Origin of the sequence: Amycolatopsis mongoliensis, assembly GCF_030285665.1 — a bacterium.
Classification (GTDB): domain Bacteria; phylum Actinomycetota; class Actinomycetes; order Mycobacteriales; family Pseudonocardiaceae; genus Amycolatopsis; species Amycolatopsis mongoliensis.
Window position 1 is genome coordinate 9,346,994 of the sequence record NZ_CP127295.1, and the last position, 230,686, is coordinate 9,577,679.

At 69.5% G+C, this 230,686-nt stretch carries 195 protein-coding genes, 1 tRNA gene and 7 pseudogenes (3 of these 203 running past the window's edge); 85 read left to right on the forward strand and 118 right to left on the reverse strand.

Going from position 1 to position 230,686, the window contains the following annotated elements:
* The 3 genes from QRX60_RS44800 to QRX60_RS44810 all read left to right on the forward strand — a co-directional run.
* Positions 1 to 450, forward strand: the end of a protein-coding gene (locus tag QRX60_RS44800) for an NAD(P)/FAD-dependent oxidoreductase (RefSeq protein ID WP_285997542.1). Its footprint begins 786 nt before the window's first position; the window shows 450 of its 1,236 coding nt (coding positions 787-1,236); its start codon lies off the left edge, out of view; the stop codon is at positions 448 to 450.
* A complete protein-coding gene (locus QRX60_RS44805) occupies positions 447 to 1,652 on the forward strand; it encodes a cytochrome P450 (RefSeq protein WP_285997543.1) in 1,206 nt (401 codons plus the stop codon). The genes QRX60_RS44800 and QRX60_RS44805 overlap by 4 nt, the downstream gene beginning before the upstream one ends.
* Before the next feature lie 79 nt (positions 1,653 to 1,731).
* Entirely contained in the window at positions 1,732 to 2,361 is a 630-nt protein-coding gene (locus QRX60_RS44810) for a TetR/AcrR family transcriptional regulator (protein WP_285997544.1), read from the forward strand.
* 444 nt (positions 2,362 to 2,805) lie between these two features.
* Here QRX60_RS44810 and QRX60_RS44815 read toward each other — a convergent pair whose 3' ends face one another.
* Genes QRX60_RS44815 through QRX60_RS44840 form a run of 6 tightly spaced genes read right to left on the reverse strand, consistent with a single transcriptional unit; the run spans position 2,806 to position 8,962 of the window.
* Positions 2,806 to 3,981 (reverse strand): cytochrome P450, encoded by a 1,176-nt coding sequence (locus QRX60_RS44815; RefSeq protein ID WP_285997545.1) that lies wholly within the window; start codon positions 3,979 to 3,981, stop codon positions 2,806 to 2,808.
* A gap of 14 nt (positions 3,982 to 3,995) precedes the next feature.
* Positions 3,996 to 5,135 (reverse strand): NAD(P)/FAD-dependent oxidoreductase, encoded by a 1,140-nt coding sequence (locus tag QRX60_RS44820; RefSeq protein WP_286003828.1) that lies wholly within the window; start codon positions 5,133 to 5,135, stop codon positions 3,996 to 3,998.
* Positions 5,135 to 5,326, reverse strand: coding sequence for a ferredoxin (locus tag QRX60_RS44825; RefSeq protein ID WP_285997546.1), 192 nt, complete (start codon positions 5,324 to 5,326; stop codon positions 5,135 to 5,137). The genes QRX60_RS44820 and QRX60_RS44825 overlap by 1 nt, the downstream gene beginning before the upstream one ends.
* 38 nt (positions 5,327 to 5,364) lie before the next feature.
* Complete coding sequence (locus QRX60_RS44830; RefSeq protein ID WP_285997547.1) at positions 5,365 to 6,786, reverse strand: amidohydrolase family protein; 1,422 nt, start codon at positions 6,784 to 6,786, stop codon at positions 5,365 to 5,367.
* 21 nt (positions 6,787 to 6,807) lie between these two features.
* Entirely contained in the window at positions 6,808 to 7,380 is a 573-nt protein-coding gene (locus QRX60_RS44835) for a VOC family protein (RefSeq protein WP_285997548.1), read from the reverse strand.
* Positions 7,381 to 7,399: 19 nt separating this feature from the next.
* Positions 7,400 to 8,962, reverse strand: coding sequence for a bifunctional 3-(3-hydroxy-phenyl)propionate/3-hydroxycinnamic acid hydroxylase (locus tag QRX60_RS44840; protein ID WP_285997549.1), 1,563 nt, complete (start codon positions 8,960 to 8,962; stop codon positions 7,400 to 7,402).
* A gap of 129 nt (positions 8,963 to 9,091) precedes the next feature.
* Between QRX60_RS44840 and QRX60_RS44845 the strand changes: the two genes are divergently transcribed.
* From QRX60_RS44845 to QRX60_RS44855, 3 genes are read left to right on the forward strand one after another with little or no spacing between them, the layout of a single operon-like run.
* Positions 9,092 to 9,964: a fumarylacetoacetate hydrolase family protein gene (locus QRX60_RS44845; RefSeq protein WP_285997550.1), complete on the forward strand. Its 873-nt coding sequence runs from the start codon at positions 9,092 to 9,094 to the stop codon at positions 9,962 to 9,964.
* Entirely contained in the window at positions 9,961 to 10,770 is an 810-nt protein-coding gene (locus QRX60_RS44850) for a BKACE family enzyme (RefSeq protein WP_285997551.1), read from the forward strand. The genes QRX60_RS44845 and QRX60_RS44850 overlap by 4 nt, the downstream gene beginning before the upstream one ends.
* A gap of 36 nt (positions 10,771 to 10,806) precedes the next feature.
* Positions 10,807 to 11,274, forward strand: coding sequence for a cupin domain-containing protein (locus tag QRX60_RS44855; RefSeq protein WP_285997552.1), 468 nt, complete (start codon positions 10,807 to 10,809; stop codon positions 11,272 to 11,274).
* Here QRX60_RS44855 and QRX60_RS44860 read toward each other — a convergent pair.
* Positions 11,251 to 11,865 carry a PadR family transcriptional regulator gene (locus QRX60_RS44860; protein ID WP_285997553.1) on the reverse strand — a complete coding sequence of 205 codons (615 nt, stop codon included), beginning with the start codon at positions 11,863 to 11,865 and terminating at the stop codon, positions 11,251 to 11,253. The two genes, QRX60_RS44855 and QRX60_RS44860, sit on opposite strands and share 24 nt — an antisense overlap.
* A 500-nt stretch (positions 11,866 to 12,365) precedes the next feature.
* Positions 12,366 to 12,995: a TetR/AcrR family transcriptional regulator gene (locus tag QRX60_RS44865; protein WP_285997554.1), complete on the reverse strand. Its 630-nt coding sequence runs from the start codon at positions 12,993 to 12,995 to the stop codon at positions 12,366 to 12,368.
* A gap of 99 nt (positions 12,996 to 13,094) precedes the next feature.
* On the opposite strand from QRX60_RS44865, the gene QRX60_RS44870 reads away from it, so the two are divergent.
* The 3 genes from QRX60_RS44870 to QRX60_RS44880 all read left to right on the forward strand — a co-directional run bounded on the left by QRX60_RS44870 (position 13,095) and on the right by QRX60_RS44880 (position 15,323).
* Positions 13,095 to 13,304: a ferredoxin gene (locus QRX60_RS44870; protein ID WP_285997555.1), complete on the forward strand. Its 210-nt coding sequence runs from the start codon at positions 13,095 to 13,097 to the stop codon at positions 13,302 to 13,304.
* Positions 13,305 to 13,338: 34 nt separating this feature from the next.
* Positions 13,339 to 14,577 (forward strand): cytochrome P450, encoded by a 1,239-nt coding sequence (locus QRX60_RS44875; protein ID WP_285997556.1) that lies wholly within the window; start codon positions 13,339 to 13,341, stop codon positions 14,575 to 14,577.
* 95 nt (positions 14,578 to 14,672) lie between these two features.
* On the forward strand, positions 14,673 to 15,323 hold the full coding sequence (locus QRX60_RS44880) for a DedA family protein (RefSeq protein WP_285997557.1): 651 nt from the start codon (positions 14,673 to 14,675) through the stop codon (positions 15,321 to 15,323).
* Positions 15,324 to 15,723: 400 nt separating this feature from the next.
* On the opposite strand, the gene QRX60_RS44885 is transcribed toward QRX60_RS44880, so the two are convergent.
* The gene (locus QRX60_RS44885) at positions 15,724 to 16,317 is read right to left on the reverse strand and encodes a PadR family transcriptional regulator (protein WP_285997558.1); all 594 of its coding nucleotides are present in this window, start codon (positions 16,315 to 16,317) and stop codon (positions 15,724 to 15,726) included.
* A gap of 96 nt (positions 16,318 to 16,413) precedes the next feature.
* Here QRX60_RS44885 and QRX60_RS44890 point away from each other — a divergent pair, with 96 nt between their 5' ends.
* The gene (locus QRX60_RS44890; RefSeq protein WP_285997559.1) at positions 16,414 to 17,235 is read left to right on the forward strand and encodes an SGNH/GDSL hydrolase family protein; all 822 of its coding nucleotides are present in this window, start codon (positions 16,414 to 16,416) and stop codon (positions 17,233 to 17,235) included.
* A 417-nt stretch (positions 17,236 to 17,652) separates the two neighbouring features.
* On the opposite strand, the gene QRX60_RS44895 is transcribed toward QRX60_RS44890, so the two are convergent.
* A complete protein-coding gene (locus QRX60_RS44895) occupies positions 17,653 to 17,925 on the reverse strand; it encodes a hypothetical protein (RefSeq protein ID WP_285997560.1) in 273 nt (90 codons plus the stop codon).
* A gap of 243 nt (positions 17,926 to 18,168) precedes the next feature.
* Here QRX60_RS44895 and QRX60_RS51735 point away from each other — a divergent pair, with 243 nt between their 5' ends.
* The gene (locus QRX60_RS51735; RefSeq protein WP_408630182.1) at positions 18,169 to 19,116 is read left to right on the forward strand and encodes a S1 family peptidase; all 948 of its coding nucleotides are present in this window, start codon (positions 18,169 to 18,171) and stop codon (positions 19,114 to 19,116) included.
* Here the strand turns inward: QRX60_RS51735 and QRX60_RS44905 are convergent.
* From QRX60_RS44905 to QRX60_RS44945, 9 genes are all read right to left on the reverse strand, one after another.
* Positions 19,073 to 19,996, reverse strand: a complete 924-nt coding sequence (locus tag QRX60_RS44905; protein ID WP_285997562.1) for an LLM class F420-dependent oxidoreductase — start codon at positions 19,994 to 19,996, stop codon at positions 19,073 to 19,075. The genes QRX60_RS51735 and QRX60_RS44905 overlap by 44 nt on opposite strands.
* A 17-nt stretch (positions 19,997 to 20,013) precedes the next feature.
* Positions 20,014 to 21,492: an APC family permease gene (locus QRX60_RS44910; protein WP_285997563.1), complete on the reverse strand. Its 1,479-nt coding sequence runs from the start codon at positions 21,490 to 21,492 to the stop codon at positions 20,014 to 20,016.
* A gap of 250 nt (positions 21,493 to 21,742) precedes the next feature.
* A complete protein-coding gene (locus QRX60_RS44915; protein ID WP_285997564.1) occupies positions 21,743 to 23,038 on the reverse strand; it encodes a flavin monoamine oxidase family protein in 1,296 nt (431 codons plus the stop codon).
* Positions 23,035 to 23,340 carry an antibiotic biosynthesis monooxygenase gene (locus QRX60_RS44920; protein WP_285997565.1) on the reverse strand — a complete coding sequence of 102 codons (306 nt, stop codon included), beginning with the start codon at positions 23,338 to 23,340 and terminating at the stop codon, positions 23,035 to 23,037. Before QRX60_RS44920 ends, QRX60_RS44915 begins: the two co-directional genes overlap by 4 nt.
* A 41-nt stretch (positions 23,341 to 23,381) precedes the next feature.
* Complete coding sequence (locus QRX60_RS44925) at positions 23,382 to 23,780, reverse strand: carboxymuconolactone decarboxylase family protein (protein ID WP_285997566.1); 399 nt, start codon at positions 23,778 to 23,780, stop codon at positions 23,382 to 23,384.
* Positions 23,777 to 24,094 (reverse strand): NIPSNAP family protein, encoded by a 318-nt coding sequence (locus QRX60_RS44930; protein WP_285997567.1) that lies wholly within the window; start codon positions 24,092 to 24,094, stop codon positions 23,777 to 23,779. The genes QRX60_RS44925 and QRX60_RS44930 overlap by 4 nt, the downstream gene beginning before the upstream one ends.
* Positions 24,091 to 24,759: a DsbA family oxidoreductase gene (locus QRX60_RS44935; protein WP_285997568.1), complete on the reverse strand. Its 669-nt coding sequence runs from the start codon at positions 24,757 to 24,759 to the stop codon at positions 24,091 to 24,093. The genes QRX60_RS44930 and QRX60_RS44935 overlap by 4 nt, the downstream gene beginning before the upstream one ends.
* A 10-nt stretch (positions 24,760 to 24,769) precedes the next feature.
* Entirely contained in the window at positions 24,770 to 25,396 is a 627-nt protein-coding gene (wrbA, locus tag QRX60_RS44940; protein WP_285997569.1) for an NAD(P)H:quinone oxidoreductase, read from the reverse strand.
* A 30-nt stretch (positions 25,397 to 25,426) separates the two neighbouring features.
* Positions 25,427 to 26,908 (reverse strand): aldehyde dehydrogenase family protein, encoded by a 1,482-nt coding sequence (locus QRX60_RS44945; protein WP_285997570.1) that lies wholly within the window; start codon positions 26,906 to 26,908, stop codon positions 25,427 to 25,429.
* Between the two features lie 131 nt (positions 26,909 to 27,039).
* On the opposite strand from QRX60_RS44945, the gene QRX60_RS44950 reads away from it, so the two are divergent.
* The 9 genes from QRX60_RS44950 to QRX60_RS44990 all read left to right on the forward strand — a co-directional run bounded on the left by QRX60_RS44950 (position 27,040) and on the right by QRX60_RS44990 (position 36,360).
* A complete protein-coding gene (locus QRX60_RS44950; protein WP_285997571.1) occupies positions 27,040 to 27,750 on the forward strand; it encodes an IclR family transcriptional regulator in 711 nt (236 codons plus the stop codon).
* Positions 27,751 to 27,945: 195 nt separating this feature from the next.
* Positions 27,946 to 29,496 (forward strand): acetolactate synthase large subunit, encoded by a 1,551-nt coding sequence (locus QRX60_RS44955; RefSeq protein ID WP_285997572.1) that lies wholly within the window; start codon positions 27,946 to 27,948, stop codon positions 29,494 to 29,496.
* Positions 29,493 to 31,001, forward strand: coding sequence for an aldehyde dehydrogenase family protein (locus QRX60_RS44960; RefSeq protein WP_285997573.1), 1,509 nt, complete (start codon positions 29,493 to 29,495; stop codon positions 30,999 to 31,001). The genes QRX60_RS44955 and QRX60_RS44960 overlap by 4 nt, the downstream gene beginning before the upstream one ends.
* Complete coding sequence (locus QRX60_RS44965; protein ID WP_285997574.1) at positions 30,998 to 31,792, forward strand: SDR family NAD(P)-dependent oxidoreductase; 795 nt, start codon at positions 30,998 to 31,000, stop codon at positions 31,790 to 31,792. Before QRX60_RS44960 ends, QRX60_RS44965 begins: the two co-directional genes overlap by 4 nt.
* Before the next feature lie 25 nt (positions 31,793 to 31,817).
* Complete coding sequence (locus tag QRX60_RS44970) at positions 31,818 to 32,828, forward strand: WD40/YVTN/BNR-like repeat-containing protein (RefSeq protein ID WP_285997575.1); 1,011 nt, start codon at positions 31,818 to 31,820, stop codon at positions 32,826 to 32,828.
* A gap of 11 nt (positions 32,829 to 32,839) precedes the next feature.
* The gene (locus QRX60_RS44975) at positions 32,840 to 33,298 is read left to right on the forward strand and encodes a VOC family protein (RefSeq protein ID WP_285997576.1); all 459 of its coding nucleotides are present in this window, start codon (positions 32,840 to 32,842) and stop codon (positions 33,296 to 33,298) included.
* A 17-nt stretch (positions 33,299 to 33,315) separates the two neighbouring features.
* Positions 33,316 to 33,918, forward strand: coding sequence for an amino acid synthesis family protein (locus tag QRX60_RS44980; protein WP_285997577.1), 603 nt, complete (start codon positions 33,316 to 33,318; stop codon positions 33,916 to 33,918).
* A gap of 4 nt (positions 33,919 to 33,922) precedes the next feature.
* Positions 33,923 to 34,774 (forward strand): alpha/beta fold hydrolase, encoded by an 852-nt coding sequence (locus QRX60_RS44985; protein ID WP_285997578.1) that lies wholly within the window; start codon positions 33,923 to 33,925, stop codon positions 34,772 to 34,774.
* Entirely contained in the window at positions 34,771 to 36,360 is a 1,590-nt protein-coding gene (locus QRX60_RS44990; protein ID WP_285997579.1) for a bifunctional 3-(3-hydroxy-phenyl)propionate/3-hydroxycinnamic acid hydroxylase, read from the forward strand. Before QRX60_RS44985 ends, QRX60_RS44990 begins: the two co-directional genes overlap by 4 nt.
* A 153-nt stretch (positions 36,361 to 36,513) precedes the next feature.
* On the opposite strand, the gene QRX60_RS51740 is transcribed toward QRX60_RS44990, so the two are convergent.
* Entirely contained in the window at positions 36,514 to 36,921 is a 408-nt protein-coding gene (locus QRX60_RS51740) for a hypothetical protein (protein ID WP_408630295.1), read from the reverse strand.
* An 877-nt stretch (positions 36,922 to 37,798) separates the two neighbouring features.
* Here QRX60_RS51740 and QRX60_RS44995 point away from each other — a divergent pair.
* From QRX60_RS44995 to QRX60_RS45005, 3 genes are all read left to right on the forward strand, one after another.
* Positions 37,799 to 39,271, forward strand: coding sequence for an APC family permease (locus tag QRX60_RS44995; protein ID WP_285997580.1), 1,473 nt, complete (start codon positions 37,799 to 37,801; stop codon positions 39,269 to 39,271).
* Between the two features lie 13 nt (positions 39,272 to 39,284).
* A complete protein-coding gene (locus tag QRX60_RS45000; RefSeq protein ID WP_285997581.1) occupies positions 39,285 to 40,604 on the forward strand; it encodes an acyl-CoA dehydrogenase family protein in 1,320 nt (439 codons plus the stop codon).
* An 84-nt stretch (positions 40,605 to 40,688) separates the two neighbouring features.
* The gene (locus tag QRX60_RS45005) at positions 40,689 to 41,294 is read left to right on the forward strand and encodes a 3,4-dihydroxy-2-butanone-4-phosphate synthase (protein WP_285997582.1); all 606 of its coding nucleotides are present in this window, start codon (positions 40,689 to 40,691) and stop codon (positions 41,292 to 41,294) included.
* On the opposite strand, the gene QRX60_RS45010 is transcribed toward QRX60_RS45005, so the two are convergent.
* Positions 41,257 to 42,141, reverse strand: coding sequence for a LysR substrate-binding domain-containing protein (locus QRX60_RS45010; protein ID WP_285997583.1), 885 nt, complete (start codon positions 42,139 to 42,141; stop codon positions 41,257 to 41,259). The genes QRX60_RS45005 and QRX60_RS45010 overlap by 38 nt on opposite strands.
* 177 nt (positions 42,142 to 42,318) lie before the next feature.
* Here QRX60_RS45010 and QRX60_RS45015 point away from each other — a divergent pair, with 177 nt between their 5' ends.
* From QRX60_RS45015 to QRX60_RS45040, 6 genes are read left to right on the forward strand one after another with little or no spacing between them, the layout of a single operon-like run.
* Positions 42,319 to 43,746, forward strand: a complete 1,428-nt coding sequence (locus QRX60_RS45015; protein ID WP_285997584.1) for an APC family permease — start codon at positions 42,319 to 42,321, stop codon at positions 43,744 to 43,746.
* A 31-nt stretch (positions 43,747 to 43,777) separates the two neighbouring features.
* Positions 43,778 to 45,745 carry a primary-amine oxidase gene (locus QRX60_RS45020; RefSeq protein WP_285997585.1) on the forward strand — a complete coding sequence of 656 codons (1,968 nt, stop codon included), beginning with the start codon at positions 43,778 to 43,780 and terminating at the stop codon, positions 45,743 to 45,745.
* Positions 45,732 to 46,136, forward strand: coding sequence for a hypothetical protein (locus QRX60_RS45025; protein WP_285997586.1), 405 nt, complete (start codon positions 45,732 to 45,734; stop codon positions 46,134 to 46,136). Before QRX60_RS45020 ends, QRX60_RS45025 begins: the two co-directional genes overlap by 14 nt.
* Complete coding sequence (locus QRX60_RS45030) at positions 46,133 to 47,584, forward strand: aldehyde dehydrogenase family protein (protein ID WP_285997587.1); 1,452 nt, start codon at positions 46,133 to 46,135, stop codon at positions 47,582 to 47,584. Before QRX60_RS45025 ends, QRX60_RS45030 begins: the two co-directional genes overlap by 4 nt.
* 9 nt (positions 47,585 to 47,593) lie before the next feature.
* Positions 47,594 to 48,151, forward strand: coding sequence for a nuclear transport factor 2 family protein (locus QRX60_RS45035; protein ID WP_285997588.1), 558 nt, complete (start codon positions 47,594 to 47,596; stop codon positions 48,149 to 48,151).
* Entirely contained in the window at positions 48,148 to 48,774 is a 627-nt protein-coding gene (locus tag QRX60_RS45040; RefSeq protein WP_285997589.1) for a response regulator transcription factor, read from the forward strand. The genes QRX60_RS45035 and QRX60_RS45040 overlap by 4 nt, the downstream gene beginning before the upstream one ends.
* Here QRX60_RS45040 and QRX60_RS45045 read toward each other — a convergent pair.
* From QRX60_RS45045 to QRX60_RS45060, 4 genes are all read right to left on the reverse strand, one after another.
* Positions 48,764 to 49,984, reverse strand: coding sequence for an amidase family protein (locus QRX60_RS45045; RefSeq protein ID WP_285997590.1), 1,221 nt, complete (start codon positions 49,982 to 49,984; stop codon positions 48,764 to 48,766). The genes QRX60_RS45040 and QRX60_RS45045 overlap by 11 nt on opposite strands.
* Positions 49,981 to 50,244, reverse strand: a complete 264-nt coding sequence (locus QRX60_RS45050; protein ID WP_285997591.1) for a hypothetical protein — start codon at positions 50,242 to 50,244, stop codon at positions 49,981 to 49,983. Before QRX60_RS45050 ends, QRX60_RS45045 begins: the two co-directional genes overlap by 4 nt.
* The gene (locus tag QRX60_RS45055; RefSeq protein ID WP_285997592.1) at positions 50,241 to 50,753 is read right to left on the reverse strand and encodes a flavin reductase; all 513 of its coding nucleotides are present in this window, start codon (positions 50,751 to 50,753) and stop codon (positions 50,241 to 50,243) included. Before QRX60_RS45055 ends, QRX60_RS45050 begins: the two co-directional genes overlap by 4 nt.
* Before the next feature lie 103 nt (positions 50,754 to 50,856).
* Positions 50,857 to 52,335: a PAS domain-containing sensor histidine kinase gene (locus QRX60_RS45060; protein ID WP_285997593.1), complete on the reverse strand. Its 1,479-nt coding sequence runs from the start codon at positions 52,333 to 52,335 to the stop codon at positions 50,857 to 50,859.
* A gap of 131 nt (positions 52,336 to 52,466) precedes the next feature.
* Between QRX60_RS45060 and QRX60_RS45065 the strand changes: the two genes are divergently transcribed.
* The 11 genes from QRX60_RS45065 (at position 52,467) to QRX60_RS45115 (ending at position 61,881) form a co-directional block, all read left to right on the forward strand.
* Complete coding sequence (locus tag QRX60_RS45065; protein ID WP_285997594.1) at positions 52,467 to 53,582, forward strand: acyl-CoA dehydrogenase family protein; 1,116 nt, start codon at positions 52,467 to 52,469, stop codon at positions 53,580 to 53,582.
* A gap of 19 nt (positions 53,583 to 53,601) precedes the next feature.
* On the forward strand, positions 53,602 to 53,982 hold the full coding sequence (locus tag QRX60_RS45070) for a hypothetical protein (protein ID WP_285997595.1): 381 nt from the start codon (positions 53,602 to 53,604) through the stop codon (positions 53,980 to 53,982).
* Between the two features lie 13 nt (positions 53,983 to 53,995).
* Positions 53,996 to 55,267 (forward strand): aromatic ring-hydroxylating oxygenase subunit alpha, encoded by a 1,272-nt coding sequence (locus tag QRX60_RS45075; RefSeq protein ID WP_285997596.1) that lies wholly within the window; start codon positions 53,996 to 53,998, stop codon positions 55,265 to 55,267.
* Positions 55,260 to 55,772: an aromatic-ring-hydroxylating dioxygenase subunit beta gene (locus tag QRX60_RS45080; RefSeq protein WP_285997597.1), complete on the forward strand. Its 513-nt coding sequence runs from the start codon at positions 55,260 to 55,262 to the stop codon at positions 55,770 to 55,772. Before QRX60_RS45075 ends, QRX60_RS45080 begins: the two co-directional genes overlap by 8 nt.
* A complete protein-coding gene (locus QRX60_RS45085; protein ID WP_285997598.1) occupies positions 55,769 to 56,500 on the forward strand; it encodes an SDR family NAD(P)-dependent oxidoreductase in 732 nt (243 codons plus the stop codon). The genes QRX60_RS45080 and QRX60_RS45085 overlap by 4 nt, the downstream gene beginning before the upstream one ends.
* A 13-nt stretch (positions 56,501 to 56,513) precedes the next feature.
* Positions 56,514 to 57,470, forward strand: coding sequence for a PDR/VanB family oxidoreductase (locus QRX60_RS45090; RefSeq protein WP_285997599.1), 957 nt, complete (start codon positions 56,514 to 56,516; stop codon positions 57,468 to 57,470).
* A gap of 44 nt (positions 57,471 to 57,514) precedes the next feature.
* Positions 57,515 to 58,069 (forward strand): TetR/AcrR family transcriptional regulator, encoded by a 555-nt coding sequence (locus tag QRX60_RS45095; protein ID WP_285997600.1) that lies wholly within the window; start codon positions 57,515 to 57,517, stop codon positions 58,067 to 58,069.
* 131 nt (positions 58,070 to 58,200) lie between these two features.
* A complete protein-coding gene (locus QRX60_RS45100) occupies positions 58,201 to 59,304 on the forward strand; it encodes a mandelate racemase/muconate lactonizing enzyme family protein (protein WP_285997601.1) in 1,104 nt (367 codons plus the stop codon).
* Positions 59,305 to 59,325: 21 nt separating this feature from the next.
* On the forward strand, positions 59,326 to 60,180 hold the full coding sequence (catA, locus tag QRX60_RS45105; protein ID WP_285997602.1) for a catechol 1,2-dioxygenase: 855 nt from the start codon (positions 59,326 to 59,328) through the stop codon (positions 60,178 to 60,180).
* Between the two features lie 20 nt (positions 60,181 to 60,200).
* The gene (gene catC, locus QRX60_RS45110) at positions 60,201 to 60,479 is read left to right on the forward strand and encodes a muconolactone Delta-isomerase (protein WP_285997603.1); all 279 of its coding nucleotides are present in this window, start codon (positions 60,201 to 60,203) and stop codon (positions 60,477 to 60,479) included.
* A 43-nt stretch (positions 60,480 to 60,522) separates the two neighbouring features.
* Positions 60,523 to 61,881 carry an MFS transporter gene (locus tag QRX60_RS45115; RefSeq protein WP_285997604.1) on the forward strand — a complete coding sequence of 453 codons (1,359 nt, stop codon included), beginning with the start codon at positions 60,523 to 60,525 and terminating at the stop codon, positions 61,879 to 61,881.
* 442 nt (positions 61,882 to 62,323) lie between these two features.
* Here QRX60_RS45115 and QRX60_RS51540 read toward each other — a convergent pair whose 3' ends face one another.
* Positions 62,324 to 62,782: an alpha/beta fold hydrolase gene (locus tag QRX60_RS51540; protein WP_332845880.1), complete on the reverse strand. Its 459-nt coding sequence runs from the start codon at positions 62,780 to 62,782 to the stop codon at positions 62,324 to 62,326.
* On the reverse strand, positions 62,779 to 63,555 hold the full coding sequence (locus QRX60_RS45130; RefSeq protein WP_285997607.1) for an alpha/beta fold hydrolase: 777 nt from the start codon (positions 63,553 to 63,555) through the stop codon (positions 62,779 to 62,781). The genes QRX60_RS51540 and QRX60_RS45130 overlap by 4 nt, the downstream gene beginning before the upstream one ends.
* 111 nt (positions 63,556 to 63,666) lie before the next feature.
* On the opposite strand from QRX60_RS45130, the gene QRX60_RS45135 reads away from it, so the two are divergent.
* Complete coding sequence (locus tag QRX60_RS45135) at positions 63,667 to 64,494, forward strand: helix-turn-helix domain-containing protein (protein WP_285997608.1); 828 nt, start codon at positions 63,667 to 63,669, stop codon at positions 64,492 to 64,494.
* 26 nt (positions 64,495 to 64,520) lie between these two features.
* On the opposite strand, the gene QRX60_RS45140 is transcribed toward QRX60_RS45135, so the two are convergent.
* Positions 64,521 to 64,883 (reverse strand): carbonic anhydrase, encoded by a 363-nt coding sequence (locus tag QRX60_RS45140; RefSeq protein WP_285997609.1) that lies wholly within the window; start codon positions 64,881 to 64,883, stop codon positions 64,521 to 64,523.
* Between the two features lie 354 nt (positions 64,884 to 65,237).
* Between QRX60_RS45140 and QRX60_RS45145 the strand changes: the two genes are divergently transcribed.
* A complete protein-coding gene (locus QRX60_RS45145; protein WP_285997610.1) occupies positions 65,238 to 65,936 on the forward strand; it encodes a CPBP family intramembrane glutamic endopeptidase in 699 nt (232 codons plus the stop codon).
* Between the two features lie 48 nt (positions 65,937 to 65,984).
* On the opposite strand, the gene QRX60_RS45150 is transcribed toward QRX60_RS45145, so the two are convergent.
* The gene (locus QRX60_RS45150; RefSeq protein WP_285997611.1) at positions 65,985 to 66,809 is read right to left on the reverse strand and encodes a helix-turn-helix domain-containing protein; all 825 of its coding nucleotides are present in this window, start codon (positions 66,807 to 66,809) and stop codon (positions 65,985 to 65,987) included.
* Positions 66,810 to 67,297: 488 nt separating this feature from the next.
* Between QRX60_RS45150 and QRX60_RS45155 the strand changes: the two genes are divergently transcribed.
* Positions 67,298 to 68,458, forward strand: a complete 1,161-nt coding sequence (locus QRX60_RS45155) for a DUF418 domain-containing protein (protein WP_285997612.1) — start codon at positions 67,298 to 67,300, stop codon at positions 68,456 to 68,458.
* 2 nt (positions 68,459 to 68,460) lie between these two features.
* Here QRX60_RS45155 and QRX60_RS45160 read toward each other — a convergent pair whose 3' ends face one another.
* The 3 genes from QRX60_RS45160 to QRX60_RS45170 are packed head-to-tail and all read right to left on the reverse strand — an operon-like array spanning position 68,461 to position 71,452.
* A complete protein-coding gene (locus QRX60_RS45160; protein ID WP_285997613.1) occupies positions 68,461 to 69,663 on the reverse strand; it encodes a hypothetical protein in 1,203 nt (400 codons plus the stop codon).
* A 47-nt stretch (positions 69,664 to 69,710) separates the two neighbouring features.
* Positions 69,711 to 70,802, reverse strand: coding sequence for a sensor histidine kinase (locus tag QRX60_RS45165; RefSeq protein WP_285997614.1), 1,092 nt, complete (start codon positions 70,800 to 70,802; stop codon positions 69,711 to 69,713).
* Positions 70,799 to 71,452: a response regulator gene (locus QRX60_RS45170; RefSeq protein ID WP_285997615.1), complete on the reverse strand. Its 654-nt coding sequence runs from the start codon at positions 71,450 to 71,452 to the stop codon at positions 70,799 to 70,801. The genes QRX60_RS45165 and QRX60_RS45170 overlap by 4 nt, the downstream gene beginning before the upstream one ends.
* Positions 71,453 to 71,621: 169 nt before the next feature.
* Between QRX60_RS45170 and QRX60_RS45175 the strand changes: the two genes are divergently transcribed.
* Entirely contained in the window at positions 71,622 to 72,203 is a 582-nt protein-coding gene (locus QRX60_RS45175) for a DUF2076 domain-containing protein (RefSeq protein ID WP_285997616.1), read from the forward strand.
* Between the two features lie 63 nt (positions 72,204 to 72,266).
* On the opposite strand, the gene QRX60_RS45180 is transcribed toward QRX60_RS45175, so the two are convergent.
* The 3 genes from QRX60_RS45180 to QRX60_RS45190 all read right to left on the reverse strand — a co-directional run bounded on the left by QRX60_RS45180 (position 72,267) and on the right by QRX60_RS45190 (position 77,245).
* Positions 72,267 to 74,768, reverse strand: a complete 2,502-nt coding sequence (locus QRX60_RS45180; protein WP_285997617.1) for a rhomboid family intramembrane serine protease — start codon at positions 74,766 to 74,768, stop codon at positions 72,267 to 72,269.
* A 38-nt stretch (positions 74,769 to 74,806) separates the two neighbouring features.
* Positions 74,807 to 76,105, reverse strand: a complete 1,299-nt coding sequence (locus QRX60_RS45185; RefSeq protein WP_285997618.1) for an alpha/beta hydrolase — start codon at positions 76,103 to 76,105, stop codon at positions 74,807 to 74,809.
* Positions 76,106 to 76,321: 216 nt separating this feature from the next.
* On the reverse strand, positions 76,322 to 77,245 hold the full coding sequence (locus tag QRX60_RS45190) for a sporulation protein (RefSeq protein ID WP_285997619.1): 924 nt from the start codon (positions 77,243 to 77,245) through the stop codon (positions 76,322 to 76,324).
* A 208-nt stretch (positions 77,246 to 77,453) separates the two neighbouring features.
* Between QRX60_RS45190 and QRX60_RS45195 the strand changes: the two genes are divergently transcribed.
* Positions 77,454 to 79,829 carry an HAD-IC family P-type ATPase gene (locus QRX60_RS45195; protein ID WP_285997620.1) on the forward strand — a complete coding sequence of 792 codons (2,376 nt, stop codon included), beginning with the start codon at positions 77,454 to 77,456 and terminating at the stop codon, positions 79,827 to 79,829.
* Positions 79,830 to 79,839: 10 nt separating this feature from the next.
* Here the strand turns inward: QRX60_RS45195 and lysX are convergent, their stop codons facing one another.
* From lysX to QRX60_RS45210, 3 genes are all read right to left on the reverse strand, one after another.
* A complete protein-coding gene (lysX, locus tag QRX60_RS45200; RefSeq protein WP_286003829.1) occupies positions 79,840 to 83,145 on the reverse strand; it encodes a bifunctional lysylphosphatidylglycerol synthetase/lysine--tRNA ligase LysX in 3,306 nt (1,101 codons plus the stop codon).
* A 24-nt stretch (positions 83,146 to 83,169) separates the two neighbouring features.
* Positions 83,170 to 84,930: an ABC transporter ATP-binding protein gene (locus tag QRX60_RS45205; RefSeq protein ID WP_285997621.1), complete on the reverse strand. Its 1,761-nt coding sequence runs from the start codon at positions 84,928 to 84,930 to the stop codon at positions 83,170 to 83,172.
* A gap of 165 nt (positions 84,931 to 85,095) precedes the next feature.
* Positions 85,096 to 86,346, reverse strand: coding sequence for a cation:proton antiporter domain-containing protein (locus QRX60_RS45210; RefSeq protein ID WP_285997622.1), 1,251 nt, complete (start codon positions 86,344 to 86,346; stop codon positions 85,096 to 85,098).
* A gap of 563 nt (positions 86,347 to 86,909) precedes the next feature.
* Here QRX60_RS45210 and QRX60_RS45215 point away from each other — a divergent pair.
* Positions 86,910 to 87,739 (forward strand): IS5 family transposase gene (locus QRX60_RS45215; protein WP_408630145.1). Its coding sequence is split into 2 segments (ribosomal slippage): positions 86,910 to 87,264 and positions 87,264 to 87,739, totalling 831 coding nucleotides; the frame shifts between segments, so codons are not numbered across the junction.
* A 144-nt stretch (positions 87,740 to 87,883) separates the two neighbouring features.
* On the opposite strand, the gene QRX60_RS45220 is transcribed toward QRX60_RS45215, so the two are convergent.
* Positions 87,884 to 88,909, reverse strand: a complete 1,026-nt coding sequence (locus QRX60_RS45220) for a LacI family DNA-binding transcriptional regulator (protein WP_285997623.1) — start codon at positions 88,907 to 88,909, stop codon at positions 87,884 to 87,886.
* A gap of 183 nt (positions 88,910 to 89,092) precedes the next feature.
* Here QRX60_RS45220 and QRX60_RS45225 point away from each other — a divergent pair, with 183 nt between their 5' ends.
* From QRX60_RS45225 to QRX60_RS45265, 9 genes and pseudogenes are all read left to right on the forward strand, one after another.
* Complete coding sequence (locus QRX60_RS45225) at positions 89,093 to 90,481, forward strand: APC family permease (protein WP_285997624.1); 1,389 nt, start codon at positions 89,093 to 89,095, stop codon at positions 90,479 to 90,481.
* On the forward strand, positions 90,478 to 92,133 hold the full coding sequence (locus tag QRX60_RS45230) for a N,N-dimethylformamidase beta subunit family domain-containing protein (protein ID WP_285997625.1): 1,656 nt from the start codon (positions 90,478 to 90,480) through the stop codon (positions 92,131 to 92,133). Before QRX60_RS45225 ends, QRX60_RS45230 begins: the two co-directional genes overlap by 4 nt.
* Positions 92,130 to 92,903, forward strand: coding sequence for a transposase (locus QRX60_RS45235; RefSeq protein WP_285997626.1), 774 nt, complete (start codon positions 92,130 to 92,132; stop codon positions 92,901 to 92,903). The genes QRX60_RS45230 and QRX60_RS45235 overlap by 4 nt, the downstream gene beginning before the upstream one ends.
* A 90-nt stretch (positions 92,904 to 92,993) precedes the next feature.
* Positions 92,994 to 93,476, forward strand: a pseudogene (mobF, locus tag QRX60_RS45240) (MobF family relaxase); the annotation flags it as partial.
* A gap of 21 nt (positions 93,477 to 93,497) precedes the next feature.
* Positions 93,498 to 96,842, forward strand: a complete 3,345-nt coding sequence (locus tag QRX60_RS45245) for an ATP-dependent DNA helicase (protein ID WP_408630296.1) — start codon at positions 93,498 to 93,500, stop codon at positions 96,840 to 96,842.
* Positions 96,843 to 96,969: 127 nt separating this feature from the next.
* The gene (gene istA / locus QRX60_RS45250) at positions 96,970 to 98,325 is read left to right on the forward strand and encodes an IS21 family transposase (protein ID WP_285997627.1); all 1,356 of its coding nucleotides are present in this window, start codon (positions 96,970 to 96,972) and stop codon (positions 98,323 to 98,325) included.
* A gap of 31 nt (positions 98,326 to 98,356) precedes the next feature.
* Positions 98,357 to 99,145, forward strand: coding sequence for an IS21-like element helper ATPase IstB (gene istB, locus QRX60_RS45255; protein ID WP_020661064.1), 789 nt, complete (start codon positions 98,357 to 98,359; stop codon positions 99,143 to 99,145).
* Positions 99,135 to 99,512, forward strand: coding sequence for a hypothetical protein (locus QRX60_RS45260; RefSeq protein ID WP_285997628.1), 378 nt, complete (start codon positions 99,135 to 99,137; stop codon positions 99,510 to 99,512). Before istB ends, QRX60_RS45260 begins: the two co-directional genes overlap by 11 nt.
* Positions 99,513 to 99,671: 159 nt before the next feature.
* Entirely contained in the window at positions 99,672 to 100,133 is a 462-nt protein-coding gene (locus QRX60_RS45265) for a hypothetical protein (RefSeq protein ID WP_285997629.1), read from the forward strand.
* On the opposite strand, the gene QRX60_RS45270 is transcribed toward QRX60_RS45265, so the two are convergent.
* On the reverse strand, positions 100,127 to 100,453 hold the full coding sequence (locus QRX60_RS45270) for an OST-HTH/LOTUS domain-containing protein (RefSeq protein WP_285997630.1): 327 nt from the start codon (positions 100,451 to 100,453) through the stop codon (positions 100,127 to 100,129). The genes QRX60_RS45265 and QRX60_RS45270 overlap by 7 nt on opposite strands.
* A gap of 207 nt (positions 100,454 to 100,660) precedes the next feature.
* On the opposite strand from QRX60_RS45270, the gene QRX60_RS45275 reads away from it, so the two are divergent.
* On the forward strand, positions 100,661 to 100,828 hold the full coding sequence (locus tag QRX60_RS45275; RefSeq protein ID WP_285997631.1) for a hypothetical protein: 168 nt from the start codon (positions 100,661 to 100,663) through the stop codon (positions 100,826 to 100,828).
* Positions 100,829 to 101,050: 222 nt separating this feature from the next.
* Here QRX60_RS45275 and QRX60_RS45280 read toward each other — a convergent pair whose 3' ends face one another.
* On the reverse strand, positions 101,051 to 102,067 hold the full coding sequence (locus QRX60_RS45280; RefSeq protein ID WP_285997632.1) for a terpene synthase family protein: 1,017 nt from the start codon (positions 102,065 to 102,067) through the stop codon (positions 101,051 to 101,053).
* A 291-nt stretch (positions 102,068 to 102,358) separates the two neighbouring features.
* Positions 102,359 to 103,120 (reverse strand): squalene/phytoene synthase family protein, encoded by a 762-nt coding sequence (locus tag QRX60_RS45285; RefSeq protein ID WP_285997633.1) that lies wholly within the window; start codon positions 103,118 to 103,120, stop codon positions 102,359 to 102,361.
* A 640-nt stretch (positions 103,121 to 103,760) separates the two neighbouring features.
* On the opposite strand from QRX60_RS45285, the gene QRX60_RS45290 reads away from it, so the two are divergent.
* Complete coding sequence (locus QRX60_RS45290; RefSeq protein ID WP_285997634.1) at positions 103,761 to 105,296, forward strand: MFS transporter; 1,536 nt, start codon at positions 103,761 to 103,763, stop codon at positions 105,294 to 105,296.
* Positions 105,297 to 105,992: 696 nt separating this feature from the next.
* On the opposite strand, the gene QRX60_RS45295 is transcribed toward QRX60_RS45290, so the two are convergent.
* From QRX60_RS45295 to QRX60_RS45340, 10 genes are all read right to left on the reverse strand, one after another.
* Positions 105,993 to 106,184, reverse strand: coding sequence for a hypothetical protein (locus QRX60_RS45295; RefSeq protein ID WP_285997635.1), 192 nt, complete (start codon positions 106,182 to 106,184; stop codon positions 105,993 to 105,995).
* A 1,113-nt stretch (positions 106,185 to 107,297) separates the two neighbouring features.
* Positions 107,298 to 108,620, reverse strand: a complete 1,323-nt coding sequence (locus QRX60_RS45300) for an MFS transporter (RefSeq protein WP_285997636.1) — start codon at positions 108,618 to 108,620, stop codon at positions 107,298 to 107,300.
* 76 nt (positions 108,621 to 108,696) lie between these two features.
* Positions 108,697 to 109,626 (reverse strand): AMP-binding protein, encoded by a 930-nt coding sequence (locus QRX60_RS45305; RefSeq protein WP_285997637.1) that lies wholly within the window; start codon positions 109,624 to 109,626, stop codon positions 108,697 to 108,699.
* Between the two features lie 68 nt (positions 109,627 to 109,694).
* Positions 109,695 to 110,330 (reverse strand): response regulator, encoded by a 636-nt coding sequence (locus tag QRX60_RS45310; protein WP_285997638.1) that lies wholly within the window; start codon positions 110,328 to 110,330, stop codon positions 109,695 to 109,697.
* On the reverse strand, positions 110,323 to 111,480 hold the full coding sequence (locus tag QRX60_RS45315) for a GAF domain-containing sensor histidine kinase (protein WP_285997639.1): 1,158 nt from the start codon (positions 111,478 to 111,480) through the stop codon (positions 110,323 to 110,325). The genes QRX60_RS45310 and QRX60_RS45315 overlap by 8 nt, the downstream gene beginning before the upstream one ends.
* Positions 111,481 to 111,525: 45 nt before the next feature.
* Entirely contained in the window at positions 111,526 to 112,641 is a 1,116-nt protein-coding gene (locus QRX60_RS45320) for a glucuronyl hydrolase (RefSeq protein WP_285997640.1), read from the reverse strand.
* The gene (locus QRX60_RS45325) at positions 112,638 to 113,753 is read right to left on the reverse strand and encodes a zinc-binding dehydrogenase (RefSeq protein WP_285997641.1); all 1,116 of its coding nucleotides are present in this window, start codon (positions 113,751 to 113,753) and stop codon (positions 112,638 to 112,640) included. The genes QRX60_RS45320 and QRX60_RS45325 overlap by 4 nt, the downstream gene beginning before the upstream one ends.
* A gap of 34 nt (positions 113,754 to 113,787) precedes the next feature.
* On the reverse strand, positions 113,788 to 114,972 hold the full coding sequence (locus tag QRX60_RS45330; RefSeq protein WP_285997642.1) for a CaiB/BaiF CoA transferase family protein: 1,185 nt from the start codon (positions 114,970 to 114,972) through the stop codon (positions 113,788 to 113,790).
* Positions 114,969 to 116,099 carry an acyl-CoA dehydrogenase family protein gene (locus tag QRX60_RS45335; RefSeq protein WP_285997643.1) on the reverse strand — a complete coding sequence of 377 codons (1,131 nt, stop codon included), beginning with the start codon at positions 116,097 to 116,099 and terminating at the stop codon, positions 114,969 to 114,971. The genes QRX60_RS45330 and QRX60_RS45335 overlap by 4 nt, the downstream gene beginning before the upstream one ends.
* A gap of 37 nt (positions 116,100 to 116,136) precedes the next feature.
* Positions 116,137 to 117,279 carry a CaiB/BaiF CoA transferase family protein gene (locus tag QRX60_RS45340; RefSeq protein ID WP_285997644.1) on the reverse strand — a complete coding sequence of 381 codons (1,143 nt, stop codon included), beginning with the start codon at positions 117,277 to 117,279 and terminating at the stop codon, positions 116,137 to 116,139.
* A gap of 226 nt (positions 117,280 to 117,505) precedes the next feature.
* Between QRX60_RS45340 and QRX60_RS45345 the strand changes: the two genes are divergently transcribed.
* Positions 117,506 to 118,975: an aldehyde dehydrogenase (NADP(+)) gene (locus QRX60_RS45345; RefSeq protein WP_286003831.1), complete on the forward strand. Its 1,470-nt coding sequence runs from the start codon at positions 117,506 to 117,508 to the stop codon at positions 118,973 to 118,975.
* 416 nt (positions 118,976 to 119,391) lie between these two features.
* Here QRX60_RS45345 and QRX60_RS45350 read toward each other — a convergent pair whose 3' ends face one another.
* From QRX60_RS45350 to QRX60_RS45390, 9 genes are all read right to left on the reverse strand, one after another.
* Complete coding sequence (locus QRX60_RS45350) at positions 119,392 to 120,906, reverse strand: aldehyde dehydrogenase (NADP(+)) (protein WP_285997645.1); 1,515 nt, start codon at positions 120,904 to 120,906, stop codon at positions 119,392 to 119,394.
* Between the two features lie 141 nt (positions 120,907 to 121,047).
* On the reverse strand, positions 121,048 to 121,812 hold the full coding sequence (locus QRX60_RS45355; RefSeq protein WP_285997646.1) for an SDR family NAD(P)-dependent oxidoreductase: 765 nt from the start codon (positions 121,810 to 121,812) through the stop codon (positions 121,048 to 121,050).
* Positions 121,805 to 122,995 (reverse strand): CaiB/BaiF CoA transferase family protein, encoded by a 1,191-nt coding sequence (locus tag QRX60_RS45360; RefSeq protein ID WP_285997647.1) that lies wholly within the window; start codon positions 122,993 to 122,995, stop codon positions 121,805 to 121,807. The genes QRX60_RS45355 and QRX60_RS45360 overlap by 8 nt, the downstream gene beginning before the upstream one ends.
* Positions 122,992 to 123,741 carry an enoyl-CoA hydratase/isomerase family protein gene (locus QRX60_RS45365; protein WP_285997648.1) on the reverse strand — a complete coding sequence of 250 codons (750 nt, stop codon included), beginning with the start codon at positions 123,739 to 123,741 and terminating at the stop codon, positions 122,992 to 122,994. The genes QRX60_RS45360 and QRX60_RS45365 overlap by 4 nt, the downstream gene beginning before the upstream one ends.
* Positions 123,738 to 124,925 carry an acyl-CoA dehydrogenase family protein gene (locus QRX60_RS45370; protein WP_285997649.1) on the reverse strand — a complete coding sequence of 396 codons (1,188 nt, stop codon included), beginning with the start codon at positions 124,923 to 124,925 and terminating at the stop codon, positions 123,738 to 123,740. The genes QRX60_RS45365 and QRX60_RS45370 overlap by 4 nt, the downstream gene beginning before the upstream one ends.
* 3 nt (positions 124,926 to 124,928) lie before the next feature.
* On the reverse strand, positions 124,929 to 125,393 hold the full coding sequence (locus tag QRX60_RS45375) for a MaoC family dehydratase (protein WP_285997650.1): 465 nt from the start codon (positions 125,391 to 125,393) through the stop codon (positions 124,929 to 124,931).
* Complete coding sequence (locus QRX60_RS45380; protein WP_285997651.1) at positions 125,386 to 126,702, reverse strand: MFS transporter; 1,317 nt, start codon at positions 126,700 to 126,702, stop codon at positions 125,386 to 125,388. Before QRX60_RS45380 ends, QRX60_RS45375 begins: the two co-directional genes overlap by 8 nt.
* 84 nt (positions 126,703 to 126,786) lie before the next feature.
* On the reverse strand, positions 126,787 to 127,794 hold the full coding sequence (locus QRX60_RS45385; RefSeq protein WP_285997652.1) for a LacI family DNA-binding transcriptional regulator: 1,008 nt from the start codon (positions 127,792 to 127,794) through the stop codon (positions 126,787 to 126,789).
* Complete coding sequence (locus tag QRX60_RS45390) at positions 127,791 to 128,714, reverse strand: dihydrodipicolinate synthase family protein (RefSeq protein WP_285997653.1); 924 nt, start codon at positions 128,712 to 128,714, stop codon at positions 127,791 to 127,793. Before QRX60_RS45390 ends, QRX60_RS45385 begins: the two co-directional genes overlap by 4 nt.
* Positions 128,715 to 128,968: 254 nt before the next feature.
* Between QRX60_RS45390 and QRX60_RS45395 the strand changes: the two genes are divergently transcribed.
* Positions 128,969 to 130,147: a glycoside hydrolase family 88 protein gene (locus QRX60_RS45395; protein ID WP_285997654.1), complete on the forward strand. Its 1,179-nt coding sequence runs from the start codon at positions 128,969 to 128,971 to the stop codon at positions 130,145 to 130,147.
* On the opposite strand, the gene QRX60_RS45400 is transcribed toward QRX60_RS45395, so the two are convergent.
* Both QRX60_RS45400 and QRX60_RS45405 read right to left on the reverse strand, forming a co-directional pair.
* Positions 130,134 to 131,015 (reverse strand): fumarylacetoacetate hydrolase family protein, encoded by an 882-nt coding sequence (locus tag QRX60_RS45400; RefSeq protein WP_285997655.1) that lies wholly within the window; start codon positions 131,013 to 131,015, stop codon positions 130,134 to 130,136. The genes QRX60_RS45395 and QRX60_RS45400 overlap by 14 nt on opposite strands.
* Positions 131,016 to 131,124: 109 nt before the next feature.
* Positions 131,125 to 131,913 (reverse strand): IclR family transcriptional regulator, encoded by a 789-nt coding sequence (locus QRX60_RS45405; RefSeq protein WP_285997656.1) that lies wholly within the window; start codon positions 131,911 to 131,913, stop codon positions 131,125 to 131,127.
* A gap of 325 nt (positions 131,914 to 132,238) precedes the next feature.
* Here QRX60_RS45405 and QRX60_RS45410 point away from each other — a divergent pair, with 325 nt between their 5' ends.
* Positions 132,239 to 132,487 carry a hypothetical protein gene (locus tag QRX60_RS45410; RefSeq protein ID WP_285997657.1) on the forward strand — a complete coding sequence of 83 codons (249 nt, stop codon included), beginning with the start codon at positions 132,239 to 132,241 and terminating at the stop codon, positions 132,485 to 132,487.
* A 108-nt stretch (positions 132,488 to 132,595) separates the two neighbouring features.
* On the opposite strand, the gene QRX60_RS45415 is transcribed toward QRX60_RS45410, so the two are convergent.
* The 7 genes from QRX60_RS45415 to QRX60_RS45445 all read right to left on the reverse strand — a co-directional run bounded on the left by QRX60_RS45415 (position 132,596) and on the right by QRX60_RS45445 (position 141,866).
* Positions 132,596 to 134,041, reverse strand: coding sequence for an aldehyde dehydrogenase family protein (locus QRX60_RS45415; RefSeq protein ID WP_285997658.1), 1,446 nt, complete (start codon positions 134,039 to 134,041; stop codon positions 132,596 to 132,598).
* Complete coding sequence (locus QRX60_RS45420; RefSeq protein WP_285997659.1) at positions 134,038 to 135,132, reverse strand: alcohol dehydrogenase catalytic domain-containing protein; 1,095 nt, start codon at positions 135,130 to 135,132, stop codon at positions 134,038 to 134,040. The genes QRX60_RS45415 and QRX60_RS45420 overlap by 4 nt, the downstream gene beginning before the upstream one ends.
* Positions 135,133 to 135,160: 28 nt before the next feature.
* Positions 135,161 to 136,342, reverse strand: a complete 1,182-nt coding sequence (locus QRX60_RS45425) for an acyl-CoA dehydrogenase family protein (protein WP_285997660.1) — start codon at positions 136,340 to 136,342, stop codon at positions 135,161 to 135,163.
* 53 nt (positions 136,343 to 136,395) lie between these two features.
* Positions 136,396 to 138,171, reverse strand: coding sequence for a sigma-54-dependent Fis family transcriptional regulator (locus tag QRX60_RS45430; RefSeq protein ID WP_285997661.1), 1,776 nt, complete (start codon positions 138,169 to 138,171; stop codon positions 136,396 to 136,398).
* Between the two features lie 176 nt (positions 138,172 to 138,347).
* Positions 138,348 to 140,000 carry a flavin-containing monooxygenase gene (locus QRX60_RS45435; protein ID WP_285997662.1) on the reverse strand — a complete coding sequence of 551 codons (1,653 nt, stop codon included), beginning with the start codon at positions 139,998 to 140,000 and terminating at the stop codon, positions 138,348 to 138,350.
* 90 nt (positions 140,001 to 140,090) lie between these two features.
* A complete protein-coding gene (locus tag QRX60_RS45440; RefSeq protein ID WP_285997663.1) occupies positions 140,091 to 140,963 on the reverse strand; it encodes a crotonase/enoyl-CoA hydratase family protein in 873 nt (290 codons plus the stop codon).
* 3 nt (positions 140,964 to 140,966) lie between these two features.
* Positions 140,967 to 141,866, reverse strand: coding sequence for an SMP-30/gluconolactonase/LRE family protein (locus QRX60_RS45445; protein WP_285997664.1), 900 nt, complete (start codon positions 141,864 to 141,866; stop codon positions 140,967 to 140,969).
* A gap of 184 nt (positions 141,867 to 142,050) precedes the next feature.
* On the opposite strand from QRX60_RS45445, the gene QRX60_RS45450 reads away from it, so the two are divergent.
* A complete protein-coding gene (locus tag QRX60_RS45450; protein ID WP_285997665.1) occupies positions 142,051 to 143,637 on the forward strand; it encodes a long-chain-fatty-acid--CoA ligase in 1,587 nt (528 codons plus the stop codon).
* Here QRX60_RS45450 and QRX60_RS45455 read toward each other — a convergent pair.
* The 13 genes from QRX60_RS45455 to QRX60_RS45515 all read right to left on the reverse strand — a co-directional run bounded on the left by QRX60_RS45455 (position 143,601) and on the right by QRX60_RS45515 (position 156,109).
* Entirely contained in the window at positions 143,601 to 144,188 is a 588-nt protein-coding gene (locus QRX60_RS45455) for a TetR/AcrR family transcriptional regulator (protein WP_285997666.1), read from the reverse strand. The genes QRX60_RS45450 and QRX60_RS45455 overlap by 37 nt on opposite strands.
* Positions 144,185 to 144,631 carry an LLM class flavin-dependent oxidoreductase gene (locus tag QRX60_RS45460; protein ID WP_285997667.1) on the reverse strand — a complete coding sequence of 149 codons (447 nt, stop codon included), beginning with the start codon at positions 144,629 to 144,631 and terminating at the stop codon, positions 144,185 to 144,187. The genes QRX60_RS45455 and QRX60_RS45460 overlap by 4 nt, the downstream gene beginning before the upstream one ends.
* Positions 144,628 to 145,110 carry a (2Fe-2S)-binding protein gene (locus tag QRX60_RS45465; RefSeq protein ID WP_285997668.1) on the reverse strand — a complete coding sequence of 161 codons (483 nt, stop codon included), beginning with the start codon at positions 145,108 to 145,110 and terminating at the stop codon, positions 144,628 to 144,630. The genes QRX60_RS45460 and QRX60_RS45465 overlap by 4 nt, the downstream gene beginning before the upstream one ends.
* Positions 145,107 to 145,925 carry an FAD binding domain-containing protein gene (locus QRX60_RS45470; RefSeq protein ID WP_285997669.1) on the reverse strand — a complete coding sequence of 273 codons (819 nt, stop codon included), beginning with the start codon at positions 145,923 to 145,925 and terminating at the stop codon, positions 145,107 to 145,109. Before QRX60_RS45470 ends, QRX60_RS45465 begins: the two co-directional genes overlap by 4 nt.
* Before the next feature lie 10 nt (positions 145,926 to 145,935).
* Entirely contained in the window at positions 145,936 to 146,661 is a 726-nt protein-coding gene (locus QRX60_RS45475; RefSeq protein ID WP_285997670.1) for an enoyl-CoA hydratase, read from the reverse strand.
* Positions 146,658 to 148,991, reverse strand: a complete 2,334-nt coding sequence (locus QRX60_RS45480; RefSeq protein WP_285997671.1) for a xanthine dehydrogenase family protein molybdopterin-binding subunit — start codon at positions 148,989 to 148,991, stop codon at positions 146,658 to 146,660. Before QRX60_RS45480 ends, QRX60_RS45475 begins: the two co-directional genes overlap by 4 nt.
* Positions 148,988 to 149,752, reverse strand: coding sequence for an SDR family NAD(P)-dependent oxidoreductase (locus QRX60_RS45485; RefSeq protein ID WP_285997672.1), 765 nt, complete (start codon positions 149,750 to 149,752; stop codon positions 148,988 to 148,990). The genes QRX60_RS45480 and QRX60_RS45485 overlap by 4 nt, the downstream gene beginning before the upstream one ends.
* A 2-nt stretch (positions 149,753 to 149,754) precedes the next feature.
* The gene (locus QRX60_RS45490; protein WP_285997673.1) at positions 149,755 to 150,549 is read right to left on the reverse strand and encodes an MBL fold metallo-hydrolase; all 795 of its coding nucleotides are present in this window, start codon (positions 150,547 to 150,549) and stop codon (positions 149,755 to 149,757) included.
* A complete protein-coding gene (locus QRX60_RS45495; protein WP_285997674.1) occupies positions 150,546 to 151,658 on the reverse strand; it encodes a zinc-binding dehydrogenase in 1,113 nt (370 codons plus the stop codon). The genes QRX60_RS45490 and QRX60_RS45495 overlap by 4 nt, the downstream gene beginning before the upstream one ends.
* The gene (locus tag QRX60_RS45500; RefSeq protein WP_285997675.1) at positions 151,655 to 153,055 is read right to left on the reverse strand and encodes an aldehyde dehydrogenase family protein; all 1,401 of its coding nucleotides are present in this window, start codon (positions 153,053 to 153,055) and stop codon (positions 151,655 to 151,657) included. The genes QRX60_RS45495 and QRX60_RS45500 overlap by 4 nt, the downstream gene beginning before the upstream one ends.
* Positions 153,052 to 153,771, reverse strand: coding sequence for an SRPBCC family protein (locus QRX60_RS45505; protein ID WP_285997676.1), 720 nt, complete (start codon positions 153,769 to 153,771; stop codon positions 153,052 to 153,054). Before QRX60_RS45505 ends, QRX60_RS45500 begins: the two co-directional genes overlap by 4 nt.
* A 75-nt stretch (positions 153,772 to 153,846) precedes the next feature.
* On the reverse strand, positions 153,847 to 155,391 hold the full coding sequence (locus QRX60_RS45510) for a class I adenylate-forming enzyme family protein (RefSeq protein ID WP_285997677.1): 1,545 nt from the start codon (positions 155,389 to 155,391) through the stop codon (positions 153,847 to 153,849).
* A 109-nt stretch (positions 155,392 to 155,500) separates the two neighbouring features.
* Entirely contained in the window at positions 155,501 to 156,109 is a 609-nt protein-coding gene (locus QRX60_RS45515; RefSeq protein ID WP_285997678.1) for a TetR/AcrR family transcriptional regulator, read from the reverse strand.
* A 588-nt stretch (positions 156,110 to 156,697) separates the two neighbouring features.
* Here QRX60_RS45515 and QRX60_RS45520 point away from each other — a divergent pair.
* From QRX60_RS45520 to QRX60_RS45535, 4 genes are read left to right on the forward strand one after another with little or no spacing between them, the layout of a single operon-like run.
* Positions 156,698 to 157,495, forward strand: coding sequence for an AAA-type ATPase lid domain-containing protein (locus QRX60_RS45520; protein ID WP_285997679.1), 798 nt, complete (start codon positions 156,698 to 156,700; stop codon positions 157,493 to 157,495).
* A 31-nt stretch (positions 157,496 to 157,526) separates the two neighbouring features.
* On the forward strand, positions 157,527 to 158,114 hold the full coding sequence (locus tag QRX60_RS45525) for a TetR/AcrR family transcriptional regulator (protein WP_285997680.1): 588 nt from the start codon (positions 157,527 to 157,529) through the stop codon (positions 158,112 to 158,114).
* Positions 158,111 to 159,292 (forward strand): NADH:flavin oxidoreductase, encoded by a 1,182-nt coding sequence (locus tag QRX60_RS45530; RefSeq protein WP_285997681.1) that lies wholly within the window; start codon positions 158,111 to 158,113, stop codon positions 159,290 to 159,292. The genes QRX60_RS45525 and QRX60_RS45530 overlap by 4 nt, the downstream gene beginning before the upstream one ends.
* Entirely contained in the window at positions 159,289 to 160,062 is a 774-nt protein-coding gene (locus QRX60_RS45535) for an SDR family oxidoreductase (protein ID WP_101441156.1), read from the forward strand. The genes QRX60_RS45530 and QRX60_RS45535 overlap by 4 nt, the downstream gene beginning before the upstream one ends.
* Before the next feature lie 85 nt (positions 160,063 to 160,147).
* Here the strand turns inward: QRX60_RS45535 and QRX60_RS45540 are convergent, their stop codons facing one another.
* Together QRX60_RS45540 and QRX60_RS45545 are read right to left on the reverse strand one after the other, a co-directional pair.
* Positions 160,148 to 160,390, reverse strand: coding sequence for a cupin domain-containing protein (locus QRX60_RS45540; protein WP_285997682.1), 243 nt, complete (start codon positions 160,388 to 160,390; stop codon positions 160,148 to 160,150).
* Positions 160,378 to 160,509 (reverse strand): cupin domain-containing protein, encoded by a 132-nt coding sequence (locus QRX60_RS45545; protein WP_285997683.1) that lies wholly within the window; start codon positions 160,507 to 160,509, stop codon positions 160,378 to 160,380. The genes QRX60_RS45540 and QRX60_RS45545 overlap by 13 nt, the downstream gene beginning before the upstream one ends.
* Here QRX60_RS45545 and QRX60_RS45550 point away from each other — a divergent pair.
* Both QRX60_RS45550 and QRX60_RS45555 read left to right on the forward strand, forming a co-directional pair.
* A pseudogene (locus tag QRX60_RS45550) lies at positions 160,479 to 160,771 on the forward strand (ketopantoate reductase family protein); the annotation flags it as partial. The gene QRX60_RS45545 and the pseudogene QRX60_RS45550 sit on opposite strands and share 31 nt — an antisense overlap.
* 88 nt (positions 160,772 to 160,859) lie before the next feature.
* Positions 160,860 to 161,834, forward strand: a pseudogene (locus QRX60_RS45555) (cytochrome P450).
* Here QRX60_RS45555 and QRX60_RS45560 read toward each other — a convergent pair.
* The 7 genes from QRX60_RS45560 to QRX60_RS45590 are packed head-to-tail and all read right to left on the reverse strand — an operon-like array spanning position 161,782 to position 170,729.
* Positions 161,782 to 163,098, reverse strand: coding sequence for an amidase (locus tag QRX60_RS45560; protein ID WP_285997684.1), 1,317 nt, complete (start codon positions 163,096 to 163,098; stop codon positions 161,782 to 161,784). The pseudogene QRX60_RS45555 and the gene QRX60_RS45560 overlap by 53 nt on opposite strands.
* Before the next feature lies 1 nt (position 163,099).
* Positions 163,100 to 164,911, reverse strand: coding sequence for a hydantoinase B/oxoprolinase family protein (locus tag QRX60_RS45565; RefSeq protein WP_101438421.1), 1,812 nt, complete (start codon positions 164,909 to 164,911; stop codon positions 163,100 to 163,102).
* Entirely contained in the window at positions 164,908 to 167,022 is a 2,115-nt protein-coding gene (locus tag QRX60_RS45570) for a hydantoinase/oxoprolinase family protein (protein ID WP_285997685.1), read from the reverse strand. Before QRX60_RS45570 ends, QRX60_RS45565 begins: the two co-directional genes overlap by 4 nt.
* The gene (locus tag QRX60_RS45575) at positions 167,019 to 167,828 is read right to left on the reverse strand and encodes an HpcH/HpaI aldolase/citrate lyase family protein (RefSeq protein WP_285997686.1); all 810 of its coding nucleotides are present in this window, start codon (positions 167,826 to 167,828) and stop codon (positions 167,019 to 167,021) included. The genes QRX60_RS45570 and QRX60_RS45575 overlap by 4 nt, the downstream gene beginning before the upstream one ends.
* A complete protein-coding gene (locus tag QRX60_RS45580) occupies positions 167,825 to 168,991 on the reverse strand; it encodes an acyl-CoA dehydrogenase family protein (RefSeq protein ID WP_101438419.1) in 1,167 nt (388 codons plus the stop codon). The genes QRX60_RS45575 and QRX60_RS45580 overlap by 4 nt, the downstream gene beginning before the upstream one ends.
* Positions 168,991 to 170,199 carry a CaiB/BaiF CoA transferase family protein gene (locus QRX60_RS45585; protein ID WP_285997687.1) on the reverse strand — a complete coding sequence of 403 codons (1,209 nt, stop codon included), beginning with the start codon at positions 170,197 to 170,199 and terminating at the stop codon, positions 168,991 to 168,993. The genes QRX60_RS45580 and QRX60_RS45585 overlap by 1 nt, the downstream gene beginning before the upstream one ends.
* Complete coding sequence (locus tag QRX60_RS45590; RefSeq protein WP_285997688.1) at positions 170,196 to 170,729, reverse strand: MaoC family dehydratase; 534 nt, start codon at positions 170,727 to 170,729, stop codon at positions 170,196 to 170,198. The genes QRX60_RS45585 and QRX60_RS45590 overlap by 4 nt, the downstream gene beginning before the upstream one ends.
* A gap of 130 nt (positions 170,730 to 170,859) precedes the next feature.
* Here QRX60_RS45590 and QRX60_RS45595 point away from each other — a divergent pair, with 130 nt between their 5' ends.
* The 3 genes from QRX60_RS45595 (at position 170,860) to QRX60_RS45605 (ending at position 174,434) form a co-directional block, all read left to right on the forward strand.
* The gene (locus QRX60_RS45595) at positions 170,860 to 171,600 is read left to right on the forward strand and encodes a FadR/GntR family transcriptional regulator (protein ID WP_285997689.1); all 741 of its coding nucleotides are present in this window, start codon (positions 170,860 to 170,862) and stop codon (positions 171,598 to 171,600) included.
* A gap of 98 nt (positions 171,601 to 171,698) precedes the next feature.
* Positions 171,699 to 173,069: an MmgE/PrpD family protein gene (locus QRX60_RS45600; protein ID WP_285997690.1), complete on the forward strand. Its 1,371-nt coding sequence runs from the start codon at positions 171,699 to 171,701 to the stop codon at positions 173,067 to 173,069.
* A 39-nt stretch (positions 173,070 to 173,108) separates the two neighbouring features.
* Positions 173,109 to 174,434, forward strand: a complete 1,326-nt coding sequence (locus QRX60_RS45605) for an MFS transporter (RefSeq protein WP_285997691.1) — start codon at positions 173,109 to 173,111, stop codon at positions 174,432 to 174,434.
* A gap of 23 nt (positions 174,435 to 174,457) precedes the next feature.
* Here QRX60_RS45605 and QRX60_RS45610 read toward each other — a convergent pair.
* The 6 genes and pseudogenes from QRX60_RS45610 to QRX60_RS45635 form a co-directional block, all read right to left on the reverse strand.
* Positions 174,458 to 174,553 (reverse strand): annotated as a pseudogene (locus QRX60_RS45610) (acyl-CoA dehydrogenase family protein); the annotation flags it as partial.
* A 36-nt stretch (positions 174,554 to 174,589) separates the two neighbouring features.
* The gene (locus QRX60_RS45615; protein ID WP_285997692.1) at positions 174,590 to 175,483 is read right to left on the reverse strand and encodes a hydroxymethylglutaryl-CoA lyase; all 894 of its coding nucleotides are present in this window, start codon (positions 175,481 to 175,483) and stop codon (positions 174,590 to 174,592) included.
* Positions 175,480 to 176,091, reverse strand: a complete 612-nt coding sequence (locus QRX60_RS45620; RefSeq protein ID WP_285997693.1) for an isochorismatase family protein — start codon at positions 176,089 to 176,091, stop codon at positions 175,480 to 175,482. Before QRX60_RS45620 ends, QRX60_RS45615 begins: the two co-directional genes overlap by 4 nt.
* Before the next feature lie 5 nt (positions 176,092 to 176,096).
* Positions 176,097 to 177,968 (reverse strand): hydantoinase B/oxoprolinase family protein, encoded by a 1,872-nt coding sequence (locus QRX60_RS45625; RefSeq protein WP_285997694.1) that lies wholly within the window; start codon positions 177,966 to 177,968, stop codon positions 176,097 to 176,099.
* Position 177,969: 1 nt separating this feature from the next.
* Positions 177,970 to 180,057, reverse strand: a complete 2,088-nt coding sequence (locus QRX60_RS45630; RefSeq protein WP_285997695.1) for a hydantoinase/oxoprolinase family protein — start codon at positions 180,055 to 180,057, stop codon at positions 177,970 to 177,972.
* A gap of 11 nt (positions 180,058 to 180,068) precedes the next feature.
* Positions 180,069 to 181,268, reverse strand: a complete 1,200-nt coding sequence (locus QRX60_RS45635; RefSeq protein ID WP_101438410.1) for a CaiB/BaiF CoA transferase family protein — start codon at positions 181,266 to 181,268, stop codon at positions 180,069 to 180,071.
* 147 nt (positions 181,269 to 181,415) lie between these two features.
* Between QRX60_RS45635 and QRX60_RS45640 the strand changes: the two genes are divergently transcribed.
* Positions 181,416 to 182,084 (forward strand): GntR family transcriptional regulator, encoded by a 669-nt coding sequence (locus tag QRX60_RS45640; protein ID WP_285997696.1) that lies wholly within the window; start codon positions 181,416 to 181,418, stop codon positions 182,082 to 182,084.
* A gap of 140 nt (positions 182,085 to 182,224) precedes the next feature.
* Here the strand turns inward: QRX60_RS45640 and QRX60_RS45645 are convergent.
* Positions 182,225 to 182,674, reverse strand: a pseudogene (locus tag QRX60_RS45645) (IS3 family transposase); the annotation flags it as partial.
* A gap of 51 nt (positions 182,675 to 182,725) precedes the next feature.
* On the opposite strand from QRX60_RS45645, the pseudogene QRX60_RS45650 reads away from it, so the two are divergent.
* Together QRX60_RS45650 and QRX60_RS45655 are read left to right on the forward strand one after the other, a co-directional pair.
* A pseudogene (locus QRX60_RS45650) lies at positions 182,726 to 182,872 on the forward strand (transposase); the annotation flags it as partial.
* Positions 182,873 to 183,085: 213 nt separating this feature from the next.
* The gene (locus tag QRX60_RS45655; protein WP_286003832.1) at positions 183,086 to 184,288 is read left to right on the forward strand and encodes an IS30 family transposase; all 1,203 of its coding nucleotides are present in this window, start codon (positions 183,086 to 183,088) and stop codon (positions 184,286 to 184,288) included.
* 37 nt (positions 184,289 to 184,325) lie between these two features.
* Here QRX60_RS45655 and QRX60_RS45660 read toward each other — a convergent pair.
* From QRX60_RS45660 to QRX60_RS45675, 4 genes and pseudogenes are all read right to left on the reverse strand, one after another.
* Positions 184,326 to 185,032 (reverse strand): annotated as a pseudogene (locus QRX60_RS45660) (transposase); the annotation flags it as partial.
* Between the two features lie 289 nt (positions 185,033 to 185,321).
* Complete coding sequence (locus QRX60_RS45665; protein ID WP_285997697.1) at positions 185,322 to 188,786, reverse strand: tetratricopeptide repeat protein; 3,465 nt, start codon at positions 188,784 to 188,786, stop codon at positions 185,322 to 185,324.
* 686 nt (positions 188,787 to 189,472) lie between these two features.
* Positions 189,473 to 190,525, reverse strand: coding sequence for a hypothetical protein (locus tag QRX60_RS45670; RefSeq protein WP_285997698.1), 1,053 nt, complete (start codon positions 190,523 to 190,525; stop codon positions 189,473 to 189,475).
* Between the two features lie 117 nt (positions 190,526 to 190,642).
* Positions 190,643 to 191,472 (reverse strand): IS5 family transposase gene (locus tag QRX60_RS45675; protein WP_408630145.1). Its coding sequence is split into 2 segments (ribosomal slippage): positions 190,643 to 191,118 and positions 191,118 to 191,472, totalling 831 coding nucleotides; the frame shifts between segments, so codons are not numbered across the junction.
* Positions 191,473 to 191,580: 108 nt separating this feature from the next.
* Between QRX60_RS45675 and QRX60_RS45680 the strand changes: the two genes are divergently transcribed.
* The gene (locus tag QRX60_RS45680) at positions 191,581 to 195,102 is read left to right on the forward strand and encodes an AAA family ATPase (protein ID WP_285997699.1); all 3,522 of its coding nucleotides are present in this window, start codon (positions 191,581 to 191,583) and stop codon (positions 195,100 to 195,102) included.
* Here the strand turns inward: QRX60_RS45680 and QRX60_RS45685 are convergent.
* Positions 195,099 to 195,815, reverse strand: coding sequence for a helix-turn-helix domain-containing protein (locus QRX60_RS45685; RefSeq protein ID WP_285997700.1), 717 nt, complete (start codon positions 195,813 to 195,815; stop codon positions 195,099 to 195,101). The genes QRX60_RS45680 and QRX60_RS45685 overlap by 4 nt on opposite strands.
* A 60-nt stretch (positions 195,816 to 195,875) precedes the next feature.
* Between QRX60_RS45685 and QRX60_RS45690 the strand changes: the two genes are divergently transcribed.
* Positions 195,876 to 196,145, forward strand: coding sequence for a hypothetical protein (locus tag QRX60_RS45690; protein ID WP_285997701.1), 270 nt, complete (start codon positions 195,876 to 195,878; stop codon positions 196,143 to 196,145).
* Between the two features lie 53 nt (positions 196,146 to 196,198).
* On the opposite strand, the gene QRX60_RS45695 is transcribed toward QRX60_RS45690, so the two are convergent.
* The 3 genes from QRX60_RS45695 to QRX60_RS45705 are packed head-to-tail and all read right to left on the reverse strand — an operon-like array spanning position 196,199 to position 209,772.
* Positions 196,199 to 201,928, reverse strand: coding sequence for a hypothetical protein (locus QRX60_RS45695; RefSeq protein WP_285997702.1), 5,730 nt, complete (start codon positions 201,926 to 201,928; stop codon positions 196,199 to 196,201).
* Between the two features lie 36 nt (positions 201,929 to 201,964).
* A complete protein-coding gene (locus QRX60_RS45700) occupies positions 201,965 to 204,016 on the reverse strand; it encodes a hypothetical protein (RefSeq protein ID WP_285997703.1) in 2,052 nt (683 codons plus the stop codon).
* Positions 204,013 to 209,772 carry a DEAD/DEAH box helicase gene (locus tag QRX60_RS45705; RefSeq protein WP_285997704.1) on the reverse strand — a complete coding sequence of 1,920 codons (5,760 nt, stop codon included), beginning with the start codon at positions 209,770 to 209,772 and terminating at the stop codon, positions 204,013 to 204,015. The genes QRX60_RS45700 and QRX60_RS45705 overlap by 4 nt, the downstream gene beginning before the upstream one ends.
* Positions 209,773 to 210,076: 304 nt before the next feature.
* Here QRX60_RS45705 and QRX60_RS45710 point away from each other — a divergent pair, with 304 nt between their 5' ends.
* Entirely contained in the window at positions 210,077 to 211,555 is a 1,479-nt protein-coding gene (locus tag QRX60_RS45710; RefSeq protein WP_285997705.1) for a recombinase family protein, read from the forward strand.
* Positions 211,556 to 211,699: 144 nt separating this feature from the next.
* Here the strand turns inward: QRX60_RS45710 and QRX60_RS45715 are convergent, their stop codons facing one another.
* Positions 211,700 to 213,376, reverse strand: coding sequence for a hypothetical protein (locus tag QRX60_RS45715; RefSeq protein ID WP_285997706.1), 1,677 nt, complete (start codon positions 213,374 to 213,376; stop codon positions 211,700 to 211,702).
* Between the two features lie 1,332 nt (positions 213,377 to 214,708).
* Here QRX60_RS45715 and QRX60_RS45720 point away from each other — a divergent pair.
* Positions 214,709 to 216,040, forward strand: a complete 1,332-nt coding sequence (locus tag QRX60_RS45720) for a PDDEXK family nuclease (RefSeq protein WP_285997707.1) — start codon at positions 214,709 to 214,711, stop codon at positions 216,038 to 216,040.
* A gap of 14 nt (positions 216,041 to 216,054) precedes the next feature.
* On the opposite strand, the gene QRX60_RS45725 is transcribed toward QRX60_RS45720, so the two are convergent.
* The 5 genes from QRX60_RS45725 to QRX60_RS45750 all read right to left on the reverse strand — a co-directional run bounded on the left by QRX60_RS45725 (position 216,055) and on the right by QRX60_RS45750 (position 220,968).
* Positions 216,055 to 217,077, reverse strand: coding sequence for a VRR-NUC domain-containing protein (locus QRX60_RS45725; protein WP_285997708.1), 1,023 nt, complete (start codon positions 217,075 to 217,077; stop codon positions 216,055 to 216,057).
* Between the two features lie 417 nt (positions 217,078 to 217,494).
* Entirely contained in the window at positions 217,495 to 218,208 is a 714-nt protein-coding gene (locus QRX60_RS45730; RefSeq protein WP_285997709.1) for a hypothetical protein, read from the reverse strand.
* A gap of 219 nt (positions 218,209 to 218,427) precedes the next feature.
* Positions 218,428 to 218,931 (reverse strand): hypothetical protein, encoded by a 504-nt coding sequence (locus QRX60_RS45735; protein ID WP_285997710.1) that lies wholly within the window; start codon positions 218,929 to 218,931, stop codon positions 218,428 to 218,430.
* Between the two features lie 526 nt (positions 218,932 to 219,457).
* Positions 219,458 to 219,808 (reverse strand): helix-turn-helix domain-containing protein, encoded by a 351-nt coding sequence (locus QRX60_RS45740; RefSeq protein ID WP_285997711.1) that lies wholly within the window; start codon positions 219,806 to 219,808, stop codon positions 219,458 to 219,460.
* Positions 219,809 to 220,479: 671 nt separating this feature from the next.
* Positions 220,480 to 220,968 carry a hypothetical protein gene (locus QRX60_RS45750; protein ID WP_285997713.1) on the reverse strand — a complete coding sequence of 163 codons (489 nt, stop codon included), beginning with the start codon at positions 220,966 to 220,968 and terminating at the stop codon, positions 220,480 to 220,482.
* Between the two features lie 128 nt (positions 220,969 to 221,096).
* Between QRX60_RS45750 and QRX60_RS45755 the strand changes: the two genes are divergently transcribed.
* Entirely contained in the window at positions 221,097 to 222,566 is a 1,470-nt protein-coding gene (locus tag QRX60_RS45755) for a helix-turn-helix transcriptional regulator (RefSeq protein ID WP_285997714.1), read from the forward strand.
* On the opposite strand, the gene QRX60_RS45760 is transcribed toward QRX60_RS45755, so the two are convergent.
* The 3 genes from QRX60_RS45760 to QRX60_RS45770 all read right to left on the reverse strand — a co-directional run bounded on the left by QRX60_RS45760 (position 222,555) and on the right by QRX60_RS45770 (position 224,953).
* Entirely contained in the window at positions 222,555 to 222,905 is a 351-nt protein-coding gene (locus QRX60_RS45760) for a cupin domain-containing protein (RefSeq protein ID WP_285997715.1), read from the reverse strand. The genes QRX60_RS45755 and QRX60_RS45760 overlap by 12 nt on opposite strands.
* Positions 222,902 to 224,449 carry a helix-turn-helix domain-containing protein gene (locus QRX60_RS45765; protein ID WP_285997716.1) on the reverse strand — a complete coding sequence of 516 codons (1,548 nt, stop codon included), beginning with the start codon at positions 224,447 to 224,449 and terminating at the stop codon, positions 222,902 to 222,904. Before QRX60_RS45765 ends, QRX60_RS45760 begins: the two co-directional genes overlap by 4 nt.
* Positions 224,450 to 224,572: 123 nt before the next feature.
* Positions 224,573 to 224,953: a helix-turn-helix domain-containing protein gene (locus QRX60_RS45770; protein ID WP_020640049.1), complete on the reverse strand. Its 381-nt coding sequence runs from the start codon at positions 224,951 to 224,953 to the stop codon at positions 224,573 to 224,575.
* Between the two features lie 155 nt (positions 224,954 to 225,108).
* Between QRX60_RS45770 and QRX60_RS45775 the strand changes: the two genes are divergently transcribed.
* Genes QRX60_RS45775 through QRX60_RS45805 form a run of 7 tightly spaced genes read left to right on the forward strand, consistent with a single transcriptional unit; the run spans position 225,109 to position 230,653 of the window.
* On the forward strand, positions 225,109 to 225,309 hold the full coding sequence (locus QRX60_RS45775; RefSeq protein WP_285997717.1) for a helix-turn-helix domain-containing protein: 201 nt from the start codon (positions 225,109 to 225,111) through the stop codon (positions 225,307 to 225,309).
* On the forward strand, positions 225,285 to 225,617 hold the full coding sequence (locus tag QRX60_RS45780) for a WhiB family transcriptional regulator (protein WP_285997718.1): 333 nt from the start codon (positions 225,285 to 225,287) through the stop codon (positions 225,615 to 225,617). Before QRX60_RS45775 ends, QRX60_RS45780 begins: the two co-directional genes overlap by 25 nt.
* Entirely contained in the window at positions 225,614 to 225,943 is a 330-nt protein-coding gene (locus tag QRX60_RS45785) for a hypothetical protein (protein ID WP_285997719.1), read from the forward strand. Before QRX60_RS45780 ends, QRX60_RS45785 begins: the two co-directional genes overlap by 4 nt.
* Positions 225,940 to 226,632, forward strand: a complete 693-nt coding sequence (locus tag QRX60_RS45790) for a hypothetical protein (protein WP_285997720.1) — start codon at positions 225,940 to 225,942, stop codon at positions 226,630 to 226,632. The genes QRX60_RS45785 and QRX60_RS45790 overlap by 4 nt, the downstream gene beginning before the upstream one ends.
* Complete coding sequence (locus QRX60_RS45795; RefSeq protein WP_285997721.1) at positions 226,625 to 228,748, forward strand: FtsK/SpoIIIE domain-containing protein; 2,124 nt, start codon at positions 226,625 to 226,627, stop codon at positions 228,746 to 228,748. Before QRX60_RS45790 ends, QRX60_RS45795 begins: the two co-directional genes overlap by 8 nt.
* On the forward strand, positions 228,745 to 228,909 hold the full coding sequence (locus tag QRX60_RS45800) for a hypothetical protein (RefSeq protein ID WP_285997722.1): 165 nt from the start codon (positions 228,745 to 228,747) through the stop codon (positions 228,907 to 228,909). Before QRX60_RS45795 ends, QRX60_RS45800 begins: the two co-directional genes overlap by 4 nt.
* Positions 228,899 to 230,653 carry a recombinase family protein gene (locus QRX60_RS45805; RefSeq protein ID WP_285997723.1) on the forward strand — a complete coding sequence of 585 codons (1,755 nt, stop codon included), beginning with the start codon at positions 228,899 to 228,901 and terminating at the stop codon, positions 230,651 to 230,653. The genes QRX60_RS45800 and QRX60_RS45805 overlap by 11 nt, the downstream gene beginning before the upstream one ends.
* Here QRX60_RS45805 and QRX60_RS45810 read toward each other — a convergent pair.
* Positions 230,635 to 230,686 (reverse strand) — tRNA-Leu (locus QRX60_RS45810) (it continues 32 nt past the right edge of the window). The two genes, QRX60_RS45805 and QRX60_RS45810, sit on opposite strands and share 19 nt — an antisense overlap.
* A protein-coding gene (locus QRX60_RS45815) for an AfsR/SARP family transcriptional regulator (protein WP_285997724.1) crosses the window boundary here: on the reverse strand, positions 230,684 to 230,686 show its 3' end. Its footprint extends 1,788 nt past the window's final position; 3 of the gene's 1,791 nt are visible here — the last part of the coding sequence; its start codon lies beyond the right edge, outside the window; its stop codon occupies positions 230,684 to 230,686. The genes QRX60_RS45810 and QRX60_RS45815 overlap by 35 nt, the downstream gene beginning before the upstream one ends.

Sequence of the window (230,686 nt, forward strand, 5' to 3'; positions counted from 1 at the left end):
GGCGGCCCCGAACCCGCCTCCGGGTCGGGCGGCGTGCTGTGCGACCCGAGAGGCCAAGCCGCGCCGGGCATCTACGCCGCCGGCGACGTGGCCGCCTGGCAGGACCCGGCCACCGGCGAGTACCGGCGCTACGAGCACCGCCTCAACGCCACCGAACAAGGCCGCGCGGTCGCCCGCGCACTGCTCGACCCGGGGTTCACGCCACCACCGTCCGTGCCCTACTTCTGGTCCGACCAGTACGACCTGAAACTGCAGACCTTCGGCACGCTCGACGCCGACGACGAGTTCATCGTCGTCGACGGCTCCCTCGGCGCCCGCCGCTTCATCGGCGTCTCCCACCGCGACGGCCTGGTGCGCGGCGCACTCGGCGTCGGCATGCCCCGTCAACTCCGTGCCTGGCGCACCGCCGTGGCCGAGCACGCTCCCTGGAAGGAAACGACACCCGCATGACCACCACCGAAGTCTTCCCCTACCCCCGAACCTGCCCCTATTCGCCGCCGGCGGAATACACGCGCTTCCGCGAAGACGGCGGGCTGCACAAGGTCCCCTTGTGGGACGGCGGCGAGGCTTGGCTCGTGACCCGCTACGACCAGGTGCGCGCGATGCTCGGTGACGCCGAAAGCTTCAGCTCGGACATCACCCGCGACGGGTTCCCGGTGGCGACCTCGACCTCCCGCGTCACCGAAGCCGGCGCGATCATGCGCAAGGACGACCCCGAACACGCCCGCGACCGGCGGATCATGAGCCGCGAATTCAGCGTCAAACGGGTGGAAGCCCTGCGCCCGCGCGTCCTGGAGATCACCGACGAACTCATCGACGACCTCCTGCGGCGCGGCGAATCCGGTCCGGTGAACTTCGTCGAGCACTTCGCGCACCAGCTGCCCGCCCGCGTGATCTGCGAGATGATGGGCCTGTCCGACGCCGATCGCGTCACGTTCGCCGAACACGTGCTCATCGCCACCGACTACGACTCCGCGCAGGAAGAACGTCAGCGCGCGCACCGCGAGCTGAACGAGCTGTTCGACCGGGTCATCGCCGAGAAGACCGCCAACCCCGGTGACGACATCGTCAGCCGCCTGGTGCGGGATCACCTCGCTGCCGGGGAGGTCGACACCGACACGGTCAAGCGCATGCTGCTGGTGCTTTTCGCAGGCGGCCAGGACACCACCGCCAACATGCTCGGGCTGTCAGTCCAAGCCCTGCTGGAGCATCCCGACCAACTGCGAGTCCTGCGTGAGCAGCCGGATGCGGTCCCCGGAGCGGTCGAGGAACTGCTGCGGTTCCTCAGCGTCAACCAGGGCGAACCGCGCCGGGTGGTCGCCGAGGACACCGACCTGGGCGGCTGCCCCGTGCACGCCGGGGACGCGATCATCGCCTCGCTCAACGCCGCCAACTTCGACCCTGCCGTCTTCGACCGCGAGGACGCCCCCGCCGACGTGCTGAGCCTGACCCGCGCCGCCCGCAACCACGTCGCCTTCGGCTACGGCGTGCACCAGTGCCTCGGGCAGAACCTCGCCCGCGTCGAGCTGCAGGTCGCGCTCCCGCGCCTGTTCGAGCGCCTTCCCGGCCTGCGCCTGGCCGCCGGCCAGCCGATCACCTACCGGACCACCGCGGTCATCTACGGCCTCGAGCAGTTGTGGGTGACGTGGTGACCAGGCGGTGACAGCGCATTTACCCGGGGCCGGCTCGGCGCCACCCAGCGGTGCCGGGCCGGACCCGTATTCTCGTCGCGTGACCAGTCCTGTTCCCGCTGATGACACCGGCACCGACGGCACGACCACGGGCCGAGACGTCCGGGCCAAGCTGCTCGACGCCGTGGAACGTATGGCCGGTGACGACTACAAGCTCCCGCGGCTGGCGTTCTCGCTGCGCGAGATCGCCCGCGAGGTCGGCATCGCGACCCCGAGCATCTACCGCCACTTCAGCAGCAAAGAAGACCTGATCTCCGCCGCCGTCGACACCGGCTTCACCCTGCTGCTGCGCGAGATCGACCAGGCCGTCCAGGAGTGCACGGACCAGGAGCCGCCGGCCGTGCTGCGCGCCCAGGCAGCGGCGTACTGCCGGTTCCTGTACCGCCGACGCGGCCTCACCCGCATCATGTTCGCCACCCACCCCGCGAACTGGCAGCCCGACGAACCGCTGCCCGATCACCTCGGCCAGCTGCGATACCGGTGGATCACGGCGGTGGAAACCTGCCAAAAGCAAGGCTGGCGCATTCCCGCCGAGATCACCACGGCCGCCGACGCCGTCTGGGCCGGGGTGCACGGCTGTCTCACCCTCGCCCTGGTCATGCGCAACAGCAGCGAGGAAGCCCTGTTGGCCCACGTGGCCGCCCAGTTCGAATTCTGGCCGACCACATGACCTACCACGAGCTCCGGGTGAGCTGGTTTCCATAAAGTTGATCATTGGGTGCAGGCCTGGGTGCGAGTACACGTGATGGCTCCAACACGCCCTGATGGCCGACAGCGCGGCCGCATCGAACAACGCGGCAACAGCTTCCGTGTCGTCGGGTACGCCGGAAATCGACCCCGTGGCCAACCGCCGGTCGTACGTGCGCGAAACGATTATCGGTACCGATGACGCGCCTTGGCGCACCGCCGAGAACAAACTGACGGAGTTCCGAGGTGCACGTCATCAAGCAACGACGACCGTTTCGTCGGTGAAACTGAGCTGCGCCGCCGACGAGTGGCTCCGGACGGCCGATATCAAGCACAGCACCGGAGCCGCGGCAGCGTGCCGCCCGACCTCGGATCATCCGCTCACGGACCGGAACCCGCGAACGGACCTCGACGACCGAGTCGCGCGCTACCGCACCGAGACGGTCAGCTGGTCGAGGCCGCGGACGGCGCTGTTGAGGTGCCGCGTGGGTGGTGTCTCGATGTGGAAGTCGGTAACGAGGTCGGCGAGTGTGTCGAACACCGCGTGGGCCTCAAGCCGGGCGAGGCCCTGGCCTACGCAGCCGTGCAGGCCGTAGCCGAAGGCGAGGTGGTCGGATGCGTCGCGGGTGATCTCGAAGTCGGCGGCGCTCGGTCCCCAGTGCCGTTCATCGCGGTTGGCGGAGCCGTAGATCACCATGATCCGTTCACCTGCGCGGATCCGCGTGTCGGCCGCGTCGACGTCGCGGGTGGCCACGCGAGTGAAGAATTGCAGCGGGCTCTCGATACGCAGCACCTCGTTGAACGCATCCGGAATCAGCGACCGGTCCGTGCGAAGGCGACGCCACTGCGCAGGAGCCTCGGCGAACAGCCACACTGCGCTGCCGAGGGCGTTGATGGTCGTGTCCATGGCCGCGCTGGTGTAAGCCGACAACAACGTCGGCGCCTGCTCGGGGTCGAGCCGTCCTTCGGCCGCGGCGTCGTAGATCGCCCGCCCCCAGCTGCCCTCGGTGAGCATGCTGCCGTCAACGTTGGCCAGCCACGCGAACTGTTCCTCAACCAGAGCCGCGCCGGAGAAGGTCCGGGACTTGTCGGCAGGCCCCATCATGTTGAAAATCGCGTCGGCCCATGGGACAAGCTGCGGTCGGACGTCGTCGGGGATGCCGACCAGGTCGGCGACGATCGTCGGCGGCAGAACGCGGGCGAGGTCGCCGACGACGTCGAACGATCCGCGCTCGACGAGCGGCTCGACGATCTCGCGGGTGCGGCGGGTGATCTGGTCGCCGAGCGAGCGCAGGCCGCGCGGCGACAGGCGTTCGGCCAGCACGCCCCGCAGCTTGTCGTGCAGCGGCGGGCTCGAGGCGAGCAGGGTCCCCGTGAGTGCGGAGTTCACGGCGTCATTGAGCCCTGTCCCCTGGTCCGAGGTGAACGACTCCCAGTCCTCGAGCGTCGCCCGAACCTCGTCATACCGGGTCACCGCCCAGCATTGTTGCGGTTCGATCCACACAATCGGCCCGGCGTCGCGGAGGGCTCTGTAGGCGGGGTACGGATCGTCGAGCACGTCGTCTGTGAACAGGTCGACGTCAACGGTCGTGGTGGCGGTCATCGGTGCTCCTAGGGTCAGCTGTGCCCGGCGGTGTGCAGCAGCCGGGCGATAGGGATGCGTCGGTTGATCGCGACAGCGGCGTGCGGATGCCCGGCATCCGTCCAGCGCCACAGCCCGCTCAGGGTGTCCTGCGAACCGTCGACAAGCTCGGGGTCGTCGCTGGTCGGTCGGCCGGCGAACTTCACCGACAGCCCGAACTGGTCGGTCCAGAAGTACGGACGGTTTATGTAGGGCGATGCATCATCGCCGTACAGCAGCACATCGGCGGCGACCCGAGCCTGATCCAGAGCAGTCGACCAGTGCGGCTGGCGCCGGGATCCCTCCACCGAAACCACGTCACCGGCGGCGGCGATGTGTTCGCGGACGCGGCACCTGTTGTCGACGACCACGCCCGGGCTGAGCGAGAGGCCGGTCCGGGCCAGCCACTCGACGTTGGGTCTGCAACCGACGGCGGTGACGACGACGTCCGCCTCGAGCAGGTGGCCGCCGGCTACGACGGCGGGACGGCTGTCCCGCTCGACGAGGCGGGCTCCCTCAGGAGCACTCACCAGCTGCACGCCACGCTCCCGCGCACAGGCCGACACCATGCGTGACAGGAAGGCGCCCCCGGTGCGGGCCATCGGTGCGCCGCGATCGACGACAGTGACGGCCAGCCCCTTGCTGCTCGCGGCCGAGGCGACCTCCATGCCCAGCACGCCCCCGCCGACGACGAGGACGGTCCGCGCCGAGCCGAGGAGGTCACGCAATCGGACGGCGTCGTCCATCGTGCGTAGCACGACCTCGGGCACGCAGTCATCGTTGGCACCGAGGTCGTGCAGTGTCAGGGCTCGCGCGCCGGTTGCGACAACCAGCTTGTCGAAGGGCAGGGCATCGCCGTCGAGTTCGACGAGGTTGCGGTCGAGGTCGAGCCCGCGTGCGGACGTGCCACGCAGGACGTCGACCCCGAGGTCTTCCGGAGCGGGCAGCAGCGCCGTCGAGGGATCGCCCTCGCCCGCGAGGACCCCTTTCGACAGGAGCGGGCGGGAGTACCCGGCAGTGTCCTCGGACTCAAGCAGCGTGATCGGCCCGCCGAACCCCTTCGAACGGAGTTCTTCGACAACCGTGAGGCCGGCGATGGACGCGCCCACCACGACGACGCCGGCGGCGCGTGCCATCACTCGACGAGCGTCAGCGCAGCGACCGGGCAGCCTCGGACGGCCCGCCGTGCGGCGTCGACCTGGGATCCGTCGACGTGGTCGGCGAGCACGGTCACGAAGCCATCGGGGTCGAGCGCTAGCAGCTCGGGCGCCTTCTGCTCGCAGAATCCGTAGCCTTCGCAACGGGACTGGTTGACATCGATTCTCACCGGCATCTCCTCCAAATTCGGCTGTGCCTCTACGTCGCTCACTGCAGGCGCGTCAAGGTGTCGGACCACTGCGCTGCCTCGTCGACGAGCTCGGCCGAGCCGGCCATCTGCCCGGCGCGAGTCATCAAGTAGTCGCGCGAGCGCTCCAGTTCGCCGACGAGTTTGGGAACGTCGACATCGAGCAGCTGACCGTGCCGCTTACGGATGACGCCATCGAGGACGACCGTATCGACGTTCCCGGCGTGCGCGTGCAGGACCAGGTCGGCAACCGGATCGAGTACCGGCGCGAGGTTGATGGCACGCGCGTCGACGCAGACGACGTCGGCTCGCTTGCCGGGCGTGAGCGAGCCGATTTCCCGTTGCAGGCCCAGTGCTTTGGCGCCCTCGACGGTGGCCCACCGGAAGACGTCGCGGGTCGATACGGGTTGTTCGACGATCGTCTCGTAGTTGCGGCCCGGCCCGTCGTTGATCTGGTGCCGGGCGAACATCAACGCGACGCGCATTGCGGAGTACATGTCGCCGGACATGCAGGTGACGCAGTCGGTGCCGAGCGAAGGGGACACGCCGGCGAGCAAGGCGTCCCGGTAGGGGGTGGGGCGTGCGATGCCGAGGGCGATCTCCGAGTCGGGGGAGCTCGCGAAGTGGGCGCCGAGCTCGCGCACGACGTCGAAGTCGTCGACGCGGAACTCGTTGCAGTGCGACAGCACCGCGCGGTGGTCAACCAGGCTCTGTCCGACCAGGCGGTGGAACCCGCGTGTGATGGGCGCGTTCCCCGGACCGCAGTGGGTGTGCGCCGTCCAGACGACGTCCATGGCGAGTGCCGAGCGGATCTCCGCCTCGGTGCAGTCGAAGGGCAGCAGGTTCTGCTCGGTGATCGCCACGCCCATCCGCAGGCGTGCTCGGCTGTCGGCGAAGAACTCTTCGCGGACCCGCTGCGCGTCCTTCACCCGGTCGGCATGCGAGCCGAAGGCGGGTGGGCCGTCGACGTCGACCGGGCAGTAACCGTATGCCCACACACCACGGATGCCCGAGGCCAGCTCCGCCTGTGCGAGCGCGTCGGCGTGCTCGGGCGTCACGACGCCGTGGCTGTGGTCGAGCACCGCGGTGGTCCCGCCGGCGATCAGTTCGAGCGCGCCGGCGTACGTGCCGACGTAGGCGTCCTCGGCACGGTAGCGGCTGAGGTAGTCCCGGCGGACGTCACTGAAGTAGCCGACGAGCGTCCGGTCGCCGACAACGCCGCGAAGGGCGGTCTGCCACATGTGCTTGTGGGTGTCGACCAGGCCCGGATGCACGATCATGCCGGCGGCGTCGATGAGTGCCGCGCCTGGCGGCGGTTCGATCTCGGCGGCGACGGCACTGATGCGGCCGTCCTCGATGAGCACCGACCCATTCGGCAGATCAGGTACGTCGTCGTCCATCGTGACGATGCGGCCGCTGTGGATGAGGATGGTTTCGGTCATCGTTGACCCGTTCTCTCCTGGTCAGGACGCAGACTCGGCGGTCGCGAGTCGGCGGTCGAGCTGTTCGGTCCAGGTGTCGATCGGCGCGAACTCGCCGTTGTTCTTCACGCTGGCGAAGGTCTCGTCGAGCAGCTCCTGGGTCGGTCGGGTGAGGTCGATCGGCTCGCGGAACGGCTGGGGCACGTACCACGGCGAGCTGGCGTAGACCTCGACGTTGTTGCCTTCGGGGTCGGGGAAGTAGATGCTCCAGGCATTGCCGTGGCTCACGGTGGCCGACGGCGTGACCCCGCACTCCGTCAGCCAGCCGGCGAACGCCTGCAGGTCGTGCAGCGAGGCGACCCGGAACGAAACCTGGTTGAGCCAGGTGCGCTCGGCGTCGGCGGGCAGACCGGCGGTCAGCACGAGCTGATGGTGCTCGCTGCTGTCGCCGGTCAGGAACACGATCGGGTCGCCTGCGCCGGAAACGCCTCGGTCGGTCTCCACCAACCGAAACACCTTCTTGTAGAACTCGGCCTGCCGGTCGAGGTCGCGGACGTAGAAACCGAGATGGGACAGGCGCGCACGCCCGGCGTGCTCGGCATCGTGGTCGGCCATTGTCGGCCCTCTCTTGTCGTTATCGGATGGGGACGGAACTCAGCTGACTGGCGAGCTCATCGATCAGGCGGTGGATGCCGGGCCCGTCAGGAACGGTGCCGAACACGTAGCCGTCCGGCCGGACGAGGACGGCACCAGCTGCGGCGCCGGCGAACCACGCCGCGAGCGCCCCGGTCGGGTCGGCGATCTCGCCCGGACCGGACGGGTCGGCGACGACGCGCACGATCCGCCCGCCGAGAACGTCGGTGAACCACGCCGTCCGCGCACTGGGTGGCGCGTCACCGGCGACGAGCACCGCGAAGCCGCTTCCGAGCTGCTCGTCGAGCAGCACGTCGCGGCCGTCGGCGGTCTTGACCGTCGGCTGGATCATCAGCTGTCCACGCTCGGCGGTCTCGGCAGCGCTCAGCACACCGGCGGCCAGGCCTGGGATGACCGACCGGAACGACCGCACGTCGGTGCCTGCCGCCAAGCGTTCCCGCAGCCGCCGGTCGCGCTCGAGCGCTTCGTCCCGGTCGAGGATGCAGATGTAGCGCCCGTTCTCCACCGAGGCATCGATGATGGTTTTCACGTGTGGCCGGCGTTCCTCGGCGTAGCTGTCGAGCGCCGGCTCGAATCGCGTGTCGCGGACCGCGAGCGCGAGCTTCCAGGCCAGATTGCTGACGTCCCGGATGCCGTGGCACATGCCCTGGCCGTAGAACGGCGGCGTCTGGTGGGCCGCGTCCCCGGCGAGGAACACCCGCCCAGACCGCCACGACTCGGCGATCAAACCGTGAAAGCGATAGACCGCGCTGCGGACGATCTCGACGCCGGTGGGATCGACCGACGGCTTGAGCAGGCGATCGATGCTGTCGCGCCGAGTCATCTCCTCGGCCGACTCGCCGTCGAGCAACATGAACTCCCACCGCCGGTTCCGGCCGGGCTGCGGAATGTACGTGGCAGGCCGGCTGGGGTCGCACCACATCACCGAGTACTCGGGCAGGACCTCCGGGTGCGGCACCCGGACGTCGACGATGATCCAGCGCTCGTCGAAGCCGTAATCGTCCAGGCGAATGCCGAGCCGCTTGCGGATCGGGCTGCTCGCGCCGTCGCACGCGATGACGTAGCGGGCTCGCAGCGTCTCGGTCCGGCCGTCGACGTCGACGTCGACCTCCACGTCGCTGCCCGTATCGCGCACGTCGACTACCTCGGCCCCCGTCCGGCACGCCACGCCCGGGACAGCGGCGGCCTGGTCGCGCAGGACACGGTCCAGTTCTGGCTGCAGGAAGGTGTAGTGCGGGTACCACCCGAGCGGCCCTCGTTCGGCGCGCACGCGGAAGTCACGGATGGGCTCTCCGTCGACGCCGAGATGAACACCGCCGTCGTACGTGCGCACGACGGGGCCGACCTCGGTGGTCAGTCCGGCGCGCTGGAACAGCCGCATGATCTCGGCGTCGAAATGGGTCGCGCGGGGCAGCGGATAGACATCGGCCGATTTGTCGAGCGCGCACACCCGAAGGCCGGCGCGCGCGGCGAAAATCGCGGCTGCTGACCCGACAGGGCCCATCCCGACGACGATCACGTCGTGAAGTTCGGGGTCGGACAAAGCGCTGTCCTTTCGTCGTCGGCGGGGTGGTGACCACTCTGCGCCCACGGGCCGACTATGTCAACATTGACATAGTCGGCCATGCGGCTTACGGTCGCTTCGCTGATCATCAATGGACTTGGAGCAGGCGTGAAGATCGCGAGCTACTACCTGGATGGACACGAGCGCACCGGAATCGTCCGAGGCGATTCGGTGGTGGACGTCAGTGACCTGATGCCGGGCGCGCCCTCGTCGACGAGGCAGCTGTTGTGCCTGATGGACGAAACGCCCGGCCTGTCCGGCACTCTGGTGCGACGAGCCGAGGAATGCGCGGGCGTCGTGTTGTCCGACGTGCGGCTGTTGCCGGTGATCACTCGCCCGCACGCCGTCTGGTGTGCGGCGTTGACCTACCTGAGCCATGTCCGTGAGGGCGGCGACCGGCCGGCGCCGGACTACCCGCTGTTTTTCCTCCGCGTCGCCGACAGCCAGATGGGGCACGGCGCACCGATGATCGCTCCCGTTGTGTCGCAGCAGCTCGACTACGAGGGCGAGCTGGCGGTCGTGATCGGGCGGCGCGGCAGGCACATCCGCGAGGCCGACGCGCTCGCGCACGTGGCCGGTTACAGCTGCTACAACGACGGGTCGGTGCGGGACTGGCAGCGCCACACGTCACAGATCACCGTCGGCAAGAACTTCGCGGCCACCGGAGGTTTCGGCCCCTGGCTCGTGACATCCGACGAGATCGGCGATCCCTACGACCGCGGCCTGCAGACCAGGCTCAACGGCGAGGTCGTCCAGTCGGCCAAGATCTCCGAGCTGTTGTTCAGCATCGAATACATGATCGCCTACCTCTCGACCGCATGTACGCTCGAAGTCGGCGATGTGATCGTCACTGGCACCTGCGGCGGTGTCGGGGTGCGCCGGAACCCGCCCCTGTTCTTGCAGCCGGGTGACGTCGTCGAGGTCGAGATCGACGGCATCGGTACCTTGCTCAACCCGGTCGAAGCCGAGGCGGCCGCGTGAGCGCCGTCGTCACGGTCGCGACCACGGGACCTATCGCGACCACGCGGGACAACCCCGCGTTACCAGTCACTCCGGAGCAGATCGCTGCCGCGGTGGCCGACGCGTACGACGCAGGCGCGGCCGTCGCGCACATTCACCTGCGCGACGAGCAGGAGAGACCGACCGCCGACCTCGCGATCGCGCGCCGCGTCATGGAGTTGATCGCGGAACGGTGCCCGATCCTCGTCCAGCTGTCCACCGGCGTCGGCCTTTCAGTGCCGTTCGAGGACCGCGCCCGGCTCGCCGAACTGCGGCCGCGCATGGCCACGCTCAATCCCTGCTCGATGACGTTCGGGGCCGATCAGTTCCTCAACCCGCCGCGCGAGGTGAGGGCGCTCGCCGCGCGGATGCAGGATCTCGGCGTCAAGGCCGAACTCGAGATCTACGACAGCGGACACGTCGACGAGTGCCTACGCCTGCACGACGAAGGCTTGCTCGCCGAACCCCTGCAGTTCAGCATCGTGCTCGGAGTGCGCGGAGGCATGGCCGCCACCGCCGAGAACCTCATGTCGACGGTGCGCCGGCTTCCCGCCGGTTCGGTCTGGCAGGTCATCGCGATCGGCCGCCACAACCTCGAACTGACCGCGGTCGGCCTCGCGCTCGGGGGCAATGCGCGAGCCGGGATGGAGGACGCGCTCTATCTGCGCAAGGGGGAGCTGGCGCCGTCGAACCGAGCACTCGTCGAGCGGACGGTCACCCTGGCCCGCGCCGTCGGCCGACCGATCGCCTCAGTCGACGAGACCGTCGCCATCCTCGGCCTGTCCTAACGCTGCAGGCCGGCCTACTCAAGGAGTGAGAATTTCGTGAAGCCGTTCCGGCGCATCGTCACCGGTCACGACAAGAACGGACGGGCCGTGTTCGTCGAGGACGCGACCTGCCCGCACGCCCTGCCCGTGGCGGGCGACGTGATCACACTGGAGCTGTGGCAGCACGCCGGCACGCCGGACAACAGCGGCGAGTACATCGACCCAGTGCCACCGACCGCATCCGTGCCACCGCCGCCGGGCGGATCGGTCTTGCGTATCGTCGAGTTCCCGGCGGACCCGGAGATCAAGCCGTATCTGCATCGGACCGCGTCATTGGACTACTGCGTCGTCCTGTCCGGCCAGGTCTTCGCAGTCCTCGACGATGACGAGCGGCTGATGACCGCGGGCGACGTCCTGGTCCAGCGGGGCACGAACCACAGCTGGGCCAACCGGTCCGACGAGCCGGCGCTGGTGCTGTTCGTGTTGGTCGATGCCGCACCGCTACCCGGGTTGCCGCCCGGCTAGCCGCTCGACGTTGTCTTGCTCGTACTCGTCCAGCCAGTCGAGCGCCGACTGCGCCCACGCCACCTCCAATTCGGCGCGCGCGATGTCACCGGAGTACGCGAGTTCGCGCAGCTTCAGCGTCAAGTCGGCACGCGACGGCGGGCCCTCGTCGATTCGCTTCTGGACGCGGGGGTGCGTGCCCTGTTGCATCGACGACAGGGTCTCCCTGAGCCGGTCGCGTCGTTGCCGGAAATGCTCCAGATGCGCTTCGAGGTGCAGCCGGAGCGACGACGGCTGTTCGTCAGAGAAGATCAGCTGCAACCGTTCGCTGTCCCGGTTGGGCGGGTAGGACGGCGCCTGGCCGGCCCACTCTCGCAACTCGGCCAGGCCGGCTTCGGTGATCGAGTACTCGAACTTGTCGAAGTTCTCACCCGCCACGGCAGAATGCCGTCGGATCAAGCCGCCTTCGGTCAACTTCTTCAGCTCAGGGTAAATCTGGCTGTGCCGAGCCGTCCAGAACCAGCCCAGCCCGGTGTCGAGCTGCCGTGCGAGATCGTAGCCGGTTCCCGGACCGCTCGAAAGATAGCCGAGGATCGCGTATCGCAGAGACACCGCACCTCCCCCGGGACTTCCTCACGGTGGCACCAGCATACCGGGGCAGGTTTGGATCGAGCCAACCCGAGACGGGGTGGCGTATCTCGGACGGACTGCGCCGGGGCAGGCGACGAGATCACTGCGAGACGCGCCGCCGATGCGGTCGGGCTGGCCGTGGTCTCGGCGCGGTGCTGCTCGATCACGCGCAACAACGCCACCGGCCAGAGGGTGGGCGCCCACCGGCCGGATCTTCGACGACTGGTACATCGCGCGGAACAGCTCGTTGCGCAGGTCGTATCCGGAGATCGCCTGGCCGGCAAGGGGTCGGCGGGCACTCCGCCTGCGGCTCGCAGCGGCCGCCTGGCGAGGTGAACGAGTGGTCGCCGTGGCACGTTTCAGGGCACCGTGTCACGAACGTCGGCATGTCGGCGCTCGCGCTGCGCCTTTCGAAGACGACCGCGGAGTGTCGGCGCCCGTGTGGCCTCTGAGCGTCTCGGTAGTCGAACCAAGAGTGCGGCTCAGATGAACCAGTCGCCGGTCTGTTGCAGCTGCAGCAGCGGAACCGCGGGAGGAAGGGGACTGGCCCCAGCCGGAGAAAGGGCGTCCAGGACAAGCGTTGCGTAGCGCCGCCAGCCGTCGCTGTGCGGGGGCATGGTCCACAGCACGCCGATGAGCATCACGACGACCCTGGGCATGTCTTCGGGAGCGAGATCGGCGCGGATGAGGCCGGCCTTCTGCGCCCGGCGGGTGAGCAGGTCCAGTGACTCGCGGAACGGGGCGGTGAGCTCCGCGGTGATGGCGCCTGCGTTCTTCGCGGCGGCCAGGGTGTTGTGCTGGCGGGCCACCTGGGACATCGTGGCCTCGATCAGCGTGATCAGGCCCCGCTTCGGGTCGTCATCGGCCAGCGCCCGCTCGATGGCGGGATTGAGGTGCTCGGCGCTGCTCTGTTCGAGGGCCGCGCGGACGAGTGCGCTCTTGTTGGGGAAATGACGGTAGAGGGTGGAAACGCCCACGCCGGCGTGGCGGGCGATGTCGTCGAGCTGGGCGTCCGGGCCGTGTTCGGCGTAGATCTCCCGGGCGGCTCGCAGGATCCGCTCGACGTTGCGCGCCGCGTCGGCGCGCAACCCTCGCGGCGCATCGGTGGTCATGGACCCACAGTAGCAGCAAGTGGAAGTTGACTCCCGGTTAGGTGTACGGTTCTCGGTGACACATAAGTGGGAGTTGGATCCCGGTTTTAGGAGAGTCCGATGAAGGTGGAAGTCGACGTCGCCAAGTGCGTTGCCTCCGGGCAGTGCGTGCTGGTCGCGCCCGATGTCTTCGATCAGCGCGACGAGGACGGCATGGTGGTCCTGCTGGACGAGACGCCCGCACCAGGCCTGCACGACGCCGTCCGGGAATCGGCCATGGTCTGCCCGGCCACCGCCATCCGCACGGTGGGGCCCTCAACGGCCGTCTGATCCCTGCACGCCACCCCAACTCGAGGAGTAGCCCATGAGCACGACCACCACCACGACGACCCAGGCCGCGGACAACGCCGATCTTCCCGGTTTCCCCGGCACGCGATCCGCGCGTTGTCCCTTCGATCCGCCAGCCGAATACGCGGACTGGCGCGATGCGGAAGGTCTGCAGCGGGTGCTGTGGCACGGTAATCCGGTGTGGCTGGTGAGCCGGTTCGCCGACATCCGGGCCGCGCTGAGCGATCCGCGGATCAGCGCGGACCCCCGGAGCCCCGGATTTCCGGTTTCCCCGATGAACGCCGCGGGCGAGAACACGTCCTCGGCCTTCCCGCGGATGGACGACCCCGAGCACGCCCGGCTCCGCCGCATGCTCACCGGCGACTTCACGGTCAGGCGGGTGAACCAGCTGCGCCCGCACATCCAGGAACTGGTGAACGGCTTCCTCGATGAGATGATCAGCAAGGGACAGCCGGCGGACCTGGTTACCGAGTACGCGCTGCCCATCCCGTCCATGGTGATCTCACTGCTGCTCGGCGTGCCCTACGCCGATCACGAATTCTTCCAGCAGCACAGCGCGGTCCTGATCGGCCGGAACTCCACGGCCGAGGAGAAGTCGGCGGCCTCCATGGCGCTGTCCCGCTACCTGTTCGACCTGGTGGCGAGCAAGGAGCGCGAGCCGGCGGACGACATCATCAGCCGGCAGGTCCACGAGCGGGTCCTCACCGGCGAGATCAGCCGCCAGACCGCCGTGGTGAACGCCATGGGGCTGCTGATCGCCGGACACGAGACCACCGCCAACATGATCGCCTTGGGCACGCTGACCCTGCTGGAGAACCCCGGCCAGCTCGGCCGCATCCGCGACACCGACAACCCCGCGCTGGTCGCCAACGCCGTCGAGGAACTGCTGCGCTACCTGACGATCCCCCAGGACGTGGTCGCGCGCGTCGCCACCGAGGACATCACCATCGGCGGACAACTCATCCGCGCCGGCGAAGGCCTGATGATGAACCTGACCGCCGGCAACCGGGACGAGCGCTTCTTCGACCAGCCCGGCACCTTCGACATCGACGCCAGCACACGCGGACACCTGGCCTTCGGCTACGGCACCCACCAATGCCTCGGACAGTCACTCGCACGCGCGGAACTGCAGATCGCTCTCCCCGCACTGCTGCGCAGGCTGCCAGGGCTCCGGCTGGCGATCCCGATGGAACAGGTCAACTTCCGGCACGACATGACCGTCTACGGCGTCCACGAACTCCCGGTCGCCTGGTGACACCACGACCACAACCGGAGCGGAACGCGCCGCGAATGAATCGTCTCCAGTCAAATTTCGTGTAGGGCAACCCGCTCATATCAAGGGATACATTCATGTTGGACTGGTTGCACTCATTGCCGGAACTCGCCACCATGGCGGTAGCGGGACTGTACGTTTTCGCTGAAGGAATCATCGGAGTCGGGACCTTCCTCCCGGCGAACACGCCGATTCTGCTCGTGGGCGCCACCATCGGCTCCGTATCGGAGTTCCTGCTCATGTGGACGGTCATGTCGGCGTTCACGCTCGCCGGCAGCATGGTCGGATTCGTGCTCGGCCGCCGCCTGGGACCGGCGCTACGCGAGAGCAAGCTCATCAAGAAACGCGGAGCGAAAAGCTGGGACAGGGCCACGGACCTGCTACTGCAACAGGGTTCCTGGGCGTTGTTCATCGGAGCGGCGGTCCCGCTCGTCCGCAGCTTCGTGCCCGCGGCGGCCGGTGCCGCACGTATTCCCGTCCGCGCGTTCCTGCTCCCGGTCGCCGCCGGGGGGATGGTCATCAACGCGGCCACCCTCCTGATCGGCGCCGGTGTCGTCGCGGGCCTGCAGAACGGCAGCGGTATCGTGCTCATCATCGGACTGTTGCTGGCCAACGTCGTCGCCGTCGTGATCATCAAGCGCCGCAAGAAAGCCGCAGCGACCAGGACAAAAGCGGACACGGTCTCCAGTGAAACAGGCCCGGACCCGGAGCTCGAGTCCGCCGGCTGACCTCCTGGCGACGCAAATCGGATCAGAAGAAGCCCCTTGCGGTGATCCCGCGCGGGCACTCGACCGCCCACTTCCTCGACGGTTTCGCGCACGAAAACGACCGGGAACCGGTCGAGGAGTGCGGTGTTGCATTGATTTCGCTGCTGCGGCCGGCGCGCGCTGGTCCCGGGTGACTATGTCGAACCGTTTGCGCAGCTCGCCGGCGTGGCAGGCCTCATGGACCGTCGCCAACGGAGTCGACCTCCATGCGTTTCAGAGTGCACGTGCCCAGCAACCACGGTTGGGGCCACGTCGAGGACATCCTCGACGCAACCCGGCTGAGCGAGCGGCTCGGACGTCCGGCACAGCGGTGTGCGCTCACCCAGCCACCGCAGTTCGAAACGGATGCCGGTCGACAGCCCTACCGGGATTGATCCGGGGCAGGCGCCGGATGACCGTTCCGGGTCGCCCGGTCACGCAGGAGTGCGGCGGCCCGCACAGACCAGTCGTGGTGTTCCTGCTCGAACCGCCGGCCGCGCAAGCACGTCAGGTAGGGCCCGATCGGAGATCCGTGGCTCAGGTAGGTCTCCTCGTCGAGATCCCCGCGCAAACGCCGCAGGATCTTGTCGAGGATCTCCACCTTGGCTGCGGCTGCCGCGGCTCGTTGCTCCAGTTGCGCGATCACCGGTGCCGCGTCGACGTGGTCGACGGCTTGGACCTTGACCAGCAGGTCGTCGCGGATGAACGACGGCTTGCTCACGGCGGCGGCGAAGTGCGCCAGTTCGGCGAGGCCGGCCTCGGTGACTATGAACAGCCGCTTGTTGGGACGGGTTCGCTGGACCACCTCTCGGCCGCTGATCAACCCGTCGTTCTCGAGCTTGGACAGCTCCAGGTAGAGCTGTTGCGGCCGGGCGGACCAGAAGTTGGCGACGCCCACGTCGAACGCCTTGGCCAACTGGTAGCCGCTGTACTCGCCGGACAGCAACGCCGCGAGCACAGCATGCCGCAGACTCACCGGCGCATCTCCTCGTCATCAGGCATGGGGCCAGCCCATCATAGACATGGTTATGATTAATCACGGTTATGACCAGGAGGATGGCGTGACCAACCGATGAGGCCCCAGGAGAACGGCACTCAGGAACCCGTTCGGAGCGGCAGGTACCTGCGCTACGTCGCCTTGGGTGACAGCCAGACGGAAGGCGTCGGTGATGGTGACGACATCGTGGGCCTTCGGGGATGGGCTGACCGGCTCGCCGAACACCTCACCATCGACAACCCCGATCTCCAGTACGCCAACCTCGCCGTCCGTGGCCGCCGCGCGAGCGAAGTCCGGTCAGAGCAACTGGAGCCGGCTCTTGCCCTTCGTCCCGACCTGGCCACCGTGGTCGCCGGAGTGAACGACCTGCTCCGGCTCCGAGTCGAAACCTCGACGGTGGCCGGTCACCTGGAAGCGATGTTCGCCGCGCTCACCGGCTCCGGAGCCCGCGTGGCGACTCTGACCTTTCCCGACCTCACCAGGATCATCCCCCTAGCCCGACCGGTTCGCTCCCGCATCCTCGACATCAACGACCGGATCCGCGCCGCAGCCGCCCGGCACGGCGTCGCCGTCGCGGAGATCGCTCGACACCCCTCAGTCGCCGACCGCCGGTTCTGGAGCGAGGACCGGTTGCACTGCAGCCCCCTGGGGCATCAACTGATCGCCGACGCGGTCGCGCACGCCCTGCAACTGCCGGGCAGCGCCGATTCCTGGAACGAACCTGCACCACCGTTGCCCATCCCACCGTCAACGCAATGGCGCGCCACCGCTGAACTGCGTTGGGCAGCCACCTTTCTCCGCCCCTGGCTCGACAGGCGCCTGCGCGGCCGGTCTTCCGGGGACCAGCGCACGGCCAAACACCCTCAACTCCACCGCATCGAGGGACCGCGGAGTTGAGTTTTGTCGACAGCTCGACACACCTTGCCCGTGTGATCGAGATCGGTTCGCGTGCGCTGCCGGCCCGTCCCTCCACCACCCGGGACTCACCGTGGAGCCTCGCGATGCGATAGGCCGGCACTCCGCCATCCCGGCGGAATCGTCGACCTTGTCGTCGATGCGCGGGGTGTGCACGGGTCCACCTCAAGTCGGAAGAGGGAGTGGCGGACCGCCGCGCACGTGAGCGCGACCGAATTCGCCGCAGCGTGGACCCGAGTCGCACATCGTCGAAAGAATCGAAGTACGGCTCGCTCTTCTCACCGGGTTCGCCGGCCGCAACGAACCGGTACCGGCACCCGACGAACCGCCGGTCGCGTGCGGTACGTGGAACTGGGTATGACCGGATTCCCTCTCTCGCCCGGTGCACTCCGGCTCACCTCACGAGCCGCAGCTTGCGGCCCGGAACTGACCTCGCTGGTCTTCGTCGGCGGGGGTGAGAACCCGATCACCAAGCACGGAGGTCTGCGAAATACCTTCCTGGCACCGAAAGCCGAGCAGAGTCAAGCTCTTGGTGGCGGCCGCCGCCATCGTGGCAGCCGCCACCGCCGCCATCGCCATCCCCCATGCGGACGCAGCCATCACCAAGCCCGCAGACAGCGGCGCCGCGGCGCGCGCCATGACCCGCACCGCCTGGGCGATCGACGCGGACACCGGGCAAACGGTCGTCACGGCCGACAGCACCGTTCAGGGCGAGAAGTGGGACCGCCTGATGGCAGCCACCCGCGGGCAGCAATTCCGAGTCGAGCGAACCCCCGGAGTCCTCCAGCTATTCGCGAGCGGCGGCGACGCCATCTTCACCGGCCGAGCTCGGTGCTCCCTCGGGTTCAACGTGACCACGAGCGACGGCAACCTCGGCATCCTCACCGCAGGCCACTGCGCCACTTCCGGACGGCAATGGTCCCTGACACCGGGCGGTCGATCGGTCGCCACCGTCCAGCAGGCAAGTTCCCCGGCACCGGCGACTTCTCCCTGCTCACCTACAACAACACCGCGACCAAAGCACCCAGCGTCGTCGACGTCGGCGGCGGCCGGACGGTCGCCATCACCAAGGCCGCCGCGGCGAAGGCCAACCAGCAGGTGCTCCGGATGGGCAGCACCACCGGCCTGCACCAAGGCCGCGTCACCTCGCTGAACGCCACGGTCAACTGCCCCGAAGGCCGGGTCACCGGGCTCATCCGGACCACGGTGTGCGCTGAGAGCGGCGACAGCGGCGGACCGCTGTTCACCCGCGACGGCTCCGCCATCGGCATCACCTCCGGCGGCTCCGGCAACTGCCGAACGGGCGGCGTGACGTTCTTCCAGCCGGTGGCCGCTGCCCCTCCTCGCCGTCGGAGCCAGCATCGGCGGATGACTCCGCCACCAACCTGCGCACGGGGGTGGGCGGCCCGACCCGTGCGGTGCGCAGGGGATGTCCAGCACCGCACGGGTCTTCCGCAATCCGATCTCACCACGAGGCGCCGTACCGGAAACCGCGCTCAGCACGTCGATCGGGCCGCGACAAGGTCGTCGACACTGGGTGATCCTTCAGCGGTGTGCGGGACCAGCGAACTCTCCAGACCTTGCACGGCCGGGACCTGGCGACCGAGCCGGTGGCGACCGCTGCCGCCGTTGGAGAACAGCAAGGGTTCCGAGCCAGTGCTCGGGGTCCGGTCGAGGTCGTCGGCGCCGGGGTCGAGAACGCCAGCGGGACCATGTACAGGAGGATCTCACCCCAGCCTGCAGCGACACGCGTCATCTCGCGGCGGCGGGTGGCCACGGCGCCGCCTCGGGTTGGAGGCTTGCCTTGCTACGCCCAGGTTCAACCGAATTCGGGGGCGATCTCAGCGGCGAAGGTACCGATGAAATCGTTTACCACGCCCGGGTCGTCGGTGTTGACCGCGAGGACGAGGTGCTCGACGCCGGAATCTCGCCACTCTCCGACCGTCTCGATGATCTGTTCCGGTGTCCCCCGCAGCCGGAACCGGCTGCCCAGGGACGTGTTGTAGTCGCGATTGCCGCCCGGACTCGCTGCGGTGCCCGGTATCTCCAGGTCGCACCGAACCGACATCACGAGCGCCCGGCCGTCGCGACCGGCCGCTTCCGCGAGGTCCCGCACGCGGCGGATCGCCTCACGGATCCCCTGGGTGGGACGGCGGAACAGGTGCCAGCCGTCCCCGAGTGTCGCGGCTCGCCTCATCGCGGCACGGCCGGAGCCGCCGATCCAGATCGGTGGGTGCGGGCGCTGGACTGGTGCCGGGCTGAAATCCAGGCCGGCGAATCGGTGGAAGCGGCCTGAGAAAGCAGGTCGCGGCGTCGTCCACAGCGCTTTGAGCACTCGAAGAGCTTCGTCCGTCCGCGCGCCGCGAGTGTCGTATTCGGCACCCAGCGCGTCGAACTCCTCGCGGATGACTCCCACCCCGACGCCGGCCGTGAGCCGTCCGCTGGAGAGCACGTCGAGGGTGGCGAGCTCCTTGGCAAGCAGGACCGGGTGGTGGTACGGCAGCACGAGCACCGAGGTCCCGAGCCGCACCCTCGTGGTGACCGCGGCGACCGCGGACAGGATGGGCAACGGCGCATAGTACGGGCGCCCGCCGAGCCGGTCGGCGAGGTACCCCGCGTGGAAGACGTGCTGACTCGCCCACACCGACTCGTACCCGAGCCGCTCGCTCAGCCGCGCCACGTCGAGGAGATCCTCGACGTGGCGCCACCCGTGGTTGCTGGGCAGGTGCACTCCGAAGCGCATCGGCGCCGACTCCGTTGCTACGCCGGTTTCCCGGCAGTGTCCGCTTCCGGCTGTTCCGATTCGCCTGAGGATGCCGCCTGCTCCTCATCGGACGGAAGCGCCGGCGTGTCTTCTCTCCACACGAACTCAAGGTCGCGGTCCTGCCACAGCCGGCGCAGCAGAAAGAGCGGGATGCAGACGAACAGCAGCACCAGCGAGATGAGGGTCTCCTTGAGCCCGCCGCGGCCGGCCAGGTCGGGATTGGTGATCCCGACCGCGGCGACGACGAGGTCGAAGACACCCAGCGCGATCGCGACCACGCCCCACTTCCGGGACAGGCGGTACGGCCGCGGCCACTCCGGCCGGTCGCGGCGCAGCAGCACGTACGCCCAGCACGCGAGGCCGCAGCAGATGAAGTACCCGAGGTTGCTCGCCGCGACGATCGCGACCGTGTTCCCGACCAGGAAAAGAATGAGCAGGTTGACGACGAGATCGACGCCCAGCGCACGGCCCGGCATGCCAAAGCTGTTCAAAGTGGACAGTTGCTTCACGGTCAGGTCGCTGCGCGAAATCCCGAGCAGCGCCCGCCCGGCCTGGGCGCTCGTGCCGACCAGGGTGACCCACAGCCCGATCGCGACGACCGCGACCACCAGGGAAGAACTGCCCGGCCACAGCAGGTTCATGACGTCGACGGCGTAGCCGTTCGGGTTGTCGCCGATGGCCTTCTCCCCCAGCGTGCCGGAGACGACGAACGGGACGATGGTGAACACGCCGATCATCAGCATCGCGCACATCCGGATCGCCTTGGGGCAGTCCGTACCCGGGCTGCGGTACTCGGGTGCGAACAGCGACGGTCCCTCCACGGCGTAGGTCGTCCAGCCCGCGAGATACAGCAGCACCAGCGCGAGCTTCGGGTCGTCGAGCCGCCAGGTCAGGCCGGACACCGACCACTTGCCCTCGATGAACGGCAGCAGCACCATGATCGCGACGAAGACCGTGAAGATGATCACGCCCAGTGAGGTGACCCGTGCGGCTGGCCGGATGCCGTAGATGTTGAGCAGGAAAACGCTCACCAGCGCCGCCGCACCCAGCAGGTGCGGGAGCCCCACGTGGACCCCGAGGACGTCGACGCCCCACGTCTGCGTCGGGAACCACTGCGCCTGCACCACCTGGCCGAAGATCAGCGCGATGGCCGCCTGCACCAGGGAGTAGCCCAGCCAGTATCCCCATGACACGATCGGCCCGACGAACACCGTGTACCGGCGGAGTCCTTCGTTGGCGTAGGCGGCGACCCCGCCGGCCATGTTCGGGAACATCGTCGCCATCTCGGCGTAGAGAAACGCCTGAGCGGTCGCGACCACCATCGAAACGGCCCAGATCGCGATCACGGCCCAGGCGCCGACCAGTCCGATCATGTAACCGACCGTGGTGAAGACGCCCAGAATTGTCGTCAAACCCAGAAAGGCGCCGGACTTCCAGGTCAGAACTCGGGGAAGACGATTAGTAGGGACGGTCATGCGACAACTCCCTGGGTACTGGCGAATTGCTGAAGAACGATAATCGAACACTTGGTGCGCGTTGCGTACACAGCATGCGGCGGGTATCAGACCATGTCAAGACCGGTCGACGCACGATTCGAAGGCTTCGTTAAGCGCAGGAAAACAGAAAGCCGGTTGGTGTGTCGTACGCACGACACACCAACCGGCGTTCAGCCGAATATTTTCCGTTCAGGCCGCGGTGAGACGAATTCCTGACGACCGCAGGCCGTTACAGGACGCGTTCACGCAGTGTCCTCGCTGCGCGCATCGCGCTTTCGATCGCCCCGTCGATGAAACTGCACCAGCCGCGGGCGTAGTCGGCGCCCGCGAAGGTGACGCGGCCGGGCATCGTGGCGAGCGCCTGGACCCCTTCGAGCTGGTTCGGCCGCAGCATCGCCCAGGTCTGCCGGGCGTAGGGGTCCCCGACCCAGTCGTGGCTGGCGAAGTCGGTGACCTCGATCCCGGGCACCAGCCGGCCCACGTACTGGTTGACCGTTTCGAGGTCGGTGACCGGAAACTTCCGGGCGTCGGTGCCGAAGGAGAACGCGGTGAACTCGCCGCCGTCGCCGAACGCGTGCTCCCACTGGATGAGCGCGAGGGGCTCGTCGCTCGGGGCCATCGCGATGAACGGCTGGTCGGCTCCCCGAGCACGCACCCACAGCTTGAACCCTTGCGAACTCTGCCCGTCGGCCGCCACCTGCCGGGCCGGCTGTGGCAGGCCGCTGGTGAACTCGATGCTGCCGAGCACGCCGATGGGGACGGTCACCACGCACGCACGGGCCGCGATCTCGCGCCCGTCGGCGGTCGTCACCACGACGCCGTCGGGCCTCTCGTCGATGCGTGCCACGTGGACTCCGAGCTCGACGTCGCCGGAGACGTCCGCCCTGATCGCGTTCGCCAGGGACACCGTGCCGTCGCGGAACCGCCAGTGGGAGCAGATGTCGAGCAGCAGCTGCCAGTCGCCGTTGCTCACCGCGCCCCACCGCAACGCCTGCGTGAGCGCGCCGGTGGCGGCCGGCGCGTTGAAGTTCTGGCTCCACATCGCGTCGCAGAGGGCGTAGGCCTCGTCATCGAGGTCCAGCTCGGCGAGTCGGTCGGTGACCGACAGCCGGTCGAGGTCTCGCCAGCCGTTGCCGGCGGTCGGTTCGTACGGGCGTTTGAACACCTCCATGCAGTCCTCGATGGACCGGCGCATGCCGTCGTTCATTCGCTCCAGCAGTTCGGCCGCGCTGCCGCTGCGCCGGGTGCCGCCGACCAGCCAGTGCGCGGTGTCCGGCCACGGTGTTTCGGCGACCGGCAGCTTGTAGCGGGTCACCTCCGACCACACGTGCCCCTGCATCCAGTGGATCCACCCGCCGCCCATCTCGAGCGGCTCGCCCATCCGCGTGTCGGTCCACGTGCGACCGCCGATCCGGTCGCGGCCCTCGAGCACGACCACCTGCGCGCCCATCCACCCGAGTTCCCGGGCGACGGTCAGCCCGGCGAACCCGGCCCCGACGACTACGACGTCGACATCGTGGTTCACGGTCCGCTCACCTCGTCCGGCATGCTCGAAGCCTCGACCCGCACGTCCTCCAGCAGTTCCGCCATCGCGAGGAACTCCGGAATCTCGCCGGCGCCCGCGTTGGCGCGCTCGGCGGCCGCGGCGCTGCGGTAGATCCAGACATCGGTCCACGTGCCGTCGGCGTGCTCGGCCAGCACCGGCGCGCCGATGAGGTCCGGATGGGCTCTGCGGACCGCGGCGATGGCTTCGGGCCGGCGCGCGAGGAAGGCCGGTTGCTGTCCTTCCTTGACTCGGAACTTGACGAACTCGACACAATTCGGCATCCGGGACTCCTTCGGGTTCGGTGGATTGTGGACGGTCGCCCTCAGGGCTGCACCGGTGCGGACGGTTCGAGCGCTTCGGCGTTCACCACTTCGCGCCACGCGTCGAAGCCGTGCTGGAAGGCGACGACACCCGCCTCCGGGAGGGCGATCTCGATCGCTTCGAGGATCTCCTGCGGCTCGACACCCAGCCCGAGGGCGACCCTGATGTGGCTCTGGATGTGCGCCTTGTCGGCGCGCAGGACCGTCAGGCTCAGGACGAACAGGAGCTCCTTGGTCCGGCGGTCCAGCCGGCGCTGCGCGAGGTACGCCGCGTCGACGAGGTTGTCGGCGGCCTGCAGCACCGGGAAGTCGTTGGCCGCCATGACCTTGTGGTACTCGAGCACGTACCCGCGCTTCGCGACCATTTCGTCGAGGTAGCGCTGGGCCGGGGCACTGGTCATGGGCGGCCTTCCGGGGGTGTGGCGGGGACGAGGATGCGGTTGCTCTGGGCGACGAGGAGGGAACGGACCTCGCCGCGGAAGGCTGCGAACGCGGGATCGCCGGCGAGCCGGGCCCGCCGGGCTGCCCGGTCGGCCTGGTCGGGGAAACCCCAGAGGTAGACCAGGGTGTTCAGGGCGCCGACCTCGACGGTGTACACCCCGAGCGGTTCACCGAGGTGCGCGACCTGCGGGCCGCGGCCCTGCCGGTGCCACGCGTCGAGGTACCGGCGGGCTCCGCCCGGCACGAGCTGGTAGTTGCGCTCTTCGACGATCAATCCCTGCTCCCGGTGGTCCGCGCCAGCAGCAGCCGCTCGGCCGCGCCCGGCTCGGTGTGTCCGATGTGGACCAGCCCGCCGCGCCACCGGTGGTCGGTCATCCCCGGATTGTGCGTCGTCGAGCCATCCGGCCAGAAGATCTGCGGGCTCCCCTGGATGGGGAGACCGCCGCTCGCCCGGAAGTCCTCGTCGACGTCCGCGCGCGGATTCGTGCGCAGCCAGGCGTCCTCGACCTCCGCCGGGACCACGCCGGCGTTCAGCCCGTTCGCGATCACCAGTGCCTCGGCCAGGCCGGCCCGGATGCTGACGTCGACGCCGTCGCGGAAGAACGCCAGCCGCAGCGCGAAGTCGATGTCTTCGGCAGCGCGGAGACCGTACAGCCGCCGGGCGGCGGCGACGAGCTCGAACGCGGGGAGGAAGGTGGAGGGCCAGGACTCGCCGGTGTAGGCGGCGAACAGTTCCGGTTCATGGCTCGCCAGCGCCGCGGTCTCCGTGGTGACGATGTCGCGCGGCGTTCCCCGGCGGTTGACCCATTCCAGTGGCCACGCCCGGGGCGCGAACACCACGTCGAGCCCGTGGGCGTCCCGGGCCCGGCGCAGGCGGTGGACGGCGACGTACGCCCACGGGCAGTGGATGTCCGACCAGACGTCGACTTCGATGGTCATGGCACCGGCGTCACGCCGGTGCGCCCGACCGCACGGCGGTCAGGACCTCGGCGAAGCGGGCGAGCCGACCGCCCTGGTAACGAGCACATTCCAGGGTGTCGTCATCGGGCATGGCGGAGGGGAACCCGGCCGGCCAGGACGTGCCGTAGGGGTTTCCGCCCGCCGCGTAGACGATGTCGTCGGTGTAACCGAGCGGGAGGATGACGCAGCCCCAGTGGTAGAAGACGTTGTGGAGGGACAGGATCGTGGCTTCCTGGCCGCCATGCCGCTCCGCCGAGGAGACGAACGTGGTGACCGGCTTGTCGGCGAGCTTTCCCTCCTGCCACAGGCTGCTCGCGGTGTCGATGAACTGCTTCAGCTGCGCGGCCGGGGCGCCGTACCGGGTGGGCGTGCCGAACGCGTAACCGTCGGCCCACTCCAGGTCGTCGAGGCCGGCGACGGCGACCTCGTCGTCGGTGTCCGCCTTGTGCTGCGCCCACGCGGGGTTCGACGCGATCGCCTCGGGCGGGGCGAGTTCGGCGACCCGGCGCAGCCGGACCTCGGCTCCGGCCGCCTCTGCCCCGTCCTGGACGGCCTTGGCGAGGCGGTGCACGGAGCCGGTGGCGCTGTAGTAGGTGACGAGAATACGGGTGCCCATGCGGCACTCCTTTCCTTGTATAGCAAGAAGTCAGAGGACGACGGTGATCGTCTTCAGTTCGGTGTTCGCCTCGATCCCCGCCCAGCCCAGCTCACGGCCCAATCCGCTGAGCTTCGAGCCGCCCCACGGCAGCCGGGCGTCGAGCGGCGACCACCCGTTGACCGCGACGGCCCCGGCCCGGACCCGCTCGGCCACAGTGTGGGCCCGGCTCAGGTCGGTGGTCCACAAGGTCGCGGCAAGCGCGTAACTGCTGTTGTTGGCGATGGACACGGCCTGTTCGTCGCCGTCGAACGCGATGATCGTGCCCACGGGCCCGAAGATCTCCTCCCGGGCGATGGTCATCCCGGGGGACGCGTCGGCGAACAGGGTCGGCTCCACGAAGTAGCCGCTACGCTCCGGCCGTCCGCCGCCGGTCACCAGCGTCGCCCCTTCAGCCCGGCCGATGCCGATGTACCGCAGGACGCGCTCGCGCTGCTTGGCGTTGATCAGCGCGCCCATGGTGGTGCCCTCGTCGAACGGGTCGCCGAGCACCAGCTTGCCTGCGTGGGCGGCGAGACGGTCCACGAACTCGTCGTGGACGGACCGGGCGACCAGGATCCGGCTGCCGGCGGCGCAGACCTCGCCCTGATTGGCGAAGATCCCGAGGGCGACCCCGGCCGCGGCCGTCTCCAGGTCGGCGTCGGCGAAGACGATCTGCGGGCTCTTGCCGCCCAGTTCCAGCGTCGTGGGCCGGAAGGTCCTCGCGGCGGCAGCTGCGACGATCCGGCCGGTTTCGGGGCTCCCGGTGAAGGAGATCTTGTCGACCCCGGGGTGGTCGACGAGCGCCTGGCCGGTGGTGGCGCCACGGCCGGGGACGACGTTGAACACACCGGGCGGGAAGCCGGCCTCCTCGGCCAGCCGGGCCAGCAGCAGGGACGTCAGCGGCGCGTCTTCCGGCGGCTTCAGGACCACGGCGCAGCCGGCCGCCAGCGCCGGCGCGACCTTCCACGAAGCGATCATCGTCGGCGAGTTCCACGGCGTGATCGCCGCGACGACGCCGATCGGCTGCCGGACGGTGTAGCTGAGCGTGCGCCGTCCCTGGTAGCCCGGCGTGGGGATCGACTGGCCGGTCAGCTTGTCCGCCCAGCCGGCGTAGTACCGGAAGGTGGCCACCGCCTGGGGGAGGTCGATCACGCGGCCTTCGATGCCCGGTTTGCCCACGTCGAGGGATTCGAGATCGGCGAAGTCTTCGGCGCGGTCCTCAATCAGCTGCGCGAAGGCGAGCAGCAGCCGGCCACGCGTGGCACCGTCCAGCCGGGCCCAGTCACCGTCGTCGAGCGCGACGCGCGCGGAGGTGACGGCCTTGTCCACGGTCGCGGCGTCCGCCTCGGCCACCGTGACCAGCCGCCGCTCGGTCACCGGGTCGACGACGTCGAAAGCGTGCTGAGTGGACTCCGGCTGCCAGTGGCCGGCCACGAAGGGCGTGACGGGGAGGCTGTGGGCGAGGTCTTCGACAGCGGAACGTCGGGACATGTTCGATTACCGTCCTAAGTGCTCGATAGTCGTACTATACGAACCAGGTCGGCACCGGTCAATCACACGGACCGCCGGCCCGCTGTGCTAAACCATCACCAGCAACCGGCCGCCGACGGAGGACCCTCACGATGAACTCGCCGAGCGGGGAGACCTCCCAGACCCTCGACCGGGGGCTGACCGTGCTGAGCCTGCTGGCCAACCGCAGCGACGGGCTGACTGCGGCAGAGCTGGCCGAAGAGCTTTCCACGGCACGGGCGGTTGTCTACCGGTTGCTGCGCACCCTCGAAGTCCACCGCCTCGTCGGCCGGATCGACACCCGCTACGTGCTCGGGATCGGCATCGCCGAACTCGCCAGCAAACTGCGTCCCCGATTGCAGGCCACGGTGCTGCCGATCCTGCGCCGGCTCAGCGAGGACACCGGCAGCACCGCCCTGCTGAGCATCGCCGACGGCGACCAGGCGCTGATCCTGCTCACCGAGGAGCCCACCCGCAGCCTGTTCCACCTCGCCCTGCGGCAAGGGGCCCGCCACCCCCTCGACGTCGGCGCCGACGGCCTCGCCATCCTGGCCGGCCGACCGGCGGACGAGGGCGACAGCGCCGAGGTCAAGCTCGCACGCAGCCGCGGATACGCGCTCACGACCGGCGCCCTCCAAAGCGGCGCGGTCGGCATCGCGGCCCCGATCAAGACCTCCGACTGGGCGACGGCCAGCATCGGCGTCGTGCAGCTCGGCGTCGACGTTTCGGACCCGCACATCCCCGAGCTGGTCACCTCGGCGGCCGCCGAGGCGGCGCAGCGACTGACCGGCGACTTCACCACGGAGACCGCCGCGCAGTCCTGAGCGCGCCCACCACCGCCGCGTCGTGAGCACGGCGCGGTTTCGGCACGCCTTCGCGCATCCCTGATTTCGTCACGACTCGAGCGGTTTCCGCCGTCCTCCGCCATCTCGTCCGGCGACGGGCTTCCCCATCACCGCGCTTGCGGCTACCCTTGCCGATATCCGTACAGCTTGTTCGATAATAGAACTGGAGAAGTTGTGGCAGACGACGTCACCGGAGCCGAAGCGCTCGTCCGTGCCGCGACGCACTCCGGTGCGGAAGTGTGCTTCGCGAACCCGGGCACCACGGAAATGCCGCTGGTCGCCGCGTTGGACCGGGTGCCGGGTGTGCGTGCCGTGCTCGGGCTGCAGGAGAACGTGTGCACCGGCGCCGCCGACGGGTACGCCCGCATCACCGGGAAGGCCGCGCTTACGCTGCTGCACCTGGGCCCGGGCCTGGCGAACGGCCTCGCGAACCTGCACAACGCGCGCCGGGCGAACACGCCGGTGGTCAACATCGTCGGCGACCACACGAGCTGGCACCTGCCCTACGACGCCCCCCTGACCTCGGACATCGCGGCGCTGGCCGCGACGGTGGGGACGGTCCACACCGTCACCGACCGCGCGAGCATCGCGGAGGCCACTCGCACGGCGATCGACGACGCCCACCGGCTGCTGGGTGTCTCGACGATGATCGTGCCGGCCGATCACCAGCAGCAGAAGCTGCTGGAAGAGCCCGCGAAGCCCGCGTCGGCACCGTCACGCGCTTCCGTCGGCGGGGACACCGTCAAGAACGCCGCGGCGCGGCTGCGGGCCGCCGGCTCGCGGGCCGTGCTGCTGCTCGGCGGCAACGCCTTGAGCCGCGAAGGACAAGAGGCAGCCGGCCGCGTCGCCGCGAAAACCGGGCTATCGCTGTACAGCGAGACGTTCCCGGCCCGCGCGGAACGCGGTGGCGGTCTGCCGGCCATCGACCGGCTCCCCTACTTCCCGGAAACGGCCGCGGCCGTGTTGCGGGAAGCGCCCGCCGTGGTCGTCGCCGGAGCCGAGGACCCCATCGCGTACTTCGGTTACGAAGGCGTCCCGAGCGTGCTCACCGCGCCGGGCACGCTGGTCCGGCTGGCCCGGCCGCACGAGGACGCCGAAGAGGCGTTGCTCGGGCTCGCCGATCTGCTGGGCGCCGACGCCCCGGCCCCGCCTGCCGCGGCCTTCGAGCCGCCCGGCCCGGACGAACCGTTGTCCGGCCGCACCATCGGCCAGGTCGTCGCGGGCTGCCTGCCGGAGAACGCCATCGTGTCGGTGGAGGGCGGCACGAGTGGCTACCCCTTCTACACCGCGTCGGCTTCGGCCCCCGCCCACACCGTACTGACCAATACCGGCGGTGCCATCGGGCAGGGCCTGCCCTGCGCGCTGGGCGCGGCCATCGCCGCCCCCGACCGGCCGGTCGTCGCGCTGCAGTCCGACGGCAGCGGCCTGTACACCGCGCAGGCACTGTGGACGATGAGCCGCGAGCGGGCGAACGTCGTCGTGCTGGTGGCCGCCAACCACACCTACCAGGTGCTGCGCACCGAACTCGGCCGGCACGGCAACGACGACTTCGGCGCCCAGGCCGCCGCCTTGACCAGTCTGGCCGACCCGCGCGTGAACTGGGTCGCGCTGGCCGGCGCCTTCGGGGTGCCGGCCTCCCGCGCCACCCGCGTCGCCGAACTGCGACAGACCTTCACCGACGCCGTCGCCTCCGGCGGCCCGCACCTGATCGAAATGGCGCTATGACCACAGTGGACATTCCTCCGGCCGTCACTTCCTTCCTGGGTCGCGAACACGGCCTGTTCATCGGCAACGGCTGGCGCCCCGGCGAAACCGGGCAGCGGCTGGTTTCCACCAACCCCGCCACCGGCGAGCCCCTCGCCACCCTGGCCCGCGGCGGTCCGGGCGACGTCGATACCGCTGTCTCGGCGGCCCGCGCCGCGCTGGCCGATCCCGCCTGGCGTGACCTCACTCCGTTACAGCGCGGCGAGCTGCTGCACCGGCTGGCCGAACTCGTCGAAGCGCACGCCGACGAGCTGTCGCTCATCGAGTCGTTGGACAACGGCAAGCCGGTGTCGGTCGCCCGTGCGGTCGACGTCACCACCACGGCGAAGCTTTTCCGCTACTTCTCCGGTTGGCCGAGCAAGTTCGAGGGCTCGACGATCCCGCTGTCGCCGCGGGGCGGGCGGCGGATCCTCAACTACACCGTGCACGAGCCGATCGGTGTCGTGGGCGCGATCGTGCCCTGGAACTTCCCGATGTCGATGGCGTCCTGGAAGCTGGCGCCGGCATTGGCGATGGGCAATGCGGTGGTGCTCAAGCCGGCGGAAGAGACGTCGCTGTCGACGCTGCGGCTCGCCGAACTCGTTGCGGAGGCGGGTTTCCCGCCCGGGGTGCTCAACGTCGTGACCGGAGAGGGCAGTGTCGTCGGTGCCGCGATCGCGGCCCACCCCGGCGTCGACAAGGTGGCGTTCACCGGCTCGACCGAGGTCGGGCGCCTCGTCACGGTCGCCGCCACGGGCAACATGAAGAAGGTCTCCCTCGAACTCGGCGGCAAGTCCCCGCACATCGTCCTGCCCGACGCGGACCCGACAGCCGTCGCGGCCGCGGCGGCCGACGCCATTTTCTTCAACCAGGGCCAGACCTGCACCGCGGGCTCCCGCCTGTACGTGCACTCGGCGATCTACGACGACGTCATGTCCGCGCTCGTCGACCAGGCGAACCGGATCGTCGTCGGCCCCGGGCAGGACCCGGCCAGCCAGATGGGCCCGCTGGTCTCGGCCCGGCAGCTGAACACCGTCGCGTCCTACATCGACTTCGGACTCGACGAAGGGGCCAAGCTCGAGACCGGCGGAGCGCGCCCGGCGGGGCTCGACGACACCTACGCCGGCGGCTACTTCCTCGAGCCGACCGTGCTCACCGAAACGACGCACGCCATGCGCGTGGTCCAGGAAGAGATTTTCGGGCCCGTCTTGGTCGCCATGCGCTGGACCGACGTCGACGACCTGATCGACAAGGCCAACGACACGCCCTACGGCCTGGCCGCCGGCCTGTGGACGAACGACCTGACCCACGCCCACCGGATCGCCGCCGCGATCAAGGCGGGCACCGTGTGGATCAACTGCTACAACCTCACCGACCCGGCTTCGCCGTTCGGTGGCTACAAGCAATCCGGCTGGGGCCGGGAAATGGGCCGCGGTGTGCTCGAGCAGTACACCGAAACCAAGAGCGTCTGGGTGAACCTCTCATGAGCACAACGGAACTGGACGGCCAGATCGCCATCGTGACCGGCGGCGGCCTGGGCATCGGGAAAGCCGTCACCCGGGCGCTGGTGCGGCGGGGCGCGACGGTCGTCATCGCCGCGCGCCGCCTGCCCATCCTCCAGGCGGCCGCGGACGAGATCATGGCCGAGCTCGGCGGAAAGGTCGTGGCCGTCGCCGCCGACACCACCGATACGGAGTCGGTGCTGGCGCTCGCCGAAAGGGCTGCGGACGTCGGCCGGGTCTCGATCCTGGTCAACGGCGCCGCCGCGCCCGCCGGCCTAGTCCGGGACGACGTCGCGAACGCCGATCCCGAAGCCCTGCTCGCCGACCTGGACACCAAGGTCGTGGGCTACTTCCGGTGCGTCAAGGCGGTCGTGCCGCTCATGCGCGCGCACGGCTACGGCCGGATCGTGAACATCGGCGGGCTGACCGGCCGGTCGAGCCACGCCCTCTCCGGGATGCGCAACCTGGCGATCGTGCACATGACCAAGGTGCTGTCCGACCAGCTCGGCCCGGACGGCATCACGATCAACACACTGCACCCCGGCGTCGTGGAAACCGAGCACATCCACGAGCTCTACGCCCGCAACGCCGCCGCCCAGGGCGTCACCGCGGCCCAGGTCGAGCAGAACTTCATCGACCGCACCCCGATCCGGCGCGTGCTCACCGCCGACGAGGTCGCCGACGCCATCTGCTTCTTCGCCTCGCCCGCCACCGGCGGGATTACCGGCGAATCGCTGGGCATCGACGGCGGCCTCACCCGGGGCATCTTCCTCTGACCACTCTTCCGACAGGAGATCATCGATGCAGGGAACCATTCTGGTCGCCACCGCGGGACAGGGTGTGTTGCGCAGCAACGACGACGGCGCGACCTGGAACCGCATCCCCCTCGACCAGGGGCTGGAGTTCGACTCCGTCGTGCGCGCGCTGGCCGTCCACCCCGAGCGACCCGAAGTGATCTTCGCTGGCGCCGAGGTCGGGCTGGGCCGCAGCGACGACGGCGGCACCCGCTGGAACCGCGTCGACTCGCTGTTCAACGACACGCAGGTGTGGTCGATCGCCATCGACCCGAACGATCCGGACAGCATGCTGGTCGGCACCGGTGCGCCGTCCCGCGCCGTCATGTACCGCACCACCGACGGCGGGGGCACCTGGGACCGGCTCTCCCCCGAGCTGCCGGAACGCTGCGCCGGGGTCAGCAAGCCGCGGATCCTCACCGCCGTCTTCGACCACGTCGACGGCAAGTCCGCCTGGTTCGGCGTCGAGGAAGGTGGCCTCTGGCTCACCCGCGACCGCGGTGACACCTGGGACCGCGTCGACAGCCCCGACGGCGTCGCGCCGTCCGACATCCACTGCGTCGTCGTCCTCGACGGGCCGCCCAAGACGATCCTCTGCCTCGTCGTCAACGCCATCTTCGTCAGCCAGGACGACGGCACGACCTGGACCCGCACCGGCACGAAGTCGAGGTGGGGCATCTACTACACCCGCCTGGTCGCCCGCATCCCCGCCAGCAACTCGGTGCTGCTCGGCATCGGCGACGGCACACCGGGCACCAAGACCCGCGTCTTCCGCTCCGACGACCTCGCACAGACCTGGCAGGAATCCACTTTCGACACCCCGCCCAACTCGACGGTCTGGGCGTTCGGCACCCACGCGGGCGACCCGGACCTCGTCTTCGCCGGCACCAAGTACGGCCACCTGTTCCGCTCCACCGACGGCGGCCGCACCTTCGCCAAGGAATGGCGGGAATTCCCCGAGATCACCGACGTGGCTTGGACCCCGGCCGTCGCCGCCGACGCCCCCGCCACCCACTGAAGGAGCACGACATGATCAAACCCGTGGTCGTCCGCACCCACCTTTCCCTGTTCGTGCGCGACCCCGAGGCCTCGGCGGCGTGGTACGCCGACGTACTCGGCCTGGAAGTCACCGCCCGAGGCCCCCAGTGGGTCTTCCTCTCCTTCGGCCGCAAGCACCACGACCTCGCGCTGATCCGCGCCGAGGAGGGCGCGCAGCAGGGCGGCCTGGGTCTGCAGCACTACGGCCTGGAGATCCAGGGCGACGTCGACGACCTGCGCCGCCTGTACGGAATGCTGCTCGACAAGGGCGTCAAGGTGGTCAAAACGACCGACCACAAGGTCGGGATCGGCCTCTACTTCGAGGACCCCGACAGCAACCGGTTCGAGCTGTTCGCCGAAACCGTCACCGACGACGAAGAAGGCCGGCGCATCCTCGGCGAGCACAACGCTCCGAGCGAGCCAGTCGAACTCGAACCCCTCTACCCGTGACCAGGAGGTCCACCCCCATGCCAGTCGTGAACTTCGGTACCTACCACGTCCGGAAGTGGTTCACCCACGTCGAGGACGTGCTCGCCAACGAGACCGGGCAAGCCGCCGACGGATCGGCGGTGCGCCGGATCGTCGTGGCCGCGGCCATTCACAACCCCTATGCCGGTCGCTTCAGCGAGGACCTGAGCGACATCGTCGCCAAGTCGGACGAACTGGGCCGCGAGGTCGGCCGCCGTGCCGTCGAGGCCGCCGGCGGCGAGCCGATCCAGAGCTACGGCAAGGCGTGCGTCGTCGGTGCCCTCGGCGAGTACGAGCACGGCAACGCGTTCCTGACCCAGGTGTTCGCGGACCCGGTGCGCGACGCGGTGGGCGGCGGGAAGTCGTGGGTGCCGTCGACGGGCAAGGTCGGGGCGGCCGGAGCCGTCATCGACATTCCCCTGGCCCACAAGGACGCGCTGTACGTGCGCTCGAACTACGACACGATCTCGATCGGCTTCGGCGACGCGCCCCGCCCGGACGAAGTCGTCATCGCCTTCGCGTTCGCCTCCCGCGGCAGGCTGCACGCCCGCCTGGGCGGCCTCACCGCCACCGAGGTCCGCGGCGAAGACGGCCTGCGCTAGCCCGATGACCGAGCCGACGAGTCACCAGATCGTCCTCAACGGACTGACCAGCCGCTACCTGCGCTGGGGCGACGACCGGACCCCGGCGGTCCTCCTGCTCCACGGCCTGCGCAGTTACGCCCACACGTGGGACGCGGTCGCCCGCGCGTTGAGCAGCACGCACGCGGTGATCGCCCCGGACTTCCGCGGTCGCGGCGACAGCTCGTGGGACCCCGAGCGCGACTACTTCACCAACGCCTACGTCGGCGACCTGGAAAAGCTCGTCGCTTCGCTCGGGCTCACCAGTTTCGCCATTGTCGGCCACTCGATGGGCGGCACGGTCGGGTACGCCTTCGCCGCGCGGCACCCGGACCAGGTCACCGCCCTGGTCGTCGAGGACATCGGCCCGGGTTCGTCGACGGCCACCGCGGGCGCGGACCGGATCCTCCGTGAGCTGCGCGGCACTCCGCTCGGCTTCGATTCGCTCGGAGCCGTGCGTGCCTACTGGCGGGACATCCGCCCGGGCATCACCGACGACGCGCTCAGGTCGCGGATCGAACACACCGTCCGCCCCGGTGGCGACGGCCGGTGGGAGTGGAAGCTCGACATGCAGGGCATCGCCGCCGCACGGCGCAGCGGCGACCCCGCCGGGCCGGTCGACCTCTGGGCCTGTGTGGAAGCGTTGCACTGCCCGACCCTCGTCATCCGCGGCGCCCGCTCGGACTTCCTGCCGGTCGCCGTCTGCCGGGAGATGGCCGACCGGCAACCCCTGCTGCGCTGGGCGGAAATTCCCGACGCCGGGCACTACGCGCACGACGACAACCCCGCCGAGTTCATCCGGCTGGTGACCGGCTTCCTTGACGGAGTCTCGCCGTGACCGACCGCGTCCAGGTCGCGATCGTGGGCGCCGGGCCGGTCGGGGCCACCGCGGCCAACCTGCTCGGCACCTACGGCGTCACCACGCTGATCATCGACCGCGAACCCGACGTCGTCACCTATCCGCGGGCAATCGGCGTGGACGACGAAACCCTGCGCACTTTCCAGACCGTCGGCCTCGCCGACGAAGTGCTGCGCAGCGCCATCCAGAACGTGCCGTTGAAGTTCTTCGACGCCTCCGGGCGCTGCCTGGCCGACATCCGTCCCACGGCCCAGGACTACGGCTGGTACAAGCGGAACATCTTCCTGCAGCCCGAAGCGGAGGCTGTTCTGCGACGCGGCCTGGACCGGTTTCCCCACGTCCAGGTCATGCTCGGCACGGAACTGCGGCAGATCCGGCAGGACGCCGACGGCGTGACGCTCACCCTGGCCGGCTCCCGCGAAGTCCGCGCGGACTACGTGATCGCGGCTGACGGTGGCCGCAGTTCCGTGCGCGGCCTGCTCGGCATCCCCCTCGAAGGCGCGACCCACCCACGCAAGTGGGTGGTCATCGACTGCGCCAACGATCCCCTGGACGCCCCGTACACCGCGTTGCACTGCGACCCGCGCCGCCCGTACGTCTGCGCCCACCTACCGGACGACCGCCGCCGCTGGGAATTCATGCTCTTCCCGGGCGAGGACGCCGACGAAATGCTCGCGCCGGACCGCGTTCGCGACCTCCTCCGGCACCACGTCGCCGACCCCGAGGTCGTCGAGGTCGTCCGCGCCCGGGTCTACACACACCACTCCCGCATCGCCACCCGCTTCACCGACGGCCGCATCGCACTGGCCGGAGACGCCGCGCACCTGATGCCGCCGTGGGCCGGGCAGGGCATGAACACCGGCATCCGCGACGTCACCAACCTCTGCTGGAAGCTCGCGGCGACCGTCCGCGACCAGGCCGGTCACGCGCTTCTCGGCACCTACGACCGGGAACGCCGGCCGCACGCCCGCGCGATGATCGAGCTGTCCACCACGCTCGGCCGCATCCTCAGTCCGACGCGGCGATCCCTGGCGCACGCGCGCAACTGGTTCCTCCGCGCGGCTTCCCTCGCCCCGGCGGTCAAACGGTGGGTGCTCGAGATGCGCTTCAAGCCGATCCCCCACTACCGGGGCGGGTTCGTGGCCGGTGCGGACGTCCCGGGCGTGGGCCGCATGTTCGTCCAGCCACGGGTCGAGACGGCCACGGGTACCCACCCCCGCCTCGACGACGTGCTCGGGCCGTGGTTCGCCGTGATCGGATTCGAGTGCGACCCGCTGGCCGGGCTCGGCGACGCCGAGCTCGGCGCGATGAAGATCTTCAACCCGCGGATCGTCAAGATCGTCGAATCACGAGCCGGCGAACGCCACCACGAACAGCACTGCGTCGACCCGGGCACCATTGTCGTCGAAGACGTGCACAACGAGCTTCGCCCATGGTTCCGCTCCCGTGGCCGTGACGTCGTGCTCGTCCGCCCTGACCGCTATGTCGCGGCGTTGACCACCGCGGACGCCCTCGGTTCGGCAATCATGAACCTGGCCGAGCAGTTCGGCAGCGCACAACGGTGAACCACACGACGGGTCGAGGGCAGACGGCGGGGCTTGGCGACCTCGCAGGCCAGGTTGTCGGAGGCGTCGATCAGGGCCGGACGGCGGCAGGCAGCTGCTGATCTTGCTCATCGTCAAGCAAGTCACAGCGGACCTGGGCGCGGCCGCCCGCCGCTACCGGGATGCGGACGATGGTGCCGTGGTCGGAGTTGCTCGCCCACACGGAGGCCGCGCCGCCACGCAGGAGGCCTGCCAGATGCGCCCGCCGGTGGAATCCGTGACCAGGAAGCGGTCCGCTCGCCGTCGATGACCAAGGCGTTCGGCATCGTTTCGGCGGGCAGCGGCACGACGAGCCGGGGCGTGCCGGAGGGGCGGGCCTGCCAGATCCCGGTCAGCCCGCCCTGCCCCGAGGAGTAGAGGAAGTACACGTCGCCGGCGGTGGCCGGACGTCGGAGTCGAGCTCGACGAGGCCGGCCGCGGGGTGCAGGATGCGCTTGCGGTCGCTGCGCCGCCCGCGACGTCGTGCCGGTCCCAGAGGCCGGCGAACTCCTCGCTCTCCCCGCACAACCCCTCGACCAGCATCACCGCCACGGGATCGGCGGGACGGGCCGCGAGGGTCGCCCACCTGCGCCGGCTTTCGCGCTCGTGGTCCTCGGTGGGGGTAACGCCGGCGCAGGTCCGGGCCGGTGAACCACCGGTAGGTGCAGCTGCGGCCACCGCGGCGAACCGCGGCTACGACGGCGTCGGCCAGATCCTGTTCGAGGGCGTGGGCGGGGACGTCCGGGGCCTGCGCGTCGGCCGGACGCTCGTGATCGCTGAGTCGACCGCTCCGCGCTGGCGCGTCTACACGCTATCTCCGATGAGTACGCCGTTCTCTCTGTGGTCACCGGCGATGAAAAGCTGCCCCCCGATGGCAAGACATGTCCATTCAGCCCGATCCTGGCGGCGGTCCGCGCGCTTACCGAGACAGCCCGAATCAGCGAACAGCTGCTCCAAGCCGCACTTCACATGTAGACCACCGACTTCCTCGAGGCAATATCGGACGTCAGCGTCCACGCCGCCCCAGTCGGTGGCCGGCGCATCCCGCCGTATCGCGTGGCGGCAGCCCACCAGGCCGCTCGACCCACAGCTACGAACTCGAGTCCGGGGTCCGCGGGCAATGCGATCACGGTCGGCGAACAGGAGGACATGGCCGGATTCCTCACTCCGCTGATTCTTCGTGGTCCCGCCTTATTCCACTCCGATTCTTCGCGATTCCGTCTTATTCCGCGTCGAGACGCCAATCCCTTGACTAATCGCGCCGGGTGCACGACAGTTCCTCATCGTACTCATACCGAACTCAAGGAACGATAATCGTACAGGAGACCCGTGGTGCCACATGTCGCGTTCGTCAGGATCGGACGGCCGGGTCATCCCGGCTCCTTCGCGTCGCCCTCGGCGAAGTCCCGCGGAGAGCACGATGGATAGCGGCGGCGAAACGACGCCGGCAGCCCTCGGCACTCGCAGGCTTGGCCTCGGCCAGGTCGTCGCCCAGTCGCTGGGCACCAACTCCCCGGTGTTCAACGCGGTGACGTTCCTCCCGCTCATCGCGGGCGGCGCCAGAGGCCACGCCGGAGCGGGCGGCGCCATCCCGTTGTCGGTCCTGCTCTCCGCCGTGGCCGCGTTCGGCGTGGCCTGGACCCTCTCCCGGTTCTCGCGGCAGGTGGACGCCACCGGCTCGTGCTACCTCTACATCAGCCGCTCGTTCGGCGACCGCGCCGGTACCGCGTTCGGTTCGCTGAACTACTTCAGCATCGTTCTCGGCCCCCTGACACCGCTCATCTTCGGCGGCTACGTCGAGGACTTCCTCGGCAGCCGGTTCGGCCTGCACGTCCCGTGGTGGCTGCTCAGCCTCGCGCTCGTCGCGGTGGTCGGCGTGGTGCTCATGCTCGGGGTGAGCATCTCCACCCGGGCCCAGCTGGTGTGGTCGCTGGTGTCGATGCTGGCGATCGTCGCGTTCTCGGCCTTGGTGATCATCCGGGGCCTCGGCGCGGGGACGGTGCCGGCGCACGCCCCGTTCGACGTCGGCTCGGCGAACGGTGGCTGGCTGGGAGTCGTCTGGGGCATGCTCTACGGCCTGTTCATCTTCACCGGGTTCGAATCGGCGCAGAACCTGTCCGAAGAAACCCCGAACCCGCGGCGGTCGATTCCCCGCGCGATGCTGATCGTCGTCGGCCTGACCTCCGTCTACTACCTGATCGTCGCGTACGCCACGGTGATCGGCTTCGGCTCGGACGGCGGCGCGATCGCCCGGGACGCCGCACCGCTGCTGACCCTGGCCGCACCCGGGTCCTTCGGCGCGTCCTGGCTGGCCGACCTGCTGACCGTCATGCTCCTGTTCGACATCTTCTCGCTGACGGTGGCCACCTGCGTGTACGGCAGCCGCGGCCTGTTCGCCCTGGCCCGCGACGGCCGGTTGCCCGCCGCCTTCACCCGGGTGAGCCGGAAGCGCCGGATCCCGGTGCTCGGGACCGCGGTGCCGGTGGTCTGGATGGCCGTGCTGGTGATCGCCACGCACGTCACCGCGCCGCTGTTCTCCCCCGCCCAGGAGGGCGCCCCGGAATTCGTGCCCGTGTTCAGCTGGATCGGCGGCGCGCAGAGCCTGATCACCGTGATCATCTGGGGCATCCTCTGCCTGGGTGCCTTCGGCTGGTTGCGTCGTCGGGACAGCCGCCCCGCCGTGCTGGTCGCCGCGGCCGGCATCGCCGTGCTGGGTACCGGCGGCGCGCTGTTCGCGTCGCTCGACCACGCCGAGGCGTCGGTGTACGTCGCGCTCGCCCTCGTCATCGCCTACCTGATCTTTTCTTTTCTCCAGACCACCATCCAGCGTCGCCGTGGGCAGTTCACCCTTTCCACGGCCCGCCTCGCGAGCTCCGAAGAGCTGACGAACTGACCGGAGGACCGATATGTCACGCAACACGCCGAGCCGCGACGTCGGCAGCGTCCAGCCGCACAATTCCGGGCGAGCCGGGGAATATCCGGGCGAGGCCGGGCCGGAAAGCGTCGGCGTGGTCGTCGGCCAGGACGGAACCGCACGCAAACAGCTCGAAGCCCTGCTGGCCGCCGCGCGCGACCTGCGCCCCCGGCTGCGGGCGGAGCAGGCCGCGACCGAGGAGCGTGGGTTCTACTCACCGGAGATGCACCAGGCCTTCGTCGAAGCCGGCTTCTTCCGCGTACTGCTCCCGAAAAAGCTCGGCGGCTTCGAACTCGGTGTCGAGGCCTTCTACCAGCTGATCAGTGAGGTGGCCAGGGGTTGCCCGTCCAGCGCATGGTGCCTCTGCCTGTCCGCGGGGCGCACGCTCACCCTCGCGTCCTACTGGCCCGAACAGGCGCAGCAGGAGATCTTCGGCGAGCACGGCCACCTGGTCAGCCCGATGAGCACCAAACCGCAGAAGGACGTGGTGATCACCCGCGAGAACCGCGGCCTGCGCATCTCCGGCACCTGGAAGTACTGCTCCGGTTCCCCGTACTCCACCCACTTCATGGCCGGCTTCGAGCTGCCCTCGGCCGAGGACGGCGAGCCGGTGCTGCACTGGGCCATGATCCCGCGCTCGGCCTACACCGTGCTGGACGACTGGGGCGGGATCATCGGCATGCGCGGGAGCGGATCGCACGGAATCCACGTAACGGATGCCCTCGTGCCCGAGCACCACGTCGTCGCGGCGACCGGGATGTCCTCCGCCTCGGGCGAGACCGTCGGTTCTCAGCTGTACGGCAACCCTGTCTACGGCGGCCCGTTCATGGCCTTCGCGGAGGGGGAGATCGCCGCGATCGTGGCCGGCCTGGGGCTGGCCGCCCTCGACGAGTACGAGTGGATCATCAGCACCGGCAAGGCACCCTGGGGCGGCGACGAAATCCTGCGCAGCGACCACCCGGTCTGGCAGGGCAAGTTCGGGACCGCGCTCGCCCTGGTGGACTCGGCGGCCGCCCTGTCCGCGCGCGGCGGGCAGCTGTACGAGGAGTTCGCCCGGCGCTCGGTCACCGGGCAGGAACCGTTCAGCGAGGAACGGGCCCTGCGCATGAACAACCTGTACCTCGTCGCGGAGAGCCAGGTGTGGGACGCGGTCGAGATGATGCTGCGCTCGGCCGGCACCCGCCACTCCGCCGACGGTGCCCGGCTCCAGCGCTACTTCCGCGACATGGTGGCCGTCCGGTCCGTCGCGGACCAGCTCGACCTCTTCGCGATCTCCACCACGCAGGCCCACCTGGCGTCCGCCGGCAGGTGAGGCAAGCGGGCCCTCTCGGCGGACGTCGAGAGGGCCCGCACGACCGACAGGAGATCCCCGATGTGCGAATCGGACACTCTCCCGGTGGCGGCCGCGACCGAGCCGGGTCCGGACGACACCGTCCGCGCCGCCTTCGCGACCGGCCGCCCCGCGGTCCTCCCCGACGAGCACGGCGCACTGCTCGCCCTGCCGGCGCAGTCCGCGACACCCGCGCTCCTGCACTTCGCCATCCGGCATTCGTCCGGCCTGGTGCACGCCGCGGCGCCGTCGGCCTGGCTCGACCGGCTCCGGATTCCCGACCAGCCCGTGCTCGCCGCCGACCACAGCGGCCTCTCCTTCACCGTGGCCGTCGACGCGGCGGCCGGCGTCGGGACCGGCATCTCCGCGCGGGACCGCGCCTCGACGATGCGGGTGATCGCCGACCCCCGTGCTGTCCCGGCCGATCTGATCCGCCCCGGCCACGTGCTCCCGATCCGTTGCGCGGACGAAGGATTCCTTGCCCGCCCACGGGTCTGGGAACGAGCGGTCGACCTCGTCGCGTCAGCCGGCCACTCCCCCGTCGCGATGGTGTGCCGCCTCGTGGACGACGAGGGACAACCCCTCGTCGGCGTTCCGGCCACGCGATTCGCGGTCGAACACGGGCTCCCGATGCTCAGGCGGCCGTCAATTCGCCGTCCAGCGCGGTCATGACGGCCGTGAGTGCCGGGTTGTCGTCACCCCGCCGCCACGCGAGGGCCAGTTCGACCGGTTCGACGTCGTCGAGATCCCGGAACACCGCACCCTCGAACGGCACGGCCCGCACTCCCGCCGGCAGTACGGCCAAGCCGAGGCCCGCGGCCACCAGCGCCAGCAGGACCGCGGTCCCCTGGGCCGTGTGCGCTTTCCGCGGCGTGAACCCGGCGGACTGACAGGCCCGCACGACGGCCGAGTTGACCACCGAGTCCGCCGCGGCGTACATGATGAACTCTTCGCCGCCCAGCTCGCCGAGGCCGACGGACGAGCGCACCGCGAACGGGTGGCCGGCCGGAAGCGCGACGGCCAAGGCCTCCGTTTCGAACGTCCGCGCGACGATCCCGTCCCCGATCACCGGCGGCCGGAGCACGGCCAGGTCGAGCGTGCCGTCCCGCAGCCGGTCGCACTGGGCGGGCGTCAACAGGTCGGCGTGGATTTCGAGGGCGATCGACGGGAGGCTGTGCCGGATCGTGCGCGCGATCCGGGGCAGGTGGGTGTGGGCCGCGGTGCCGGTGAGGCCGAGCCGCACCAGGCCGCCCCAGCCGTCGGCGATCTTGCGGACCCCGCGGACACCGGCGTCCAGGGATTCGAGGATCCGGCGGATCTCCACGAGGAAGAACTCGCCGGCGGCGGTGAGCGAGACCCGACGGGTCGTCCGGATCAGCAACGTCGCGCCCAGCTCATGCTCGAGCTGGCGGATGGCCTGCGAGAGGGCGGGCTGAGCGATGTGCAGCCCAGCCGCCGCCCGGCTGAAGTGACACGTCTCCGCGACCGCGACGAAGTACCGCAGCTGCCGTAGCTCCATCGCGACCTCCGGGGATTGATAAGGGTGGCGACTCGGTTGGGACCAGCATCGTATAACTCAAACTTTTCGATTGACAAGTTTCACCTCCCGGCTGACTCTTATCCACGTCACCGGCGGTGTCCCACTCCAGGTCCCGCCCCCTGAATCCCGCCCCGGCGGCCCCGGTGGAGGCGCTTGATGGCAAACGCGGAAACACCCCGAACCAGCCTCAAACGGGACGCTTTCGGCGTTCCCGGCATCCTGTTCTTCGTGCTGTCGGCCCAGGCGCCGTTGACCAGCATCGTCGGCGCGGCCTGCCTGGCGATCGCGATGGGCAACGGAGCCGGGGCACCGGGCGCCTATCTCGCCGTCGGCCTCGTGGTGATCCTCTTCTCCGTCGGGTTCACGACGATCACCCGCCACCTCGACACCCGCGGCGGCTTCTTCGCCGTCATCCGGGCCGGGCTCGGACTGCGCACCGGCGCCGGCGGCTCGCTGCTGGCCCTGCTTTCCTACAACGCCGTCCAGTTCGCGATGTACGGCCTCTTCGGCGCCAGCTTGGCCGGACTGTTCAGCCGGGACGCCGGGTTCACCTCGCCCTGGTGGGCATGGTCGCTCGCGGCGATCGCCCTGGTGTGGTTCCTCGGCTCGCGCAAGGTGGAACTCGGCGCCCGGGTCCTCGCCGTCCTCGTGGCATTCGAACTCCTCCTGCTCGTCGCGTTCGCGGTGGGCGTGCTCGCCTCCCGCGGGGTCGGCTCCCTCGACGTGACCGGCAGTTTCGGCCCGTCAGCCGTCCTGGCCGGCGCACCCGGGGTCGCGATCATGTTCGCGATCGCGTCCATGTTCGGTTTCGAGTCCACCGCGATCTACTCCGGCGAGGCCAAGGATCCGAAGAGGACGGTCCCGCGGGCCACCTACATCGCGGTCACCGTCATCGCGGTGTTCCTGGCGTTCGTCACGTGGATGCTGGTGGCCTACTACGGCGCGGCGCAGGTGCAGGCGCAAGCCGCCCAGGACCTGGGGAGCGATCCGGCCCTCTTCGCCTTGACCCCGCTCAACGACGTGCTGGGAAGCTGGGCGGGCACCGCCGCCGACGCCTTGCTCTGCACGTCGCTGTTCGCCGGGGTCCTGGCCTTCCACAACATGATCACCCGCTATTTCCACGCGATGGCCGGCAGCCGCCTCTTCCCCGCGGTTCTGGAGCGCACCAACCGCCACCAGGCACCGGCGAACGCTTCGGCCGCCCAGTCCCTGGCCGCGTGCGTGGTGATCGCGTCCTTCGCGGTTCTCGGCCTGGACCCGGTGGCGAAGCTGTTCAGCTGGTTCAGCGGCCTCGCCGTCGCCACCCTCATCGTGCTCTACACCCTCACGTCGATCGCCGTGATCGCCTACTTCCGGCGCCACCGGGTCGAAGCCGGCGTCTGGGCAACCAGGATCGCGCCGGGCCTCTCCACGGTCCTCATGCTCGGCATCCTCTCGTTGGTGCTGAACAACTTCGGCGTGCTCACCGGCGGTGACACCGTCACCGTCGTCCTCCTGCTCGTCACCATCCCGCTCAGTTTCGCTTTCGGCTGGGGCCGCGTCCGCGGCCAAGCGCCCGCGCTCGCCCCGGCCGAAGTCGCCTGACCCCCGATCCGTCACGACCGCAAGGAAGACGATGACCCTCCAGACGCTGCCCACCACCGACGTGCGGCCGGCCGGCGGCGCCCGCCGCCCGCTGGCGCCGCTGACCGAAGCCGAGGTCCGCCGGACCCGCGCGATCGTCGGCGACGCCGGGCTGATCACCGGACACAGCCGGTTCTCCTACGTCATGCTCCACGAGCCTGCCAAGGCCGACGTCCTGGCCTGGGACGGCACCCGCGAGCTGCCGCGTGAGGTGTCGCTGCTGCTGACCGATGTGGACAGTCTCGCGATCAGCGCGCTCGTCGTCGACCTGAGTGCCGGGCAGGTGGTCTCGCGGACCGCCATCGACCCCGCCGTCTCCGGGTTCGGCCCGTGCCTGGACGAGGACTACGAGCTCGTCGACCAGCTCGTCAAGGCCGATCCCCGCTGGGTCGCGGCGCTCGCCAAACGCGGGGTCACCGACATCGCCAAGGTGAAAACGGCACCGCTGTCGGCCGGCGTGTTCGGCTACGACGACGAAGTCGGCACCCGGATGTACCGGGTGCTCAGCATGGTCCAGGAGCATCCGGGCGACTCGCCGTGGGCGCATCCGATCGGCGGCGTCATCGCCCACGTCGACATCACCCGCCGCCGCGTCCTGCGCGTCGTGGAAACCCACGTCGAGCACGTCCCCGCGGAGTCCGGCGACTACCTCGACCGCGCGTTCCGCGGACCCGAGCGCACCGACCTCAAGCCCATCTCCATCACCCAGCCCGAAGGCGTCTCCTTCACCGTCGAAGACGGCGTCCTGCGCTGGCAGAACTGGTCGGTCCAGCTCGGCTTCAACGGGCGCGAAGGCCTGACCCTGCACCAGCTCTCCTACGACGACCACGGCACCGAGCGGTCGATCCTCTACCGCGCGTCGATCGCCGAAATGGTCGTCAACTACGGCGACCCTGGCCCGACCCACGGCTGGCAGAACTACTTCGACCTCGGCGAGTACCAGTTCGGCCGCCTCGCCAACTCCCTGGAACTCGGCTGCGACTGCCTGGGCGAGATCACCTACCTCGACGCGGTCGTCGTCGACGACCTCTGCGCACCGGTCACCATCCGCAACGCCATCTGCATCCACGAAGAGGACTACGGCGTCCTGTGGAAGCACAACGACATCTACACAGGGACCTCCGAAACCCGTCGCCAGCGCCGGATCGTGATGTCCTTCTTCGGCACCGTCGGCAACTACGACTACGGCTTCTACTGGTACCTCTACCTCGACGGCACCATCGAACTGGAGGTCAAGGCCACCGGCATCCCGTTCCCCTCCGGCTACGACGGGCAGGACCCGCACTTCGCCGAACTGGCCCCGGGGCTGGGCGCGCCGGTCCACCAGCACCTGTTCTCCGCCCGGCTCGACTTCGCGGTGGACGGCGTCCGCAACCACGTCGACGAACTCGACGTCACGCCGGTTCCCATGGGCGAAGGAAACCCCTGGGGCAATGCGATCGCGCGGACGAAGACCCGGCTGCGGACCGAACAGGAGGCCCGCCGCCCGGCGGCCAATCACCTCAACCGCGTGTGGGCGATCTCCAGCGACGAACGCCGCAACCGGCTGGGCGAACCGACCTCCTACGTCCTTTACCCAGAGGGTCAACCGGCGTTGCTCGCCGACCCGGCCTCGTCGATCGCCGCGCGGGCCGCGTTCGCCCGCCACCACCTGTGGGTGACCCGCTACGACCGCGATCAACTGTGGCCGGCGGGCTACCTCGTCAACCAGAACCCGGGCCGCGACGGCCTTCCCGCCTACGCCGCGGACGACCGCGACGTCGACGGCCAGGACCTCGTCGTCTGGCACACCTTCGGCTTGACGCACTTCGTCCGCCCCGAGGACTGGCCGATCATGCCCGTCGACTACACCGGCTTCAGGCTGAAGCCACACGGCTTCTTCGACCGGAACCCGACCCTCGACGTCCCCGACCTCAACCGCGGCAGCTGCTGTGCTGCCGATGAGCATGGGCACCACTGAGCGCGTGCGCCGCACGGTCGCCGTCGCCGCGGCGGCCGGCGGCGCCGGTCACCTCACCATGGCCACAGTGGACAGTCGCACAGCGTGGGTGTTCGCCGTCATGGGTGTGCTGTGCCTGCCGTGCGCCGCGCACCTGTGGCGGCACGACAGCCGGCGCTCGTGGGCGATGGTCGCCTTCGGCGCCGTCGGCATGGTCGCCATCCACTTCGGACTCATCGTGCGCTCTCCCGGTGCCGGACCGCACCACCACCTCGTCTTCGCCACCACCGGACATCTCCCCGCCCCCGCCCACCTCGCACTGCTGACCGCCCTCGAGGCGCTGGTCGTCGCCGGCGTCCTCTGGGCGGCACCTCGCCATCCCAGCCGGAACACCACCAGGAGCACGCCATGACCGCCACCACCACCGCCCCGACCGGCCTGTTCCTCGCCGGACGCTGGACCGCCGGCGGCGCCGGCACGCTCACCACCTTCAACCCGAGCACCGGCGAGCCCATGGAAGACGTCGCGTCGGCCAGCGCCGAAGACGTCGACACCGCCGTCGCGGCCGCGACGAAGGCGCTGCGCGGCGACTGGGCCGCGGTGCCGCCGTCGCAGAAGGGGAACCTGCTCACCAGGCTCGCCGACCTCGTCGAACGTGACGCCGAAACCCTCGCCCGGCTCGAAGCGCTCGAAATCGGGGTCCCGTTCGGCTTCGCGAGCGGGCTGTTCGTGCCCAACCTGATCGGCTCGCTGCGCTACTACGCCGGCTGGGCCGACAAGGTCAACGGCGAGCAGGTCGTCAACGACGGCTACTTCGGTGCCCCCACCCACGCCTACACGCGGCGCGAGCCCGTCGGCGTCATCGCCGCCATCGTCCCGTGGAACGCCCCGCTGATGATTCTCGGCTGGAAGCTCGCCCCGGCGCTGGCCACCGGCAACACGGTGATCGTCAAACCCGCCGAGGACGCGTCCCTGTCGATCCTGCACCTGGCCAAGCTGGTCGAGGAGGCCGGTTTCCCGGCCGGGACCGTGCAGGTGCTGCCGGGCGTCGGCGGGGTCGTCGGCGAAGCGCTCGCCGTGCACCCGGGGGTGCACAAGGTCAGCTTCACCGGTTCCACCGAGACGGGCCGCCGGATCCTGCGCAACTCCGCGGGCAACTTCAAGCGCACCACGCTCGAACTCGGCGGCAAGTCGCCGCAGATCCTCTTCGAGGACGCCGACCTCGACGCGGCGATCCGCGGCGCCGCGATGGGCATCTTCGCCAACCAGGGTCAGGTGTGCGCCGCCGGCACCCGCATCTTCGTCCACCGCTCGATCCACGACGCCGTGCTCGACGGGCTGAAGGCCGCCGCCGAAGCGCAGGTCGTCGGCGACCCGTTCGAAGCCACCACGACGATGGGACCGCTGGTCAACCGCGCTCAGCGGGACAAGGTCCTCGGCTACGTCGAGAAGGGCAAGGCCGAAGGCGCGAAGCTGGTCACCGGCGGCACGACGCCCGACGGTCCCGGCTTCTTCGTCAACCCCGCCGTGTTCGCCGGCACCAACGACCAGGTGATCGCCCGCGAAGAGATCTTCGGCCCGGTCGGGACGGTGATCCCGTTCGACGACGACGCCGAGGCCGTCGCGCTGGCCAACGACAACGACTACGGCCTCGCCGCCACTGTCTGGACCACCGACCTGAGCCGGGCTCACACCGTCTCCGCCGCGCTGCAGGCCGGCGCGGTCGGCGTGAACGGCTGGTCCCCGCTCGGCCCGCAGCTGCCCTGGGGCGGTGTGAAGGCCAGCGGGATCGGCCGTGAACTGGGTTACGAAGGCATTCTCGCCAACACCGAAGCCAAGACCGTCACGATCGTCTTGTGAGGTGAACCGATGTCCCTGGAAGCGACCATCGCCGACCTGGCCCGCCGGGTCGGCGTCCTGGAGGCCGAGGCCGAGATCCGCCGGGTGCAGGCGCGGTACATGTTCCTCTGCGATACGCCGTGTCCAGAGTTCGGCGTGCTCGACGACGACCAGCGCATCGACCGCATCCTGGAGCTCTACACCGAAGACGCCGTCTGGGAAGGCGTCGGGGAGTACTACGACGGCCAGTTCGGCCGGGCCGAAGGCGCCGCCGCCATCCGGGCGCACTTCCAGCGGTTCTGGGGCGAGAAGAAGGACCCCGAGCTGCTGCTGAACGCCCACTACCTGACCTCGGAACAGATCCACGTCGACGGCGAAGAGGCGAGCGGGCAGTGGATCCACGTGCAGCCGTGGCTGTTCTCCGACGGCACGGCGCTCCTGCGCTCCAGCCGCCTCAACAACGCTTTCCGCCGCACCGGCGGCACGTGGAAGATCACCCGGACCCGGACCGAGAACGTGTTCATCGCTCCCCTGGCGCCGGGCTGGGCTAGTGCGTACCCGTCGGCGTCGGCACTGATGGAGCCATGACCGCCGTGACGACCCGGGAGCCGGTGGTGCACGTCGTCGACGACGACGAGGACCTGCGCCAGTCCCTGGTGTTCCTTCTGGAAAGCGTCGGGGTACAGGCCTTCACGTACCCCGACGCGACGTCGTTCCTGGCGGAGTTCGACCCGGCCGAGCCGGCGGTGGTGATCGTCGACGTGCGGATGCCGGTCATCAGCGGCTTCCAGCTGCAGGAGAAGCTCGTCGAGCTGGGCTACCCGGCACCGGTGGTGTTCTGCTCGGCGCACGGCGACATCCCGATGTCGGTGCGCGCGCTTACCGCCGGCGCGGTCGACTTCCTGGAGAAGCCCTACCAGCCGCAGCGGATGGTCGAGGTCGTCCAAGCTCAGCTCGTCCAGGCCCGCCGCCGGTTCGCCGAGCACGCCGAACGGGATGCCGTGCACGCCCGGGTGGCTACGTTGACCCAGCGCGAACGCGAGGTGCTGCGGCTGGTCATCGATGGGTTGCCCAGCCAGGTGATCGCCCACCGGCTGGGCACCAGTGTCAAGACCGTCGACGTGCACCGGGCCCGGATCAAGGCGAAGACCGGCTCGGACAGCCTCGGCACCCTGGTACGCGACATCCTCACCCACCAGGTCACGGTGTGAGCGCGTCCTCCACCCAGCGAGCCGCGCCGAGCAACGCGGCTTCCTCCCGGAGTTTGCCCACGAGCTGAAGTCCCAGCGGCAGCCCGGCGTCGTCACGCAGGCCGGGCACGGTGGCCACCGCCAGCCCGAGCGCCTGCCACGGACGGCTCAGCACCGGGTCGCCGGTGGCCGCCAGCCCGCGCGGCGCCGGACCGGGCGCAGCGGGCGCCAGCACGGCGTCGTAGGACGCGCAGATCTCGGCGAGCCGTCGCCCGCCCGCGGCGATCGTCGCCTGGGCCTGTTCGTAGTCCTCGCGGGACATCGCGGCGCCGGTTCGGAGGAGGTTCGCCAGCTGCGCGCTCAGGCGGTCGGCCATCGCCAGTTCTTCGGCGCGTTCCCGAGCCGCCTCATACGCCATCACGACCGGATGCGCGGCCGTCAGCGACGCGATCAGGGCTGGGTCGGGGAACTCCTCGGCGACCGCACCGGCCGATTTCAGCTTGCCCGCGGCAGCGTCGACGGTTGCCCGCGTTTCGCCGCTTCCATGCCACACGAGCAGGCGCGGCGGACGAGGCGGGACCTCGGGTTCGCCCGTCAACGCGCTCCAGGCCAGTGCGGCGTCCGAAGCCGTCGCGACGAACAGGCCGTGGCTGTCCAGGCTGGGGCTGAGCCCGGTGACGCCATCGGCCGGGATCCGGCCCCGGCTCATCACCAGCGCCGCGACCCCGCAGAACGAGGCGGGCCGGGTGACCGACCCGGCGGTCTGCGACCCGAGGGCCAGCGGGACGTGCCCCGCGGCCACGGCCGCGGCCGAACCACTCGACGAACCGCCCGGCGTGTGCCCCGGCGCGGCCGGGTTCCCGGTCGGCCCGGGTGAGAAGAAGGCGAACTCGGTGGTGACGGTCTTCCCGATCGGCACGGCGCCCGCATGACGCCAGCGCTCGACGATCACGGCGTCGGAGGCCGCCGGGGGTGCGTCGGCGCGCAGCGCGGAGCCGCAGCGGGTCGGCAGTCCCGCCAGGTCAATGATGTCCTTGACCGCCAGCGGTACTCCGCCCAGCGGTCCTGTAGCGGGGTCGAGGGACGGGACGTGCGCCACCCAGGCGTGCAGCTCGGCGTCGGTCGCGGCGATGCGGGCACGCGCCCGGGCGACGGCGTCCTCGGGGGTGGTCCGGCCGGCCGCGATGTCGGCGACGAGGTCGCGCAGCGACCAGGGCCGGTAGCGGGTCACGGCTGCGCCCACTCGGCGTCGGCGACCCAGTAGTCCACGCCGCCGGCGCTGACCGCGTGCCGCCAGTCCGACGTGCGCCGCAGCAGCGGTTCGACCCGCGCGGTCACGGCGTCGGCCGCATCCGGGCCGTCGGCCGGAACCTGCCAGTGCACCCAGTTCAGCTCGCGCCCCTCGGCATCGTGGGTGAACAGGTCCACGTGCCGCCAGCCGTACCCGTGGGTGTCGTTGTAGCAGGTCAGGGTCATGCGGGCGGGCTTCACGCGCTCAGCCCGGCCGCGCCCAGGGCGTGGAACCTGCGCTGGAAGTACACCAGCGCGCCGCTGCCCTCGCGCGTCAGGACCTTGTCGACCGCGACGAACAGCACCGAATGCGAGCCGTGCGGCTGCTCGGTGACGATCCGGCCGATCACCGACGCCGAAGCGCCACGCAGCACGGGGACGCCTTCGGTGTCGAGGTCCCAGCCGGCCGAGGCGAATCGCTCGGCGGTCGGCACCCGGGTCGCGCCGGCGAAGTGCATCGCCAGCTCCTCCTGCCCGGCGCCGAGGACGTTGACGCAGAGACGGCCGTTCGCCACCAGGACGTCGTGCGAACGGCTCGACCGGTTGACGCACACCAGCACCGTCGGCGGCGAGTCGGTGACCGAGCAGGCCGCGCTCACCGTCATGCCGGCCAGGCCGTGCGGCCCGCCGGTGGTGACCACGTTGACCGCCGCGGAGAGGTTGGCCATGGCGGTGCGGAAGTCGCGCTGGGTCCGGGTCAGCTCGGACACGGTTCCTCCAAGGGCGGTGTCGGTACCGGAACTACTTCGAGACCGTACGGATCGGCCACAGTGCCGGATATCGAGAGTTCCCCCGCCCCGGCTGAAGATTTCCTTACGTGGCTTCGGCCGACGGCAGCGAGAACCCGAACCGCGACCCGCCGTCCGCTCGCCGCTCGGCCCAGATGCTGCCGTGCTGCCGGGTGATGATCCGGTAGCTCAGCGCCAGGCCGATTCCGCTGCCGTGGTCCTTGGCGGTGAAGGACTCTTCGAACGGGTCACGGGGGAACCCGCGGCCGCGGTCGTCGACCGTGACCACCCCAGCTCCGTCGCGGGTGCCGGTCCCGATCACGACCTGCCGCCGGTGCGGCAGGCATTCGGCCATCTCGTCGACGGCGTTGAAGCACAGATTGAGCACCACCTGGCCGGTCAGCACCCGTTCGCAACGGACCGGCACCGGGGACGGCGAGCGCTCGAATCGCACGTCGACGCCCGCAGGCTCGGCACGGAGGCGGACGAAGTACAGGCATTCATCGACGACATCGTTGAGGTCGGCGACCTGGCGCACGTGCTCGAGGTGCCCGACGAACGCACGGACCGACTCGACGATCGTGCTGGCCCGCTCGATCTGGCGCACCGCGCTGTCGATGCCGTAGACGACGCGATCGGCCTCGAGCGCCTCGGCACCCGGCCGGACGCCCGCGAGGAAGTTCCCCGCGGCGGCGAGGGGCTGGCCGAGCTCGTGGGCGATGGCCATCGCCATGTCCCCCATCGCGGTGTAGCGCGCCAGGTAGTTCTCGCGGTGCAGCTCGCGCTCCCGGCGGACTTCGCCCTGCACCCGTTCGGAGACGTCGTGCAGGAGCATCAGCAGTGCGTCGCCGTCCCCTTCCGCCAGCCGTTCCAGGCTGCCTTCCAGCCACACCGCCGCCCGCCCGTCGCGAGCGGGGATCTCCAGCTGGACCCGTGCCACGGGATCGGCGCGGTCCCGCGCCGCCGGCCACGCGGTGACCCGGCCGTCCAGGCGCAGCGTGGCGTGGTCGCCCAGCAGCCCGAGCGGCCGGTCGGCGTCAGCGCCGAGCATCGCCACGGCCGTGTCGGTGGCGAACCGGAGTGCTCCCGAGCGGTCGAGCATCAACGCGACGGCCGAGGTGTGGTGGGCCAGCGCGTCGACCCAGGTCGTGGTCAGCCGCAGCCGGCGCTCGACCTCCTGCTCGCGCTCGATGTCCCGGAACTGCACCATGACCGCGGGTCCCTGGGCCAGCTCGACCCGCACGGCCACCGCGTCGGTGGGGATCACGCGGCCGGACTTCGTCCGGTAGTGCCACTCGGTTCGGCTGGCGCCGTTGTCAACCGCGTCCTGCAGCCAGGCCCGGCCGAGCACCCGGTCGTACTGCTGCGCGGAGCTGCTCATGTCGTTGGCCTTGAGCGGACGCAGTTCGGCGACGCTCCACTCGAGCATCTCGCACGCCGCGGGGTTGGCCCACAGGATGTTCTTCGTCGCGCCGTCGTGCACGAGCACGCACATCGGGCTGGCGTGCAGCATCGCCACGAAGTCCGGTGCCGTCAGCTCGGGTGAACGCGGGTCGACCGTCATCGGGCCAGCGTAAGCGCGGTATCCGGGGCCCGCACTGAAGGAATCCCCTACGGCGGCAGAGGCAATACCGATTCCGCGCGTCCCGGCTCGTTCGTACCGTCGGGAATCACCCACCGCGACGAGGAGCCGAAATGGTCACCTTCGACGAAGTGCTTTCCGAGCTCGCCGAGCGCCGGGAGCAGTTCCAGCAGCAGCGCCACGTCCCGCCGGACTTCATCGCGCGGCTCAAGGAAATCGGCATCTACCGGGCCGCCACGCCCGCGAAGTTCGGCGGCGAGCCGCTGCCGCCGGCGGAGTTCCTCGACCGGATCGAGCGAATCTCGGTCGTCGACGGGTCGACCGGCTGGGTCGCCAGCTTCGGCTCGGCGTTGGTCTACCTCGCGGCGTTGCCCGTCGAGACGCAGGCCGAGGTGTACAAGGACGGTCCCGACGTGGCCTTCTCCGCCGGGCTCTTCCCGGTCCAGCCGGCCACCCCGACCGAGCGCGGCTTCCGCGTCGACGGCCGGTGGAAGTTCGCCAGCGGCTGCATGGGCGCCGACGTCCTCGGTGTCGGCATCGCCGGCGACTCCTCGACCGCCGGCAAGCCGCGCACCGCCGTGCTGCGGCCCGGGCAGGTCGAGATCGTCCAGGAGTGGGACGCCGTCGGCATGCGCGGCACCGGCTCGTTCGACCTCGTCGTGCGCGACGTGGAAGTGCCTCGCGAGTGGACGTTCCTCCGCGGCGGCAAGCCCACGATCGACGAGCCGCTCTACCGCTACCCCACGATCGCCTACGCCGCCCAGGTCCTCGCGGTCGTCGGCGCCGGTGTCGCCCGCGCCGCGCTGGACCACGCCCGCGAGGCCGGCGCCGGGTACCGGGGCGTCACCGGCGCGCCGAAGCTGGCCGACCGGGCCTACTACCGCACCGGCGTCGCCACCGCCGAAGCCGCCCTGCGCTCGGCCCGTGCGTGGTTCTACGAACTCAGTCACGAGGTCTGGGACACGGTCGTCGCCGGCGACGAGGCCACCGACGAGCAGAACGCGCAGCTGCGCCTCGCTTCCGCGCACCTGGCCAAGACCGCGTCGGACGTCGTCGCACAGCTGGTCGAGATCTCCGGCACCGCGCCGATCCACCCGGCTCACCCGCTGCAGGCCCTACTGGGCGACGCCCTCGTGCCCAAGCAGCACGCCTTCCTCGGCCCGGCCCTCTACGAGGCCGCCGGCGCCGTCCTGATGGGACAGCCGCCCACGATCCCCGGCTTCCGCTGAGCGACGACAAGGAGACCCAGTGCCCACGCAGCCCCTGCGGGTGCTCTTCTGCATCGGCATCAACCAGAACTTCTTCGACCTGCCCACCGGCGAGCTCACCACCGGTGACGTCTGGCAGGCGTTCGTGTCCATGATGGACCAGCTGAAAGCGTTGCCGGGCATCGCCTTCATCGGCGACATCGACGACGACTCGCACCAGGTCGGGCCGTCGGACGGGTGGCCGTGGACCTGCTACCTCCTCGCCGACGCCGACAGCCAGGAGACGGTCAAGGAAGCCTGCAACCTGTTCCGCACCACCCCGGTCGGCGACGGCGGGGCCAAGCTGTGGCGCTTCGCGAAGGTCGAAGCCCGCATCGGCCGCGCCCTGACCGTCCGCGACGACGTCGACCTGCCCGGCTGACACGGAGACCACCATGAGCCACGACACCACGACCCCGGCCGAGCTGGCCGCCGCCGACCGGGTCGCCGGACGCCTCTACACCGACCCCGAGATCTTCGAAGGCGAGATCAGCCGGATCTTCGAACGCACCTGGGTGTGGGTCGCCCACGAGAGCGAGCTCCCCGGCCCGGGCACCTTCAAATCCGCCCACGTCGGCCGCCAGCCGGTGATCGTCACCCGCGACCGCAAGGGCACCCTGCACACATTGCTCAACCGGTGCCGCCACCGCGGCGCGAGCCTGTGCGAGAAGCCGAAGGGCCAGGCCAACGGCTTCACCTGCCCGTACCACGCCTGGTCGTACGGGCTCGACGGCAAGCTGCGCGGCATCCCCTACCCCGAGGGGTACGAGGGAGTCATCGAAAAGGGCGAGCTGTCACTGAAGAAACTGCGGACCGAGTCCTACGGCGGCATGGTCTTCGCGACCTTCCACGACGGCATCGAGTCCCTCGAGGAGTTCCTCGGCGACGCCAAGCTGTGGATCGACCGCTTCATGAAGCAGGGCGGCGGCTACCCGATCAAGGTCCTGGGCAAGCACCGGTTCAAGTTCCGCGGGAACTGGAAGATCCAGCTCGAGAACACCACCGACGGCTACCACTTCCCCATCGTGCACCGCTCGTGGATGGCCTCGGTGGACGCCGAGACCGCCGACATGATGTCGTTCATGACCGACCCGTCGGCGATCACCCACGCCCTCGGCAACGGCCACAGCGTCATGCAGATGGTGCCCGGGCACTCCGACCTCGACGCCGACGACGGCACCGAGCCGCTGCAGGGCCGGTTCGACCACCTCATCAAGGACCTCGCGCAGACCCTCGAGCCCGCTCAGGTGCGCAAAGTCGTCCGCGCGATGCACGGGACAGGGTTCAACCTGAACCTGTTCCCCAACGTGTCGATGTCAGCTGCCTTCTTTCGGGTGCTGCGGCCGATCTCGGTCGACGAGACCGAGATCGAGCACATCGCCATCGGCCCCGACGGGCCACCCGAGCTGGACGCGGTCAACCGCGAACGGCTGCGCATCCACGAGCACTTCCAGGGCCCGTTCGGCTTCGGTACCCCCGACGACGCCGAAGGCTGGGACCGCGTCCAGCGCGGAGCCCAAGGCGCACCGGACATGCCGATCCTGGTCAACCGCGGGCTGGCCCGGGAGAAGGCGAGCCCCGAAGGCTGGCCGACCTCGCACGTCACCGACGAAACCGGCATGCGCGCCGCCTACGGCCAGTGGAAGGAGATGATGCGCGATGCCTGAGACCGTCACCGCGCCCGCCCCGGTCCCGACGACGGACCCGCGCGTCGTCCGGGCGATCGACCTCGCCTGGCGCGAGGCCGAACTGCTCGACCGCAAGGACTACGAGACCTGGATCGGCCTGTACACCGACGACGGCAGCTACGTGATCCCGATCGACCCGGACACCGACGACTTCGCCGGCACGCTGAACATGGTCTACGACGACGCCCGGATGCGGCGGATGCGCGTCACCCGCATGACCGAGGGCTACGCCATCGCCGCGGTCGACGCCGCCCGCACCGTGCGCACCGTGTCGAGGTTCGTGCCGGAGTCGGTCACCGACGACGAGGTCGTGCTGCGTTCGGCACAGGTGCTGATCGCCTACAAACGCGGCCGGCACGACATCTGGGCGGCCGACCTCGTGCACCACATCCGGCTGTCCCCTTCGGGCGACCGGATCGTCCTGAAGGTCGTCCGGCTCGTCGACAGCGAAGACGCCGTCCCGGCCGCCGGGTTCCTGCTGTGAGCGCGCACGTCGCCGTGGTCACCGGCGGCGCCCACGGCCTGGGCGAGTTCATCGTGCGGCGCCTGCATGCCGAGGGCTTCCGCGTCGCCGTGGCCGACCTCGACAGTGCCGCCGCGACTGCGCTGGCCGAGGAACTGGGCGACGCGCGCGGCTATGCCGTTGACGTCACCGACCGGGCTGCCCTCGAACGGTTGAAGGCCGACGTGGTCGCCGGGTTCGGTGGCGTGCACGTGCTGGTCAACAACGCCGCGCGCACCCAGGCCACCCCGCTGATGGAGATCACCACCGACGAGCTGGAAGCCGTGATGGCCGTCAACTTCACCGGCACGTTCACCGCCTGCCAGATCTTCGGCACGCACTTCGCCGGGCAGGGGTACGGCCGGATCGTCAACATGGCGTCGCTGGCCGGGCAGAACGGCGGCACCGCCACCGGCGGCCACTACGCCTCCTCCAAGGGCGCGATCCTGTCCGCGACCAAGGTCTTCGCCCGTGAGCTGGCGCCGCACGGCGTCACGGTCAACGCCGTGTCCCCCGGACCGCAGGACAGCCCGATGGTCCGGTCGATCGTCGGCGAAGACAACGTCGAGGACTTCGCGAAGAACATCCCGGTTGGCCGGCTCGGCGACCCGGCCTTCATCGCCCGCATGGTGGCGCTGCTGGCCTCCCCCGAAGCCGCGTCGGTCACGGGGGCCTGCTGGGACGCCAACGGCGGCCTCTACCTGCGCTGAGATGGGAGCCACGATGCCGAACACCCTGGTCCGGGTCGCCGAGGTGACCGCCGAGACCCCCGCGGTGCGGTCGCTGCGACTGGTCCGCGACGACGGGGCGCCGTTCGAGCCCTACCGGGCCGGCGCCCACATCGACGTCACCGGCCCCACCGGGGTCCTTCGGCAGTACTCGCTGTGCAGTCCGCCCGCCGATGCATCCTCCCTGCTCATCGCCGTCAAGCGGGAGGCCGGTTCCCGCGGCGGCTCCGAGGCGCTGCACACCCTGGCTGCGGGAGACAAGCTCGAGATCGGCGAGCCACGCAATCTCCTGTCACTGGCCGCCGATGCCGACCGGCACGTGCTGGTGGCGGGCGGGATCGGCATCACCCCGCTGCTGAGCATGGCCTACCAGCTGCATGACGACCGCGCCGGCTTCGAGCTGCACTACTTCGCCCGCAGCCGGGCCGAAGCGGCGTTCGCCGACCTGCTGGAGCACCGCGCCGGGTTCGGTGACCGCGTCCACCTGCACTTCGGCGTTCCCCGTGCCGAACAGCCCGCCCTGCTGACCGGGGTCGCGACCGGCCTCGGGCCGGCGAGCCACGTCTACACCTGCGGCCCGGACGGGTTCATGGACCAGGTCACCGGCGTGTTCGCCCCGGTGGTCGGCGACTCCCACGTGCATGTCGAGCACTTCACCGCCGCCGAGATCGACACCGGCGCCGACCGGCCCTTCACCGTCGAACTCGACACCGGCGAGGCCTACGAAATCCCCGCCGGCCGTTCGATCCTGTCGGTGCTCACCGACAACGGTATCGACGTGTTCAAGTCGTGCGAGGAAGGCATCTGCGGGTCGTGCGTCAGCGGAGTGCTCGAAGGCATACCCGATCATCGCGACCAGTGCCTGTCCGCGAGCGACAAGGCGGCCGGCGACCAGGTGGCCCTGTGCGTCTCGCGGGCCCTCACCGACAAGCTGGTCATCGAGCTGTACTGACCTGCCCTTCACTAGACTCCCCCTGAGGAAGGGCGGAGGACGCGATGGGCGGGGTGGCGTACGGGAGCGGCCGGCAGGCGCTGCTGGACGCGGCGGTGCGCGTCGTCTCGGCCCAGGGTCTCCGCGGCCTGACCTACCGCGCCGTGGCCGCGGAGGCGGGCGTCAGCCACGGCTCGGTCCGCTACCACTTCGGCGACTGGGCCACCCTCGTCGAAGAAGCCCTCGCCTACTGCGCGGAGCGCAGCGTCGAAGGCGCGGAACTCCCGTCGGACGAACCCGGTTTCGAGCAATTCGCCAGCGGCCTGGTTTCGCTCGTTTCCGCCGATCCGGACGCCCAGGCATTCCAATACGAATTGACGCTCGAAGCACGCCGGCGCCCCGAACTGCGTCCGGTGATGGAACGGGTCAACGACATCTACCGCGACGCCATCCACCGCGAACTGGCGCGCAACGGCCTCGACGACCGGGCGCTCGCCGAACTGGTCTTCGTCACCATCGACGGCCTGGTGTTCCACCAGACCGCGTTCGGCGACGACGCGCGCACCGAGCGCGGTGTCGCCACGCTCCGCTCCCTGCTCGCCAGCTACGCGAAGCGCTGACGCGCCCGCTTATAAGCGCAGCATATCAATCTCCCGGAAATCGGACTTTGTGTCGGCCCGGAAACGAATCTAGGCTGAGCCGACCCGGACCGAAAATCGTCCGGCATGAAATTCGGTCACGAGGGGATCCGGTGAAGATTACCGACGTGGAGGCGATCCCGTTCGCCATCCCGTACCGCAAACCGCTGAGGTTCGCCTCCGGCGAAGTACGCGCCGCCGAGCACGTTCTCGTGCGGGTGCGCACCGACGACGGCGTCGTCGGTGTCGCCGAGGCACCGCCCCGGCCGTTCACCTACGGCGAGACCCAGGCCGGCATCGTCGCCGTCATCGAGCGGATCTTCGCCCCCCAGGTCGTCGGCCTCAGCCTGCTCGAACGCGAAGTGGTGGCGCAGCGGCTGGCGCGCACGGTCAGCAACCCGGCCGCGAAGGCCGCGCTCGACATGGCGATCTGGGACGCGCTCGGCCGCAGCCTGGACGTCCAGGTCACCGAGCTGCTCGGCGGCTACACCGACCGCCTGCGCGTGGCACACATGCTCGGCTTCGACGAGCCCGCCGCGATGGTCGCCGAAGCCGAGCGCATGCGCGATCGCCACGGCATCACGACGTTCAAGGTGAAGGTCGGCCGCCGCCCGGTCTCCCTGGACACCGCGGTGGTCCGGGCGCTGCGCGAGGGCCTCGGGGACGACGTCGACCTCTACGTCGACGGCAACCGCGGCTGGACCGCAGCCGAGTCCGCACGAGCGATGAAGCAGATGAACGACCTCGGCCTGCTCTTCGCCGAGGAGCTGTGCCCGGCCGACGACGTCCTCGGCCGCCGCTGGCTGGTCTCCCGGCTCGACGTGCCGTTCATCGCCGACGAGTCGGCCGTCACCCCGGCCGACGTCACCCGCGAAGTGCTCGGTGGCTCGGCCACGGCGGTGAGCATCAAGACGGCCCGCACCGGCTTCACCGGATCACAGCGCACCCACCACCTCGCCGAGGGGCTCGGCCTGGAAGTCGTCATGGGCAACCAGATCGACGGCCAGCTCGGCTCGGCGTGCACGGTCGCGTTCGGATCGGCCTTCAAGCTGACCTCGCACCGCGCCGGCGAGCTGTCGAACTTCCTCGACATGAGCGACGACCTGCTCACCGAGCCCCTCGAGATCACCGACGGCGAACTGGCCATCCGGCCCGGCGCCGGCCTGGGCGTCGAGATCGACCCGGACAAGCTCGCCCGCTACCGCCAAGACAACTGAACCAAGATCAAGGAGGATCCCATGACCGCCACCCACCGCGACGCGCCCACCGCGGCCGGCTCCGGCGCCAATGCCACCGACCGGTTCAAGTCCGACAAGACCACCCAGGGCGCGGGCACCCCGCCGGAGCGGGTCAACCTGCTCGCCCGCGAAGTGCTCTCGGCCGTGCACGAGACCATCCGCCGCCACAAGGTCACCTACGAGGAGTACAATGCCCTCAAGGCATGGCTGATCGACGTCGGCGAGACCGGCGAATGGCCGCTGTTCCTCGACGTCTGGGTCGAGCACGTCGTCGAAGACGTCGCCACCGAGCACCGGCAGGGCAGCAGGGGCACCATCGAAGGCCCGTACTACGTGCCCGGCGCCCCCGAGCAGGGTGCGCGCGGCTCGGTGCCCACCCGCGCCGACGAGCCCGGCACTCCCCTGGTGTGGACCGGCCAGGTCACCTCCACCGACGGCCCCGCGCTGGCCGGAGCGAAGATCGAGTTGTGGCACGCCGACGCGGACGGGCTCTACTCGCAGTTCGCACCCGGCATCCCCGAATGGAACCTGCGCGCCACGTTCACCACCGACGCCGAGGGCCGGTTCGAGATCCACACGATCCGCCCCGCCCCGTACCAGATCCCGACCGACGGCGCCTGCGGCAAGCTCATCGCCGCCGCCGGCTGGCACCCGTGGCGTCCGGCGCACCTGCACGTCAAGGTGTCCGCCCCGGGCCACGAGTTGCTCACCGCACAGCTGTACTTCCCCGGCGACGAGCACAACGACGACGACATCGCCTCCGCCGTCAAGCCGGAGCTGATCCTCGAGCCGAAGCCCGCGGACGACGGCGAGACCGTCTCCTACGGCTTCGCCCTCGACCCCGTCCGGAACTGAAGCTCAGGGAGTACTTGCCGATGTTGTTCCACGTCCGGATGGACGTCCAGATCCCCGCCACCCTCGACCCCGGCGCCCGAGCCGACCTAGTGGCCCGGGAGAAGGCCTACGCCCAGCAGTTGCAACGCGCGGGCAAGTGGCCGCACCTGTGGCGCATCGCCGGTGAGTACGCCAACTTCTCGGTCTTCGACGTCGAGTCGAACGACGAACTGCACGACGTGCTCTCCGCGCTCCCGCTCTTCCCCTACTTGGACATCACGGTCACCGCACTGGCCCGTCATCCATCCAAAGTAGAGTAAGCGGGACCGCGGAGTCCCTTGCCCGCCTGACGAAGGAACTCCGATGCCTCCCCAGCGCAACGACGCGCACCCGCCCAGCGTCCTCCGCCTCGGCTTCGCCGCCGGTGTCGGCACCTCGCTGGAGATGTACGACTTCTCCATCTACGGAACCGCCGCCGCGCTCGTGTTCGGCCAGGTTTTCTTCAAGACCGGCGACGCCTGGCTCGGCACCTTCATGAGCCTCGCGACCTTCGCCATCGGCTTCCTGATGGCCCCGTTGGGCGCGGCGGCGTTCGGCTGGCTCGGCGACCGCCGTGGCCGCCGGACCGCGCTGTTCGCGGCGTTCACCCTGATGGGCGTGGCGACCCTCGGGATGGGCGTCCTGCCGCCCTACGCCGTGCTCGGTGTCGCCGCTCCGCTGCTGCTCGTCGGGCTGCGCCTGCTGCACGGGATCGCGCGCGGCGGGGAAAGCGCGGGGGCGGCGGTCTTCGCCGTCGAGCACGCCCCGGACCGCCGTCGAGGTCTGTATGGCTCCTTCGTGGCGCTCGGTTCCCCGATCGGCACGGTCCTGGCCAACCTCGCCTTCACGTTCGTGCTGCTGCTGCCCGAAGACGACGTCACGAGCTGGGGCTGGCGGCTGCCGTTCCTGGCCGGCGCCGTGGTGCTGGTCCTGGGCATGTGGGTCCGCCGCGGCGTCGGCGAAAGCCCCGTCTTCCAGCGGATGGCAGCGGCCGAAGGCCGGGCGAAGCGGCCCCTGGCGGACGTCGTCCGGACCAACTGGCGCCGGCTCGCGCTGATCGCCGGGGTCAACATCGGACTGACCGCGAGCACGTTCGCCCTGGTGACGTTCATGCTCTCCTACGCCACCTCGCGCGCGCCGGAAGGGCTCGGCCTGCCGCGTCAGCCCATCGTCAACGGCGCCATGCTCGCGCTGCTGGGTCACGCGCTGGCCAACGTCGGTGCCGCGTGGCTGTCCGACCGGATCGGCCGCAAGCCGGTGATGCTCACCGGCGCCGCGCTGTCCCTGGCATCGGCGCTGGCGATGTTCCCGATCGCCACGACGGGCACGGTCACGGCGGTCAACACCGCGACGATCCTCGGTTTCGCCGCCACCGGAATCCTGTTCGGCCCGATGTACACCTACTTCTCCGAGCTGTTCCCGCGAGAGCAGCGCCAGTCCGGGGTGGGCGTCGGCTACCACGTCGGCGCCGTCCTCGGCGGCGGCATCTCACCGATGATCGCCAACCGCATCGTCGCCGGCACCGGTGACGCCCACAACGTCGGCTACTACCTCGCCGGGCTCCTCGCGCTGAGCCTGGTGTGCCTGCTCGTCCTCCCCGAAACCGCACCGGTCCGGACTCGCGCGGCGACCTCCCGCCCGCTCGTTCCGGCCGGCCGCCCCGCCCTTGAGGAGCAGCCATGAGCGAACGCGCTGACGTCAGCGTCGTGGGCGCCGGTTTCGCCGGCCTCGCTCCGGCCCGCGAGCTCCGGCCCCGGGGCACCTCTCGGTGATCGTGCTCGAAGCCCGCGACCGGCCGCTGCCGCGGCACTCGCTCCAGCGGTCAGCGTCGCCGACACGGCCAAGATCACGGTGCTCGCCGCGAGGCCGCGGGCAAGCGTCTCGTCCTGCTTTCACTCCGGAAATCTTTTCTTGGTTGGGGTTCCAGCTGCGCGTCGTTCGACGGGACTAGGGCCTGTATCGAAGTCGTCTCCAGCAGGTTGAGTTGGAGTTGACCGTGCTGGGCGTGTCGGCGGCCGAAATAGGCGAGGTCTCCGGTAGTTGGTTCGTCGACCAAGAAGAACCTGAATACCGGAGACCTCGTGGACACCCTAGCGGCGGTGGGGCGGTTCGACCTGACCGACGCTCAGTGGGCGGTGCTGGAGCCGTTGCTGCCCGACCCGGCCAGGTAGACCAGCCCGATCACGTTGTCGAGGCCGTCGACGGCGTGGCTGATGACGGCGCCGGCGTAGGAGTGGCTGACGAGCACGACCGGGCCATCGATGGCAGCGACGCGGGTCCGGATCGACGCCGCGTCGGACGCGATCGCGCGCAGCGGGTTAGGCGGGGCGACGACGGTGAAGCCGTCGGCTTCGAGGCCGGTGATCAGTCCACGGTAGCCGGAGGCGTCCGCGAACGCGCCGTGGACGAGGACGAGGACGACGACGACGACGAGGACGAGGACGAGGACGAGGACGAGGGTGGGCTGGCGTCGGTCCTGGTCGTGTCGGTCCTGGTCGTGCCTTCGAGTCGGAGGGAACTGTGGTGACGACGCGATGCGCGGCTTCAGCGTTGCGGAACCACGCTGGAGCGGATCGCCGGTCAGGCGGCCGGTGCGAACGCGATGATCGCGTCGACGAGTTGGTCGGGGGCTTCGACCGGGATGAGGTGCCCAGAGTTCGGAATCACCGCGAACTCCGCTCCGGAGAGGTAGGGGACGAGGTTCCGGCGCAGCACCTCGGCAGGTTCGACGCGGTCGTGCTCGCCGGCGATGACGAGGGCCGGGACGCTGATCATGCGGGCGTGTTCGGTGATGTCCTCGGCGATGCCGCGCAGCGGCCATTCCGTGCGCGCCGCCTCGGCGCCGGCCCGGGAATCCGTGCCGATCTGTGCCTTGACCCGTGCCGGCAGGGTGGTGGCGGTCAGGACGGTGTCCCTCGCGGCAGCGGTGGACTCTTCGGTGTCGTAGGCGTGGGCGAGGAACTGGCGGTACTCGGCGGTGATCTCCGCGGCCGGCTTGGCCGGCCCGGATCCGACGAGGACTATCCCCCGCAGACCGGTGGGGCGTGTCGCGGCGACGAGCTGCGCGACCTTGCCGCCCATGGAGTGTCCGACCAGGACGTAGTCGTCGACTCCGGCGTCGGTGAGGACGGCGACGGTGTCGTCGGCGAGTTGGCGGAGCGTGTAGGGCCCGGGGAGCGTGTTCGAACGGCTCCACCCGCGGAAGTCGACCGCGAGCGTGTCGCGGTCCGGCAGGCGGTCCACGACCAGGTCCCAGGTGCGGGCGGACCCGCCCCAGTAGTGGAGGAACACCAGGGTCGGGCCGGTGCCCCTCCGATGGTCGTATGTGGGCAGTGAAGGCTGCTGCGTGCTGGTCATCAAGGGATCCTTCGGTCGCTTTCCGGCTGGTTCCGCCGTGTCTCCATTGGACCGCGGTACCCGGAACGAGGCATCGGCGCGACTGGACGGCCGATGGTGGAAACTGGACTCGTGGCAGCGATCCGGCACATGACTTATCAGCCCCTCGACCGCGGGGCCTCGTCGGTCGAGGTGATGACGTTCGAACGGCTCAGGGAGACCAACAACGGCGGCACGCAGCGAGCCGATTTCCACGTACTCGCTCTGGTCGACGACGGGGATGGCGCGGTCACGGTCGACTTCGTCTCCCACTCACTCTCGGCGCGGACCGCGGTGTGGATCCCGCCCGGCGCGGTGCACCGCTGGGACGACACGGCCCGCATCACGGGACATCTGGTGCTCTTCGTCCCGACCGCGCCGGTAACGCGCCGCACGCGGGAACTGGTCGCTTCTCCCGATCTCGTCGCCCGGTGGCCGGTTCCGGCCGAGGCCTGGCCGTTCGTCGACGCGGCGCGCGGGCATCTCGTCCTCGAGGCGGCCGCCTCGGCCGAGGACCCGTCGACGGAGCTGCCCGAGATCCTGCTGTCCGCGCTGCTCATCCGCGTCGAGCCCCCGCGTTCCGAGGCGCGCTCGGGGAACCCGACGTTTCAGCTGTTCCGCTCGAGCGTCGAGGCGCATTTCCGGACCCACCACGACGCTGGTTTCTACGCAGCTAAGCTCGGGTTCGCCCCGCGCACGCTGACCCGGGCGGTGCAGCAGGTCACCGGACGTACCGCGAAGGCGTACATCGTGGAACGGATCGTGCTCGAGGCGAAGCGCCTGCTTGCCCACGACCGCCTCACGGCGGCGCGGTGTGCGAGCGAGCTCGGGTTCCCGGACCCGTCGAACTTCTCGTTGTTCTTCCGGAACGCGACGGGCGTGCGCCCCGGCGCCTGGCAGGCGGCGACGATCCTCGACTGACCCGTCGGCGCTCGCCTCCCGCTCGGCTACCTGCCGGCCGGCGCAACGGGTTCGGCGGCGGTCTCGACGAGTCCGGTCTCCAGCCGCAGCACGTATCCCGACACCGACGCGAGGACTTCGCTGGTCATCAGCGGGTCGGCGAGGAGCTTCCCGACGTCGCGCCGCACGGTCGCGACCGGGTCCGTCACCGCGCGCTCGGCGAGCACGGCGTCGCCGCCTCCGGTGCGATCCGCGAACGAGCGGCGGAACGCCGCGTCGGCGAGCAGGCCGGTGCCGCACTGCGTGTGATGGACGATCGCGACTTCCATTCCGACTCCGAGCCGCACCGCCAGATAGGCGATGTCCTCGATCACCCGGCCGTCCACCCGCCCGCCCGTGTTGCGCAGCACTCCCGCGTCCCCAGTTTCGATCCCGAGGAAGCCCGCGGCCGGCCAGGTGCACGTACCGGTCGGCTGGGGGTCGGTGCGCGGGTGGCTCCAAACTTCCGTGGCGCTGCGCCGCTCGTCAACGTCGGCCCGCTCCCTACCCGGCAGCTGAGCAACCCGAAGTTCGGGGGTGGTCGGCGTCGGCAACCCGTTCATTCCGCGCCGGGCGACGATCAGCGAGGCCCTCCACCTCCGTCCGCGCTGTCGGTGTCGGTGTCGCCAGCCTGCTGAACCCGGTGCCGTCAGAGGTACGGACACACCGGCGGAGAGACCGTCGGGATTGACCCTGCCCCTGGGGCACGGGTGAGGATCTTCGCCATGAACGCAATGCACACAGTCTCGCTGGACCAGGACCGCCGCCGACCAGGCTGGCCCGAACTCGGGATGGCGATTCTCGCCGCCGCGGTCTTGTACCTGGCCGGATCGGTGATCGCCGTCAAGCTCCCTGACGGCTCACCGGTATCCCCTGGTCAAGCGAACTTTCTCGTTTCGGGTCTCGCGCCGCTGGGCGCGTTCGCGGTGGCCGTGCTCCTCCGCCTTCGTGACGTGCGCCCGTTCGGTGTGCGGCGGGTGCGGGCCGGCTGGCTGCTCGTGGGCGTTGCCGTCGGCCTCGTGTGCTTCGGGTTGAGCTGGCCGGTCTCAGCGGTGTTCGACCCGTTCTTCCCCGGCTCGGAGGGTGTGCAGCAGAGCTACCGCGACGCCGCGAGCGCCGGGCCGCTCTCCCTCCTGGTCACGATCGCGCTCGGCGGTCTGCTGACACCGCTCGGCGAAGAAGCCCTGTTCCGGGGCGTGTTCGCCAACTTCCTCTTCCGCTGGGGCTCGTGGGCAGGCGTGATCGTCAGCGCGGCCGTCTTCGCCGTCGCGCACGGCATCAACGCGATCATGCCGCTCGCCTTCGTCGTCGGGCTCGCCAACGGACTCCTGCTGCGGTTCTCCGGTTCCCTCTGGCCACCGATCGTCGTTCACGCCGTCTACAACAGCACGAGCATCCTCTACCATGGCATCACCGGTACCTGAGCACGAACCCGTCCGGCCTCGCCGAACAGCGTCGACGAAGAGCCGGGCTCAGCTGTTCTCCTCGACCAGCGCGTGGGCGCGCACGAGCGTCTTGAGCTGAGCGGAATTCAACCGCTCGACGATGGCGGGCCCGACCGCGGCCTCGGTGAGCGCCGTGCCGCGCGTTCCTGCCGAGCCGGGGTTCGCCATCCACGGGAACCGGGCGTGACTCTGCCGGATCGACTCGGCCAACCGGCCCGCAAGGACCTCGATCGTCGCATCGTCGGCGTCCGCGGGCAGGTGATCGAACTGTTCATCGACGGCACTGTCGATGGGATCTTCCATGAGGCGGCGCAGGTCGTCGAGTTCGTCTTGTCCCAAGGTCCCCGCGAACACGGTGAGCATCGCCCGGTCGTTTTCCGGCAGGCCGGCGACGACCGCCCCGAACGACGCCGGAAGTTCCGGGGGAACCCGGTGCTCCCGGATGACCGCCAGCTCACTGCGGATCCGCTGCAGGCGCTCGATGGTGGCCGCCAGTTCGGCGTCGAGCACATCGATCGCCTCCGCTGACTCCGCGTCCGAATCCTCCATGGCTTTGATCTGGCCGAGCGAGAATCCGAGTTCGGTCAGCCGCTTGATCCGGAGCAACCTGGCGAGATGCGCCGTTCGGTACTGCTTGTACCCGTTGAGGGCTCGATCGGGTAGCTCGAGCAACCCGATCCGGTGGTAGTACCGCACGGCCTTGACGGTGGTGCCGGCCAGCTCGGCGAGCTGTCGCGTGCTCCACGCCATGTCCCCGCCCTCCGACTTCGGCCGCGCCGAGCAGCCCGATGTGGCAACGCCGGCTGCCGGAGAACCAGCGTAGATCATCGCGATGGCAGTCGATGCGTTCATCGCCCCGTTCCGCCCGCGAGCTGTGTCATCGACCGCGATCTCAACGTCGAGAGCGGCGCCCTGCCCACCCCGGACGGTGGCCAGGCGGGCTGACATCATCGATGACGTCGGTGTCGTTGCGCTTGGTAAAACGGTCGCGTCGCCAGGTCCAGGTGTCGACTGCGCGCAGGACGGCCGCGGCTCGATAGACGGTGGCGAGCTCCAGCCGCCGGACCAGCCGGAAGCATTGTCGGCCACGCCCTGGCAGCTCCTCCGCGAGCTGCTGCGCTTCGTCCCGACGATTCATTCCGGTGCGTATCGGCGGCAGCAGACAATGCCGGTCAGCTGAACGAATCCGGCCGGTCGGCGGGGTGAATCCGGAAACCTGCCGGATGGCCGGCGCCCACCGGACCGGCGACCTTTTCGGTAAGACTCAGACACCGCCACCACACGACACCCCGGCCCCGCCGGCCGCTCCACCGGACGATGTCGACCAGCCAGGCCCCTCGGTGACCCGCCTGGTCGGGGTGGATCTGGCCCGTGCACTGGCCGTGTTCGGCATGTTCGTCGTCCACATCGGGCCATCGGCGTCGGCCGTGGACGGCGTTGGTGCCTGGGTGCGAAGCCTGGCAGAAGGCCGCTCGTCGGCCCTGTTCGCCACCCTCGCTGGCTTCTCGCTGATGCTGATCGCCGGCCGTCTGGAGCCGAAGGCCGGCCTGGCCGGCCGTCAGGCGAAAGCCCGGATCGCGATCCGGGCCCTGGTCCTGCTGGCGCTGGGCACCGTCATGGCGATGGCCTACGGCGGCGTGGTGATCCTCGCCTTCTACGGCCTCTACTTCCTGCTGGCCCTGCCCCTGGTGCGGCTGCCGGCCAGGACCCTGGCGATCATCGCGGCCGCGCTCGCGGTCGTCATGCCGCCGCTGGCGTTCGGCGTGCGGTCGCTGCTCACCGAACCGGTCACGGCCGCCCTCAAGGCGTATGACCCGCTCGACCGGATCGACGGCGTGGGACTGCTGGATCTGCTGGTCACCGGCTTCTACCCGGCGATGACGTGGATGGCCTTCGTGATCGCCGGCATGGCGCTGGGCCGCCTCGACCTGACCGCCTCCACCGTGCGACGGCGGCTGGCCGCACTCGGTCCCACCCTCGTCGTGTTCGCCTACGGTACGTCCTGGCTGCTGGGCCGGCTGTTCGACGGCGTCCGGGAGGCCGCGGAGATGCGGGGAGCCTCGGCGCAGGGTTCGGAGCCGAAGTCCTTCGGTTCCGGTGGCGACCTGGCGCCGCCCGACGCCACCGGATCGGCGTGGACGTTGTTGACCGCCGGGCCGCACAGCGGGATGACGTTCGACATCATCGGCTGCGTGGGCGTGGCGATCACCGTGATCGTGGGCGCGACAGTGGCCATCGACCGGCTGCGGTGGCTGCGCCGCCTGGCCGCACCGATCATCGCCGTCGGCACCATGTCCCTGACGGCCTACGTCGGCCACTTCGTGGTGTCGTCACTGGTGTCGGTGCCCACCGGGACCGAGTCCCAGGATTCGTGGGTGCCGGTGCTCCTGTTCATCCTCGGGGCCATCGTGTTCGCCGGGATCTGGTCCCGCTTCTTCCGGCGCGGCCCGCTGGAGTACCTGCTCAACTCCGTCACGAAGGTGGTGCAGCAGCTCCGGTGAGTTCAGTGCTCCGCGGCGGGTTCGGCCCGTCGCGGAGCGCCGGGAAGCCGGGCGAGGTAGAGGTCCCGGGCAACCAGGCTGACCGCCAGGTGGTCGGCGAGCGGGTCGAAGAAGGCGTTGCGGTACTTGGCGTCGGTCACCGTCGATGCGGCGAAGTACAGGCCGGAGAACGCGGCGATGAACAGGGAGACGTGCAGCAGCTCCTGCGGGATCGGCAGCTGGATGCCGAACAGGGTGCCGCTGGCAGGGTCGCGGCCGACCCAGGCCTTGATCACCGAGTGCTGGACCGCGATGATCCCGAAGACCACGAAGAAGACGAACATCACGGTGGCGAGCACGAGGGTCTGCAGTACCTGGGTCAGCACCAGGACGAGGATCATGTTCGCCCGCTCCAGCTTCGTCAGCGGCAGCCGTTCGGCGTGGACGCCGTCCGTGAGGAGCGGCGCCAGCGGGGTTTCGCGCAGCTTGTCGAGGCCGACCGGGGCCGTGTGCGACTGGGTCAGCGTCGTGACTTCGGCCTTGAGCACCGCGAGCAGGAACACCACGGCGACCACGGCGAAGAGCCCGACGATCAGCCACATCCGCCCCCGCGGCAGCGCGGCGCCGACCTGCCAGATCTCGGTGGTGAAGAACCCGAAGACGGTGAACAGCAGGAGCAAGGGGAGCACCCGGCTGGTCAGCTCGCCCAGCAGCCGCAGCTGGCGGAACGCGGCCCGCAGCGCCCAGCCGACGATCGAGCCGACCCCGACGAACGCGGCCGCGAAGAGCCCGGTCAGGACCGCGAGCTGGGTCACCAAGCCGAGTGGTATCGAATTGCCCGCGACGATCCGGTCGAGGGCGGGCACGACGACCACGAACACCGTCGCCACGATCACCGCGGACCCGGTCCCGCCGCGCCCGACCAGCTTGCGCCGCACCCATCGCGCGGTGAGCCAGGAGCCGAGGGCCGGCACGACGACCAGGCCCAGCAGCAGCCCGCCGTACCCGAGCGCGAAGAGGTCGCTCTCCATCAGCCGGTCGAAGTCGGCGTCGGTTTCGCCGTCCACAGCGGACAACACGGCGGTCAATACCTGCCAGGCCGCGATGAACACGACCGCCGGGGCGGTGCGGACCAGGAGCTGGGCGGGACGGCCGCGCACCACGGCAGGCAGCCCGCGGCGCCGGAACCATTGCTCGACGGCTTCGATCTCGCGTTCGCCTGTCATGTCTCCACCCTCCCATCGGCCCGGCCGGCGCCGCGATTTCGGCGATGTCAACGGCGCCCGTTCGTGCGGGGCAGGCGCAGCTCGAGCCGGAAGCCGCCGTCGCTCGTCGGCGTGGCTCTGACGGTGCCGCCGAGCAGGGCAGCGCGTTCCCGGATACCGACCAGTCCGTGGTGGGCGCTGGGCAGCGCCAGCGTCGGGCGGGTCGGCGGAGTGTTGGTGACCGTCACCGTGAGATCGGTGTCGTCGTGGGAGATGTCAACCGTGGCGGTGCTGCCCGGGGCGTGCTTGCGGACGTTGGTCAGCGCTTCCTGGATGGTGCGGTAGATGGTGCGCTGGACGGCGGTGTCGATGCCCTCGGGCGCGGCACCGGTCATGGTGGTCTCGATGCCACTGCCGGCGACCAGCCGGTCCAGATCCGACAGCGTCGGCTGCGGGGTGAGCCCGGTGGTGTGGCTGCCGGACGCGCGGAGCAGGTTCACCATGTGCCGGAGTTCGTCGAGGGTGTCGACGGACAGTTTGCGGACGTTGTCGGCTGCCGCCTTCAGCTCCGGGTCCCGGGTGGACACCCCCATCGCGCCCGCCTGGACGGCGATCAGGCTGACCTGGTGCGAGACCACGTCGTGCATCTCGCGAGCGAGCTGGTTGCGTTCGGCGGCCAGGATCGCCTGGGCATCGAGCACACGTTCGTGCTCGCGCGCGGCCCGGATGTCCGCCAGTCGCAGCGCCAGTTCCCGCTGGGCGTGGACCAGCCGCCCGAAGAAGATCGGCGCCGCCGCCGTCATGGTCGCGTAGATGACGGTGAGCACCATGTCGGTGCGCGAGTAGGAGAACTCCAGCCCCGGGAAAACGTACCCCACCGCGGCGACGAGCCCGCAGGCGACGAGCAGCACCCGATGTGAATACCGCACTGCGACCGCGTAGAGCGCGAAAAGCGTCGCGACCACGGAACCGACGAGGACGAGCGCGGGCAGGGTGAGCACGAAAACGGGAACCGGCCACCGCCGGTGGAACAGGAGCGCGCCGACCGCCAGGACGACGACACCGATGTCCCAGTACGCGGTGGGCTGGTTGAACACCGCGTCCAGCGCAGCGAGGACGATCAGGCCCGCTTCGGCGAGCAGCGCCCGGGTCCGGGTCACCGTTCGGTGCCCTCGAGCAGCCCGGCGCGCTGCGCGACGAGCGCGGCCTGCACCCGGCTGCCCACCTGCAGCTTGGTCAGGATCGCGGAGACGTGGTCCTTCACCGTGCCGACGCTGACGTGGATCCGCTGCGCGATGTCCGTGTTGGACAGTCCATCCGCGATCAGGACGAGCACGACGCGCTCACGCTCGGACAGCCGGCCGACCTGCGTGGCCGCGGCCGAGCCCGCGCCGGAGTCGAGATAGCCGTCGACCACAGTGCGGGTGACCTTCGGCGAGAGCACCACTCCCCCGGCAGCCAGGGTGCGAACCAGCTGGGCGAGCTGCTCGGGCGCGGTGTCCTTGAGGATGAACCCCGCCGCACCCGAACGCAGCGCCGTCGCGATGTACTCATCGGAATCGAAGGTCGTGAGCATCGCCACGACCGGCGGGGTCCGCAAGCCACGCAGCTGCCGCAGGACGGTCAGCCCGTCGACGTCGGGCATCCGGATGTCCAGCAGTACGACGTCGGGCGCGTGCAGGCTGACCTCCTTGACCGCCTCCGCGCCGGTGACGGTCGCCACCACCTCGATGTCACCCGCCGCCTGGAGGATGAGGCGGAATCCGGAGCGCACCAGCTCCTCGTCGTCGACGACGATCACTCGAACCATGGAATCAGTCTCGCCGCGCCCGGCACCGGTGCGCCATCCGGGGCCCGGCGAGCCGTACCCCGCCGGTCGGCTGGGCGCCGGCAGCCGGTCGGCGGGGAGTTCGGGCCGGGTCACCGGTGTCCGCGCGCGGCGGCCGCGCCGAGCATGGGCACCGACGAAGGGAACTCCCATGGAAAACCACGACCGCGAGCTGATCCTCGGCCTGGCCAACCGGCTGCGGCAGGCCCAGCCGGTGCAGAAGGACCCCGAGGCCGCGCAGCTGATCGCGCAGTACGTCCAGGCGCAGCCGGACGCGCTCTACCTGCTCGTCCAGGCCGTCCTCGTGCAGGAGGACGCCCTGCGCACCGCCCAGGCCCGGATCACCGAGCTGCAGGCGGCGCCACCGGCACCGGCCGCCGCTCCCGCCTTCGGGGCCCCGCCGGCCGGCTACGGGACTGCGGCTCCTGCCTTCGGGGGCCCGCCGGCACCCGCTTACGCGCCGCCGCCCGCGCAGGCCGGGGGCGGTGGGTTCATGTCCCGCATGTTCGGCCAGAACCGGGACCAGGCCGCACCGGCGAACGCGCCGCAGGGCCGGTCCGGCGGTGGCTTCCTCAAGACCGCCGGGGCCGCGGCAGCCGGTGTCGCCGGCGGCGCACTGCTGTTCCAAGGCCTGAGCGGAGCGTTCGGCGGCCACGAGGCCGCGGCCGGCGAGCAGCACAGTGCCGCAGGACACGAAGACCCGGGCGGCTGGGACGACGGCGAACAGTGGTGAACCGGGTCCGAGGCTGACGGTTTCCGGGCGCCGCTCGTGAGTGGTCGGCCACGGCCGTGCCACTCACGAGCGGGTGATCATCTTGGCGGCGAGGCGGAGGCCTTGCTTCAGGTCGACCTGGGGCAGGTAGGCGCGGCCGACCGCGTTCGCGATCCGGGGCAGTGCGGCCGGGTCCGGGTAGGCCAGGTACATCGGCCGGTAGCCGGGCTGGAACTTCGCCTTGAACGCCAGCAGTGAGCGGAACCCGTACACCGGCTCCAGCACCTGTCCCGTGAAGTCCAGCACCCGTTGCAGTGCGCGAGGACGTTCGCCGCGGTCCAGCCGGGCGAGGGGCGCACCGGACAGGCTGAGGAACCGGATTCCCTCGGTCTTCAGCTCCAGCGCCGCCGAGGCGATCAGGAACTCCATCGAACCGCGGAAACCGCTGGCCCGGCGGCGCATGAAGTCGAGGGTGTACCCGACGACTTCGCCGTCGGCGTACACCGGCAGCCAGCTGGTGATGCCGTGCACGGTGCGGTCGGCGTCGACGGCGAGCAGGCACCGCACGCCGTCGCCGGTGAGCTCTCGCAGCCCGCCGAGGGTGAAGCCCATCTCGGGCAGCCCCTTGTCCGCCACCCACTCCGCCGAGATGGCGCGGATCTGGTCGGTGATGGCGTGGGGCGCGTCGGCGTAGGTGCACCACTCGGCGGTGATGCCGGCCTTGGCTGCCTTGTTCAGTGCCGTGCGGACGTCCTGCCACTTCTTGCCGGTGAAGTTCAGCGTGCCGAGTTCGACCACGGTGTCCTCGGCGACCTGCACCGCGGACCAGCCGAGCGACACCGCCGCGTCCTTCGTGTCCTCGGTGATGCTGTAGAGGCATGGTGTCCAGCCGTTTTCCTGGCAGAACTCCGCGAATCCGCGCACGGCGGCGGCCGGCGCGGGTCCGATCGGGTCACCGATGACCAGGGCGACGGTGGCGACCACGCGGTAGGCGATCACCGTCTCGCCGTCGGGGGTGAACCAGTACTGGTTGCCGTGCCAGGTCGTCATGTACGACAGGGACGACCCGCCGTACCGCCGCATCAGGTCTCGGGCGTGTGCCGTCTCCTCCTCCGACGAGGACGGCCACGCGCGCCACGACGCCATCAGCAGGCCCGTCAGCACGATCAGCCAGAACACCACGCCGGTGTACTCGAACAGCACCGTGCCGAGGAACCCGTCCGCCTTGAACTCCGTCGAGATCAGCCCGAGCAGGTAGCCCGGCGGCAGGAACCGCTTCGGCAGGTCGGCGAGCAGCCCGGCGAAACCCGGTTCCGGTGAGAACTGGTCACGCACCAGGAAGCCGCCGAAGACGTACAGCGCCGAAAGCAACCCGATGCTGCCCAGCGTGAACTGCCAGAATTTCGTGACCGCGTGCCGGAGCAGCTTCACGGTGAAGTGCCTGCGCGTGGCCAGCAACACGGCGGTGATGGCGAGCGGTGCCAGGATGGGCACTCCGTAGGAGAAGCCGATCTCCACCGCGCCGGCGGCGGGAAGCCGTGCGGCGTCCGCGACGAACCAGCCGACGATCGCCGCGTGCGCCACGCTGAACGTCAGCGCCGACCACCAGGCGAACCGCCGCCCGCGCCGCAGTCCTTCCGCGAGCACGAGCAGCAGCAGTGCCGGGAGCAACGACATCACCAGCGCCGGGAAGCGCCCGTAGGACAACTGGATCAGCATCGTGCGGCACAGGTCCACCGCGTCGGAGGCGCACGTCGAGGTCACGTCCTCCGCCGCCGGCCGGGCGACCGCCACCACGTCGGAGTACCACGACAACGGACCGTTCGGGTACGGCGACAGCATCGCCACCACCGGCCCGAGCGCCGAGGCCGCCACCACGAGCCCGACGAGAACGCGGGCTTCCGCCAAGGTCCGTGGCTCGCGGGCCGCGTCGCCCCGGAGGAACACCACGCCGATCAGCAGGCCGACCACGCCGCCGGACAGCCTCAGCAGGTCTTCCAGCCACCCCGAGTACAGCGTGAGCACCAGGACCGACAAGACGGTCATGAGCCGCACGCGGCGTCGCCACAACGACGGCATCCGGAACGTCAGCGCCAGTACGAGCCCCGCCCCGCCGATCGACGGACCGGCCGCGACCGCACCCCGGAGCGAGTCGAGCCAGGTCGGCTGCAGGTCGCTGCCGAACACCACCAGTCCCAGCCCCAGGAAGACGCCCACGACGTGGGAGCCCAGGAAGATCGCGGCCGTGCGCAGGGTACCGAACTCCCGCTCGGCCAGCGTGCCGAACACCAGCAGTAGCGCAGTGGTCGCCAGGTAGCCCTTCAGGTCCATGGCCCACAGCGCCGAAGAGAGGACTGTCCACAGCGGACTGTCGGTGCCGGCACCGACGCGGGTGAGCAACTCGTCGTCCGGTCCGCCCAACCCACCCGTCAGCGCGCCGATGGTCCAGAACGCGACGAGGAACACGCACGTCAGCGGAGCGGTCCGGATCAGGCGGCCGGTTTGCCGGCTGATCCGGACCGCTCCGCGGGCGAGCGCGGTCTTCTCGGCGTCATCGGCTTTCGAATCACCCAATCGTGTCCTCATGGCTCTCGTTTCCCCGGACCGGCCGGTACTCGTGGTGGTCATCGGCTCAGGCCGGTGCGCACGGCGAGCCAGGGCAAGGAGTCGTAGAGGCCCGAGCGCCACACGGTCCAGTCGTGCCCTCCCGGCAGTTCCTTCCACTGCAGGTCCAGGCCGGCCCGGCGGCCGGCCTGGAACACTTCGGCGGCCGCCGTGCGGTAGACCGCGTCGTCACGGCCGGCGACGATCACGCCCGCGGTGTGCGGGAACCGCTGCCGGGCGAGGATGTCCATCGGGTTGACGCGGGTGAACGCCGCCTCGTCGCCGCCGAACGCGGCCTTGACCGTCTGCGATCGCGTGCCGAGCGACGGTTCGCGCTGCCCGCTGAGGTCGACGAAGTTCCCGTACACCTCCGGCGCGCGCACGGCGAGCTGGAGCGCGCACGTCCCCCCTTGCGAAAGACCCGCGATCGTCCAGGCCTCGCGACGTTCGTCGACCGTCAGCCGCTGCCTGATCCAGGCGGGCACCTCACGAGCCAGGTACGTCTCCGACTGCCCCAGCTTCGAGTCCAGGCACAGCGGGTTCGCCATCCGGGCGCCGAGCTGGTCGGCCACCACCGCGACCGGCGCCAGCCCGTCGTGCGCACGCGCGAACGCGTCCAGGCGCTCGGCGAGCCGGCCCGCGTCGAACCAGTCACGCGGCGAACCCGGCTGTCCCGCGAGCAGCACCAGGACCGGCAGCCGCGGCCGGGGGTTCACCGCGTACGCGGGTGGCAAGTAGATCCACGCCGGACGGGCCTTGAACGCACCGGGGATCGCCGCTTCCGACACCGTGCCCTTCTCCGGCAGATCGGCGGGCTTCCGCCACACGTCGGCGAGCTTGCCGCCGGCCGGCACTTCGACCACGCTCGACGGCGGCCGCGCGGCCGCATCGAGGCCGACCCGGTTGTTCGCGAACACCTCGAGCGCCGCGCGCGAGGTCGGATAGAAACCGAAGTAGGCGTTCGCAGCCGTGCCCGCGCTCGCCAGCACGACCAGCGCCAGCAGTACTCGCCCGGCACGCCGGTACCACCGTCCGGCGCGCAGCCGCGCGACCGCCAGGCAGCCGGCGACCAGCGTCGCGGCCGCCCACACCGCCAGGACCGGGGGCAACGGCTCCGGCCACGGCTTCCACACGTGATCGACCAGGTAGGTCGCCCCGGCCACGACCACCGCACACACGAGTACGACGGCCGGGAGAAGCCGGATCCACCACCGGCGATCCTTCCGGACCGCCAGGCAGAGCAACGCGACCGCGCCGGCAACGGTGGCGACGACGGGGATCGGCCCGGAGATCAGAGACAGGTCCAGTGGGCTGATCATGCGTTCCGTTCGTCGGCGGTTCTTCGCTTCGTCATCCCGGAATTCAATGTCCTCAATGGACAACCGGCACACGGCCGGGGCTTGTCCCATCGGGTGTTCGGCAGGCTCGCACTGCTTTCTCATTGGCCGAGGGGTGCGCGGCAGGCGTCCGGGGGGTGGCGACGCCTGCCGCGCGGTACCGCCGCGAGATCGGGGAGGCTCACGGCGGTGGTCAGGTCATCCCTCGTCGTCGCCGAAGAACTCCTCGGCGGCCCCACCGAGGACCATGCCTCCGGCCACGCCGGCCGCACCCGCGGCGAGCATGCCGCCCATACCGGGTCCACGCCGCCGGCCGTGGTGGTCGTCGTACCCCTGCTGTCCGCCGTAGCCGGGGTCGCCGTCGAAGGTCGGGTACCCGGGGCTGCGCTCGGCGACCTGGGCCAGCCAGCCGCTGACCGGCCCCGCCCAGTCGATGTTCTGCGCCTCCTCGTGCGCGAGCCGGAGGTGGCCGGGCGTGTCGCCGCGCTTGTCGGCGTCAAGGATCACGTGGAGCTCGTCCGGGTTCGCCACGAAGGTCACCGTGACCTGGTTCACCCTGCCCGCGTACTGGGCCGGCGCGAAGAACTCGAGCTCCTGGTGGAATCCGAGCTCGCCCGACACGCCCGGCAGGTGCCCGGGAGCGACGCCGGCGCCGCGGAAGGTGAATCCGAGCACGCCGAACGCGTCCAGCACCTTGTTCTGCGAAGGCAGCGGGCCCACCAGCACCGGGTCGAGGTCCCCCTTGTCGGGCGCCCCTTCGACGAGCAGGTCGGTGCGCACGCCCACCCGCATGCCGGGCAGGGCCGCGCCGTCGACCGCGGTGACGGGCGTCTCCCACGGCAGTGGCAGCCGGAACGGGATCGAGACGGGCTGCCCCGCCGGCACCCGCAGTTCCTGCTGCACGACCAGCCGGAAGAACTCCGTATCGCCGCCGTACCCGTGGTCCGCGTCGGCGTGGGCGACGAGGGCCAGCACGACCTGGCCGATCTCGGCGTCCGCGGTGCCACCCCGGATGTGCACCTGCCCGGTGATCGGCTGGCCGGGCGCGGCGTGCGGCGAGTCCAGCACCGTGTCGACGGACGGGCCACCGATGCCGAAGCGGCTCAGCATCCGGTTGAACATGGGTCTCCTCCGGGGACGGATGGGGGTGCACTGCGCGCTCGGTGAGCGCCGTGTTCCAGTGTCGTGGGGTCTTCCCGGTCCGCCCAGCCGCCGGGCGTCCGGAACCACCCCCTACCCGGCTGGATGTCCCCCCGCCGGTCGGCTGGTTCCACACCCGTTCGTGGGCTCGGCCGCCCGGACGAGCCGGAGTTTGCGTACGGTCGCGGCTATGTCAGGAGATGCACGCCTGCTCGTCGACGAGGTCGCAGGTGGACTGACCGCCGCCGAGGTGGCCGAGCGGGTCGCCGCGGGCCGGACCAACGACGTGCCCGCCCGGGTGAGCCGCAGCACCGGCGAGATCGTGCGGTCGAACGTGTTCACCCGGATCAACGCGATCTTCGCGGTGCTGGCCGTAATCATCTTCTCGACCGGCTACCTGCTCGACGGGCTGTTCGCCGGCCTGATCGTGGCCAACAGCGTCGTCGGCATCGTCCAGGAGCTGCGGGCGAAGCGGACACTGGACCGGCTGGCGATCGTCGGCCAGGTCCGGCCGCGGGTGCGCCGGGACGGCGTGAGCCGGGACCTCGCGCCGGCCGACGTGGTCGCCGACGACGTGATCGAGGTCGGCCCGGGCGACCAGATCGTCGTCGACGGCACCGTCCTGGCGGCCGAAGCCCTGGAAGTGGACGAGTCGCTGCTCACCGGCGAATCGGATCCGGTCGTGAAGCACCCGCACGACCCGGTGATGTCCGGCAGTTTCGTGGTGGCGGGCAACGCGGCCTACCGCGCGACAAAGGTCGGGCGGGAAGCCTACGCGGCGAAGCTCGCCGAGGAGGCCGGACGGTTCACCCTCGCGGACTCCGAGCTGCGCTCCGGCATCGACACGATCCTGAAGGTCATCACCTACCTGCTCATCCCGGCCGGGGCGCTGTCGATCTACAACCAGCTCGCGGGCTCGCAAGCCCTGCCCGACGCGCTTCGCGGCATGGTGGCCGCACTCGTCCCGATGGTGCCCGAAGGCCTGATCCTGCTGACCTCGGTCGCGTTCGCCGTCGGCGTGGTCCGGCTGGGCCGGCGGCAGTGCCTGGTCAACGAGCTGCCGGCGATCGAGGGCCTGGCGCGGGTGGACGTCGTGTGCGCCGACAAGACCGGCACGCTCACCGAGAACACCATGCGGCTCTCCGAAATCCGGCCGCTCGGCGACGGTGACGTCGCCCCCGAACTCGTGCTCGCCGCGCTGGCCGCCGCCGACCCCCGACCGAACGCGAGCCTGCTGGCGATCGCCCAGGCGTGCCCGCCGGCGCTCGACTGGACCGCGGAGACGGTCGCGCCCTTCTCCTCGGCGCGCAAGTGGAGCGGTGCGGGCTTCGGCGAACACGGCGACTGGGTGCTCGGCGCTCCCGACGTACTGCTGGCCGCCGGTTCGGCCGAGCGCGGAGAGGCGGAGCGGATCGGCGCGCAGGGCCTGCGGGTGCTGCTGCTCGGCCGGGCCGCAACCGGCCTCGACGCACCGGAGGCACCGGGCGAGGTGGACCCGGTCGCGCTGGTGGTCCTGGAGCAGACGATCCGCGGTGACGCCCGCGAGACCCTGGACTACTTCGCCGCCCAGGGCGTGGCCGTCAAGGTGATCTCCGGCGACAACGCCGTCTCGGTGGGTGCGGTGGCCCGCGCTCTGTCCCTGCCCGGGGCCGACGCCCCGGTCGATGCCCGGACCCTGCCTGAGGATCCCGAAGCGCTCGCCGCCGAGGTGGAGCGCGGCACGGTGTTCGGGCGGGTCACGCCCGCCCAGAAGCGGGCCATGGTCGCCGCGCTGCAGTCGCGGGGGCACACGGTCGCGATGACCGGCGACGGCGTCAACGACGTCCTCGCGCTCAAGGACGCCGACGTCGGCGTCGCGATGGGTGCGGGCAGCCCGGCGACGCGGTCGGTGGCGCAGATCGTCCTGCTGGACAACGCCTTCGCCACGCTCCCCCAGGTCGTCGGTGAGGGACGGCGGGTGATCGGGAACATCGAGCGGGTCGCCAACCTGTTCCTCACCAAGACGGTCTACTCGGTACTGCTTGCCCTCATCGTCGGCGTCCCCGGCCTGATCGGCCTCACCGCCGTGCCCTACCCGTTCCTGCCCCGGCACGTCACCATCGTCGGCTGGTTCACCATCGGCCTGCCCGCGTTCGTGCTGTCGCTGGCCCCCAACAACGACCGCGCCCGAGGCGGTTTCGTCGGCCGGGTACTGCGGATGGCGATCCCGGCCGGGGTGGTGATCGCCGTGGCCTCCTTCACCGCCTACCTCCTGGTCCACCCCGGCATCGGCAGCGGCGAGACCACGCAGGTGCAGGCCAGCACCACGGCACTGATCACGCTGATGGCACTCGCGTTGTGGGTGCTCGGGATCATCGCCCGGCCCTACACGTGGTGGAAGGCCGGCCTGGTCGCCGCGATGGCCGTCGTGTCCGGCCTGATGTTCGTCCTGCCGGTGACGCAGCGGCTGTTCCTGCTGGACCCCGGCAACGCCGGCCACACGCTCACCGCGCTCGGCTGCGCCGCCGCGGGCGTGGTCCTGATCGAACTCGGCTGGTGGATCGGCGGCCGGCTCGCGAAAAACTGAACACACGTCCTCATTCCGGCCGGACCAGCGGGAAAGCCAGCGTGTCGCGGATCGTGGTGCCGGTCAGCAGCATGACGAGCCGGTCGACGCCCAGTCCGAGTCCGCCGGAGGGCGGCATGGCGTATTCGAGCGCGGTGAGGAAGTCCTCGTCGACTTCCATCGCCTCGGGATCGCCGCCCGCGGCGAGCAGCGATTGGGTGACGAGCCGGCGGCGTTGTTCGACCGGGTCGACGAGTTCTGAGTAGGCGGTGGCGACTTCCGTGCCCTTGATGACGAGGTCCCAGCGTTCGGCCAGCGCCGGGTCGTCGCGGTGCGGGCGGGTGAGCGGGGAGACGTCGGCGGGGAAATCGGTGTAGAACACCGGTCCGGCGGTCTGCTCCTCGACCAGGCGTTCGTACAGTTCGAGGACGACCGCACCGCGTGTCCGCTGTGGATTGTGGACGATCCCGGCGGTGTCGCACAGCTGCCGCAACCGGGCTTCCGGTGTGCTGCTGGTGATCTCCTCGCCGAGGGCTTCGGAAATGGCATGGTGGACGGGCACGACCGGCCAGTCGCCGGAGAGGTCCAGCTCTCCGGCCGTTTCGCTGCCGTGGATGGCGCAGGCGGCGGCCTTGATCAGCTGCTGGCAGCGCGCCCGCATGACCGTGTAGTCCGCGTAGGCCTCGTACGCTTCCAGCATCGTGAATTCGGGATTGTGCTTGTAGGACACGCCTTCGTTGCGGAACGTGCGGCCGAGCTCGAAAACCCGCTCCACTCCCCCGACACACAGCCGCTTCAGGTACAGCTCCGGGGCGATCCGCAGGTAGAGCCGCATGTCGTAGGCGTTGATGTGCGTGACGAACGGCCGGGCGTTCGCACCACCGTGCACCGGCTGCAGCATCGGCGTTTCGACCTCGAGGTAGTCCCGGCCGAGCAACGTCGCCCGCAGTGCCTGGACCGCCGCGCCGCGGGCGCGCAGCAGCTCACGCGAGCGTGGTCGGACGACCAGGTCGAGGTAGCGCTGCCGCACGCGGGCTTCGGGATCGGTGAGACCGGAGTGCTTGTCGGGCAACGGGTGCAGGCACTTCGCCGCCAGCGTCCAGCTCTCGGCGAGGATCGACAGCTCGCCGCGCCGGGAGGTGATCACCTCGCCGCGGATCGCGACGTGGTCGCCGAGGTCGACGTCCGCCCGCCAGCTCCGGAGGTCTCCCTCCGCGGTGTCCGGTGCCGCGAGCATGACCTGGAGGTCACCGGACCAGTCCCGGAGCGTCGCGAAACACAGCTTACCGTGGTCGCGCATCAGCATGACCCGGCCCGTGACGGCGACCCGCTCCCCCGTGCGGGTGTCCGGTTCGAGGTCCGGGAAGCGCGCTGCCACCTCCGCGAGCGTGGTGTCGCGGGGCACCAGGACGGGATAGGGATCGACGCCGCGGGCCCGCAGTCCGTCGAGCTTGGCCAGCCGGATCCGGGTCTGCTCGGAGGCGGGCACGGGCCGGTCCTCGACGGCCGGCCCGGCGCTCCCGGCGTCGCGGACGGCGGCCAGCAGCGCCGGGTCGCCGTCGTGGGCGGGAGCGGTCGACCCGCGGCCGAGGAAGCCTTCGGCAATGGCGGAGGCGAGCCCGACCCGCGCCAGGTCGCGCCGGTCCCCGTGGATCAGGAAGCGTGGCTCCCAGTGCGGGCGGTACTTGACGTTCGACCGGTAGAGCGATTCGAGCTGCCACCACCGGGAGAAGAACAGCAGCAGCCGCCGCCAAGCCCGCAGGATCGGGCCGGCGCCGATCCGCGCGCCCTCTTCGAACACCGCGCGGAACACCGCGAAGTTCAGCGACACCCGCCGGACGCCGAGCGCGGGCGCACCGGCGGCCAGCGCACTGACCATGAACTCCATCAGGCCGTTGTCGGCATCGCGGTCACGGCGCATGAGGTCGAGGGAAAGCCCGGTCCGGCCCCACGGCACGAACGACAGCAGAGCCCGGACGTTCCCGGCCGCATCGAGCGCTTCGACCAGCACGCACTGCCCGTCGGTGGGATCGTTCAGCCGGCCGAGCGCCATCGAGAAGCCGCGTTCGGTATCGGTGTCGCGCCAGCGGTCCGCCAGTGCGGCCGCGGCGGCGAGCTGCTCGGGCGGGATGTCGGCGTGCCGGCGCACGCGCGCGGTGTACCCGGCCCGCTCGATCCGGGTGACGGCCTGGCGCACCGGGCGCATGTCCGGCCCGGCCAGGGTGTAGGCAGTGACGTCGAGGATCGCTTCGTCGCCGAGTTCGATCGCCTTCAGCCCGGCCCGCACGTACGCTTCGGCGGCTTCCTCCCCGGCACCCATCACCGCTGGGCTCCAGGTGTACTCGGCGCACATCGCCAGCCAGCGGGCGATGGCGGGCTGCCACGCGTCCGGCGCGCCGAGCGGGTCGCCACTGGCCAGGCAGACCCCGGCGACGACGCGGTAGGTGATCGCCGCCTCTCCCGAGGGGGCGAACACCACGGCCTTGTCCCGCCGGGTGGCGAAGTAGCCGAGTGAATCGCGTTCGCCGTGCTCGGCGAGCAACCTGCGGACGGCGATCTCGTCGTCGGTCGTCAGCAGCGACGTCATCCGCTGCGCGCGCAGCATCCACAGCAGCGCGGCGAACAGCGAGACCACGCCGAACAGCGACACCGACAGCGCGACCCAGCCCGGCGCGTCACCCACCCGGGTGATGTCCAGCTGGATCGCGCCGCCGATGACGGTCTCGACCGCCCAGCTCCACCGGTCGCCCACCGACCGCAGCGAGCCGGGGAACACCTGGACCAGCACGCCGCCGAGCAGGATCGAGACCCCGAGCAGCCCGGCGAACACCAGGATCGCCTTGCGCAGCGCCGCTTTGCGCGTCCGCCCGTAGAACTCCTGTTTCGCGGCCAGGAGGACGACCAGCGCCACGACCGCGATCACCCCGGACTGCCAGAGCGACCACAGGTCCCAGCCCTTCAGCGCGAGCGGCTGCCCGTCGTCGTCGACCAGGAACTCGTCGGGGGCCAGCACCACCAGCAACCCGGTCATCGCGCTGAGCACCGCCTGAGCCAGCAGCAGGCAGCCCAGCACCGTCCGGGCGGCCCGCTTGCGGCGCGCCAACGCCCCTGCCAGCAGCGCGAGGAACAGGCCGTAAGCGACGTTCGGCGGCGCCGGGAAGACGGAGTCGTCGATGAACTGCCGCACGGGCTGGAAGCCGCGACCCAGCGCGGCGCTCACCGCCGAGAGAACGCACAGGGCGGCGATCACGCCCAGCGCGGTGGCGAACACCCGGGGAACCGCGCCGAGCCGCGATCGCCCGCCCGGCCCGGGAATCCGGACGGAGACGTCATTCATGAGTCTGCTGGACACGCGCAAACACTATCCGGCAGTCCGCTGAACGGCATTGTCTCCGGTGAGCAGCTGGGTGGCGGCGAACTCGGCGTACAAGGGATCACCGGCCACGAGCTGCTCGTGGGTGCCGGTCGCCCGGATGGTTCCCTCGTCCAGCACCACGATCCGGTCGGCGCGGGTGACCGTCGAGAGCCGGTGGGCCACCACGAGCACGGTCGTGGTCTCGGCCGCGGCCGTGACCACGTCCCGGATCGCCAGCTCGTTCACCGCGTCCAGCTGCGAGGTGATCTCATCCAGCAACAGCAGACGAGGACGGCGCAGGAGCGCACGAGCGAGCGCGACCCGTTGCCGTTCACCGCCCGAAAGCATGCTGCCACGGTGTCCGATCGGCGTGGCCAGACCGGCCGGCAGCCGATCCACGAGGCCGTCCAACCGGGTCTGCACCAGCACCTCCCGGACCTCCTCGTCGGTGGCTTCCGGACGGCCGTAGACGAGGTTGTCACGCAGCGTTCCGGACAGCAGTGGTGCATCCTGCTCGACGTACCCGATCGAGGCACGCAGGGCGGTCAGCTCCCAATCCGTGAGAGCCACACCGTCCAGCCGGATCCGGCCCGACGAGGGTTCGTGGAACCGTTCGAGCAGCGCGAACAGCGTGGACTTCCCGGCGCCGGAGGCCCCGACGAACGCCGTCATGCCCCGGGCGGGAATCTCGAGGTCGACACCACGCAGGATCTCCGGGGAGTCCGGGCCGTAGCGGAAGCGGACGTCCTCGAAGACCAGCCCGGCAGCGTCGTGGCCGCCGACGGTCTTCCCGGCCGGTGCCGGTTCGGCGGGCATCTGCTCCACTTCGGACAGCCGGCGCACGGCCGCCAGCCCGATCTGCAGCCTGCTGCCCGCGTGCAGGAGCTGACCGATCGGCTCCTCCAGGTAGAACAGGTACAGCAGGAAAGCCACCAAAGTGGACAACGGGATGGCGCCGGTCACCACCCGCGCGCCACCGACACCGAGCACCGCGAGGAACGACGCCTGGATCGCGAGCGCGTTGGAGCCGTGGACCAGCGACTCCCAGCGCGCCGAGCGGACACCGGCGCGCCACGCGCGTTCGGTCCCCTCCTCGATCGCCGTCGTCTCCCGGGCCTCCGCACCCGAGGCCTTGACGGTCCGGAAGGCGCCCAGGACCCGCTCCATCCGCGTCCCCGTGTCACCGACCGCCTCCTGGGCGGCGCGGGTCGCCTTTTCGATCATCGGCATGCCCGCCAGGGCGAGCAGGCCGACGACCAGCAGCACGGCCGCGGTCACGCCGAGCAGGGCAAGGTCCATCGTCCCCATCAGCACGACCATCACCACGGTCGTCACCGCACCGGTGACCAGGCCCACCAGCGCGTGCGTGCACACCTCGCGCAACAGGGTCGTGTCACTGGTGAACCGGGACAGCAGATCCCCCGGTTCGGCGCGCTGCACGGCGGGCACCCGCAGCCGCAGCACCCGCCGGGCGAACCGCTTCCGCGCGACCAGCACGACCGACTCCGCGGCGCGCTCGAGCAGGTAGTCACCGGCCATCCGCACCGCTGCCCCGGCGAGCGCAAGACCGACGAGCAGCACCAGCAGACCGGTGATGACCCCGCCCGTTCCCAGCTCGTCGACGAGCGTCTTCGCCGCGAGCGGCTGGGCGGCCGCGGCCAGCCCGCCCAGCAGGACGAGCAACCCTCCGAAGAGGACGGTCCGCCGTTGTGGCCGGACGTAGCCCGCCAGCATCCGCCAGGTCGCGCGGTCGATCGAGGTGCGCACGGGAAACAGCTCCATATTCCGTGGTCGTTGCCTGAAGAACACGGTTCCAGCAGGAACCGGCTCCTCGATCGTCGGCGACGGAACTGGCGGGCGGTACCGGTGAACCGGCCGGACGGCCCAGCCGGGTGACTGGCCCCGCACCGCCACCCGGCGGCCCGGGCAGCCTCAGCGGCGGGTCAGCAGGCGCGTCAGCGGCTTCGCACCCATACCGTGCAGGACCACGCTGCCCAGGACGCAGACCACGGTGATGACCAGGATCGTGTCGGCGGCGGGCCCCTCGGGCAGCTTGTTGAACGCCAGGAGCCCGAACACGATCGTGGTCGTGCCGCGCGGTCCCAGCGCACCGACGAGCAGACGCTCCCGAGTGGACAGCTTCGACCCGGCCAGCGACAGGAGTACCGGGAGCACGCGGACCACGGTGAGCACCGCGGCGCAGAAGAGGACGACCTGCCACGAGACACCCAGCGTGAACGCGAGGATGGCCGCGATGCCGACGACGAACCACATGGTCGTGGTCAGCACCGTGGTCACGTCCTCCAGCAGGTGCAGGTCCTTGCCCAGGGCGTCGGCCCGGACCTCCGCGCGGTCGGCCCGGCCGTCGCGGACCCGGCGGGCCTTGAGCAGCCGGTGCAGGTAGCGGAAGGCGGTGCCGCAGACGAACGAGGCGACGAAGCCGTTGCCGTCGATGGCGACGGTCGCGGCGTAGGTCAGCAACGGTGCCAGCAGCACCACGAGGCGCCCGGACTGGGCCGTCACCCATCCGGCGCGGTGCGCGCGGTCCAGCAGCCAGGCAAGGAGGCTGCCGAGCACGACCCCGACGACCAGGGCTTTCGCGGCGAACGGCAGCGCGGTGGCGAGCGCGTCGAGCGGCGTCCGCTGCTGCGTGTGGTCGCCGGCCAGGATCAGCGCGAACAGGAACAGAGGTGAGACGATCCCGTCGTTGTAGCCGCTTTCCACGTTCAGCACACTGCGCACCCGCATCGACAACGTGCGGTCGCGCACCAGCTGCTCCGCCGGAGCGAAGTCAGTCGGCATGGTGACACCGGCGATGAGCAGCAGCACGGCCCACGGAAGGCCGGGGAACAGCAGCCAGCCCAGCAGCGCCGCCAATGCGAGGCTCACCGGAAGGGCGACGAAAAGCACCCTGGCCACGAGCCCGGGATAACCGCCCCACAGCCGGCCGCCACGCACCTCGGTGGCATCGACGAACAGCAGCACCGCGAGGATGATCTCCGCGACGTGCTGCACGGCCTCGGTGTTCAGCACGGCCGCGATCGAGTTCTCGTACAGCAGGCCGACGAGGACACCGGCCAGCACCATCACCACCGGCGCGCCCAGGTTCCACCGGTCGAGCCGGGCCGCCGCCAGCGACCGGATGACCATGGCGAGGGCGCCGGCGAGGAGCAGGAGATTCATGCGCTCATTCTCACGCACGTGTCCTAAAAGGAGTGATCGGCCCACCGAAGTCCGGCGCGCCTCAAGGCTCGCCGGCGGCAACGGCAGTTGGTACTCCAGCCGCACTTCGCAGTGTTCGGCATGTCTGCGCTGGTAGCGGGCTTGCTGGGCGCGTGCTTGGCAGCGCTGGCGCCAGGTCGGCCAGGCCCAGTCCCGAGGCTTCGTTATGTAATCGGTTTGATCGTGCCAGATCTGGGACGTCGCCGCCTCGGCTTGTCCGGTAAATGTCGGCTTCGGCGCGGTGCTTCCGTTTGTTCAGAGGCTGGCTTCCACAGGCTGCCGCCGTCTCGGCCTCCGCGGCGGAAGCGGTCAGGTCGACGGCGTTCTTGCCTGGTGTACCGCACGAATCGCCGGCCCGCCGAGCGACGCGCGAAGTCGAACTTCCCCTGCCCGCGGGCGCGGACTGCTCGTATTCCTTCACCTACCCTGATGAAAGCACCTCGATGATCGAACGCTACTGCTTCCGGTCGGATCAAATGGTCGGTAAGAGCGTGTCTTACGTGGTGATCGGGCGCTGGTAAGCGATGATCTTGGCTGTGGTGGATCGGTTGTCGCTGCGGTTGGTGCCGGACGAGCTGTGGGCGTTGGTGGAGCCGTTGATCCCGGTATTCGCGCCGCGTCCGCAGGGTGGTGGCACGGCGCCGGTGGACGCTCGCGCGGTGTTCACGGCGATTGTGTATGTGCTGACCAGTGGATGTGCGTGGCGGGATCTGCCGCCGTCGTTCGGGGTGCCGTTCCAAACCGCGCACCGCCGCTTCGGTCAGTGGACCAAAGCCGGGCTGTGGCGACGCTTGCATCATGCGCTATTGGACGAGCTCGGCAGCCAGGGCCTCATCGACTGGAGCCGCGCGATCGTGGACGGTGCCTGCGTGCGGGCCAAAAGGGGGGATCTCTGACCGGGCCCAGCCCAGTCGACCGCGGCAAGCCCGGCTCGAAGATCCATGCCCTGTCCGATCGCGCCGGGCTGCCGCTTGCCGTCGCCGTCTCCGCGGCCAACACCCACGACAGCCACGCCCTCAGACCGCTGGTGATGGCGATCCCGGCGATCAAGTCCCGTCGTGGTCCGCGGCGGCGCAAGCCGGCCAAGCTGCACGCCGACAAGGCCTACGACCAGCCCGGCCTGCGGCGCTGGGTCCGCGACCGCGGCATCAAGGTCCGCATCGCCCGCAAAGGCATCGAATCCAAGGACAAGCTCGGCCGGCACCGCTGGGTGATCGAACGAACGATGGCCTGGTTCACCGGATACCGGCGCCTCACGTTGCGCTACGAACGCAAAGCTGAGCACTTCCTTGCCTTCCTCATTCTCGGAGCCAGCCTCACGTGCTACAAGAGACTCCGCAAACTCACCACATGAGACAACCTCTAAGCCCCGGTTCGCCCTGCCTCGGAACTGACCCTGCAGTCGCCGAGTCGCTGGTCAATCACCCCTGGCCCGACACCACCGCCGCGGCACTGGCCTCCGCGACGGTACTGCGGCCGGTGATGGTCTGTACCGGGCCTATCCGGGCCCGCTCCGGCTGCTGGAGCGCGTGCGGAGTTCGATGGGGGTGTTCAGTTCCCGCGTGGGACGGCCGCCGCGGAGTAGTTCAAGGAGCATGGTGACCGCGGTGCGCGCCTGTGCCTCCGGAAACAGATCCACTGCGGTGATCGGTGGGTCGGTGGCGTGCAGAGCCGGCTCGTCACTGTCCTGGGCAAGCAACAGGTCGTGCGGTACCCCCAGCCCCAGTTCGCGCGCGGCGGCCAGGACACCGGCACCGAAACCCAGGCACAGTGCGAGGATCGCGTCCGGCGGGTCGTCTCGGAGAACCGCGAGCGCGGCCGTCCGTGCCGATTCCGACATCGTGCTGGCGGACAGCTGCGCCGGCGCGGGCACCCGCACGGTGTCCGGTTGGACTCCGCGGGTGACGCACCAGTGCCGGTAGGCGATGATCGAGCGTTCGGTCCACTCCCACGGCATGTCCGGCGCAAGCGCCACGATCCGGGTCGCACCCTGGGCGGCCAGGTGGTCCAGGGCCGCGGTCACCGCGGCGTCGGTGTCCGGGGCGACCTGGTGGGCGATGAGGCCCGTCGGGTCCCGGCCGAGGGCGACGGTGGGGATGCCGGTGCCGGCGATCGCGGCCAGGCGCGGATCATCCTCTCGCGGCTCGACCACGATCAACCCGTCGAACGCCATCCGCCGCAGCTGCCCGGCGTCATGGACCGCCGGGAGCAGCAGCAGCCCGTGCTCGGCCTCGAACGCGGCCTGGGCCGCGGCCGTGGTCACCCGGCCGTACCACTCGAACGACAGGATGTCGTCGCGGCGCTGCCCGATGACAGTGCCGAGCGCCATGCCGAGCGTCGCGGTGCGGCCGGAGCGCAGGCCACGCGCGACCGGGTCGGCCGAATACCCCAGCTCGGTGGCGATCCGGCGGATGCGCTCCCGGGTGTCCGGGTCCACGCGCCCTTTGCCGTTGAGCGCGTAGGACACCGTGCCCACCGACACACCCGCGACGGTGGCGACGTCCCGCAAGGTCGGCTTCGCCATGCCCGCAGCGTATCGCGCAAACGTTTCATCGCTGCTATTGACTTCGCTTAAACGTTTGTGCACGCTATGCCGAACGCCGGGCAGGGTGGCCCGTGGAACGAGGACGAGGAGGCCGTCATGGGGCCTGAGCCGCCGGACGCCGGGACCGCATCCGGAACAAGCCTTCGCGCCGATGCCGTCGGTGTGCGGGACTTGGTGTTCTTCGTGTTGTCCGCGGCGGCGCCGCTGACCGTGATGGCCGGGTTCGCCGCACTCGCGTTCCTGTTCGGCGGCGTCGTCGCGCCGGCAGGATTCCTGATCGCCGGGATCGTGTTCACCGTGTTCGCAGTCGGGTTCACCGCGATGAGCAGGCACCTGCGCGGCAGCGGAGCGTTCTACGTCTACATCCGGCAGGGGCTGGGACCGCTGGCCGGGACGGGTGCCGCACTCGTGGCGTACGTGGCCTACGCGCTGGGGCAGGTCGGTTTCGTCGCGGTGGCCGGGCTGTTCGCCTCGACGACGCTGCGCGACCTGCTCGGGTGGTCCGCGCCGTGGCAGGTGTGTGCCCTGGTCCTGGGAGTGCTCGTGGCCGTGCTGTCCTATTTGAAGGTGGACATCGGCGCCCGGGTCCTGGCGGTGCTGCTCACCGCCGAGGTCGCCGTCCTGTTCGTGCTGTCGGCCGCGGTGCTGATCCACGGCGGGCACGAGGGATTGTCGTTCGGCAGCTTCGATCCGGCCAACCTGCTCACCCCGGGTCTCGGTTCACTGTTCGTCATCACGTTCGTCGTCTACCTGGGGTTCGAGCAGACCGCGATCTACAGCGAGGAGGCCCGGGACCCTCGCCGGACGGTCTCGCGGGCGACCTACATCGCGGTGGCCACCCTCGCGGTGCTCTACACGTTCGTTTCGTGGGTGATCCTGATGGGAGCGGGTCCGAACCGCCTTGCGTCGCTGCTCGCCGGTGATCCCGCCGACCTGGTCTTCGGGCTCAACACCGAGTACGTCGGCACCGCGATGACCGACGTGATGCACGTCTTGATCATCACCAGCTTCTTCGCCGGCGTACTCGCCCTGCAGAACGCCGGCAGCCGGTACCTGTTCTCGCTCGGGCGCGACGGCGTGCTCCCCGCGGCGTTCGCGCGCACCAACCGAGGCCAGACACCCAGCACCGCCGGAGTCACCCACACCGTGGTCGTGCTCGGCGTGCTGGGCGGGTTCGCGCTGGCCGGCTTGGACCCGTACCGGCAGATCGTGGCGTGGACCAACACCCCCGCACTGGTCGGCGTGCTGGCACTGGAAGCGGCCACGTCGATCGCGGTGATCCGCTTCTTCCACCGGAACCGGACCGGTGAAACGGCGTGGCAGCGGCTCGTCGCGCCCGCGCTGGCCGCGGTGCTGCTCGCCGCCGTGCTCGTGCTGGTGATCCTCCGGATGAACCTGCTGACCAACCTCGGCCCGACGGGCAACTTCCTCGTGCTCAGCCCGCTGATCGCCGGCCTGCTCGCCGGCTGCGGCCGCGCGCTGTGGCTGCGCGGCGCCCACCGCCACCCGGCCGAAGAGTCCGGCCCCGTCCCGGAGGAAAACCGTCGATGACGCACCACCCCCTGCCCCCACTGCCGGGGCCGTCGGTCACCGACCCCGGTCTCCGTCCGCGCTACGCCTGGTCGATCCCCGGGTTCGCCGTGGAACGCCCGTCCGGAACCGGTGAACCGGAGATCTGGTGCTACACCGACAGGTTCGGCTACCGGCCCGGCGAGGCGATCGACGTGCACGTCCACACCACCGCCGCACGCTACGACTTGACGCTGCTCCGGGACGGCGCGTCACCGAAGGTCGTCTGGCACCGGCAGGACCTGGCAGGCGCAGCGCACCCGACGCCCCACGACGCCTACCGGCGAGGGTGTGGGTGGCCGGTGGCGCTGCGGATCGACGTCGATCCCGCGTGGCAGTCCGGGCTCTACCTGCTGATCGCCGGGATCGAGGTGGGCGGCCGGCGGTACGAACGCGAGCACTTCGTCGTGGTCCGTCCAAGCGGGACAGTCCCGCGTACGCCCTTTGCCCTGGTGCTGACCACCAGCACGATGACCGCCTACAACGACTGGGGTGGCGCCAACCACTATCGCGGGCTCGGCGACGATCCCCACGTCGACGTGCCCGCCCCCGAGCTGTCGATCCACCGTCCCGTCGCCCGCGGCATGCTGCGGCAGCCGCCCGGCGCACCCCGTGCCGCCAATCCGGACACGCCCGGAATCGACTACGTCCCCAGGCATCCCGCCTATGAATGGGCACACGCGCACGGCTACTCACGGCACTACGCGGACGCGTTCTGGGCGACCTACGAGCGTCCGTTCGTGGTCTGGGCCGAGCGCAACGGCTATGCGTTCGATTACCTGACCCAGCACGACTTGCACCAGGACCCGGGGTGCCTCGACGGCTACCGGTGCGCGATCCTCGTCGGCCACGACGAGTACTGGACCGCCCGCATGCGCGACACCCTGGACGCCTTCGTCGACGGCGGCGGGAACGTCGCGCGGTTCGGAGCGAACTTCGCCTGGCAGATCCGGCTGCAGGAGGACGACACGACCCAGGTCTGCTACAAGGACCCGCGAGCCGACCCCCTCGCCGAGACCGAGCCGGAGCAGGCAACGACGTTGTGGGACGCGCCGGCCGTCGGCCGTCCCGGCGCGGCGACGATGGGCCTGACCGCGGTCGGGGGCGGCTACACCCGGTACGGGTCCACAACGCCACGCTCCAGCGGCGGCTACACCGTCTACCGGCCACGCCACTGGGTGTTCGAGGGAACCGACCTGCGGTACGGCGACGTCTTCGGTCAGGCCCCGATCTGCGTCGTGGGCTTTGAGGTCGACGGCGTGGACTACACCGTCCGCAATGGACTCCCCTACCCCACCGGGACGGACGGCGCGCCGGACGATCTCGCCATCCTGGCGATGGCACCGGCCGTGATCGGCGAAACCGACGACTGGCAGGGCATGGTCCCGCTCGGCGCCCCGGCCGACGAAGTGATCACCCTCACCGAAGCGTTGTACGGCACCGCCGTACCCGAGCGCATGCAGGGCGAACGATACGGCGCGGCAATGATGGCCGTCTTCTCCCGGGAACTCGGCACGGTCTTCAACGCCGGGACCTGTGAATGGGTCAACGGCCTCATCCACCGCGACGAATTCACCGAAACCATCACCCACAACGTCCTGCGCCGATTCGCCACCACGGAAGCGAAGGCATGAACGTCGACGACATCCGGACGCTGCGTGACTACTTCCCGGCCGCGCTGGAGGCGTTCACTGACCTCGACGCCGCCGACACCCTGGAGCTGCTGGCCAAGGCACCCGACCCTGCCTCGGCCGCGAAGCTGACCATCACCCAGATTACGGCCGCTCTCAAACGTGCTCGCCGCCACGACATCCCCGCCAAGGCCGCCTCGATCCAGGCCGTGCTGCGCGCCGAGCACCTGGGCCAGCCGACCGTGGTCACCGCGGCCTACGCCGCCACCACGCGCGCCGCCGCGGCAGTGCTGACCGTCCTGCACGAACAGATCAAAGCCTTGCAGGGGCAGGTCGATGCGCATTTTGGCCGACACCCGGACGCTGAGATCATCCTGTCCCAGCCGGGACTGGGATCGGTCCTCGGTGCTCGGGTGCTTGCCGAGTTCGGAGACGACCCCGACCGCTACGCCGATGCCAAGCGCCGCAAGAACTACGCTGGCACCAGCCCGATCACCCGAGCCTCCGGCAAGAAGACGATCGTACTGGCCCGGCTCGTGCACAACGACCGGCTCATCGACGCGCTCATGACCCAAGCGTTCAGCGCACTCAACGCCTCGCCCGGCGCCCGCGCCTACTACGACCAACTGCGAGCACGCGGCGCCCACCACAACGCCGCACTGCGGCAGCTCGCCAACCGGCTCGTCGGCATCCTCCACGGCTGCCTCAAAACCCGCACCCTCTACGACGAGGCGACCGCTTGGTCACATCGTGCTGAGAAAGCCGCTGCTTGACATTCAAGCTCCTGGGATGTCTTCCGGCAGGACAGCTCGTCCTGCTAACTCGGTGTCCACTACCCGGGGTGAACCTCAGAGGCCCAGGTCGACGTCAACGGGATCACCGCGGCGATGTTCGAGCACTGGGACTCCCGCGCCGCTGACCCGCACCTGCACTTCCACGTGCTGATCTCGTCGAAGGTGCAGCGCAGCGACGACGGTGTGTGGACCGCGCTCGACGGCCGCACCATGTTCGCCGCTACCGTCACCGCGTCGGAGTACTTCGACAACCGGCTGCGCGACCTGTTCCGCGAGCAGGGCGCATCGTGGGTGCAGCGCGGCGCCGAGGGCGTGGACATGAAGCGCCCGGTCTGGCAGCTCGAAGGTGTCCCGGTGACGCTGGTGAAGCTGTTCTCCCAGCGTCACCGCCAATTCGAGGCAGCTCGCGCTAGGCGCATCGTCGAATTCCGTGCCAAGCACGGGAAGGAGCCGACGTCGAAGGATATCTTCGCCATCGACCGTGCCGCCCAGTACGACAACCGGCCTGGCAAGCAACCTCCCAAGACGTTGCCGGAACATCTCAAGGCGTGGCGCGAGCACGCGTTGACCCTCGTGCCCGCCAAGGTTCTGGACGCGCTCGCCCATCGCGTATTCCTCAGCGGACGCACGGAGCCGGACGCGTTCGACATCGCGAAACTTGCCCAGGCGACACGGGATGTGGTGTCGGACAACTACGGTCATTTCTCCTGGTGGAACCTCGCCGCCGAGGCCCACCGCCAGACCGCGCACCTGACGGTGCCCGTCGACAAGCACGAACAGCTCGTCGACGACGTTGTCGACACGATCCTGACCCAGCCCGACACCCTCGCCCTGGTCGGGCCGACCGCGGTGAACGAGCCGGCGTCGTTGCGGCGGCGGGACGGCGAGTCGGTGTTCGTTGAGCACCACTCGACCCGCTACACCACCACCGCCACGCTGGCCGCTGAGGGCGATCTGGTCGCGTGGGCGCGCCGCGGCGGCGGGCACCGGCTGCGCGCCGCCACCGTCGAGAAGGCCCTGGCCGGTCAGGGGTTGAACGACGGGCAGTCGGAGATGGTGCGCCGGTTCGCCCGCTCCGGACATCGGCTGCAGCTTGCGTTGGCCCCGGCCGGGGCCGGGAAGACCTCGGCGATGAAGGTCCTGGCGACCGCGTGGCGGCGCACCGGGCATCGCGTCTACGCCTTCGGGCCGTCGGCCCGCGCGGCGCAGGAGCTCGGTGCGTCGATCGGGGCGAAGCCGCACACGCTGCACCAGCTGACCACCGCGCTGCGGTTCGGGTTCGCCCACCGTGCGTTCCCGATGGAAGCCGGGGACCTGGTGATCGTCGACGAAGCGGCCATGGCCGGCACCCACACCCTGCACAAGGTCGTCAAGTACGCGCTCAACAACGGCGCCGACGTACGACTCATCGGGGACGACGCGCAGCTGGCCGCCGTCGAAGCAGGTGGCGCGATCCGACTGCTCGCCCACGACGTCGGTGCCGTCCGGTTCCGGGAGATCGTGCGGTTCCGCGGCGCCGACCGCGAGGAGCAAGCTGCTGCGTCGTTGCAGATCCGGGCTGGAAGTCCAAAGGGTCTCGAGTACTACTTTGAGCACGGACGCGTTAGCGACGGTTCCCTGGAGACGATGCGTGACGCCGCGCGCTCACGCTGGCAGGCCGACCTCGACGCCGGCGTGCAGTCGCTGCTGATCGTGCCGACCAACGAAGACACCGTCGCGCTCAACATCGAAGCCCGCCAGCTGCGCCTCAACCGAGGTGCCGTCGACCGCGGCCGGGAAGTCGATCTGCACGACGCGACCACCGCGGGTGTCGGGGACTGGGTCGTCACCCGGCACAACCAGCGCCTGCTGTCACTGTTCGGCGGGCGCGACTTCGTCAAGAACGGCGACGTCTGGACCATCACCGACGTACACGCCAGCGGCAAGATCACCGTCCAGCACCGGGTCCACAAGGCCGCGATAACACTGCCGGCCGGGTACGTCCATGCCCACGTCGAGCTCGCCTACGCCGCCACCATCAACCGCGTGCAGGGCATGACCAGCACCGGCAACGCCCACCTGCTGGTCCCGCCGACGATGACCCGCGAGCAGTTCTACCCCGGCATCACCCGCGCGATGCGCGGAAACTACCTCTACGTCGTCACCCACCACCACGTCATCGACCAGCACCGCGAAACCCCAGAACCAGTGTCCCCTGAGTCGGTGCTCACCGGCGTGCTGCGCCACTCGGGTGCGGAAGTGTCGGCGACCGAGACGCTGCGAGCGGCCCAAGACGAGGCGGTGTCAATGGGCACGCTCGTTCTCCGCTACAACTACACCGCCACCTACCGCGACGAGGACCGCTACCGCGCCATCCTCACCCGCCATGCGCCTTCCACCGTGGACCTGGACAGCGAACCGGCACTCATCCAGACTCTCCGAAACGCCCACGACCTCGGCTGGGAACCCGACCCCCTCGTCGCCACCGTCACGCGCTGGCGCCAGTCCCTGGACGAGGCCGACAACCGCGGCGCGGCGCTGCAAGCCCGGATCACCACCCACCTCGAGCGGCGTCGGCCGCCCTCTACCACCGGGCCACCGCAGCCGGCCGACGTGACGCGCTGGCGGGGCATCGTCGATGCGATCGCCCCGCACGTCGCCGTCGAAGACCCCGACTGGGAGAAGATATGGGCCCGCGCCGCCGGTGCGCTAGCGCTCGGGTTCGACGTCGACGCCGCGCTGACCGTCGTCGCCCATCAGCTCACGGCGCGTCCGGCGGTGCCGGATCCTATGCCGGACGACCGCTACGCCGATGCCGCTCTCGCCGCCGAGCTGGAGCACCGCGGTGAGCGCGGAGAGGCCCATCAGCGCGCCGTGCCCTGGCTGGCCCGCCCCGACTTCGCCCACGTTCGCCACCATCCCGGGCATGCCCAGTACCTGCACGAGATGAACCTCGCGATCGCCGACCGCGTCGAACACCTGCGCGCCGCGGTGATCCGCGACCAGCCGGAGTGGGTTTCGGGGCTCGGGGCGCGGCCGGACAATCCGATCGCGGCCGAGGAGTGGGATGACCTGGTCGGCCTGGTCGCCGCCTACCGCGAGACGTTCCGTATCGAGGGTGAGGCTCCGCTGGGTGGCAAACCCGGCAGCCACGGCGCGAAGGCGCGCGCCTGGCGCAGCCTGAGCGAGTGCTGGGACACCTTCGGCCGAACACCGGTAACCGACCGACCGGAGCCCCCGGCACCTCGGACAGCACCCCGGGCCGCGGAGCGCGACGACCTGTTCGCCGAGTTAGAACATGGTGATGAGCGCGTCGTCCTCGAGCCCCTGAACGTGCTGGTGCGCCGTTACGAGTTGCTGGCCCGCGACGGTGACGAGGACCGCTACCTCGACGTCCTCGCCCGCTACGTCCCCGGCGCGGTCAACGCCGGCGCCGAACCCGCCGCACTGAACGCGCTCGCCAACGCCCAGGATCAGGGCTGGCAGGCCGAACGGCTGGTCCGCAAGCTCGCCGACGACAGCGGCTTCGCCTGGGCCAGCGACCCCGCCGCCGTCCTCGCCAAACGCGTCTCCGCGCACGTCAGCGAACACCGGCCACCGGCGCGGATCGGTGCACCGACCGACGAGCAGATCGACCGCTGGCGCAGCATCGTCGCCGAACACCTGCCCAACGCCATCGTGACCGGCGAGCAGTGGGGCATCGTCTGGCGCCACGCTGCTGGCGGCACCGCCCTCGGCCTCGACGCCGACACCGCCCTCACCGACGCCCTCAGCCAGCTCCCCGGCGACATCACCGGCGCCGGGGACGGTGACTATCGCCGCGCCGGTGAGGCACTCGTCGCCGCCCTAACCGACCACCACAGCGCGGGAGACGGGCTGCACGCCGCGCTCTCGTGGCAGGCCCACCCGGACTTCGGAGCACCTGATGGTGCTCTCTGAATAGGGCCAGTCCTGCTCTCTGAAATTCCCCAGTTGGGGTGTCCTGTCGGCGCGTCGTTTGCGCTGGTCAGCGGCCTCGGGGTGACGGTTTCGGTGTTGATCACCGAGACCGTTGCCGGAGGCGTGGATGCTCACTCTGGAGGAAGACGTGGAGGCGCAGGCGCTGCGTGCTCAAGGCTGGTCGGTCTCGGCGATCGCCCGACATCTCGGACGCGACCGCAAGACCATCCGCCGCTACCTGGCCGGCGACGTGGTGCCAGGCAGACGCCGGCCGGTGGGGCCGGACCCGTTCGAGCCGTTCGTGGCCTACTGCCGGGCCCGGCTGGCCGACGACCCGCATCTGTGGGCGGCGACGCTGCTGGACGAGGTCGCCGAGCTCGGCTACCAGGGCGGATACTCGACGTTCACCCGCGCGCTGCGCCGCTATCAGCTGCGCCCGCACTGCGAGCCTTGCCAGGTGGCCCGCGGCCGGGACGTCGCGATCATCACTCACCCGCCGGGTGAGGAGACTCAGTGGGATTGGCTGGAGCTGCCGGACCCGCCGGTGAGCTGGGGCGCCGGGAAGCAGGCGCATTTGCTGGTCGGCGCGCTGGCGCACTCGAGCAAGTGGCGCGGGGTCCTGGCCGATGCCGAGGATTTCCCGCACCTGATCGAGGCCCTCGATGCGGTGGTTCGCCGGCTGGGCGGGGTGACCCAGGTCTGGCGGTTCGACCGGATGGCCACGGTCTGCCATCCCGCCTCCGGCCGGATCACGCCTGCGTTCGCGCAGGTCGCCAAGCACTATGGAGTCCGGTCGGTGACGTGTCCGCCGCGGCGCGGGAACCGCAAGGGCGTGGTCGAGAAGGCCAACCACTCGGCCGCGCAGCGCTGGTGGCGCACCCTCGGCGACGAGGTCACGATCGACGAGGCCCAGGCCGGGCTGGACCGGCTCGCGACCAAGCTCGACAGTCGCCGCCGGGTCATCGACGGCGAACGCACCACCGTCGCCGGCCTGGCCGCGGCCGAGCGGCTGCATGCTCCGCCGCTGGTCGCGTTCCCGGCCGAGTTCGACCTCGGTCGGATCGTCACGCCGCAGGCGCTGGTGTCCTTCCGCGGCAACGCCTACTCCGTCCCGCCCGGGCTGGGCGGCGCGCAGGTTCAGGTCCGCCACCGGCTCGGCGCGGACATGTTGCGGATCGTCACCGAGGGCGGCGCGACCGTCGCGGTTCACAGCCGGGCCCCGGACGGGGCGGGTCGGGTGATCCGCGACGACGGGCACGTGATCGCGCTTGAACACGCCGCGATGGGCGCGTTCAGCCACGAGCGGCCCTGCACCCACAAGACGCGCAGGCCGCCGTCGTCGGCGGCGTTGGCCGAAGCAGCACGACTGCGCGGCCTGCCCGCGACGGGGCCCGCGGCCCACGTCGTGATCGACCTGGCCACCTACGCCGCCACCGCGGCGAAGCTGGGCAGTGCACCCACCTATGAGTCCGAGGAGGACTGATCACTTGTCCGGAAACCGTTCAGGGCCACAGATGAGCGAGGCCCGCCGCTATCAGCAACTCCGTTCGCACTTCTCCTACCTGAAGCTGGACAACGCCGCCGAAGCCCTGCCCCGGATCCTCGATCAGGCCCGGGCGGAGAACCTGTCGATGACCGCTGCGCTGGAGCGGCTGCTGGAGATCGAGGTCAACGCCACTGAAGAACGCCGGCTGGCCGGCCGGTTGCGGTTCGCCTGCCTGCCCGATCCCTGGACCCTGGCGGACTTCGACTTCGCCGCCCAGCCCGGGGTCGACGAGAAACTCATCCGCGACCTGGCCACCCTCCGCTTTCTCGACGACGCGTCGAACGTGTTGTTCGTCGGGCCGCCCGGGGTCGGCAAGACGATGCTGGCCACCGCGCTCGCGCGCGGGACGGCCGAGGCCGGGAACCGGGTCTACTTCACCACCGCGGCCGACCTCGCCGCCCGCTGCCACAAGGCCGCAGTCGAAGGCCGCTGGGCCACCTGCATGCGGTTCTTCGCCGGCCCGAAACTGCTCGTGATCGACGAACTGGGCTATCTGCCGTTACCCGGCGACGGGGCCTCAGCCTTGTTCCAGGTGATCAACCAGCGTTACCTCAAGTCGTCCACGATCCTGACAACGAACGTCGGGATTGCTGACTGGGCAACGGCTTTCGGCGACGCGACTGTCGCGGCAGCGATGCTGGACCGGTTGCTGCACCGCGCGACCGTGGTCGGCATCGACGGCCCGTCTTACCGGTTGCGGTCGCATCAGTCTACATCGGACAAGCTGCGGAAGGCGGTGAACGCGCATGTCTCCTGACCCGCGCGACCCGGACTACAACGCGACCCGCAAGACCTGCCCGATCTGTTGGGAGCGGTTCGTCGCGACCGGCCGGCAGGCCAAGACCCGGCTCTACTGCTCGCGCCAGTGCAAACGCACCGCGGCCGCCCGCCGGGAGGTCGAGCGCACCACACCCGCAGCCAGCACCGCCAGGTCCTTCGGGACACCGCCTCCGGCGGCGACCCCGCCGGCGCCTGCGGCGCCGCTGCCGCACATCGCGGCCCAGCGGGACTGCCCGCACTGCGGCGGCCCGGTCACCATCGTCGCGCTGCTCACCACGCCCGAAGCCGCACGACCGCAGATGCCCGTCGCGGCACCCGACGGAGTGATCCCGCTCCGCCGTTGACACCGGCTACGCTGCACTCCTCAGCTGGCCCATTTCGGAGAGCATGGCTGGCCCATCTCGGAGAGCGCCATCACACCCGGCGACCATCACGGTGCGCTGGCACGGCTGGACGGTCTCAACGGCGAGATCGCCGCCCGCGCCGACCAGCTGCTCGACCAGGTGCGCCGGGAGCAACCTCGCTGGGCCGCCCCGCTCGGGCAGCGTCCCGACGACTCGGGGCGGGCCGCGACCTGGGATCAGACTGTCCGGCTGGCTGCGGCGTACCGTGAAACCTACGGAGTCACCACCACCGATGCCGCCTCCCCGCTCGGCCAGCGACCCGTCGGCCACGGCCCCAAAGCCGCGGCCTGGGACCAGATCACCACCCAATGGAGGCAGCTGATGACCACGCCAGACCGGCAAGACGCCGCATCGGATGTGATGCTCACCGTCGAATCCCGCCGCGACGCCCTCGACGCCTTGCGCGACGAATTCACCAGCGGCGTCGCCGCACGTACCCAACAGCTTCAGGATGAAGACGAGAAGGAACGGCAGGAGGCACGCCGCGACGAGGCCGAAGACGAGTACGACGACCAACGCGAGACTCTCGGCGACGACCTGCACCGCGGCATGAGTTACTGACCGGCCCGCAGACCCGGTTCGGTCCGCTGGCGATCGTCCAGCACGTAGACCACTGCCGGCTTCCCTGCGCCGACCGAACAGCGGTCGACTTGGAACAGCGTCGTGGCTTCGATCAGGCCGCTGAGTTTCGGGTAGCCGTAGTTGCGGGCGTCGAAGTCCGGGCGCCGTTTGAGGATGATGTTTCCGACCGCTGCAAGAGGCGCCCAGCCGTCCTCATCGGACGTCGCGTCGACCGCGCTGCGCAACAGCGTGACCAGTCCGGTGTCCTGCTTCAGCTCAGCAGCTGATCGACGCGGGTCCGGTTTCTCCGTGATACCCACCGGATTCGCCGGGCTGGTCGCGCGGACCAGGTTTTCGGTGTAGACGAACTTGTCGCACGCCGCGACGAACGGAGCGGGTGTCTTGCGTTCCCCGAATCCGTAGACCGTCAGCCCGGATTCCCGCGGACGTCGCAATCACCAGGTTCGACTGGGCATCAGGAATCACGGAGAGGCTCCTGGCCACCGCGCCCGGCGGCCTCAGCGGTCATGTCCGAACTTGACCGGCGTGTGCACACGGCAGCCACCGACGCCGGCCACGCGGTCCTGCTCGAACTTGCGGCCGGGTTGGCTGACGCGGTCGCCTGGTACCGCCGGCACCCGGAACGGCTCGCGGTGACCGCGGCGACAACCGAGCTGGATGGGGTGTCTGCGTGAGTACCGTGACGAGCCTGAGCGGCCCGGCCGCCAACGCCTGCCCGTTCCTGCACGGCTCGAACTGGCTGCGATCGGCCGCGCCCTGCAGTCCGGCCAGTACGGGCACGGCCGGAGACCGACGCTTTCGAACTCGAACTCGCCGCCTACCTTGGTGTCGACGATGTCGTCGCGGTTGCCCCCGGCACCGCGGCCCTGCTCGGCGCCGACCGTCCATCGGCGTGCTCATGCCACGGTCCGCGCGGGCAGGTGGTTCCACCACCAGGCGATCGCCGCGATATCCGGCACTGCCTCGACACCGTCGGGTGCGTTTCCGGTGGTGGTGAAGGGCTCATCGGCCAGCATGCCCGAGTATCGCGGAGAGTGCAGCAGCCAAGGAGTGAAGGCACCGAGGTGCCGGACCATGGATTCCACGTACGCACGCAGTGGGGGGCTTCCCTCGCGCAGCAGCAGGCGTGACAGCTCGCTTAACGCGTAGTGGACGCTGCCGAGCAAGGCCACCGCCTCGTTGGTCGCTTCCAACGAGTTGAGACCGGATCGTGCGGCGAGCACGGCCACCACATTGTGGTGACCTTCCTTGGCGTCCTTCGCGAAAGCACCGATGTCGTTGATCCACGCGATCGCCAGGTGCGCGGCTTGGAAGAACGACCGGACGGGGGCGCTGTGGTACTCGTGCTCGGGAATGTCCATGCCCATCGCGAACTCAACCACGGCCGACATCGCCGCCAGGCCGGACGCCTGCTCCCGCACGCCGGTATGGACCTCCGCGGACGGCGGTCGCTCCGCCGCGTCGAGCAGACGTTCGGTGACGGCGGCGGCAAAGTATCGCTGGTGGGCGACCCGCAGCCGCTGTCGCTGCGCGGGCGTGGCCAACGCCAGTGTCTCCCGGGCGATCTGCCGCACCATCGCGGTGATCGCAGTACTGGGCGCGGGTGAGGAAGGGTCGTCCCAGATGCGCTGCCCGCAGGCGGCCATCACCGCGGCCTCCTCGATCGGCGCCGATTCCAGGACATCGTCGACAAGGAGGTAGGCGGCGGTCCAGGCCGAGGCGAGTTCGACGAGTTCCGGCCGCGTCGGCGACACGGTGAACGCCACCAGCGCGGCCGCCCGCGAGCGCACGACGGCTTCCAGCCGCGCGGGCGGCAGGTCGCTGTGGCGCGACAGCCAGTCCCCGGCTTTCCGGTCGTACTCCTCGCAGCCGATCTCTGCGTGCACGGGAAAGGGAAAGAACAGCTCGGCCATGACTATCGCCGACCAGTGGTGAAAATCGGGAGGCGGACGCTGCACATGTTCAATCTCCCTGAGGTGAGTGTTTCGCTGGTCTTGAGCTCCAGTGGGAACGACGGGATCTCGTCACTCCGACAGAGCCGGTGAGGTCGACGGGCGAGACGGCGGTGATGCCTTCGGCACCGCTGTGCGACGCAGTCGACCAGCCCGCCGAAAACCGACGGCGCACCCTCGGACGCCTTGAAGATCCCCAGGCGGCGGGGCGGACGTGGTGGGTGCCCTTTGCCCGGTGATCGTGCTGGGGAGTCAGGCCTGCTGGAGGGTCTGCGCCCGGTGGTACTGGGCCCAGGCCACTTCCATGGCGCGGCTGCACCAGACACGGGCCGGTCCGGGATCCGGCAGCGTCGCCATCCAGCGATCGGCGAGGCTGAGCTCGGTGTGCACGTAGGTGGCCAGATCGGCGACCGTCCAGCCCTCAGGGAGGAAGTCGACACCGCGTTCGCGGTCGACAGCCAGGTCGGCCAGGATGTTGGCTGCCTGGCAGCCGCGGGCGTAGCTCATCATCTGCCCGCGGTCGACCTGGGTGCCGTCGTGCCAGGCCCACATGTCACCCAGCAGGGTGGCGACGACTCCGGCCACGGAGAAGGCGTACTCGTCGAGGTCATCGACGTCTCGCATCCGCCAACCGCGGCGGGACCACACCGCCATCCGGTTGGCCATGGCGATGGCTGCGTCCAGGATCCGCGGGGCGATCGAGGGTGGCGCCAGCGCGCACCAGTCCGCCAGCCGCAGCGAGACATCGGGCAGGACGTCGCGATGCTCGGCGAACGCGGCGTCGAGACGGCCGGCGATGTTGCGGGTCTGGAGTGCGCAGGCCACCTCGGTCAGGACCGTGTCCTTCACCGTCGCGGCCAGCGCGGGGTGGTCTTCGATTTCGTCGATCCCGCGGAACAGCAGGTAAAAGGAGACTTTGGCCTCCTGCAGGCCGGGCGGCATCGCCAAGAGCGGTCGGTAGTACGTCGTGGACCATTGCCGAGCCTCACTGAGCGCAGCGGTCAAATCAGTCATAGTGATATCCTTCGTACGTGTCCGAGGCGGACGTGAAGACACGGAATCGCCCACCAGAAATCGATATTTTCCTGACGCAGTCGTGCCCCCTTCGGCAGAAGATTTTCACTCGACCGAGCCGGGCCGAATTAAGGCCTGCTCACCCTGTTGCCGCCATTAACAAGCGGAGGCAGCGCACACCAAATTTCGGCGATAGCCCCTTCAGGCGTCTATCCAAAAACTGTAGCGAGCACACCACCGGGTTTACCAGACCTCTATCAGGTGAACCACACCGTCCACGAGGGTGGACCGCGTGCCCTTTTCACACACGCGCCGAAGTAGCCAATTGGCCTGCGCTTCCGTCTCGTTCCCTGCAGGATGACACCATAGTTGGCAGGTGACGGTCGCGATCCTCGTCGTCCGATCGCGTGGGTACGGAACCGCCAATCCGGTAGCAACGAAGCAGAACACCCGATCGGTGACGCGAGGGTCTTGATCGGGGAGTTCTCCAATTCCGGCATGTGCAGTCCGTCACCGGCTCGACGCTGGAATGCACCGACTCGGCGGTCCCGGGACCCATGTTCCGATGCCAGAATTGATTCCGCCTCCGCGCACAGCCGATTCCGGACCCGGCAAGCTGTCACCGCGAAAGGAAACATCGATGGCCTGGGGTGTCAATCGTGCGCCGAGCACGTCTCTGACTGCCCGTCAACACTGGACACTGGCGGTCTCCTGCGTGGCCGTCGCGCTGGTCGTCGCCTCGATGGCCGCGCTGTATGCCGCGCTGCCCGGCATTGCGGTGGCAACCGGGGCGACTCAGGGCCAGTTGACCTGGGTGATCGACGGGTACACCCTGGCGCTGGCCTGCCTGGTGCTCACCGGGGGTGCCCTCGGCGACCGCTACGGACGGCGGGCCACCTTGTTGACGGGACTGCTGGTGTTCAGCGCCGGTTCGGCGCTGCCGCTGGCGCTCAGCGAACCGGCCTGGCTGATCGGTAGTCGGGTGATCGCCGGAGTCGGCGCGGCGCTGGTGATGCCGTCGACACTGTCTCTTCTGACCAGCGGCTTCCCGACCGCGCAGTGGGGACGCGCAGTCGGGGTCTGGGCCGGCGTGGTCAGCGTCGGTGCCCTCGTCGGCCTGGTGGGCTCTGGCCTGTTGCTTCAGCGGTGGTCCTGGTGGTCCATCTTCCTCATCTTGACCGTCGCGGGGATCGCGTCGGCCGTCGCGGCGCTGACCGTCCCGGAATCGCGTCCGCGGGATCGGTCTCGTTTGGACATCGCCGGAGCAGTCCTGTCCGCTGTCGCAGTCGGACTGTTTGTCGGCGGCGTCACGGAAGCACCTGCTCGTGGCTGGCTGTCACCAGGCACGCTCGGGGCGTTGGTTGGCAGCGTGCTCGCGACCGTTGTCTTCATAGCGGTGGAACTTCGTCGGGAGCACGCGTTGTTGTCACTGCGGCTGTTCGGCAACCGCTCTTTCTCCATCGGCGTCGTCTCACTGGTGGTGCAGTTTCTCGCTTGCTTTGGCATGTTCTTTCTGCTGCAGCAGTACTTGCAGCTGGTACTCGGGTACACGCCGATGCGCGCTGCGATCGCCATGGCGCCGCTGGCCGGGCCGTTGGTGCCGTTGTGCTTGCTGGCGTCCAGGTTGACCGCTCGGGTCGGATTGCGTGCGGTGACCGTGGGTGGCCTGACGGTGCTGGCGGTGGGGTTGTTCCTGATGTCGTGCCTGCAGGTGCAGACCACCTACCCTGTGGTCCTCCGGTGCGTGCTCGTCGTCGGTGCCGGGCTTGGGTTGTGCACAGCACCGGCGACCTCGGCGATCATCGTCAGCACCCCGAACGCTAGGCACGGCATGGCCTCCGCGGTCAACGACGCCGCTCGCGAGGTCGGTGCCGCGATGGGCATCGCCGTCGCCGGCAGCGTGCTGGCCGCCGGATACCGCTACGGCATCGAATCCGCTTTACCGGAACTGCCCGAACAGGTTCGAGGGGCGGTGGCTGACTCTCCGGCCGCAGCGCTGGCTCTCGCCGAGCATTCGAGGCAGGGCGGGCACTTGCTGACCAGCTTTGCCCGCGCGGCCTTCGTTCACGGCTTCCAGCAGGCGATGGTGGCGCTGGCCGCGGTCACAGCCGTGGGTGCGATGGCCGCGCTGGCCGACCGGGCCTGCGCACAGCGCAACGTCGGCCGAAAGCCATGAGCCGGCTACGCCGATGACGGTCACTTGCGCCGCTGAAGGCTTCGGTGATCGGCTACCAGGTGCAGTCTAGACCGCACTGGCCGCCCCGGACCGGTTGCTGACCGCAATCGCCACCGCAACGAGTCCGAGTAAGTCGTCGACACCGGCCTCACGATCAAGCCGCTGCCGGATTACGCTGCGTTCGCCAACGCTCGGAGCCGACGACGCGGGTGCGCTTCCCGAGGTGATCATCGGTCACTTTGAAGGTACGCGGCGCTGAATTCGTCAAATACAGCGTTTACGTCCGTGTCGCAGGCCACCTGTCCTGCTGTTGATCGAACGACCGTTCACACGACATGTATCCGCTGGAAACGTCCGGTAACCGTCCGGCCGAGAAAGATCCGAGGTGGGTATTCCTGCCTGCCCGGTCGGCCGACCACGCGCAGGGGGTGTGTCCAGCAGGAATGACGGGACGTGGCAGGAACGCCGGGAATGACCTGGCTGTGACGCTGAGCGAGGTGGCGTGCAGTCTGCACGCCGAGTCCGGCTTGGGCGCGGCCGTGGAGGCAACCACCCGCGCAGCGCTCGAGGCGGGCTATGTACTGTCACCTCGGGGCGTCCCGTAAATGCCGGCTGGATCGCAAGTCTCTGCCACGCCGGTGTCATCGCTGGCACGTAGGGGCCGTCAGCTCGGCACGCGCGGTGGCCAGCGCCGTGTCACGGCGGGGTTGATCCTCGATCTGTGTACTCGTCCAGCTCCCCGGCTTCCACATCCTGCGGCGGGGCGTCGAGCTCAGTGGAGGTGGAGGCGTCTTCGGTCTCCAGGGTGAAACGGTCGGCCAGTGGCGTCGCGCCTACCGCCTTGTGTCCCTGAGTCAAGCATTGCTGGTGGGTCCATTCGGTGATCATGCGTTCGGCGAACCCGGCCCGCCACCGACCGTGCCAGTACTGAGCGTCGCTGGCCTTCGCGCCCTTACACCCAACGCACCAGCCACGAACGACCGAAGACGCTCTACATCCGCGAAGACCATCTCGTCGATCAGATCAACATCAGGCTTGGAGACCAGGGCGGCGCAGTCGCTACCAACCTGGAACATGATCGAACGCGAAGCAGTCGCGTCGCCACAGCGCTACGAGGCTCGAGACAGTTCATCGTCTGCGACAACGCCGGATGGCGACTGCAGGAGATCGATTCGAGCTGAGCTACGATCGCCTCCGCTTCAAGATCGCGTTTCGCGATCCGTGGGGTAATACTGTGTCCGAGGACCGAGTTGATCTGTAACCCCACCCTGAAGTTCACCACTGACCTGCAACTCGAGTGACATCGCTGCTTGGCCAAGCACTCCGCGTGAACGACAGGGCAACCGCTTCGCAGAATACCGTCCCCGCGGCTGGATCGCGTCGTACAACACCTTAGCCACAGCCTCGTTGCAATCCAAGACGATCAGACCCCGCGCATCCGGCCGCTGCGCGCCGGTCCCCGGGCCACCTTCTCTCCCTACCGAAGCGCCGGGATCCTCGGACACCTACCATAACCCCCACCGCGGGTCGAGGTCACCTCGAGCGAGGTCGGCGTTGCCAGGATGCTCGACCCGTATCGATGTCGTGTGCGGTGCCGTTCCCGGTGAGCCCGAACGAACCCCTCAAGTCACCGGCCGGCCGCTCCCACGCCGGCCCGGAGCGCGATCGGACAGGCGCGACACCGCCTCCGGATGTCCAGGGGGTGGGACTCTCCGGAGGTTCAGGAGACAGCGGAGAGCTTGTCGCTGCTGCACCCGGCACCGCGCTGGCCGGCTCGAGCACATCGCCCCGAGCCGGCCCCAGCTCTGCCGCACGTCGTGCAGGTGGGCCGGCTGAGGCCGGGCAGGGACTGTCTTCATGCCCCAGCCCGGCCCAACACCGCACTGTCCCGTTCCCGGTATGCGAGCGCCAGGGCGGCCGCCGGGGTGCGACGCCGGCCTTCGCCCGTCACCGACCGACCGGCGTCCGCCTCCTCCAGGGAGACAACGTCGGCGCCGTGCTTCACTCGGCAGGCAGCAGTGGCGACTCGCTCCGCGACGCCGTTCGTGGCCGGCCGGACAGGGTTGATCCGTTGGTCTCGCGCAAGGCGAACGTGCACAGCAGCGAAAGCACCGCGGTGCCGACCATGTACCACGCCACCGCCATGACGCCGCCGGTGCGGTCCAGCAGCCAGGTGGCGATGATCGGCGCGAGCGCGCTGCTGGCCAGTGTGCCGAGGGTGTAGCCGAACGAGATGCCCGAATACCGGATCTTCGTCTCGAACGCCTCGGCGAAGAACGCGGCGAGTGGACCGAACGCGGCGGAGAAACCGGTGCAGATCAACAGATAGCCGACGATGGCGAGCAGGAACGAACCGGTGCCGAGCAGCCAGAACCAGGGAAACGCCAGCACACCCATCGCCACCGTCCCCGCGGCGAAGACCGGCTTGCGGCCGATGCGGTCGGAAAGGGCGCCGAAGAGCGGCAGGGTGACGAAGGTGAGCGCCATCGCCGCCAGCACGATCCACAGCATCGAGTTCCGGCTGAACCCGATCTGCTGGGCACCGTAGCTCAGGCCGAACACGGTGGTCAGGTAGAACGTGACCCCGATCGAGAGGTAGGCACCGCCGGTCAGCAGGACCTGCTTCGGATAGTGCCGGAGCACGACGGCGATCGGCAGCTTGACCACGTCCTCCTTGCCCTTCAGCCGGTCGAAGGTGGGGCTTTCGCCGAGCTTCAGCCGCACGACGAGTCCGGCGAGGACGAACACGCCGCCGATCAGGAACGGCACGCGCCAGCCCCAGGACAGGAAGCTCTCGGGCGACATCGCGCCGAAGGCGAGGAACACCGCGTTGCCGAGCATGAGCCCCGCCGGCACTCCCATCTGGACCCAGCTCCCGTAGTAGCCGCGGCGGTGGAACGGCGCGTGCTCGACCGTCATGAGCACCGCGCCACCGTACTCACCGCCGAGCGAGAGGCCCTGGATGAACCGCAGCGCGACGAGGATGATCGGGGCGGCCACCCCGATCTTCCCATAGCTGGGCAGCACGCCGACGGCGAAGGTCGTGGTCCCCATGATGCTCAGGGTCAGCACCAGCATGGACTTGCGTCCGATCCGGTCGCCGAAGTGTCCGAACAGGACTCCGCCGATCGGCCGCGCGACGAAGGCCGCGGAGAACGTCGCGAACGACAGCAACGTGCCGACCACGGCGTCGAACTGGGGGAAGAACAGTTTGTTGAAGACGAGTCCGGCCGCGGTGCCGTAGATGAAGAAGTCGTACCATTCCACGGTCGTGCCGACAGCGCTGGCGAATCCTGCTTTTCCGCTGCGCGAGATCAGGGACATCGGTGTTCCTTTTCAACGGAGGTTTTCCGAAAGCCTCTTCGCGGCGGGCACCTCGTGGTACCTCCACCTGGAGAGGTCAGAAGGCGCCGGGAAAAGTCGCGCAGGTCGTCAGCTCCGCGGCGGGCGCGGGGCCGGGATGGATCCAGAGTCCCGTCTGCCGGAACCACGTCCGAGCGGCGTCGGCGTCCGGCTGCGCTCCGGTGGCGAGCACGCGGCGCAACGACGAGTTCCGCAGACCACGCACACCCGTTGCCGCGAGCTCCACATAGGACGCTCCGGGGGCGGACATCGTCGTCACCGGAAACCGCGCCAGCAGGCCGCGGACCCGCGTGGGGTCACCACCGGTTTCGTCGACCAGGATCGCCGCCCCCGCCGACCACGGCTCGATCAAGCCGAGCAGGACGCCGGTTGCCGTGTGCCGCGGGGTGCGACTCCAGTGCAGGTCGTCGTGGCTCCGATCCAGCCACGCCAGGCCGAGTCCGTCCGCCAGCTGTCCCAGCTCGGCGTGGCTGTGCCTCTCGTCGCCGGTCAGCAGGACCGGGCCGGCCGCGGGTACCGGTTCGTGGTGCGGCTCCGTCAGGAACATCATGGCCCGGTAGTTCATCGCTTCGGCGTGCGGCAGGCCGCCGACGCAGAGCACGTGCCGCACCGCGCCCGCCCGCCGGAGTGCCAGCGCGGGTTCGAGGTGTGCCTCGTCGACCACCACCACCGCCGCTCCGGCGGCGCGCACCCGGTCGCCGTCCGGCTCGCCGCACGGCATCGGCGCGAACGGAACCCCGGCCCGCAGCGTCCCGGCGGCGACCTCCCACCATTCGGGCACCGGCGGCAGCAGTACCGCGACCGACTCCCCCGGCGCGAGTCCGAGGTCGTCCAGCAGGCCGGCGAACCGCGCGGCGCGGTCGGCGAAATGGGAATAAGGGAGCAGGCGATGGCGCCCGGCCCGGTCCACCCGGACCATAGCCGTCCTGCCTTCGTGTTTTCCCCAATAGTCCAGGAACGCACTCATGACGAAACACCTCACCGAATTCGTGACAATACGGCGACACACGAAAATCGCCGGGAAAAGGGAACCGGCTAGAGCAGCCTGAGCTCGTGCGCCTTGGCGATGGCCTCGACCCGGTTCCGCGCGTTCAGTTTCTGCATCGCGGTCTGCAGGTACGTCTTCACGGTGTTCCGGGCGAGCGTGAGCTGATCGGCGATCTCCGGATTGCTGTGTCCCATCGCGGCGAGCCGCAGCACCTCGTACTCGCGCTTGGTGAGCCCGACCCGGAACAGCAGCTCCGGGGTCGCGGAGGCGTGCCGGCCGGCCAGCCGGGGATCGACGACCCGGACCCCGCGGGCCACCCGCCGTACCGCCGTGGCGAAGTCGCCGCCGGTGATGTCCTTGACCAGGCAGCCGTCCGCGCCCGCCTCGATCAGTACATCGATCGCGCCGTGGTCGGCGAACGCGGTGAACAGCAGGATCTTCACGCGCGGCGCGACCCGCCGCAGCTGGGTGACCAGCTCGGGCGCCGGCATGTCCGGCAGGCGCAGGTCCAGCAGGATCACGTCGGCGGCGACCTCCCGCGCGACCTTGATCGCCTCGTGCCCCGTGCTCGCGCCGCCCACCACGGTGATCGCCGGATCCTCCGCGGCGAGCAGCTCGACGCCGCCGCGGATCACCGGGTGGTCGTCCACCACGAGCACCCGGACGTCGGTGTGCTCACACATCGCCGGTGCCCTCCGCCACGCAGGGCACCCAGGCCCGCACGGTCGTGCCGCCGTCTTCGTTGCCGACGACCGACACGCCGCCGCCCACCCGTTCCATCCGGCGCACGGACAGCGGCAGGCCGAGGTGTCCCGCCTTGGCCAGGTCACCGCTGGCCCAGCCCTGCCCGTCATCGGCCACCACGACGGTGAGCCGCCCGCCCGCGACCACGACGCTGACGACGACGGTGGAAGCCTGGGCGTGCTTCTCGACGTTGACCAGCGCCTCGCGCACGACGCTGGTCAACGCCTCGGTCCGCCCCGGCGCCAGCTCCGGGATCTCCGCGAGCGCCACGAACGAGGCCGGCAGGCCGGTCCGCTCCTCGAAGGCTTCGCAGTCCTCCTGGATGGCCACCGCGAGCCGGCGCTCCGGGGGCTGTTCGTTGAGACGGGCCAGCGAGTTGCGCAACAGCGCGCTCACCGACGTGACCTGCCGTTCCACCTCGTCGAGCCGGTCCCGGATCCGGTCGAGGTCGTCCATCGACCGCAGGCTGCGGAGCTCGGCGCCGATGCGGAAGAGCACCGGGCTGACCGAGTCGTGCAGGTCGGCCGCCATCCGCCGCCGCTCGGCCTCCAGCGCCACTCCGGTCTGCAGCTTCGCCCGCTCGGAGCTGACCAGGGTCACCGAAGCGACGGCCGCCACCTCTTCCACCCGCGCGATGACCTGGTCGCCGAAGGACGCCTCGTCGCGGATGCCGACGTACACGGCACCGAGCACTTCCCCGCCGTAGATCATCGGGACGGCCAGCATGGCGCCGAGACCCTCCCGCGCGACCAGCTCGTCGAAGTCGTGCGTGATCGCGTCCGACGTGCGGTAGTCCCGCACCCACACCGGCCGTCGCTCGGCGATGCTCTTGCCACCCAGGCCGACGCCCTCGGGCACGACGAGCCGGTGCAGGGCCGTGCTCATCGTGCCCTGCCAGCTCCGGTGCACCAGCCGGCGCCCCGGCTCGAGCCGGCCGACCAGGGACATGTCGAACTCGCCCAGCTCCCGGATGCGGCGGGCCACCGACTTCATCGCGAGTGACCCCTCCGACAGGACGAGCAACTCGGAATGCCGCGAAGCGAGCTGCTCCAGCAGCGCTTCCACGGGGGTGTCCCGCGCATCCGTCATGGCGATCTCTCCTGGTCCACGTGTGATCATGATAACCGGGGCGAGCTACAGCTCCGCCGGTTCGAGCACGCCCCGCAGCGCCAGGAGGCTCTCCAGCAGGAAGTAGTCGCCCCAGACCAGCTCCGCGTCGGTGGCGACCCCGCGCCGGGGGTCGAAACAGCCCCCGGTGAGCATGCCCGGCCGGCGGTGGTCCCCCACGCCGGTCGGCGTGACGAACGTGGTCAGGGTGTCCACCATCGCGGCGGCGTGCTCCCGGTACCACGGGCGGTCCGGGAGGAGCGCGGCCAGCTTGAGCAGTGCGGCCGCGGCGATGGCGGTCGCGGAGGTGTCCCGCGGCTCGTCCGGTCCGGCGCTGAAGTCCCACGGTGCGACGCGGTCGGCGGGCAGCCGGTCGAGCCACCAGTCCGCGGCCGTCGTCGCCGGCCCGGCGAACTCGGGACCCACCCAGTGGGCGGCCTGGGCGAAGCCGAGCATCGCCCAGGCCTGGGCGCGGGCCCACGTGCTGTCGTCGGAGCGTCCCTTGTGGGTGTAGCGCCGCAGCAGGGTCCCGTCCCATTGGTCGAACTCGGCGGACTGGCACACGGAACCGTCGTCGCGCAGGCAGTACTCGACGTGGCGCTGCGCGTGCGCGCGGGCCATGTCCGCCAGCTCCGACCAGTCCGTTTCCCGTGCGGCCCAGGCGAGCAGCGCGACGGTGCCGGGCACGGCGTCGATGTTGGCGGCACCGGCGCCGACCGCGTCGGACTCCTCGGCCTGGCTGCCGAGCGGGATCAGCCCCGCGTCGTGGTTGAAGCTCGACGCGAGCCCCCGCGCACCGGCGAGCGCCGCCGCACGCGTGGCTTCGCTCTTCCCGGTCAGGTGTGCGACCCCGGCGCCGTAGAAGAACAGGAACCCGCGGAACGCCGTGTCCGAGCTCGCCCGGACCGTGAGCCGCTCGGCGACGTCGTCGGCCAGCCGCGCGTACCGCCGCGCGCCGGAGTCGGCGGCCGCCAGTGCGAGGAGGCCGCCCCAGAAGCCGCCGGTCCAGAACCCGTCCGCGCTGCGGGTCCACTCGCCCGTGTCCGTATCGGCGTAGTTCGGGAAGCCCGTCGCCACGTCGGCCGCGGTCTCGTCGATCCGCAGCAGCATCCGCTGCGAAGCTTCGTCCCACCGCCCGCTCACGACGGGTCTCCGCTCACCAGCACCGGCTTGAGCGTCCGGCCCGCGCGCATGTCCGCCAGCGCCTCGTTGGCGCGCTCCAGCGGATAGGCCGTGACCAGCCGTTCCAGGTCGAAGCGCGCGGCGAGATCGGGCAGGGACAGCACGTAGTCCAGGTGGTTGCGCGGCGAGAACGCCCAGCTGCCGAGCACCCGCAGCTGCTTGCGGGTGATGTGGTGCGGGTTGAGCATCGTCGGCCCGTGGTCGGTGTACTGGCCGACCACCAGGTACGTGCCGCCGCGCCGGGTCATGGCCATGCCCTCGGCGACCGCGGCCGGCACCCCGGTGGCCTCGATCACGAGGTCCGCGCCACGCCCGTCCGGCGTCTCCGCCAGCACCTTCGCGAGCCGGGCCTCCTGGTCGGTCTCGGTGAAGATGTCGAGGTGCACATCGCCGACGCCGATCTCCCGCGCGACTTCGAGCCGGTTGGCCGGCCCGCCGACGATGATCACCTTGCTCGCGCCGGCGACGGCGGCGAACATGGCCGCCGCCATGCCGACCGGCCCGCTGCCCTGGACCACCACGACATCGCCTTCGCGGGGCTTGCCGATGTCCTGCACCGCGTGCACGACGGTCGGACCGGCACAACCGAGCGCGATCACCTGCTGCGGCCGGATGCCCTCGGGCAGCTTGACGATGGTGGAGCCGGGCTGCAGGTAGATCTGCTCCGCCCAGCCGCCGGACAGGTGCGGGGGCTGGGCACAACTCTGGTTGATGCCGTAGACCTTGCGCGTCTCGCAGAGCGACGGCTCGCCCGAGGTCGTGCAGTGGAAGCAGCGGCCGCACGGGATGTTCGACGCCCAGGACACCAGGTCGCCTTCGCGCAGGGGCGCGCCGGTGGCGTCGGCCGACACCCCTTCGCCGAGCTCGCGGACCCGGCCGACCGCTTCGTGGCCGAGCACGACCGGCAGCGGGATCGCCATCCGGCCCTGCTGGAGGTGCATGTCGGTGCCGCAGACACCGGCGTGGGTGACGTCGGCCACCACCGCGCCCGGTCCGGGTCGAACCCCCGGGAACCGGGTGACCTCCAGGTCGGCGCCGAACTCCTTCAGCACCACGGCCTTGCGCTCGTTCATCGGGATTCTCCTCGCTGGGTTCGTTCGATCGTCCTCATCGGACGGCCCCGCTCGCGCGCAGCCGCGCGAGGTCGTCGTCGGTGAAGCCGAACTCGCGCAGTACCGGTTCGGTGTGCTCGCCCACGTCGGCGACGCCCTGCCTGGTCGTGGCCGGGGTCCGGGACAGCTTGACCGGGTTGCCGAGAATGCGCGTTGTGCGCCGCCCGCCGACCTCGACCTGGGTGATCGTGCCGTTCTCGAGCACCTGCGGGTGCGCCAGTGCCTCCTCGAGCGTCAGCAGCGGCGCGGAGAGCAGATCGGCGGCGTCGAACCGCGCGATCGCCTCGTCCGTGGTGAGCGCGCGGACGGTGTCCCGCAGGGACTCGTTGGCCTGGTCCTTGTTGCGGGCCTGCAGTTCGGCGGTGGCGAACTCGGGGCGGCGGCTGAGGTCCGCCACCTCGAGCGCCTTGCACACGAGGTGCAGTGCGTTCTCCCGGAACAGCCCGAGCACGGTGACCATGCCGTCGCTGGTCTCGAAGATCCCGCTGTACCAGTCGGTGACCCAGTTCGTCTCACGCTGGTACATCAGCAGCGACGCGCTTTCCAGCGTCTGCAGCGCCAGCGCCGTGTCGAGCAGGTTGACGCTCACGTGCTGACCCCGGCCGGAACGTTCACGCTCCAGCAGGGCAGCGAGAATCCCTTGTGCGAGCGCCATTCCCGACGCGTAGTCGACCACGGGGACCGGCAGGATGTGCGCCGTCAGGTTCGGGTCGCCCACGGTGCGGGCCATGCCGCTCAGCGACTGGGCGAGCATGTCCTGCCCCGCCTTGTGCGCGTACGGTCCGCTCTCGCCGAAGCCGGAAGCCGAGGCGTAGACCAGTTTCGGGTAGCGCTCGGCCAGGTCTTCGTAGGTCAGGCCGAGCCGGCGCACCGCGGCCGGCCGGTAGCTGTGCACCAGCACGTCGGCGCCCGCCAGCAACCGGTGCAGCGCGTCCATGCCCTCGCGGGTCTTGAGGTTGAGCGAGACGCTGCGCTTGTTCCGGTTCACCGCGACGAAGTAGGAGCAGGGTTCCCCGGCCTCCGCCGACTCGCGGTCCAGCGACCGCATCAGGTCGCCGCCGATCCCGCGCTCGACCTTGATCACGTCGGCGCCGAAGTCACCGAGGACCTGCGCCGCGAGCGGACCCTGCATGATCTCGCCGAGGTCGAGGACCCGGATTCCGTCGAGTACCCGGTTCACGACCGCACCTGCCCGGCGTAGACGTCCTTCGCGATGACGAGCCGCTGGATCTGGTTGGTCCCCTCGTAGATCTGGGTGATCTTCACGTCGCGCATCATGCGTTCCACCGGGTAGTCGCGGATGAACCCGTAGCCACCGTGCAGCTGCAGGGCGTCCGTGGTCACCGACATCGCGTTGTCGCTGCAGAGCAGCTTGGCCATGGAGACCCGGGACCGCGCCCGCGGGTCGCCCGCGGTGATGAGCGCGACCGCGTCGTGGAGCAGCGCCCGGGCGGACTCGATCTTCACCGCCATGTCGGCGACCATCCCCCGCAGCAGCTGGAACCGGGACAGTGCCTGCCCGAACTGCCGGCGGTCGCACGTGTAGGCGACGGCCGCGTCGAAGGCGCCCTGAGCGATTCCGAGTGCCTGTGCGGCGATCAGGGCCCGGCTGACGTTGAGCTCGCCGTTGATGTAGCGGTAGCCCTGCGCCGGGTCGGCCACGACACGCCGGCCGGGGATCCGGCAGTCCTCCAGGACGACGTCGGTGGTCGGGCTGCCCCGCATGCCCATCTTCTTCTCGTGCGGGCCGAAGGAGATCCCGGCGTCGTCCTTGTGGACCATGAAGACGCCGAAGTCCTTCTCCCCGGTCCGGGCGAGCACGGCGTACCACTCGGCCCACGGGGCGTTGCTGATGAACCGCTTCTGTCCGGTGAGGACCCAGTCGCCGCCGTCCCGGGTCGCGGCGGTCCGGATGCCGGACAGGTCGGAGCCGACGGTCGGTTCGGTCATGCACCAGGCGGCGCCCGCCTCGCCGGCGGCGACCCTCGGCACCACCTCGGCGCGCAGCTCGTCGGAGCCATGACTGACCACAGTGGACGTTCCCGCCCAGTTGACCAGCAGCACCAGCGCGGAGCTGGCACAGGCCGCCGCCACCTCCTCGACGGCGATCACCTGGGAGAGCAAATCGGCGCCGGAACCGCCCAGCTTTTCGTCGTAGGGCAGGCCCGGCAGGTCCGCCGCGCGCAGCGCCGCCCAGGCCTCCTCGGGGAACCGCTCCTTGTCGTCCACGTCCGCCGCGTGGGGCGCGATCTTGTCCGCCGCCAGCCGGCGCACGCTCGCCCGGAAGTCCTCGTACTCGGTGTTCATGTTCTTCCTGTTCCTCAAGGCTTTTCGAAGTACCGGTTCACATCGGTGGCCAGCGCAGGCCCGTGACGGCGCTGCCGTCGCGGGCGCCCGCCGCCTGGCCCGCTTCCTCGGCGGAGACGCCGAACCGCGCGAGCACCCGCTCGGTCGCGTCGGCGGTGTCGGTCGGCCCGGGCGCCGCGGCGGTCCGGGAGAACACCGGCACCGTCGGCACGGACTGCGGGTCGAATCCCTCATAACGCTCGGCGATCTGCGGGAATCCGGCCAGTTCGTGGGGTTCGAGAACCGGCGTGACGCACGCGTCGACGTCGGCGAAGAACTTCGTCCACTCCGCCATCGGGCGCTGCCGGAAGGCGTCGCTCAGCCGTGTCTCGATCTCGGCGAAGTTCGCCGGGTCGAAGTGGTCGGGCACCGCACCCAGGTCGAGTGCCTGCCAGAGGTTGGCGAAGAACGCGTTCTCCAGTGCGCCGACCGCGACGTACCGGCCGTCGGCGCACTCGTAGCAGCGATAGGCCGGCAGTGACCCGGTGAGCACACCCTCGCCGCGCCGCGGCAGCGCACCCCGGCCCCAGTCGGTGAAGTTCATGCCCATCATGGACAGCACGCCGTCCACCATGGCCGCGTCGAGGTACTGCCCGCGGCCGGAGCGCTCCCGTTCGTAGAGCGCGCCGACGATGCCGAACGCGGCGAGCAGGCCGCCGGCGGCGAAGTCGGCGACCAGGTTCAGCGGGGGCACCGGTGGGCTCCCGGCCGGCCCGAAGGTGCCCAGCGCACCGCCGATCGCGAGGTAGTTGATGTCGTGGCCGGCGCGCTGCGCGAGCGGGCCGGTCTGGCCGTAGCCGGTGACACTGCAGTAGACCAGGCGCGGGTTGAGCGCACTGAGCTCCGCGTACCCCGCGCCGAGGCGGTCGGCCACCCCGGGCCGGAAGCCCTCCATGACCACATCGGACTCGGCGACCAGCCGGTGCAGGGCGGCGCGGCCCTCGGTCGTCTTCAGGTCGAGCGTGACGAATTCCTTGCCCCGGGACAGCGCCGGCACCGGCAGGCCGGACCGGCCGCCGCCGATCGCGATCACCTCGGCGCCGAGATCGGCCAGCAGCATGCTGCCGTACGGGCCCGGAGCGAGCCTGGTCATGTCGAGCACCCGGATCCCGGCGAGCGGTCCTGCCGCCCGGCCGGTCATCGAGCACCCCGGGCAGACCGGGAAAGAACTGTGGAATGAAGCAAAACTGTCCTCCTCAGCGAGGTCGCGGGTCGCCGCGATGGATCGATGCTCACCCGGGGCGCCACGACGCCGGTACCTCCAGCTGGAGGTACCGGTTCCGGTGGGCCGCCGGTGATCGTGAGGAGCCACGGATTCCCGTGCGGCCGGCCACTTCCGGTCAATCCGGCGAACAAGAGGAGCGATGATGCCTGCCCCCGCGACCGCGGACACCCCCTGCCAGGAGTACGAAAAGGTGCTGACGGCGGCCCAGGCGGCCGCCCCGGCGCTCGCGGCGATGACCCTGACCGAGCGCGCCGGGTTGCTGCGTGCCGTCGCCGGTGCGCTGCGCGCGCAGGCGGACGAGCTGGTACCGATGGCCGACGCGGACAGCTCGCTGGGCGTGCCGCGGCTCACCGGCGAGGTCGAACGGACCGCCGGGCAGCTGGAGATGTTCGCCGAAGCCGTCGAGGAAGGCTCGTGGCTGGAGGCGATCATCGACCGCGCCGGCCCGGATCTGCGGCGCATGCTGATCCCGCTCGGCCCGGTCGCGGTGTTCGGCGCGAGCAACTTCCCGTTCGCCTTCGGCCTGGCCGGGGGCGACACGGCCGCGGCGCTGGCCGCCGGGTGCCCGGTGGTCGCGAAGGCCCATCCCGCCCAGCCCCGGCTGTCGGATGCCTACGCCCGGGTGGTCGTCGACGCCTTGCACGCCGCCGGCGCGCCCGAGGGCACGTTCGCCGTGGTCCACGGGATGGAGAACGGGCGCAAGCTGGTGACCGACGCCCGGATCGCCGCCGTCGCCTTCACCGGCTCCACGGCGGGCGGACGGGCGCTGGCCGACCTGGCCGCGGCCCGGCCCTCCCCCATTCCGTTCTACGGGGAGCTGGGCAGCCTCAACCCGGTGTTCGTCACCCGCGAAGCCGCCCGGGTCCGCGGCAAGGAGATCGCCGTCGGCTTCCTGGCGTCGATGTCGCTGGGCGCCGGCCAGTTCTGCACCAAACCGGGCGTGTTGTTCGTGCCGGCGGGGTACGGGCTGGAGGACCTGATCGCCGCCGAGGCGGCCACGGCGCCGATGCGGTTGCTGCACGAGGGCATCGGCACCGCGTTCCGGGCCGAGGCCGCGCGGCTCGCCGCCCACCCGGCGGTCCGGCCGCTGAGCGTCCCCGAGCAGGACGCCGCGGACGAGTCGGTCGTCCGGCCGGTCCTGGTCGGCACCACCGTCACCGAGCTCGCCCGGAGTTCTGGGCCGCTGCTCGTCGAGTGCTTCGGGCCGTTCGCGCTGGTCGTGACCTACACCGACGACGCCGAGCTGCCGGCCGCGGTGGACCTGCTGGAAGGCAACCTCACCGCCACCGTGCACGGTGAACCGAGCGGTGACCCGGTCGCACCGGCCCTGCTGCGCACCTTGACCGCCCGAGCCGGCCGCGTCATCTGGAACGGCTGGCCGACCGGCGTGACGGTCGGCTGGGCGCAGCACCACGGCGGCCCGTACCCGGCGACGACTTCGGTGCACACCTCGGTCGGCGTCACCGCGATGCGCCGCTTCCTGCGCCCGGTCGCCTACCAGTCGGTGCCCGACGCAGTGCTGCCACCCGAGTTGCGCGATGCGAACGACCTCGGCATCCCGCGGCGGGTGGACGGTGCGCTCACCGCCGCGTCGCTGACCGCACCGCGGTAGCGGCCCGTCTTCGGCGAGCACGACCGAGGCGGGACGAGGAGACCGGCTCGGCAACCGGACCGGCCAGGGCTCGCGACGCGCGAACGGCGGACCACTCACCCCTCGGCCGTCGCGCCCGATTTCCCCGGATGGCCGATGAGGGTGGTTCCGCGATCGCGGACTCACCGGCAGCCGGAACGCAAGCCGGCGGGCCAGGCGACGGATGTGGCCGGCCGGAAGCCGGCCCCGGTCGCCCCCATGCCGACCTCCGCGCCGATCGAGACCCGATCCCGCTCTGGCCTGCCCGCGTCGCCGCCGGTGGACGCGTTCGGCTCGTGGCCTGCAGTAGCCGAGGGCGCGGCCGGGCCAGGTGTCCCCGGCCCGGCCGTGGACGGCGTGAGCCGGTTCCGCTGAGGAACCCGGCCTGCGTGGCCGGGTCAGCCGGGTAGCCGCAGCAGGCCGTCCACCCGGCGGGGCACCGGGCCGGCGGGGGCGTCGCGCAGCTCGTCCGGCAACATCTGCTCAGGCGCGTCCTGCCAGGTCACCGGCCGCAGGAACCGGCGGATCGCGGTCGCCCCGACCGAGGTGAACAGACTGTTGGTGGCGGGCCACGGTCCCCCGTGGTGCTGGGCCCAGCCGACCGCCACGCCGGTCGGGTAGCCGTTGAACACCAGCCGTCCGGCCGTGTCCCGCAAGACGTCGATCCACTGTGGCGCCGTTTCCCCCGCGCCGAGGTGCACCGACGCGGTCAGCGAGGCCGGCAGGCGGCCGAGCACGGCCCTGAGTTCGTCCTCGGTGCGGTAGCGCACGAGCACCGTCGCCGGGCCGAAGTACTCGGCGAACACCTGCTCAGGCAGGGCGCTCGCCTCGACCGAGACCAGCAGCGGGGCTACCCGGAAGCCACCTTGCCCGGCGTCGCCTTCGGCCACTGTGGACACCTCCGGGGCCGCGCGGAGCCGGTCGGTGTCGGCGAGGTAGGAGGCGTGGATCCGCTCGTTGAGCAGGGGCACGACCTCCGTGCCCTCGAGTCCCTGCGCCGCCGACGCGACCACGGCGTCCCCGGTGGCGCCGGCCGGGATCAGGACGAGCCCTGGCTTGGTGCACAACTGGCCGGCAGACCCGGTCACCGAGGCGGCCAGCCCGACACCGATCTCCCTCGCCCGCTCGGCCGCGGCGGCCTCGGTGACGACCAGGGCGTTGAGGCTGGACAGCTCGCCGTAGAACGGAATCGGGTTGTCGCGGGCGTGGATCGCATCCAGCAGCGCCCGGCCGCCGCCGAGGGAGCCGGTGAAGCCCACTGCCCGCACCGCCGGGTGGCGGACGAGGGCTGTGCCGGCCGTGAGGCCGAACACGATGCCGATCGTGCCCTCGGGAGCGCCGGCTTCGGCGGCGGCGTCCCGCAGGATGTCGTGGACCAGCCGGGAGGTCGCCGGGTGCGAGCCGTGGGCTTTGACCACGACCGGGTTGCCCGCGGCGAGCGCCGAAGCGGTGTCCCCGCCGGGCAGCGAGAACGCGAGCGGGAAGTTGCTCGCACCGAACACCGCGACCGGGCCGATCGGCACGAGCATGCGACGCAGGTCAGGCCTCGGCCCCATCGGCGTCGGGCCTGCGTGGTCGATGGTCGCCTCGAGATAGCTGCCCTCCTCCAGGACGTCGGCGAAAAACGCGAACTGGTAACTCGTCCGGGTGAGTTCTCCGCCGAGCCGGGCCGCGCCGAGCGCGGTCTCCCGGTCGGCGATCGCCACGACGTCGTCGCGCCGGCTCTCCAGGGCGTGGCCGAACGCGCGCAGCAGCCTGGCCCGGCCGCCGCGGCCGAGCGCGTCGAGCGCGGGGGCGGCCGTCGCCGCCGCGGCGACGACCCGCTCGACGGCGGCGTCATCGCTCGGCAGTTCCCCACCTGGCAGTGCGGCGCCGGTGCGGGGGTCTCGTCCGGTGTTCAGGGTGGCGGTCACGGTGCTCCTTCGGGGATCAGTGGCGCGGGAGGGCGGCGACCGGCGTGGCGTCGGTCGAATGCCCCGGGACGGTCGAAGCGGCGGGGGTCGAGGTGAGCGTGGTTCACCGCGGCCGACGCTTCGCCGAAGCCCGGTTCCGGCTCAGGTGGTGGTCCAGCCACCGTCGACGAGCAGGATCTGGCCGGTGACGTAGTCCGACGCCGGGGCGGCGAGGAACACGAACGTGCCGGCCAGGTCCGCGGGCGTGGCGAACTGCCCGAGCGGGATCCGGGCCCGGAGCCGTTCGGTGCGGTCGGCGTCGCCGTAGATCCACGGGGAGGCCATGTCCGTGGCGACGTAGCCGGGCGCCACCACGTTCGCCCTGATCCCGTACGCACCGGCCTCGCTGGCGAGGCTGATCGTGTACTGCGCGACCGCGCCCTTGGTGGTCGCGTACCCCGTCCGCCGTTCCAGGCCGCGGACCGAACCCAGCGAGCCGACGTTGATGATCTTGCCGTAGCCGCGCTCGATCAGCTGCGGAAGCAGGGCCTGGGTGACCTCCACGGTGCCCCGCACGTTCACCCGCCACAGGGTGTCCAGCTCGGCCACGGTGAGCTCGGTGATCGCGGACCGCACCATCACCCCGGCGGCGTTGACCACCACCGTGACCGGCCCGGCGGCGGTCGCCGCGGCGCGGATCCGTTCGCCGATGTCGTCCGCCGTGATGTCGGCGAGCAGGGTGTCCACCGCGGCGCCCGCCTCGGCCAGCTCGGCCGCCGTCGAGGCCAGCTCCGCCTCGAGCCGGTCGACCAGCAGCAGCCCGGCCCCGTGCCGGGCGAGCGCCCGGGCCGCCGCCTTCCCGATTCCGCGCGCGCCACCGGTCACGACGGCGACGTTGCCCTCCAGGGAAAACAGGCTCTCAGACAACGCCTGCCTCCCGCAGCTCGGCGATCTTCTCGGCCGAATAGCCGAGCTCGCTCAGTACCGCATCGGTGTGCTCGCCCAGTTCTGGTGGCGGCGTGCGCAGTTCCGGTTCGCCGGAGCTGAACCGCACGGGATGCTTGAGCATCTTCACCTTGCCCGCCCGGGGATGCTCGAACTCCAGCACCGGATCCAGGTGCGTCACCACCGGATCGGCGAAGACGGCGTCGTAGTCGTTGACGGGTGCGCACCAGATCCCGTGCTCGCGGAACAACGCGAGCAATTCCTTCGCCGAGCGGTCGAGCAACAGCGGGCCGAGCGCACGCCGGATCTGTTCGCGCCGGCTGAACTTCACCGCCGGGTCCAGGAACTCCCGCAGTTCGGCCGGATCGCCGAGTGCCGCGCTGATCTTGGCGACCGGGCTGAGCGACAGCGCGATGAACTCGTCGGCCGTCTCGTACACCCCGTAGGGCGCCTCGTGGAAACTGGAGCCGAGCGGCTCCGCCGGCCGCTCCACGAGGCCACCGTTGAGGTGGTACACCACGGGCTCCAGCTGCAGGTCGAGCGCCGCCTGCACCATCGTCGCCTCCACCCGCTGGCCCTCGCCGGTGCGCTGCCGGTGGTGCAGCGCGGCGAGGATGCCCATCGCCAGCAGCGCCGCGGCATGCTGGTCGACGACCGCCGCGCCCGCCGGGGTCGGCGGGTCCCCGGCCCGGCCGGTCGCCGCGGCCAGCCCGGTCATCGCCTGCAGGAGCAGGTCCTGCCCGGGCAGGTCGCGGTAAGGGCTGTCGGAGCCGTAGCCGGACCCGCAGGCGTAGATCAGGTCAGGGCGCAGCTCCGACAGCTTTTCGTAACCGACGCCGAGGCGGTCGAGCACGCCCGGCCGGAAGTTGTCCACCACGACATCGGCGCTCGCCGCGAGCCGAAGCGCGGCGCGCTGCCCCTCCGGCGACTTCAGGTCGATCGTCACGCTCCGCACGTTTCGATGCGACAGCAGGAAGAAAGCGCTTACCTCCTCGACGTAGGTGTTGCCGCCGGACCAGGACCGCTCGTACGCGCCGCGCCCGGGCTGCTCCACCTTGATCACGTCCGCGCCGAGGTCGCTGAGGTACTGCACGCTCGCCGGGCCGAGGAGGAACTGGGTGAACGCGACGATCTTGACGTCACGCAGGATCTGCAGGGGTTTCATGGTTTCTCCTTCAGGAAGCCGCGCACGGCCTGCTGCGCGCGCTCGGTCGCGAAAAGCGGGCCGCCGAGACGCCGCTCGGCGGCCAGCCCCGCGTCGACGCCTTCGGTCACGCTCGCCCGGACCGCGGCCTTGATGGCACGGGTGGCGGCGCCCGGTGCGGCCGCTATCGACGCCGCCAGCCCGGCCACCGTCTCGCGCAGCCGGCCCGCCGGAGCCACCTGGTCCACGAGCCCGTACGCCAGCGCCTGACCGGCGGTGATCCGCTCCGTGGACAGCAACAGCAGTTGCGCCCTGGCCGCGCCGACGAGGTGCGGCAGCCGGGCGGTGCCACCGCCACAGGGCACCAGCCCGAGCCCCGCCTCCGGGAAGCCCAGGTGCGCTTGTTCGTCGGCCACCCGGATGTCGCAGGTCAACGCGAGTTCCAGGCCGCCGCCGAGGGTGTGGCCGTGCACGGCGGCGATGGTCGGCTGCGGAAGGTCGGCGAGCGCGGCGAACCAGCCGTGTTCGAGATCGGCGCGTTCGAAGCCGCCCGTCTCGTCCGAGGGGAACTCCCGGATGTCGGAACCGGCCGAGAAGGCCCGGTCCCCCTCCCCACGCACCACGACCACCCGGCAGGACTCCTCCCCCGCCAGCCGAAGGGCATGTGCCGCGAGCTCGGCGCGGACGGCGAGCGTGAGCAGGTTGAGCGGCGGGTGGTCCACCACCAGCTCGGCCACGCCGTTGTCCAGTCCGCAGTGGACGGTCACTTCCCGGCCTTCGGCAGCAGGTGCCGGGCGATGATCACCCGCTGGATCTGGTTGGTGCCCTCGTAGATCTGGGTGAGCTTCGCGTCCCGGTAGATCCGCTCCACCACGGCGTCCTTGGTGTAGCCGTAACCGCCGTGGATCTGCACGGCGTTGGTCGCGACCCGGACCGCGACGTCGGAGGCGAACAGTTTCGCCTGGGACGCCTGCAGAGCGAACGGCGCGCCCGCGTCCTTGAGCTGGGCCGCCCGGCGGACGAGCAGCCGCGCCGCGTCGATCTCGACGCAGGCGTCGGCGAGCATGAACTGCACCGCTTGGAAGTCGCCGATGCGCTGGGAGAACGCCTCCCGGTCCTGCGAATACCGCAGAGAGGCGTCGTGCGCTCCCGCGGCGAGGCCGAGGGCCAGCGAAGCGATCACGATGCGGCCGTTGTTGAACGAGCCCAGCGCGTTGCCCAGCCCGCGGCCGGGTTCCCCGAGCACGTGCTCGTCGGAGACGAGGGTGTCCTGCAGCGTGATCCCGGCGGTGGCCAGGCCGCGCATGCCCATCAGCTGTTCCTTGTGGTCGGCCAGGAAGCCCTTGGCCGGGTCGCCGTCGGGGCTCTTGGGCACGAGGAACGTGGTGAGTCCCTTGCTGCCCGCGGCCGGGTCGGTGCGGGCCAGCACGACGGCCAGCTCGCCCACCGCGCCGGCGGTCATGAACGCCTTGGTGCCGTTGAGCTTCCACCCCGACTCGGTGCGCTTCGCGGTGGTCTTGACGCTGGCGACGTCGGAGCCGGCGCCGGGCTCGGTGACCGCGATCAGGCAGATCAGCTCGCCGGCGGCGATCCGGGGCACGTAGGTGCGGATCTGCTCGGGTGTGCCGCGCTTGACGATCAGCTCCGACTGCAGCTTCGCGAGCAGGCAGGCGTTGGCGACCGTGCCGGAGACCCGGGCGAGCTCCTCCAGGGTGATCGACATGCTCAGCTCGTCGGCCCCGCTGCCGCCGTGCTCCTCGGGGACGTTGAGCCCGAGGAAGCCCAGTTCGCCCATCCGCCGGTACAGATCGTGCGGGAACTCGTCCTCGCGGTCGATCTCGAACGCCCGCGGCGCGACTTCGGATTCGGCGAACTTGCGCACGGTCTGCCGCAGCAGCTCGTGTTCCTCGCTCAGCTCGCCGAGGGGGATGGACGTGGTGGTGGAAGTCATGGTTCAGACCCTCCGCAGGATGTGGGTGGCGACCGCGACCACGTCGCCGTGCTGGTTCTTCGCGGTCACCTGGGACCTGATCTCACCGCGTTCGTCGTCGCGTTCGGCGACGGTGTAGGTCACCGTCACGGTGTCGCCGATGAACACGGGCTTGACGAACCGGACCCGGTCGTAGCCGTAGGACACGGCGGGTTCGTTGCCCGCTTCCTCGATGAGTTTCGTCGAACAGGTCGACATGTAGGAAACGATGAGCACGCCGTGCGCGATCCGGTGCCCGTACCGGGTCTTGCTCATGTACTCCTCGTCCACGTGGTTCGGGCCGAGATCGCCGGAAACACCGGCGAAAAGGTAGATGTCGCTCTCGCTGACGGTCTTCGTGAAGGTGGTCGTGCGGCCGATCGCGAAGGCGCCTTCGGCGAGTTCGGACGAGATGGGAACCAGTTTGGTGGCGGTGGTGCCGTCAGTCATGGTGAGCCTCCGTTTTCGTTGCGGTGGAAGGGACTCCTGCCAGGTCGCCGCGCTTGACGTGCCCGCGCCACAGCGGCGCCAGTGCCAGTGCGGTGACCACGAGGAAGCCGGCCAGCAGGAAGAAGCCGAGGTTGTAGGAGCCGGAGCTGTCCACCAGCGCGCCGACCAGTGCCGGGCCGAAGGCCGAGGCGATGTAGGAGACGCCGTTGGCGATGCCGGTGCCCAGGCCGGTGGTGCCGCGCGGGGTGAGCTCCTGGATGACCGACCACATCGGCGCCAGGGTGAAGCCGAGGAAGCCGACCGCCGCGGAGATGAACACCACCGACATGCCGACCGTCCCGGTGGCCACGCCGAGGTAGGACAGCAGCGCGCCGAGGACGTAGCCGCCGGACCACAGCAGCACCCGGCCGCGGGGCATCCGGTCGCCGATCATCCCGCCGACCAGGTTCAGCACGGCGGCGGTCAGCCAGGGAATCACGGCGAAGGTGCCGGACGAGGTGAAGCCCAGGTGGCGTTCGTGCTCCAGGTAGGACGGCACGAACGTGCTGATGCCCCAGAACCCGAGACCGTATCCCATGTAGGAGAACACACAGATCCAGTACCGGTAGTTCGAGACCAGCCTGCGCAGGCTGGTCCTGATCGGCTCGGGGTCGGCCGGTTTCGCCTGACCGTCCCGGATGTGGCGCAGTTCCGCCGGGGACACCCCGGCCATCTCCTCCGGGCGGTTGGCGGTCCAGCGCAACATCATCGGCAGGGCGACGAGCAGGCCGACCGCCGCCAGCACGAAGAAGCTCTCCCGCCACCCGAACACGTTGACGATCCACACGATGATCGGGAAGGAGACGGCGGGCGCCAGGAACAGGCCGCCGAGCCAAGCCGAGTTCGCCCGGGCGCGTTCCCGGTCCGGGAACCATTCGGCGACGATCATGTTGCAGGACGGGGTCATGATGGACTCGCCGAGCCCGAGCACGATGCGCAGGACGAGCATCACGACGAAGTTCGAGACCAAGCCCATCGCGCACATCAGGACGGTCCAGGCGATGATCGACCAGATCACCCCGCGCCGGCCGCCGATCTTGTCGCCGAGCGGTCCGGTGAAGAAGTTGCACAGGCCGTAGGGGAACAGGAACCCGGTGATCAGCAGGCCCTGGGCGAACTTGTTGCCGGTGATGCCGAGGCTGTCGGTGAACTCCCGGTTCGCGATGAGGACCGACACGTTGGTCCGGTCGAAGTAGGCGACGAAGAACGCGAAGGAGATCGCGATGGCCACCCGGTACCGGCGGTTGGACATGGCTGTCTGCAGGGACATGAGGGCGTGCTCCTTCCACACTGAAGGGCAGTGTCGGTGTGGATCGTGGGGTCGGAGGTGACAGAACGGTCCGGAAAGGACCGGTCAGCGGCGGGCGGTGCTGTGCCGCCGCAGGAGTTCGTGCGGGAACGTGATGCGCTGGCCGGCCGGGAGCGGGACCGAGCCCAGGATCATCTCCGCGGCGTTGCGGCCGAATTCGTACTGGGAGAAGCTGACGCTGGTCAGCGCCGGGTGCACCATCCGGGCCACCGGGATGTCGTCGCAGCCGATGACGGCGACGTCGTCCGGCACCCGGACGCCGGCCGACGCCAGTGCGTGCATCGCGCCGATGGCGGCGTAGTCGTTGAACGCGATGACGCCGTCGAACGAGCCGGCGGCGAGCGCCTTGGCGGTGAGCTCTTCGCCCGCCGACTCGGTGAAATCGCCGTAGACGACGAGATCCGGGTCGGTGTCGAGGCCCAGTTCCGCGACCGCCTGCCGGTAGCCCGCGAGCCGCCGCTGGGTGACCAGCCAGTTGGGCTGCCCGGCGAGGCACAGGATGCGGCGGCACGAGATCTCCGCCAGGTGGTGCACGGCGTCGGAGATGGCGGCGGAGTCGTCCACGGTGATCGACGGGAAGGGCAGCTGGTGCGGCCCGATCGTGACCACCCTGGTCGAGCTCCAGTCGAAGCCGTCGAGGTGGGTGTCGTCGTCGATCCCGCCGCCGGCGAACACGATGCCGTCGACCCGCTTGTCCAGCAGCAGGTTCACGCAGGCTTCCTCGCGGGCGGGCACGCGATCGGTGTTGGTCAGGATGACCACGCAGCCCGCGGCCTGCGCGACGTCCTCGACGCCGCGGGCCACCTGGTGGAAGTAGGCGTCGGAGATGTCCGGCACGATCAGGCCGATGCTTTGCGTCGTCCCCTTGCGCAGGGCCCGCGCCAGGGAGTTCGGCCGGTAGCGAAGCTGGCGCGCGGCGGCGAACACCCGGTCCTGCGTCTCCTGCGGGATCGCCGAGGCCTGGCCGCTGAGCACCCGGGAAACCGTGGTCACCGAGACCCCGGCCAGTTCGGCGACCGCCTTGGCGGTGCCCGGTCGAGCGGCTCCGGTCATCGTGCGCCCGTCGGCAGCAGCCCGGCCTCGGCGAGCGCCTGCCGCAGTTGCCCGCGTTCGGCCTCGCTCACCCGTTCCAGCGGCGGACGCACCGCGGGGGTGAGCTCGTGCCCGAGCATGATCAGGTGCTCCTTCATCCTGGCGTACATGTTCGCCATCGGCGCCCGGTAGACCACCCTGGTGAGCGCCTGGATGCGGGCGTACTGCCGCTCGGCCTCGGCGAGGTCGTGCGCCCGGACCGCGGCCAGCAGGCGTACCTGCAGGTCGGCGATCACGCTACCGTGCCCGGACAGGATACCGTCCGCGCCCGAGGCCAGCGCCGGTAGCAGGTTCGTGCTGAAGCTGGTGAGCAGCGAGACCGGATGGTCCAGCCCGTGCAGCACGCGGCGGGTCTCCTCGTGCTTGCGAAGGTCGAGGCTCCACTCCTTCACCGCGACGACCTGCTCGAGCGAGCAGATGCGCGCCAGGGTGTCCAGGCCGTAGTGCATCCCCGTGAACTCGGGGTAGGAGAACAGCACGAGCGGCAGGCCGGTCGCGCCGGCGAGCTCGGCCACGTGCCGATAGGCCATTTCCTGGCTGCCACCCAGCGCCAGTGCCGGCAGCGGGAAGACGAGCAGCGCGTCGGCGCCCTCGTCTTTCGCGTCCCGGGCGTACTCGACCGCCTGGATGTGATTGTCCGCGTGGACACCGGAAATCAGCGGCACTTTCCCGTTGATTGTCTCCGCGGCGAGCGCGACGGCTTTCCGCCGTTCCGCCCGGTCCAGACTGCTCACTTCGGCGGCGTGCCCGTTGCAGGTGATGGCCACGACGCCGGCGACGCCGGACAGGTGCCGCACGTGTCTGCGGTAGGCCTCGACGTCGATCGAGAGGTCGTCGTCGAGGGGGAGGATGTTGGCCGGAATTACTCCGTTGAGGTCCACTGACTCTCTCCGCAATCGGTTGCGCAATGGATTGCGTGGACCATACCCTGACGAACACCGAAGTTGTCAAGAGGCAGTTCGACCTTCGCTCCGCGGCCGCCGAGCGGGTTGACTCGGCCGGAGCGGTTGCCTAGCCTTTGATCATCACGACCGAATTGCGTTCAGCATTGCTGAACGACTCTGAGCGCGGTCGTCCTTTTCCCGGAAAGCGAGATCCGTCGCATCGCCGACCTCGCTTCGGCCACAGGAGAGTCATGGACAGTCACATCACCGGCGAATTCCTGCCGACCACGGAAGAAATCGAAGAAATGGGCAGGCGGGTGACCGGCGCGGTGCTCGGTGGCGGCGCCGACCGCGCCGCGCACTACGCCGAGCACGGCCGCTGGGTCTACCGCCCCATCGACGAGGCCAGCCGGTGGGTCGGCACGGACTACGACCACGGCAACTGGACGACCGGGTTCTGGGCGGGGGCGATGCTGCACCTCGCCCAGCTCGGCTGCGCCGACGACGGCCTCGTCGAGCGGGCCCGGACGCTGTCGGCCAAGCTGGACTGCCGGGTGGACGATCACGGCACGCACGACATCGGGTTCATCTTCTGGCCGAGCGCGGCGCTGGTCGCCCGGCTGTTCGGCGACCCGGCCGCGGCGTCCTCGGCGCTGCGCGCCGCCGAGGTCCTGGCGGAACGGCGGGTACCCGGTTCGGGCCACCTGCAGGCGTTCGGCGCGATCGGCGAAGACCGGTCCCGGCCCACCAGCACGATCGACACGATGATGAACCTGCCGCTGCTGTGGTGGGCGCACCACCACACCGGGGCACCGGAATGGGCCGAAACCGCTCGCGCGCACGCCGACCGGACGGCACGGAGCCTGCTGCGCCCGGACGGCTCCACCTACCACCTGGCGCGGATCGGCGACGACGGCGAAGCGTTCTGGCAGGGCACGTTCCAGGGCGCGGCCGACGACTCCTGCTGGGCCCGCGGTCAGGCGTGGGGAATCGCCGGTTACCTCACCATGGCCTGCGAAACCGGTTCGGCGGAGTACGGCCGGATCGCCGCTCGGCTGCTCGACTACTACTGCGGGAGCCACGACATCGACGCGCTGACCCCGTACGACCTGGTGGTCGACACCGGCATCCAGGACTCGTCGGCCGCCGCTATCGTCTGCTACGGCCTCGCGCTCACCTTGCGGAAGGACCCGGACCTGGCTCGTCTGGTTGGGGCAGAAGACCGGCTGACCCGGATCTTGCGCGTGCTACGGCGCGACGCGCTCTTCCAGGACGAGGTCGGCGTGCTCGCCCACGCCTGCTATTCGGCGCCCCACCGGCTCGGGATGGACGGGCCCCTGCCCTACGGCGACTACTACTACCTCGCCGCGCTGGCGCTGGCGCGCGGGGTCGCCGACCTCGTCCCGGGGCGAGCGATCAATCCCGGCTGAGCTTGCCCGCGCCTCGCACCACCGGGGTGCGCAGCGTGCCCACTTCGCCGATCTCGATCTCGACCACGTCCGCTTCGGACAGGCCGAGATCGAGCTCGGGCACGATCGAGGTGCCGGTGGAGAGCACCACCCCGTCCGGGTAGGTGTTGTCCCGCAAGAGGTACTCGACCAGCTCGGCCGGCTTGCGGTTCATCTCGGCGGTGTTGGCGCGCCCGCTGAACACCTCTCGCCCGTCGCGCAGGATCCGCATGCTCAGGTCCAGCTTCAGCGGGTCGTCGATCTCCCAGGCCGGCCGCACCCCGGCCGACACCGCGCAGGAGCCCTGGTAGATCTTCGCCTGCGGCAGGTACAGCGGGTTCTCGCCCTCGATGCTGCGCGAGCTGACGTCGTCGACCACCAGGTAGCCCGCGATTTCGCCACGGCTCGTCAGCAGCAGGCCGAGTTCGGGCTCCGGCACGTTGTTGGGCGAGTCGGCCCGGATGACGATCGGCTGGCCTTCGGTGACCACCCGCCAGGCCGCGGACTTGAAGAACAGCTCGGGCCGCGGGGCGTGGTAGACGCGGGCATAGATGTCCTCGTCGGCGCTTTCCTCGCGGCGGGCCTCCTCCGACCGGCGGTAGGTCACGCCGGCCGCCCACACTTCCATTCGCCCGTCGAGGGGCGGCAGCAGCCGCGCACCGGACGCGGGCACGGCCGGTGCGCCCGCGGCCGCGGTGACCAGCTCCCGGATTTCCGCCAGCGGCCGGCCGAGCAGCTCGCTCATGCTGCCCACGGGAAGGGCTCGCAGGTGCTCACCTTCGTCGTCCAGCACCCCGACGCGGATGTCCGCCGGCCGCTCGGGCTCGGCGAATCGAACAAGATGGGTCACGCTTTTCCCCTTATGCTTCAGCATCTTCGGAGTTCAGCGATACTGAATGCTGTTCAGTATCAGTCAGACACTACGGGCCCGTGAGCACCCCGTCAACGCAGGAAGCGGGTCAGCGGGGCCGGGCGCCCACCGGGCGGGAGGGGAACTGGAGCGGCGGCACGAGGTACTGCGCCGCGAGAGCATGCAGCCGCTCCACGTAGCCCGCGAGAGTCTCGGGACCGGTTTCCGCGGCGAGCGTGGAGATCGAGATCGCGCAGCACGGGATTCCGTTGAGCAGCACCGGAACCGCGACACAGGCGATCCCGGGCTCGTTCTCCTCGAGGTCCAGCGCGTAGCCGCGAGCCCGCGCCTGCTCCAGCGCGTCCTGCAGGTGGGCCCAGCCGAGGCCGGGCAGCGGACCCGCCTTCGTGCCCCCCAGCTGGGCTCGCAACGCCCCGCTGTCCCAGTCGTGGCAGGCGAGCACCGCGCGGCCGAGCGCGGTGCTCGCCGCCGGGTTGCGGCCGCCGATCTTCGAGCCCACCGTCACCGACCGGTCGGCGTCGACCTTCTCCAGGTAGATGATGTCCGCGCCGTCCAGGATGCCGACGTGGCACACCTGCCGGATCTCCTCGGAGAGCCGCCTGATCAAGGGCAGCAGGCTGGTGCGGAAGCTCAGCTTCTCCTCGTAGGACGCGGCGACCCGCAACGTTTCGCCACCGAGCCGGTACCGGCCGCTTTCCCGGTCCTGCGCGACGAAACCGCGGTGCCGCAATGCGGACAGGGTGAGGTGGGCCCCGCTCTTGGGACTGCCGAGTGCCTGCGCGATGTCCACAAGGGACAAGCCGTCCGGCCCCTTCTCGCCCAGCAGCTGCAGTACGGCGAGCGCCTTGTCCACGCTGCGCACCGGTGATTCCGCCACGTCCGGTCCTCCTGTCCCACTGAATGACATTCAGCATAGCTGGACGTGGTCGCCCCGGTCAGCCCTCGGACAGCACTGGCGACTTGCACCGCGACGCCACTCGTGGCTGATCGGGCATCTGCCCGAAGTGCCCACGGTCGACGTAGCGGCGGTCTACGCCACGCTCGACCGGCTCGGCGACGTCGCCCGACATCTCAACTCGCGGCACCGGACCGGAAAATGCAGGTCCACCGCGATCTCGGCCTGCAAGTCGTCTACTACAACAACAAAGAGGCGGTGGTGACTTCGCTCCCCGTGTGGGTAACGTGTGCGTCCGAGGACCGAGTTGATCTACAACCCCACACTGAAGATCGCCACGGACCTGCAACTCGAGCGATATCGCCGCCTGGCCGAGCACTCGGCGCGAGCCTCGCAGGCCGCTGCCATCCGCGACCGCCTGCCAGTTCTGATATCGATCTTGAACTTCGCGTTGCAGTCCAAGACGATCGGGCCGCGCATCCGGCCGCGGCATGCCGGTTCCCGGGCTGCCTTCTCCCTCTACCGAAGCGCCGGGCTCCTCGGACGCTTACCATGACCTCCACTACGCGGGTCGAGATTCGTCTCGGCCCGCACAGTTCGTCTCTTGGCTGGACGCGGCCGCCCGCGGTTCACTCCGTGGACGACAGTCGGGGAACTGCCGCGCTCAGGGGCTCCAACGCTGAACCGCCTGCGTGGTCAGGAAGTCGTCGATCCCCCAGCCGCCGAACTCCCGGCCGTAGCCGGAATCGCCGAAACCGCCGAACGGGGCCGCCGGGTCGAAGCCGGCTCCGTTGACTTCGACCTGGCCGGCGCGGATCCGCCAGGCGACGGCTTCGGCGTCCGCACCGAAAACGCCGGCGGCCAAGCCGTACCCGGTGTCGTTGGCGACCGCGACCGCGTCGTCGGTGCCGCGGTGGGTCTGCACGACCAGCACCGGGCCGAAGACCTCCTCGCGCACGATCGCGCTGTTCCGTTCGACCCTGGAGAAGACCGTGGGACGCACGAAGTAGCCCGTGTCCAGGCCGTCCGGGGCGCCGGGGCCGCCGGTGACGACGCGCGCCCCCTCGGCGATCGCGCGCTCGATGTGCCCGCGGACGCTCGTGCGCTGGGCCTCGGACACGACGGGGCCGAGCCGGACGCCGGGGTCGAAGGGGTCGCCGGCGCGGAACCGGCCGGCCGCGGCGGCGAGGATCTGCTCGGCGGTGTCGAGCCGGTGTTCGGGGACGATGATCCGGGTGAGGGCGCTGCACATCTGGCCGGAGTTGAGCAGCGAACCGGCCATCACCCGCCGCAGTGCCTTCTCGAAGGCACTGTCGTCGAGGTCGTCGAGCAGGACCGCGGGCGACTTGCCGCCCAGTTCCAGAGCCGTGGGGCGGACCCGGCCCGCGGCGAGCGTCGCGACGCGGGCGCCGGCGCCGGTGGAGCCGGTGAACGACACGAAGTCGACGACCGGGTGCAGGACCAGCGCTTCGCCGACCTTCGCTCCGGCGCCGGAGACCAGGTTGAACACCCCGGGCGGGAGGCCGAGCCCGGCGATGACGTCGGCCAGCACGAAGACGCCCAGCGGCGTGACCTGGCTCGGCTTGAGCACGACCGGCGCGCCCGCGGCGAGCGCTCCCCCGACCTTGGCCGCGACCTGGTGCAGCGGGAAGTTCCACGGCGTGATCGCGCCGACGACACCCACGGGGACCTCGCGCACGACCGAGGTGCCGATTTCCCGTTCGTAGACGTGTTGTTCGGCCGCGTCGGCCAGGTTCGCGAAGTCGGTGACGGCCAAGCCGACCTGGACGCTACGGGCGAAGGCCCGCGGCATGCCGAGGTCCGCGGTGACGAGATCGGCGAGGTCCTCCGCACGCGCGTCGAGCTCGGCGGAGATCGCGCGGCAAGCCGCGGCGCGTTCGGCCGGTGGGACCGCGGACCAGACGGGCAGGGCGTCCGCGGCCGCGCGGCAGGCCGCGTCGACGTCGTCTTCGGTCCCGGCCGGGATGTCGGCGATCACCTGCTCGGTGGCGGGGTTGCGGACCGCGATCCGCTCGATGCCCGCGCCCGGACGCCACTTCCCGCCGATGAACAGGGCGGAGGTGTCGGGCAGGGTGAAGGTGCCGGTCACCGCGCGGTCCCGTCCAGCCGGACGACGGTGCGGACGCCGTGGCCGCGTCGCAGGTCGTCGAAGGCCTGGTCGATGCCGGTCAGGTCGGTGGTGGCGGTACACAGCGCGGCGAGGTCCAGCGCGCCGGCGTCCGCCAGGTCGAGCAGGTCGGGGACGTCGGTGTCGGGGTCGCTGGAGCCGTAGACGCAGCCGCGCAGGGTGCGGCCGAACCAGAACAGCTCCAGCGAGGAGAACTCGACGGTGTCGCGGTGCGAGCCGACGCCGACCACGGTGACGTGCCCGCCGCGCCGGGCCGCCGACCAGGCCGCCCGGGTGGTGGCCGAGCCGCCCACGCAGTCGAAGGCGTGGTCCGCGCCGCGGCCCCCGGTCAACGCACGGACCTTCTTCGCCGCGTCGTCTCCGGCCGGGACGAAGTCGGTGATCCCGTGTGCCTGCGCCAGCAGGCCCTTCTCCGCCGAGGTGTCGATGCCGATGACCGGGTGCGCTCCGCGGACGCGCGCCGCCTGGGCGACCGACAGGCCGATGCCGCCGAGGCCGAGCACCACGACCGCTTGGCCCTCGCGGACGTCGGCGGTGTGGAAGACGGCGCCCGCGCCGGTCAGCACGGCGCAGCCGAGCACGGCGACCAGGTCGAGGTCGACGGAGTCCGGCAGCCGCACGACCGCGCGCTCTCCGACGACGGTCTCTTCGGCGAAGGCACCGGTGCCGAGCCCGGCGTAGACCGGGGTTCCGTCGTCGAGGGTGGCGTAGGGCTCGCGCGCGGCGTTGTCGCCGTGCTCGCACAGGTACGGCTCGTCGTGTGCGCAGAACCAGCACTGGCCGCACGAAGGCGACCAGTTCAGCACGACCTTGTCCCCCACGGCGACCCGCGTGACTCCGGTGCCGGTCGCGATCACCGTGCCGGCGCCTTCGTGGCCGAGGACGGCCGGGACGGGCTGCTTGAGCTTGCCGGTGGCCAGGGACAGGTCGGAGTGGCAGACCCCGGCGGCCTGGAGCCGGACGCGGACCTGTCCCGGTCCGGGGTCGGGCAGGACGATCTCGCACAGCTCCAGGGGCTGGTCCGGGGCGCGCAGGACAGCGGCCTTCACCATGGGGAGTTCTCCTTGTCGCGTGGGCGGGTCAGCGGAAGGCCGGGATGCCGGTGACGGCCTGGCCGAGGGACAGCGCGTGCATCTCCTCGGTGCCTTCGTAGGTGAGGACGGTTTCGAGGTTCGCCATGTGCCGCATGACGGGGTACTCCAGCGAAATCCCGTTGGCGCCCAACAGGGTTCGCGCCGTGCGAGCCACATCCAGCGCGGCGCGGACGTTGGCGAGCTTGCCGAAGCTGACGTGGTTGTGGTGCAGCCCGCCGGCGTCCTTGAGCCGGCTGATCCGCAGGGCGACCAGAGCCGCGCGGTTGACGTCCACGATCATGTCGGCGAGCTTGCGCTGGGTCAGCTGGAACCCGGCCAGGGGCTTGCCGAACTGCGCACGGGTGAGGGTGTAGTCGCGGGCGGCCAGGTAGCAGGACCGGGCGGCGCCGACGACGCCGGCGAGAATGCCGAAGCGGGCCTCGTTCAGGCAGGTCAACGGGCCGCGCAGACCGCGGACCTCGGGGAACGCGGCGGCTTCCGGCAACCGGACGCCCTCGAGCACCAGCTCCGAGGTCACCGAGGCGCGCAGCGAGAGCTTGTGGTGGATCTCCGGCGCGCTGAACCCGGCGGTGTCGGTGGGCACGACGAACCCGCGGACACCCCCGTCGGTCTGGGCCCAGACGACCGCGACGTCGGCGACGGTGCCGTTGGTGATCCACATCTTGGTGCCGTCGAGGATCCAGTCGGAACCGTCACGGCGGGCGCGGGTGCGCATCGAGCCCGGATCGCTGCCCGCGTCGGGCTCGGTCAGGCCGAAGCAGCCGATCGCCTCGCCGGCGGCCATCGCCGGGAGCCAGGTCGTGCGGTGCTCCTCGGAACCCCAGAGGTGGATGGCTTTCATGGCCAGGGACCCCTGCACCGACACGAAGCTGCGCAGCCCCGAGTCGACGGCTTCCAGCTCGCGGCAGGCGATGCCGTAGCCGGTCGCGCTGGTGCCGGCGCAGCCGTAGCCGTCCAGGTGCATCCCGAACAAGCCGAGCTTGCCGAACTCCGCGGCCAGCTCGCGGACGGGCAGTTCGCCGCGTTCGAACCAGTCCCCCACCTGCGGGGCCAGCCGGTGCTGGGCCAAATCGCGGACGGCGTCGCGGATGTCGCGTTCGTCGTCGGTCAGCTGGGCGTCGACGTCGAGGAAGTCGCCGGGATCGGGCGGCGCGGTGATCGGGGCCATGGCACGAAGTTAGACCGGACCGTCCACTCGGAACTGTCCGGTTTCGCAACAGGCTAAGGCGTCGGGAGGTGCTTCTCGTCGATGCCGAGGGCCCGCATCTTCCGGTACAGAGTGGACCGTGCGATGCCGAGCCGTTCGGCCGCGGCGAGCTTGTTGCCCCGGGCCTCGACGAGCGTTTCCAGCAGGATGTCCCGCTCGGCACGCTGCAGCGGCGACCCGCTGGACTTGCCGGTCGCGCAGCGGTACTCGGGCGGCAGGTGCTCCTGGGCGATGTCGGAGCCCATCGCGCGCACCGCGGCCGTCACCAGGACCGACTCCAGCTCGCGGATGTTGCCCGGCCAGTCCCGGGCCGCCAGCGTCCGGATGGTGCCCGGCGACAGCCGGGGCACCGGACGCCGGGAGGTGTGCGCGGCCAGCAACGCGGGCGCGAGGTCGGCGATGTCCTCGGTGCGGAACCGCAGCGCCGGCACCGTGACGGAGAACGGGAAGTGATCGAGGAGCCGGCTGTCGCCGCGGGTGCGGGCGGTGGCCATCACCCGGCCGGGCGCGGCGGCGTCGACCACCGCCTCCACCCGTTCGACGAGCGCCGGCTCGAGCCGGTCGAGGTGCCGGAGGACCACGGCGCCGTCGGCGAGCACCTTCGCCAGCTTGGCGATCCAGCCCGCCGGGTCGTCCTGGGCGACGACGGCGTCGAGCACGGTGAGGGGGTCCTGCCCGGCGCGCCGCCGGTGCAGGTGGCGGGCGACGTGCAGTTTTCCCGTCCCGGCCTCGCCGCACAGCAGCACCGGCCGGTCGGTGGTCAGTGCCGCGCCGACGTCGTCGCGCAGCCTGCGCGCGGCCATGCTGCGGCCGGGCAGGGTGTCGTCCTCGCGCGGTTCGTGGGGCCGGGTCGCCGACCGGCGTCCGGCGAGGGCGCGTCCGTCGCCGCGGGTGTGCGGGCGCATCTCGACGACGACACCGGCCATGCTGCCGCGTTCCCCCACCCGGGCGGCGCGCGCCTGCACGACGACGTCACCGGCCAGCCGCACTTCGCCGGTGCACTCGTCACCGGTGCCGAGCAGGCGGCACGCCCAGTCCCACAGCGTCGCCTGGTCGGAGAGGTCGAGCAGGGCCGAGGCGGCCGTGTTCGCCATGACGACGTCCTCGTTGAGGGAGACGACGGCCGAGGTCGCGCGCCGGTTGGCGCGCAGGAAGTGCTCCAGCAGCAACTGCTCGCGCCGGGAGGCGTCGGCGTACATCCGCGACTCGATCTCGCGCACGGCGGCCAGCACGAGGGGTTTCATCACCCCGTGGCCGTCCCCGACCCGGCAGGTGACGTCGAGGACGCCTTCGACGTTGCCGGTGATCGGGTGCTTGAGCGGCGAGCCGATGCAGGTGAATTCCTGCAGGTTCTCGCGGAAGTGCTCCGCGCCCGAGACCACGAACGGGCTCGCGGCCTCGAGCGCGGTGCCGATGCCGTTGGTGCCGGTGAACTCCTCCGCGTAGTAGAAGCCCGGTGAGACCAGGGCCCGGTCCAGCGCGTCGGTCAGCTCGCGGTGTCCGGTCCGGCGGTCGATGATCTGGGCTTCGGAGTCGGCCAGCAGGATCGAGACGGGGCCGTCTTCGATCTGCTCGGCGAGCCGGTCGAGGACCGGACCGGCCGCGCGGGCCAGCCGGCCGGGGCGCTCGAGCTCGGGGCGGAAGGGCACCTCGTCGCCGGTGGGCCGGACGCCGACGAGCCGGCACCGCTGCCAGGAAGTCTGGATCTCCCGGCGGAAGCCGGCCGCGTCGAGCGGGACGTCCCCATCGAGGACGCGCTCGCGTACCGTCCGCTGCCCGTGCTGGTCCATGGCGCCTCCTTCACCGTTGACGAAGGCCACGTCGATCGTAGGCGGACCAGTCAACCAGGGGCCGGGCCCGGCAACTGTCCCAGAATGAAACACTACCCGAACAGGGCCATGACCAGCGAAAACGTGAGCGTGACCACGCGCCGGGCGCCCGGGTGGCGCCGGCGCGCGATCCGCCGTCAGCCGAGTTCGAACTCCGTGAAACCGGCTGCCTTGACCTCGTCCCACTTGCCGAAGTAGGCCGGGACACCGCCGGAGTAGTTCAGCATCTGCGCCGGCTTGCCGGGGACGTTCGCGCCCCAGTACCAGGACCGCGCCTTGGTGAACAGCGAGCCGTCGAACAGCTCGTCGACGTGCGCGGTCCACTCCTTCTCGGCGGAGGTGGCCGACTCGAACCGGGTGTGGCCCCCGGCGCGGACGTGCTCGAGGAACTCGACCACGATGTCGCCCTGGTACTCCGCCGACGTCGGGCCGTTGCAGAAGCCGGACGGGCTCTGCGGGCCGTAGAGGAACAGCATGTTCGGGAAGCCGCTCGTCGACAGGCCCATGAACGTGTCGACGCGGTCGGCCCACTTGTCCTGCAGCCGCGCACCGCCGACGCCTTGGATGTCGATGCCGAGGATGCCGCCGCGGTTGCTGTCGAACCCGGTCGCCAGCGCGATGACGTCGCACTCGATCAGCCCGTTCTTCGTCACGACCCCGGCCGGGGTGATCTCGAGGACCGGTTCGTCGTTCTGGTCGATCAGGTGCACGTTGTCCTGGTTGAACACGTCGAAGTAGTCCTGCTCCAGGGCGGGCCGCTTGACGCCGAAGGGGTGCGGCGGCCGCGCGGGCGCCAGCAGCTCGGCGGTCGCCGGGTCCTGCACGCGCTCGTGGACCTTTTCGCGCCAGAAGTCGTAGAAGGTGCGGTTGGCCTCCTCGTCGGCGAGCAGGTCCTGGTACATGCCCAGCCAGAGCGGGAACCCGCCGTCGGCCCAGAACCGCTCGTAGGTGGCACGGCGTTCGGCGTCGGTCGCGTCGGCGGCGTTCTCGGGCAGGAAGCTGAAGTCGAAGCCCGCGAAGGCCTTGTACCGCGCGTCGAACCGCTCCGGCAGGCCGGTGCGCACCGAGTCGTTCTCGGCGCCGTCGAGCTTGCGCTGCCGCATCGGCAGCGCGAGGTTCGGCGTGCGCTGGAAGACGGTGACCTGCGCGGCGTCGTGGGCGGCTTCCTGGACGACCTGAACGCCGCTGGCGCCGGTCCCGATGACGACGACGCGCTTGCCGGTCAGGTCGAGGCCGTTCTGGGGCCAGCGCGCCGTGTGGTGGCATTCGCCGGCGAAGGTGTCGATGCCGGGGATGTCCGGGTAGAGCGGCTTGGCCCCGAACCCGGTCGCGACCAGGACCGTCCGCGCCTTCTGCGCCTTGCCGTCCGCGGAGAACACCGTCCATTCGCGACGGTCCTCGTCCCACTGCGCCTGTGCGGCCGTGGTGTCGAACTCGATGTCCTTGGTCAGGTTCAGTTTCCGGTCGACGTACTCGAAGTAGTCGCGGACGCCGGTGAAGTCGGGATAGCGCTCCGCGAAGTCGTAGTCCTTCCACAAACCCTTGTGGGAGAACTGGTAGATGTGCGCGACGGTGTCCGTCCGGGCACCCGGGTAGCAGTTCCACCACCAAATCCCGCCCAAGCCGCCGGCGGCGTCCCAGACCTTGACGTCGAAACCGAGGTCTCGCAGGCGGTCGAGCTGGTAGAGGCCGGAGAACCCGCCACCCACCACGAGCACGTCGAGAACGTCACCCTTGGCTTCCCCGCTCCGGGCGTCGGCCGAAGACTCCGAAGACACCGTTGTCGTCATTGCACACTCCTCGTTCCGTGGACTGCCTTCGCCAGGCGAGAACGAACGTAAGACTGTCGGCCAGGTCACAACTGTCCGAAAACGAGTCGGTCAGAACCACTTTTCGTAGAACGGCGGCAGGTCTTTCGAAGCACTGGCACGGAAATCCGGTTCGCGTTTCTCGCGGAACGCGGCGACGCCCTCCGCACCGTCGCCGATGCTGGTGTAGAACATCGCGAGCGAGTCGACGCGGTGCGCGTCGGCGGGATGGGGCCGCCCGGCGTTGCGGTACATCATCTGCCGGGTGAGCGCCGTGCTCACCGCTGACCGTCCCTTCGTCCACCGATCAGCCAGTTCTCGTGCCGCCGCAAGCAAGTCGCCCGGCTCGTGGACCGACCGCACCAAGCCGCGAGCGGCGGCTTCCCCGGCGCCGAGGACGTCGGCGGAGTACACGAGATCGAGCGCGGCGGGGAGGCCGACGATCCGCGGCAGGAACCACGTCGACGCCGCCTCGGGCGTGATGCCCAGGCGTCCGAAGACGAACCCGATGCGCGCACGGCTGGCGGCCAGCCGTGCGTCCATCGCCAGGGTCATGGTCGCGCCGATCCCGACCGCGGCGCCGTTGATCGCCGCGATCACCGGCTTGCGGCACGCGTGGATCGCGAGCGTGACGCGGCCGCCGGTGTCCCGGACGCGGCGCAGATCCGGATCGGTCAGGTCGGCCATGTCGTCCAGGGTGGGGCGGCGGGCTTCGTCGAGGCCGAACACGTTCCCGGGCCGGTTCAGGTCCATCCCGGCGCAGAACGCCCGGCCGGCGCCGGTGACGATGACCGCGCGGACGTCGTCCTGCTCGTTCACTCCGGCAAAGGTCGCTTCGAGCTCGTCGGCCATCTCCACGGTGAAGGCGTTGAGGTGGTCCGGCCGGTCGAGGGTGACCGTCAGGACGCCGTCGTCCAGTCGGTGCGTCAGCGTGGTGAACCGCATCGCTCACGGAGTCCCGGCGTGCGGGACCTCGACGCGGACGGCGTGCAGCTCACCCTCGCGCGCCGCTGTGCGGGCCGCCTCGTCGAAGTCCGGTGCGACGCACAGGAACAGGGTCTTCCCGTCGTCGCCGCCGAGCCCGACCGCGAAGACACCGTTGGGCGCGGTGCTGACCTCGTCGAGGATCTCGCCGCCGTCGGCGATCCGGACGGCGCGCTGGTGGGCGCAGTCGGCGACCCAGACGGCGCCTTCGGCGTCCATCGCCAGCCCGTCGGGGACGATCGTCGAGGCCTCGACCCGCTTGTGCCAGCTGGGCTCGTCGCCGAGGTCGCCGTAGGCCGCGAAGTCCCGCCGCGGCCCCAGGCTGCCGTCGGCCTCGATGCCGAACGCCGACACCCGGTTGCCGAACAGCTCGTTTACGATCAGCGTCCGGTCGTCCGGGGTGATCACCATGCCGTTGGGGAACGACAGGCCCTCGGCGACCGTCCGCGCCGTCCCGTCGGGGTTCACCAGGACCACGCTCGCGAACTCGTGGTCCGCCCCACCCATGAGGTCGAAGCCGAAGTGGCCGACATAGGCCCGGCCGTTGCGGGCGACCACCATGTCGTTGGCGTGGCCGGTGCACAGCGCCGAGATGTCGGCGTGCTCGGCCAGCGTCCCGTCGGGCTCCTGCCGCAGGATCCTGCGGTCCTTCATGGACACGACCAGCATTCGCCCGTCGGGCAGCCAGCCGAGCCCGGAGGGCTGGTGCTCGACGACCGCGATCTGCTCGATCGCGCCCTCTGCGTCCAGCGCGTTCACCGTGTGCGTGTAGAAGTCGACGAAGTACAGCCGGCCGTTGTGCCAGCGCGGCCCCTCCAGGTAGGTGAACCCCTTGGCCACCACCTTGACGTCCCGGTTCGTCATCAGCACTCATCCTTCGACTCGGGTTCCGATTGGCTGACCACCGTCGCGCACCTCCGGAACCCGGAACTGTCCGAAATGGCTACAGCCGAAGCGTGGTGTCGCGAAGCGGGACAGTTCGGCCTCCGTCCCGGCGAGCAAACTCACCGGCGATCGACGACGGAAGGAACCCGCGGTGCTCGGAACGATGATGGATCGCCCCCTGCTCGTCAGCTCGCTGCTGCACCGGGCCGAGCGGGTCTTCGGCGACCGCGTGAACGTCAGCTGCGCCGGCGGCGAGGTCCGCCGGGAGTTCACCTACCGCGAGCTCGGCTCGGCCGCCCGCCGCCTCGCGGCCGCCCTGCTCGAACTCGGGGTCCGTCCCGGCACCAAGATCGGCTCGCTGGCCTGGAACAGCGACCGCCACCTGGCCGCCTACTTCGGCGTCCCCGGCATCGGCGCGGTACTGCACACGATCAACCAGCGCATGCCGGCCGAGCACATCGTGTACTCGGTGAACCAGGCCGAAGACGAAGTCCTGCTCGTCGACGCGGACCTCGTGCCGGTCGTCCGGGAGATCCTGCCCGCGACGCCGGCCGTCAAGCACGTCGTCGACCTCGGCGGCTTCGCCGACCTCCCCGGGGTACGGACCTGGTCGTTCGACACCCTCCTCGAGGAAGCCACCGAGCTGGCCGAGTTCCCGGAGTTCGACGAACGCACCGCGTCGTCGATCTGCTTCACCTCCGGCACGACCGGCCTGCCCAAGGGCGTCGTCTACACCCACCGCAGCACGGTCCTGCACGCCTTGGCGATCTCCGCCGCCGACGGCGTCGCGATGTCCGGCCACCGCGCCTACCTGATCGCCTGCCAGATGTCACACGTGCACAGCTGGGGCGCACCGCACGCGGGCACGCTGCAGGGCGCCCGCCTGATCCTCCCCGGCCCGCACCCCACCCCGGCCGACTTCCTCCGCATCATCACCACCCAAGCGCCGGACGTCCTCGTCGGCGCCCCCGCGGTCGCCGCGCTCATCCGCGACGAATACCGCAAGAACCCGGCCGCCCACGACTTGTCGTCCCTGAAGACGGTGTGGATGGGCGGCCAGACGCCTCCGGCGGCATTGGCCGACTGGTGGGCCTCCGTCGGTGCATCGACGGCGAACGGGTGGGGCATGACCGAGACGTCGCCGATGGGCACTTTCCTCAACGGCCGCGACACCCAGGGCGTGCAGCTACCGCTGTTCGAGATCCGGATCGTCGACGACACCGGGCGCGAACTGCCCTGGGACGGCCGCACGACCGGCGAACTCGAAGCCCGCGGTCCGTGGGTGACGGGCGCCTACCTCGGTGCGACGGGCCCGTCCGGGTCCTTCCACGACGGCTGGCTCCGCACCGGCGACGTCGCGGTCATCTCCCCCGCCGGCGCGCTCCGGATCAAGGACCGCGCCAAGGACCTGATCAAGAGCGGCGGCGAGTGGATCTCCTCCATCGAACTCGAGAACCACCTCATGCTGCACCCCGCAGTCGACGAAGCCGCGGTGATCGGTGTCCCGCACGAGAAGTGGCAGGAGCGCCCGGTGGCGTGGATCGTGACCTCCGCCGACGTCTCCGACGACGAGTTGAAGGACTACATCGGCGCGAAGTTCCCGCGCTACTGGGTGCCGGACGCGTTCGTCCGCGTCGAGGCGATCCCGAAGACCTCGGTGGGCAAGCTCGACAAGATGACCATGCGGACCCGGCAGGCAGCCGGAACAGCTCGTCAGGACACCTGCGCGCCCGCGATGCTCAAGGCGTAACGGCCGTACTGCTCCGCGACGTCGGCGGCGGACAGCTTCCCGTCCTCCCGGAACCACCGGGCGATGCTCACGCACATTTCCCGGATCGCGAACGACGCCAGCGCCGGCGAGTCGACCCGGAAAGCTCCCGCCGCGGCCCCCGAGGCGATGACCGCCCGGAATGCGTGTTCATGCTCACGGCGCCGGCTCTGCAGGCGGCTGCGGTGGGGCTCGTCGAGCGAATCCGTGTCGCGGTTGACCACCAAGGCCTCGCGACGGTGGGTCGCGTGCCGGTAGGCGTAGACCCGGGTGGCCTCGCGCAGCCGCGTCTCCCAGTCGCCGTCGGCGGTCGCGCGGTGGAACTCCTCGAGCACGGTCGCCGTGGTCTCGTCCACGATCGCGCGCAGCAAGTCCTGTTTGGACCGCATGTGGTTGTACAGGCTCGGGGTGCGGATGCCGAGGCACTCGGCGATCTGGCTCAGCGCGGTGCCGTGGAATCCGCGCTCGGCGAAGAGGGTCAAGGCGACGTCGAGCACCACGCTCTCGCTCACGACCGGGCGGACGTCGGTCACGGCGTCACCGCGGCGAGCCAGGCGGACGCCTCGTCCACGGTCCGAAGCTGTTTCGTCAACGGTGTCACGACGTCGTCGGCGTCCGCCACGAGCACCGGAAGCCCGGGCACCCGCGCATGCACCTCTTCGAGCACCCTTTCGGCCGCGGCCCGGTCACTGTAGGGGCCGTCGCCGCCGGAAAACGGCCCTACGCCGAGGATGAAGCGGCCATCGCTGAGGTAGTCGAGGGTTTCGGCGGCGTCCGCCACGAGCGGTGCGTCGCGGGAGGTGGTCAGGCAGCCGACGCGGACCCGCTTGGTCAGGACTGCCGCGGCGGCGCAGGACGTGAAGTCCTCCTCGAAGAAGATCGTGTGGCAGCCCGCTTCGTCGAGTACTTCGCAGGTGCGCCGCAGTTCGGCCGCGGGCCGGTCGCGCAGCCGCAGCACGACGCCGCGGCGGTTCACGCCGGCTCCGCACCGGTGGCCAGCTCCTCCGCCGCGGCCTCGACGGCGTCAACAATGCCCGCGTAGCCGGTGCAGCGGCAGATGTTGCCCGACAGCTCTTCGCGGATCCGCGACCGGCACGGGCGCTCCTCGCGGTTGAGCAGGTCGAGCGCGGACATCAGCATGCCCGGGGTGCAGAAGCCGCACTGCAGCCCGTGATGAGTCGAGAAGGCTTCCTGCAGCGGGTGCAGGGTGCCGTCCGGCCCGGCCATGCCCTCGATCGTGGTGACCGACGAGCCTTCCGCCTGGACGGCGAACATGAGGCACGCGCGCACCGGCTCGCCGTCGACCAGGACCGTGCACGCGCCGCAGACTCCGTGCTCGCACCCGACGTGGGTGCCGGTGAGCCCGAGGTCCTCGCGAAGAGCGTCGGCGAGGGTGCGCCGCGGTTCGACGTCGACGTCCTGGCGATCGCCGTTGACGGTGAATTCGACCTTCATGCTGCGACACGCTCCTTCTCCTGGACGAGGGCACGGCGGACGAACTCCGCCGTCATCGCACGCCGGTAGCCGGCCGAGGCGTGGATGTCGGAGCTCGGTGCCGTGGCGGCCGCTGCCGCCGCCGCGACCTGCTCCACGGGCGCGCCCGCGTCGAGCAGCTGTTCGGCTTCCTCGACGCGCAACGGGACGCTGCCGACCCCGCCGACCGCGATCCGCCAGTGCCCGCCGACCTCGGCGGCGGCGACCGTGACGAGTCCGAAGTCGCCGTGCCGGCGGGAGAATTCCGCGAACCCCCACCGCTGGGGCAGCGGCATGTCGACGGCGGTGACCATCTCGTCTTCGGCGAGCGTGGTTTCGAGGGCGCCGGTGCAGAACTCCGCCGCGGAGCTCGTGCGGGTGCCGCGCGGGCCGGCGATGTGGATGGTGGCTTCCAGCGCCGCGGCGACCACCGGCAGCTCGGCGGCGGGGTCGGCGTGGGCGATGCTGCCGCCGCTGGTGCCCCGGGAGCGGATCGCCGTGTGCCCGATCCAGCGGGCGGCTTCGGCCAGCATCGGGTGCCCGGTCTGCTCGACCAGGCGGGCGTGGCGGACCAGCGCCCCGATCCGGACGCCACCGTCGACGGACACGATCGTGGACAGGCCGGGAATCCGGTTGATGTCCACGAGCACCTTGGGCCGGGCCATGCGCAGCGCCAGCACGGGCGCCAGGCTCTGCCCGCCGGCGATGATCTTGCCGTCGCCTGCCGCGTCGGCCAGTGCCTGCACGGCGTCCCGGACGCTGGTGGCCCGGTGGTAGTCGAACGGTGCGGGTTTCATGACGGACCTTTCAGCGCCCTCGGAACCGCGGGGCGCGCTTCTCGGCGTGGGCACGCCGGCTTTCGGCGAAATCCTCACTGCTCCAGCAGGATTCGAAGAGCTCGTCCAGTCGCGGCTCCCCCGGCTGCGGCTCGAACAGCGACTCCAGCGCGGTCTTGGCGTACCGCAGGGACAACGGCGCGAACTCCGCGATCTCACGGGCCCACGCCAGCGCGTCGGCGACCGGCCCGAGCCGGTCCGCCAGGCCGCACGCGTGCGCTCGCCCGGCGTCGAGCCGGTCCGCGCCGAGCAGCAGCGCCCGCGCCGGTCCCCCGCCCGCGAGCAGCGCGAGCCGCCGGACGGTCCAGGGGTCCACGGCGAGGCCGTTGCGCGCGGTCGGGACGGCGAAGACCGCCGTGCCGTCGGCGACGCGCAGATCGCAGGCGATCGCGAGCTGCGTGCCGGCGCCGATGGCGGGGCCGTTGACCGCCGCGATCACCGGCACCGGCGCGGCGGTGATCGCGCTCAGCGCGGCGTAGAGCGCTTTGCGGAAGCCGTCGCCGTAGACGCCGTGAAGGTCGGCGCCGGCACAGAAGCTGGTGCCGGAGCCCGTCACGACGATCGCCCGGGCCGTGCCGGCGAGCTTCTCGACCGCGGCACGCAGCGCGTCGAGATGTTCGACGTCGAGTGCGTTGCGCTTTCCGTGGCGGTCGAGCACGATCAGGCCGACCCCGTCCTGTTCCTCGGTGGTGATCATCGCAGAGCCTCCCAGACCGTGGCGGGTGTCAAGGGCAGGTGTGTGATCCGGACGCCGAGGGCGTCGGCGATCGCCCCGGCCAGCACGGCGTTCGGGCCGAGGGTGCCGCCCTCCCCCACTCCGCGGACGCCCAGCGGGTTGTCCGCGGGATGCGACACGTGGTCGATGACGAGGTCCGGGATCTCGGCGCTGGTGGGCATGAGGTAGTCCATCAGCGTGCCGGTGGACAGGTTCCCGGCCTCGTCGTAGATCAGGTGCTCGTACAGCGCGCCCCCGAGGCCCTGGGCGATGGAGCCGGCGATCTGCCCCTCGACGATCTGCGGGTTGATCACCGTCCCGGCGTCCTCGACGCAGACCCACTTGAGGATCTCCAGCGTGCCCGTCGCCCGATCGACCTCGACGACCGCCGCCTGCGCGCCGGCCGCGAACGCACCGCGGACCGGGTCGTAGAACTCCGTCGCCTCCAGCCCGGGCTCGATGCCCTTCGGCAGCCGGTTGGACTCCAGGTAGGCGACCCGGGCCACTTCGGCCAGCGTGCCGAGCGGCTTCGGGTCACCCGTGACCCGGATTTCGCCCCCGACGACGGCCAGATCGTCCGGACCGACCTCGTACAGCTCGCTCGCCAGCCTGACGATCTTCTCGCGGACGCTCTGGCCCGCGCGGTGGGCGGCGCCGCCACCGATGACCGCCTGCCGGGACGAGAACGCCCCGAAGCCCCACAGGGACTCGTTGGTGTCCCCGATGCGCACCTCGACGTCGTCGAACGGCACGCCCACGGCGTCCGCGACGATCTGCGCGACGGTCGTCTCCAGGCCCTGGCCCTGCGAGGTCACCCCGGACAGGACGGTCACCCGGCCGTCGGGGTCGATCCGGACCGTGCAGGCGTCGTGCCCGGTGCGGAACGGCATCCGGGGGCCCGCGGACGCGGCCCGGCCGAGGCCGGTCAGCTCGTTGTAGCAAGCCATTCCGAGGCCGATCGGGTTCTCCCCCGCCGCACGCCGGCGCCGTTGCTCGGCGAGGAAGTCCTCGTGCCCGATCGTCGTGATCGCCTTTTCCAGGCACTCGCCGTACCAGCCGGAGTCGTCGACCAGCCGGGACGGCATCCGGTACGGGATCTCCCCGGGCGTGACGAGGTTGCGCCGCCGGATGTCCAAACCGGACATTCCCAGCCGGACCGCGGCGTCGTCGAGGAGCGATTCCATCGCGAAGACGCTCGCGGGCCGGGCCACCCCGCGGTAGGGCCCCGACGGCGCCGTGTTGGTCGCGACCCCGCGGACGGTGCAGCGGTAGTGCTGCAACCGGTACGGCCCGGACAGGAGCCCGCCGGCCATCAGCGGCTCGATCCCCGCCGTCCAGGGGTAGACCGAGTACGCGCCCACGTTGCAGGTCACGTCGGCGTCCAGGGCCACCAGGGTGCCGTCGGCGGCGAACCCGGCCCGCACCAGGTACCGGTGGTCACGGGCGTGGGTCGCGGCGAGCAGGTGCTCGGCGCGGTCTTCGACCCACTTCACCGGGACGCCGGGCATCTGCCGGGCGACCAGGCACACGGCGACGTCCTCGGGGTAGAGGACGGCCTTCACGCCGAAGCCGCCGCCGACGTCGGGCGCGATGACGCGGATGGTGCCCTCGGGGACGCCGAGGAGCTCGGCGAGCATGTTCCGCGCGATGTGGGGCACCTGGGTCCCGGACCAGAACGTCAGGCGCTCGCCGTCCCAGACCGCCGCCCCGGCCCGGCATTCCATCGGGTTGCCCGCGTGCCGGTTGGTGATCAGCTCGCGTTCGACGACGATGTCCGCCCCCGCCAAGGCGTCCGGCACCGCACCGGTGTCGAAGGTGCGTTCCAGCAGGACGTTGTCCGGCGCGTCCGCGTGCAGCGGTTCGGCCGGCTCCGCCCAGGCGGTGACCGTGGCCGGCAACGGCTCGTAGTCGACGTCGATCAGCTCGAGCGCGTCCTCGGCCTGGTACCGGTCATCGCCCACCACGACGGCGACCGGCTCACCGGCGAAGCGCACCTTCTCCCGGGCCAGGATCGGCTGCTCGGTCTCCACATAGGACGGCAGCGCCGACTGGGCGCGCAGGCCGATCGCGGCGAAGGCCGGGTGGTCGCCGCTGAACACCGCCCGGGCCACGCCCTCGGCGGCGGAGGTGTCGACCGCGTTGATCCGGGCGTGGCCGTACGGGCTGCGCAGGAACGCGATGTGCCGCATCCGAGGCAGCTGCAGGTCGGAGACGTACCGGCCGCGTCCGGTCAGCAGGCGGTCGTCCTCCTTGCGGCGGACGGTCCGGCCGACCGCGGGCCCGGCGTCGTGGGTCTGTTCGGGTGTCGTCATGGCATCGTGTACCCGCCGTTGACCGACACGATCTGTCCCGTGGTCCAGGACGAAAGCGGCGAGGCCAGCAGCAGGACGGTCGGGGTGATGTCCGCCGGGGTGCCCAAGCGGCGCAGCGGGTACGCGGAGAGGATCTTCTTCATCTTCGCCTCGTCGGCGTTGCCGGTGTGGGCGTCGAGGCTCTGGGTCCGCACCAGCGCGATCGAGACGGCGTTCGCGCGGATCTGGTGCCGCGCCAGCTCCTTGGCCAGGGACTTGGTGAGGCCGACGGTGGTCGAGCGGGTGGTCGCGGTGACCAGCAGCCGCGATTCGCCGACCCGGCCGGAGTCGCCCATCAGGCTGACGATCGAGCCGCCGCCGTGCTCGGCCATCTGCCGGGCCACGGCCTGGGTGACGCGCAGCGTGCCCGCCACCGTGACGCCGATCTGCGGTGCCCAGTCCTCTTCGGTGGTCTCGAGGAACGGCTTGCTCTGGGTCGCGGCGGCGTTGTTGACCAGCACGTCGATCGGGCCCAGCTGCTCGGCGACCTCGGCGACGGCCTGCGTGACGGACTCGCCGTCCTGCAGGTTCGCGCCCACGGCGATCGCCTTGACGCCCAGGGCGGCCGCTTCCTTGGCGCCCTCTTCCGCGCCGTCGGCCGAGGAGTTGTAGTGGAAGGCGACGTTGGCGCCTTCCGCGGCGAAGGCGACTCCGATCGCGCGTCCCAGGCCCTGCCCGGCGCCGGTGACGAGGACGTTCTTGCCGCGGAGCTGGAGATCCATGGTCATTCCTTTTCGAGTGGGGTGAAGCGGCGCTCGCCGTCCACGGTGATGAGCCGGCCGGGAGGGAAGTGCGCGGCGGCGAGGAGGTCGGGCCGGTCGGTGACGGCCCGGACGAGGTCCGCGCGGACCTTGCGCGCGGCCACCGGGTCGAGGTCGAACACCGCTTCCCAGGCGGGATCCGTCAGTTCGACCGGGGCGTGCGCGACGTCGCCGAGCAGCAGCGCCCGCTCGCCCTCGCTCGACACGACGTAGACCGCGGTGCCCGGGGTGTGCCCGGGCAGGTGGCGGACGTCGAACCCCGGCGCGAGGGTGGTGTCGTGCTCGAACGTCTCCAGCCGCTCGGTGAGCGGGAAGAGCTTGTGCACCGCGCCCGGGTCGGCGTCCGGGCTCTCCACGAAGTGGGCCCAGTCGGCCCGGTGGACGCGGTAGGTCGCCTCCGGGAACACGACGTGGCCCTTCTTCGTGGCCCACCCGACGTGGTCGAAGTGCAGGTGGGTGAACACGACGTCGGTGACGTCCCAGGGATCGACGCCGAGGCCACGCAGGCTCTCCAGGAACTGCCCGCCGTGGTACTTGTCGTTGTCGATCGTCCCGACACCGGCGTCGACCAGGATGACCCGGTCACCGGTCCGGACGAGGAACCCGCCGAGTTCCAGGCGCAGCCGGCCCGACTCGTCGAGCAGGTGCTCGTGGCACGACCAGGCGTCGGAAACCCCGGGCCGGGTGAGCACTTCGCGGGCGGGTTCCTGGCCGTAGCCGTCGTAGACCGGTTCGACGGTCAGGGCGCCGACCTTCATCGGGTGCCCTCCGGCACGACGAGGGTGCGGATTCCCTTGCCGGCGGCCATCTCCGTGAGGGCGGCCTCCACATCGGACAGTTTGCCGTGGCCGGTGACCATGGCCGCCAGGTCCAGGCTGCCGTCCCGGATGTGGTCGAAGTAGCGCGGCAGGTCCTTTTCGGCGTTCAGCGAGCCGGCGACACACCCGACGAGGGTGCGCGCGAAGTGGAACAGCTCGAGTGCGCTGAAGCCGACCTGGTCGTCCTTGCCGCCGATGCCAACCACGCAAGCGGTGCCGCCGCGCCGGGTCATGCCCCACGCGTCGCGGATCGTGCGGGCGGAGCCGACGCAGTCGAAGGCGAAGTCGACGCCCTGCTTGCCGGTGAGCGCGCGGACGGCCTTCTTCGTCTCGTCGTCGGCCGGCACGAAGTGGTGCGCCCCGAGCCGGGCGGCCAGGCTGGCCTTGTCGGGGTTGCGGTCGACGGCGATGATGTTCGTGGCGCCGGCGAGCCGCGCGCCTTGCACCGCGGCCAAGCCGACGCCGCCGAGGCCGACGACCAGCACCGACGAGCCGGGCGTGACCGATGCGGTCTTGGTGACCGCGCCGACGCCGGTGGTGATGGCGCAGCCCAGCAGTGCCGCGTCGGCGGTGCTGATGTCGTCGGGCACCTTGACCGCGGCCGCGGCCGGGACGACGGTCTGCTCGGCGAAGGAGCCGACGGTCAGCCCCGGGTAGACCGGTTCGCCGGCGGAGTCCAGCGCGTAGGGTTCGGCGCCGCGGGCCGAGCCGTTGACGCACAGGTGCGGCTCGTCGCGGGCACAGCTGACGCAGTGGCCGCACGGGGTGATCCACAGCAGGATGACGCGGTCGCCTTCGCGCAGATCCGTGACGGCCGAGCCGGTCTCGACCACGGTTCCGCAGGCTTCGTGGCCCAGCACCGCGGGCAGCTGCTGGGCGAGCACGCCGCGGGCGAGGGAAAGGTCCGAGTGGCACACCCCGGTCGCGTCGATGCGGACCCGGATGTCGCCCTCCCCCACGTCACGCAGCCGGATGCGTTCGACCTCCATCGGCTTGTCCGGCGAGCGCAGCACCAGCGCGTCGACCTCGACCTGGTATCCGTCCGTCACAGCTGCACCGCCTTGATCTCGAGGACGTCTTCGATGCCGAAGTCGCCGATTTCCCGGCCGATGCCGGACTGCTTGTAGCCGCCGAAGGGCGCGCGCGGGTTGAACGGCGCCGCGTTGACGTCGATCTGGCCGGTGCGGATCCGGGCCGCCCAGTCGAGCGCGCGATCGCTGTCCTCGAGCCACAGCGCGCCGCCGAGCCCGTAGATCGAGTCGTTGGCCAGCTCGATCGCGTGGTCGTCCGAGTCGGCCGGCAGGATCGACAGGACCGGGCCGAAGATCTCTTCCCGCGCGAGCCGCGACGCCGGGTCGACCTCGCTGAACACCGCCGGGGTAACGAAGTACCCCTTGTCGGGCAGCGGGAGGTTTTCGGTGACGAGCTTGGCGCCCTGCGGCTCGAGGAAGCTCTGGACTTCCTTGCGCTGGCCCGCGGAGATCAGCGGGCCGAGCCGCTGTCCGGGGACGTACTTCGCCGCCGCCGCGGCGGCCAGTTGCTCCACCTGCGCCAGCCGGGCGGCCGGGACGATGAGCCGGGACAGCGCCGTGCAGGTCTGCCCGCCGTTGAGGAAGCAGTTCGCGACGGTCACCTTGACCGCCTTCGCCAGCAGCTCGTCGGACACGTCCGACAGCACGACGCTCGCGGACTTCCCGCCGAGTTCGAGGGTGACGCCCTTGACGGTCTCGGCCGCCGCCGCGGCGACCTGGCGGCCCACGGGGGTGGAACCGGTGAAGGACACGTGGTCGACGCCGGGGTGGCGGGACAGCAGGTCCCCGACCACCCGGCCGCCGCCGGTGACGAGGTTGAGCACGCCGGGCGGGAAGCCGGCGGCCTGGAAAGCGCGTGCCAGCTCGAAAGCCGCCAGCGGGGTCAGGGCGGCGGGCTTGAGCACGACCGTGCAGCCGGCCGCGATCGCCGGGACGACCTTGACGATCACCTGGTGCAGCGGGAGGTTCCACGGCGTGATCGCGGCGACCACCCCCACCGGTTCGCGCAGGATCACCGAGTTGTCGCGGTTCTGGCGGAAGGGGAACTCTTCCAGCGCGTCGGCGGTGCGGGCGATGACCGCGAGCGGCACGTCCACGTGCAGCTTCCGCGCCACCGGCGGCGGCGAGCCCTGCTCGCGGGTGATGAGGCCGGCGAAGACGTCGGCCCGCTCGGCGATGACGTCGTGCAGGCGGCGCACCGCGGCGGCGCGGTCCCGCACGGAAGTCGCGGCCCACTTCGGGAAAGCGGCACGCGCGGCCTCGATCGCCTGCTCGACGTCGGACTCCGTCCCCTGGGTCACCACGCCGGTGACCGCTTCGGTGGCCGGGTTGTCGACCTCGCAGTCCTCGCCGTGCCCGGCGACCCAGTCGCCGCCGATGTAGAGGGCGGGTTCGCGGATCAGCTCGTCGGTCATCGGACGGTCTCCTCGGGGTTGGCCCGGCCGGCCAGGACCGGGAACGACAGGTTGAGCACGACGGGCGGGCCGGCCGGCGCCGGTCCCGGGCGGCCACCGCGGTTGCGGAGGAGCAGGATCCCGGCCAGCAGGGCCACCAGGCCGCCGACCACGGGCAGGGCACGTTTGGCGATGAGGCCGCCCATGCTGGAGAACACGTCGAGAGCTTCGACTTCCGAGTCATCGCCCGAGGGCACCGACCGGGCCGCGGGCGGGCCGTCGGTGGACGCGGCGCCGGGGGCGAACTCGGCTTCCAGCCGCTGCACGAACTGCCCGATCAGCTTGTTGGTGACGTCGGAGATGACCCCGCGGCCGAACTGGGCCACCCGGCCGGACAGGTCGAGCTGGGTGCGGACGTCGACCTTGGTACCCGAGCCCTGCCCGGCCAGGCTCATCGTCACCGTCGCCGCGGCGTTGCCCTGCCCGCCCGCGTCCTTGCCTTCGGCGCGGACCACCGCGCGGTGGGCCTTGTCGTCCTTCTCCGCGAACCGCGCGGTGCCGCGGTACTGCGCCGAGACCGGGCCGACCTTGATCTTCACCGAGCCGCGGTACACGTCGTCCTCGACGCCCTGGAGCGAGGCTCCCGGCAGGCAGGGCGCGACGCGCGGCAAATCGGTCAGTACCTTCCACGCGTCGTCGACGGGCAGGTTCACGGTGAAGGTGTTTGAGAGCTCCACGGAGACCACCTTACTAATTAACGTTAGTTTGTATGCTACGGGCAGCGTGGTGCCAGGGTCAACGGCACCCGCGTCTCACCCGGCGGGCGCCGTCAGCCGCTTCTGCAGCAGGAACCGCTGGATCTTCCCGGAACCGGTGCGGGGAATCGTCTCGATCTCGACGACCTCGGCCGGGATCTTGAACTTGGACAGCTCACAGGCACAGCCGCCCAGCAGGGCGTCGACGTCCAGCTTCCCCGGCTCTTCCGCGACGACGAACGCCACCGGCACCTCGCCCAGGTCGGGGTGTTCGCGCGCCACCACGGCCGCGTCGCGGATCTGCGCGGACTTCAGCAGCACGGCCTCGACCTCCGCGGGGTAGATGTTCTCCCCGCCGCGGATGATCAGCTCCTTGGTCCGGCCGCTGATCGTCACGAACCCGTTGGGATCGCGCCGCCCGAGGTCGCCCGTCCGGTACCAGCCGTGGTGCAGGACTTCGGCGGTCGCGTCGGCGCGGTTGTGATAGCCGAGCATGACGTTCGGCCCGCTCACCCACAGCTCGCCCTCTTCGTCCACGCCGACGTCCTCGCCGGTCACCGGATCCACCAGGCGCACCCCGACCCCGGGCATCGGCAGCCCGCACGAGCCCAGCACCCGCCCGCCGTCGACGGTGTTCATGGTGACCATCGTCGAGGTTTCGGTGATACCGTAGCCCTCCAGCAGCTTGACCCCGAACACCGCTTCGAACTCGGCGTTGAGGGCCGCCGGCAGGATCGCGCCGGCCGAAAGGCACAGCCGCAGGCCGCCGGGGTCGACGGGGCGCTCCCGCGCGGCGTGCACGAGGTACTGGAACATGGTCGGCACCCCGGGCAGGATCGTGAACTTCTCCCGCGCCAGGAGGTCGAACACCCGGCCCGGCGAGAACCTGGTCATGATGCGCTCGGTCGCCCCCGTCGCGAACACGCCGAGCACGCACAGGACCAGCGCGTAGGAATGGAACAGCGGCAACGGGCACAGCACTTCGTCCTGTTCGGACAGACCCGCGATCGGCGCCCAGCAGGCCGCCACCACCCACAGGCACGAGCGCTGGGTCAGCAGCACGCCTTTCGGCCGGCCGGTGGTGCCGGACGTGTAGAGCATCCAGGCGACCTCGTCCAGGCCGAGGTCGTCCCGCGGCGGCCCGGCGGGCTCGGAGGTGGCCAGTTCCTCATAGGAAAGCGCGTCGTCGACCCGGCCGGGGCGGACCACCAGCACCGTCGCTCCCCCGGTGCGGGCCAGCTCGCGGGCGTGCGCCACGTGGGCCCGGTCCGTGATGATCACCGACGCGCCGGAGTCGAGGAACATGTACTCGATCTCGGCGGAGGCGGCGTCGGCGTTCACGCAGACCCCGACCAGCGAGGCCCGGGTGGTCATGAGGTAGGCCTCGGCGACGTCGGCGCTGTTGTCCAGGTAGATCAGCACGCGATCACCCCGGGCGGCGCCGGCGGCGACGAGGTGACCGGCCACCCTGCGGGTGCGTTCGGCGAGCTCCCGGTAACCCACCGAGCGGTGGTCGTCCCGGAAAGCGATCTTGTCCCCGAACCGCTCGGCCTGCTCGGCGAGCAGCTGCGGTACGGGACGGATCAGCTCGACTTTGAGCATGAGCACTCCTGACATTACTAACTAATGCTCGTTAGTTTCACGAGACTACCTCCGCCCTCAAGCGCGCACAAGGGTCAGTCGTGACGCCGGGCCGACCGGAAAGCCGCGGTCAGTTCAGGCCGGCGATGCGGAGCGCGTAGCGGCTGTAGGTCTCGGCGACCGCTTCGGCGGACTGCGGCCCGTCCTCGCGGAACCAGCGGGCGATGCTCACGCACATCTCGAGGATGCCGAAGGCGGCCAAGGTGGGCTCCTCCTCCGTGAACCGGCCGGCGGTGACGCCCTCTTCGATCAGGTCCCGGATCGCGTGGGCATGACGTCGCCGCAGTTCCAGTACGTCCGAACGCACGGGCTCGTCGAGGCTGGCGACGTCCCGGTTGACGATCAGCGCCTCGCGCCGGTGGGTGGCGTGCCGCAGCGCGTAGACGCGCGCGGTCCGGCGCAGGCGTTCGACGACGTCGCCGACCCCGTGCACCGCCTGCTCGTGCTCCGCCCACACCTGCTCGCTGGTCTCCACGATGATGTCGCGCAGCAGGTCCTGCTTGGCCTTCATGTGGTTGTACAGGCTCGGGGTGCGGATGCCCAGCGCGTCGGCGATCTGGCTCAGCGCGGTGCCGTGGTAGCCCCGTTCGGCGAACAGGGTCAGCGCGGCGTCCCGGACCGCGCCCGGGCTCACGGTCGTCTTGGCCTCGCCACGCGCCGACGTCTTGGAACTCGCCACCTCCCGATGATAGGCACTCACCCACCCCGTTCGGCGACGGCATCCCGCAGACGGTCGATGATCAGGTCGATGTCCTCGACCGTTGAGCACCACCGGCGCCAGCAACGCGCTGCTCGACGTCCCGCGGGCTACGAAGGTAATTCAGGACGAGGTTTCGCGCCTGTTCTGCCGGCGCCGACCTACACCGATGAGGAGGAGACCTTCGCCCACTCCGACTCACTGGGCAAGCCACTGAGGTCCCACCAACGGCCACAACCTTCACCGGGCCGAGGAGAACCTGCCCTTCGGTGGGGTGAGCTCCTCCGGTTAGGGGCGCTACCACGGCGTCCGGGGCTTCCGTGAACTGGCCGGCGCACGCTCCGGTGTTCCACGCGGCCATCCGCTGACCATCCCCGAGCCAGACGGCCGGAATCAGCAGGCCGGGCAGCGTGATCGACTCAAGCGAATCGAGCACGCCGCTGCACCGCGTCGACCGGCAGCCACAGCTCACGACTCGGCGCCGATCGCACGGAATACCGGGGTGCCCAGCAGGACGGTGCGGCCGTTCGGGTGCTCATCAGCTCCCGACTTCGTCATCAGTGCCGCTCCGTGGCCCACGCGGTCGCCGTCCGCCACGGCCGCCGTGCGCTGCTGCTCGACTGCGCCGGCCTCGACGACCGGGCCGCCAAGGTCCAGGCCCTGGCCGACGACGTCGCCGGCGGCCGGCCGCCGGTGGTGACCCTCCAGCACGCGGACGCGCTGACCGGCGAGGCCCTGCAGCGGGTGGCCGACCTGCTCACCACCTGGCGGGCGATGCCCGCGGACCAAGGCCCCGCCTGGGTCGCGGCCACGGTGCGCGACGAGGCGCCCGGCCCCGACGTCCAGCTGCAGCTGATGCCGTTCTTCACCCGGGCGATCGACATCCCGCCGCTGCGGCACCGGATCGAGGACCTGCGCCGGCTGGTCCCGCACCTGCTCGGCCGCCACAGCAACCAGGACGTCGCGGTTTCGGACACGTGCCTGCGGCAGCTCATGCGGCTGCCGTGGCCGGGCAACGTCCGGCAGCTCGGCCAGGTGCTGAGCGAGGCATCCCGGCAGCGGCGGACCGGCACCATCGAGGTCACCGACCTGCCCGCCGAGTGCCGCATGTTCACCCGCCGCCAGCTGACGAAACTGGAGACGATCGAGTACGAGGCGCGGCCGACCTCGGCATGTCCCGGGCCACGATCTGCGGCGTGCTCCTTGTCTCCGCCGTTCGCCGCGAGGCTGCGCACGATCGCGCGTTCGGCATCGTCCCCGATCAGCGCCGCGGCTGGCCGGGCACTGCGCGAGCCCGGGCGCTGCCGGGCCATGAGCGCGGTCGACGACCGGGTCGTCGATCCCATCAGTGATTCAATCAATGCTTGAAACCGACCGCGTTCGATGCTCTACTCGACGCATGAAAGCGACGGTGGACTCGACTCGCGACCGGTTGCTGGCCGCCGCGGAACGGCTGCTGCTGACCGCCGGCTACGACGACGTTTCCGTGCGGGGGATCTGCTCGGCCGCCGGGCTCAACCCGGCCGCCGTGCACTACCACTTCGGCTCCAAGGAAGCGCTGGTCGCCGCGATGCTGGAAGTACGGCTGGCGCCCGTGTGGAGCGGCCTGCTCGACGACGTCGAACGCCGGCGGCGGGACGGGTGGGTGCCCGCCGCCGCGGACCTGGTCGACGCCGTCCTCGCCCCGCTGACCGAACTGGCCGCCGACCCCGTCGGCCGGCTGCGGCTGCACCTGCTCGCCCGGGTGCTCTTTTCCGGCCAGCGGCTGCCTTGGACGTCGCCGTGGTTCAGTCTCGATCCGTGGATCGGGATGCTGCGCGCGGCCCGTCCCGACCTGACCGGGGAGCAGGCCGCCACCCGCTGGGTGCTGGCTTTCCAGCTGCTGCTGCAGGTGTTCGGCGCCCCGGGCGCCCCGGTGCCGGCCGAGCCGCGGCTGCCCGCCGAGGCGGTCCGGTCGTTCGTCGTCGCCGGGCTGGACGCGCCGTGAGCGCGCCCGACGTGTTCGCGCCGGCCCGCCTCGGCCCGGTCGAGCTGCGCAACCGCGTCATCAAGGCCGCCACGTTCGAAGGGCGCACGCCGGACGCGCTCGTCACCGACGAGCTCATCGAGTACCACCGGCGGCCGGCCCGCGGCGGCGTCGGGATGACCACGCTGGCCTACTGCGCGGTGTCGCCGGAAGGCCGCACCGATCGCCACCAGATCTGGATGCGTCCCGAAGCCGTCCCCGGGCTGCGCCGCTTCACCGACGCGATCCACGCCGAAGGCGCGGCGGCCTGCGCGCAGATCGGGCACGCCGGGCCGGTGGCGAACGCGGCGTCGAACCGGCTGCCCGCGCTGTCACCGACCCGCCGGTTCAGCCCGCTCGGCCTGCGCCCGACGCGCGCCCCCACCCCCGCCGACCTCGACCGCATCGTCGAAGCCCACGCGAGTGCGGCCCGCACCGCCCTGGAATCCGGGTTCGACGCCGTGGAAATCCACTTCGGACACAACTACCTCGTCAGCGCGTTCCTCAGCCCACGCCTCAACCACCGCACCGACGCCTACGGGGGCAGCCTCGCCAACCGGGCCCGCCTGGCCCGCGCGATCGCCCGCGCGGTGCGCGAGGCCGTCGGCGACCGGATCGCGATCACCGCCAAGCTCAACATGGACGACGGCGTCCCCGGCGGCTTCTGGCTCGACGAAAGCATCCAGGTCGCCCAGTGGCTGGAAGCCGACGGCGGCCTCGACGCCCTGGAACTGACGGCGGGCAGTTCGCTGCTCAACCCGATGTACCTGTTCACCGGCGACGCCCCGGTCCGCGACTTCGCGGCCGCGTTCCCCCAGCCCGCCCGGCTCGGCCTGCGCCTGGGCGGCCGGTTCTTCCTGCACGAGTACCCCTACCGCGAGGCCTACCTGGTCGACCGCGCCCGCCAGTTCCGCGCGGCGCTGGACCTGCCGCTGATCCTGCTCGGCGGCATCACCACGGTCGAGGCCATGAACCTGGCGATGGCGGAGGGCTTCGCGTTCGTCGCGATGGCCCGGGCGTTGCTGCGCGAGCCCGATCTCCTGCACCGCATGCGGGCCGACGCGGACGCGCGGTCGCTGTGCATCCACTGCAACCGCTGCATGCCCACCATCTACTCCGGCACCCGCTGCGTGCTGGCCACCGAAGGGAAACCCCGATGAGCACCGTCGCCGTCACCGGCAGCGCGTCCGGTATCGGCGCCGCCACCGCCACCCGGCTGCGGGATGCCGGGCACCGGGTCATCGGCGTCGACTTGCGCTCGGCGGACGTGCCCGCCGACCTGGCCGCCACGGAGGGCCGGACCGCGGCCGTCGAGGGCGTACTCGACCGCTGCGACGGCGTGCTCGACGGCCTGGTCGCCTGCGCCGGCCTCGGCCCGCACGTCGACGACGTCGCCCGGATCGCCCAGGTCAACTACTTCGGGACCGTCGCCGTCATCGATGGCCTGTTTCCCGCGCTGCGCAAGGGAACGGCCGCGGCGGCGGTCGTCGTGTCGTCCGTCGCCTCCACGCACCTCAAGTGGGAGGAGAACCCGCTGACCGAGGCGATCGAGACCGGCGACGAGTCGCTGATCGCCGAAGCCGTCGCGGCGGGCGGCGACTACCGCGGCCAGTTCGCTTACGCGGCGGGCAAAAACGCGCTGACCGTGGCCGTGCGCCGGCGCGCGGCCGAGTGGGGCGCGGCCGGGGTGCGCCTCAACACCGTCGCCCCGGGCTCGGTCGACACGCCGCTGCTGGCGGCCACGGCCGAAGACCCGCGCTACGGCGAAGCGATCCGCGGCTTCACGGCCCCGATCCCCCGGCACGGCCGGCCCGACGAGATCGCGGCACTGGCCTGCTACCTGCTCGGCCCGGACGCGGGGTTCGTCCACGGGGCCCAGTTCGTCGTCGACGGGGGCATCGACGCCCTGCTCCGGCCGACCGTGTTCTGATCCGCGGCCCGTTCTTCAGCTCGCCCCGACGCGGCGAATCCTCGCCGTGGCCGGCCCGTTGGCCTGTCGTTCGCACGCCGGCTCGTCAGAGCATCTCGGTCCGGTACCACGGGGCCAGGTCGGCGGCTCGCCGTCGGCGTTCGGCCACCTCGACGTCGGTGAGGGGCGGGGGCGGTGCGTGCATGCTCGCGACTTCGTCGCCGACGCGGCGGAAAAACTCGTCCTGCCCGGCGGGCGTGCACGTGCAGAGCATGCGCACGCCCGCCGGGGAGCCGGCGACGTTGCGGAAGTGGTGCGGGGCGTTGGCGGGGATGTTCACCGTGGCCACGGCCGCCGCGGTGTGCTTTCGCCCCGGAAGGTGAACTCGATCTCGCCTTCGAGAATGGTGAACATCTCCTCGAAGTCGTGCCGGTGCGGCGGTGGGCCGCCGCCGTCGGGCACTCGCACGTCGATCAAGCGGTACCGCCCACTTCCGCGGCTGGCTGTGGGTCCATTTCGTGTCGGACGCCGGCTTGTTCTCGCAGGACCTGCGGCTGGGTTCCCTGTCCAAGCCGGCCGGGGCAACGGGTGACCTGCGCGAGGGGCTGCCGGCCGGCCGCGTGAGATCTGCCGGGACACCCTGGCCGGAGCAAGACGGCTGGGTGTCTCGGTACCGCGACTGGAAGCGGCCGAACCGTACTTTGCCCGTGAGACAACGGATCGATCCTGAATCCGACCGGAGTTGCCGGTCCCCGTGGTCCATTGCGGTTCCGTGGTCCGCATCGATCGCCTGTCTGTGACGTACTGGAGGGAAAGTCATGACCACCGCCGAGAGGCACGAGTTCCCCATGGCCCGCACCTGCCCGTTCGCGCTGCCGCCGGCGTACCGACGGCGGATGGGCCTAGGTGGTCAGCCGCCACGAAGACGTGCGAACCGTGTTGAACGACCGGCGGTTCCGCGCCGACCGGCGGCATCCGGACTTCCCGCAGCTGGTCGAGGGCGGGGCGGCGGCCCGGCGGCCGGGCGAGGAGCGCACCCTGATCGAGATGGACGCACCCGAGCACGGGCCGCCCGCAAAGCCGTACTCGGCGAGTTCACGGTGCGCCGGTTGGACGCGCTGCGGCCGCGGATCCAGGAGATCGTCGACGGGCGGATCGACGCGCTCCTGGCCGGCCCGCGGCCCGGCGACCTGGTGGACTCGCTGTCGCTGCCGGTGCAGTCCCTGGTGATCTGCGAGATGTCGGGTGTGCCCTACGCCGACCACGAGTACTTCCAGGGGCACACGGTGAAGATGCTCAAGCAGTCGGCACTGCCCGAGGAGCGGGGCGCGGCCATGGCAGCCATCCAGGGCTACCTGGCCGACCTCATCGCGGAGAAGGAGGAGAACCCGCCGGACGACCTGCTCGGGCGCCAGATCGTCAAGCTGCGCGCGGACGGCACCTACCGGCGGCCAGCGCTGGCCGGCCCGGGCTTCCTGCTACTCGTGGCCGGTCACGAGACGACGGCGAACCTGATCTCGCTGTCGACCGGCTGTTCGGCCAACCGGGACCCGCGGGTATACGAGAACCCGGACGCCCTCGACGTCGAGCGCGGCGCGCGCCACCACGTTGCGTTCGGGTTCGGGCCGCAACAGTGTCCGGGTCGGAACTTCGCTCGGATGGAGCTGCAGACCGTGTCCGACACGCTGTTCCGCCGCGTCCCCACACCGGAGCCGGCGATGGACCTCGACGAGCCGCCGTTCAAGGACGACGCGAACATCCATGGCCTGCACCGGCTTCCGGTGATCCGGTAGCGGACGAACCGCCACCCCCACCGGTGCCGGACAGCGTGTGCTCACTGAGCCTGGCCGCGGCCCACAGCAGGCGGTCCTCCCGCCACGGTGCCGCCGAGAGCTGGACGCCCACCGGCAGCCCCGAGCCCGGGTGGTCGCCGGCCGGGACGCTGATCGACGGGCCGCCGTAGCACGACCACACGTAGCAGAACCGCGCGATCTCCTGCGTCGACGCCGCCAGGTCGACGGCGTCGCGGCGGGGCACGTCCACCGGGATCGTCGGCGTCAGCACCACGTCGCAGTTCTCGAACAGCGCGTCGACCCGATCGCGGAAGTCCCGCTGCCACGCCCGCGCTCTGGCCGACGTCTCCGGCGGGATGGACTGGCCGATCCGCAGGCGCCGCAGCACGTCCGGATCGATCGTGTCCGGCTCCTCGCGCAGCCGCCGGGCGTGCACGGCCGCCGCCTCCGGGTACATGATCTCGATCATCCGGTCCTGGGCCTCCGCCGCGCCCGGCACCTCGACGTCCTGGACCACGGCACCCGCCGAGCGCAGCGCCGCCACCACGCCGTCGACCACCCGCTGCACCCCCGGGTCCACCCGCGCGCGGAAGAAGCCGGTCGCGACGCCGACGCGCAGCCCGGCGATGTCCTGGCCCAGCAGCGAATCGACCGTCGGCCCGTCGGAAGACAGCACCGCGAGCATCGCCGCCGCCGTGGCGACGTCGGCCGCCAGCGGGGTCACCGTGTCGAACGACTCGCCGACCGGGAGCACGCCCTGGTTGGAGACGCGGCCCAGCGTCGGGCGCAGGCCGACGATGCCGTTGACCGACGCCGGCACCCGCCCCGACCCGCCGGTGTCCGTGCCGAGCGCCGCCGTCGACATGCCGCTCGCCACCGCCACCGCCGAACCGCTGCTCGACCCGCCCGAGATGCACCGCGGATCGCGGGCGTTGCGGACGTCGCCGAAGGCCGCGTTCCGGCCGACTACGCCCATCGCGAACTCGGCCAGGTTGGCCTTCGCCGTGATGAGCGCGCCCGCCGCCCGCAGCCGCCGGACGACTTCGGCGTCGACCGCCGCGGGTTCGGTGCCGAGGTGCGCCGAACCCGCGGTGGTCGGCACGCCCGCCACGTCGATGTTGTCCTTGACGCTGACCGTGAGCCCGTGCAGCGGACCGTCGCCGGCCGCGGGCGGATCCAGGGTCCGGATCAGCGCCCGTAGCTCGGGGTTGCGGTCCCGGGCCACGGCCAGCTGGGCTTCGACGAGCGAGCGCACCTCGTCCACGTCAGACCGCCGCCCGCAGCCGCGCGGTCTCGGCCTCGTCGACCGCCAGCGCCCTCCCGGACCCGGTCAGCGCGACACCGTAGTGCGCCCGCGCGTCCGCCACGGACAGGTAGTCGTCGAGGACGTCGTCGAGCACCTGAGCCGCCTCCCGTTCGAACGGGCTGCCGTAGCCGCCGCCGGACGGGAGCTTGATCTCCAGGGTGTCGCCCGCCGCGCACTTCTCCTGCGTGACCTTCGAGTACAGCGGCTCGTCGCGCTCGGTACCGGCGTTGCGGGTGAACGAGCCCGCGAGCCCGTCGTGCCCGCCGGCCAGGCCCTTCGGCGGGTCGGTGCGGTTGTCCGCCTCCGAGCCGATGAACGTGTCGGTCAGCATCTTCCACTTCCGCACGCTGCCGATCCCGCCGCGGTAGCGGCCCGGTGCCGGCGGCTCGTCACGCAGCTCGTAGCGCTCGGCGATCATCGCGTGGTTGAGCTCCAGCTCCTCGATCGGGTTGTTGCGCGTGTTGGCCATCAGCGAGTCGACGCAGTCGAGCCCGTCCTTGCCGTTGCGCGCGCCGTAGGAGCCTTCGTTGATCTCGATGTACACCCAGTACGACTGGCCGTCCTCGGCCAGGCCCGAATAGGCGATCGCGCACAGCGCCGCCGACGACCCGGCCACCGCGCGCTCCGGCAGGACGTCCGACAGCGCCAGGTTGATCGAGTCGAAGATGCGGTTGATCTGCGAGAACCGGGCGAAGCACGACGCCGGGAAGTCCGGGTTGAAGATCGTGCCCTCCGGCGCGTACGCCTTGGCGGGGCGGAAGCAGCCGTCGTTCTGCGGCACGAACTCCTCGGTCAGCGCCTCGTCGAGCAGCAGCGTGCGCACAGCCGAGGCCACGGTCGGCAGCACTGAGCCCTCGAACGGCACGTTGAACGCCGTCGGGACCTGGCCGTGCGAGCCGGTGAGGTCCACGACGATGTCGGAGCCTTCGACGCGGACCCGCACCGACACCTTCAGCGGCACGTCGCGGTTCTTGCCGTCGTCGTCCAAATAGGACAGCGGTGCTTCGTAGACGCCGTCCGGGATCTCGGTGATCCGGCGGCGCAGCATGTCCTCGGAGTAGTCCATCCACTTGTCGGCGGCAGACATCACCGTGTCGTAGCCGTAGCGGTCGAGCAGCTCCAGGAACCGCTTCTCCCCCAGCCGCGAGCACGCGATCAGCGCTTCGAGGTCGCCCGCGTTCTGCTCCGGCGTGCGGACGTTGTCGAGGATGTGCTGGATGAGCGCGGTGTTGCGGACGCCGCCGTCGTAGATCTTGACCGCGTCCATCAGCTTGCCCTCGGCCCAGACGTCGACGACGTCCATGCACAGGCCGGGGAAGTTGCCACCGATGTCGGACACGTGCCCGGTGCAGCCGGCGAAGCCGATGTGCCTGCCGCCGAAGAAGATCGGGATCATGATCCCGTAGTCCGGCGAGTGCGCGGCGCCGTGGTAAGGGTGGTTGTGCAGGATGACGTCGCCCGGTTTGTACGTGCCGGCGAGCTTGCGGTTGATGCCCCGGATGTAGGCCGGGATCGACCCGCAGTGCATCGGGGTCGAGTCCGACTCGCACAGCTCGCGGCCGTTGACGTCGAACAAGCCGGCGCCGAGGTCCTCGGACTCGCGGATCAGGCTGGAGTAGGCCATCCGGTAGAGGATCTGGGCCATTTCCTTGGCGATCGAGTTCAGCGCGCCGCCGATCACGCGCAACGTGATCGGGTCGACGTCGACCGGCGTGAAGTCGTCCGGGCGGGGTCCGGCGAGCGAAACACCGGCGGGATCGAGTGCGGTCACCGCTGGCCTCCTTCGGCGTCCACGGCAGCGGATTCACCGGCGGCCGTCTCGATGATGATGTGGCCCACCCGGTCGATCGTGGCGCGCTGCCGCGGCCCGATGACCGTGGTGGAGTCGAACTGCTCGACGATCGCGGGCCCGGTGAGCACGTTGCCCGCCTTGAGCAGGGCGCGGTCGTAGACGGTGGTGGGGAACGTGGCGGGCTTGCTGCCGTCGGTCCAGAACACGGCTTCGCGGGTGCCCTTGACCGCGGCGGAGGCGTCCTCGCCGCCGCTCTCGATCTCGGCGAGCGGGACGTGCCCGACCTTGCCGATCCCGGTGACCCGGACGTTGACCAGGTGCACCGGCTTGTCGTCGAAACGCTGCAGGTAGGTGCGCTCGTGCACCTGATGGAACGCCTCCCTCGCGCTCGCGACCCAGGTGTCGTCGATGTCGCCGGCGGGCGCCGGGACGCGCAGCTCGTAGCCCTGGCCGATGTAGCGGCAGTCCAGGCTGCGCTCGATGACGAAGTCCTCCGGCGCGAGGCCGTCGCCGGTGAGCTGCTCGGTCACCTGCGCTTCGAGCCGCGCGAACGCGTCGCGCACGCTGTCGAGGTCCGGGGCGGCCAGCGACGTCCACACGGTCGCGGGCTGCTCGACGCGGATGTCGGTGGCCAGCAGGCCCATCGCTGAGGCGATGCCGGGGTGGTGCGGCACGATCACGCGCGGGATGTCGAGCTGCTGCGCGATGTGCCACGCGTACAGCGGCCCGGCGCCGCCCTCGGCGACCAGCGAGAAGTCGCGCGGGTCGTAGCCCTTGCGGACCGAGTGCAGGCTGATCGCCTCGGTCATGGCGTGCGCGAGGATCTGGAAGATGCCGACCGCGGCGTGCTCGACGCTCGTGGCGAGCTTGTTCGCGATGTGCTCCTCGATCGCCTTCTCCGCCAGCTGCGGCTCCACGCGCATCGAGCCGGACAGGAAGCTGTCGGCCTGCAGCCAACCCAGCACCACCATCGCGTCGGTGCTGGTGGGCTCGGTGCCGCCGCGGTTGTAGCAGGCCGGGCCGGGAGTGGCGCCGGCACTGCGCGGGCCGACGCGGAACATGCCGCCCTCGTCGACGAACGCGACCGAGCCGCCGCCGGCGCCGATCGTGTCGACCTCGGCCATCGGCACCATCGCGTGGTAGTCGCCGATGCGCGTGTCGAGCAGGTGCTTCATGCGCAGCTTGCCGTCGGGCGCGACGCCGATGTCGGCCGACGTGCCGCCGACGTCGAGGGTGATCACGCTCGGGTACCCCGACGCCCGGCCGATCGCGCACCCGCCGAGCAACCCGGCCACCACACCGCTGGTGAGCAGCAGGACCGGGTTGTCGACGGCGTGCTGGGACGTGATGAGACCGCCGGCCGAGGTCATCAGCCGGATGTCGCCGCGCACGCCCGCCTCGCGGGTGGTGTTCGCGAGGTTGTCGATGTACCGGGCGACCTTCGGCCCGACGAACGCGTTGAGCGCGGTGGTCGAGAAGCGCTCGTACTCGCGGTACTGCGGGGCGACCTCGCTGGACAGCGAGATGAACACGCCCGGGTACTCCTGCTCGATGATCCGCTTGACGGCCTGCTCGTGGGCCGGGTTGCGGTAGGCGTGGAGGAAGCAGACGGCGATGGCCGCGACGCCGTTGTCCTTCAGCACGCGGACCTGCTCGCGCACGGCTTCTTCGTCCAGCGGGACGAGGACCTCGCCGGCCGCGTTGATCCGCTCCGGCACCACACGGCGGTTGCGGCGGCGAACCAGCTGCCACTTCTGCCACGGCAGGTCCTGGTAGGACGAATAGTTGTAGGGCCGCTTCTTGCGCGCGATGTGCAGGATGTCGCGGAAGCCCTCGGTGGTGATCAGGCCGACGTCGGCGCCGTTGTGCTCCAGCACGATGTTGGTCGCGACGGTCGTTCCGTGCAGGAACTGCCCGAGGTCGGCGACCGAGATCCCGACCTGCTCGGCCAGCTGCCGCACCCCGTCCACAGTGGCCTGTGACGGGTCGTGCGGGGTGGACGGGACCTTGTGGACGGCGAGATCGCCGTCCTCGTCCCAGTACATGACGTCGGTGAACGTGCCTCCGACGTCGACTCCGATGCGTTTCATCGCCTGGTCCTCTCCGGCCCTGCCAAGTGGGCGACCCGGCGGGCGTGTGCCACGACCGGCGGGTCGATCATCTTCCCGTCCACCACGAGGACGGCGTCGGTCGCTTCCTCGGCCGCCTGGACGATCTTCGTTGCCCGTTCGACTTCTTCGTCGGACGGCCGCAGCACTTCGTGCACTGTGGACACTTGTGCCGGGTGGATGCACATCCGGCCGAAGAAGCCGAAGCGCCCCAGCTGCTGCGTGTCCGCGCGGAACCGGGGTTCGTCGCGCAGGACGGTGGAAACCGCGGCGGGAGGCGGCGGGCAGCCCTCCGCCGCGGCGGCCGCGACGACGCGGGCACGCGCCCACGCCAGGGGCGCGCCGTCCACGTCGGGTGGGCAGGTGCCCAGTTCGACGGCGAGGTCGTACTCGCCAAGCGCCAGGGTCCGCACCCGCGGGTGGGCCGCCAGCTCGCGCGCCGCCCACAGCCCGGCGGCGGTCTCGATCAGCGCGACCAGCGGCACCGAGGTCGCGGCGGCGACCCGCTCGACGATCCCGGGCTCCGCCTTCGGGACCACGATCCCGGCGAAGTCCAGCCCGGCCAGCGCGGCCAGGTCGGCCGGGTCGTGGTTGACCCGCACCCAGGTCCGCGCGGCCGCGTCCGGGTCGCCGTGCAGCGCCGTCGCGACGGCTTTGCGGGCGGTGTCCTTGCGGTCCGGGGCGACGGCGTCTTCGAGGTCGGCGATCGCGACGTCCGCCGCGGCGACGGCCTTGGCCAGGCGGTCGGTCCGCTCGCCGGGGCAGAACAGCCAGCTGCGCGGGATCACCAGCCGACCTTTCCCTTGCCGGCCACCAGCGACTTGGCGATGACCGTGCGCATGATGTCGCTGGTGCCCTCGCCGATGGTCATCAGGATCGAGTCGCGGTAGAGCCGTTCGATCTCGAACTCCGCCGAGTAGCCGTAGCCGCCGTGGATGCGCATCGACTCCTGCGCGGCCTGCAGCGCGATCTCCGAGGAGAACAGCTTCGCCATGCCGGTCTGCAGGTCCGAGCGCTCGCCGCGGTCGAGCGCGGTGGCCGACCAGTACGTCATCAGGCGCGCGGCCTGCAGCTGCGTCGCGGTCTCGGCGAGCCGGATCTGGATGGCCTGGAAGTCGGCAATGGGCTTGCCGAACGCCTGCCGCTCGCGCGAGTACGCGAGAGCTTCGTCGTAGGCGCGCTGGGCGATGCCGAGGCTGCGGCCGGCGATGTTGAGCCGGCCGACTTCCAGCGCCGAGAGCACCTGCTGCATGCCGCGGCCCTCGCTGCCGCCGAGCAGGTTCCCCACCGGGACGCGCACGTCCTCGAACACGACCTCGCAGGACTCGGTGCCCTTGTAGCCGAGCTTCGGGATGTCCTTGGTGACGCGGAACCCGGGTGTGTTCGCGTCGATCAGCAGGACGCTCATGCCCTTGTGCGCGGGGGTCGTGGTGCGGTCGGTCTTGACCAGCACCGGCAGCGGGTCGGCGTAGCGGGCGTTGGTGATCCACATCTTCGCGCCGTTGACGACGTACTCGTCGCCGTCGCGGACCGCGGTGGTGCGGATGCCCTGCAGGTCGGTGCCCGCGTCGGGCTCGGTGAGCGCGATGCCGGTGCGCCGCTTGCCGGTGGCCAGGTCGGGCAGGTACCGCCGCTTCTGCTCGTCGGTGCCGTGCCGGGCGATCATCCAGCAGGAGAGCGAGTGGCTGCCGAGGATGCCGGCGACGCCCATCCAGCCGCGCGCGATCTCCTCGAACATCAGCGTGAACGAGGTGAAGTCGGCCGCCGCGCCCCCGTACTCCTCGGGGATCATCAGCCCGAACAGGCCGAGCTGCTTCATCTGCTCGACGATCTCGGTCGGATACCGGCCCGCCTGCTCCCACTCGCGGGCGACGGGCACGATCTCCTTGTCGACGAAGGTCCGCAGCATCGAGCGGAACTGCTCCTGGTCGTCGGTGAGGCGGAAGTCCATCAGTGCTCCTCGACGCCGAACGCGCCCGCGCGCGTGAGCTCGGCGAACTCGTCGGTCCCGGTGCCGAGCAGCTCGGCCAGGAGGGTTTCGGTGTGCTCCCCCATCCGCGGCGCGCGGACGTGCTCGGTGCGCGGGGTTCCGGCGCGGACCGGGGACGCGACCTGCCGGACGGTCCCGAACCGCGGGTGTTCGGTTTCCACGATCAGGCCGCGGGCGAGGGTGTGTTCCTCGCGCAGGGCCTGCGGGATGGTGTTGATCGGCGCACACGGCACGCCGGCCTCTTCGAGCAGCGGCAGCCACTCGGCGGTGGTCCGGCGCGCCAGCTCGGCTTCGATCAGCTTCACGCACTCCGCCGAGTGCTTGTAACGCGACGCGGGCGTGGCGAAGCGTTCTTCGCGAGCCCACTCGGGCGAGCCCAGCACGCCGACGAACCGCTCCCAGAACTTCTGCTTGGCGCAGCCGATCACGACCCACGAGTCCGCGGTCGGGAAGTTCTGGAACGGCACCAGGCTGGGGTGCGCGGAGTGGTGCGTGCGCTGCGGCTCGAAGCCCTCGTTGAGGTGCCAGGTCGCCAGGTAGGTGAGCATCCCGATGGCCGTGTCGTACAGGCTGACGTCGCAGTCCATGCCGACGCCGTCGCGGCGGGCCGCGTGGATGGCCGAGACCATCGACAGCGCCGCCACGATGCCGCCGGAGTAGTCCACCATGGACAAACCGGACTTCGTGGGCGGGCCGTCGGGCTCGCCGGTCACCGCCATCCAGCCGGCCAGGCCCTGCAGCATGTAGTCGTACCCGGGCTGCTTGCTGCGCGGGCCGGTCATGCCGTAGCCCGACAGGGAGCAGCAGACGATCTTCGGGTTGAGGTGCTTGAGGTCTTCGTAGCGGATGCGCATCTTCGCCGGCACGTCGCCACGCAGGTTCGAGTACACCGCGTCGCTCACCTTCACCAGGCGCTCGAACACCGCCCGCCCCCGCGGGTTGCCGAGGTCGAGGACCATCGAGCGCTTGTTGCGGTTGAACGCCTCGAAGAACAACGAGTCGCCGTCCTCGGCGTACGGCGGGGTGTGCCTGCCGACGTCGCCGCCGAAGCGCGGGTCCTCGATCTTGATGATCTCGGCGCCGAGGTCGGCCAGGTGGACCGAGCCGAACGGACCGGCGCCGTACTGCTCCAGGGAGAGGATCTTCAGGTCCTGCAACGGGAGGTTCACGCGCGCACCTCCCCCAGGGTCAGCGGGCCGGGCTTGGCGGCCGGGAACGAGTCGATGTCGCCGGCCGCCGCCTGCTTGAACACCAGCACGGTCCGGTCGAACGAAAGGCAGACGTCGCCGCCGGCGTTGAGGCCGCGGGTGTGCACCTCGACCAGGCCGGCGTAGGGCTTGGACTTCGACTCGCGCTTGGCGGTGCAGATGGACTCGCCGTAGAGCGTGTCGCCGACGAACACCGGGTGGGTGAGCTGGATGTTCGTCATGGCGAGGTTCGCGACGGCCCGCTGGCTGATGTCGGAGACGCTCTGGCCCAGCAGCATCGCGATGGTGAGCCCGGAGTTCACCAGGATCTTGCCGAACGGCGTCTTCCCCGCGTAGTGCGCGTCGAAGTGCGCCGGGTGGGTGTTCATCGTCAGCAGCGTGAACCACGTGTTGTCGGTTTCGCTGATCGTGCGTCCCAGCGGGTGCCGGTAAACGTCGCCGACGGTGAATTCCTCGTAGAACCGTCCCAGCCGGCTCTCGTGCACAGCCACGGCCACCTCCTCGTGCGTTCCGGGCTCGTGCCGAGGAGTATGCGGGGCGAAACCCGCTCGCGCAATATGTCAGACGTTTTTAGGTCGTGGATTCCTACCGAAACGGTGGCCCACGCCCTACGCTGGCCGGATGAAGGACGAAACCGCCCCGGGCTTGCGCGTGCGGCGCGTACAGGCCGCCTACGTGCAGATCGCCACCCAGCTGCGGGAGCAGATCATCGGCGGCGCGCTGCCCACCGGCACGCGGCTGCCGAGCGAGGCCGAGCTGTGCACGCTCTTCGGCGTCAGCCGCAGCACCGTCCGGGAAGCCTTGCGGCTGCTCACCAGCCAGCAGCTCATCGACACGACCCGCGGGGTCACCGGCGGCAGCTTCGTGGCCGCGCCCGACGCCGGCACGGTCGCCGAAAACCTCGGTGGCACGCTCGGCCTGCTGGTCAACGCCAACAACCTGAGCGTGGACAACCTGATCGAAGCGCGGCTCATGATCGAGCCGCCCGCCGCGCGGCTGGCCGCCGAACGCGCCGACGAGGTCGACCTCGAGAGCCTGCGCCGGACCATGGAGCAGACCGCGCAGCTGGATCCCGAAAAGGGATTCGTCCTGCACTGGGACTTCCACACCACGCTCGTGTCCATCACCGGCAACCCGCTGCTGCGGCTGATGTGCCAGCCGGTCAACGTCGTACTGCGCTCCCGGATGCACCGCGACCGGATCGCGGCGTCGCGCTGGGCCGAGATCGACACCCACCACGAGGGGATCTACGCCGCCGTGGCCGCCGGCGACGGCGAGACGGCCGAGCGGCTCACCCGCGAGCACCTCGTCGCGCTGCGTCCGGTCTACGAGCGCATGAAGACCGGATCGGAAAACGTCTGAACTTTTGCTTGCGTCTCGGCCCCCCACGCTTGCAGACTTACCCCGCGGGACGCTCCGGCGGCCCGTGGGTCATCAACGCCGAGTCCCTTGGAGGAGCCGTGTCCCCCGCTGCCACCGAGCCCGTCGCCCGGACCGTCGGCGAGTTCGCCGCGCGCCTCCGGCTCGGCGACCTGCCGCCCGAAGTCCTCGACCGGGCCCGCCACCTGATCCTCGACGCGGTCGGCGTCGCGCTCGCCGCCGGGGAGCACGAGTTCACCCGGCGGGCGCGGCGGGCGCTGGCCCGCTTCGGCGGCGGCGACCAGCCGGTGCTGGGGCTGCCCGACCGGCTGGCCCCGCGCGAAGCAGCGATCCTCAACGCGGTGCTGGTGCACGGCCTCGACTTCGACGACACGCACAGCGGTTCGATCACCCACGTCTCGGCGAGCGCGCTGCCCACCGCGCTCGCCGCGGCGGTGCAGCACGGCCGCTCCACCGAAGACCTGCTGCTGGCCTACATCCTGGGGGTCGAGATCAGCGCGCGCGTCGGCAAGGTCGCGCGCGGCGGCTTCCACGCGGTCGGCTTTCACCCCACCGGCCTCGCGGGCGCGTTCGGCTCGGCGGTGGCGGCCGCGAAACTGTCCGGTCTGGACGCCGACGGCATCACTGCGGCCCAGGAGATCGTCGGCTCGATGGCGTCGGGCATCCTCGAATTCCTCGCCGAAGGCGCGTGGACCAAGCGCCTGCACCCGGGCTGGGCGGCCAACTCGGCGCTGACGGCGGTCGCCTTCGCCGCCGAGGACTGGCCCGGTCCCCCGCGGGTCTACGAAGGCCGCCACGGCCTGTACGCCACCCACCTGCAGGGCCGCGAGTGGGACGTCACCGAGCTCGTGCGGGACCTCGGCACGCGCTGGGAACTGCTGGACACAGCCGTGAAGCCGTTCCCCAGCTGCCACTTCACGCACGGCTTCGCCGACGCCGTGCTGGCCCTGCGCGCCGAGGGCGGCTTCGGCGCGGCCGACGTCGCCCGCATCCGCTGTTTCATCCACCCGACCCCGGGCGCCGCCGTGAGCGACCCGATCGAGCGCAAGCGCGCGCCGCAGGACGACTACGACGCCAAGTTCAGCCTGCCGTTCGTCGCCGCCGCGTGCGTCGCACGCGGGCGGCTGACGCTGGCCGAGTTCACCGACGAAGCTCTGGGCGACACGGAAATCCTCGAGCTCGCGCAGCTCGTCGACATCGGCGACGACCCGGAAAGCCTGTTCCCCCAAGCGTATTCGGCGGCCGTCGAAATCGACCTCCACGACGGACGCACACTCGCCCGCCGCGAAGCCGTCCACCGCGGCCACGCCGAGCGGCCCCTGTCCCACGAGGACATCCGCGAGAAGTTCACCGGCAACGCGGGACCGCGCGCGGCCGCCGTGCTCCCGCTGGTGCTTTCCCTGGGCGAGCCCGGTGACGCCCGTGCGTTCGCCGAATCCCTCGCATCCTGAATTCTTTCTCCCCCTGCGAATTCCCGAGGCGATACCCCCATGTCCGAAACAGCTCCCGCACGCCCGGTCGTGACCGGCAAACCCCTGTCCGCGGCCCGCATCGCGACGTCGTCGATGATCGGCACCCTGGTCGAGATCTTCGACTTCATCGTCTACGCCTTCATGGCCGCGCTCGTGTTCGGCCCGCTGTTCTTCCCGGCGGCCTCGCCCTGGATGGGCACGCTCGCCGCGCTCGGCACCCACGCGGTGGCGTTCGGCATGCGCCCGCTCGGCGCGCTGCTGTTCGGCTGGCTCGGCGACACCCGCGGCCGCCGCACCGCGCTGCTCGGCTCGATGCTGCTGATGGGCACCGCGACCGTCGCGATCGGGCTGCTGCCCACCTTCGCCACGGCCGGGCTGTGGGCGCCGGTGCTGCTGGTCGCGTTCCGGATGCTGCAGGGCCTGGCGGTCGGGGGCGAATGGGGCGGCGCGGTCCTGGTGGCGGTGGAACACGCGCCGAAGCGGCGGCGGTCGCTGTACGGCTCGTTCGTGCAGCTGGGCACGGTGCTCGGCATCGCGCTGGCGAGCGGGGTCGTCCTGCTGGTGAGCACGGCGGTCAGCGCGGACGTCTTCCGCGCCTGGGGCTGGCGCGTGCCGTTCCTGGCCAGCGCGCTGCTGGTGGTGCTGGGCCTGGTGCTGCGCAAGCGGCTGGAGGAGACCCCGGAGTTCGTGGCGGAGCTGGCCAAGCACGAAGCGACCACCGGCCGCCGGCCCCGGGTGCGCGCGGTCTTCCGCGACCACTGGCGGGAGCTGATCGCGGGTTCGCTGATGTGGTCGGCCCCCTGCTCGTTCCTCTACGTGCTGATGACCGGGCTGGTGGCCTACACGAAGACGTACGTGCCGTCGCTGAGCGGGCTTGACGTCCAGCTCGGGCTGCTCATCACCTCGGTCGTGCTGGCCGGGCTGACCCTGGTGAGCGCGACCCGCGCCGACCGCTGGGGCCGCGAGCGGCTGATCCGCTGGTCGGGTGTGCTGCTGGTGGTGTGGGCGTTCCCGGCGTTCTGGCTCGTCGACACCGGTGCGTTCGGCCCGATGCTGCTGGCGATGCTGGTGGGCAGCGTCTGCTACGCGGCGTTCAACGGCGCGGTCCCGTCGCTGATGGCGGACCTGTTCCCGGTGGCGTCCCGCTACACGGGCTGCGGCCTGTGCATCGCGTTCGGCACGGCCGTGGCGGGCGGCATCCTGCCCATCGCCGGGCTCGCGGTCGTGGGCGAGACCGGCGGTTCGTCGGTGCCGCTGTCGCTGACGCTGGTCTTGTGCGGGGTGCTGACCCTGGCGGGTGTCGCGCTCGCGCGCCGCACCCGCCGGGACCAGCCCGCCGCGTGATCCGATCCGGCGAACGGTTCAGGCACCTCACTGGCCCCGCCGCCGATGCCGAGGATGCGGGCATCGCGGTAGTGGGGGTCCACTTCGGACTCGCGCATGTACCCCATGCCGCCGTGGATCGATCGGCCCGGCCCGGCCCCGGGCCGGCGCGGGGCTCAGGCGGGGAAGGCGCCCGCGCGGGCCAGTGCGCTGGGCAGTTCCTTGCCCAGCCGCTCCTCGAGCCACACCGCCGCCGAGATCGTCTCGGCCAGGTCGATCCCTGTCGCGTGGCCCATCCGGGCGAACAGGTACGCCAGATCCTCCGTGGCCACGTTGCCGGTCGCGGCCGGCGCGAACGGGCAGCCGCCCGCTCCCCCGATGCTCGCGTCCAGCACCGTGACTCCACTGTGGACAGCCGCGACCGCGTTGGCGACCGCCGTGTTGCGGGTGTCGTGCAGGTGCAGCCGCAGCGGGGTGTCGCCGCCGACGATGTCCCGGGCCGATGTCAGCCGCTCGGTGACGTCGGTCGGGACCGCGACGCCGATCGTGTCCGCCAGCGCGATCTCGTCCGCGCCGGTGGCGTGCACCCGCCGGAGCACCTCACCGAGCCGGTCCAGGGAGACCTCACCCTCGAACGGGCACCCGAACGACGCGCCGATCGTGACCGTCGTGAACTTGCCCGCCTGCCGGGCCGCCGCGACCAGCCTCGCGGCCGTCTCGCACGCCTGTTCCGTGGTCATGCCCTGGTTGCGTCCGCAGAAGGTGTCCGTGGCCACGACCACGACGTCGACCTCGTCCACCTTGCCCTCGAGCGCCCGGTCGAGGCCGCGTTCGTTGATCACCAGGCCCGCGTAGCGGACGCCGTCGTGGCGGGGCAGGGCGGCCATCAGCGCGTCGGCGTCCGCCAGCTGCGGGACCCGTGCCGGGTTGACGAAGCTGGTCACTTCGATGCGCTTGGCTCCCGCCCGCACGGCTCGTCCGACCAGCTCCACCTTGTCCTCGGTGCTCAGGACGGCCTTCTCGTTCTGCAGGCCGTCCCGCGGGGACATTTCGACGATCTCGATGTTCATCGTCCCTCCGCCAGGTAAGCCAACGCGGTCGCCTCGCCGACGACCTCGCCGCACTTCGCCTGGATGTCGAACAGGTTCGCTTCCTGGGTCTCGGGCGTGCGGTCACCGACCGCCTCCCGCACCACCAGCGGGACGAACCCGTGCTGGAGCGCGTCGAGCGCGCTCGCCCGGACACAACCGCTCGTGCTGACCCCGCCGATCACCACGGTGTCGACGCCACGGGCCCGCAACGAGGACGCCAGCGGCGTCCCGAAGAAGGCGCTGGGGTACTGCTTCACCACCACCTGCTCACCCTCCGCCGGCGCGACCTCCGGCATGAACTCACCGAGCGGGCCGCCCCCGTCCTGCAGCATCCGCAGCGCCGGGACCTTGCGGAGGAACAGGCCACCATCCACGCCGTCCGCACCGTAGGCCACCCGCGTGTGCACGACCGGGATCCCGTGCCGCCGCGCGGCCGCCAGGACCCGGGCCGCCGAGCCGAGACAGTCGCGCGACGGCAGCAGCAGCGGGCTGCCCTCGGTGAAGTAAGCCCGCATCAGGTCGATCAGGACCAGTGCTGGACGGCTTCCGCCGGCCAGCGTCCCGTCGAACGGGTCCGAAGTGGACATGTCGCTCACGAGACGACGGGCCGCAGCGGGGCGGGCAGGCCGGTTTCGGCCAGGGCCCGCTCCAGGATCGTCGCCAGCTCGGGACCGCGGTCGAACGTCGGGAGCGGCTCCGGACGGGTGCCGCGCAGCTCCTCCCGCAGCGCCTCGGTCGCGGCGGCGTCCACCCAGCCATCGCCGTCGCAGACGACGCCGTAGCGGCGCGCGCCCGGGGCGGTCACGAGGCCGCGGCGGACCTCCAGGCCGACCAGCTCCGGGTCGCGGGCCAGCGGGTCGCCCCACCCGCCGCCGCCCCACGTGACGAAGTGCAGGAGGTCGCCGCGGTGCACGGGCACGTCGTGCACCTTGCTGCCGAGCACCTCGGTGCTGCCGTCGGCGCGCTCGATCCACTTGCGGCTGCGGGCGCCGGGCTCGCCGCCGTTGACGCCCCACGGGTAGGTGAGCCAGCGGTCGTCGTGGATCGCGATCGTGCCCGGCTCGAGGAACCGGTAGGCCACGTCGACCGCGTTGCCGCCGCGATGCAGCCCGGACCCGCCGGTGTCGGCGACGGTCTCCCAGCGCTCGATGCGCAGCGGGTAGTACGACTCCAGGTATTCGCACGGGATGTTCACGAACGACGGCCACAGCGAGTGCCCGTCCGGCCCGTCGCCGAGGGGCCGGCCGGGGATGCCGCCGAACCCGATGGAGTAGAGCTGGAACCACTCGCCCTTGCGGTCGCCGTCGCTGTAGGTGCCCGAGTACATGAAGTGCGGCGACGACGAGAACCCCGCGGCGTTGAGCAGGTCGGGGTTCGTCTGGCCGAGCAGCCCGCCGAAGAGGTCGAACACGCGGCCGATGCCGTGGTTGCGGGCGTTGAGCGCGGCCGGGTACTTCGGCTTCCAGAACGAGTCTTCGGGGATGATGACGTCCACCAGCGGGTAGAAGCCGTCGTTCCAGAGGATCTGCGGGTCGGCGACGGTGATCATGTAGATGCCGAAGAACATCCGCATGAGGTTCTCGTTGATGAAGTAGTTGATCGGCCCCTGCGCCTGCGGGCTGCTGCCGCTGAAGTCGAGGGTGACCTTCTCCCCGTGCCGGGTCAGGCTGAGCTTCAGCTCGTACGGGCCGTAGCCGAGGCCGTCGTCGCAGATGTAGTCGGTGAAGGATATTGTCTCGCCGTCCTTGAAGACGGCCTGCAGCAGCACCTTCATCGCCCGGTAGTTGCGGTCGAGCAGCTGATCGAGCGCCGAGTCGTAGGTGTCGACGCCAAACCGGGCGCACATCTCCTGCACACGGCGCGCGGCCGTGCGGCACGCCGCGACGATGCCGTTGAGGTCGGCGCGGTTCCAGTCGGGCTTGCGCACCTGGTTGAGGATGATGCGCAGCGCGTCCTCGGCCAGGTCGCCCTTGCGGTAGAGCTTGAAGGGCGGGATGACCACCCCCTCCTCGAAGATCGTGCGGGCGTCGGTCGGCATGGACGCCGGGGTCTTGCCGCCGACGTCGGACATGTGGCCGAACATCGCCGACCAGCCGACGATGTGCCCCTCGAAGAAGATCGGGATCACCACGAGCCAGTCGTTGGCGTGGCTGATCGCGGCACCGCACGAGTAGGGGTCGGACGTCAACAGGACGTCGCCCTCCTCGATGTCGCCGGCGAAGTTGTCGAGGAAGTCCGGAATGGACAGTCCGAACTGGCCGACGACCATCTTGCCGTCGCGGTTGGCGATCAGCGGGAACTCGTCGTGCTGCTCGCGGATGCCCGGCGAGAGCGCCGTGCGGAACAGCACCTCGTCCATCTCGTAGCGGGCGTTGCGCAGCCCGTTCTCGACGAGGTCGAGGGTGACCACGTCGACGTCCACCCGCCGCAGCGGTCCGGTCGCGGTTTCGACAAGCCGTGCCATGTCAGTTCTCCGTGGTGTGCTCGGCGGTCTCGGCGACCGGGCGGATGAGCAGGCTGCCGCTGGCGTGCACGGTGGCCGCGTGGCGGGGCAGCACCAGCGTGGTGGAGTCCATTTCGGTGACGATCGCCGGACCGGTCACCACGTTGCCCGCGAGCAGCTTCGCCCGCTCGTAGACGCCGGCTTCGACCTCGGCGCCCTCGACCCAGATCGCCGTGCGGTCGCGCAACGCGGGCGCGGCGTCGGTGCCGCCGTCCGCCAGCTTCGGGGAGGCGACCTGCGGGCGCGGCCCGTGCGCGGTGGCGCGGATCGTCACGACCTCGTGCTCGTTGTCGAGCACGAAGGAGAACAGCCGCTGGTGTTCGGCGTCGAACGCGCCGCGCAGGCTGTCCAGGCCGGCCCCGCCGCCGGTGAACCGGGTGATGTCGACCTCGACCGGGATCTCGAAACCCTGGCCGTGGTAACGCAAGTCGGCCGAGTAGACGACGCGGATGTCGGACTCGGGCACGTCCTGGCCGACGAGCGTGCCGCGCGCCTTGTCGGCCAGCTCGGTGAGCAGCACGCGCAGGCTCTCGTCGGTGAACTCGCCGAACCGGCGCACGAGCGTGCGGACGGCTTCGTCGCGCAGGTTCGTGGTCGCGTCGCCGTAGGCGCACAGCACCCCGGGCGACGGCGGGATGATCACCGGCCAGGCACCGGTGAGCTTGCCGAGCGCGTTGGCGTGCAGTGGTCCGGCGCCGCCGAACGCGACCAGCGCGAAGTCGCGCGGGTCGAACCCCTGCTGCACCGAGACCAGGCGCAGGGCCCCGAACATGTTCTCGTTGACGATGTCGATGATCCCGGCGGCGGCCGCCTCCACCGACCCGAGACCGGTGGCGTCCGCGATGGACTTGACCGCCGACCGGGCCGCCTCGCGGTCGAGGGTGATCTCGCCGCCCGCCAGCTCCGCCGGCAGGTAGCCGAGCACGACGTTGGCGTCGGTCACCGTGGGCTCGGTGCCCCCGGCGCCGTAGGCGGCCGGTCCCGGCGACGCGCCCGCGGACCGCGGGCCGACCCGCAGCGCCTGGGTGAGCGGCGGGACGTGGCCGATGGAACCGCCACCGGCACCGACCGTGCGCACGTCGACCGAGGTGGCGCGCACCTTCAGGTCGCCGACGGTGGTCTCCCGGCCGATCCGCGGCGTCAGGTTCTGCACCAGCGCCACGTCGGTGGACGTGCCGCCCATGTCGAAGGTGAGGAAGTCGGCGAAGCCCGCCTGCTCCGCCACCCAGGTCGCGCCGGTGACACCACCGGCGGGGCCGGACAGCAGCAGGCTCACCGGGTTGTCGGCCGCGGCGCCGGCGGAGACCAGGCCACCGTCGCTGCGCAGGATGCTGAGCTGGCCGGTGATGCCGTTCTCTTCGAGCTTGTCCGCGAGGTTGGCCGTGTACAGCTTCACCTGCGGCTGCACGGCGGCGTTGGCGACCGTGGTGATGGTGCGCTCGTACTCGCGCAGTTCCGGCAGCACCGAGGAGGACAGCGAGACCGGCACGCCGGGCAGTTCCTCCGCCGCGATCTCGCCGACGCGGCGCTCGTGCGCGGCGTTGGCGTAGGAGTTGATCAGGCTGACGCTCAGCGCCTCGATGCCCGCGGACCGCAGCTTCGCCAGCTGGGGCCGCACGTCGTCCTCGGCCAGCTCGTCGACCACCGAGCCGTCGGCGGCGATGCGGCCCCGGACCTCGACGGTGTTCTCCAGTGCCGCCAAGGGTTCCGGCTTGGGCCAGATGATCCAGCCGGCGAGGCCGCCGGGCACGAAGGAGCGGGCGATCTGGAGCACCTGGCGGAAACCGTGGGTGGTCACGAGACCGACCTTGGCGCCCTTGCCCTCCAGGATCGCGTTCGTCGCGACCGTGGTGCCGTGGTAGACGGAAGCGATCTCCGCCGGGTCCGCGCCGGCCACCGCGCACACGCGCTCGATGCCGCGCAGCACGCCGATCGACTGGTCCTGCGGGGTGGAGGACGTCTTGGCCCGGTAGGTCTGACCGGAGTCCTCGTCGATGAGAAGGATGTCGGTGAACGTGCCGCCCACGTCCACGCCGAGCCGGTAGGTCATTGGTGGTCTCCTCAGATGACACCGGCCGAGCGCAACGACACCAGCTCGTCGTCGGCGAGGCCGAGCAGATCGCGGTAGATGACTTCGTTGTGCTCGCCGAGCTCGGGCCCGACGTGGCGGACCTTCCCCGGCGTGTCCGAGAGCTTCGGCACCACGTTGTGCATGGCGAACTCGCCGATCTCGGGGTGGACCAGGCGGACGATCGCCTCCCGCGCGGCGAAGTGCGGGTCGGTGAGCATGTCCTTGGCGCGGTAGATGCGCCCGGCCGGCACACCCTTGTCGTTCATCAGCTCCAGCAGGTCGTCCGCCTTCATGGTGGAGGTCCACTCGGCGATGAGGCCGTCGAGCTCTTCCATGGACTTGCCGCGGGCGCCGTGCGTGGCGTAGCGCTCGTCGGTGGCCAGCTCGGGCCGCCCCATGGCATCGGCCAGCCGCCGGAACACCGTGTCCTGGTTGGCCGCGAGCAGGATCATCTCCTCGTCGGCGGTCGGGTAGACGTTGCTCGGCGCGACGTTCGGCAGCGTCGCGCCGGTGCGCTGCCGCTGGTAGCCCGCCACCTGGTACTCGGGGATCAGGGACTCCATCATCGCGAGCACCGCCTCGTAGATGGCGGAGTCGACGACCTGGCCCTTGCCGGTGCGTCCTCGGTTGTGCAGCGCCACCAGCGTGCCGATGCAGGCGAACGTCGCGGCGAGCGCGTCGCCGAGGGAAATGCCCGTGCGGGACGGGGCGCGGTCCGGGTCACCGGTGATGTACCGGATGCCGCCCATGGCTTCGCCGATGGAGCCGTACCCCGCGCGCTTGGCGTACGGTCCCGTCTGGCCGTAGCCGCTCACGCGGGTGATGATCAGACGAGGGTTCCGCTCCCAGAGCACCTCCGGGCTCAGCCCCCACCGCTCGAGCGTGCCGGGGCGGAAGTTCTCGATGAGCACGTCGGCCTCGACGATGAGCCGGGCGACGAGCCGCTGTCCTTCCTCGGTCCGCAGGTCGGCGGTGACCGACTGCTTGTTGCGTGCCACGACCGGCCACCAGAGCGACCGGCCGTAGGGCCGTTCCCGCCCCCACTGGCGCATCGGGTCACCGGTGCGCGGGTCCTCGACCTTGATCACCTGGGCGCCGAAGTCGCCGAGGAGCTGCCCGCAGAACGGCCCGGCGAGCAACTGCCCGAGCTCCACCACCCGCAGACCGGCCAAGGGCATCTCTTCAGGCATCCAGCACTCCTCGTTGTATGCAACTTTTCGCGACACGTGATCTGCGTCGCCGCTCGACCAGCAAAAAAGTAGAGCTCACGGTGGCAGCGTGTCAACGGCTCAGCGAAAGTTGCATACAACTCTGGTCGTCCTTTAGGGTCGTCCTCGATGAGCGACACGGCGTACGAGCAGGACGGCCGGCACGCGGCCGATCACGCCTACCGGCTGATCCGCGACGAGATCCTCTCCGGCAGGCGGGCAGGCGGGGAGTGGCTGCGCGAAGGCGAGCTCGCCGACTCGATCGGGGTCAGCCGCACCCCGGTACGGGAAGCCCTGCGCCGGCTCACCGCCGAGGGGTTGCTGATCTACGAACGCCACCGCGGCGTGCAGGTCAAGCGCTGGGACATCGCCGACCTCGACGAGATCTTCAGCCTGCGCATGGTGCTCGAACCGTGGGGCTGCAGCCTCGCCGCCGAACGTGCGACGGTCGACGTCGACCGGCTCGAGGAGCTGGCGTGCGCGATGGACGCGTTGGTCGCGAACGGCCAGCCGACCGACCTCGACGAGCTCACCGACCTCAACAACCGCTTCCACCGCGCGATCCTGGAGGGGTCGGGCAACAACCGCCTCGCCGCGGTGCTCGCGTCGGTCGTGCAGCTGCCGATCGTCTGGCGGACGTTCGCCCACTACCGACCGGAAGCACTGCGCCGCAGCCTCGCCCACCACCACGAACTGATCGCCGCGCTGCGCGCCCGCGACGCCGACTGGGCCCAGTCGGTGATGTGCAGCCACATCAAGTCGGCATGGCACTCCATCCGGGAGCACTCGCAGGCCTGACCTCGCCTCCCCGGCGCACGCCTTCCGCCGGAAGCGCAGGTCCGACCTCCCCCGCGCAGCGGTCCGCGATCATCCGTCAACGGCAGGCGCAATCTCGGGGGTCTGCCCAGACTTCGGTTGACACCGGAGCTGACTGTTTCTCAGGCCGCTGACGCGGTCGTGTAGATGGTCTCAAACTCGACCGGGGTGAGCTTGCCCAGCCCCCGTTGCCGGCGTTTGCGGTGATACTTCGTCTCGATCCAGGACACGATCGCCAACCTCAGCTCCTCGCGAGTGCGCCACCGCCGGGTATCGAGAACGTTCTTCTGCAGCAACGAAAAGAACGACTCCATCGCGGCGTTGTCACCACAGGCACCGACCCGGCCCATCGACCCGGCCAGCCCATGGGCACGCAGCAGACGCCGGTAGGCTCCCGACCGAAATTGAGCACCGCGGTCGGAGTGGACCACGACATCGCGCGGGTCGCGCAGAGCAATCGCGTTCCGCAGCGCGCTGACCGCGAGTGAGGCCCGCATGTGCGAGGCGATGGAGTAGCCGACGATCTTGTTGGAGTAGCAGTCCTTGACCGCACACAGATACAGCTTGCCCTCACCGGCTTGGATTCCACTGGTCGTCGCAACACCGACGTAGTGGTGGGGTTGATGACAGGGCGGAAGTACAGCAAGGAGCAGAAGGAAAAGTTCTTTGACCTGCTGGATCGTGGGGGCACGGTCAGGGCGGCGGCCACGGCCGGGGGCGTGCATCCTGAGGCTGCGTACACGTGGCTGCGGCAGGCGGGAATGTCGATGCGGCGCGCCAGTCCGAGGGCGTATTCGGAGGAGGAGAAGGCGGCGTTCTTCCGGTTGCTGGCCCAGCGGAACAACGTGTCTTCAGTCGCCCGCGAGCTGGGGTTCACCCGGGTGACGTGCTACAAGTGGGCACACGAGGCAGGGATCTTCACCAGCGAGACCAGGCAGGTCAACCCGCGGCGCGAACGGTTCCTGCGGTTGCGTCAGGACGGCATGAGCCGGGCCGAGGCGGCCGCAGAAGTCGGGGCGGACAAGCGCTCCGCGGCCGACTGGGACAGAGGCATCCGAGTTCTTCACGGAGGCCGTGAGTATCCCGACGGGCGTGTCGTGCGGTATCGCCAAGATCAGATACTGGCCGGCATGACATCACCTCGTGCGGCCGTGGTCCGCGGCGAACAGGTCGACCTTGCACGGGTGGAACGGGTGATCCATCCGCGCTATCTGAGCTTGCTGGAACGGGAACAGCTCCGAGACCTGCACCGGGCGGGAACCTCGATGCGGCAGATCGCGGCAGTGATGGGCCGGTCACCGTCGACGATCAGCCGCGAGCTCGGCCGCAACACGGAGTCCGCGCAGGGCTATCTGCCGCACGCTGCGCATCGGGCTTCGGTCCGGCGCCGGGCACGTCCGAAGGAGCCGAAGTTGCTGCGCAACAGGCAGTTGCGCGCCTACGTCAAGGCGAAGTTGCGCACGAAGTGGTCGCCGCAGCAGATCAGTCACCGGCTCATCAAGGACTTCCCTGCGGCTCCGGAGATGCGGGTGAGCACCGAGACGATCTACCAGGCGATCTACGTCCACGCCCGCGGCGAGCTTAAACGTGAGCTTGCCCGGCAGCTCCGCCGCGGACGGACGGTTAGGAAACCACGCCGCGATCCGAACACGCGGAGGCCGCGGTTCGTGGAACCGATGACCCCGATCACGATGCGGCCGCCCGATGTCGAGACGCGCGCGGCTCCTGGGCATTGGGAAGGCGACTTGATCATTGGTGCTGCGGGGAAATCGGCGATCGTGACACTCGTCGAGCGATCCAGCCGCTTCGTCATGCTGGGGCATCTCGGCCTCGATCGCAGCGCCGACACCGTTCGCGACTGTCTCGTCGCAGCTGTTGCCGATCTACCTGACGCGCTGCGGGGCACCCTCACCTGGGACCAGGGTGCGGAGATGGCTGAACACCGTGCGTTCACGACGGCCACCGACGTGGCTGTCTACTTCTGCGAGCCAGGCAAGCCCTGGCAGCGCGGCAGCAACGAAAACACCAATGGACTGCTGCGCCAATACTTCCCTGGCGGCACCGATCTGCGAGCCCACGACGCTGCGGCCCTGCAAGCCGTCGCCGACGAACTCAACGGACGCCCCAGAAAATCCCTTGGCTGGGAGACGCCCGCCGAACGCCTCGATGCTTTACTGAAGGCCTGACAGTTCCGACTGTTGCGACGACCGCTGGAATCCAAGCGGTGGGATGCTCAGTGATATCGGTCAACCACTTGGAATTCGGCGCGTCGGCAGTGAAATCACGGCGCACGAGGTCGTCGTGCACCGGCGGACCCGCCTGACGAGAACCGCCTTTCTTCTTGGCGTGCAACGAGAAGATCTGCTGCATCGAGCAAATCCGCCACACCCGGTTCTCCGAGACGCTGAAGCCCTGTCGGGCGAGTTCGTCGGCGATGAACCGGTACCCGTCCGCCGGGTCATCGGCATGGATCTCGAGCGCGGCGTTGATCAAATGCGCATCATCCCAGTCCCGCTGCGAGACCGGCGCCGCACACCACTGGTAGTAAGCCTGCCGGGAGATCCCCAGCACCCTGCACGTCACCGCGACCGGCACCCTGATCGGGGCGCCGGCCGCGGCCAGGTCACGGACGAGCGGGAACGCTATTTTCCCCGCAGGTTGCCTTGCGCCAGGTAGGCCGCGGCCTTGCGCAGGACCTCGTTCTCCTGCTCCAGCAGCCGGTTGCGCTTGCGCAGCTCCCGCAGCTCAACGGACTCGTCCCTGGTCACTCCGGGACGGGTGCCGTCCTCGACGTCGGCGGCGCGCAGCCAGTTGGCCAGGCACGACTCGGAGATCCCGAAGTCCTTCGCGACCTGCTTCAACGGTGTCTCGCCGCGACGGGCCACGGCGACCACGTCGTCACGGAACTCGCGGGGGTAGGGCTTGGGCACGATGACATCCTCTCAGGCGAGGCCGCAGCCTCACAGGTGAGGTGTCAACCAGACCCTGGGCAGACCCGATCATCGTCTACGACGGCGCCGGATGGCGATTGCAGAAGATCGATTCGAGCTGAGGTACGATCAACCCGGCTTCAAGATCGCGTTTCGCGATCCGTGGGGTAATACTGTGTCCGAGACTTGAACCCCCATATGTGGGATATCTCCCGTTTTTGGGGAGATCATGCCATCACTGTAGCGCAGAGTCACCGGACCTGCAGGAGCGGTCCCTGGCTAAACGCTCCTAGACCGCCTCTGAATCTTTGGACTCGTTCAAATCCCGGTCGACACCGTTCGCGCGGTGTAGCCGCAGACGGGCCGAACCGCTCGCACGTCCATCGCGCCAGGGGGGCATCAGGCAGGCTCGTGACGTGGGCGTCGCGGTCGCGATCATCCAGGCCTCACAAAATCCACGCAGAAGCTCCCGCGCCCCCGAGGAGTTCGCCCCGAGGTAACGGCGAACCCGGGCGAGGTTCTCGAAGGCGCCGAGCCCTCTCTCCAGCCCAGCAGCCATCCGGCCTTTGACGAGCCGCTCGTCAAAGACGTCGATTAGAACGGCGAGATACTCCACCATCGCGACGACGTCGAGCCGGATACCGGCGAGCCCACTGGGCTCCCCCTTTGCAAAGCCAGTGCCAGCCACCTTCGCGGCGTACTCGCGCAGTACCCCGCTGGTCAGTTTCCCGACGGGGCGCTCGTCGAGCACGGGGATGAGGGCCGCGCCGGCGCGGCGAGCGGCCGACCTGCTGACGCGGTCCATCGCGGCACGGGTGGTGCGGTCGAGCTGGCGCTGCACGAGGTGTGCGGCGACAATGGCCAGCTGCTCTTCGGACTTGTCGCACGCGATTGTCTCCGCCGTCCGGGCCAGCTCCCGCGCGAGGCCACCGGAGAACACGTAGGCGAGCGCGGCAAACTGCTCAGGCAGGTCGCGGATTCGCCGGTTGAGCAGCGATCTTGCCTGTTCGAAGGAAAAATAGTCGACCCGCACGATAGAGTCGAAGGCACTGTCGAACACTGTTCGCATCCCCATCGCGGCGAGCTCGAACTCCGCCAGCGCGTCCTCCGAGACCGACACGAGGAAATAGCAGTTACGTACGTTAAAGACTGCCTTGAGTTCGTTCAGAAAGCGTTGTGCACCCTCGCCGTCGCTGATCCGGTCGAGCTCGTCGATGCCGATGAGTACTTTCGAGTCATACTCCGCGACGAGCTGCGCGGTCAGCCCGAGGAAGTCGCGGAACCGGTCGACCAGCTCGGGATGGTTGAGCGGCACGTCGTCCCGCCGCACACTGGCCTTGCTCTTGTACCCTACGTTCGTCGCCTTAAGCGGCGTGAATCCCAGCGAAAACTCGCCTTCCTTGGTGTGACTCTGCAGGAAGCGGATCTTCTCCCGCTCCTCTCTGGCCAAGGCGGCCAAGTCAGCGGGCTGGACACTCCCGTCCGGCTGGGCCGGGCTTGTCAGCCTGAGCAAGCCTCTCGGCGCCGACTCACCTGAGCGGTTCACCAGACCGGGCGAGGTACGCGCGTACTCCTCAACGGCATCACACAACTTGCCGAACAAATGGGTGAGGAACTCCTTCGACTGGTAGCCGACGGGGGCGTCCACCTTGACGGTCAGGTCACGACGTACCCGGCGTTCCGACCCGGCGTCGCGCAAGAACTGTCCTGCACACCACCGGTCGAGCAGTGTCGACTTGCCCACTCCTCGCGGACCCGCCAGCGCGAAACTCCCCTTGCTGCGCTGCCTGAGCAGCCGTCGCAACTCGTCCGAGGCGGGGGTGTCGATCTCCACCGGCGCGTCCGAATACGTCCCGTCCAAGACCGGCAGGCAAGTGCCGTAGACCCGCTTGAGGCTCGCTCTCGCGCCGATCGCCAAGTGCAGCAACCCGTTGCCGTAAATACTGTTCAGCCATCGGTCGAACGCTTGTTGCGGAGCACGTGCGCTCGGTTTCGCGAAACGGAGGCGAAGCAGGTTGCCGCCCAGAACCGTACCGATCAGCGCGACCGCCACGACGATCCCGGCGACGCTGCCGGGCACGGCGCCGAGCTGCTGGACTCCTATCCAAACCGACGCGGCGAGCACCGCGACACTACCCAGAACAGCGAGAACGATGCCGAGATCGACCGGGAGACGGACAAACCGGTTCAGCGCGGCGACCGCGAGAAACACCACCGGGAGACCGGCTGTCAACGCCAGCCGCCAGCCCGAAAACGGGTCGCCGTGCCCGGTGGCCAGCCATACCAGGAGCGCGATCGCGCCGGCCGCGAACCCGAAGGCCGACTCGAACAGCGCACGGCCGAGAAGACGCCACACGACGCCTCTCCGAGCGCGATCCGTCCGGACCTGGAACCGGGCCCGCGCGTGCAGATAATTCTGCTCCTCTTCGAACGCACGTTGGAGCAGCGCGCGACGGTCCTCAACCACGCGCTCACGCAGACGGCTTACGACCGGCCGGGCCAGTCCGAGCTTCACGCACACCTCGTTCGTGAGCAGTTCCAGCACCTGCTCCGGGTCATCCTTCCCGTTCTCCCACGGCCGATCGATCTTCATCTCGATCGTGGGCGACTCGAGCATGCGCCACGGTTCCCGGAGCCACCTCACGGCCGCGTCCACCTTGCGGTTGCCGGGCAACTCCGCGCAGAGGACAGCGACAATCTGCTCCGCCTCGGCGATCCGCTCCAGGCTGATCAGTGCTCCCACCTTCGCGATCCGAGCGCTGAGATCGCGCGGATCTCGATCAAGCACGGGTTGGTAGGACTCGAGACGCGCGCGCGGTTGTTCGCCCGCGGCCGTCATGATCTCCGCACGGCAGAGGTGCAATTGCGGGCTGGTCGGTTCGCGCGCGATCGCGGCGTCGACCGCCTGGAGAGCGGATTCGAACCGGTCGTTGCTCAGGTGAATCAAGATCTTTCCGTTGGTTACTCCCGGCAAGGGCGGGCCGACCCGTTCGGAACGATCGAACTGCTCCATCGCCTGATCGCTCAGTTTGCGATCACCGGTCACCTCCGCGCGGTGCAGAAGCGCCCAGCCGTAGATCTCGAGAACCACAGCAGGCGGGTCCGGTTGTCTGTTCACCAACTCCTCTGCCTGAGTGACCAGCTCTTCATCGCCGCTTTCGGGCCGCCGCCGCAGCTCCAGCCGGAGCAATTCCGCTTGAAGGAAATGGGGTTCGTCCTTGATGGCTCGAAGGACAGCGTCCTCGGCCGCCGGCAGATTGTCCTGCTCCAGCCAGCACATCGCCCGTTCTACCAACGCTGGTGCGGTCGAACTCAGCCGGGGGCGCATATTTTCCAAGACCTCTTCGGCCCGCTGGAGACGGCCCGACATTCGGTATGCCGTCGCGAGGCCGGTAGCCCCTTCGACAGATGATTCATCCAGCTGAACCGCTCTTTCGAAAGCCGCAATAGCCGCTTCGTCGTCCCGCTCGGCGGATCCACAGTCGACGGCGAGGTATGACGGGTCGTCTGGCTGACCGAGCGCGACGAGGCCGCGCGCAAGTGCCACGTCGACAGAATCGTCCCGATCACCAAACGCTTCAAGTTGGCAGCGTGCGTCGCTCCACCGTCGGAGCATCCACAACGCGCGCACACGTCCCGTCAATGCACGGACATCATTGCCATCTTCGCCGATGACTTCGTCAAAAATGGACAAGGCAGCGACGCCGTCGAACCGGCATAACGCGGCATAGCCCTTGTCAAGCTGGGTGCTCATCACCGCACCTCCCCACTCACAGCTTGAGTAGGCCGTCGCCCTCGCTCTGTTACGCAGCTACCCGCCGCGGCAATCTGGTCGTGACACAACTGTGTCGTTACCGGCACACGCGCAGGCAGAAATGTAGAACCGGTTCCTTGTTCTTAGGACCACCTGTAATCGGATTCCATTTGGACGCGCGGCCCTGCTGGTTGCCGTTCCAGCGGGTGCGGCGCGCACTGCGTTTCGACCTGCTTGACGAGAGATAACGACGCCCCGAAAGACACTAACGTAGTCGCGGACTCCGGAAGGCCTCAACAACGAGCTCAAAGTGTACGCCAATCGAACAGGACTGGCTCATTAGCGTCTGAGCGCCGCTTTCAGTCCGAACGACTACCTCGCACATGGCTCAACTCGCTACCTGCCTCGCTCAATCCACGAATCGGCGCGGGTTAGGTAAAGCACGCGAGGCTTAACCCTGTTGACTTCTTCGACCGCAACCCGCCCTGGATATCCCGAAGTGCGCACTGCTCCCCCGACAAGCCCCGCCGAGCCGACCGTGACTGAGCCCAGCGGGCCGCACGCCGAGCACGGCTCATCCCATGTCGGCCCGGTCACCAGACGACCTCCGCAGGGGTGATCCGTTCCTCGCCGGCCTGCCGATCGCCTCGACGGAGCGGCAGAGGACCGCTCGCGCTGAGCCTGGACTACGATTCCTCAGAAGTTAACCGCGTAAGGATGGAGCGCGCGACTGCCCAACGAGCGCCCTCGCGACGGATCCAGCCTCCCGGCGCCAACTGCGCCGCAACGGCCTCGCGGAGAGCCTGCCGTTGTATCTCGTCGAGGCCGTCCAGCATGGTCTTCGCCAAGAGCAGTCCCTGGTACTGCTCGAACGCCGACCTCGATCGCCCGACGGCGTCGACCACAATGCCGAAGTCGGCGAGGTCGCTGTTCCCCTGCATGAGCCCGAGTGCGAAGACTCGAACACCAGGGCTGTCCTGCGCGAAGAGTTCACGAGCCTGTTCAGCAGTCCATCCCTGTCCGGTAGCCGCCAAGCGAGCGATGTTCGTGATGCTTTCCATTTCGCTGGTGCGCAGCGGCCCGGCCGGCAGTTGCCGGCTCTGTTCGTACCGGCGGCCGAACGCCTCCACCTCCGGTCGGAGGTATCCGATGGCTTCGGAGCGCAGGGCCTCGGCACGGTCCGAGTCGCCGGAAAGTTCGGCGTACTGCGCCTCGACGAACCGGTCGAGCGCTTCGTCGTCCGCCCGGGTCAGTGCGGCCACCAGCAGCAGCCGCGTGGTCAGCCACCCGGCGATGAATCCACCGACCGCGAAGAAGACCAGCATCGCGCCCACGAACGCGACCGCGGTTCCATCGGGCCGGACGGTCGGGGCCACCACACCGACGAGCCGGCCGAATTCGCGGCAGATGGACCCGATCTGGGTGAGGCCCGCGCCCACGAGGATCTTCGTCAGCCAGTCGGAGATCTGCTCGAGGTTGGTGTTGGCGGCGTAGTTGCCCGGGCGGGTGTCCGATCGGTCGCCGGTGGCATTCGCCCACGTGGCGAGGACCTTGGGCACGCCAAACAGGAAACCGAGGAAGCCACCGGAGACGAAGGCCGCCGCGGATACCATGATCAGCACCGCAAGGGCTTGGAGCGCCCGGTCGCCCCCGGCGGCGTAGCCGACCTCGACGAGAACACCGAAGCCGACACCGAGTCCGAAGGTGACGAAGCTCCTCTTCACGACCGTCCCCCGCATGAGCTGAGCATCGGACGATCGTACCTTTCGACCTTCCGCGGACGGATCTAAACTGTGCGGCACACCTTGGAGTTGATGTGCCCCTTGATCAGGACACAGAACGCTTTAGAGGTTGTCTCATGTGGTGAGTTTGCGGAGTCTCTTGTAGCACGTGAGGCTGGCTCCGAGAATGAGGAAGGCAAGGAAGTGCTCAGCTTTGCGTTCGTAGCGCAACGTGAGGCGCCGGTATCCGGTGAACCAGGCCATCGTTCGTTCGATCACCCAGCGGTGCCGGCCGAGCTTGTCCTTGGATTCGATGCCTTTGCGGGCGATGCGGACCTTGATGCCGCGGTCGCGGACCCAGCGCCGCAGGCCGGGCTGGTCGTAGGCCTTGTCGGCGTGCAGCTTGGCCGGCTTGCGCCGCCGCGGACCACGACGGGACTTGATCGCCGGGATCGCCATCACCAGCGGTCTGAGGGCGTGGCTGTCGTGGGTGTTGGCCGCGGAGACGGCGACGGCAAGCGGCAGCCCGGCGCGATCGGACAGGGCATGGATCTTCGAGCCGGGCTTGCCGCGGTCGACTGGGCTGGGCCCGGTCAGAGATCCCCCCTTTTGGCCCGCACGCAGGCACCGTCCACGATCGCGCGGCTCCAGTCGATGAGGCCCTGGCTGCCGAGCTCGTCCAATAGCGCATGATGCAAGCGTCGCCACAGCCCGGCTTTGGTCCACTGACCGAAGCGGCGGTGCGCGGTTTGGAACGGCACCCCGAACGACGGCGGCAGATCCCGCCACGCACATCCACTGGTCAGCACATACACAATCGCCGTGAACACCGCGCGAGCGTCCACCGGCGCCGTGCCACCACCCTGCGGACGCGGCGCGAATACCGGGATCAACGGCTCCACCAACGCCCACAGCTCGTCCGGCACCAACCGCAGCGACAACCGATCCACCACAGCCAAGATCATCGCTTACCAGCGCCCGATCACCACGTAAGACACGCTCTTATTGCCACGATTCCCCACCCGCCGGCCCGCGACGCGCTGCGGACCTGGGCTGCGCAGAACAACATCCAGTTGCGCTCGGAGGGCTGGGTCAGCTCGGGCTTCACCTCGGCCGTCCTGTTCGGGGTCACCATCGACGAACCGGGCAAGCATCCGCGGTGTGCGATCTTGAAGATCAAGCCGCACGTGAGTCGTTCGGGAAGCAACGAGAGAACTGCCCACCAGGCCGCGCGACAGGACTCGGAACAGTTCGCGAGCGAACACATGGTCGGCCTCCCTTGCCACGCCCTGGGATTCGAGGGCGGCGGTCAGCTCATGTTCCAGGACGTCGCCGGTGGCGGATTCGACGAACTGATCGGATCCGGGGAAATCGCCGGGAGGCACATCGCCGTAACAGACACCTACCGCCTCATCATCAAATCGTTGTTGACCGAGTGGAACACGGGAACGAACCGGGTGTCCGGAAGGACATCGGCCGTGCCGGCCGGGAAACTGCTGGCCGCCCTGCTCGGCGCCCGAATCGAGCCCGGCGGCACCGTCCACGCGTGGGCCGCGGCGCACCCTGGACTCCTACCCGACCCGAGGCGCTGGCTGCGTCACGGCGACCTACCCGTCGTCAACCCCTTCGCGCTCGCCAGGGACGAGTCGTTCGCGCGAACCGTGACCGTGCTCAACTTCCCCGGCAAGATCCACGGTGACCTCCACCCGGACAATCTGCTGGTGGCGAAAGCCGCCAGTGAGCCGATCAGGTACTACCTGGTCGACCTGTCCCGATACGACCCGCAGGGACCACTGCCGTGGGACCCCGCCTACCTCATGCTCACCACAGCCGCGCACCACCTGAGCACCTTGAGGCACGTCGATCGGCCGAAACTGCGCACCGCCTTGCTGGACCCGGCGAACCCCCACGAGGGCGTCCTCCCGGCCGCGCTCGTCCAGACCATGAAGGGCATCCACCAGGGCGAACTGGAACACATCGATCCCCTGGGTCAGGCCGCGAACTGGCGCAAGCTCCGGCTGGTCTGCGTGGCCGCCATCGGCCTCATCCTCTCCGGGCGCCAGATCATCACCGAGGTCGACCGCGAGTGGTTCTTCTGGCTGTCCGCGTTCGCCGCCACCGAGCTATTCGGCGACACCGTACCGGACAAGGATCCGCTCGTCCTGCCCGATTCGCTGGTCGCGCGGTCACCGCAACGTATTCCGGCATCGCGGCCCGCCGGACACGAGGAGATCGCAGCGAGAGCAGCGAAGGCCGACCACGCGCGCAAGCTCCTCGACCGCGAGGATCAGCAGCTCAAGCTGAGGACCCGGCTGTCGACGGGCGTGGGTGGCATCGTCATCGTGCACGGCCCGTCGGGTGCCGGAAAGTCCACCCTGGTCGACGCAGTCTTGGCGGAGGTGGAACAGTCCACCCGGACAAGGCCACGTCGGCGCGAGGCCGTGCCGGACATCCCGTTCGACGTACGCACCTTGACCGAAGCCGTGACCAGTGACTCGGCACCGCCCACCGCCGAAAGGGACACCAAGTCCTCCATCGCCCGGCTGGAGGGGGCGCTCGGCGACGAGCCCGTCATCATCGTCGTCGAGAACGCAGAGAACTTGCTGAACAGCGCCAGTGGAAAACTGGCCGACCTCGATCTCGACGAGGCGTTCGAGCTGCTGTCGACGTCCCAGCACGCGGTCACGCTGGTCCTCGTCACCTCCAGCCCACTTCACTCGCCACACGGTGGCACGTGGCCTCGCAAGGCGGATACCGTCGAGGTGCACGACCTCCCCTACGAGCATTTCGTCGAGTTCATCAAGACCTTGGACGACGTCTACCCGTCGGGCTTGTCAGAGCTGTCACCTGACCTTTCACGCCGGTTCCACCAGGCTGTGCACGGCATTCCTCGCGACGCCGAAATAGCACACGCGATTCTCACCCTCGACGACAGCACCGTCGACGCCCCTTCCCTCGCCGAGCAGCTCACAGCTGTGCCTTCCTCCGCCACACCACGACTGCTCGCCCAGATCCTGCTCGATGGCGTCAGCTTCCGCAGGCGCGTTCTCGACGCACTGGCGGCCTTCGCGGTGCCCGTCGCCAGCGACGCCCTGGTAGCCGTCCTGGCCGAAGAACTCCGCGAACCACAGATCCGGATCGGTCTTCGACAGCTCATTGCGCGACGCATCGTGCGCCAGGCGTCGAACCAGGTGTACCTACCGCCGTCCGAGGTCAGAAAGATCCTGGACGAGGAACTGGAAAGCAGCCACTCGAGCCTGCTGCACCAGGCCGCGTACGAGCTGCGGAAGCACCGGCCCACATCAGTGCGCAGCCTGGCCGATCTTCGCATCCACTTCGCCGAAGTCTCCTGCTTGATCAGAGCTCGACGATTCGCGGCCGCACACGGGGCGATCGAGTCGATCGACAGGTTCCTGCGTGACTGGAACTGCAGCCACTTGCTGCGCGAACAGAGCATCGCTGTGCAAGGCCGGACGAAAAGTCCCACTGTGGAGATAGCGAACGACAACCGGCTCGGCCACCTGCACTCGTTGGCTGGCGAGTTCGGAGCAGCGAGTGACGCCTACGGGCGTGCACTAAAGATCGCCGAGCAGCGCAGGGATACGACGAGGCTTACGACACTGCGCTCCAACCTGGCCTCGATGTACGCCCGCCAGAACCAAACTGGGCGGGCGTCCGGCTATTACGACCTCGCCCTCCACGACGCAGTCGCCGGGAATCAGCCGACGGTCGCCATGGCAGCGATGGAAGGACTGGCGGACTGCCGCCGTCGGTGGGGGCGGTATGACGAGGCCATCATTTACGCCGAGCAAGCCCTCGAAGTGTACGACCGGATCGAGCTCGTGTCGGACCGGAAGGCCGCCGCGTCCCGGGCGTTCCAGTGCACGCTCAAGCTGGCGCGCTGGCACTCCGAGCTGGGATCGCCCGAGCGCGCGGCCCACTACCTCAAAACGGCCCAGCGGACCACGGCACAGCACCCCGACTTGTTCCTGGCAGGTGCCTACCTCGACGCTCGCGCCGACTTCGAGCTCGGTTGCGGCGAGATCGGACCGGCGACGGAAACGGCCACGGCGGCCGAAGACTACGCACTGCGGATCGCCGATCCGGTCACCCTCATGCAGGCACGCACGACGCTCTGCGTCGCGCGCCTCGCCGTCGACGACCGCAGGACCGCTGCTCAGCAGATCATCCGAGCTCTTCGGTACCGGCGTGTAGGACGCGCACTGATCGTTCTGGCACTGCGGGCGCTGACCGAGCGGCTGCTGAACCACACTGACAGCGCTGACGACTGCTTCCGGCAGTTGTATGAGGAAACGGCCGGGAGAATCAGGCTGGACAACGACGACTTCACCGCCTGGGACATGCAGGGCTTCGCGCTGTGCGGGCTCGACCCCACCGGGCCTGCAGTGCTCGACCGGGCGGTCAGGGCGTTCCGGACCGCCCGGGACCTCGCGACTTCGCCGACGCCCCTGCTCGTCGATCGCCTGAGGTTCATGCTGGCGCAATTGGACCGGGACAGCCGGCACCCCGGGCTGCTGCAGCCGGCCATCGACGGCTGCGGCACCGGCTCCAGCCGCGCCGACTCGCCGGACTAATATCCCGCGGCCGGCGCCGGGACGAGCCATCCGAGCTCCTGAGCGCGGATTATAGCTTCGGTCCGGTTGTTGACGCCCATCTGCTGGTAGAGCAGCCGCAGAAGCCGGAACATCGCGCGCTCCGAGTAACCGACATCGGCAGCGAGCCGTGCCACCGTCGAGCCCGCCGCGAGGTGGCGTAGCCACGACACCTGCTCGGGCAGTGGCACGCCCGCCACACCGGTCTGGGCGGAACCGGCGGCCAGCACTTGCGCGACGGCGGCCGGCAGTACCGCTTGACCGTCGATCGTCGCCTCGACGGTACGACGCAGCGCCGCCGTAGTGACATCCCGCCACAGCACCGACCGGGCGCCGGACTGCACCGCTGCCGCCCCGAGCGCCGAGGCGTTCCGCTCCACGAGCGCGACCACGAAATGCTCCCTGCCCATGTCACGGAGCCGCCGCAAGATGCTCCACGTATGTTCGGACGACAGCGTCAGCAACACCAGAGTCCGCTGAGCCCTCTGCGCCCAAGAGAGCACATCCGCCGGACACTCCACGCTGTAGCCGGCCGGTGACAGTACGGAGAGAATTCCCTGCCGGTACATCGGCAACGGGTCGACGACGGCAACAGGGACAGTCACCGTTGTCAGCTTAGGCACGCGATCGATCGCACCCGCAGCCGTGCAGGCATGCGCCACGACGTAAGTCACGTTCACGCCAGCTTCGGTCATAGCCCGGCGGCACCGGCTCTTCTTAGCTTCGAAAGAACACCGAACGTCGGGGAGGGTCGCATGGTCTACGACGACGACACCTACGAGCCACCGCACCTCTTCATTCCCGGTTCCGATCACCTGGCCGACTACGACCTGGCGCATATCACGGTCGATGCTCTATACCGCGTCGTGGAGCTCAAGAACGCGAATCCGGACTGGGGTTCGGAAGACGTCTTCGATCAAATGCTCGACGAAGGTCATCGGATCGAACACGACGACGTGGCCGCACTCTTCGACGCGATCGGCTGGGACAACGGCCTGGGTGGAGACGGAATCCCGGTCATGTGATGTGCCGGCGATTCCGCCTCGTTGCGTTCCGACTGAAGGCCGCTCGCCGGTTATCAATATGCACCGTTTCGGCGTGAAGTGGAGGACATGCGCCAGGCCGCCGCGATGACCGGTTCGACCTCCCACAAGCCATCTTGCGGCCGCTCCACGAGCACGTCCAAGTTCCGCAGGACGTTCATGGTCGCGGCCCCGCCGTGGTCATCGAAAAGCGCCAGGAGATCGTCAATAGCAAGAGCCTCGTCGTAGTTCACGAACTCGCCGAACGCGTCTGCGCAAGCGGGCATCGTGGCTAAGCCGACCGCGTCGACCAGTTCTGCCGCGCCTTCCGGCCTGGTGAGCTGCTGGCGGATCTTGTCGCACACCCGCCGGGCACTTCGCGCCTCCCCCGCGGCCAGCTCCGCAGCTTGGTTCAGCAAGCTCGTCCAGCCCCCGGTGATCTGGAGCAGCTCTGCCTGACTACCCGAGTCACTGAAGGACGTCGTCAGGTTGTCCGCTCCGAACCACGAGCGGAGTCCGTCCGCCGAGATGCGGCGCAAGGGGACGACGAGGTCGGCGAGATCGGCCCGATCCGAACCACAGATCGCGGAGAACACCTCGCCAGCGTCGGCGCTGACCAGCGCGACCACCGTGCGGGTCACCCCGGCGGCGGGCAGCAGCTCGAGCGCCTGGTGGACCGCCGTCCAGGCGCTTTCGACCTTCATCCCTCCCAGGTCGCAGAACACGACCCGGTGCGGGTCGCCGGGCTTGCCGCCGCGAAGTTCGCGCCGATAGCTCTCCGGAGACGTCGCCTTCTCCAGCGTGAAACGCGCTCCGACCCGGCGGTCCTCCTCCTGGAGCAGCTGCTGCACGTGGTCGGCGCCCGTCGCGCGGCTGCCCAGGACCAACCGGAGGCGATTGGAGCGTTCGATCAGCGTGGCGAACTGCTTCTCGGTCAGTGGGGCGGCCAGGCCGTCGGCGACCGTGCGGCGGGCATTCTCGGCGGCGAGCCTCGTCGGAGCCCGCCATTCCGAGCCGAACAGCTCGTCCTCGATGTCCTGCGCCGAACCCAGCAGGCGCAGGACGTTGCTGGAGCGCAGCCGCCAGCCTCCGTCCGCCGCAGCGAGCACGCCGAGGCCGCTCATCTCCTCCAAGAGCGACCGAAACTCGTCCGCTCCTTGCCCGGTGAAGCCGGCGGACCACCAGGAGTGGCATTCGTCGCGCAGCTCGCCGGTCGCCATCGTTCGGTCGGCACCGTGCTCGAGTGCGGCCAAGGCCACCACGAGGGCGATGAGCTTGTACCGCGAGTCGAGGTTCAGGGTCAGCTGGACCGCTTCCCGGACCTTCTGCCGGACTGTTTCGGATCCGATGACCCGCTCGAGCTCGTCGTCGTTGATCACGTAGCGCGGGTTGTCTTCGCGTCGCTCGTGCGCGGATCGCACGAGCGCTTCCCCGACGAGCTGCAGGAGCTTGGGCTGGTAGTTGCAGTACGCCAGGACACGGTGGATGAGCTCGTCCGACGAGAACGAGATGCCCAGCGTTTCCATCGGCGTGAACATCAGCTGGTAAGCGGGTTCCGGGGCCAGCGGGCCAATCGCCAGCGCATCCCCGAAGTGGGCGGCGGCGAGCGGCTGGTTCGGCAACTGCGCGAACCGCTGAACCTGGTGCAGACCCGCGAAGACCGGCTTGAACCGGCGTTCCGTCGAGTTCATCAGGTCACGCAGGCGGGTGGTCGTCGCAAAGCCGGTCGTGGCGTCCGCGTCGAAAAACTCGTCGCTTTCGTCGAGCAGTAGTACCAACCGTCGTTGGGCATCCGCACCCAACCAGGTCTTCACGACCCGTTCGGCGTGCTTGGCCGCATCCCGTCCTCGTTGACCCGGCGCGGTGATCTCCCGCTCGGCGAGCCCGGCGACGATCATATCCCAGAGCGCGTCCGGCTTTCGCGTCACGCCGAATCCGGGCAGCGAGAGGTATACCGCGATGTTGTCCGGCGTAACCTCAAATCGGCGAGCCGCCGCCTGCAGCACCGCCGACTTGCCGAGCTGCCGTCCGCCGTAGAGCAGGTTGGCCCCGTGCCGCTCGAGGATGGCGGACCGCTCCGCTTGCCGACCTTTGAACATCTCGCTCGGCACGTTGCCCGTCGCATGCGGGTGGTACGGGTTGGTCGTCGCGAAGGGCAGGAGGATGCGTTCCGTGGCCGCGAACCGGCCACCGCCGTAGGCGGCGAGGTAGGCCAGTGCCATGTCGTCGAGCATGATCACCGGCTTTTCCGGCCGGGCCGCGGTGGCTTTGCTCAACGCCCGTCGCTGACTCGCGGAAAGCGTCCCGAATACGGCGACCAGGACGGGCGCGTCGCTCGTGTCCTGGGTGACCCAGGCGAAGAGCGTCCGAACGTCGGGTGCGTTCCAGCACAGCATGAGCCGCAGCTGGTCCCCAGCCAGGGAACCGAACGCCGGGATCAACGCGTCGCCGACCCGTTTCACGCCGCTCAGCTCGACCCAGCGCCGGTTCGGCCCGTCGGACAGGCCGGCCGGGCGCTCGGCGGTGAATTCGATCCCGGCCAGCCGGAGCGCCTGGGCCAGCGCAGGCTTGAACGCCCGGTGTCGCCGGTCGCCACCAAGGTCGAGCCACGCATGCAGCCCGTCGGCCGCCGCGGTGCGTTCCGCCGGGGACAGCGGCCCGAAGTCCAGGCAGTCCGCGAGGACAGTGCCACTCTCGGCGGCCTTCAGCGCATCGCGCACCACCGTGGCGGGAAGGGTGTCGAGCGCGGTGAGAAACCGAGGCAGGTCAGGGGATTCCGGTGCGCTCGGCGGCTCTTCACCACCGAGCGCGACAAGCAGGTACTCCTCCGCGGTCGCGAGATCTCCGGCGTCGATCCGGGCGCGGATGCGGTCCGCGGCGTTCTCGGGGACGCGCTGCCCGGCCTTGTTCAGCTCGGAGGTCACCCGTTCCCACAGTTCCGCCTTGGCCTTCGCCGCGTACTCGGGCAGCCGGCTGTCTATCTCCTCGAGTAGCCGGCGTACCTGGTCCAAGTCGTCACGGTCCGGCCGTGCGGCTTCGAGCTGGGCCAGCACATCGGAGCGCGCCGATTCCAGGAGCTGCCCCAGCCGGGCGGCTTTCTGGACCCGGCCTTCGATCTCCGTGGCCAGCGCGCGCACCTGGGCTCGTGATCGGGCCACGGCCTGTTCGAGCCGGTCGAGCAGCGGGGTCATGTCCCGGCCGGCTTCCTCGGCGATCGCGTCGACGATCGTCCGGGCGGCGACGAAGTCCTCGATGGCCAGCCGCTCGTCGAACGCGGTCTCCCAGCCGGTGCGGTCGGCGAGCCGGATGTCATCGAGCGTCATCTGCCGGGCCGGGACGAGGTCGGCGCTGAGCCGCAGCGGTGCACAGCGCAGCAGGTCACGGTTCAGCACTGCGCGCGGGTCGGGCTCGGCACCCTTCAGGCTTTCGCCGTCTAGCATGTCGATGCTCTGTTCGAGCAGAGCCAGGCAGGTAGTTGCCGCGGCCGCCAGCACGGGGTCCGCACTTTCGTGACGCAGGACATTGAGCTCGCCGGAGGCTCCCTCCCGTTCCTCGAGCACCCGAGCGCGGAGCTCGGTCACCTGCGCGGGTATCGGGTGGGTCCCGTGCGCGGCGCTGGCTTCCGCTCGCACGGCGTCGACCCACACCCGCACCAGGTCGAGCGACTCCGCGACCTGCTCGATGATCTTGCGCCGGGAAGCGCCTTCGAGCGACCGTGAACCGGAGCTGCGCAGGCGGTCGTCGATGGTCTTGAGCTCGGCGACAAGATCCTGGCGCCGGCTGAGCTTGCGCAGCGTTCCGACCGCGGTCTCGATGTCTTCCCGCCGGTCAGCCGCCGCGATGGCCACCGCCCGCCCGACCAGCCCGTTCGGTGCCCACCACGTTTCCGCGATCTGGTTGGCCCGCGGGAACCGCAGGTTCCTGCTCCGATCGCGGTCGGCGGCCGCGGCCTCCGCCGCGGCGGCGATGTCGTTGTCGGCAACGGCGATCGGGGCTAGCTCGGCCAGCAAGGCCTGGTTGTAGAGCAGCCCGCGCGCGGAGGCCTTTCCGATCGCCGACGTCAAAGCGGTCAGGTGAGGCTGGCGCTCGAAGTGCCCGCTCAGCTCGTCCGCCAGTTCACCGGCATGGGGATCGGCCATCACCAGCGCCGCGCGTACGGCCGCCGTCAGCAAGGTCAGCTGGGCGGCCTGATGACCGTCGAAACCGTGCAGGTCGAGGTTTTCGAGCGAGTCCCGGACTTCCTTGGCCGTGGTACCCGATTCGGTCCGGACGGCCGTCGCCAGCGTGAGCAGCCGGGTCGCTTCGGCGAACTGGTCGTCTCCGGCGATGTCCGCGGCGTGGTGGGTCAGAGCGAGCTTGCCGGCACTGAGCAGTTCCGCGGTCAGTTGCCGGCCCTCGGTGTCGGCTGCCTGATCGGCGTCGTCCGGCTGATCAGTGGGAGCTGATACATCGGGCGTGGCAGTCTGCTGGGCGGGAGGCGCCACCGCAAGCGGTGCGGGCGGCGGTTCAGGTTCCGGCGAGGGCTCCGCCACCGGCGTATCACGCGGTTCCGGCTCGTCGTCCGGGCGGAAGCCGAGCCTGCCCATGAGAGCGATCACGAGTAGTGGCTGGAGGTCGCCGGGCAGTGCCGCCTGCGCCGTCTGGTGGAGTTCGACCACCACGCCGGGTTCCCCCGCGGCCGCAGCGTCGACCAGGCGGGCCAATGCGGTCAAGCCCTCGGCCCGGCTTCGCCGGGCGTCGTCCCAGTCGTCGCTTCCGAGCAGCTCACTCGCGGCGCTGCGGACGCTCGCGATCATCTCCCCGTACTCCGGCGGGCCCACGAGACCCTCGAAGCGTTCGAGTTCGGGGTGTTCGTCCGGCCGGCTTGCCCGCTCGGCCGCCTCCTCCAGCTTCTCGGCCAGAACCAGGCAATTTGCGAACTCCGATTCCGAACTCGCACCTTCGAGAAGGGCTTGCGCCGATTCGGCCTGCGGTCCGAGGGCCGCGATCGTCGCAAGGTCTTCCGCTGACGCGGTCCGGGAATCCGCCAGTTCAGCGGAAACCCTCGCTGCTGCGCGCTGGGCCTCCGCGAGGGCTTCGCGGAGCTGCTCGGCCGTCTTGACCAGCTCGTTCACCTCGGGCGCCGGAACGGGAAGAACCGTCTCTGCCGCGCCTCCGCTCACAGCTTCGAGCTTCCGGCAAGCAGCAACGACGGTGTCGACGAGCTCACTCGGCCAGCTGGGCAACGCAAGCTTGCTGCGCAGCGCGATCCGCAGCGCGGCCACTGACGCGGGCCCGCGCTGCCAGTCGGCGATAACGGTCAACCGGACCGCGCTCGCCTGAGCCGGATCGTCGGTCAGGGCCTGCCGCAAGCTATCGTCGTCGTGGCTCTCGCACCATTCGGTCAACGCCGGGGCCAGCGCTCGACGCACTGGCGACACCAGAAGCTGCAAAGCACGCGTGCGCCGCTCCTCGGGCCAGGCCCGAAGGCGGGTGAGCCCGTCACGCGCTGCCATCGGCGTCGGCCGCTTCGCCGGGGGGACACGCAGGTCGCGCAGGAAATTCGTGCGGTTGGGATTCGGCAGTCGCCAGACCAGCCGGGAAAACTCCTCCGCCGTCACGAGGTCGAGCGCCGTCTCGACGACGTCGCCGAGCCGGTCCAGCAAACCGGCCAACTCGGCCTGAGCACGCCGACGCGCGGCCTCGTCCGAATCGGTCGCCGTGGCGGCCTCGGCCAGGAGCTCGGTGGTCCCGAGCGATCCGCCGAAGTCCGTGTCATGACGGTGACGCCGGTGTGGAGCGGCCATGGTCGGCCACCTTCCTCTTCGAAGTTCGGGTGCGGTTCAGTCCGAGATCGCATCGAGCCAGACGGGCCCGGGCTCGTCCCCGCGGCGATGTCCTCGGACGAAGGTGAAACCAGGCGGCAATTCCACGGATGCGTGCGGTCCGTGAAGGCCGCTGATGTACTTCGCGTAGTTGGCCTTCGCCTGCTCGCTGGCCCGGAACCCGTCCGGCAGCTGCCGCAGGCTAGGCGGCACCCAGTGCTCCTTGACCTGGCCGGCCAGCCCTCCCGGTCGGCGTGCCTGATCGGGGACACGAGGTGCTCCGGCACCGTCGGGCCACCAGACGAAGACGTCCGGTGCCGTCCGGTCCGCGACCGGTTCGCAGGTCAGCTTGCCCGCCTCCACCAGATCTTCGCAGGTGTGGATCACCAACCAGAGCAGCACCGGGTTGACCGGTTCCGGCCCGAACAGCGCCGTCATCAGCTGAGGACCGGTGAGCTGCCGGGCACCGAACGGCCCTGCCTCGCCGTGTCTGCGCAGTGCGTTGACGATAAACCGGCCCAGCGGGTCCACCCCGCGCCCCGGCTTGACACTCCGGGCGGCCGCCGGCGCGGGAGTGACTGCCTCGGCCAGGCCGAGCGCGGCGGCGAGGAGCTTCTCGTCGGTCGCCCACCGGTAGTCGTCGCCGTAAGGCAGGGGCGCGTCGAGGAGTGTCGTCGAAAGCGCCACTCGGCGGGCGCCGCACGCGGCGGCGACGGTGACCTTGATCCCTGGGTAGAAGCCGAACGGCCAAGCGATGCCGGTCAGCCGGTTGTCCGTCAGGACCACCTCCTGGACGCGCATCGCGTCGTCGAGCGGCTCGCCTTCGTGGAACAGGTCGATGATCATGTTCTGGTGGGGGAAGAGCTCCATGGCGGACGAGGGCAGCGGGAGCACGCCGTTGTCGATGTGCGTCGCGCGCAACGCGACCGTGAAAACGGTGAGGGTGTTGTCGAGGTGTTGCAGGAGGACGTCGTCCTCGATGGGCTCCTCGCCCCGGGCGGGGTACGGCGCGTTGCGCCACACACCGCCCGCCTGCCACGGATCGTCGATCCGCACGTCGAGCCCGTCGAGTCGAGCGGCTTCGCCATCGATCGCGAGATTGGCGTGCACCACGGCTTCGACCGCGCCAGCGTAGGAGAGCGGGTCCGGCGTCTCACCGAGGTGGGCCCTCGCCTCGAGCAACGGCCAGACGCCGGTGTAACGGGGTTCGCCTGCCGGCCGGGTGACGATCCTGACGATTTCCCCCAGGTCGTCTCCGCCGAGGGCGTCGGGCGAGGCGAGGCGTTCGGTGAACCGGTCAGCGGGGGTGGCGTACGGGCCCCAGCGGCGCAGGATCGCCGACCGCGTCAGGAGGCTGTCGATCGTGGTCAGGGCCGCTTCCAACGCGGCGGCGAGCGCGCCGTCGTCGTGGGGATCGGTCAGCAGGCCGCCCAGCGGTCCGCTGAGCAGTAGCGGTTTCGCCTTCGTCAGCAGCCAGTCGGCGTACCGGCCGGTGTCCGGTGGCCGCGCCGCCACCGGGGCGGTACCGAGCACGTGGCCTCGCGCGTCGAGGACCGTGCCGCGGCGGCGCTGCCGTTCGAGCTCCGCCCGGTCGCGGTGGTTCAAGCCGATGCCGAACGCCTCGAAGTCGAGGATGGCGCGGGCTTCCCCGGCCTGCGCCGGATCGTTCCACCCGGATGCGCCCGGGAGCTCGGGTGGGACCCAGCCATCGACGTCGACGCCGTGATGGGCTCCGAACTGCCCGACCACTTCGGCCCATAGGGTGTGCACGCCTCGTTCGACGCGGACGAACATGCCCACCTCGGGAACAGTCTCCGGCTCGACGTCAAGGCGGAAGAACAGCTCCGGATCGAGGAGCTCTCCGCGGTAGCCCGAGCCGTCCGGGCCGAAACCGAAATGCACGGCGTTGAACGCCGTCGCGACGTGCAGCGGAGCCCGTCGCGCCAGGGCCACCCGTTCCAGATAGGCGAGAACCCGTTCGTGCGGTGCGTCCGGCTCGACCAAAAGCTCCGCGGTGAACAGCGGATCGTCGTGGAACGGCCGCCAGATCTCGGTCGCGCTCGCTGTCATGTCGCCACCTCCGCGGTTTGCCCGGCCGTGGTCCGCTCACGGCGTTCGTCTACTTCTGCGTACCTGCGCAGCCGCCAAAGTCCATCACCGGTCCGGATGACCTGCGCCGCGGCGGTCAGCCGGTCGAGCGCGGCGCGCACGTCATCGATCCGCGCGCCCGGATCGCACCCACGAAGACGGTGGTACAGCAGCCTCGGCCACAGCGGACGTTGCCTTCCCGTCGACGCATCCGGGTAGGTCTCGTCGCCGCGGAGCACCCGATTGATCATCGCGTCGGTCAGCCCTCGGTAGTTGTCCCACAGGAGGCTGCGAATATTGCGATCCGTCACCGTCCGATACGGCAGGCCGTCCCGCCGGACCGATGGCCGCGGGTGCTTCGTGTTGAACGCGCGGAGCAGGTCCGGCACCGGGACCCGTTCTGCGTTGTGGTGCCAGCAGGTTGAACAACGGCAAGCCGGCGTCGTGCACGTATCCTCGGGCAGGGCGTGCTCCGGCATACCGAAGTACCCGGCCATGCCGGCGTTGGCACAGGTGCGGTCTTCGTTATACCAGGCAAGAAGTTCGGCCAGTTCACGGTCATGCCGGGCGCGGTGTCCGACGGTGTGGCCCACCGCCTCTTCCGGCGCCGTCCGGGACGGCCGGACCGAGATCAGCGTCCGGTAGTTGCCAGCCTGGGAGACGTCGAGGCAACCCCGGTCGTGGAGCGTCGAAAGGACGGCCCAAGTACCGGCGACGTCACCGGATGTCCGGTCGTATCGAGGCACCTCCCGCGCGAGTCTCTCGTGAAGTTCGGTCATCTCGTACCGGCCTGACCTCGCCGAAACGATCTGCTGCAGCCGCTGGGCAACCGCCGCCAGCTCGTCATCGCCCAGGTCGAGGGGTTCGTCGACCGGAGCCAGCAGGACCGTCGCCGGAAAGTCGCCCCGGTCGTCGAGCACGCCGTTGTTCGCCAGGACGGCCACCGACCGGATGACGGCGGTCCGGAAGGCGTCCACTGTGGACGCATGCCGCGCTTCGGCGGGCCGTAGTCGTCCCGCCGCGACCTCGACCCGAAGGCAGCTGTCCGCGAGCTCGTCGGGATCCAGCACGCCGCTCCTGGATGCGGTTTCGAGCAGGAGCTTCCCGATCTGGTTCTCGGTGGCGGGCGGCAGGCCTTGCGAGAGCATCCACCGCAGGGTGCGGAAGCCGCGGCCGGTCCCGAGAGCCAGGCCGTAGGACGGCGAGTTGATCTCGGCGGCGGCCTTTCCGGCCTGATCACGTCCGGCTCGGCCGAGCTGCTGGTAGAGCGCGGCGAGGTCCGGCGGCGGCGACACTACGAACACACACCGGATGTCGCCCCGGTTGACGCCGAGCCCGAACGCGCTGGTCGCCACGATGATCAGCGGAACGAAACCGGGATCGCCCTTGACCGGTGCTTCGCGGAATTCGGTCAGCACCGCCGCCTTCTCCGCTTCGGACAGCCGGCCGTGGAAGCGCCGGACCTGCCGGACACCGGCGTCGCCGAGGAACTGGCGGAGATGGGCGTGCAGAGCCTCGACCTCTTTCACGGTCAGGCAGTAGAAGATCGCGTGGTCGTCGCACGCGGTCGCGATCTCCTCGGCGAGCCCGGCGACCGTAGTGGGTCCGGCGTTGTGGATCACCCGCCGGTACAACGCCAGCTCGGGACGGAGCGGACTGGCGGTCACCATGACGAGTGACTCACCCTCGACAGGCTCCTCGGCCACACCGAAGAGTCCCGCTCGCAGACCGGCGCGGACCGACCGGTTCGCGGTGGCCGTCACCGCGGTCACCCGCACCCGGTCGTCGTTCCTGAGCTCGGTGATGAGCCGCTCGGCACGGCGGAAGCTCGGCCGGAAGTCGTCGCCCCACTGCACGAACGTGTGCGCCTCGTCCACCGCGATCCGGCGGAGGATACCCTTCTCCGCTGCTTCGCGCAGCAGCTCCTGGAACCGGCGGTTCGCCAGCCGTTCCGGCGAGACGTAAACGAGACGGATGCCGTGGTCCGCGACCCCGGTCAGCTGTTCGGCGACCTCGGTCTTCCCTCGTCGGCTGTTCGACTCGGGCATCGGCCCGACCAGCGCGCGCACGGCCCCGCCGACGGTGGCGTTCAGCTCGAGGGCCTGGTCCGCCATCAAGGCGACCAGTGGCGAGACGACGACGGTCACCCCGGAAAGCGCCAGTGCGGGCAGCTGGAAGGCGTACGACTTACCGAAACCGGTCGGCAGCAGAGCCAGCACGTCGGCGTCCTCGGCGACCGCACGGATCACCGATTCCTGTTGTGCGCGAAGCCGAAACGGTTCTTCCGAGAAGCGGAGCAGGCCTGCGATCCGGCCGCACCGCTCCACCAGCAGGTCGCCCAGCTTCCCGGCGGCCCGCGCGGCCGCTTCCTCGACTGGGTTGATCACCGCGTCGAGGATCTCGCGAGTGGCCGGCAGCAGGGTGTGGGTCCGCAGGGCGTCCGGCTCGCACAGTTCGGCGGCTCGGTGCCGCTCGATGAGCCCGTTCTCGCCGAGGAACTGCCAGATCGTCCGCCAGCCTTCGGCCATGGTCAGCACGTTGCCTCCCGCGGGCTCTCCGGTCACTTCATCGGGGACCTGCAGCCCCGGATCGAGCGACTCGAGGAACACCCGGCGATAGCTCCGCCGTTGCGCGGTGCGGCCGGCCAGCCGGCGGTCGCTGATCACCACGATGCCCCGGTGCTCGGTCGAGCGAACCAGCCTGCCGACGGCTTGCCGGAGATCCATCGCGGCCAGCGGCAAGTAGTAGTTCTCGTTCGCGGAACGCTCTGGATCGGGATCGCCGGCATCGGCGGCTCGGCGCGCCGCTGCCGCGCGACGGGCGGCGACGAGCGGGTCGGCGAAGGGCGCGAACGGCAGCTTGTTGATCCACACGAGGGAAACCCGGTCGGCTGCGAAATCGATGCCCTGCCACATCCCCCGCGTCGCGACACAGAAGCCGCCTGTCTCGGCGAACGCGCGAGCGGCGCGTGTGTTGCCCAGCAGCGGCGCCACCGTGACCGGCGTTCCCGGCGCCCGGCCGGAGAGTTCACCGATCAGCCGTTCGGCGATGGCGGACGCAGCCTTCTTCGCGGTCGTCAAGACCAGTCCGCCGCCGCGGAACGCGTCGCCCTCGCGGCGAATGACCTCCTTCGCATAGCCGGCGAGCTGGTGGGCTGTCGTGCGTACCGCGCCGTCGGCTTGCTCACCCCAGCTCGGGAAGTCCGCCAGGCAGACCAGCCGGGCCTGACCGGCCAGATCGAACGGTCCGGTCAGGGCGAACGCGTCGACTTCCACCCCGAGACCGAGCCTCGAGCGGATATACGTCCAGCTGCCGGCCACCCGGAGCGTAGCGGAGACGTAGAAAACCCGGCCGAACCGCTCACGCACGTCAGCCCAGGTCGTCTCGCGGCTGAGCTCGATCGGGGCGGACACGACCGCGAACGCGTACCGGCGAGCCGAAACGCTGATCCCCTCGCTCTCCAGCTCGGTGGCGTAGACGACGCGGTTGCCGTCCTCGGGCGGCGGATCGTCCGGCGTTCCGTCCAAGATCTGCCGCGCGTCTCCGGTGACCCGACTCGCCGCATCCGCAAGCACCTCCGCTCGCGCGGCAAGTGAGGCTGTGCGCTCGTACTCCCACCAGGCATCAGTCCGAGCGCGAGCACCCAGGTACGCGGCCAAAGCACCGCAAACGGCATTCGCCGATCGAGCCAGCCGGTCGAGCCGGCCGAGCAGCTGCCGGGACGGCGCCTCTCCGCCGACTCCACCGAACGGGCTGGCCAAGGTGACGACGCGGCTGCCCACCGTGCCACCGGACCGGTCGAAGACAGCCTGAGCCGCCCGCGGCAACGCCTCGGTGTCCAGCAGGGACTCCAGATCGGCGACGGATTCCGCCAGCCGGTCGGGGACGTCACGCCCGCGCGTGCACCAGCGGCGCAGCTCACCGGTGAGGTTCTCCACGGCGCGGTAGTCGACCTCGGCGCTCGCCGCGGCGGTGGCAGCCTGCTCAAGTGAGTGGGCCTCGTCGATAACCAGCAACGTCGAGTCCGAACCCACGTCCGGCTGGCTCAGGAGCAGCGCGTGGTTGGCTACGATGAGCTGACTCGCGGCGAACGCCTCAGCCGCCGTCTCCGAGAGCCTGGCGAGGAGCGACGACGAGCTGCGCCGGTAGTCGCCGCTCTCCTGGCTGAGGCCGATGAGCCAAAGCGTCAGCGGGACCCGGGCACCCGATTCGAAGTACTCGGAAATGAAGGCCGGGAGATCGGCCGGGTCCACGCTCCGGGAGGACCAGCGGTCGTCGAGCGTCTTCGCCTCGCCCAATCGCCGGACCAGGTAGATCAGCAGCTCCCGATAACTCGGGTCGGTGGCGAAGCGGGTGCGCTGCTCGGGCCGGGAGCTCGCCGCCGCGCCGGTGGCGTCGGCCAGCGCGGTGACCATCGCCCGCAGGGACAGCCGGTTCCGCTTGCCCTTGACCAGCGCAGCGACGTCCGCCAGACCGGGCGCCACCGCGGCCAGCTTGGCGATGTCCCCGGCGAGCTGGGTCTGCAGCTGCTTGGTGTGGGTCGAGAGGACGACCTGCCGGCCCGGCGCACCGGCGAGCCAGTCGAGACCGGTGGCGAGGACGGCGAGGCTCTTGCCGGTCCCGGTGGGAGCTTCGCACAGAGCATCCCGGCCGGCGGTCACCTGAGCGACCAGCTGGGCGGACATCTCCTGCTGCGCCGGTCGACGCTCCACTCGCCCCGAGGCTGCCGCCTGGGCAAGGCGGTGCGGATCGACCCGCCCCGAGTCGTCGCGCAGCTCGTCCGGCACGACCAGCGGGGTGTTCGGGTGGCTCGGTGACGGCGCCGGAATGAGGTCGAATAGTACCTGCTCAACCTCCGCATCGTCGTGCTCGTGGGTGGCCACATCGGACGGAAGCAAGGAAGCCAGCAGGTCCCAGGCCGCGCTACCGGTGCCCGCGCTCAACGCCAGGACACGCTCTGCTTCAGGCCACGCAGCCACGGTCGACGCCGCGAGCTGGACCACGCGGGCCGTCAGTGTTGCGTCTGCCTCGGCGTCATGCCAGCGCAGCCCCTTGTGGTCGACCCCGACCTCAGTGGCCAGCTCGGCCAGTCGGTGGGAGGAAGCCGTCGGCCAGATAGCGTGAGCGAGGTAGAGCGCATCGACCCGGCGGTGGCCGCCGAAGCCTTGGATGCCCGCGTTGCCGCTTGCTTCGTCGAGCAGAGGGAAGTCGGCCTGTATGCCGTTGTAGGCAACCAGGGTGTCGGCGTCGGCGCAGAATTGCCGCAGCGCTTCGAAAGCTTCCACCGGACTGACTGCATGGCTTTCGTATGACGCGCGAACGCGCTCCGATCTGATCTCCGCTTCCCAGTCTTCGTCCGACAGCCTTACCCAGGCCGTGAACCGCTCACCCTTGCCAACCCAATCCGAGTCACCGGACAGGCGAGCGGCACCAATCTGATACACCTGGCGATCGCCGTCCGGTTTCTCCGAGCTGGGACGAACCACGGATTCGAAATCCACGATGACAGCCCGCAAGAGATCGCGCAGTCCGCCGTCAGGTTGCGCCGCTTCTGCAACAGCAGAGAGCATTTCACCTTCAGCCAGCACCAAGCCGGCCCGGATCGCCGACATGACGATCGCACGCAGACGTCGCAATGTCAGTGACGGCCAACGACGCTGCGCTTCGCTCAACAGCGCGCTTCCGTCGACCGGACCGATACGAGCAAGAATCTCAGCGACTTCCTCGGCCTGGCTCACTCCTGCGGCTATAGAAACCTCCGATGAAGTCGTCTCAACCACAGGATCGTGACTCCTTTTCACGTTTGCCGAACGAGAGGTGCAACGTCAACACCAAGTCACTGGGACGGCCCAGTAAATCCCGCTCCGCCCGGCAAGATCGACGATCACCGCTACGTACGGTTGATGGGTCGGCGGTCGGCCATCCGCTGTTACAACCCCTCGAAGGAAATCGATAACGTTTCGCCAGTCGAGCGCCATGCGGACCCAGCAGACAGCGGAACTACTGTAGATCGTCGCCGCATAGGGCGTTATACAGTCCTCGATGACGCATCGCGACTGCGCTGATCGGATGAACCGCTCGGAGCGCGCCGTCATGACCCAACGGCCGCGACATCCGTCCAACGTGATCCCACCGCACCCGCCCTTGCCTCAGGTGGCCGCACCACCTGCTGGCGCGGCCGACCTGCTGGCGCAGTGGATGAACGGCAAGAAGCTGGCAACCACGACCTCTACCCGCCCCGACCATGGCAGTGGCTTGAGGTTCGCCTTCTACGGCCGGACCTCGACCACCCGCCACCAAGACCGCGTGTCGTCACAAGGGTGGCAACGCGACATGGCCGATGAGTTGGTCGCGGGCCACGGCCAGGTCGCCGCCGCCTACTTCGACGCCGGCACCTCACGCCGCGTCCCATGGCGACAGCGACCGCAGGCTGCCCAGCTCATGGCCGCGGCCTCGGGTCCAGAATCCGTGATCGATGCGATCGTGGTCGGCGAATACGAGCGCGCCTTCACCGGCACCCAGTTCGCCACCCTCTACGCCTGGTGCACCCGGCACGGCATCCAGCTGTGGCTGCCCGAGACAGGAGGTCCAGTCGATCTCGCTAACCGCGATCACCGAGCGCTGTTGTCGCTTCTCGCGACCCAGTCGCAGCGCGAAGTGCTCCGCGCCCGCCACCGGGTGCTGGCGGCGATGCATAACCAGGCCACCCAACAAGGCCGCTACCTCGGCGGCCGACCACCCTACGGCTACCAACTCGTCGACGCCGGCCCGCACCCCAACCCCGCCGACGCCCGCTGGGGCCGACGCCTCCAGCGCCTCGCCCCCGACCCACGAACCGCACCCCACGTCACCTGGATGTTCCGCCAGCGTCTCGCCGGGCACAGCGTCGCCAGCATCGCCCGACACCTCAACGAGCGCGGCATCCCCTGTCCGTCCAGCGCCGATCCAGACCGCAACCGGCATCGAACCCGCAGTGCCTGGACCCTACGCACCGTCGCCGTCATCCTGGCAAACCCGCGCTACACCGGCCGCCAAACCTGGAACCGCCGCGCCACCGACACCGAAGGCCCAGCCTCAACGCCCGCGCTGTCGGCAAAGGCTGCCCATCCGGCGCTTATCACGGAGCAGGACTTCGTCACCGCGCAGCAAGTCCGGGCAGCGCGCCCAGCCGACGACGGTCAGACTCGCCGATTCGCCCTCGCCGGGCTCATCCACTGCGGCGTTTGCAACCGGCGACTGGACTCCCACTGGAACCACGGGCGACCGACGTACCGCTGCCGTCACGGCCACACCAGCACCCAACGCGCGGGCCAACCTCGGCCGAAGACACTCTACATCCGCGAAGACCACCTCGTGGACGAGATCCACGTCCGGCTCGGCGTTCAAGACGGTGACGGCCACGCCACGCTGGAGTCCGCTCGGACACGAGGCAGCCGCGTCGCCACAGCACTACGAGGCTCGGGACAGTTCATCGTCTGTGGCAGCGCAGGATGGCGACTGCAGAACATCGATTCGAGCTGAGGTACGATCAACCCGGCTTCAAGATCGCGTTCCGCGATCCGTGGGGTAATACTGTGTCCGAGGACGATCTTGCTCACTATCTACACGGCTAATCCTCGACTGAGACCCACGGCAGGCTCGCGGGTCGAGAGTCTGAGTTTGAACTCAGGTGGTCCTTCGCACGAGGCCGGTGTAGCCAGCAAGAGCCAGCGTCGCTAGCCCCCAGATCACGGCCTGCGTGAGCCAGATCGCAACAGTGAACTTCGCGGCCAAGTTGGTGTCCGGGTTGAGATCGCAGCGGTTGCGGACGCCGGTCGCTGCCAGCGGCAGGCCCCTGTCCAAGCCCAGGCCGATCAATTCCACACTTGTGCACGGCCTACCAGTGGGATCGGTGAAGGTACCAGTGCGCTCGGCGATGTGATGCCCGCCGTCGGTGACGTGCCCGGCCCACAGACCAAGGCCGCCAGCGACTGCGAGAGTGATTAGGAGTGCCGCAGCAGTGCGTCGAGTCAGGTAACCGTAGCCCGCAAGAACACCCCAGAGCCAATGGAACCGCCGAGTCAACCAGTTGCCCAGAGCCTTCGGCGCTCGATCATAAAGGTCCCTCTGCTGAGCTATCAGAATCCGGCGGGCATTGCCATCGTGACCGGCAGCCCGCTCTGCGGCTGCCAGCTGCTGATAAGGACCGGGTCGATATGCCTCCGTGTGACAGCGGATAAGGTGTAGCCACTCTTGCCACGGCATGGCTCGATATGGCATTACTTCAAGCGCACCAAATCTGAATCCGTTGATATCCACACGCTTAGAACGATCACACGAGTTGTTAGTCAGGAATTCTGAACAGATCACAGTGATCGGAAGAAAGACTTTCGAATCAACGCGTGTATTTTCAACATCTAGCACCAAACCTTCGACATTAGTTAACTCAGATTCCAACACGCTTAGCATACCTCCGATCTGCGCGCCAATGAGGCGTATTGCACCGTGCATGCCGCCACCGATAACGTGCACCTTGTCGAGATTCAATCCGGCTTCGACCCTCAATTGATCGGCGGACATGGCAGGTCCCACAAGATTCATTATCTCCGCGCCGCGCACGATTAGTGCACCGTCAACTTGAGCCCGGAAGAGTTGGATGGCACCCCGCTCACTTACGCCACCAAGCTGGGCATCACGCAACCATATGTTGCCATCAACGCGAAGGCCGGGCGCGAATAGCGCAGGACCAGTCTCATTAATTATTTCAGTTCTACTCAAGTCTAGCATGCCGCCAATATGGGAACCAGGAAGTCGGATCGCACCCGTGCCGCCAATTCCTGTAACGCGAAGACTGTCGAGCCACATGCCCGATATGACTCGAATGCCATCAGCATGAACATTGCCGACACGACAATGTGCGAGGCGAAGCCAGGGAAGGCTCGCATACCTCGCAGTGATTGCACTAGTGACAACACAGGAGGTTACACTCAATCCAGAGCAAGCAGCGACATTGTCGAGGTCCAGCGTGCCGGTTATCCTCGCACCTTGGACTTTTATTCCCTTCGGGTCCAAAGTGCCGCGCTGACCTAACAGCATCTCGCGCAATAGCCGCGCCCGGATCTCATGTGCCGGATCGTTGTCGTCGGCGAGTTCCTCGACCGTAAGTCCAGAGCCCACAGGGGTGTCGCCGGCGCGGGCAGCATCGATTAGCTCTCTCTCAAGCCTGGCCAGGTCATCGAGCATCGGCAGCAGCGAGTAATCTGTCACATCAAGCGAGTCGCCGAGCGGTGTTCGGATGCTACACGCACCGTCGCGCTGGGCGGACGTCAGCCGACGCCGCGGCTGCACGAGCAGCGCTTTCAAGCCACCGACAATCGAGGGGCACGTGCAGCCTCAGCGTGCCGGACGATCTTGCTCGCTATCTACACGGCTGCTACTCGAACGCTGACGCGCCGCGGGCGCTACGGGCTCACGACGATCCTCTGGTCCACAATCAGTAGGTGACCTCACAGGAACATCCTCGGTTGGCGCCCGACTGGAAGCGGGAGCCATGCTTAGGCTGCGCTAACCTCGTCAAACGGAGCCGCGGAGGATGGGTCGAGATAGTCGGCACGCGTTCTGGAAGCTGGCTGATCGCCTACCCGGTGCAAGCGGGGCTCGCATTACAGGCTGGCCGTAAGGACGTTCCGAATGAGACGATCTTTCTTCTCGGCACGTCCCACCTCGACTGTGCCCATGAAGCCGCGCGGCGAATCAGATCGGGTGATTTCACCTTCGTATCAGACCTCTGCGAGATGTACGTCGAACACTCTCGACATCAAGACATTCCACCTCTACATTTACCATCCCAGCCAGATAATTGCGTTTTTTGCGATCGGCTCGATTGGTCTCAGTTAACGAAGGAACACGTCTGGCCAGAGTGGCTGCAGAGGCAGTTCATCTCACGAGGCGCTCGTTTTGCTCAGAACGGCAAAGGGCGCGAGGTCTCACCGAACGCCGGCCCCATGGCTAGCGTATGCCTCAACTGCAATACGCGATGGATGAGCGTACTTGAGAACGATGTTAAGCCATTGATTCTCGAAATGTGGAAGAACCCCATCGAACTAACTAAGTCGGACCAAGAAATACTTGCAACATGGGCCTTTAAGATGTCTATTCTATTCGACAGCTTGTCCGAAACCCCCCTGATTCCAAGAGGTCTAGCATACGATCTTCGCGTGAGCCGAAAGCCATCGCAAGGGGTATGGGTGACAGCAAGCCTTTTCGTAGCACCGACACAACTTGCCACCGCAAGATTGAGGCCTTTAACGCTCGCAGCACGCGACAAGACAAAGCCGAATGAACCAAACGGTCTTTGCGTTACCTTCACCGCGTATCGCGTAATATTCCAGGTCGTTATCTTATTCGAGGATGGGATCTTTGACTTTGAGGTGCGTCAAGACTTCCAAGAGTTGCTAACTCCGTTGTGGCCAATAACTGAAGCCGTCCAATCTTGGCCGATAGGCGGGTTCGATGACAGCGCCGCTCAAGATCTAGCCGAATGGCTCTTGCATGGTCAATAACGATCTCCTCACATGATGTAACGGCATGCGTCCAAGCAGCGACATGTACTGCAAGCAGAGGAGCACACACTAGCGTCCTCGCCACCATCGAGACGACTACGAGTGCCCAGCAGTCAGCACAAGGAGGACGTTGATGCCGCAAAAAGCAATCCGACTTACCGACGTCCCAGCTGCTGGAACAGATCTTGAAGACTACGTCGCCGCGCTATTTCATGCCTCTGGCTACTATGTCGAGAAGAGTCTTGTGGAGCGCGATCCCGATGATGTGCTCGAACTCGACATTGTCGCAACCAGATACACAGAAAAACATCCAGATTCGATAATTGTCGAAGCAAAAGGTGGCAAGTGGGGCTACACCGACATATTCAAGGTAGTCGGATGGATGAGATACTTACACCAAGCAAGAGGTGCTTTCTTTGTCGTTAGAGATCAAAGTAAAGACGTAGGCCGCGTGAAATTGCGCTCATCGCGCATGGGCGTTTCTTTTGTTCACCTTGACGATTTCGCACGAGCTTCTCAGATCTTCGAGGAAGCCGAACTGGGTTCACCTTCAAGCAGTGCCGTAGTAAACCTGTGGCGCTTTTCTAGCATGGTTGAACGAAAACTGGTGAAGAATATACACAGTGACATCAAAGTGAGACCGGAAGCCATTGGCCCCACAGAGATCCTCCGCTACCATCGCCTCGTAAACGATGGAATATTCTTTACTGAGACACACGTCGAAACATTAGAGATGCTCTACGGCGCATACAAGGATCATCCCAAGCTAACATTAGCTGCAGCGCAAGAGTTGCAGAACGGAACATATGATCCAAATCCCGCCCTGGAACAGAATGCACTTATCAGAGAGGCTCTAATACAGGGAAACCACAACATACTTCAGTCTTCCCTGTATGCAGAGCATCGAGCAAGGCTCGCGATCTTGCGGGCAGCAGTCAATCTTTGTTGCACTTATCCAGGCGGGTATGAGTCTTCGTTGGAGTCCGGTTCCGACGAGTGGAACGCGTACTGGCTGCTCCCGCAGACCTTTCGAGAAGCTCTCACATGGCTGTCAGCGCAACGCAACTTTCACCTCTACGCGCTGTTCTGGCAGCAGTTCCTTTGGGGATGGGGAGGGTTCTACCTCCGGCACATCCAGGAGACCGAGTTCGAATGGATGAGTAAATATTCCGGACTACCTAGCGCAGATATACCGAGCGCACTAGAGACTTTTGACAGATTCTTCCCAATGGGCAAGTCAAGTTGGATCACAGAGTCGAACTACACAGATATAGTCCAGGTCAAGCTGATGCCGATGGCCTTCCAGGGAATAGGCGCACATCAGCGACGTCAAGAATATGACGACGCAAAGCTAGAGAAGATTGGAGGTATTGGCTACACCGTCACGAACATGAAAAGGTGGATCAATTTGACAGTTGACTTTCTTGGCGGCATTTACATAGAAGAACCTGATGAATTGGCTTAGATTTCAGCAAGTACTCACAGGGGATCGACCGGAAGTTTCGCAGTACGATGCACTTTGGCAAGCGCAAATTCAAAACCAAGGTGAGTCTTATTTTCCTGTATCCAAGTACGCTGATCACCACTGAGATGGTCACCACTCGACTTTACTTCGACAAACAGGACGTCATCGGGGCCACTCGAAGTTTCACGCCAAGTGAGTAGATCAGGCCAACCCAAGTATCTCGACCAATAAGATTCAGCAAGCCACCGCAAAACTAGCTTGACCCTTCGAGCACCTAGCACACGAATAATCATTCGAGCTCGCTTCTCGTCTTCGGGCTTATAAGCCCATAGATACTGCCTCAATGGGCGAGAGTATTCTCGCCAATAGTCAAACACCCGAAGCAAATCCTCAGTTGTTTCGCCAATGAAGTCGAGATGTTGGCCGAGCTCGACTTGTCGCCGATCGGCATGCGATCGGCGACCGAAGTCCGATGGAAGCATCGTCCAGATCAGCTGATCTTCGCCACCACCTTCGCCCGGACGACCACCGAAGCCAGCCGGCCGTTTAAGCGGATCAGCGTGATCCTGCACCCACATCCACATCAGACAGCCAAACAGCGCCTGAAACGGAAGAGATTCGCAGAACATGACCTCCCGACCTTCCGCCCGAAGATGCTCCGCCACAAATTCCTCAACGGGCTTGGCCGTGTCTGGGTCGGTGCCGCCCAGTGGAAGTACGAGCACTTGATCACGAGTAGGGCTTAGGTATGTAGCTTTATAAGCTAGTATGCGAACTTCGCATTCCCCGATGATCTCCGCATCCGATGGCTCATCATATACATACTTTGGCCGAGTCTTATGCACTTGAGCCGCCTTTTCGATCGCCTCTCGCTCGAATTTCTCAAACTGATCCCTATACTGACTCTCAAGATTGAGTACAAGTGAGTTTCCGATCTCGTCTTGCGTAGCTATGCCTTCCTCGTCGCACCACTCAATAAACCGTAGGTGTGCGCCTACAGAGATCTCACGCCAATAATATCGACGAAGTTTCGTCATCGCACCACGGATCGCAGACCTCGGATAGGCCTTAAGCGAGCAACCTCGACACTCGTCACATATATTTGGTACGAGCGGGCTCGTGACGGGAACACGGGCACCACTGTAGTCGTCAACTCCCTGCAATGCCTGATGCGGAAGCACCCGTATTGCCAATTGTGCGTCACAGGCGCAAGTCAGAATTGCGCTACATGTCTGACAGGAGTACTTTCGGATGATCTCCCAAGGGCTTAACAGATCCACCTGAAGATGCTCACAGGACTCTGACCTCAACGGGCACTCACAATCTCTCAAGTAAGTTCGAAGGTATCATACTCCATGTGTGCAACTAAATATTGTTCGCAATACAAGATGTTTGACTGCCGCGAAAGAAGTCGACGCCCTACCGTACGAATGGCCAAAATAGACGAAATTCGACTAACTCTCGCGAACTTCTGACGCTTTGAGGTCAGCACGCAAAGAGGCCTCGTCGGCAAGTCTGGCCAGATCCTTTGTAATTGCAGCCTCTCGACTAAGCGTTCCATTCCTTTCGCGCGTCCACGTCACCCCGTTAGAGTCTTTGAATTCACAACGGACACCTAGGGCGCCGACGAGTCCAAGACGAAAGCTGAATGTCGCATCAACTCCACCAAATCCCTCCGTTTGCAAACTTGCCGCGCGCTCTCGTGAAACCCGATCAATTCCGTCTTCGATGCGAGCATTTTCGCCAGACTCACGGGGTTGAGCCATTGGTCCAATTGACGGCTCAAGGAACCGATGAAATAGGTCGGCGCCTTCGTATATTTCGCACCATACATTGAATACCGCCGCATTCCCCGCGTTGTAGTAGAAGAGGCGACCAACTTCCATCCCCGGCTTGTCAATCCACACACTAAACAGCGAAGCGCCTTCCTGTTCACGGAGGTTCGCTTCGTACTTCCGTTGCTCTAGCATCTGATTGTCCGAATTCTTCCATCCTTCGACGGCAGTCCAGATCGCCGCAACAGTGCCTAGTCCGCCGATCCACTGCCCCCATGCGGCCCACCAGTTCGAATCTTTATTGTAAGCAATACCCAAGGACACCAGCAAAGTACCTCCCACGCAGATGGCAAAAAATATTAGCCATCGTTCCCGGCGGATGAAATTTCCCACACCTTCTCCTGACCCGCACTAGTTTCAACTACTTGCTTGCCCAAATCGTAATTCCACTCTAGCCTGCTCGATGGGAGCCGCGCCGAGAACGTCGCCAGATATACTGTCCAGTTGACGAAGCGTTCAAAACCAACACATGGACACCAAAGACCAGCTATCCGTCCCAGCTTTCGAAGATCCAAAGTTGGACGGATATGACTGTCAGCACGTAGCGGCGGATCAGTTCGACTGCTTCCTTGCCTCTGCCATGCGGATGCCGCCGTTGAGCAGCAGGCCAACGAGCGCGTCTTGGCGCGTACGCCACGGTCCGCCGGGCACGGCAACCATTGTTGCGGCGGTTCGGGCTTCCCAGCCTCGGCGTCGGACTCGCCCAAGGTAGCCGAGCAGGATCGAATCGCCAGCCAGTACGCGGTAGGTGCCTGAGACCTCGAAGTCCTTACCGCGCTCGACCCGAACCGTGTCCACGTCGATCACGTCTGCACGCGTGACTGAGCGGGTCTCCGACGTAGCAGATTTCGTTACGGATTCCGTGACAGTCGGTTCCGCAGCATGCGAGGACACGCCGTCCATCTCCGCGTGAGGTGTGACAAGAACTTCGGTCGCCTGAGCGGCTTCGACCAACTCGGCAACGGTGGCCAGCTCGGCGAGCGCGGCGCGGGCATCGTCGCCGGACGTCAGGGCGCGGCGCGCGCCGGCGACAGCACGCCCGGCCCGGTCGAGCAAGGCCAATAAGTTTGTACGGGCAGGATCGGCGGCGAGCCGAGCACGTCGGGCACGTTGGCGGCATGCAGGGTCGTGGTACATCGCTGGGCGCCCCCGCCCCCTCGGACGAGGCAACATCTTGCCGCAGCCAGCGCAGACCGGTTCGGCCATACCGCCCTCCATAGATTTCGTGACATGTTTCGTGACGGCGACGCGGTAAACGTACCCGTTGTCACGAATTTTGTCACGAAAATAGCTGTCACAACCCGTCCTGCGAGGCGTCCGTCCGTCACACGGCACGTGACGGCCGCAGATGCGGTTCGACCTGCGGAAACATCAGCTGTGACGGCTGTGACGGGTCCGCTGAATCCCGTCACAGCCGTCCCGAGCAGCCCTAGCGAAAGAGGATTTGAGTCGTCGGCGGGCGCCCGTCACAGCGAGTCGGATGCGCAGAGCACAGGGCCGCCATGAGTTCGGAGGCAGGGGTGTAGATGTAGGCGGCAGAGCTGTATCAGGGCGTGCACGGCTCAGGGCGTGACACGGTCGATCATGGCTGACCGCGGCGGCGGAGTTCGACGCCTTCGGCGCGCAGGATGTTGCGGGTCTGGTTGTAGGACATGCCGTAGGTAGTCGCGAGCTGGCGGATCGAACGCCCATCGAGGTAGGCGTTGACCAGCCCGGGCGGGGTCGGCGGCAGCGGAATCCGCGGAGGACGCAGTGTGACGCCAGCGTCAATCAAGGTGGTGCGGATCTTGCGATAGCTGTAGGGATAGCGCGCAACTAGGCTTTCGAGGGTGTCCCCGGCGGCATAGCGGAGCGCAAGCTCCCGCACGACGTCGACGGGGATCTCAGTAGGGACAAGATCGGGCGGACGCGCGTCTCTCTGATCGTCAATCACCAGATCATCGCCGCCCCGACAAGCTGATCCATGTCCGCGGCAACGCAGCCGACAGCCACCGCGACGCTTACGACTCTGGACGCATTGGAGACCGGAGGCCGGCGCGTTGCGCAGCGACGAGTTCGGCGGCCGTGCGCGCGATCGTCTGGAGCGCAGTCACGTGCTCGGTCAGCCGGTCGAGTCCGAGAGTGCTGAGGCGGAGTTGGGATCGGCAACCTACGGTCCGGGTCTCCAGGTACCCGGCCGCGCGCAGACTCTCGGCGTGCTGCGCCAAGCTCTGCCTGCTAAGGCTCAACGCACTCCGAACGGCGACGTCTTCGCACCAGCGCATGTCAGCCAACAGACACGCAACGAATAGCCGGACTGGCAGGAGCAGCAGCGGGTCAAGGTCCCGCTGAGCGGCAGGCACTTCGGGGTGTCCGCCAGGCGTCATCGCTCCCCCGCCGGTAGTTCGGCAGTGCCAGGCCCGGGCGAACACCGGAGGCAGGTCACGCAGGGCATCCCGACCGGGCGTTCCAGCAACTCAAGTTCGCCAGGACCGAACGCCTCGCCGCAGTACGCGGTCAGTCGCTCCAGCGTGGTCTCCTCCGCCGGGACCGGGAACACATGAACGACGCGGCGAGACTCGCCAACCGTGCCGGGCAACGGGCGTGCGATGACCAGACGAACCGTCATCGGGCGCCTCGCCGGGCGTGGCGATCGGCGGGAACGGGCGCGGTCGGGGCGGCGCCCGTTCCCGCCGACGTGGTGGTCCGGCCGCCCTGCTCAGGAATGGCCCGCACGCGTTGAGGCGGACGCGGTGGCAGGTCGGCCGGAGTCTGGAGGCGGCCGAACAGGCGACGCCAACGCGACGGCTTCCTGTGGCACGTGCGCTCGGGCGCCGGCGGGGTCGAGCGGAGCCGGACCAGCACGTTGCACGCGCCGCACCGACGGCCCGGAGGCACCAGGCAGGAGTCGAACAGCGCTTCGCGGCCGCACAGCGAGTAGTAGCGGCCCGTCTGGTGTGCGATGCCGTCGGCAAGGTCTTCGTCGGTGACGGCGTGGTCCAGGTTGTCGGCCACGCTGCGGTGCCAGGTCACGTACAAGCGCGAAGGCCGCGAGCCGCTTTCGCCACTGGTCACGTTCGCCCCCTGGTCGCCGGATGTGCTGAAATCATCCAAGTCGGAGGACCCGCCCACGCCCAGAGCGCAAACGTCGGTGTTTCGTGGCGAAGATGTGGCGGTCACCGGCTCTACCAGGTGATATGCCTGCTAGGCTGTGATCACTGTCAGCAGAGCGAGGTGTTCGGATGGTCAGCGTTCGTCGGCGCGAAGAGCTTGTTTCAGCTCGCAAGGCGGCCGGGCTGACTCAGGAGAAGCTCGCCGAGGTGATGTCCGTCGACCGGTCGACCGTCATCCGGTGGGAAGCCGGCGAGTATGCGCCCCTGCCCTACCAGTGGCCGAAGCTGGCCAAGGTGCTCGGCCGCTCCGCCGACGAGTTGCGCGAGCTGATCGGTCTGCGCCTGCCCCAGGAAACACCGATGCCCCGGTCGGGGCTTGAGCCTGCGTTCGGCTGGCTGGATCGGCACGTCGGGTGGCTCCCAGGAACTACGCGCACGCGAGTCGCATCGGCTGCGCCAGCGAGGTCGCATGGTGTAGCTACGACCGGGCGAAGTCTCGTCGCTGAGACCCTGGCGAGCTACTACGGCGATTCGGTTCCTGGTCATGCGCAGTACGCCGCGCGATGCGGGCCGGTTGGGATAGCGACCAGCGTCCTGACACGACCGGAGTGGCTGGATTTGGCTTGCCCCTTGACGTTTGAGGGCGACCAGCTGGCGTTGTCGGCCGACGGCGAGGCGTGGCGCGAGCAGGTCGACGCAGCCGCCGCGGTTAGCAGGCTGGCTGAAGCCGCGGCCCACGACGTCCGTATCGCCGACGTGCCGCTCTACCGGCTCACGGACGTGCAGGTTCGACCGGGGACGGTCGGCGGCAAGGTCAGCGTGGTGCCCTTCGTCGAGTACGCGCTGAGCGTTGACCTTCTCGAACGCGAGCTACACGAGAGCCTGGCGGCCGGTCGCGACCGGATGCCGCTCCGGGACCGGTACCTGCCCGATCTTCCTTCTGTGCTCGACCTTCAGGGACGGCTTTGCGCTGGTGGAGTCCTCGCGTTGACGGCGATCGCCCGGCCGGCCGACCCGTACCGCGGAGATGCGGACTACCTCCTGTTGATCCAGGAGCGGTCGGGACGCGTGCTGAACACCGCGCGGAGACTGGCCGTGATCCCGAAGAGCTTCCACGCACCCCTTGCCAACCATCGTTCCGACGCGCGGATCGGTGCCACGTTGCGGCGCGAACTGGAAGAGGAACTTTTCGGACGGCTCGACGTCGACCGAACGACCGGAACACAGCGCGCCGCCGATCCGATGCACCCAAGCAGGCTGTCTGCCCCAATGCGTTGGCTGAGCGAGCAGCCCGGCCGGCTGCGGATGGAGTGCACCGGGTTCGGGTTCAACCTGGTCAGCGGGAACTACGAGTTCGCCAGCCTGGTCGTGATCGAGGATGAGGAGTTCTGGCCGCGGTTCGGTGGCGACGTCGAAGCGAACTGGGAGGCCGCCGGGCTGCGGCAGTACTCGACGCTTGACGGCGACTTGATCAGCGAGCTGATCGGCGACGAAACCTGGAGCAATGAGGGGTTGTTCGCTTTTCTCCAGGGCTTGCGTCGGCTAGCCGAGATAGGCGGCGATCGAGTGAGAATTCCCGCCGTCGAATTAGGTTGCTGACGGCCAGCGGACAGTAAGGACCACCGAATCCGCCAATGCTTCCCAGGAATGGTCAACCCCTGGACCCCACATCACGTAATCGCCCTGCCGATTCATGATCTTGCCGCCGCCGGTTACTTCGACGCGGAACTCCCCGGAGACGAGCATCACAAGCGTGGTCCGCTGATCGTCGAACGTCCACTCAGGACGTTTGTCTCCCGCAGGGTGGTTGGCCCACTTGACTTCCACGTCCTTAGAGGCGCGAACACCTTGCGACGGGTCGATGAAGTGCCCGACCAGCCAGCCACGTGTCTCGGCCGCGTCGTCGTTGGCGTTGCCGGCGGTCCAACCGTCGCTCACTGGCTGATCTCCCATTCGATCTCGGGTAGTTTCACACGCTCTCCGCCGATTTGCGCAAGACGTCGAAGTCCTTGCGCCATGGCGAACAATCCTTCGTTGCTCCACGCTACATCACCCAGCAACTCGGTGACGAGTTCCGCGTCGGTAGTCGAATACTGACGAAGAGTCGCGGATTCCCAGTTTGCTTCCACCACTCCCCCGTAGCGTGCCCAGAATTCTTCGTCGTCGATGACGATCAGGCTGGCGAACTCGTAGTTCCCGCTGACCAGGTTCAGGCCGAACCCGGTGCACTCCATCCGCAGACGGCCAGGCTCCGCCATGAGCCAGCTCATCGGCTCGGTGAGCTTGGTCGGGTGCAGCGGGTCGGCCGCCAGCATGTCGCCCCGCGTGTTGTCGATGTCCGGGCGGCCGAACAACTCCTCCTCCATCTCGCGGCGCAGCGTCATGCCGACTTGCGCGTCCCGGCGGACGTCGGTGAGCGGCTGGTGGAAACCCTTCGGGATCACCGCGAGCCGACGCGCGGCGTTGAGCACGTGGCCGGACCGCTCCTGGACCAGGAGCAGGTAATCCGCTTCACCGCGGTACGGGTCAGCGGGCCGGGCAATCGCGGTGAGCGCGAGTACGCCACCCGCACACAGCCGGTCGCCGACGTCGAGCACCGACCGGAGATCCGGCAAGTAGCGGTCCCGGAGCGGCATGGCGTTCGAGCCGGTCGCCACGGCGTCCACCAGCTCGCCTTCGAGTAAGTCGACCGTCAACGCGTAGTGCACGAACTGGGACATGCCGAACGTTCCGCCGAGCTGGTGTTCACGGATGTCCGTGCTCGTCAGTCGGTAGATCGGGCTGTCCGTCAGCCGGGTGTTCATGGACAGCGTCTCGGCGAGCCGCTGAACGGCGCGGCCGGCAGCGTGGTCGTCCAGGTCCAGGTCGGCTTCAGGCTGCGCACTTGGGACGCGGAACCGGTCATGAGGCGGGCGCAGTTCGCAGTCCAGGTCCAGCCAGTCTCCGCAGGTCAGGACGCTGGTGTTCATGGCCAGCTCGCCGCACCGCGCGGTGTACAGGCCGTGGTCGTCGAGCCGGCTGCCGTAGTAGGTGGCCAGCGCTTCCGCGACGTCGCGCTGGCTGACCCAACCGCGTCGCGTGCCGCGGTCGTGGAGGTCTTGGACGTTGACGCTCGCGACTCGCTCGGCGACGGCGCGGCGCGCGGTGCCAGGCGTCCAGTGCGCGTGCCGGTCGAGCCATTCGAGAGCCGCGCCGATGTGGGGGTCCGCGGCAAGTCGCTGGTCGGCCTCCGTCGTGTCGACGGCCGGCCCCTCGCCGATTAGCTCGGCGAAGCGGGCGCGCTCAGCTTCCGACGCCCGTTCATGGGCGGTGTCCAGGACCTGTTGCATCTCTGACTGCGGCCGCAGGTCGGGTTTCTTGTGCCAGGACGCGACTGTGCGCGCGCTGATTCCGAGGTGTTCGGCGAACCGCTCTTGGCTGAGGCGCAATGCCGACTGCAATGCGACCGCTGTTCGCCCCGTCCATCCCCCGGCCGGACTCATTGCGCTCCCGAATGTCGCTGATCTGCGGTGGTTGTGCAGTGGTCCTGCGGTGCTTGTGCATGGGTTGCGACGCCGTTCCGGCCTTGAATTAGAGGCATGGAAAACACCTCACTCACCCAGTCGCTAACGCTTCGGCTTCACGTGCTCGACCACGGTCGCGAGGCTCGTTTGGACGTCCTCCAGCCGGTCGGTGATCTCGGCCAGGCGCTGTTCGAGTGCGTCCAGCCGGGACCACAGTTCATGGCCGTCGTCGGCCGGCTCGTCCGGGTGCGGCGGCGTGCGATTCTGCAGCACGGCCAAGAGATGCTGCGGATGCCAGCCCAGCGTCGTCGACAAGGCTTCGAGCGTCCGCGCGCTCCGACGACGCTCCACCGTGTGGTGCTGGAGCTCGCGCACGATCGCCTGCGACACGTGCGACCGCTCGGCAAGCTCGCGTTGTCTCCAGCCGAGTTCGTTCACGCGCATGTTGATCGCCTTGGCGACTGCCGCCCAGTCCTCCGTCACGTATTCCTCCGCGCTCCGCCTCAGCGCCGAGATTAGCGGTTCGTCGAGCTTTCATCGCGTCGCATAGCGCATTGCCTGCCGCGCGTCGGACAAACACGTCCAGTGAAGAGCTGAAATCAACAACATAGTCTTGAAATCAACAGATTGGTTCTCTCATGAACACCAAAACGACCTTTCACACCATTCCCGAGTCCGCGTGGATTCTCGGCGTCTCCCGCAACACGGTCAGCCGGGCGATCCGGACGGGCATGCTCCGCGCCACCTTGGGCCGCTCCGGGCTGCGCGTCTCGTCCACCGAGCTGGCCAAGGCGCTTCAGGACGGAGGTGCGGCATGGAAGCCGACGACCTCTGGCTGATCGGCATCGCATGGCGACTCGATCGCCTGCGGTGGGTGCCCACCGATGTCCTGCGCGACGTCGTGACCAGCGATGGAGCCTGCATGACGCCGTCGGAGGCCGGCCCGCCGGACGCTCGCGATGACCGCGAGTTCGCCAAGCTGCTGTGCGGCGGCTGCCCGGTCCAGGACGAGTGCCTTGAACTGGAGCTTCGGACGGCCGGCGTCGACACGGTCGGCGTCTGGGGCGCGATGACCGACGATGACCGGCGCGCGCTGTACCCGCACTGGCTGCGCCGCGGAGAGCGGTTCGAGCGGGGTGCCCGATGAACGGACTCACTGTGACGCCCACGCAGATCCTCGCCGGTGTCGGCGTGCTGATCGTCCTGTTCTGGGTCTGGCGGGCCGGTTCCCGCCGGGCGAAGGCCGCCGCCGAATCCGCTCGGAGCGGTGCCCGGCTCGTGTCGCTCGCCGGGCGCGTGCTGTTCAATGCCGGGCTGATCGTCGCCGTCCAGTGGGTGGTGATCGCTCACCCGGGTAGCCCGTGGCTGCTGTTCGCCGTGCTCGGGCTGCCCGCGCTGTTCGCGTCCTACGCGCTGACCCGCGCCATGACCGTGACCACGGTCGACACCTCGAAGCGGGGTGGTCGGCGATGAACCGGGCCCAACGGCTCGCACAGGACGCGGCCGAAGCCGCGGAGGTGCGCGCTTACCAGACCGATCCGGACGTCGTTGCGCTGCGGATCGAGCGTGTTCGGCGGCAGGTTGATTGGATGTGCTGGTCCGGGATCGTGCTCGGGCTGGCCTTCACGATGACTAATGTCCAGGGCTTCGCGTCGTCCGGGACGCGGCCGGGGTCGCTGCCGTGGCTGGCTGCGTGGGTGCTGGACCCGACCGTCTCGCTCGTCCTGCTGGCGATCCTGCGGGCTGAGCAGGTGACGGCGCGGTACCAGGTCAAGACGGGCGCGTGGGTGCGGCGGGCGAAGTGGTTCACGCTCGCGGCTACGTACGTCATGAACACCTGGACGTCGTTCGCGGCCGGGGAAGCTGCCGCGATTGTGCTGCATTCGGTGCCGCCGCTCGTCGTGTTCGTCGCCGTCGAGGCGATCACTGACCTGCGGGACAAGCTGACCGATGCCGTACTGGTAGCTGCTGAACGGCGTCCCGTTCAGCAGGAGACCGGCGGGAGGCGCGTGCTGTTCGCCGACTACCTCGCTATCGCTCGGGAGATGTGGACGCCGGACGTCGAGATCACGCCGGCGTGGGTGCGGCGGGCAACCGGGTGCTCACGTGGTCTGTCGCCCCGGCTGGCGCGGGCGCTGCGGGCGGAGGTGGCCCATGACTGACTCGTTGCCGGTCAAGGCCGATCCTGTGCTCGACGGCGAGCTGATCGACGACTCGTTGCCGCAGCCGCGCCCGCGCGCACCGAAGAGGAATCGCTTCGTGTTGTGGTGGCTGCACTCGCCGCGGGTGCCGCTGTGGCTGAAGAACAAGCCGCAGGCGAGGCAAGCGCTCAAGGATGCCGTGGTGTGGCTGGTGCTGTCGCCGTTGCGGTTCCTCGGTGCCGTGGTGCGCGGTGTCGTGGTCGGCGCGCGGTGGTGGCGCGGTTGGGTGACCGTCCGGGACTACCGGACGGCCGCTGAGGAGTCGGAGAAGCTCGCCGACAAGTTCACGGAGATCCGGGCGCTCACGCTGTTCCGGTGGAAGGTGACCGGTGCCGTCGTGGTCGTAACGGCTGTGGCTGTCGCCCTCGTCGATCTCGTGTACGGAACCGATCCTTTGTGGATCGGCGGAGCCGCTGCCTCAGTGGCGCTCGCGATCCTCGGGCGCAGGAAGGACGGCAGTCCTGGCCGTAAGCCAGCGCTTGCCGGGCCACGGACGTTGACGTGGACGATGGACCCGCAGGTCCTGGTGGACGCGTTCCGCGACGCGAAGCTGATCGGCAAGGACGAGACGTTGCGGCTCGTCGAACGTGCGACGCGCGTCGGCGACGGTTGGGCGGTCACCGTCGATCTCCCTGCTACCCGCAAGGCGGCCGACGTGGTGAAGAACCGGGACGCGCTGGCGTCGGCGCTTGCCGTCGATGAGGTACAGCTCATCGTGGAGCGCGTCCGGGGCAATGGCGGGCACGCCGGGCGAGTGTCGATGTGGGTTGCCGACGAAGACCCGTACAGCTCGCCACCGTTGCGGACGCCGCTGCTCGGCGTGACGCAGTGGGACGCGTGGCGGCCGATCCCGTTCGGACGGGACGCGCGGGACCGGCGGATCGACCTTCCGCTGGTGTGGACGTCGCTGCTTGTGGGTGCGATTCCGCGGCAGGGCAAGACGTTTGCCGCCCGGCTCGCGGCGGCTGGACTCATCCTGGACGCGTGGGTGCGGCTGTACGTAGCGGACTTCAAAGCCGGGAAGGATTGGGACGCGGCCGGCCTGGTGGCTCACCGCTTCATGTCCGGCGACGAGCCCGAACACGTCCTGGCGCTCGTGGACTGGCTGATTGAGCTGGTCGGCGAGGTTCAGACGCGGTTCCGGCGGATGCGCGACCTGGACGACCTGACGTGCCCGGAGTCGAAGGTCACGCCGGAGATGTCCCGCGACAAGGCGCTGGACATGCCGATTACGGCGATCTTCATCGATGAGGTCCAGGTTCCGTTGGAAGACCGCACACCCGTTGACGTTCAAGGAAAGAAGCTTTCTGCGGGTGAGTACATCGGCGAGTTGCTGACGTGGCTGGCGAAGAAGGGACCGGCCGCGGGGATCGTGCTCGTGCTCGCCACGCAGCGGCCGGACTCCAAGACGATCCCGTCCGGGCTGCGGGCGGTGCTCGGGTCGCGGTTCGCCCTGCGGGTGATGGACTGGCGCGACTCGAACATCGTGCTCGGCGAGCAGATGAACACGCGCGGGTTCGACTCGTCCCGGCTGCTGCCCTCACACAAGGGCGTGGGCATCCTGCGGCCGGACGGCGACACTGCGGCCGGCGCCGACGTGCTGGCAATGACGGTCCGGACCTACTACATGCCGAACGAGGATTGGCGGACCATCTGCGAGCAAGGCCGGGCACTGCGCGAGGCGGCCGGGACGTTGACCGGGCACGCGGCCGGGCAGGACGCGACGCCGGTGCTCGACCACGCTGCGGCGGTCAAGGCAATCGGTGCAGGTCAGCCCGTTGACACGGTTCAACTGCCCGAACTGCTCGCTTCGATCGTCGAGTACCTGGGCGACGATCTCGGCCCGGACGGCCGGGAGTTCGTGCCCACGGCCGAACTGCTCGACGCCCTGGAGATCGACCGCAAGACGTTCGCCCAAGAGATGACCGCCCTGGGGTGCCGGCCGACGCGTGACCGTGTGACCGGCGAGGATGGCGAGATTCGGCAGGTACGCGGGTATCTGACGGCTGAAATCAGGAGTTCCATCAGCCGCGCGACCACTGGCGCCGGGGCGGCAGACGAGGACGGCGAGCCATGAGCGCTGCCCATTCCGAAGAGCCGCAGATCCGGGTTATCCTACCTGCGAGATTGCCTGAGCTGACGCCTGCGGTCGCGCGTGCACTGCTGGCCGTTCTGATCGAGGTTACTGAGGTGCCGGTGCTCGACGTTCCGGCGGAGGAGATGAACCGTGGCAGCTGAAATCATCAGTGATCCGTGGGCAACGCTGGATGACATCCTGGGCCTTGAGGTCGCCGACGTGGCAGACGACGGGATCGGGAACCTGGCGGGCTACGGCCGGTGCTCGACCGAGGACAACCAGGACCCGGAGACCTCGCGCGGCTGGCAGTTCGGGAACGCTCGCAAGTTCGTCGAGCCGCTCGGCGGTCAGATCGTCGCAGAGTTCTTCGACATCGGGCAGTCGCGGTCCGTCCCGTGGGAACGGCGAACCGAGGGCGCGCGGCTGCTCGCCGAGTTGAAGAATCCGCGCCGCGGATGGGGTGGGATCGTCGTCGGCGAGGGCACGCGGTGTTGGTTCGGCAACCAGTTCTCGCTTATCGCGCCGAAGTTCGCCGCCTACGGGGTTGATCTGTGGGTGCCGGAGTTGGGTGGGAAGTACGACCCGCGTAACCCGTCGCACAAAATGCTCATGAGCGTGCTCGGCGGAATGAGCGAGTCCGAGCGGCAGCATGTTCAGGCGCGCGTCCGCGCCGCGATGGACGCCCAGGTAATCAACGAAGGACGGCACCAGGGCGGCCGGGCGCCGTACGGCTATGTGGTGGTCGACAGCGGTCCGCACCCGAACCCGCGAAAAGCTGCAGAAGGGTTCAAGCTGCGAGTGCTGGCGCTCGACGAGACGACGGCGGACGTGGTCCGCCGGATCTTCGCCGAGTACCTGGACGGAAACGGCGATCGCGCCATCGCCAACCTGCTCAACCGGGACGGCATTCCCTGTCCCTCCGCGCACCGGCCGGACCAGAACCGGCACCGGCTCGCGGACGGCTGGCAAGGCAGTTCGGTGCGGGCGATCCTGGACAACCCGCGATACACCGGCTACGCGATCTTCGGGCGTTGGACGAAACATGAGACGTTGCTCGACCCGGAAGACGTCGCCGCGGGCCACGTGGTGCGGTTCAAGCGCGCGGCGCCGGACCGGATCGTACGGTCGCGCGAGCAGGCGCATCCGGCGATCGTGTCCGTGGAGACCTTCACGCAGGTACAGCTTTTGCGTCGGTCGAAGTCGGCCGGCGGATTGAAGACTGCACGTAAGGCCGAGCGAGGCGCCCGGAAGACCGCGCGGTCCTACCTCCTGCGCGGACTGGTCCGATGTGGAATCTGCGGCCGGAAGATGCAAGGCGCCACGATCCGGAAAGGCGCCTACTACCGCTGTACTTCGCGGACCATGGCGCCCGGCTCACTGACACTGGCGGATCATCCGAAGACGGTCAACTTGCGCGAAGGCGTGGTCGTCGAGGCGCTCAGCGGATGGCTTCACGAGCTGTTCCACCCGGACAACCGCGACCGGACGGCGGCCGCGCTACTCGGGTCGGACGGCAATCAGGCCGGCAGTGGCGCGTTGGACGCGGTGAGAAACAGGCTGGCGGACGCGGAGGCAAGGCTTCAGCGGTACCAGGCCGCCATCGCGGCCGGGGTCGAGCCCGAAGCACTCGTCGACCCCATCAACCAGGCACAGGCCGAACGAGCCACCGCGAAAGCACAGATCGAAAGTGTTCCGGCAGGCACGAGCGTGTCGAAAGCTGAGGTCTACGCGAGGATTGATCAGCTCGGCGACGTCTGCGGAACGCTGGCCGACGGAACCACGGCTGGGCTGAGCCGCCTGTACCGAGCGTTGAACCTGGAGCTACGCTACGAACCAAAAGAGCTGGCCGTCTATGCGACGACCAGCCCGGGTGTAGATAGTGCGTGTGTCCGAGGGGGGACTTGAACCCCCACGCCCGTTAAGGGCACTAGCACCTCA

Excerpts from the sequence above, each read along its gene's own strand:
- QRX60_RS44805 (WP_285997543.1), top strand. The coding sequence starts at position 447 with ATGACCACCACCGAAGTCTTCCCCTACCCCCGAACCTGCCCCTATTCG.
- QRX60_RS44815 (WP_285997545.1), bottom strand. The coding sequence starts at position 3,981 with ATGACCGCCACCACGACCGTTGACGTCGACCTGTTCACAGACGACGTG.
- QRX60_RS44820 (WP_286003828.1), bottom strand. The coding sequence starts at position 5,135 with ATGGCACGCGCCGCCGGCGTCGTCGTGGTGGGCGCGTCCATCGCCGGC.
- QRX60_RS44830 (WP_285997547.1), bottom strand. The coding sequence starts at position 6,786 with ATGACCGAAACCATCCTCATCCACAGCGGCCGCATCGTCACGATGGAC.
- QRX60_RS44835 (WP_285997548.1), bottom strand. The coding sequence starts at position 7,380 with ATGGCCGACCACGATGCCGAGCACGCCGGGCGTGCGCGCCTGTCCCAT.
- QRX60_RS44865 (WP_285997554.1), bottom strand. The coding sequence starts at position 12,995 with ATGACCACCGATGCGCCGCGAGGGTTGCGCGCCGACGCGGCGCGCAAC.
- QRX60_RS44870 (WP_285997555.1), top strand. The coding sequence starts at position 13,095 with ATGAAGGTGGAAGTCGACGTCGCCAAGTGCGTTGCCTCCGGGCAGTGC.
- QRX60_RS44875 (WP_285997556.1), top strand. The coding sequence starts at position 13,339 with ATGAGCACGACCACCACCACGACGACCCAGGCCGCGGACAACGCCGAT.
- QRX60_RS44880 (WP_285997557.1), top strand. The coding sequence starts at position 14,673 with ATGTTGGACTGGTTGCACTCATTGCCGGAACTCGCCACCATGGCGGTA.
- QRX60_RS44890 (WP_285997559.1), top strand. The coding sequence starts at position 16,414 with ATGAGGCCCCAGGAGAACGGCACTCAGGAACCCGTTCGGAGCGGCAGG.
- QRX60_RS51735 (WP_408630182.1), top strand. The coding sequence starts at position 18,169 with ATGGTCCCTGACACCGGGCGGTCGATCGGTCGCCACCGTCCAGCAGGC.
- QRX60_RS44905 (WP_285997562.1), bottom strand. The coding sequence starts at position 19,996 with ATGCGCTTCGGAGTGCACCTGCCCAGCAACCACGGGTGGCGCCACGTC.
- QRX60_RS44910 (WP_285997563.1), bottom strand. The coding sequence starts at position 21,492 with ATGACCGTCCCTACTAATCGTCTTCCCCGAGTTCTGACCTGGAAGTCC.
- QRX60_RS44920 (WP_285997565.1), bottom strand. The coding sequence starts at position 23,340 with ATGCCGAATTGTGTCGAGTTCGTCAAGTTCCGAGTCAAGGAAGGACAG.
- QRX60_RS44925 (WP_285997566.1), bottom strand. The coding sequence starts at position 23,780 with ATGACCAGTGCCCCGGCCCAGCGCTACCTCGACGAAATGGTCGCGAAG.
- QRX60_RS44935 (WP_285997568.1), bottom strand. The coding sequence starts at position 24,759 with ATGACCATCGAAGTCGACGTCTGGTCGGACATCCACTGCCCGTGGGCG.
- wrbA (WP_285997569.1), bottom strand. The coding sequence starts at position 25,396 with ATGGGCACCCGTATTCTCGTCACCTACTACAGCGCCACCGGCTCCGTG.
- QRX60_RS44945 (WP_285997570.1), bottom strand. The coding sequence starts at position 26,908 with ATGTCCCGACGTTCCGCTGTCGAAGACCTCGCCCACAGCCTCCCCGTC.
- QRX60_RS44950 (WP_285997571.1), top strand. The coding sequence starts at position 27,040 with ATGAACTCGCCGAGCGGGGAGACCTCCCAGACCCTCGACCGGGGGCTG.
- QRX60_RS44960 (WP_285997573.1), top strand. The coding sequence starts at position 29,493 with ATGACCACAGTGGACATTCCTCCGGCCGTCACTTCCTTCCTGGGTCGC.
- QRX60_RS44965 (WP_285997574.1), top strand. The coding sequence starts at position 30,998 with ATGAGCACAACGGAACTGGACGGCCAGATCGCCATCGTGACCGGCGGC.
- QRX60_RS44970 (WP_285997575.1), top strand. The coding sequence starts at position 31,818 with ATGCAGGGAACCATTCTGGTCGCCACCGCGGGACAGGGTGTGTTGCGC.
- QRX60_RS44975 (WP_285997576.1), top strand. The coding sequence starts at position 32,840 with ATGATCAAACCCGTGGTCGTCCGCACCCACCTTTCCCTGTTCGTGCGC.
- QRX60_RS44980 (WP_285997577.1), top strand. The coding sequence starts at position 33,316 with ATGCCAGTCGTGAACTTCGGTACCTACCACGTCCGGAAGTGGTTCACC.
- QRX60_RS44985 (WP_285997578.1), top strand. The coding sequence starts at position 33,923 with ATGACCGAGCCGACGAGTCACCAGATCGTCCTCAACGGACTGACCAGC.
- QRX60_RS51740 (WP_408630295.1), bottom strand. The coding sequence starts at position 36,921 with ATGCTGGTCGAGGGGTTGTGCGGGGAGAGCGAGGAGTTCGCCGGCCTC.
- QRX60_RS44995 (WP_285997580.1), top strand. The coding sequence starts at position 37,799 with ATGGATAGCGGCGGCGAAACGACGCCGGCAGCCCTCGGCACTCGCAGG.
- QRX60_RS45000 (WP_285997581.1), top strand. The coding sequence starts at position 39,285 with ATGTCACGCAACACGCCGAGCCGCGACGTCGGCAGCGTCCAGCCGCAC.
- QRX60_RS45010 (WP_285997583.1), bottom strand. The coding sequence starts at position 42,141 with ATGGAGCTACGGCAGCTGCGGTACTTCGTCGCGGTCGCGGAGACGTGT.
- QRX60_RS45015 (WP_285997584.1), top strand. The coding sequence starts at position 42,319 with ATGGCAAACGCGGAAACACCCCGAACCAGCCTCAAACGGGACGCTTTC.
- QRX60_RS45020 (WP_285997585.1), top strand. The coding sequence starts at position 43,778 with ATGACCCTCCAGACGCTGCCCACCACCGACGTGCGGCCGGCCGGCGGC.
- QRX60_RS45025 (WP_285997586.1), top strand. The coding sequence starts at position 45,732 with ATGGGCACCACTGAGCGCGTGCGCCGCACGGTCGCCGTCGCCGCGGCG.
- QRX60_RS45030 (WP_285997587.1), top strand. The coding sequence starts at position 46,133 with ATGACCGCCACCACCACCGCCCCGACCGGCCTGTTCCTCGCCGGACGC.
- QRX60_RS45035 (WP_285997588.1), top strand. The coding sequence starts at position 47,594 with ATGTCCCTGGAAGCGACCATCGCCGACCTGGCCCGCCGGGTCGGCGTC.
- QRX60_RS45040 (WP_285997589.1), top strand. The coding sequence starts at position 48,148 with ATGACCGCCGTGACGACCCGGGAGCCGGTGGTGCACGTCGTCGACGAC.
- QRX60_RS45060 (WP_285997593.1), bottom strand. The coding sequence starts at position 52,335 with ATGACGGTCGACCCGCGTTCACCCGAGCTGACGGCACCGGACTTCGTG.
- QRX60_RS45065 (WP_285997594.1), top strand. The coding sequence starts at position 52,467 with ATGGTCACCTTCGACGAAGTGCTTTCCGAGCTCGCCGAGCGCCGGGAG.
- QRX60_RS45075 (WP_285997596.1), top strand. The coding sequence starts at position 53,996 with ATGAGCCACGACACCACGACCCCGGCCGAGCTGGCCGCCGCCGACCGG.
- QRX60_RS45080 (WP_285997597.1), top strand. The coding sequence starts at position 55,260 with ATGCCTGAGACCGTCACCGCGCCCGCCCCGGTCCCGACGACGGACCCG.
- QRX60_RS45090 (WP_285997599.1), top strand. The coding sequence starts at position 56,514 with ATGCCGAACACCCTGGTCCGGGTCGCCGAGGTGACCGCCGAGACCCCC.
- QRX60_RS45095 (WP_285997600.1), top strand. The coding sequence starts at position 57,515 with ATGGGCGGGGTGGCGTACGGGAGCGGCCGGCAGGCGCTGCTGGACGCG.
- catA (WP_285997602.1), top strand. The coding sequence starts at position 59,326 with ATGACCGCCACCCACCGCGACGCGCCCACCGCGGCCGGCTCCGGCGCC.
- catC (WP_285997603.1), top strand. The coding sequence starts at position 60,201 with ATGTTGTTCCACGTCCGGATGGACGTCCAGATCCCCGCCACCCTCGAC.
- QRX60_RS45115 (WP_285997604.1), top strand. The coding sequence starts at position 60,523 with ATGCCTCCCCAGCGCAACGACGCGCACCCGCCCAGCGTCCTCCGCCTC.
- QRX60_RS45130 (WP_285997607.1), bottom strand. The coding sequence starts at position 63,555 with ATGACCAGCACGCAGCAGCCTTCACTGCCCACATACGACCATCGGAGG.
- QRX60_RS45145 (WP_285997610.1), top strand. The coding sequence starts at position 65,238 with ATGAACGCAATGCACACAGTCTCGCTGGACCAGGACCGCCGCCGACCA.
- QRX60_RS45150 (WP_285997611.1), bottom strand. The coding sequence starts at position 66,809 with ATGAACGCATCGACTGCCATCGCGATGATCTACGCTGGTTCTCCGGCA.
- QRX60_RS45160 (WP_285997613.1), bottom strand. The coding sequence starts at position 69,663 with ATGACAGGCGAACGCGAGATCGAAGCCGTCGAGCAATGGTTCCGGCGC.
- QRX60_RS45170 (WP_285997615.1), bottom strand. The coding sequence starts at position 71,452 with ATGGTTCGAGTGATCGTCGTCGACGACGAGGAGCTGGTGCGCTCCGGA.
- QRX60_RS45175 (WP_285997616.1), top strand. The coding sequence starts at position 71,622 with ATGGAAAACCACGACCGCGAGCTGATCCTCGGCCTGGCCAACCGGCTG.
- QRX60_RS45180 (WP_285997617.1), bottom strand. The coding sequence starts at position 74,768 with ATGAGGACACGATTGGGTGATTCGAAAGCCGATGACGCCGAGAAGACC.
- QRX60_RS45185 (WP_285997618.1), bottom strand. The coding sequence starts at position 76,105 with ATGATCAGCCCACTGGACCTGTCTCTGATCTCCGGGCCGATCCCCGTC.
- QRX60_RS45190 (WP_285997619.1), bottom strand. The coding sequence starts at position 77,245 with ATGTTCAACCGGATGCTGAGCCGCTTCGGCATCGGTGGCCCGTCCGTC.
- QRX60_RS45195 (WP_285997620.1), top strand. The coding sequence starts at position 77,454 with ATGTCAGGAGATGCACGCCTGCTCGTCGACGAGGTCGCAGGTGGACTG.
- lysX (WP_286003829.1), bottom strand. The coding sequence starts at position 83,145 with ATGAATGACGTCTCCGTCCGGATTCCCGGGCCGGGCGGGCGATCGCGG.
- QRX60_RS45210 (WP_285997622.1), bottom strand. The coding sequence starts at position 86,346 with ATGAATCTCCTGCTCCTCGCCGGCGCCCTCGCCATGGTCATCCGGTCG.
- QRX60_RS45220 (WP_285997623.1), bottom strand. The coding sequence starts at position 88,909 with ATGGCGAAGCCGACCTTGCGGGACGTCGCCACCGTCGCGGGTGTGTCG.
- QRX60_RS45230 (WP_285997625.1), top strand. The coding sequence starts at position 90,478 with ATGACGCACCACCCCCTGCCCCCACTGCCGGGGCCGTCGGTCACCGAC.
- QRX60_RS45235 (WP_285997626.1), top strand. The coding sequence starts at position 92,130 with ATGAACGTCGACGACATCCGGACGCTGCGTGACTACTTCCCGGCCGCG.
- istA (WP_285997627.1), top strand. The coding sequence starts at position 96,970 with ATGCTCACTCTGGAGGAAGACGTGGAGGCGCAGGCGCTGCGTGCTCAA.
- istB (WP_020661064.1), top strand. The coding sequence starts at position 98,357 with ATGAGCGAGGCCCGCCGCTATCAGCAACTCCGTTCGCACTTCTCCTAC.
- QRX60_RS45260 (WP_285997628.1), top strand. The coding sequence starts at position 99,135 with ATGTCTCCTGACCCGCGCGACCCGGACTACAACGCGACCCGCAAGACC.
- QRX60_RS45275 (WP_285997631.1), top strand. The coding sequence starts at position 100,661 with ATGTCCGAACTTGACCGGCGTGTGCACACGGCAGCCACCGACGCCGGC.
- QRX60_RS45280 (WP_285997632.1), bottom strand. The coding sequence starts at position 102,067 with ATGGCCGAGCTGTTCTTTCCCTTTCCCGTGCACGCAGAGATCGGCTGC.
- QRX60_RS45285 (WP_285997633.1), bottom strand. The coding sequence starts at position 103,120 with ATGACTGATTTGACCGCTGCGCTCAGTGAGGCTCGGCAATGGTCCACG.
- QRX60_RS45290 (WP_285997634.1), top strand. The coding sequence starts at position 103,761 with ATGGCCTGGGGTGTCAATCGTGCGCCGAGCACGTCTCTGACTGCCCGT.
- QRX60_RS45295 (WP_285997635.1), bottom strand. The coding sequence starts at position 106,184 with ATGATCACCGAATGGACCCACCAGCAATGCTTGACTCAGGGACACAAG.
- QRX60_RS45300 (WP_285997636.1), bottom strand. The coding sequence starts at position 108,620 with ATGTCCCTGATCTCGCGCAGCGGAAAAGCAGGATTCGCCAGCGCTGTC.
- QRX60_RS45305 (WP_285997637.1), bottom strand. The coding sequence starts at position 109,626 with ATGAGTGCGTTCCTGGACTATTGGGGAAAACACGAAGGCAGGACGGCT.
- QRX60_RS45310 (WP_285997638.1), bottom strand. The coding sequence starts at position 110,330 with ATGTGTGAGCACACCGACGTCCGGGTGCTCGTGGTGGACGACCACCCG.
- QRX60_RS45315 (WP_285997639.1), bottom strand. The coding sequence starts at position 111,480 with ATGACGGATGCGCGGGACACCCCCGTGGAAGCGCTGCTGGAGCAGCTC.
- QRX60_RS45325 (WP_285997641.1), bottom strand. The coding sequence starts at position 113,753 with ATGAACGAGCGCAAGGCCGTGGTGCTGAAGGAGTTCGGCGCCGACCTG.
- QRX60_RS45335 (WP_285997643.1), bottom strand. The coding sequence starts at position 116,099 with ATGAACACCGAGTACGAGGACTTCCGGGCGAGCGTGCGCCGGCTGGCG.
- QRX60_RS45340 (WP_285997644.1), bottom strand. The coding sequence starts at position 117,279 with ATGACCGGCCGGGCGGCAGGACCGCTCGCCGGGATCCGGGTGCTCGAC.
- QRX60_RS45345 (WP_286003831.1), top strand. The coding sequence starts at position 117,506 with ATGCCTGCCCCCGCGACCGCGGACACCCCCTGCCAGGAGTACGAAAAG.
- QRX60_RS45360 (WP_285997647.1), bottom strand. The coding sequence starts at position 122,995 with ATGAAACCCCTGCAGATCCTGCGTGACGTCAAGATCGTCGCGTTCACC.
- QRX60_RS45370 (WP_285997649.1), bottom strand. The coding sequence starts at position 124,925 with ATGACTTCCACCACCACGTCCATCCCCCTCGGCGAGCTGAGCGAGGAA.
- QRX60_RS45375 (WP_285997650.1), bottom strand. The coding sequence starts at position 125,393 with ATGACTGACGGCACCACCGCCACCAAACTGGTTCCCATCTCGTCCGAA.
- QRX60_RS45380 (WP_285997651.1), bottom strand. The coding sequence starts at position 126,702 with ATGTCCCTGCAGACAGCCATGTCCAACCGCCGGTACCGGGTGGCCATC.
- QRX60_RS45385 (WP_285997652.1), bottom strand. The coding sequence starts at position 127,794 with ATGACCGGAGCCGCTCGACCGGGCACCGCCAAGGCGGTCGCCGAACTG.
- QRX60_RS45395 (WP_285997654.1), top strand. The coding sequence starts at position 128,969 with ATGGACAGTCACATCACCGGCGAATTCCTGCCGACCACGGAAGAAATC.
- QRX60_RS45420 (WP_285997659.1), bottom strand. The coding sequence starts at position 135,132 with ATGGTGAAGGCCGCTGTCCTGCGCGCCCCGGACCAGCCCCTGGAGCTG.
- QRX60_RS45425 (WP_285997660.1), bottom strand. The coding sequence starts at position 136,342 with ATGGCCCCGATCACCGCGCCGCCCGATCCCGGCGACTTCCTCGACGTC.
- QRX60_RS45430 (WP_285997661.1), bottom strand. The coding sequence starts at position 138,171 with ATGGACCAGCACGGGCAGCGGACGGTACGCGAGCGCGTCCTCGATGGG.
- QRX60_RS45435 (WP_285997662.1), bottom strand. The coding sequence starts at position 140,000 with ATGACGACAACGGTGTCTTCGGAGTCTTCGGCCGACGCCCGGAGCGGG.
- QRX60_RS45440 (WP_285997663.1), bottom strand. The coding sequence starts at position 140,963 with ATGCGGTTCACCACGCTGACGCACCGACTGGACGACGGCGTCCTGACG.
- QRX60_RS45445 (WP_285997664.1), bottom strand. The coding sequence starts at position 141,866 with ATGACGAACCGGGACGTCAAGGTGGTGGCCAAGGGGTTCACCTACCTG.
- QRX60_RS45450 (WP_285997665.1), top strand. The coding sequence starts at position 142,051 with ATGATGGATCGCCCCCTGCTCGTCAGCTCGCTGCTGCACCGGGCCGAG.
- QRX60_RS45465 (WP_285997668.1), bottom strand. The coding sequence starts at position 145,110 with ATGAAGGTCGAATTCACCGTCAACGGCGATCGCCAGGACGTCGACGTC.
- QRX60_RS45470 (WP_285997669.1), bottom strand. The coding sequence starts at position 145,925 with ATGAAACCCGCACCGTTCGACTACCACCGGGCCACCAGCGTCCGGGAC.
- QRX60_RS45475 (WP_285997670.1), bottom strand. The coding sequence starts at position 146,661 with ATGATCACCACCGAGGAACAGGACGGGGTCGGCCTGATCGTGCTCGAC.
- QRX60_RS45480 (WP_285997671.1), bottom strand. The coding sequence starts at position 148,991 with ATGACGACACCCGAACAGACCCACGACGCCGGGCCCGCGGTCGGCCGG.
- QRX60_RS45485 (WP_285997672.1), bottom strand. The coding sequence starts at position 149,752 with ATGGATCTCCAGCTCCGCGGCAAGAACGTCCTCGTCACCGGCGCCGGG.
- QRX60_RS45490 (WP_285997673.1), bottom strand. The coding sequence starts at position 150,549 with ATGAAGGTCGGCGCCCTGACCGTCGAACCGGTCTACGACGGCTACGGC.
- QRX60_RS45500 (WP_285997675.1), bottom strand. The coding sequence starts at position 153,055 with ATGACCGACGAGCTGATCCGCGAACCCGCCCTCTACATCGGCGGCGAC.
- QRX60_RS45510 (WP_285997677.1), bottom strand. The coding sequence starts at position 155,391 with ATGCTCAAAGTCGAGCTGATCCGTCCCGTACCGCAGCTGCTCGCCGAG.
- QRX60_RS45525 (WP_285997680.1), top strand. The coding sequence starts at position 157,527 with ATGAAAGCGACGGTGGACTCGACTCGCGACCGGTTGCTGGCCGCCGCG.
- QRX60_RS45535 (WP_101441156.1), top strand. The coding sequence starts at position 159,289 with ATGAGCACCGTCGCCGTCACCGGCAGCGCGTCCGGTATCGGCGCCGCC.
- QRX60_RS45570 (WP_285997685.1), bottom strand. The coding sequence starts at position 167,022 with ATGAAACGCATCGGAGTCGACGTCGGAGGCACGTTCACCGACGTCATG.
- QRX60_RS45580 (WP_101438419.1), bottom strand. The coding sequence starts at position 168,991 with ATGGACTTCCGCCTCACCGACGACCAGGAGCAGTTCCGCTCGATGCTG.
- QRX60_RS45595 (WP_285997689.1), top strand. The coding sequence starts at position 170,860 with ATGAAGGACGAAACCGCCCCGGGCTTGCGCGTGCGGCGCGTACAGGCC.
- QRX60_RS45605 (WP_285997691.1), top strand. The coding sequence starts at position 173,109 with ATGTCCGAAACAGCTCCCGCACGCCCGGTCGTGACCGGCAAACCCCTG.
- QRX60_RS45615 (WP_285997692.1), bottom strand. The coding sequence starts at position 175,483 with ATGAACATCGAGATCGTCGAAATGTCCCCGCGGGACGGCCTGCAGAAC.
- QRX60_RS45620 (WP_285997693.1), bottom strand. The coding sequence starts at position 176,091 with ATGTCCACTTCGGACCCGTTCGACGGGACGCTGGCCGGCGGAAGCCGT.
- QRX60_RS45625 (WP_285997694.1), bottom strand. The coding sequence starts at position 177,968 with ATGGCACGGCTTGTCGAAACCGCGACCGGACCGCTGCGGCGGGTGGAC.
- QRX60_RS45630 (WP_285997695.1), bottom strand. The coding sequence starts at position 180,057 with ATGACCTACCGGCTCGGCGTGGACGTGGGCGGCACGTTCACCGACATC.
- QRX60_RS45635 (WP_101438410.1), bottom strand. The coding sequence starts at position 181,268 with ATGCCTGAAGAGATGCCCTTGGCCGGTCTGCGGGTGGTGGAGCTCGGG.
- QRX60_RS45640 (WP_285997696.1), top strand. The coding sequence starts at position 181,416 with ATGAGCGACACGGCGTACGAGCAGGACGGCCGGCACGCGGCCGATCAC.
- QRX60_RS45655 (WP_286003832.1), top strand. The coding sequence starts at position 183,086 with ATGAGCCGGGCCGAGGCGGCCGCAGAAGTCGGGGCGGACAAGCGCTCC.
- QRX60_RS45665 (WP_285997697.1), bottom strand. The coding sequence starts at position 188,786 with ATGAGCACCCAGCTTGACAAGGGCTATGCCGCGTTATGCCGGTTCGAC.
- QRX60_RS45670 (WP_285997698.1), bottom strand. The coding sequence starts at position 190,525 with ATGCGGGGGACGGTCGTGAAGAGGAGCTTCGTCACCTTCGGACTCGGT.
- QRX60_RS45685 (WP_285997700.1), bottom strand. The coding sequence starts at position 195,815 with ATGACCGAAGCTGGCGTGAACGTGACTTACGTCGTGGCGCATGCCTGC.
- QRX60_RS45690 (WP_285997701.1), top strand. The coding sequence starts at position 195,876 with ATGGTCTACGACGACGACACCTACGAGCCACCGCACCTCTTCATTCCC.
- QRX60_RS45695 (WP_285997702.1), bottom strand. The coding sequence starts at position 201,928 with ATGGCCGCTCCACACCGGCGTCACCGTCATGACACGGACTTCGGCGGA.
- QRX60_RS45700 (WP_285997703.1), bottom strand. The coding sequence starts at position 204,016 with ATGACAGCGAGCGCGACCGAGATCTGGCGGCCGTTCCACGACGATCCG.
- QRX60_RS45710 (WP_285997705.1), top strand. The coding sequence starts at position 210,077 with ATGACGCATCGCGACTGCGCTGATCGGATGAACCGCTCGGAGCGCGCC.
- QRX60_RS45720 (WP_285997707.1), top strand. The coding sequence starts at position 214,709 with ATGCCGCAAAAAGCAATCCGACTTACCGACGTCCCAGCTGCTGGAACA.
- QRX60_RS45725 (WP_285997708.1), bottom strand. The coding sequence starts at position 217,077 with ATGACGAAACTTCGTCGATATTATTGGCGTGAGATCTCTGTAGGCGCA.
- QRX60_RS45755 (WP_285997714.1), top strand. The coding sequence starts at position 221,097 with ATGGTCAGCGTTCGTCGGCGCGAAGAGCTTGTTTCAGCTCGCAAGGCG.
- QRX60_RS45765 (WP_285997716.1), bottom strand. The coding sequence starts at position 224,449 with ATGAGTCCGGCCGGGGGATGGACGGGGCGAACAGCGGTCGCATTGCAG.
- QRX60_RS45775 (WP_285997717.1), top strand. The coding sequence starts at position 225,109 with ATGAACACCAAAACGACCTTTCACACCATTCCCGAGTCCGCGTGGATT.
- QRX60_RS45780 (WP_285997718.1), top strand. The coding sequence starts at position 225,285 with ATGGAAGCCGACGACCTCTGGCTGATCGGCATCGCATGGCGACTCGAT.
- QRX60_RS45785 (WP_285997719.1), top strand. The coding sequence starts at position 225,614 with ATGAACGGACTCACTGTGACGCCCACGCAGATCCTCGCCGGTGTCGGC.
- QRX60_RS45790 (WP_285997720.1), top strand. The coding sequence starts at position 225,940 with ATGAACCGGGCCCAACGGCTCGCACAGGACGCGGCCGAAGCCGCGGAG.
- QRX60_RS45795 (WP_285997721.1), top strand. The coding sequence starts at position 226,625 with ATGACTGACTCGTTGCCGGTCAAGGCCGATCCTGTGCTCGACGGCGAG.
- QRX60_RS45800 (WP_285997722.1), top strand. The coding sequence starts at position 228,745 with ATGAGCGCTGCCCATTCCGAAGAGCCGCAGATCCGGGTTATCCTACCT.